129 protein-coding genes and 4 pseudogenes (1 of these 133 running past the window's edge) are annotated in these 207,842 nt (G+C 72.3%); 54 read left to right on the top strand and 79 right to left on the bottom strand.

Annotated features, from left to right (window positions below; all coding sequences use genetic code 11):
* Positions 1-319 precede the first annotated feature (319 nt).
* Positions 320-535 (bottom strand): hypothetical protein, encoded by a 216-nt coding sequence (locus ACZ4VA_RS34350; protein ID WP_468083886.1) that lies wholly within the window; start codon positions 533-535, stop codon positions 320-322.
* Between the two features lie 238 nt (positions 536-773).
* Here ACZ4VA_RS34350 and ACZ4VA_RS34345 point away from each other — a divergent pair, with 238 nt between their 5' ends.
* Positions 774-1,379: a hypothetical protein gene (locus tag ACZ4VA_RS34345; RefSeq protein ID WP_468083884.1), complete on the top strand. Its 606-nt coding sequence runs from the start codon at positions 774-776 to the stop codon at positions 1,377-1,379.
* A gap of 666 nt (positions 1,380-2,045) precedes the next feature.
* Here ACZ4VA_RS34345 and ACZ4VA_RS34340 read toward each other — a convergent pair.
* Positions 2,046-3,071 (bottom strand): GAF domain-containing protein, encoded by a 1,026-nt coding sequence (locus ACZ4VA_RS34340; RefSeq protein ID WP_389391854.1) that lies wholly within the window; start codon positions 3,069-3,071, stop codon positions 2,046-2,048.
* A 684-nt stretch (positions 3,072-3,755) separates the two neighbouring features.
* Between ACZ4VA_RS34340 and ACZ4VA_RS34335 the strand changes: the two genes are divergently transcribed.
* From ACZ4VA_RS34335 to ACZ4VA_RS34305, 7 genes are all read left to right on the top strand, one after another.
* Positions 3,756-5,705, top strand: a complete 1,950-nt coding sequence (locus ACZ4VA_RS34335) for a beta-ketoacyl synthase N-terminal-like domain-containing protein (RefSeq protein ID WP_389391855.1) — start codon at positions 3,756-3,758, stop codon at positions 5,703-5,705.
* A complete protein-coding gene (locus tag ACZ4VA_RS34330; protein ID WP_468083882.1) occupies positions 5,702-7,231 on the top strand; it encodes an amino acid adenylation domain-containing protein in 1,530 nt (509 codons plus the stop codon). The genes ACZ4VA_RS34335 and ACZ4VA_RS34330 overlap by 4 nt, the downstream gene beginning before the upstream one ends.
* Positions 7,232-7,320: 89 nt before the next feature.
* Positions 7,321-8,508 (top strand): NAD(P)/FAD-dependent oxidoreductase, encoded by a 1,188-nt coding sequence (locus tag ACZ4VA_RS34325; RefSeq protein ID WP_389391857.1) that lies wholly within the window; start codon positions 7,321-7,323, stop codon positions 8,506-8,508.
* A gap of 235 nt (positions 8,509-8,743) precedes the next feature.
* Complete coding sequence (locus tag ACZ4VA_RS34320; RefSeq protein ID WP_468083880.1) at positions 8,744-11,014, top strand: sensor histidine kinase; 2,271 nt, start codon at positions 8,744-8,746, stop codon at positions 11,012-11,014.
* The gene (locus ACZ4VA_RS34315) at positions 11,011-11,442 is read left to right on the top strand and encodes a roadblock/LC7 domain-containing protein (RefSeq protein WP_356170582.1); all 432 of its coding nucleotides are present in this window, start codon (positions 11,011-11,013) and stop codon (positions 11,440-11,442) included. The genes ACZ4VA_RS34320 and ACZ4VA_RS34315 overlap by 4 nt, the downstream gene beginning before the upstream one ends.
* The gene (locus tag ACZ4VA_RS34310) at positions 11,435-11,809 is read left to right on the top strand and encodes a DUF742 domain-containing protein (protein WP_355779157.1); all 375 of its coding nucleotides are present in this window, start codon (positions 11,435-11,437) and stop codon (positions 11,807-11,809) included. The genes ACZ4VA_RS34315 and ACZ4VA_RS34310 overlap by 8 nt, the downstream gene beginning before the upstream one ends.
* Positions 11,790-12,386 carry a GTP-binding protein gene (locus ACZ4VA_RS34305; RefSeq protein WP_355779154.1) on the top strand — a complete coding sequence of 199 codons (597 nt, stop codon included), beginning with the start codon at positions 11,790-11,792 and terminating at the stop codon, positions 12,384-12,386. The genes ACZ4VA_RS34310 and ACZ4VA_RS34305 overlap by 20 nt, the downstream gene beginning before the upstream one ends.
* A gap of 150 nt (positions 12,387-12,536) precedes the next feature.
* Here ACZ4VA_RS34305 and ACZ4VA_RS34300 read toward each other — a convergent pair whose 3' ends face one another.
* Positions 12,537-12,947: a RidA family protein gene (locus ACZ4VA_RS34300; protein WP_468083878.1), complete on the bottom strand. Its 411-nt coding sequence runs from the start codon at positions 12,945-12,947 to the stop codon at positions 12,537-12,539.
* A gap of 77 nt (positions 12,948-13,024) precedes the next feature.
* Here ACZ4VA_RS34300 and ACZ4VA_RS34295 point away from each other — a divergent pair, with 77 nt between their 5' ends.
* The 3 genes and pseudogenes from ACZ4VA_RS34295 (at position 13,025) to ACZ4VA_RS34285 (ending at position 14,542) form a co-directional block, all read left to right on the top strand.
* On the top strand, positions 13,025-13,411 hold the full coding sequence (locus ACZ4VA_RS34295) for a winged helix-turn-helix transcriptional regulator (protein WP_356170590.1): 387 nt from the start codon (positions 13,025-13,027) through the stop codon (positions 13,409-13,411).
* Positions 13,412-13,741: 330 nt separating this feature from the next.
* A pseudogene (locus ACZ4VA_RS34290) lies at positions 13,742-14,026 on the top strand (UBP-type zinc finger domain-containing protein); the annotation flags it as partial.
* Positions 14,024-14,542: a DUF427 domain-containing protein gene (locus ACZ4VA_RS34285; protein WP_356170827.1), complete on the top strand. Its 519-nt coding sequence runs from the start codon at positions 14,024-14,026 to the stop codon at positions 14,540-14,542. The pseudogene ACZ4VA_RS34290 and the gene ACZ4VA_RS34285, both read left to right, overlap by 3 nt.
* Before the next feature lie 173 nt (positions 14,543-14,715).
* Here the strand turns inward: ACZ4VA_RS34285 and ACZ4VA_RS34280 are convergent, their stop codons facing one another.
* On the bottom strand, positions 14,716-15,417 hold the full coding sequence (locus ACZ4VA_RS34280) for an SDR family NAD(P)-dependent oxidoreductase (RefSeq protein WP_389391861.1): 702 nt from the start codon (positions 15,415-15,417) through the stop codon (positions 14,716-14,718).
* 461 nt (positions 15,418-15,878) lie between these two features.
* On the opposite strand from ACZ4VA_RS34280, the gene ACZ4VA_RS34275 reads away from it, so the two are divergent.
* Complete coding sequence (locus ACZ4VA_RS34275; protein ID WP_468083876.1) at positions 15,879-16,757, top strand: AAA family ATPase; 879 nt, start codon at positions 15,879-15,881, stop codon at positions 16,755-16,757.
* Positions 16,758-16,967: 210 nt separating this feature from the next.
* On the opposite strand, the gene ACZ4VA_RS34270 is transcribed toward ACZ4VA_RS34275, so the two are convergent.
* A complete protein-coding gene (locus ACZ4VA_RS34270; protein WP_468083875.1) occupies positions 16,968-17,501 on the bottom strand; it encodes a hypothetical protein in 534 nt (177 codons plus the stop codon).
* Between the two features lie 459 nt (positions 17,502-17,960).
* Here ACZ4VA_RS34270 and ACZ4VA_RS34265 point away from each other — a divergent pair, with 459 nt between their 5' ends.
* Positions 17,961-18,572, top strand: a complete 612-nt coding sequence (locus tag ACZ4VA_RS34265; RefSeq protein WP_389391864.1) for a DUF4232 domain-containing protein — start codon at positions 17,961-17,963, stop codon at positions 18,570-18,572.
* A gap of 61 nt (positions 18,573-18,633) precedes the next feature.
* Here ACZ4VA_RS34265 and ACZ4VA_RS34260 read toward each other — a convergent pair whose 3' ends face one another.
* Positions 18,634-20,037: a helix-turn-helix domain-containing protein gene (locus ACZ4VA_RS34260; protein ID WP_468083873.1), complete on the bottom strand. Its 1,404-nt coding sequence runs from the start codon at positions 20,035-20,037 to the stop codon at positions 18,634-18,636.
* 232 nt (positions 20,038-20,269) lie between these two features.
* Between ACZ4VA_RS34260 and ACZ4VA_RS34255 the strand changes: the two genes are divergently transcribed.
* Positions 20,270-20,854, top strand: coding sequence for a hypothetical protein (locus ACZ4VA_RS34255; RefSeq protein ID WP_468083871.1), 585 nt, complete (start codon positions 20,270-20,272; stop codon positions 20,852-20,854).
* A gap of 514 nt (positions 20,855-21,368) precedes the next feature.
* Here the strand turns inward: ACZ4VA_RS34255 and ACZ4VA_RS34250 are convergent.
* The gene (locus ACZ4VA_RS34250) at positions 21,369-23,156 is read right to left on the bottom strand and encodes a serine/threonine-protein kinase (protein ID WP_468083869.1); all 1,788 of its coding nucleotides are present in this window, start codon (positions 23,154-23,156) and stop codon (positions 21,369-21,371) included.
* A 277-nt stretch (positions 23,157-23,433) separates the two neighbouring features.
* Positions 23,434-23,946 carry a hypothetical protein gene (locus ACZ4VA_RS34245; RefSeq protein ID WP_468083867.1) on the bottom strand — a complete coding sequence of 171 codons (513 nt, stop codon included), beginning with the start codon at positions 23,944-23,946 and terminating at the stop codon, positions 23,434-23,436.
* Between the two features lie 576 nt (positions 23,947-24,522).
* On the opposite strand from ACZ4VA_RS34245, the pseudogene ACZ4VA_RS34240 reads away from it, so the two are divergent.
* Positions 24,523-24,717, top strand: a pseudogene (locus ACZ4VA_RS34240) (hypothetical protein); the annotation flags it as partial.
* A 180-nt stretch (positions 24,718-24,897) separates the two neighbouring features.
* Here the strand turns inward: ACZ4VA_RS34240 and ACZ4VA_RS34235 are convergent.
* From ACZ4VA_RS34235 to ACZ4VA_RS34220, 4 genes are all read right to left on the bottom strand, one after another.
* Positions 24,898-25,137, bottom strand: coding sequence for a helix-turn-helix domain-containing protein (locus ACZ4VA_RS34235; RefSeq protein WP_356170617.1), 240 nt, complete (start codon positions 25,135-25,137; stop codon positions 24,898-24,900).
* Entirely contained in the window at positions 25,134-25,709 is a 576-nt protein-coding gene (locus ACZ4VA_RS34230; RefSeq protein ID WP_468083865.1) for a Uma2 family endonuclease, read from the bottom strand. The genes ACZ4VA_RS34235 and ACZ4VA_RS34230 overlap by 4 nt, the downstream gene beginning before the upstream one ends.
* 814 nt (positions 25,710-26,523) lie before the next feature.
* Entirely contained in the window at positions 26,524-26,931 is a 408-nt protein-coding gene (locus tag ACZ4VA_RS34225; RefSeq protein WP_468083863.1) for an ankyrin repeat domain-containing protein, read from the bottom strand.
* A gap of 649 nt (positions 26,932-27,580) precedes the next feature.
* Positions 27,581-28,624: an SGNH/GDSL hydrolase family protein gene (locus tag ACZ4VA_RS34220; protein WP_356170623.1), complete on the bottom strand. Its 1,044-nt coding sequence runs from the start codon at positions 28,622-28,624 to the stop codon at positions 27,581-27,583.
* A 490-nt stretch (positions 28,625-29,114) separates the two neighbouring features.
* Between ACZ4VA_RS34220 and ACZ4VA_RS34215 the strand changes: the two genes are divergently transcribed.
* From ACZ4VA_RS34215 to ACZ4VA_RS34205, 3 genes are all read left to right on the top strand, one after another.
* The gene (locus tag ACZ4VA_RS34215; RefSeq protein WP_356170626.1) at positions 29,115-29,699 is read left to right on the top strand and encodes a carboxymuconolactone decarboxylase family protein; all 585 of its coding nucleotides are present in this window, start codon (positions 29,115-29,117) and stop codon (positions 29,697-29,699) included.
* Positions 29,696-30,562 carry an RNA polymerase sigma-70 factor gene (locus ACZ4VA_RS34210; protein WP_356170629.1) on the top strand — a complete coding sequence of 289 codons (867 nt, stop codon included), beginning with the start codon at positions 29,696-29,698 and terminating at the stop codon, positions 30,560-30,562. The genes ACZ4VA_RS34215 and ACZ4VA_RS34210 overlap by 4 nt, the downstream gene beginning before the upstream one ends.
* Positions 30,563-30,865: 303 nt before the next feature.
* Positions 30,866-33,277 (top strand): ATP-binding protein, encoded by a 2,412-nt coding sequence (locus tag ACZ4VA_RS34205; protein ID WP_389391867.1) that lies wholly within the window; start codon positions 30,866-30,868, stop codon positions 33,275-33,277.
* 192 nt (positions 33,278-33,469) lie between these two features.
* Here ACZ4VA_RS34205 and ACZ4VA_RS34200 read toward each other — a convergent pair whose 3' ends face one another.
* The gene (locus ACZ4VA_RS34200) at positions 33,470-34,369 is read right to left on the bottom strand and encodes a PIG-L deacetylase family protein (protein ID WP_356176224.1); all 900 of its coding nucleotides are present in this window, start codon (positions 34,367-34,369) and stop codon (positions 33,470-33,472) included.
* Between the two features lie 483 nt (positions 34,370-34,852).
* Entirely contained in the window at positions 34,853-35,977 is a 1,125-nt protein-coding gene (locus ACZ4VA_RS34195) for an FAD-dependent oxidoreductase (RefSeq protein WP_468083860.1), read from the bottom strand.
* Positions 35,978-36,031: 54 nt separating this feature from the next.
* Here ACZ4VA_RS34195 and ACZ4VA_RS34190 point away from each other — a divergent pair, with 54 nt between their 5' ends.
* On the top strand, positions 36,032-36,724 hold the full coding sequence (locus tag ACZ4VA_RS34190; protein WP_468083858.1) for a TetR/AcrR family transcriptional regulator: 693 nt from the start codon (positions 36,032-36,034) through the stop codon (positions 36,722-36,724).
* Between the two features lie 213 nt (positions 36,725-36,937).
* Here ACZ4VA_RS34190 and ACZ4VA_RS34185 read toward each other — a convergent pair whose 3' ends face one another.
* Complete coding sequence (locus ACZ4VA_RS34185) at positions 36,938-37,675, bottom strand: hypothetical protein (RefSeq protein ID WP_468083856.1); 738 nt, start codon at positions 37,673-37,675, stop codon at positions 36,938-36,940.
* A gap of 562 nt (positions 37,676-38,237) precedes the next feature.
* Between ACZ4VA_RS34185 and ACZ4VA_RS34180 the strand changes: the two genes are divergently transcribed.
* Positions 38,238-38,825: an ALF repeat-containing protein gene (locus ACZ4VA_RS34180; protein WP_356176215.1), complete on the top strand. Its 588-nt coding sequence runs from the start codon at positions 38,238-38,240 to the stop codon at positions 38,823-38,825.
* Positions 38,826-39,052: 227 nt separating this feature from the next.
* Positions 39,053-39,829: a hypothetical protein gene (locus ACZ4VA_RS34175; RefSeq protein WP_468083854.1), complete on the top strand. Its 777-nt coding sequence runs from the start codon at positions 39,053-39,055 to the stop codon at positions 39,827-39,829.
* 38 nt (positions 39,830-39,867) lie between these two features.
* On the opposite strand, the gene ACZ4VA_RS34170 is transcribed toward ACZ4VA_RS34175, so the two are convergent.
* The 3 genes from ACZ4VA_RS34170 to uppS form a co-directional block, all read right to left on the bottom strand.
* Positions 39,868-40,509: a DUF2461 family protein gene (locus ACZ4VA_RS34170; RefSeq protein WP_356176210.1), complete on the bottom strand. Its 642-nt coding sequence runs from the start codon at positions 40,507-40,509 to the stop codon at positions 39,868-39,870.
* Positions 40,510-40,762: 253 nt separating this feature from the next.
* Positions 40,763-42,226 (bottom strand): oxygenase MpaB family protein, encoded by a 1,464-nt coding sequence (locus ACZ4VA_RS34165; protein ID WP_389391873.1) that lies wholly within the window; start codon positions 42,224-42,226, stop codon positions 40,763-40,765.
* Positions 42,223-42,909, bottom strand: coding sequence for a polyprenyl diphosphate synthase (gene uppS / locus ACZ4VA_RS34160; protein ID WP_468083896.1), 687 nt, complete (start codon positions 42,907-42,909; stop codon positions 42,223-42,225). Before uppS ends, ACZ4VA_RS34165 begins: the two co-directional genes overlap by 4 nt.
* A 406-nt stretch (positions 42,910-43,315) precedes the next feature.
* Between uppS and ACZ4VA_RS34155 the strand changes: the two genes are divergently transcribed.
* Positions 43,316-44,764, top strand: a complete 1,449-nt coding sequence (locus ACZ4VA_RS34155) for an FG-GAP-like repeat-containing protein (protein ID WP_468083852.1) — start codon at positions 43,316-43,318, stop codon at positions 44,762-44,764.
* 213 nt (positions 44,765-44,977) lie between these two features.
* Here the strand turns inward: ACZ4VA_RS34155 and ACZ4VA_RS34150 are convergent, their stop codons facing one another.
* Entirely contained in the window at positions 44,978-45,751 is a 774-nt protein-coding gene (locus ACZ4VA_RS34150; protein ID WP_356176203.1) for a DUF2637 domain-containing protein, read from the bottom strand.
* A gap of 927 nt (positions 45,752-46,678) precedes the next feature.
* Here ACZ4VA_RS34150 and ACZ4VA_RS34145 point away from each other — a divergent pair.
* Positions 46,679-47,449 (top strand): ABC transporter ATP-binding protein, encoded by a 771-nt coding sequence (locus tag ACZ4VA_RS34145; RefSeq protein WP_468083849.1) that lies wholly within the window; start codon positions 46,679-46,681, stop codon positions 47,447-47,449.
* A 51-nt stretch (positions 47,450-47,500) separates the two neighbouring features.
* Positions 47,501-50,065, top strand: a complete 2,565-nt coding sequence (locus ACZ4VA_RS34140; protein ID WP_468083847.1) for an ABC transporter permease — start codon at positions 47,501-47,503, stop codon at positions 50,063-50,065.
* A gap of 158 nt (positions 50,066-50,223) precedes the next feature.
* Here ACZ4VA_RS34140 and ACZ4VA_RS34135 read toward each other — a convergent pair whose 3' ends face one another.
* Positions 50,224-51,105, bottom strand: a complete 882-nt coding sequence (locus tag ACZ4VA_RS34135) for an NmrA family NAD(P)-binding protein (RefSeq protein ID WP_468083845.1) — start codon at positions 51,103-51,105, stop codon at positions 50,224-50,226.
* A 125-nt stretch (positions 51,106-51,230) separates the two neighbouring features.
* On the opposite strand from ACZ4VA_RS34135, the gene ACZ4VA_RS34130 reads away from it, so the two are divergent.
* Positions 51,231-52,133 (top strand): LysR family transcriptional regulator, encoded by a 903-nt coding sequence (locus tag ACZ4VA_RS34130; RefSeq protein WP_468083843.1) that lies wholly within the window; start codon positions 51,231-51,233, stop codon positions 52,131-52,133.
* Positions 52,134-52,347: 214 nt separating this feature from the next.
* Here the strand turns inward: ACZ4VA_RS34130 and ACZ4VA_RS34125 are convergent, their stop codons facing one another.
* Complete coding sequence (locus ACZ4VA_RS34125; protein WP_468083841.1) at positions 52,348-53,097, bottom strand: SDR family oxidoreductase; 750 nt, start codon at positions 53,095-53,097, stop codon at positions 52,348-52,350.
* A 145-nt stretch (positions 53,098-53,242) separates the two neighbouring features.
* Positions 53,243-53,674 (bottom strand): Rrf2 family transcriptional regulator, encoded by a 432-nt coding sequence (locus ACZ4VA_RS34120; RefSeq protein ID WP_356168922.1) that lies wholly within the window; start codon positions 53,672-53,674, stop codon positions 53,243-53,245.
* 441 nt (positions 53,675-54,115) lie between these two features.
* On the opposite strand from ACZ4VA_RS34120, the gene ACZ4VA_RS34115 reads away from it, so the two are divergent.
* The 3 genes and pseudogenes from ACZ4VA_RS34115 to ACZ4VA_RS34105 all read left to right on the top strand — a co-directional run bounded on the left by ACZ4VA_RS34115 (position 54,116) and on the right by ACZ4VA_RS34105 (position 56,350).
* Positions 54,116-54,955: an alpha/beta fold hydrolase gene (locus ACZ4VA_RS34115; RefSeq protein ID WP_356168925.1), complete on the top strand. Its 840-nt coding sequence runs from the start codon at positions 54,116-54,118 to the stop codon at positions 54,953-54,955.
* A gap of 128 nt (positions 54,956-55,083) precedes the next feature.
* Positions 55,084-55,236, top strand: a pseudogene (locus ACZ4VA_RS34110) (nucleotidyltransferase domain-containing protein); the annotation flags it as partial.
* A 358-nt stretch (positions 55,237-55,594) separates the two neighbouring features.
* Entirely contained in the window at positions 55,595-56,350 is a 756-nt protein-coding gene (locus ACZ4VA_RS34105) for an ANTAR domain-containing protein (RefSeq protein ID WP_356168928.1), read from the top strand.
* Between the two features lie 296 nt (positions 56,351-56,646).
* Here the strand turns inward: ACZ4VA_RS34105 and ACZ4VA_RS34100 are convergent, their stop codons facing one another.
* Positions 56,647-57,117: an Lrp/AsnC family transcriptional regulator gene (locus tag ACZ4VA_RS34100; RefSeq protein WP_389391881.1), complete on the bottom strand. Its 471-nt coding sequence runs from the start codon at positions 57,115-57,117 to the stop codon at positions 56,647-56,649.
* A 95-nt stretch (positions 57,118-57,212) separates the two neighbouring features.
* Here ACZ4VA_RS34100 and ACZ4VA_RS34095 point away from each other — a divergent pair, with 95 nt between their 5' ends.
* A complete protein-coding gene (locus ACZ4VA_RS34095; RefSeq protein WP_389391882.1) occupies positions 57,213-58,088 on the top strand; it encodes an LLM class flavin-dependent oxidoreductase in 876 nt (291 codons plus the stop codon).
* Positions 58,085-58,513, top strand: a complete 429-nt coding sequence (locus ACZ4VA_RS34090) for a nucleoside deaminase (RefSeq protein ID WP_389391883.1) — start codon at positions 58,085-58,087, stop codon at positions 58,511-58,513. Before ACZ4VA_RS34095 ends, ACZ4VA_RS34090 begins: the two co-directional genes overlap by 4 nt.
* Positions 58,514-58,534: 21 nt before the next feature.
* Here the strand turns inward: ACZ4VA_RS34090 and ACZ4VA_RS34085 are convergent, their stop codons facing one another.
* The 5 genes from ACZ4VA_RS34085 to ACZ4VA_RS34065 are packed head-to-tail and all read right to left on the bottom strand — an operon-like array spanning position 58,535 to position 66,019.
* Positions 58,535-60,823 carry a lantibiotic dehydratase gene (locus ACZ4VA_RS34085; RefSeq protein ID WP_468083837.1) on the bottom strand — a complete coding sequence of 763 codons (2,289 nt, stop codon included), beginning with the start codon at positions 60,821-60,823 and terminating at the stop codon, positions 58,535-58,537.
* A gap of 60 nt (positions 60,824-60,883) precedes the next feature.
* A complete protein-coding gene (locus tag ACZ4VA_RS34080; protein ID WP_356240234.1) occupies positions 60,884-61,147 on the bottom strand; it encodes an acyl carrier protein in 264 nt (87 codons plus the stop codon).
* Positions 61,144-62,214, bottom strand: a complete 1,071-nt coding sequence (locus tag ACZ4VA_RS34075) for a threonine ammonia-lyase (RefSeq protein ID WP_468083835.1) — start codon at positions 62,212-62,214, stop codon at positions 61,144-61,146. Before ACZ4VA_RS34075 ends, ACZ4VA_RS34080 begins: the two co-directional genes overlap by 4 nt.
* On the bottom strand, positions 62,211-63,698 hold the full coding sequence (locus tag ACZ4VA_RS34070) for an amino acid adenylation domain-containing protein (protein ID WP_356168946.1): 1,488 nt from the start codon (positions 63,696-63,698) through the stop codon (positions 62,211-62,213). The genes ACZ4VA_RS34075 and ACZ4VA_RS34070 overlap by 4 nt, the downstream gene beginning before the upstream one ends.
* A complete protein-coding gene (locus ACZ4VA_RS34065) occupies positions 63,698-66,019 on the bottom strand; it encodes a lantibiotic dehydratase (protein WP_356240242.1) in 2,322 nt (773 codons plus the stop codon). Before ACZ4VA_RS34065 ends, ACZ4VA_RS34070 begins: the two co-directional genes overlap by 1 nt.
* Before the next feature lie 258 nt (positions 66,020-66,277).
* On the opposite strand from ACZ4VA_RS34065, the gene ACZ4VA_RS34060 reads away from it, so the two are divergent.
* The 3 genes from ACZ4VA_RS34060 (at position 66,278) to ACZ4VA_RS34050 (ending at position 68,202) form a co-directional block, all read left to right on the top strand.
* The gene (locus tag ACZ4VA_RS34060) at positions 66,278-66,529 is read left to right on the top strand and encodes an MbtH family protein (protein WP_388905634.1); all 252 of its coding nucleotides are present in this window, start codon (positions 66,278-66,280) and stop codon (positions 66,527-66,529) included.
* A gap of 79 nt (positions 66,530-66,608) precedes the next feature.
* Complete coding sequence (locus tag ACZ4VA_RS34055) at positions 66,609-67,304, top strand: 4'-phosphopantetheinyl transferase family protein (protein WP_389391888.1); 696 nt, start codon at positions 66,609-66,611, stop codon at positions 67,302-67,304.
* A gap of 157 nt (positions 67,305-67,461) precedes the next feature.
* Entirely contained in the window at positions 67,462-68,202 is a 741-nt protein-coding gene (locus tag ACZ4VA_RS34050) for a Type 1 glutamine amidotransferase-like domain-containing protein (protein ID WP_356168954.1), read from the top strand.
* Between the two features lie 184 nt (positions 68,203-68,386).
* Here ACZ4VA_RS34050 and ACZ4VA_RS34045 read toward each other — a convergent pair whose 3' ends face one another.
* Entirely contained in the window at positions 68,387-69,052 is a 666-nt protein-coding gene (locus tag ACZ4VA_RS34045; RefSeq protein ID WP_468083831.1) for a response regulator transcription factor, read from the bottom strand.
* Positions 69,049-69,660: a helix-turn-helix transcriptional regulator gene (locus ACZ4VA_RS34040; protein WP_356168960.1), complete on the bottom strand. Its 612-nt coding sequence runs from the start codon at positions 69,658-69,660 to the stop codon at positions 69,049-69,051. The genes ACZ4VA_RS34045 and ACZ4VA_RS34040 overlap by 4 nt, the downstream gene beginning before the upstream one ends.
* A gap of 538 nt (positions 69,661-70,198) precedes the next feature.
* Here ACZ4VA_RS34040 and ACZ4VA_RS34035 point away from each other — a divergent pair.
* From ACZ4VA_RS34035 to ACZ4VA_RS34025, 3 genes are all read left to right on the top strand, one after another.
* On the top strand, positions 70,199-73,510 hold the full coding sequence (locus tag ACZ4VA_RS34035) for a type 2 lanthipeptide synthetase LanM family protein (protein ID WP_468083829.1): 3,312 nt from the start codon (positions 70,199-70,201) through the stop codon (positions 73,508-73,510).
* A 53-nt stretch (positions 73,511-73,563) separates the two neighbouring features.
* Positions 73,564-73,800: a hypothetical protein gene (locus ACZ4VA_RS34030; RefSeq protein ID WP_355794254.1), complete on the top strand. Its 237-nt coding sequence runs from the start codon at positions 73,564-73,566 to the stop codon at positions 73,798-73,800.
* Positions 73,801-73,955: 155 nt separating this feature from the next.
* Entirely contained in the window at positions 73,956-76,871 is a 2,916-nt protein-coding gene (locus ACZ4VA_RS34025) for a helix-turn-helix transcriptional regulator (protein WP_356168966.1), read from the top strand.
* 184 nt (positions 76,872-77,055) lie between these two features.
* Here ACZ4VA_RS34025 and ACZ4VA_RS34020 read toward each other — a convergent pair whose 3' ends face one another.
* From ACZ4VA_RS34020 to ACZ4VA_RS33985, 8 genes are all read right to left on the bottom strand, one after another.
* Positions 77,056-78,303: an MFS transporter gene (locus ACZ4VA_RS34020; RefSeq protein WP_468083827.1), complete on the bottom strand. Its 1,248-nt coding sequence runs from the start codon at positions 78,301-78,303 to the stop codon at positions 77,056-77,058.
* A 37-nt stretch (positions 78,304-78,340) separates the two neighbouring features.
* Positions 78,341-79,570: a cytochrome P450 gene (locus ACZ4VA_RS34015; RefSeq protein ID WP_389391891.1), complete on the bottom strand. Its 1,230-nt coding sequence runs from the start codon at positions 79,568-79,570 to the stop codon at positions 78,341-78,343.
* Positions 79,567-86,823 (bottom strand): amino acid adenylation domain-containing protein, encoded by a 7,257-nt coding sequence (locus tag ACZ4VA_RS34010; protein ID WP_468083824.1) that lies wholly within the window; start codon positions 86,821-86,823, stop codon positions 79,567-79,569. The genes ACZ4VA_RS34015 and ACZ4VA_RS34010 overlap by 4 nt, the downstream gene beginning before the upstream one ends.
* A 65-nt stretch (positions 86,824-86,888) precedes the next feature.
* On the bottom strand, positions 86,889-93,176 hold the full coding sequence (locus ACZ4VA_RS34005) for an amino acid adenylation domain-containing protein (protein WP_468083822.1): 6,288 nt from the start codon (positions 93,174-93,176) through the stop codon (positions 86,889-86,891).
* A 284-nt stretch (positions 93,177-93,460) separates the two neighbouring features.
* The gene (locus ACZ4VA_RS34000; RefSeq protein WP_468083820.1) at positions 93,461-95,653 is read right to left on the bottom strand and encodes a SpoIIE family protein phosphatase; all 2,193 of its coding nucleotides are present in this window, start codon (positions 95,651-95,653) and stop codon (positions 93,461-93,463) included.
* A gap of 42 nt (positions 95,654-95,695) precedes the next feature.
* Complete coding sequence (locus ACZ4VA_RS33995) at positions 95,696-96,082, bottom strand: STAS domain-containing protein (RefSeq protein ID WP_356168983.1); 387 nt, start codon at positions 96,080-96,082, stop codon at positions 95,696-95,698.
* A gap of 73 nt (positions 96,083-96,155) precedes the next feature.
* Entirely contained in the window at positions 96,156-96,461 is a 306-nt protein-coding gene (locus ACZ4VA_RS33990) for an STAS domain-containing protein (RefSeq protein ID WP_389391895.1), read from the bottom strand.
* Complete coding sequence (locus ACZ4VA_RS33985) at positions 96,461-100,441, bottom strand: SpoIIE family protein phosphatase (protein WP_468083894.1); 3,981 nt, start codon at positions 100,439-100,441, stop codon at positions 96,461-96,463. The genes ACZ4VA_RS33990 and ACZ4VA_RS33985 overlap by 1 nt, the downstream gene beginning before the upstream one ends.
* Positions 100,442-101,005: 564 nt before the next feature.
* Here ACZ4VA_RS33985 and ACZ4VA_RS33980 point away from each other — a divergent pair.
* The 4 genes from ACZ4VA_RS33980 (at position 101,006) to ACZ4VA_RS33965 (ending at position 105,317) form a co-directional block, all read left to right on the top strand.
* Positions 101,006-101,638, top strand: a complete 633-nt coding sequence (locus tag ACZ4VA_RS33980; RefSeq protein WP_356168988.1) for a hypothetical protein — start codon at positions 101,006-101,008, stop codon at positions 101,636-101,638.
* Between the two features lie 694 nt (positions 101,639-102,332).
* On the top strand, positions 102,333-104,003 hold the full coding sequence (locus ACZ4VA_RS33975; protein WP_468083817.1) for a TauD/TfdA family dioxygenase: 1,671 nt from the start codon (positions 102,333-102,335) through the stop codon (positions 104,001-104,003).
* The gene (locus tag ACZ4VA_RS33970) at positions 103,942-104,103 is read left to right on the top strand and encodes a hypothetical protein (RefSeq protein ID WP_468083816.1); all 162 of its coding nucleotides are present in this window, start codon (positions 103,942-103,944) and stop codon (positions 104,101-104,103) included. Before ACZ4VA_RS33975 ends, ACZ4VA_RS33970 begins: the two co-directional genes overlap by 62 nt.
* A gap of 38 nt (positions 104,104-104,141) precedes the next feature.
* On the top strand, positions 104,142-105,317 hold the full coding sequence (locus ACZ4VA_RS33965; protein ID WP_468083814.1) for an amino acid adenylation domain-containing protein: 1,176 nt from the start codon (positions 104,142-104,144) through the stop codon (positions 105,315-105,317).
* Here the strand turns inward: ACZ4VA_RS33965 and ACZ4VA_RS33960 are convergent.
* From ACZ4VA_RS33960 to ACZ4VA_RS33905, 12 genes and pseudogenes are all read right to left on the bottom strand, one after another.
* On the bottom strand, positions 105,244-105,795 hold the full coding sequence (locus ACZ4VA_RS33960; protein WP_356168994.1) for a DUF6002 family protein: 552 nt from the start codon (positions 105,793-105,795) through the stop codon (positions 105,244-105,246). The two genes, ACZ4VA_RS33965 and ACZ4VA_RS33960, sit on opposite strands and share 74 nt — an antisense overlap.
* Positions 105,796-106,650: 855 nt before the next feature.
* Complete coding sequence (locus ACZ4VA_RS33955) at positions 106,651-107,538, bottom strand: 3-hydroxybutyryl-CoA dehydrogenase (RefSeq protein WP_355783224.1); 888 nt, start codon at positions 107,536-107,538, stop codon at positions 106,651-106,653.
* Positions 107,535-108,524 (bottom strand): 3-oxoacyl-ACP synthase III family protein, encoded by a 990-nt coding sequence (locus ACZ4VA_RS33950; protein WP_468083813.1) that lies wholly within the window; start codon positions 108,522-108,524, stop codon positions 107,535-107,537. The genes ACZ4VA_RS33955 and ACZ4VA_RS33950 overlap by 4 nt, the downstream gene beginning before the upstream one ends.
* A gap of 1 nt (position 108,525) precedes the next feature.
* On the bottom strand, positions 108,526-109,878 hold the full coding sequence (gene ccrA, locus ACZ4VA_RS33945) for a crotonyl-CoA carboxylase/reductase (RefSeq protein WP_468083811.1): 1,353 nt from the start codon (positions 109,876-109,878) through the stop codon (positions 108,526-108,528).
* A gap of 175 nt (positions 109,879-110,053) precedes the next feature.
* Positions 110,054-113,329 (bottom strand): AMP-binding protein, encoded by a 3,276-nt coding sequence (locus ACZ4VA_RS33940; protein ID WP_468083809.1) that lies wholly within the window; start codon positions 113,327-113,329, stop codon positions 110,054-110,056.
* 169 nt (positions 113,330-113,498) lie between these two features.
* Positions 113,499-116,645, bottom strand: a complete 3,147-nt coding sequence (locus ACZ4VA_RS33935) for a type I polyketide synthase (protein WP_468083807.1) — start codon at positions 116,643-116,645, stop codon at positions 113,499-113,501.
* 5 nt (positions 116,646-116,650) lie between these two features.
* On the bottom strand, positions 116,651-123,244 hold the full coding sequence (locus ACZ4VA_RS33930; protein WP_468083805.1) for a type I polyketide synthase: 6,594 nt from the start codon (positions 123,242-123,244) through the stop codon (positions 116,651-116,653).
* A 9-nt stretch (positions 123,245-123,253) separates the two neighbouring features.
* Positions 123,254-128,782: pseudogene (locus ACZ4VA_RS33925) on the bottom strand (type I polyketide synthase); the annotation flags it as partial.
* A 49-nt stretch (positions 128,783-128,831) separates the two neighbouring features.
* Positions 128,832-131,951 carry a type I polyketide synthase gene (locus ACZ4VA_RS33920; RefSeq protein ID WP_468083803.1) on the bottom strand — a complete coding sequence of 1,040 codons (3,120 nt, stop codon included), beginning with the start codon at positions 131,949-131,951 and terminating at the stop codon, positions 128,832-128,834.
* Positions 131,952-132,007: 56 nt separating this feature from the next.
* Entirely contained in the window at positions 132,008-132,745 is a 738-nt protein-coding gene (locus tag ACZ4VA_RS33915) for a thioesterase II family protein (protein ID WP_468083801.1), read from the bottom strand.
* Entirely contained in the window at positions 132,742-133,998 is a 1,257-nt protein-coding gene (locus ACZ4VA_RS33910; protein WP_356169016.1) for a cytochrome P450, read from the bottom strand. The genes ACZ4VA_RS33915 and ACZ4VA_RS33910 overlap by 4 nt, the downstream gene beginning before the upstream one ends.
* Positions 133,995-134,312, bottom strand: coding sequence for an acyl carrier protein (locus ACZ4VA_RS33905; protein WP_356169019.1), 318 nt, complete (start codon positions 134,310-134,312; stop codon positions 133,995-133,997). Before ACZ4VA_RS33905 ends, ACZ4VA_RS33910 begins: the two co-directional genes overlap by 4 nt.
* A gap of 688 nt (positions 134,313-135,000) precedes the next feature.
* Here ACZ4VA_RS33905 and ACZ4VA_RS33900 point away from each other — a divergent pair.
* On the top strand, positions 135,001-135,837 hold the full coding sequence (locus ACZ4VA_RS33900; RefSeq protein ID WP_355782500.1) for a putative nonproteinogenic amino acid hydroxylase: 837 nt from the start codon (positions 135,001-135,003) through the stop codon (positions 135,835-135,837).
* Positions 135,838-136,322: 485 nt separating this feature from the next.
* Here ACZ4VA_RS33900 and ACZ4VA_RS33895 read toward each other — a convergent pair whose 3' ends face one another.
* A complete protein-coding gene (locus ACZ4VA_RS33895) occupies positions 136,323-137,249 on the bottom strand; it encodes a phytanoyl-CoA dioxygenase family protein (protein WP_355782498.1) in 927 nt (308 codons plus the stop codon).
* Positions 137,250-138,136: 887 nt separating this feature from the next.
* Here ACZ4VA_RS33895 and ACZ4VA_RS33890 point away from each other — a divergent pair.
* Positions 138,137-139,516, top strand: coding sequence for an aminotransferase-like domain-containing protein (locus ACZ4VA_RS33890; protein ID WP_468083798.1), 1,380 nt, complete (start codon positions 138,137-138,139; stop codon positions 139,514-139,516).
* A 77-nt stretch (positions 139,517-139,593) separates the two neighbouring features.
* Here the strand turns inward: ACZ4VA_RS33890 and ACZ4VA_RS33885 are convergent, their stop codons facing one another.
* The 12 genes from ACZ4VA_RS33885 to ACZ4VA_RS33830 form a co-directional block, all read right to left on the bottom strand.
* Positions 139,594-140,826 (bottom strand): cytochrome P450 family protein, encoded by a 1,233-nt coding sequence (locus ACZ4VA_RS33885; RefSeq protein ID WP_389391905.1) that lies wholly within the window; start codon positions 140,824-140,826, stop codon positions 139,594-139,596.
* Positions 140,827-141,034: 208 nt separating this feature from the next.
* Positions 141,035-141,796 carry an ABC transporter permease gene (locus tag ACZ4VA_RS33880; RefSeq protein WP_452922692.1) on the bottom strand — a complete coding sequence of 254 codons (762 nt, stop codon included), beginning with the start codon at positions 141,794-141,796 and terminating at the stop codon, positions 141,035-141,037.
* Positions 141,793-142,737 carry an ATP-binding cassette domain-containing protein gene (locus ACZ4VA_RS33875; protein WP_389391907.1) on the bottom strand — a complete coding sequence of 315 codons (945 nt, stop codon included), beginning with the start codon at positions 142,735-142,737 and terminating at the stop codon, positions 141,793-141,795. Before ACZ4VA_RS33875 ends, ACZ4VA_RS33880 begins: the two co-directional genes overlap by 4 nt.
* A 256-nt stretch (positions 142,738-142,993) precedes the next feature.
* Complete coding sequence (locus ACZ4VA_RS33870; protein WP_452922690.1) at positions 142,994-143,728, bottom strand: thioesterase II family protein; 735 nt, start codon at positions 143,726-143,728, stop codon at positions 142,994-142,996.
* Between the two features lie 55 nt (positions 143,729-143,783).
* Positions 143,784-148,769, bottom strand: a complete 4,986-nt coding sequence (locus ACZ4VA_RS33865; protein WP_468083795.1) for a non-ribosomal peptide synthetase — start codon at positions 148,767-148,769, stop codon at positions 143,784-143,786.
* Positions 148,766-156,583 carry an amino acid adenylation domain-containing protein gene (locus ACZ4VA_RS33860; RefSeq protein ID WP_468083793.1) on the bottom strand — a complete coding sequence of 2,606 codons (7,818 nt, stop codon included), beginning with the start codon at positions 156,581-156,583 and terminating at the stop codon, positions 148,766-148,768. Before ACZ4VA_RS33860 ends, ACZ4VA_RS33865 begins: the two co-directional genes overlap by 4 nt.
* Positions 156,584-156,593: 10 nt before the next feature.
* Complete coding sequence (locus ACZ4VA_RS33855) at positions 156,594-164,363, bottom strand: amino acid adenylation domain-containing protein (protein WP_468083791.1); 7,770 nt, start codon at positions 164,361-164,363, stop codon at positions 156,594-156,596.
* Positions 164,364-164,410: 47 nt separating this feature from the next.
* The gene (locus tag ACZ4VA_RS33850; RefSeq protein WP_389391911.1) at positions 164,411-165,598 is read right to left on the bottom strand and encodes an NAD(P)/FAD-dependent oxidoreductase; all 1,188 of its coding nucleotides are present in this window, start codon (positions 165,596-165,598) and stop codon (positions 164,411-164,413) included.
* Positions 165,599-165,938: 340 nt separating this feature from the next.
* A complete protein-coding gene (locus ACZ4VA_RS33845) occupies positions 165,939-166,169 on the bottom strand; it encodes a phosphopantetheine-binding protein (protein ID WP_355782861.1) in 231 nt (76 codons plus the stop codon).
* A gap of 53 nt (positions 166,170-166,222) precedes the next feature.
* Positions 166,223-167,806, bottom strand: a complete 1,584-nt coding sequence (locus tag ACZ4VA_RS33840) for an amino acid adenylation domain-containing protein (protein ID WP_356169043.1) — start codon at positions 167,804-167,806, stop codon at positions 166,223-166,225.
* Between the two features lie 101 nt (positions 167,807-167,907).
* A complete protein-coding gene (locus tag ACZ4VA_RS33835; RefSeq protein WP_356169046.1) occupies positions 167,908-168,636 on the bottom strand; it encodes an LmbU family transcriptional regulator in 729 nt (242 codons plus the stop codon).
* Between the two features lie 249 nt (positions 168,637-168,885).
* Positions 168,886-169,101 (bottom strand): MbtH family protein, encoded by a 216-nt coding sequence (locus ACZ4VA_RS33830; protein WP_261707133.1) that lies wholly within the window; start codon positions 169,099-169,101, stop codon positions 168,886-168,888.
* Between the two features lie 466 nt (positions 169,102-169,567).
* Here ACZ4VA_RS33830 and ACZ4VA_RS33825 point away from each other — a divergent pair, with 466 nt between their 5' ends.
* The 5 genes from ACZ4VA_RS33825 to ACZ4VA_RS33805 all read left to right on the top strand — a co-directional run bounded on the left by ACZ4VA_RS33825 (position 169,568) and on the right by ACZ4VA_RS33805 (position 175,515).
* Entirely contained in the window at positions 169,568-170,302 is a 735-nt protein-coding gene (locus tag ACZ4VA_RS33825) for a thioesterase II family protein (RefSeq protein ID WP_355793108.1), read from the top strand.
* Positions 170,303-171,217: 915 nt separating this feature from the next.
* On the top strand, positions 171,218-172,375 hold the full coding sequence (locus tag ACZ4VA_RS33820; protein ID WP_356169052.1) for a serine hydrolase domain-containing protein: 1,158 nt from the start codon (positions 171,218-171,220) through the stop codon (positions 172,373-172,375).
* A gap of 584 nt (positions 172,376-172,959) precedes the next feature.
* Positions 172,960-173,988 (top strand): N-acetyl-gamma-glutamyl-phosphate reductase, encoded by a 1,029-nt coding sequence (gene argC, locus ACZ4VA_RS33815; protein ID WP_356169055.1) that lies wholly within the window; start codon positions 172,960-172,962, stop codon positions 173,986-173,988.
* Positions 173,985-175,136: a bifunctional glutamate N-acetyltransferase/amino-acid acetyltransferase ArgJ gene (gene argJ / locus ACZ4VA_RS33810; RefSeq protein ID WP_452920108.1), complete on the top strand. Its 1,152-nt coding sequence runs from the start codon at positions 173,985-173,987 to the stop codon at positions 175,134-175,136. Before argC ends, argJ begins: the two co-directional genes overlap by 4 nt.
* Before the next feature lie 31 nt (positions 175,137-175,167).
* The gene (locus ACZ4VA_RS33805) at positions 175,168-175,515 is read left to right on the top strand and encodes an aminotransferase class III-fold pyridoxal phosphate-dependent enzyme (protein WP_468083787.1); all 348 of its coding nucleotides are present in this window, start codon (positions 175,168-175,170) and stop codon (positions 175,513-175,515) included.
* Between the two features lie 206 nt (positions 175,516-175,721).
* Here ACZ4VA_RS33805 and ACZ4VA_RS33800 read toward each other — a convergent pair whose 3' ends face one another.
* On the bottom strand, positions 175,722-176,810 hold the full coding sequence (locus ACZ4VA_RS33800; RefSeq protein WP_468083785.1) for a ParB/RepB/Spo0J family partition protein: 1,089 nt from the start codon (positions 176,808-176,810) through the stop codon (positions 175,722-175,724).
* Positions 176,811-177,491: 681 nt separating this feature from the next.
* Here ACZ4VA_RS33800 and ACZ4VA_RS33795 point away from each other — a divergent pair.
* Positions 177,492-178,298 carry an LmbU family transcriptional regulator gene (locus ACZ4VA_RS33795; RefSeq protein WP_468083783.1) on the top strand — a complete coding sequence of 269 codons (807 nt, stop codon included), beginning with the start codon at positions 177,492-177,494 and terminating at the stop codon, positions 178,296-178,298.
* Positions 178,299-178,367: 69 nt separating this feature from the next.
* Here the strand turns inward: ACZ4VA_RS33795 and ACZ4VA_RS33790 are convergent, their stop codons facing one another.
* Positions 178,368-179,069, bottom strand: a complete 702-nt coding sequence (locus tag ACZ4VA_RS33790) for an FMN-binding negative transcriptional regulator (RefSeq protein WP_468083781.1) — start codon at positions 179,067-179,069, stop codon at positions 178,368-178,370.
* A gap of 282 nt (positions 179,070-179,351) precedes the next feature.
* Between ACZ4VA_RS33790 and ACZ4VA_RS33785 the strand changes: the two genes are divergently transcribed.
* The 3 genes from ACZ4VA_RS33785 to ACZ4VA_RS33775 all read left to right on the top strand — a co-directional run bounded on the left by ACZ4VA_RS33785 (position 179,352) and on the right by ACZ4VA_RS33775 (position 183,668).
* Positions 179,352-180,704: a lysine N(6)-hydroxylase/L-ornithine N(5)-oxygenase family protein gene (locus ACZ4VA_RS33785; protein ID WP_355791368.1), complete on the top strand. Its 1,353-nt coding sequence runs from the start codon at positions 179,352-179,354 to the stop codon at positions 180,702-180,704.
* Between the two features lie 581 nt (positions 180,705-181,285).
* Entirely contained in the window at positions 181,286-182,203 is a 918-nt protein-coding gene (gene argB / locus ACZ4VA_RS33780; RefSeq protein WP_468083779.1) for an acetylglutamate kinase, read from the top strand.
* 325 nt (positions 182,204-182,528) lie between these two features.
* Entirely contained in the window at positions 182,529-183,668 is a 1,140-nt protein-coding gene (locus ACZ4VA_RS33775; RefSeq protein ID WP_468083777.1) for a hypothetical protein, read from the top strand.
* 37 nt (positions 183,669-183,705) lie between these two features.
* Here ACZ4VA_RS33775 and ddaH read toward each other — a convergent pair whose 3' ends face one another.
* Positions 183,706-184,551 (bottom strand): dimethylargininase, encoded by an 846-nt coding sequence (gene ddaH, locus ACZ4VA_RS33770; RefSeq protein ID WP_355787489.1) that lies wholly within the window; start codon positions 184,549-184,551, stop codon positions 183,706-183,708.
* A gap of 465 nt (positions 184,552-185,016) precedes the next feature.
* Entirely contained in the window at positions 185,017-185,475 is a 459-nt protein-coding gene (locus tag ACZ4VA_RS33765) for a nuclear transport factor 2 family protein (RefSeq protein ID WP_468083775.1), read from the bottom strand.
* Between the two features lie 344 nt (positions 185,476-185,819).
* Here ACZ4VA_RS33765 and ACZ4VA_RS33760 point away from each other — a divergent pair, with 344 nt between their 5' ends.
* Positions 185,820-186,344, top strand: a complete 525-nt coding sequence (locus ACZ4VA_RS33760) for a hypothetical protein (protein ID WP_355787495.1) — start codon at positions 185,820-185,822, stop codon at positions 186,342-186,344.
* Positions 186,345-186,432: 88 nt separating this feature from the next.
* Here the strand turns inward: ACZ4VA_RS33760 and ACZ4VA_RS33755 are convergent, their stop codons facing one another.
* From ACZ4VA_RS33755 to ACZ4VA_RS33705, 11 genes are all read right to left on the bottom strand, one after another.
* The gene (locus tag ACZ4VA_RS33755) at positions 186,433-187,845 is read right to left on the bottom strand and encodes an MFS transporter (protein ID WP_468083773.1); all 1,413 of its coding nucleotides are present in this window, start codon (positions 187,843-187,845) and stop codon (positions 186,433-186,435) included.
* A gap of 138 nt (positions 187,846-187,983) precedes the next feature.
* Positions 187,984-189,258 carry a M16 family metallopeptidase gene (locus ACZ4VA_RS33750; protein ID WP_468083771.1) on the bottom strand — a complete coding sequence of 425 codons (1,275 nt, stop codon included), beginning with the start codon at positions 189,256-189,258 and terminating at the stop codon, positions 187,984-187,986.
* 437 nt (positions 189,259-189,695) lie between these two features.
* The gene (locus tag ACZ4VA_RS33745) at positions 189,696-191,012 is read right to left on the bottom strand and encodes a M16 family metallopeptidase (protein ID WP_356169097.1); all 1,317 of its coding nucleotides are present in this window, start codon (positions 191,010-191,012) and stop codon (positions 189,696-189,698) included.
* Between the two features lie 9 nt (positions 191,013-191,021).
* Positions 191,022-191,720, bottom strand: a complete 699-nt coding sequence (locus ACZ4VA_RS33740) for a GNAT family N-acetyltransferase (RefSeq protein ID WP_468083769.1) — start codon at positions 191,718-191,720, stop codon at positions 191,022-191,024.
* The gene (locus ACZ4VA_RS33735) at positions 191,717-192,877 is read right to left on the bottom strand and encodes an AAC(3) family N-acetyltransferase (RefSeq protein ID WP_468083767.1); all 1,161 of its coding nucleotides are present in this window, start codon (positions 192,875-192,877) and stop codon (positions 191,717-191,719) included. Before ACZ4VA_RS33735 ends, ACZ4VA_RS33740 begins: the two co-directional genes overlap by 4 nt.
* On the bottom strand, positions 192,874-195,717 hold the full coding sequence (locus ACZ4VA_RS33730) for an alpha/beta hydrolase family protein (protein WP_468083765.1): 2,844 nt from the start codon (positions 195,715-195,717) through the stop codon (positions 192,874-192,876). Before ACZ4VA_RS33730 ends, ACZ4VA_RS33735 begins: the two co-directional genes overlap by 4 nt.
* A 113-nt stretch (positions 195,718-195,830) precedes the next feature.
* The gene (locus ACZ4VA_RS33725) at positions 195,831-197,462 is read right to left on the bottom strand and encodes a TfuA-like protein (RefSeq protein ID WP_468083763.1); all 1,632 of its coding nucleotides are present in this window, start codon (positions 197,460-197,462) and stop codon (positions 195,831-195,833) included.
* Complete coding sequence (locus ACZ4VA_RS33720) at positions 197,459-198,760, bottom strand: YcaO-like family protein (RefSeq protein ID WP_468083762.1); 1,302 nt, start codon at positions 198,758-198,760, stop codon at positions 197,459-197,461. Before ACZ4VA_RS33720 ends, ACZ4VA_RS33725 begins: the two co-directional genes overlap by 4 nt.
* A gap of 161 nt (positions 198,761-198,921) precedes the next feature.
* Positions 198,922-200,541 (bottom strand): JmjC domain-containing protein, encoded by a 1,620-nt coding sequence (locus ACZ4VA_RS33715; RefSeq protein ID WP_468083760.1) that lies wholly within the window; start codon positions 200,539-200,541, stop codon positions 198,922-198,924.
* Positions 200,541-201,407, bottom strand: a complete 867-nt coding sequence (locus tag ACZ4VA_RS33710; RefSeq protein WP_355789104.1) for a JmjC domain-containing protein — start codon at positions 201,405-201,407, stop codon at positions 200,541-200,543. The genes ACZ4VA_RS33715 and ACZ4VA_RS33710 overlap by 1 nt, the downstream gene beginning before the upstream one ends.
* 85 nt (positions 201,408-201,492) lie before the next feature.
* Entirely contained in the window at positions 201,493-201,669 is a 177-nt protein-coding gene (locus ACZ4VA_RS33705) for a hypothetical protein (RefSeq protein WP_355789101.1), read from the bottom strand.
* Between the two features lie 1,119 nt (positions 201,670-202,788).
* On the opposite strand from ACZ4VA_RS33705, the gene ACZ4VA_RS33700 reads away from it, so the two are divergent.
* Positions 202,789-203,424, top strand: a complete 636-nt coding sequence (locus tag ACZ4VA_RS33700) for a hypothetical protein (protein WP_356244662.1) — start codon at positions 202,789-202,791, stop codon at positions 203,422-203,424.
* 636 nt (positions 203,425-204,060) lie between these two features.
* Here ACZ4VA_RS33700 and ACZ4VA_RS33695 read toward each other — a convergent pair.
* The gene (locus tag ACZ4VA_RS33695) at positions 204,061-204,435 is read right to left on the bottom strand and encodes a peptidase inhibitor family I36 protein (RefSeq protein ID WP_355794479.1); all 375 of its coding nucleotides are present in this window, start codon (positions 204,433-204,435) and stop codon (positions 204,061-204,063) included.
* 202 nt (positions 204,436-204,637) lie between these two features.
* On the opposite strand from ACZ4VA_RS33695, the gene ACZ4VA_RS33690 reads away from it, so the two are divergent.
* Positions 204,638-207,842, top strand: the 5' portion of a protein-coding gene (locus ACZ4VA_RS33690) for an RHS repeat-associated core domain-containing protein (protein WP_468083757.1). Its footprint extends 170 nt past the window's final position; only the first 3,205 of its 3,375 coding nucleotides appear in the window; its start codon is at positions 204,638-204,640; its stop codon lies off the right edge, out of view.

Here is a 207,842-nt window from a genome sequence, read left to right as displayed (position 1 = left end):
GCGCGCGGTCTGCTCCGCAGACACGACGCGCCGCCGCTACGCGGCGGTCCAACTTCCTTGCTCCGCAAGGAAGTTGACGCACCGTCACTCCGTGACGGTGCTCCGAATTGCTCCGCAATTCTCCCAGTAATTCGCTCCGCGAATTACTGAAAAGCGCAGCTACCGCATGCGGGTGGGCTCCGCCTGACACTCAATCAATACACTTTTCGTACTACTCGCATTCTAAATACTTTTCTCTAAACCGGGATATTAAATCCCGGTTTTAATTCGGCACTTGCCCCCCCCCCCCCCCCCCCCATCAGACCTACCTTCACTTCTCTTAAAGAATTACCGTGGTCGAGAATATCCCCGACAGGAATTCCCGCTCGTGCCGGTTCTGATCGAGGATCAGATAGGTGCCAGCAGCGACCACGGCGAACCCGGTGACGGCGGCCGCAGCAAGAAGCCAGATGCGACGGCGGGCAATACGCCGCTTGGCCAGCGTCCAGGCCTGGTCGTCCTCCGCTGTAGGCAGGCCTTCCCACCCGTTCGCCACCAGGTCACCCGCCAGGGTCGGCGCCTGGGCCCCCAGATGCAGGACCTGTGGCCTGGGCAGCGAGCAGGTCGTAGAGGACGCGACAGGTTCTGGGCGCGGGTAACCCCGATATCGTCCGCGCGTCCCACGTACCGTCAAGCCACCCACGATCCTCGCCGTCACCCCGCAGGCACGACGTCCGTTCCACTGGGCCGGAGTCGGCCTTCCTCGATGTCACCGTCGGAACAGGAGCACGTCCATGCGTCTCTACGCCCAGACCCCAGCGCGCCGGGGTCGTCAGCTCATCGCGGATCTGATCGCTCTGCTCCTGATCGCGATCACAGTGAAGTTCGCCTTGGTCGTCCGTGACGCGATCCTGACGCTGGCCGAGCCTGGACGGAAGGCCGAGAGCGCGGGCGACAGTCTTGCCTCCGGTCTCGACGAGGCCGGTGATGCGGCCTCGAAGGTCCCGTTCGTCGGTGACTCGTTGAAGAAGCCGCTCAAGTCCGCAGCCGAGGCCGGCACGAGTCTCTCCGATGCCGGACAGTCGTTGCAGGACACCGTGGGCCACGTAGCCACGCTTACGACGATCGCCCTGATCGTCCTCCCGACCGCCGTGATCCTGGCGTTGTGGCTCGTTCCACGGCTGCGGTGGATCCGGCGCAGCGCCATCACTCGTCGTCTTCTCGACGCCCCGGGTGGCGCCGACCTCCTCGCGTTGCGTGCGCTTACCGGGCCGCAGCGGCCGCTGGTCGCGCTTCCCACGCCGCCGGACGGCTTGGCCGGTGCCTGGCGTCGCGGGGACCCGGATGTCATCGCCGACCTGTCGACGCTGACGCTCCGACGCGCGGGGCTTCGGCCCTAACCGGGGTGTGCCCCCTGGTTCTTGCCGGCCTGCTCGCCCGTGGTGCTGTTCGTGACCCACCGTCAGCAACTCGGGCGGCTCCAGCCGGCTGAATTGGGCCGCTGCCCCGCACTATGGCGAAAGCTCCGCCACCTTCGTCCTGCTGAGTGGTGACAAGAACGTCTCGTGCCTATGGCGTCCGGCCGTGTTCGGCCGCCCAGACGCGTAATTCGGCCAATGTGGCGTTCCAGACGTCTTCCTGTGGCGTCCACGCCCTGCTCGGCAACAGCCCTGCGGTGACGGCCGGATCGAGGCCCCGTGCGCGAGCTGCCGAGCCGTGTATGGGGCACTCGCAAATGATCAGCAGTGCAGCGAGCAGGCGCCTTTGGTGCCGCCGATGTCGTCTTCGAGACGAACCATTCCCCCCTCCCGATCATCGCCGCCCCCCGCTCATATCTCGAGGCTGCACTTCGGAGTGTGCAGAACGGCCAACTCACGCACCGATCAGTCTGTACCGACAAGGGACGGGAACACGCCCCTGCACTGAGAGCAGGTGCGGCGGGCATGGTCGGAGTTCTCACACCACTTTCGCCGGCAGATGATGACCGCGACGTCGACAACAGGATTTGCTGTTCGCGTTAGTCCGTTTGTCAGCCGTACGCGGCCATCGTGGCGTTTTCGCCGCGTTTACCGGCCGGTGTTGCGGTGGGCGAATGCGCTCGAACCCATTTGTTCGAACTGTCCCTGCAGGTTGGCTGCGAAGGTGGCCGGGTTGTCGCCACCGTATGCCTGGCCCATGGTGTTCATGGCTACCGTGAGGACGCCCTTGAAGGGCGCGCCCGGAGCGGTGCGTACGGGTGTGCACATGAAGCTGAAGGCTTGCGGTGTCTCGGAGTCGTACGGGCGGAGGGTGACCTTGGACAGTGTGGTGGGTTGTCCTTGGCGCAGGGCGTCGTCCATGGCGCGGAAGACGCCGACTTGGTCGAGGCCGGGGAGTACCTGTCGGGCGGGGCTGAACTGCGGCACCTGGCCGAAGGCTTCGCCCTGCTTGCGGTTGGCGTAGCGCAGCAGGTGATCGGGGCCTTCGGTGAGCATGATCGGGAACTGTGCTCCGTCGAAGACGGCGAAGAGTTCCTGTTGTTGGGCGAGGAGGCTGTCGCGCAGCTTGAATTCCGATTGGAGGGTGGCGGTCAGTTCCGTCATGGCGTCCATGATCTGGTCGTCCCAGCGCCGGGGTCGGAAGTCTGCGACGCAGACGGTGCCGAGGACCTGGCCGGTGTTGTCGAGTAGGGGGGTGCCCAGGTAGGAGCGGACGTTGAGGTCGTTGACCAGTGGGTTGCCCTTGAATCGGGGGTAGTCGAAGACGTCGTGCAGGGCGAGTTGGGATCGTTGTGCGACGACGTGTGGGCAGAAGCCGTATTCGCCGGGGGCCTCGCGTCCGAGTGTGCTGAGGTCGAAGGGTATGCCGCCGCCGTCGACGTCCAGTCCTGTGTCGGGGGATGCCGTGGGTACGTACATGCCGCGGAACATCTGGCGTTCGGCGCTGATGAAGTTGACCATGGCCAGGGGGGCTTGGGTCAGGCGGGCTGCCAGTCGTGCCACGCGGTCGAATGTGGCTTCCGCGTCGGGCGCGTTGAGGCCGAGAATCGTCAGCCGGCGGGTCCGTTCCGGTCCAGTGTGACGGAACGCCTCGAGGGGGTCGTGGGAGTCCATGAGGCTAGATCAAAGCAGAGATCCTGGCTGTGTGGTCCGCCCCTCCGGCACCTTGCCGCCTCAGCCGTCACTCTGCCAACACCATTGCGTCCAGCGCAAGTTGGATCGCGCCTGTCGGGGGGCGGAGTCGTCGTTACTGGGTGTGGCTGTGATCAGCGTGTGGGCATCTGGGAAGGCTGCCCAGGTCCTTTGATGTTTCAACCATCACCGATCACTTCTCGTCATTCCGGGCCGCCTCCTCGAACGGAAACGATGTTGCGCCCGACAATCGTGCGGTGGACCGGTTTTCGACACTGTCAGAGCACCTCGGCGCGAAGAGGCAAACCCGAATGCATGTTCGTTTTCTGGAGGTGGGTTGGGTGCACGACTGCGTGCCGGTCCCACCTGACAGGGAGCAGCGGTACCTGCTTCGCAGCGCCTGACAACGGGTTTTGCGCCAGGTTCCACGGCTGCCTCACGTGGCCGGGCGGATCGGCGCGGAAGCCGGAGGTTGGCCGGAATGAGTGGCCTGCTGAGGGGTGAGCGGACGGTGAGCGAGCCGGCGATCAGCCGCAGGTGCGCGTGTCCCGCTGATCTTCCGGTCACAGTCCGGTTCCTGCTGCCGGGCGGCGGATATCTATGGCTAGGTGCAGTGATCAAGGTCGACTGCTCCACAACGGAGCGATGTACGAAACGGAGTTCTCGATGACCAGGTACCGCAAGTCCGACGTGGACGCTCGGTCGGTCGCGGTGATCGGCATGGCCTGCCGCCTGCCGGGGGCGTCAGGACCCAGCGACCTCTGGGAGCTGCTGAAGGCGGGCAGCAGCTCCCTCAGTGAGACACCGGCAGATCGCTTCGACGTCGACGCCCTTCATTCCTCTGAGCCCAGACGGGGCCGAATAGCGGGTCGCCGAGCGGGCTACATCGACGGCGTCGCCGATTTCGACGCCGACTTCTTCCACATGTCGGCCACTGAGGCGACGGAACTCGACCCGCAGCAACGGCTCTTGCTGATGACGGCGTGGGAGGCCCTGGAGGATGCGGGACAGCGCACCGACCTTCTGGCGGGGAGCCGGAGCGCGGTGTTCGTGGGCAACACCCGTGCCGACTCGCTTGAGGCCGCGCTGCGGCAGGGTCCGGAGTCGGCGACGGCCGCCCAGCTCCACAACTTCCGGTCTCTGCTGCCTGCTCGGATATCCCACTTCTTCGACTTCCGCGGCCCGAGCATCGTCGTCGACACGGCGTGCTCCTCGTCGCTGGTGGCCGTCCACCAAGCCGTCCAGAGCCTGCGCTCGGGGGAGAGCCCGCTGGCCCTGGCCGCCGGCGTGAACATCGCTCTGCGCCCGGACGAAAGCCTCGTCCTCTCGCACGCCGGGGCGATGTCGAGCGACGGACGCTGCAAGTTCGGCGACGCGGACGCGGACGGCTACGCGCCCAGTGACGCCGTGGCAGTCGTCGTCCTGAAGCGGCTGACGGACGCGCTCGGCGACGGCGACCGGGTCCATGCTGTCATCCGCGGCAGTGCCATCGGCAACGACGGCCGCACCAGCGACACGGTCCTCAACCCTTCGCTCCAGGGCCAACTGGACGTACTGCGCTGGGCCTACGAGGACGCCGGTCTGGATCCGTCCGACGTCGACTACGTCGAGGCTCACGGCGCGGGCTCGCCGGCGCTCGACCCTCTGGAGCTGACTGCGCTGGGCGAAGTGATGGGCGCCGGACGTCCCGCGGACCGCCCGCTCCTCGTGGGGTCGGTCAAGACCAACATCGGGCACGCGGAGGCGGGCGGCGGCCTCGCCGGTTTGATCAAGGCCGTGCTGTGCCTGGCCCACGGTGAGGTTCCCGCCAGCCTGAACCTGCAGACGCCCCACCCTCGTGTCGACTGGGACGGGCTTCCCCTTGTCGTCCCGGACAAAGTCCAGCCCTTGCCGGACTGTGGCCGGCCCGCCGTTGCCGGAGTGAGCGGACAGGGCTCGTCCTCTCTGAATGCCCACGTGGTACTCAGCCAATTCGAGCCGACGGCCCCCCTTGCCGACCCGGCACCGGACGGCACGCCGTACGTTCTGGCACTGTCCGCCCACAGCACCGCGGCCCTGCAGGACCTCGCCCGCTCCTACGCCGAGTACCTCGGCCCCGGCGGCACCGGCCAGGGCTACGCGCTCCGGGACATCTGCTTCAGCGCGGCTACCCGGCGCCGCCACCACGATCACCGGATCGCCGTGGTGGGCTCCAGCCATGGGGAACTGGCGGCCGCTCTCGCCGGGACAGCGGCCGTCGGCGGACGTCCCCTGTCGGCCGCCGCAGACCGGTTCTGCCGCGGCGAGGAGGTGGACTGGGCAGCGCTGTTCGGCGAAGCCGGCCGCTACGTTCCGCTGCCCGCCTACCCCTGGCAGACCAAACGCTACTGGCCCGGCGAAACGCACGAAGACGAGACCGATCTGGCGGCCTGGGTGCTGCGCGAGCACGCCCGCACGAGCTTCGACGACAGCTCGACGCTCACCGAGATCGGCATCGACTCGCTGGCGAAACTGCGCATCGTGGTCGAACTCGGCAGACGTAGCCATCGGGAGGTCGACCCGGAAGGGTTCGGCCGGCTGCGTACAGTGGGCGAGCTGCGGCAGTGGACGCGTGCCCTCCTGGCAGCGGCCCGGTGAAGCTGCGCACTCTGTTCGACTGGTTCGCCCGCTCGGCGGCCGCGTACCCGGGTGAGACGGCCCTTGAGGTCGGTTCGGTGCAACTGACCTATCGGGAACTGCACGACCAGGTGGAGCGGCTCGCGGGCCGGCTCGTCACGGCGCCGGCCGGCGGGCCGCCGCGGCGGGTCGGGCTGATGGCCGCACGTTCGGTTGCGGCGTACGCCGGCTATCTCGCCATTTTGCGCGCGGGTGCCGTTGTCGTGCCGCTGAGCCCGGAGTACCCCGCGGAACGGACCGCGCAGATCGTTGCGGCGGCCGAACTCGATCTCGTTTTGGCCGAGTCCATCGACAGCGTCCCCGACCTCGGGGTCCCCGTCCTTGTCGCCGGCCCGGATGAGCTGTCGGCGCCGGCTGGAGTTCGTTCGGCCGCGCTTGCGTACCGGCACGTGGATCCCGACGACCTCGCGTACGTCATCTTCACCTCAGGATCGACCGGTGCTCCCAAAGGCGTACCCATCACCCACCGGAGCATCTGCGCCTACCTGGAACTCGTGGCGGGCCGATACGACGTCGGGCCGGGCAGTCGCCTGTCGCAGACGTTCGAGCTGACCTTCGACGGTTCGGTGCACGACCTGTTCGTCGCGTGGGCGGGCGGCGGCACGCTCGTCGTCCCGCAACGCAGCCAGCTGCTGTCCCCGGTGAAGACCATCACCAGCCTGCGGCTCACGCACTGGTTCTCCGTCCCGTCGCTCATTTCCTTCGCCTCCCTTCTGGGCACTCTTGCCCCGGGCAGCATGCCGACGTTGCGGTGGAGCATCTTCGGCGGCGAGCCGCTCACCCTGCAAGCGGCCCGCCAGTGGCGAGTCGCAGCTGCGAACAGCAGGCTGGAGGTCCTGTACGGGCCGACCGAGTTGACGATCTCCTGCACCGCCTACCGGCTTCCCGACGACATGGCCGCCTGGCCGAGCACACCCAACGGCACGGCACCCATCGGACGTGCGTATCCGGGCCTGGATCTGTTGCTGCTGGACGATGACGGACGGCCCGGTGACAGCGGAGAGCTGTGTGTACGAGGCCCGCTGCGGTTCTCGGGCTACCTTGATCCGGCTCACACCGCCGGCCGCTTCCTCAGCACCGACCTCCAAGTAGCCGGCGATCGTCCGGCACCCGAGCACTGGTACCGGACAGGAGACCGGGTCGCCGTCCAAAACGGCCACCTGGTGCATCTGGGCCGAACCGACCACCAGGTCAAAATCCGCGGGCACCGCATCGAACTGGGTGAGATCGAGGCGGCACTGCGGGCGTACCCGGAGGTACAGGACGCTGCCGTGATCACGCTGCCCGCCGCAGACGGTGAACTGGAACTGCGGGCTGCCGTGAGCGGCCTCTGCCCGGATACCGACGGGCTGTTCGCAGCCCTGCAACGGCAGTTGCCGCCGTACATGCTGCCCCGCCAGATCACCGTCCTGGAACAGCTCCCGCTCAACGCGAACGGCAAAATCGATCGAAGGGCGCTGCTCGACGAACTGGCCAACTCGCGCTGATCACTCCCCCGCAAGGTCCCGGCCCCCTGCACCGCGCCACCTGTTCTCTGCCCCGAGCCAAGGCTCCCCGTCCGATATGAGGAACCCGCATGTATGACGCCATCGTGGTGGGCGCGCGCTGCGCCGGCGCGTCAGCCGCCTTGTTGCTGGCCCGTGCGGGCTACCGCGTGCTCCTCCTCGACAGATCCACCTACGGCTCCGACACCCTGTCCACGCACCTCATTCATCAGCCGGGCGTCGCGGCGCTCGCTCGCTGGGGGGTGCTGGAGCAGGTCCGTGCCTCAGGATGTCCGCCTCTTAAGCGCACCGTTTACGAGGTCGCCGACATCCGTATCGCGGGCTGTGCCCGAGGCGTGGCCGGCCAGCAAGTAGCGTTCGCGCCACGGCGCCGGGTGTTGGACGCCCTCCTGGTCGACGCTGCCGTCGCGGCGGGGGTCGAGTTCCGCGAGCGAAGCCGTGTCACCGGTCTGCTGCGGGACAGGGCGGGCCGCATCGTCGGCGTCGAGGGCCGACACGGCAACCAGAGTTTTACGGAGTCCGCTTGCCTGGTCATTGGTGCTGACGGCATGCGCTCCACCGTCGCCCGGTTGGCCGCAGCGCCGTACATCAGGCGGGATCCTCTGCTGACTTGCGCTTACTACACCTACTGGCCGGATGTACCCGCCGACCTTGAGCTCTACGAGCGTCCCGGCGGCTGGGTGGCGAGCGTGCCTACACACGACGACGCCACCCTGGTTCTGGCCTACTTCCAGCAGTCCCGTTTCGCTGAAATCCGCACCAACGCCCGGCATGCCTACCAGGAGCAGATTCGTTTCACCGCGCCTGCCTTGTACGAGCGGCTGCGGGGACGTGCGCCGGTGGAGCGTTTGCGTGGCAGCGGGGATCAGCAGAACTTTTTCAGGCAGGCGGCCGGGCCCGGCTGGGTGCTGGTCGGGGATGCCGGGCATCACAAGGACTCCATCACGGCACGAGGCATCAGCGATGCCTTCCAGCAGGTGGAAAGCCTCGTCGCCGAGGTGGGGGACACGCTCGGTGGCGATCCCGTGAAGCTCGACGCGTCGCTGGCCCGGTTCGCGGAGAGCCGGGACACGACACTCACCCCGGGCTACGAGGCCACGCTCAGCGTCGCCCTGCTGGCCACCCCTCACGAGCAACGTCTTTCCCTGCTCCGGGCCGTCCAGTCCGACCCGGAACTCGTCGCGATCTACCTCGACATGGTGGCCGGCATCGCTTCTGCGCATGACCTCTACACGCCCAGGCTCCTCGAACTCCTCTAATCCGTTCCCAAGGGCGGTCAAAAGCCCGGAAGTTCCTCAGTACGGGGCGTCGATAAAAGCTCAACTACCGGTGCGCACAAACCAGTTGCCATGGCCCGAGTGTGACGCTGCGCGATGATCCTGATACGGTGCAACCCACGTTGACCTTCGAACAGAGTGAGCAGTCACTCCGCGGGGACCGACGGTCGCGTACCGCTTTCCGCACCGGTGTATCGCTGCTGCACGAGGAATCCAGATGCCAGGCAACCGCGACCGGCGGCCACAACCCCGCGTCACTCAACGCAGATCTCTGCGATCCTCCCTCGGCGTCCCGTTCGTTGTTCCTCTGGTCTGTCTGACCGGGCTCGGGGGCTTCACCGCCGCAAGCCTCGCGCAGCAGCAGATCCAGCGACAGGACGACGCGGACCACCCCTCCTCCGTCGCGCGGCCTGACGAATCGCCGGCGCAGCCGCGGGACGGACACCAGCCCGCAGACGAGGGGCGCAGCACTCGAGAAGACCGTGAGCGCGGGCGCACTTTCGCCGCGGCATTCGACCACGCGCAGCAGATGGCGCCGAAGGCGCCGCAGTACGGGCAGCTTCCCCTGGGTTCGCAGGGAAGGCTGACTCCCCACGACCAGGGCGTGGCCGGCGGCCACGGCGCGCCGCTTTGGGCTGCGGCTGTCTCGCGGACGACGGCCACCGACAGTGTGCTGGGCAGCTCACGGGCGCTGACCGCGGCTTCACTGGACAGCCTGGCGGGCACCGAAGACGACCGGGCCGAAGAGCTGCTCCTTGTCGCCCTGGTGAGCAGCGGCGTCACCCTCGCTGTCGTCGTGGGCGCCGTGGTGCTGGCCAGACGCGCCCGGGAGGCCCGGCGCTCGACACTCGGACGCCTGTCCGCGCTCCAGGAGGGTACGCAGCAGTGGGCGGCACACCTGCCTGACCTTCTGAACCGAATAGAGCGCGGCGAGCGGATAGACCTCGATGCGCTCGTCCCGTTCGGACCGCAGGCGACTGATCAGGACCACATCGCTCAACTCTCCACTCACATCGACCAGTTGGTCCGTATTGCCGCGCAGTCCACGATGCGGCAGTCTCAGGGCCGCCAGGGCACGGAGAAGGTCGTCGGCCAGCTCATCCGCCGCGCCCAGACCCTCATTCATCGCCTGATCAACCTGTTGGACGACCTCGAACGCAAGCACGAGGACTCCGATCTCCTCAAGGACATCTTCAAGGTCGACCACCTGGCCACCCGCGTGCGACGGCACACGGAGAACCTGATGATTCTCAGCGGTGCCACGTCTGGGCGCCGCACCACCACACCGCCCACCTCCATCACCGACGTGATGCGTGGCGCGGTGGCTGAGACCGAGCATTACACCCGGGTGCACGTCGTGAACACGCCGGACGACCGGCGGGTGGCTCTCGCCGGCCGGGCCGTGGGAGACGTGACGCACCTCCTTGCAGAGCTCATCGAGAACGGCACCCAGTTCTCCCCGCCCGACACTCAGGTCACGGTCAGAGCAGCGAAGGTGGCCCGGGGGCTGGCCTTGCAGATCGAGGACCAGGGCCTCGGTATCCAGCCGCAGCAGCGGGACCATGCCAATGAGCTCCTCGCTCACCCGCCCCGGATCGACATGACGGCCCTGGGTGAAGACCCGCGCCTGGGGCACTTCGTGGTGGCGAAACTCGCCGAGAGACACCGCATCAGGGTGGTTTTGCGCGCCTCCGATTACGGCGGCACCCTCGCGCTCGTCCTTCTGCCCAGTGAGCTGCTGGAAGTTGTTCCCTCGCCGGTCCTGGACCAGCTGCAGTCGGCGGCGCAGGCCACGGGCCGGGCAGTGGTGAGCCAGCCCGAAGCGTCCTCGCCGGCCGTCACGGGCGGCCAGTCGTCTACCGAGCGCGAAGTGCTGCCGAGTGTGGGCCTGAGCAGGGGGTCCTCGGACGAGGCGATCACTCATTCTCCCGCGCCGGACTACAGCGGCTTTCCCGAGTACGGAGGCGCTGGACTGCTTCCTCCGGCTCCAGGACATCACGCGGGGCCCGTTGCCGACCCCGCCGGCTGGACAGCCCCGGCGCGATACGCGCCGCCCAGCCGTGCCAGGCACCCGGAAGACAGCGCGGAGCGTCCCGTCACGTCTTCGACCGGCGCAGCCGCTGCCGATGTTGCGGGGTACGACCTGCCACGTCGCCAGAGGCCTCCGGCCCGGCCGGGACCTGCTCAAGAGCGTGTAGTGCCGGGCGTGATGCCCGCTGACACGCTTGACGACCCCGAGGTCCTGCCGAAGCGTGTCAGGCGCGCCAGCCTCGCGCCGGAACTACGGCGCGAGCCGGCGCTGAACGATCCTGGCGCAGGCGAGGTCCACGACGCGTTCCTCGACCCGCAGGCGGCGGCCCGCACGATGGCTGCCATCGACGCGGGAATCAGGCGGGCCGGAATGAGCAACGAGTCGCGCAACGTCCGCGGGTGGCAGGACGAATCGGCACCCCCAATGCCGACGAACGGTGAGGAACCTACGCAATGACTGACACGGTACGCAGCGGCAAAGGCCTGGACTGGCTCCTGGACACCCTGGTGGAACGGATCCCGGAGATCCAGTGCGCCGTCGTGCTCTCGGGGGACGGTCTCCTCATCGGGAAGTCCCGGACCATGCACCGCGACGACGCCGAACACCTGTCCGCTGTGGCTTCAGGCGTCCACGCGCTGGCCCGGGGTGCCTCCGACCGGTTCCGGGGCGGATCTGTCCAGCAGTCGGTCATTCAGATGGAGAAGGCAGTTCTCTTCATCACCACCGCCGGCTCAGGAGCCCGCCTGGCGGCGATCGCCTCGCACGAGGTGGATCTCGGGATGCTTGCGTTCGAGATGGCCACCCTCGTCAGGCAGGTCGGCCAGTACCTGACAGCGGCGCCCCGCGTCCAGCACATGCCTGCAGGCCCCGCTCAGGATGGCTGAGCCAGGATGGCGTGACGGCCCGCAGGACGGGCGCTACCTGAGGCCATACGCCATCACCCGCGGGCGCACTCACCACGGTCGTCACGGGTTCGCCCTGATCACCCAGGTCGTCGCACGTTCCGATGGGAAGGTTCAGCACCGCCATCTGGAACCCGAAGCGACCCAGATCCTGGAACTGTGCCGAGGCCGGGTGATGGCCGTCGCCGAGATCGCTGCGCAGCTGAACCTGCCGGTGAGCGTGGTGAAGGTGCTCTGCGGCGACTTGCTGGATGCTGCGCTGGTCCTCGTCCAGGCGCCGCCGGGACGGGACAGCCAGCCGAGCGTAGAAGTCATTGAAAGGGTGATCGATGCAATTCGCGAACTCTGAGCCGGTCATGCCTACAGCGCTGAAAATCCTCATCGCCGGCGGATTCGGCGTGGGCAAGACGACCATGGTGGGCTCGGTGAGCGAGGTCTCCCCGCTGCAGACAGAGGAGCGCATGACCGAGGCGAGTCTGGGCATCGACAGCTTGTCCGGCGTCGAGGCCAAGTCGTCGACGACGGTCGCCATGGACTTCGGCCGTATCACGATCGGCCCGGAACTCGTGCTCTACCTTTTCGGCACACCGGGCCAAGACCGCTTCTGGTTCATGTGGGATGACCTCGCGATGGGTGCTCTCGGTGCTGTCGTGCTTGCTGACACTCGGCGGTTGGAGAGTTCCTTCGCCTCTATCGACTTTTTCGAAGAGAGAGGAATTCCCTTTGCTGTGGCCGTCAACTGCTTCCACGGGCGCTGCAGCAGCTCGGCCGAGGAGGTGCGCGCCGCGCTGGACGTCGACATGGATACACCGGTCCTGCTGTGCGACGTGCGCGACCGCGACTCCAGCAAGGAGGTGCTGCTGACCGTCTTGGGAGCGGCACGCGCACGGGCGGCCGCCCGCCTCGCGTCCGCAGCCCGGGCTTAGGGCCTGTCCGGCGGATCATGCCGGAGACGCGGGGCCTGGCACGCCCGTCTGCGGCGTTGTCGTCGGTTGCCGACTCCCCCACTCTCGGCTCCGCTCGAGCAGGGGACCCCCATCGCGGATCCGCAACACCGGAAGCTCTCCTGCCGGGCTTCAGCCCAGGAGGGCGGTTGCCTCGACCTCGACGAGAACGTCTGGTTCGAAGAGGTGGTCGACACCGATGAGGGAGGCCGGAGGCATGGGAAGCGGCAGGCCGATCTCGTCGGCGACGGTTTCTACGCCGGCCATGAAGGCGCCGATCTTCTCCGGGCTCCACCGGGTCACGTAGAAGGTCAGACGCAGCACGTCTGCGAACGACGCGCCCGCGCCGTGCAGGCCGATGGCGGTGTTGCGCAGCGCCTGCGCGACCTGCCCGGTCAGATCACCGGGCGCTACGCCGGTTCCGTCGGCTTGACGTGCGATCTGGCCACTGCCGTGGACGTGGGTCGTCCCGGTGCCGACAGCAACGTGGTGGTACGGGGTCGGTTGCAGCATGCCTTTGGGCGTGAAGTGCTGAACAGTCATAGTGGTCTCTCCTCCGCATTAGGTATCTGTACGCTACCTAGTGGACGAAGGACACTTCAACGAGACCAGGTTTCGCCATGGATACCTCCGACGAACTCCGCATTGACGCTCCGCACCGAGACCTGCTCGACCAAGTCCTCGACAAGTGGTCGCTGAGCGTCCTCAACGAGCTCTGCGAGCGTCCGTGCCGCTTCAACGAGTTGCGCCGCGCCATCCCCCAGGTCACGCAGAAGTCGCTGACAGCGACGCTCCGACGCCTCGAACGCAATGGCGTGATCGAGCGTGAGGTCGTCTCCACCCGCCCGGTAGCGGTCCGCTACCGGATCACCCCTCTCGGCAAGACCCTGCGACACCCCATCGACGTGTTGCTGGCGTGGGCCTCGCAGAACATGCCCGCCATCGAACGAGCACGCCAGGGATTCGACACCCGGCAAGAAGAGGAGGCGGCAACTGCATCCACGTAAGTCTTGAGGTTGGGCAGGAAGCGGCGCACCGGGGCGGGGGCCCGAGCGACCGCGACGGTCTTGCCCGGGGCCCGGTCTCGGCGGCGACGAGCGTGCCGTCGGCGTGGGGGATGCCCCGACGAGGACCTGCTCGAGGTCCTGGCCGGCTGGGCCGCCGGCTCCGATCAACCCGGCCGGCACCACGCGACGGCACTCGCCGGCCCCGCTGAACGGCGGCGCACTTTCCCGCCGCTTGCATCCCCCGCACGGGGTGGGGGTGAAGCAAGGGGTGAGACGAGGGACGGCGGAGGAGGGAATCGTGGACAGCACTGCACCGGCCGGTGATCACCGATGACGAAGTGGGCGCCCCGGCACGACGGCGGACGGCCCTCGGGGCGGCCCTGTTCTCACACCTGGACGGCCGAACCGGCGCCGCTGAGTGAGACATGCACGACGTGCGCGGCACGCGAACGTGCGCCGGCCGACCTGCTGCTCTGCCTGACCTGCGGCCATGTGGGCTGCAGCGACAGCTCTCCCGGCGCTCACGCGACGACGCACTTCGACTCCAGCGGCCACCCGGTGGCCCGCGCCCTGGCCCGCGGCCAGGAGTGGGCCTGGTGCTACGAGGACGAGGTGTACCTGGATCCGCTGCCGGAACAGCCCGTGCCGCATTCCGCCCCACGGCCGCCGGAGTCCGTCTGGGACTACCCGCGCCCGCCCGCCGTACGGGAGGACGACCGCGTCGTGCGGGTCGAGTGCGCGGGCCAGGTGGTGGCAAAGACCCGGAAGTCCGTCCGGGTACTGGAGACCAGTCATCCGCCGGTGTTCTACCTCCCTCCGGCGGACGTCCGTACGGAGCTGCTGATCCCGGCGCTCTCGGGCCGGACCTGGTGCGAGTGGAAGGGCTCGGCACGGTACTGGGACGTCGTCGTGGGAGACGTCGTACGCGCCGGTGCCGCCTGGAGCTATCCCTCTCCCGAACCCGGCTTCACGGCCCTGAAGGACTACGTCGCCTTCTACCCGAGCCGCATGGACCGCTGCACGGTCGCCGGAGAGGACGTCATGGCGCAGGAGGGCGACTTCTACGGCGGCTGGATCACCTCAGAGGTGCGCGGGCCGTTCAAGGGCGGGCCGGGCACCCTGCTGTGGTGAGGCCGACCCGTCGCTCGGCCTCACCGGGCCAGTGCGGGAACACCAGGTCCCGCCGGCGCTGCCGGAGCAGCACGCGCCGCACCGTACGCGGAGCCGGCGGGGGCAACGACTTCACGGCCGGGCGCGGTGGGATCGAGGGGCCGTACGCGAGACGTCTCCTCGGTGTGTCCGCCCTAGCGCACCACGTCGAGCGCCGCACCGCTGCCGGGACGTACAAGTCTCGCCCCCTCGGAGAGCGCCCGCACGATCGCGTCCACTGCCTCCGCAACGGGCAATCCCTGCGGCAGCGGCGGCGCTTGGCCCACGACGGCGCGCCCGGCGAAGCCCGTGTCCATGTGGGGCAGGTTGATCTCCAGCACGGTCACCCCCTGGCGTCGCTGCTCGCGGCGGACCGCCGTCAGCCAGGTGGCCAGCGCGGCCTTGGCGGCGGCGTAGTCCGCCATCCGGGCCGGTGCCGCCTCGGCGACGATCCCGGTGACGGCCGCGAGGACGCCGCCCTCGGGCAACCGGTCCCCGGCGGCCCGCAGGAACGCCATGGGGGCCAGCGCGTTCACCGCCATCAGGTGTTCGGACACCGCGTCCTCCACCTCCCCGGCCGGTCCGAAGGCCGCGACTCCGACGCATACGACGACGCCGTCCAGGCCGCCCAGTTCCGCCGCCGCCCAGTCGACGGTCTTCGCACAGGAGTCGGCGTCCCAGGCGTCGAAGGCGCGGGCGGGAGCACGCTCGCACGCCGCCGAGACACGGGCGAGGGCCTCGCGGTCACGTCCGGCCAGTGCCGTGCGGGCACCGAGGGCGTGCAGCCGTAGGGCGAGCGCCGCCCCGATCTCCCCGGTGGCACCCGGCACCAGAATCCGTGCACCTCGTAGATCCATGCCCCACCTCGCGTTCCGTGCCGGCGACCTGGCACTACATGTCTGGTTCGCCGGTCGGCCGTCGGCCGGATGCAGACGCGGGCACACCAGGAACGGCACGTCGGCCAGCCCATGGCTTACCAGGGTCGACGGCGTTACCGGTCCGGGTCAGTCGCTGGTGCGTGACCGTGCCGCGCGGCGGCCGGCGCGTCCGCGAGCTCTCGCAGGGCCTGCGCGCTGCGACTGGGCGGGACCCTGCCGGCCGGCCCGGAAGGGGCCGTATCGCGCGTGTGACGGCCTGGCGATGCTCACCGCTGGTGATACTCCGGGCTGGGTGTGCGCGCAGGACGCCTGTGGGGTTGTTTCACCGCTGCGCTGTCAGGTCGGACGGGCCCGGTTCGCCTCTCGAGTCCGGTGGCGGGTCAGCAGCCCGGTGTGCGAGGCGCCGTTCAAGCGTCGCCGTCCACTGGCAGGATGGGCCCGTGCCGAAGAACCCGCCGGAATCGATGCAGCACCACCTGCGCCGGCGTCTGAACCGCCACGCCCGCGTGTGCTGGCCCCGCGTGGACGCCATCACGGTCCGCTTTCGCGCTGGATTCGCCTACGTGGCAGCCGAGTTGCCGGGCGGGGAGAGTCTGCCGCTGTGCCGACTGCGCTTCACCGGTGTGCTGCACACCTGGGGCTTCGCCCTCTACGTGGCCGGCAACGACAGCTACCGGGACACCGTTCTGCCCAGCGGACTGCCGGCCGGCTCCCCGGAGGAAGCCCTCGACTGCGCAGGCGCCCTCTACCTCAGCGCTCTCGCACCGGTCATCCGGGTGCCGGCAGGACTCGTCGTCCTCGTCGGTCCGCCGGCCTCCGGCAAGACCAGCTTCGTTCGGGCACTGGTCGACAGCGGGCGGATCGACGCGGAAGCCGTGGTGTCCAGTGACGAGATCCGCGCGGAGCTTTTCGGCGCCTCACCCGAGGAAGCGGACTCCGACGCGGCGGACGCACGGATCTTCGAGGAACGTGACCGCAGGATCGTCGCCAGGCTCGCCACCGGACGCAGCGCAGTCGCCGAGTCGACGAACGTCACCCCGCAGGCACGCGCACGACTCATCGCCCTCGCCCGGAGCTTCAACACCCCGGTGACCATGCTGCGATTCGACCCGGACGTCACCCACCTCCTCCGGCAATACACCGAGCGAGGCCGCACCGACCTCACCGCCGCAGACGTCCACGCCTACGCCGCGGCCATGGCCCGGGACGCCGGTGCCGACCAGCTCCGCTCCGAGGGCGCAACCACCGTCCACGACGTCCCCGGACGCCGCCAGGCGACCACGCCCGCCGAAGCCGCCGCGCGCTTCTCCTTCGCCTGACACACCCGACGGGTCCAGACCTGCCTTTCGGCACCCCCCTCCACGAACTTCCGCGGAGCAGCACGAGTCATCGACACCTGACCCGCCAGCAACCAACAACAGGAGGTCGTGCGCAACGCCGTGAAGCTCCGGCGAAAGCGCGCGGTCTCCTGGATCACCGGCACACCGTGGCCTCTGGGGGACCGTGGCGTGACCGCCGGGGTGGTGGGATCAGAAGTCAGAGATCCCCGGGTCGTCCGCACTCGGAGCCGGCCACTGTGGACCAGGCCGGGCGGGTGGGGCCGGCCGCGGGCGCTCTGTGCGGACGCGGCGCGCGTGCTCCACCGTCACCGCTGCCGGGACACCGGCCAGGAGGAGGGAGAGCCCCACCGGGAGCACCCCCGCCCACAGCGTCGGTGAGACGTACGCGGTGCCGGACGTGCCGTCCACCAACCACGCACGGACCGGTTGCGAGCTGATGTCGCCCTCGACGGTGACGTCGAACGACGAGTTGCCGTCGTCGGAGGTGAAAGTGCCCGAGCAGGAGGTGGACGTTCCCGCGTTGGCGACGGTGTTGTCGTAGGTCCGGCAGCGGGCTTCGGTCACGGTTCCGGGCTCGCCCCACAACGCCGCCCGCGGCTCCGCGGTGAAGTTCGTCAGCACGACGGAGGCCAGTAGCAGCCCGACCAGGCAGGCCAGCGCCAGCCACCACGCGGGTCCGTCCTGCTCCGGTTGCCCATCCCGAAGGTGCGCACCCTCGCTCATCCCCCACCCCCGTGGCTGCCGACGGACCTCCATCGTGACCGCTCCGGAGCACCCGCGGAAGCGTTCTGGACTTGTAGCGCACGTGAAGGCGTCACGCTGTGAACGCCGACTGAACGTGAAGCTTTTCGGCGATGGGACCGTGTACGGCATCTGGTCTGAGGCCCGGTCGCCAGGTGCTCCGCCGGCTCCCCAAGGGGCGGGGAGGCCCTGCGGGGACTGCGGTGCGCTTCCCGGGACGCGGCGGGCTCGCGTTGCGTTCCCGCGTCCCAGGCGTCGGTGTTTTTGCAGGTCGTGGGGGGTGAGATGGTGCGGCGTCGCAGGGTGGGCGGCGGCTGTTGTCCCAGGGACGCGGTTCGTTCGATGGTGTGGCCGTCGCACCGGCTGACTCAGCCGGCCGTTCTGCGGAACGCCTGCTCAAGGGCGTGTGCGGCGTCCTGTCGAGCGAGAAGGAACACGCAGATGAACGTGAAGTCTTTTGCCGGTGGTCGTATGGCCGTGGCGGCGGGTGTCGTCCTGGCGCTGGGCTGGGGGGTCTCGGCCCAGGCGTCCACCACCACGCCGACGACGGACAGGGGCGTCGCCGGCGGGACGGTGACGTGGGGGTCGGGCGGCCGGGGCACCAAGGCCGCCGTCGCCACCTGCTCCCCCGAGGTCCTCGGGGTGTCCGCGTCGAAGGAGCCCGCGGACGGCGAGGACGCCCGCCACCTCCTCCTCACCGTGCAGAACGCCGGTGACAGGAAGTGCAGCCTCTACCGCTACCCGCTCGTGCGGCTCGGGGCCGGCCGCACCACGGCTCCCGTGATCGAGGAGAGCGCACCGGACCCGGACAAGCCCTTGACCCTCGCTCCGGGCGAGGAGGCGTACGCCGCGCTGCTCGTCAACGGTCCCATGGACGAGTACGAGGCGAAGAGCATCACCCTCACCCTCCAGGGGCGCAGGCCCGGCGCGGTGGCGGGCGGGCCGGTCGACGTCCCCATGCCGGTGCCCACGCTGTACGCCAACGACGGGCAGCGCGTCACCTACTGGACCACGGCCCCTGGGTACGCACTGGACTTCATCATGTCGAGGTGACGCACTCCGTCCTTTGCGCGGCCGCGGGCGGCCCGGCGAGCGGGGCCTCGCGACGGCTGCGTCAGCCGGCGCCGTCCGTCTCCTCGCGGGCGGTGGTCATGGGGATCCAGCCACGGGGGGTGCGGTACCAGTAGTGCGGCAGTCCTTTGACGGTGGTGGTGCGGAACGGTCGGCCGTGGTCGTCGATGCGGGTGGTACCGGTCCGGCCCTGGGAGGACCACTCCAGGTCGAGGTACCAGTCGCAGGTACAGGACAGGGTCCGTGCGGAGACCAGGAGGACCTCCGGTTCCCGCAGGGACACCTGGTACGGGAAGCCGGTCGGCGTGGTCGGTCTGCCCGGCTCGTTGCCACGGACGGAACGGGCCAGTGGCCGGCGCGCGTCGAGGTCGACGGAGAAGTGGCGGGGGACGAGGGTGGCGCCGCAGCCTTCGTACATCGAGTAGGCGATCTGCGGGCGGGCGGCGGGGGCCGCGCGGTTGACCACCCGTACGTGCAGCGCCTCCAGGACGACGGCGGCGGAGCCCCGCCCCTGTACCGATATCCGCAGGTCGGTGGTGCGCCCGTGCACCGCCTGCAGGGAGGTGGCCCACGCCTGGGCGTCCGCCGGGGTCGGCGGGGGCGGAACCTGCTGCGGCTGCTTGGCGATGACGTAGTCGTGGTCGCATTCCAGGCGCCAGAGGTGGGAGTTGGCCGTCCAGGTGAGCGGAGCCGTCGGCCGGAGCGTGTTGCTGCCGGCTCCGCTGCCCCGCGGGCTGTCGTCCTTCCCGGGGCGTGCCGAAGGGGCCGGGGCCGCGGGGGCGGACGAGTGGCCGCGGCCGGAGGGCGGTTCGGCAGGGGGAACGGCGCCTGTGGGGGGAACTTCGCCGGTGGGGTCGGCCCGTGGCGGTTTCGGCAGGGCACCGGCGGAGACGGACCGTTCAGCGCCGGCGGAGGGGGGACCGGCCGCCGGTCCGATGAGGCCGCCGAGCGCGACGGCAAGCAGCGCGGCCAAGGCCGCCGACCGGCCGGGCCGCCGTCGGACGCGTCCGGTGCGGGACGGCGCGGCGCCCTGTGACACCTGGCGGGAGGGTAGGGCCGAGCACGGGCCAGGGTCGGCCGGTGCGTGCGGCCCGGGTCGCCGGTCCGCCGGGATGCCGTCGCGTGCGTGCGCGGACGTCTGCGCGGTGCTCGCGGCGCCGGTGGCCGAGCGGGGGCCGGACGCGCGCGGTCGTTGCCGGGCCGCGACCGCCAGGACCCACCGGCGGTGCACCTCCGTACGCTCCTTTGGGGAAGCCCCGCAGAGCGCCGCGAACCGCTCGATGCCCGCATAGTCCAGAGGAACCGACTCACCCGCGCAGTAGCGGTGCAGCGTGGAGGCGTGCACGCCCAGACGGTGGGCCAGCGCCGCGTAGCTGCGGTCCGTGCGTGCCTTCAGGCTCGTCAGGAGTAACGCGAACTCCGCTACGTCGTCGTTTTCTGCGTCCATGCGGCCCGTACTCGCATCCATCCGTCGGTGTGGGCGGTCGTGTCGCGGACCGGGGCGGCGGCTACGGGCGTTCACTCCCCCGTACCTGCACGTCGGCACGGCGGGAATGGTAACTGACCCGGCTGGACCTGGGTGGGAAGCTCGATCGGGGCCAGGACGACGTCTCAGTTGGCCCGGCGGCGCGTATGAATGCGGGTGGCTATGAAGGAGGGCTGTGCCGCATGATCACGTCATGACGAGTCCTGCCGCCTTCCGGGACCGCACCAACTGGTCCGGTGGCTACTACGAGTTGGCGATAGAGGTCGGATCGAGTGACGATGCCCGGCTCCAGGCCGTCCTGAGTGCTCTGTGGTCCGCCGCCGGGGTGCACGGGTGCTTCGGGCACAGAGACCATGAACCCGAGGAGCAGGATCGGGTGCCCTGCACAGTTGGATCGCTGGCCGAGTTCGGCCACATCCACGGTCAGGTCCGCCTGCCGACGGGCCAACTGGTCGTCTGCGGTTGTGTGGCTGTCCGGGGCGGTGATGAAAGCAGTGACTGGCTGGACTTCTACGTCCCCGTCGGCGCATTGGACAACGCCGGCCTGGCCTACTGGGACGGCCGGCCCTTCTTCAGGTCCGACGTGATGGACGACTGGCTTGCTGCTCTCGGCAAGGAGACGTTCACCGGAGCGGCCTTCAGCCTGGGGGTTGTCGGGTTCGAGGTCTCCGGCTGCTCGGACGCTGCAACCCTGGCAGGCCAGATGCCGCGAGAGCGCGGCATCGGATACCTGCTTCCCGTGGATGGCACCCTCCACTACGGGGCTGCCAACACCTGAGCGCCCGCAGCTCCTCCCGGACTTGAGTCTGCCGTGGCAGACGATGGTGAGGCGCTGCTCGCGAAGGCGAGCGCGTCCGAGAACTCCGCGACGGTGGCGGTCGCCTGGAGTCTTTTGGCGGGTGGTCCCCGGTCGCACTCCCCGGTTTCCAGCCCTTGGCCACACCTCGGTTCTACTTGCCGAGCCAGGAGGTGATGACGGTGGCGAGTACGGCTCCCGTCGTCCCGGTGACGACATCGGTGGCTGCGTCGAGAACGCGGGACCACCAGGGGTTCTTGTTGTTGTGCATGTGCGTTTTCCCCTCACGCGGTCCAGCCCTCGTGGTTCGAGGGCCGGGTAGCTTGAGGCGGGCTTGGGGGAACTGTAGCGGCCGCCGCCTGCGCTGGGCGGGCAGATCGGCGATGAACTGCTGACCAGTTACCGAGGACGCCGCACCGGCAAGAGCGCCGCCACGATCACGCCCTCCGCGCCGCCCGCCGCCGGTGCCGTCTCGCGCCGCCTCGGCGGTCGCCGCTCAGGACGTGCCGCGGCTGTGGTGCAGGGCCGTGGGCGCACCGGCGGACTGGCTGCCTTCATCACCGAGGCTGATGGTGTCGGCATCGGTCAGCTGGACCACGTACAGGTGGCCGCTTTCGCACTGCAGCGAGGTGTCCGAGCGGTTGGTCGGGTGACTGGTGGCTGCGACGAACGTGGCGGTCGTGCCGCGCACCGAGCGTAGTTCCAGGGCTTCCGTGCAGCCGACCTCGCGGTCGGTGCCGGCCTCCTTGATGTTGCTGACCTGTTTGCCGGCCAGTTCGCCTGCCTCGGCGGTGTGCAGGGTGAGGGTCACCGTGAACGACTCGGTGCGCGGGTGCTGGTGGCCGTCCGCGTCGGGATCGCCCGGTCCCGTACCGGTCCAGACGCCCGCCCATGCGGCGGAGAGGGCGCGCGCGGAGGCCGAGGGGGTCGGAGAAGGCGTAGAGCCTTCGCCGGCCACCTCCTTGCCGAACGGATTCCACAGCAGGACGCCGGTCACCAGGGCGGCTACCGCGAGAACGGAACCGGCGACGGTCCAGCGGACGCGGCGGTCTGCGCCCCTCTCCCTGTGGGGGGCGCGGGCGTCGTGCGGCCCGACCCTGGCCGGCCCGGGGGTGCCGGTGGTGAAAGGGCCGTACGGCGTGGGGATGTCTGAGGCCGGCCGGCCGTACGCAGCGGCGGTGTCCGGAGCCGACCGGCCTTGTGGGACCGGGGTGTTGGAGGGTGGCGCGTCCAGCGTGGCGGGGGTCGCGTGGTCGAGGGACGGGGGCAGGCACACCGCCCCGGCGGTCGCCGGGGCGGGCGGTCTCGCGGACGTCAGCGCGTTCGTCGGCGCCTGACCCTGGTCGTGTTGCGGTACCGCGCACCGGTGTGCGACCTCCTCCTCGCGGGCCGCGAGGTCGGCGCCGAGTGTGCGCGGGAGCGCGCCTTTCCACGCGTTGGCCACCGGGGCGTGCCCGCCCTTGTGACTGGCCGCCCGCGGGTCGTCCGCGGCCCGCCCCCGGCGCGGCCGGGCGGCCAACTCGGCGCTGTCCGGCCGGTCCTCGGGCCGCTTGGCCAGGCAGTCGCGTATCAGCGGGGCCAGTTCAGCCGGCACACCCTCCAGGCGCGGCGGCTCGTGGACGATGCGGTAGAGCAGGGAGGCGGCCGAGGGCTGCTCGCCGGGATACTCGAAGGGACCGGTGCCGGTCGCAGCGAACACCAGGACCGCGCCGAGGGAGAAGATGTCCCCCGCCTCAGTGACGGCTCCCCCGGAGGCCTGTTCGGGAGCGAGGTAGCCGGGCGAGCCGATGACACCGCCGGTGCTGGTGTAACGGGAGTCGTCGGCGGCCCGGGCGATGCCGAAGTCGATGAGCATGGGCCGGTCGCGGCCGAGCAGGACGTTGGACGGTTTGACGTCCCGGTGGGTCAGCCCGCTGGCGTGTACGGCGGCCAGGGCGTGCAGAGCAGGGGGCGGCAGCGGCCCGTGCCTGGTGACCCAGTCGGAGAGGGCAGGCGCGGCGATGTACTCGGTGGCCAGCCACAACGGGCGGTGGCCGGGTGGGCTGAAGTCCACTACCGAAACGGTCCACGGGGAGCGGACTCGGTCGCTGGTGCGGATCTCCCGGGCAAAGCGCCGCTCGAAGTCCGGGGCGGCGGTGAGGTCGGACCGGACCGTCTTGATCGCCAGGGGACGGCCGGTCGGCGTGCGTGACAGGTAGACCTGGCCCATACCGCCCGCGCCGAGCCGCGCCAGCAGCGGATAGCCGCCGATCATGGCCGGGTCCGTGCTCTCCAACGGCTGCACGCACGCCCCCCTGGTCACCTCAGCCTGCAACGGAAGCAGGATAGAGGGCGGCCCCGACCGGGGTACGTACGCGGCCTGCGTCATCGTCCACGGCACGTGGGCGCTCCCACGCGTCGACGCACGTGACCAGTGCCCGCGGACAAGCCATCGCCGGCGGGCCACGGCGCGAGCTGCGCGGGGCCCTGGTGACCCTGCTGCCGGCACTTTCCGGCGACGAGGAAAGCTTTGGCACTACAGGGATTTTGCCCTCTGTCTGAGGTGTGCTGACCCCGTGCGCCTACGTTTCATCCAGTGCGGCGGCGGCTGTGTCAACAAAGGGCCTGATCAGCCGTATATAGCAGCGCAGGACCTCTTGGAAATCGCGACGGTTCTCACCGCTGGCGTTCTCGGCCGTGGCCGCTAGAGCGGTACTGAGTGTGCCTGACATGATCAGCAGGTTTGACGCTGCGACTTGAACTGCGGAAGGGCCTTCCAGGTCGATCAGGGTCGCTGCCCGGCGCAGTCGCTGATGCCGGTCGCGGTGAGCGGTCAAGGCAGCGTTGTATGCGGTAGTTGAGAGACCGTTGACTCCTCGGAGTCCGTCAGCGACGGCCTGGGCATGCTCAATAAGGTCCAGGTATGCGGCCCGCCGGGTCTGCCGGACACCTTCGCGGCGCTGGGCGGCGGACGCGTCATTGACCTGGATCCGAGCGTGGGCGTTGCCTCTGCTGGTGAGCCAACTCGCCAGTGAGCTGGCCGTGATCGCCGTAACGCTGGTGAGGGCGGCGACGAGCAGCGAGTTGTCAGGCACGTCGAGGAGTCTTTCCAAGAAGACCTGCGCTAGCCATCGAGTCTGTCGCCAATACCCGTTTGTCCAGGTGCGCGCAGACGCCGGCCTTGCGGCCATGGGGTAGTTCAATGGCTACAGCGATCTGTGCCGGCGCTGAGCTGTGCGAACGCTCTTCTCACCTCTACCGCCACGCGGTCCCGGAGAATCCCCTGCGCCGGTGGTGCATGGCTCGGTCCAGGAAAAGTGTGGCGCGGGCGTCGGTTCACCGGCGCACACTGAGCACTTGGGCTGCCCTGGGAAGGTGCGTGGTCAGGCCGCAGAACACACGCTGGTCGTTGCCGATTGCAACCTGGTCGCTGGTCTCGTACTGGCCGCGAGGGACGGTGACGGTGGGGTGCCAGGCGGGAACGACGGGCGTCGCTCATACAGCACCGGGACGGGAGTGGACCAGTCGCCGTAACGAACCTCGTCCGCGACCGACCGAATTCGCTCAGTCAGCACAGCCGTGCCACAGGGAACGTCCGTGCGGGCAGCCATGCAACGGTGCAATTACAATGAATCCCGGACGATTGATTCATTAAGCGGCAAAAGCGGCAGATGGAGATATCGGTGAACCACGCGTCCGAATCACGTCTGCCCGCCCTGGGGACGCACCTTACAGACGCTCCCGCCCCGAGCCGCGCCGAGACCCGGGAGCAGCTCTCCAAGGCAACGTACGACCTTCTCGTCATCGGCGGCGGCATCCTGGGCATCTCCACCGCATGGCACGCCGCGCAGTCCGGGCTGCGGGTTTATCCGTGTTCCTGAGGCAACCTGCCGATCGGAAACCTCACGCGCACGGCACGATCGCTTCTTGTCGCACGCTCGGATACGTCGGCTTGCGCCTCACACGGGAGCGCTGCATGAAGCGATCCATTCCAACTAAAGCCGCGCCGCCCGCATTATCGGTTGTGCTGCCGACGGCGGAGGACGTCAGCCGCCCTCACTCCTGCGCCCGCGCCGGGCAGCGGAATAGGATGAAGTGAAATCGATCTTCAGATCGCAGTCCAGTGCTGACGCGATTCGGTTCAGGAGCGCCAGGGTGGGCAAGTCGCGGCTGGACTCGATGCGGGAGATGGCGGCTTGTCCGGTTCCTGCACGTTCCGCGAGCTGCGTCTGGGACAGGCCGCGCCGTATACGCCACGCCTTGACCAGGCTCCCAGTATCGATCATTGCCCTTCCCCGTTGTAACGCGGCAGACCTACGGTGTCGATCTTCCAGTTCCCGATGGTGATCGTCTCGCCGAAGGTGTAGTGCTGCCGGTTGTCGTAGGCGGGGGTTCCGGTACGGCGGACCGGGGCCCAATGGTGCACAGCGCTGCCGTCTCGGGGATCGACGATCAGATAGTGCGGAACCCCCATGGCGGGATAATCACGCAGCTTGCCTTCGTAGTCGTTGGTCGGGTTCGGCTTCGAGACGATCTCGATGACGAGATGGGAGCGGCGAGGGTCAATGGCGTCACCAGCGGCGGTAGCTTCTTCCTCATCGATCACCACAAGGTCCGGTACCCGCAGCACGCCTAGCGCGGCATCCTCCATATCGGTTTCGATCATGAGGAGCATGTCACCGCCCAACTGGGGTTCCAACTGGGTGCGGAGTCGATGAGCAACAAACTGGTGCTGCTTCTTCGGACTCATCATCATCATCAGCTGGCCGTGACTGATTTCCGGCCAAGCAAGCGGCTCAGGCTTGTCGAAGGCATCACGAAACTCACGCAAGTATCGGTAGATGCTCTGCTCGGTCATGCCCTCACGTTACATGCCGAAATCGTCATACGCGTGGTGCGCCGACGCTCAATACACGCTCCTCTGCCCTATCTGGCCCTCGCCCTGAACCACTTCGAATGCGCCAATCCAGGTCGTGTTCTGTGGCGCGGTGTATGCCGTCTGCCCCCGTCATGTTCTTCGCGGTCCTGCAAGAGGGCCGCCGGCCTCCGGGCCCGGCAGTCACCGACTCACCCAGACCATCGTCGCCGTCCTGTCACACGCTCGGACAGGCGCCCGACAAGCCGCACCGTCTTTCCGGCTTCGGGGACGCCCGTATCGCTGATGTCGATCACCGTGCCCCCACATGCGGGCGCAGTCCGGCGAAAGCGCAGGCGTAGGCGACGGCGTCGTGCAGGTAGAGGTAGGCGGCCAGCACCTCCCCGGGGCTGTCGTTCTCGTCCGGTCCTCCGCCGGGGTGCAGGTCTGACCCCTCGATCGTTCCGTGGCGGGCGATGCTGCCTGGTTGCCGCTCTTGGGATTGGCGTAGAGGCCGTAGCAGAGAGTGCCGGCGGACAGCCGGGCCAGCACGCCCGGCATGCTCGGCGCGTATCCCCAGGGCTGGGTGAGGACGCAGCCGCCCGGCACGGACGTCACACCGATGATCTGCAGGCTCTCGTCCATGCCGTAGGCGGCGTAGGGATCCTCCAGCAACTCGTGCAGCTCATCGAGGAGTTCGGGGGCCACCACCGGCGTCGCCTCAAGACGACGCACCGCTTCGGCCGTGTCGATACCGGCTACGCAGGCCAGACCCGTGCCGTCGTAGTCGAACTCGCCCCAGTGCTGTGGTAAGGCGCTAGGCCTCCTGGGCCGTCGCACGCTCGGTGTCGGTCAGGGACACCCCATCCAGTACTGGGCACAGATCGGGCGTCGGTCCGGCCAGGCTCAGCCGCCCCGGTGACCAGCCGCCGAGCGACGGCCGCCACGGATCGGCCCCGGCCGCAGCGAGGACTCGTGCGTTGTCCGGTTTTCTGGACACGACGGCTTCCCACAGCGCCGTCACCCCGTCCTGCAGCGCGTCCACATCCGCAACCCGGTCGGCCAACTCCGCGACGACATCCGCGGATCCGAACACCGCTGCCCGATGCAGCGGCCGGCCCCCGCTCCATCTTTCCGGATCGGCTCCCGCACCAAGACGACGAATCTCCTCGACATCCGTCCAGTCCCAGCCCATGCCCGCCCACCCGTCGTTCACTGCTGCCACCTATCCCCCTCCGACACCTCGCCACTTCACACCCACGGGCCGTCCTGGCTCAAGCTGGTGGGACGCTGGTTCGCCGAACTGACCGGCAAGCAGATACGGCGAGCGTCCACCGATCGTGCAAGCCCTGGAGACAGACATCCGCAACTGGCTCGCCGCAGGGGACACCGACCCCAGGCCCTACGTCTGGACGAAAACCGCAGACGACATCCAAGACCGCCTCGCCAGCTGTCTGAAGAGCATTCATGACTCAGAAGACCAGGACGGTGGTAGGCGCTCACCAGCAGAGTGTCGGCAGTGCGCGGCCCGGTGGTGGCGGGCAGCACATCGACCGTGATGTTGGTGAATCCGGCCTCCTCGAGCAGTTTGGTCCACACATGTGCCTGGAGGACCCAGCGGCGCATCATGGCCGCGTCGCCGTACGGGCCCCGGCAAGGCATGGGGCATGGTGGAGGTTCCGCTGGCCCTTAGGTCGCCGAACGGTCCTGTTGCTGTCCGGGGTGTTCGTGGACGTTTGTGCGCTGCGCGGGGGCCGGGGGCTCTCGACACGGTGGCCGAGGGCCCCCGGCAGGTGTGGCCGCAGGCGCGGGCAGCTCGCAGTGGATGCCCCGGGCCGCGCCTTCGGCGCGGGCTCTGGCGCCGGGCCGGCCGGTCAGTTCAGGAGGGCGGTGCGGATGGCTCGTTCGACGTGGGCGGCGGTGTTCTCGTGTCCCGCGGCGTTGGGGTGGACCAGGGTGACACGCTTGCCGATGAGACCGCAGTTCAGCAGCGTGCCGGCGAGCTTGGTGGGCCAGTAGTCCGCGGCGTCGCCGCAGATGCCCTCGACCCACTTGGTGTCCGCGCTCTGGCAGGCGTCGTGGCCCACGCTGGAGGAGTAGACGTCGACGTAGGAGTCGCCGAAGAACGAGGTGACCCGCTGGATCGTGTTGTTCAGCTGCTTGAGGACGTGGTCACGGAGCCAGTCGACGTCGGCGTGCTTGATCGAGCCCAGTTCGGTGAGGGCAGGACGGTTGCAGTCACTGCCTTCCTCCGGCAGGACGGCCGGGTAACCGACCGTGATCACCTTGGCGTTGGGCGCGGCCTCGTGCACCTTGGCCAGCATCTCGACGTACTCGTCCTGGACCCGGGCGAGCTTGTCCTGGATGCTCTCCTCCCCCTCGGGAGGACTGGTGTAGTACTCGCGGCAGGACTTGCCTGGTGTCGCGCCCAGTTCGAGGCACTTGAGGAGCATGCCGCCGAAGGGCAGGCTGTTGCCGCCGACGCCGATGGTGAGGACGTCGGTCTGGTCGTTGAGCTTCGCCCGCTGGATCTGCGGGTCCACCGCAGGCCAGCCTGCGGCGGGGGGCTGGACTGGGCTGATCGGCGTCTGCTTGGCGTCGGCGATGTCGGCGATGGTGGCGTTGCCGCAGCTGACGTTGGTCAGGTGGACGTACTTGCCCGGCGGGAACTCGTCGAGTTCCCGCTCGACAACGCCGGGGTAGGCGTCGCTGGTGCGGTCGCAGCCGTCCCGCGACTCATCGCCCAGGGCGGGCTGCGGATCGCCGACGAAGACGCCGGCGGTGTAGGAGTCGCCGAGCGCGGCCCACTCGTACTGATCGGCCGCACCGGCGGGGAGCGAGGGCACGAGCGCGGACACCGCCAACGCGAGCCCGACGGCCAGGGCTTTGGTGCGCAGGCGGGAGACGGGGTGTCGCATGAATCCTCCAGGGCTAGCTACCAGCGGGAGTTGTCGAGGTGAAGGCCGCCAGTCGGCGTGTGCGTGTCGGACGCACCCCTAGCCTCATCTCGCTCTGAGTAGTCGTTTGACTACGCTCCGAAAGTAGGGGAGGGTGCAGGGCCTCCTGCCTCGTGTGCCGGGTAAACCACCCGCCCGTATTGCGCTGAGGCCCGGCTTGCCTCGGTGAGTGCGCGGGGCGGCCACCCCGACCGCGGGAAGGGAGGCCACGGACGGCTGACGGCGACGGGCCGGCGTGCGAGTGCCGGCGCGGTCCGCCCGCGAGGGGGAGGCCGGTCTCGTGGGAGGGATCGTGTCATGGTGCCCCTGGGGGTGCGAGTCGCCGCTTTACCGCCCCTGGGAGCCGAATCCTCCTCGAACGCCGGAGTGGGTGTCACATTCCCGGGGCCGGTGGTGTCTTCATGTCCGGCAGGCCGACAGGCCGACGGACATGGAGAAGAAGGAGCACACCGTGACACTGCGCATCCCGAAGGCCGAACTCCCCGCCGAGCTCACCGAGAACATGATCAAACAGTTCGGTGCCCTGCCCGAGCCCTTCGAAGTGACGGCGCACAACCCCAAGGTCGCCCAGGACTCCACGGAGCTCGGGCGCCAGGTGAGCGAGTGGGACATGGCCGACGAGGGGCTCAAGACGTTCGCTCACATGGCCGTTGCCGCGCAGGTCGGCTGCAGTTGGTGCCTCGACATCAACTACTTCCAGGCGCTGCACAAGGACCTGGACCTGGCCAAGGCGAGCCAGGTGCCGCGCTGGCGGGAGTCGGAGGTGTTCACGCCGCTGGAGCGGGACGTGCTGGAGTACGCCGAGGCCATGACGGACACGCCGCCGACTGTGACCGACGAGCTGTACGCGGGTCTGCTCGGCCGGCTGGGCCCGGCTGCGATGGTCGAGCTCACCGCGTCGATCGCCTTCGCCAACCTGTCGACCAGGAACAACACGGCCCACGGAATCACCTCGCAGGGCTTCTCCGACGCGTGCGGGGTCCCGCTGACCGCGCGTTCGGGGAACTCCGGCACGGCGTCGCCGTCGGCGAAATGACCGAGGACCCCTTCGTCACCCACCGCAGCCTGCTCTTCACCGTCGCCTACGAGATGCTCGGCTCGGCGGCCGACGCGGAGGACGTACTGCAGGAGTCCTGGCTGCGGTGGGCCGACGTCGACCGGTCGCAGGTGCGTGAACCGCGGGCGTACCTCGTGCGGACCGTCACACGGCAGGCGCTCAACCGGCTGCGTACGTTGTCGCGCAGCCGCGAGGAGTACGTGGGCGAGTGGCTTCCGGAACCCCTGCTGACCAGCCCTGATGTCGCGGAGGACGTCGAACTCGCGGAGAGCGTCTCGATCGCGATGCTGACTGTCCTGGAAACGCTGGCGCCTACCGAGCGGGTGGTGTTCGTCCTGCGGGAGGTCTTCGAGATGCCGTACGGCGAGATCGGCGAGGCCATCGGGAAGTCCTCGGCAGCGGTACGGCAGGTCGCGCGGCGGGCACGCGAGCACGTGGCCGCCCGCCGGCCGCGCATGCCGGTGAGCCGGGCCGAGCAACGGACCGTCGTCGATCGCTTCCTTCTCGCCCTGCGCACTGGGCAGTTGCAGGACCTGCTGGAGGTCATGGCGCCGGACGTCGTCCTGATCGCCGATGGTGGAGGGGTTGTTGCCGCCGTGCTGGCGCCGGTCCACGGGGCGGAGGCGGTGGCGAGGCTGCTCACGCGCGCGGACCAGGCCGCGGTCTCGTTCGAGATGACGCCCGTGTGGCTCAACGGCGCTCCCGCGGGCCGGATCGAGAGGGACGGCGAGCCGACCGTGGTGAGCGTCGTGGTGGAGAACGGGCACGTCACCCGGATCTACATCGTGCGGAATCCGCAGAAGCTGACACGGCTCGACGAGCCGGCCGAACTCGCCAGGTGACCGCTCAGCCCCGCACAAGGGGGGCGTCCGCCGTCGCACGGGGCAGGGTGTCGGTGCGCTGGGGTGCGGCCGCGCGGTTGGGGGGCGCACCCCAGCCTCAGGGAGCTGCGGTCGGTGCTGCGGGGAGGGATCACGGCCCGTCATACTTGCGGCAGTAGGTCGTCCCCCGGGCCCTGACCAGGCTCGTGCGGGGGCGTGCACCGGAGACCCGGGGCGGGCTGTGCGACAGGCCCCCGCGGGGTGTGTGTTGAACGGGCAATGCGTGACGTGGGCCGGGACCGGGCCGAGCGGGGGGAACACGACATGGGCGGGGAAGCCGGGGAACCGGTCGCCGAGGGGTTCGGGCCGTTGCTGGTGGCGCTGCGTACCCGGGCCGGGATGAGCCAGGAGCGGCTGTCCCACGCGGCGGGGGTGAGCGTGCGTGCACTGGGGGATCTGGAGCGTGGCCGTTCCCGGGGGCCGCAGCGGCGCACGGTGGAGGCGCTGGTTGCCGCGCTGGGGCTCGACGCTGCGGGTGCTCGCGAGCTGGAGCGGGCCGCGAGCCTGGGCCGCCCCCGCACCCGCACCCGCTCTCACGTTGGGCCGGCCACTGCCGTGGCCGGCGGGCGGAGCGCCGCCGCGGATGGCCACGGTTGTGGGCCCGGTGCGCAGTCGTGCCCGGTGCCGGTCGTGCCGCACGCCCTCGCGCTGCCCCGTGACCTGAGCGACTTCACTGCCCGTGGTCCGGCCCTGGCCCGGCTACTGGAGCTGGCGGACGAGCTCGACCCGGCCCATCCGCCGGTCGCGGTGATCTGCGGACAACCGGGCCTGGGCAAGACCGCGTTCGCCGTCCACGCCGCCCACCAGATGGCGTCCCGCTTCCCCGACGGGCAGTTCGCCGTGGACTTGCGCGGCATGGACCCGAGCCCGGCTTCCGCGCGTGACGCCCTCGCCCGGCTGCTGCGGGCACTGGGGGTGGCCGACGACGCCGTGCCGGCCGGTACGGACGAGCGCAGCGGTCTGCTGCGGTCCGTGCTGCACGAGCGCAGGGTGCTGCTGTTGCTGGACAACGCCGCCGACGAGGAGCAGGTACGTCCGCTGCTGCCCGCCCACGGCCCCTCGCTCACTCTGGTCACCAGCCGTCACAGCCTGGCGGGTCTGGAAGCGGTCCACCGCACCGAACTGGGCTTGCTGCGCCGCGAGGAAGCGGTCGACTTGGTGACCCGTATCGTCGGTCCCGAGCGGGTGCGGCGGGAGAGCCAGGCAGCCCGTGATCTCGTGGAGCTGTGCGGACATCTGCCGTTGGCCGTCCGTATCGCCGGGCAGCGGCTGGCTGCCCGGCCCGGCGAGAGCATCGCCAAGCTCGTCGGCCAACTGTCCGCGCTGGAGGGCCGTCTGGACACCCTGCGAGCCGGATCCCTCCAGGTGCGGGCAGCGTTCGCCGTGTCCTACCGGCAGTTGAGCCCGCCTGCCCGTCTCGTCTTTCGCCGTGCCTCGCTCGCCGCCCGGCCCGACTTCGGTCCCGAGACCGTGGCCCTGCTGGCGGACGTGTCCCCGCGTCAGGCCGCCCGGTGTGTGCAGGACCTGTCCGACGCCGGGCTGCTCCAGCCGCACCCCGGCGCCGAACGCTACCGCTTCCACGATCTGCTCGCCCTGTTCGCGGGTGAGCAGCTCGCCGAGGAGGACGATCCAGCCCGGATCACAGCCGCCCTGGACCGGGCCGACCGGTGGACCCTGCGCAGGGCGAGCGCAGCCGCTCTGCTCTTCGACGTAGCGGACCGTCCCGGCGCCCCCTGTACGGATCCGGATCCGGCCACCGCGCCCACCGGCCGGGAGGCGGCCCACGCCTGGCTCGAAGCGGAGCGGGCCCAATGGCTCGCGGCTCTTGGCCGGGCTCAGGCGGCCGGCCGCCACCGGGAGGTCGTCGATGTGGCCGAGGCCATGCACTGGTTCTCCGACCGCACCTTGCACTGGGAGTTGTGGGCCGAGGTGTTCCAGCGGGGGGTGGACTCCGCGCGGGCTCTGGGCAGCAGGCGGGACGAGGCCATCCAGCTGAACTACCTTGCCTGGTCCTACAACAAGTGTCTGCACGACCACGCCTCAGCCCTGGCCACGGCCGAGGCGGCACTGGCTGTGGCGCGCGAGATCGGCGACCGGCTGCAGACCGGCTGGGCGCTCAACTACGCGGCCGAAGCGCTCCACCGGTTCGACCGCTTCGAGGAGTCCATCGCTCGGCTCCGCGAAGCTGCCGAGCAGCTGCGCGATCGCAGCGACACCCTCAGCCGCCTGGCGGAGCTGACCACCCTCAACACGCTGGGCCGCCAGTTGCGCCAGGTCGGCCGCGTCGACGAGGCTCTGCTGACGCACCGGCGCAGCGAGGTTCTCTGCGGGGCCGGTGCGCTGGGCGAGTTCCCGGATCTCATCGGGCTGTATCTCGCCTCGTGCAGGCAGCACATCGGCAACGACCTGGCGGCATTGGGCCATTGGGAGGAGGCCGAGGCCCCGCTGCGTTTCGCGGTGGCCCGGTTCGAGGCGGCGCGGATGCCGGCGTGGTGTGAACCGGCGCGTCTGGACCTGGGCCGTGTGGTGCGCCGGCTGGGTCGTCACCGCGAGGCGCGGGAGGTCCTGACGGTCGCGCGTGAGGCCCTTGCCCGGTTGAACCACCCCCGCCACGGCGAGGCCGCCGCCGAACTGCGCGGCCTCGACGGGCCGGGGCATCGAGTGACTTTCCGGTGAAGGCGCCTAGGGCCTGTCGTTTGGATCAGGCCGGTGTCGCGGGGTCTGGCACGCACATCTGCGGCGTTGTCGTCGGTCGCCGAAGCTCCGCTTCGACTCCCTCCTCCGCCTTGCAGCTGCACGCACCAGACCCCGCTCGGGTCGGCCGGGACGAACCGTCTGTCACGGCCGACCTGATCCAAACGACAGGCCCTAGTGACGGATGCGTCCGGGCCGGTACGACGAGGGGAGAGTGAACACGAACTCGCGCGGGTCCTCGTGGGCGCTCTCCATCTTCGCCGGCACGCTGTGGTAGCCGAGCGCGTAGAGGTTACGGTCGGGCGCCCAGGTGTTGTAGCAGTAGATCGCCTTGCGCTTGATCGCCATGTGGGCCGGGGGGATATTCAGCACGTAGGCGGCGCCGTCGGCCCGCTGGCTCCTGGGCTTGTCGTAGGCGTAGACGTAGTTGAAGCGCACGTCCTTCAGTACACCGTCCTGTATGAGGAAGTACGCGGCGTCCGCGAGCGCCTTGTGGGTGTCGGTCTCCTCCAGCCAGCCGGCGGTGAACTTGTGCGAGGCCCCGGGATACTGTTCCGCGAGCGCCTTGACCTTCGCCTTGACCGATTTCACGAACCGGTTGTAGGCGTCCACGGAGCTGTACGGGGAGTCCGGCAGCTTGAAGTTGATGACCTTGTCGACACCGAGTGCCTTGGCCGAGGCCATGAACTCAGCGGTGCGGGCGGGCACGATCATGCTGGTTCCGTCCGTCGGCCACGACAGGCCGTGGTGGCCGCCGGCGGCACACGGGTGACGCGATTCCTCGGTGGTCAACGGGCACGGGTCCTGGTTCATCCTCGTCGCCAGCTGGTCGTTCTCGCCCCGGGACACCAGCACCAGGTAGACGGGCCGGCCGGCGGCCTTGTGCTCCAGGATGGAACCCGCCAGGCCCAGAGCCTCGTCGTCCTGGTGCGGGGAGTAGAAGATGGCCGGAGCGGCCGCCGCCGAGGCTCGCGCCGGCGACCACAGTGTGCTGCCCGCCACCGCCGCGCCCGTCAGCGCACCGGCCGCCAGCACCTGGCGCCTGCTCAGCTGCTCCCCGTCGCCCATCGCCATGTCCGTCCTCTTCTCTGCATATGGTCCGGTGTCCGGCCCGCCGGCAGGGCGCTCTGACGGCACCGTGCCCGGCAGGGCCCTCGCAACCAGTCGACCATCGGCGTGCCCGACGTCCCAGGCAGTTCCCGCGGCAGAAGTACGGGCCGCCCTACTTCTGCCGGTCACCCAGGCACGCGGCTGCCGGGTTGGATTGGGTCAGGCCCGATGGCGCGGATTGATGAGGCGGCGCCGTGAGCTGCCGCGGAGGGCACCCGGGCAAAGGCGGGCGGAGTGAACAGCTGTCCAGGGTGGTCGTCTCCGGCAGTTGTCCGGCGCAGGCCCCGGCTTCGGGGGGCCGGGGTGGGGGTGGGTACCGCGCTAAAGGCGCAGTCGCCGTGCGCCCCGTGTCGATGCCGAGCTGCGCTCGCACGCCGTCGTTCTCCTGACGTTACGTGTCTCACGAGACAGCCCGGCTGCCGGTGCTGGGGCTCTCGCGCTGGGCGGTCAGGACGGCTGAACGTGGTCGAAGAGAGCGAGGGCCTGGGCGGGGTCGGGACTCACGAGGCGTTCCAGACCGGCCGTCGTGATGGTTGCCCACCTGCCGGCCCGGGCCCACATCCGTTCCTCGAAGGCGCCGATGGCCTCGTCCAGATCTTCGGGGCCGGTGGCGATGGACTCGGCGAGTTCGGCGCCGTCCAGCATCGCGAGGTTCGCGCCCGCCCCGAGTGGGGGCATCAGGTGGGCGGCGTCGCCCAGGAGCGTCAGTCCGGGGACGTGGTCCCAGGTGTGGGACACGGGCAGGACGTAGAGGGGGCGGTGGACGAAGGCGGTGCCGTGGCGGAGCAGGTCGAGGACGGGTGTGGCCCAGCCGTCGAAGAGGGCCAGCAGGCGCGAGCGCACGGCCTCGGTGTCGGCGAGGTCGAGGTCCGGGTCCGTGTGCCAGTCCAGCGGTGCACGGAGCTGGGCGTACACCTTGACGTGGCCGCCGCTGTTGCGCTGGGCGACGAGACCCCGGTTGGCGCCGTACACCGCCACGGAACCGTCGCCGATCAGCCGGGCGAGGTCGGGGTGGCGGGCGTCGACGTCGTCCAGGGATGTCTCGAGATACGTGACGCCGGTGTAGTGCGGTGTCACGGGTGAGAGTGCCGGGCGGACCCGGGACCAGGCGCCGTCCGCGCCGACCACGAGGTCGAACGTCTCCTGTCGCCCGTCCATGAACTGGACCAGTACGCCGTCCCGGGCCCCGGGCACCACCTGTTTCACGCCCCTCCCCCACTGGACGTCCAGGGGGCCGAGCAGCAGGTCACGGAGTTGCCCGCGGTCGAGCTCGGGATTGGCCCGGTCACCGGGACGCGGTCGCCAGTCGCGCAGGACGGTCCCGTCCGTGTCCAGGATGCGCATGGCCTGCCCCTCGGGACGAGACAGTTCCTGGAACTGCGGCAGCAGCCCCGCCTTGTCCAGAGCGAGTTGCCCCAGCCCTTCGTGCAGGTCGAGCGTGCCGCCCGGCGGGCGGGCGTCGGGGGACGGGTCGCGTTCGAGGACGGTGACCGGGTGGCCATGGCGGTGCAGGACACGGGCGAAGGCAAGGCCCGCGGGGCCGCTCCCGACCACGGCGATTCGATGTCTCATGCCGATACACTGTATTGCTCGATTACGGTGCATCGCAACGGTACGGTGGGACCCATGACTGTCTGGGACCGTCCGGAGCCGCCGCCCCGCCCCGTGCCACTCGACCGGGAGCGGATCGTCGCCGCCGCCATCGCGCTGGCCGACGAGGGCGGCCTCGACGCGGTGTCGGTGCGCAAGGTCGCCGCCCGCCTGAACGCCGGCCCGATGCGGCTGTACGGATACATCTCCACGAAGGAAGAGCTGTTCGACCTCATGGTGGACGAGGTCTACGGCGAGATCCTGCCCGAAGAGCGGCCCGATGACTGGCGGGAGGCACTGCGCGTCCTCGCCCACCGCACCAGGCAGGCCGCCCTGCGCCATGAATGGCTGGCCGACCTGCTCGGCGGCCGCCCGGCCCTGGGTCCACACGGCCTCGCCGTGGGCGAGGCCACGCTGTCCGCCCTGGACGGCCTCGCCGACATCGACACCGTCATGCGCGCCGTGGAGACCGTCGGCGCCTACTACACCGGCGCGATCAGGCGCGAGATCGCGAACCTGCGGGCCGAGCGCACCACGGGCCTGTCCAAGCACGAATGGCAGCGCGCCTTGGGCCCGCATCTGACGAAAATGCTGGCCACGGGCCGCTTCCCAGCGCTGGCCAAGGCCGTGTACGACGGCACGGACGTGGACGCCGAGGCATCCTTCGCGACCGGTCTGGACTGGGTCCTGGACGCAGTGGCCGTCAAACTCACCACCCCGCCGACGTGACGCTTTGCTCTTGCCCGAGCACCAGTCGCGGGCACGGCACGGTGCCGGTGGTTGTTCTCGCCCGCGCGACCCGATACGTAAAGACCGCCGCCTCAAACGAGGCGGCGGTCGGTCTCGCGTCGTTCCCGCCCCGGGCAAAATCGGTTTGCATACGGATCTTGGCCACCCGGAGGGACGTCGGCTGCTCAGTGGGGCAAGAGGCAGCCCCGGGAGTCACTGCACTACGACGTGGTCCTCGGCCGAAGTCGACGGCCCCGTGGTGGTGTTGCCGTAGTACGCCCAGCGCCACGTGCCCGTCTTGGACGCCTTCACGGTCGTCTTGAGATCACCTGATCCGTTCGCGTACACCTTCTTCACCGTGGTGTAGGAGGTGGCTCCGGACGCCTTGAACTGCAGGCTCACCAGGCGGCCTTCGTAGGAAACGTACTTTCTCGTCTCCCAGTTGGCCCGCGTGATCTTTCCGGTCACGGTGATCGTGCTGCCCTGGGTCACCGGCTCGGGTGAGGCGTTCACGGTCAGACGGGAGTTGCGCTTGACGTAGACCGCGAGGTCCTCATCGTCGGTGTCACCGCCGCCGCCCTGGTAGTACACCTCGGCCGCGACCTTCCAGGCGCCGGCCTCACTGTTGTGCATCTCCCACACGCTCGGGTCGAAGAACATCGTCTCGTTGAAGTCGCAGACGCCTGAGCTCACCCTGATGCAGTCGCTCGTCTCGACGGCGTGCCACAGCCGATCGCCCGTGCTGCCGCGGTACAGGAACACCGCCGGCCACTTCCACTGGTGGGTGGTCGCCATCCTGAAGGAGGTCGGCGCCGCGACCTCCTTCGACACCCCGATCACGATCGGCTTGCCGTGGTTTACCTGGACGCGGGTGAACGAGGCCCCGCCCTCGGCCGCGCCGGCCGGAGCCGCGGCCACGCCGGTGAACACCACGGCCGCGCCGGCGGCCATCACAGCTCTCCAGAGCTTCTTCCCCACTTGATCCCCGATCTCTGTGCCTGTGGACGCCGGAGACTCGTCCTCCGGCGCGTTCTTCAGACAGCCGGGATCCACACTGAGTTGCACACTCGCGGATCACGATCGGGCATCAGGGAACTGCGCGTGGCACGAGGCGATCCGCCAGATGTCTGACGGCGTTGACCCAGTCCGAAGTTGCTCGCCCTGGCGCTTGGTGGGCATGGTCGCGGAAGGACCAGAAACAGCCGTACCCAGGTCGGTGCGACCGTGAATCTCCGCGGCCCCGTCCGCATCGAGGTCCGGATCGGCGACCCGCCCGCCGCCGACAGCCGCGCCCGCTCTGGGTAGGGCAGGAGAGGTCACTGCTTCGGGCCGGGCGTGACCGCTTGGGGGAAGGTGAACACCTGGTACAGCCACGGGCCACGTCCGCGGCGGCGGCGCCCTGTGATCGCAGCGGGGAACTGGGACTGTCAGACCCAGGTGGCAGCATCGTCGAAGTGAACGCCCTGAGGCGTTCTCAACTCGCCTCCGTAGCATACGAAGAGGAGCATTCTCCTTGCGCCTGCATCACGTAGCGCCCGGCATCGCCGCGGGCGTCCTCGCCCCGGCCCTCCTGCTCGCCACCCCGTCCTTCGCCGCCCCGGCGGCACCGACCGCGGTGACGGTGGCCGTCGTGTCCTCGTCCGCGGACGAGCCGGACGCCGACGACCTGAGGGTGGCCATAGCCCGGATCCTCGCCGACCCCGACAGCGGCCGGCGTGTGACACGAGAAGCCAACGCCCTCCTGGACGCCGACGACCCCGAGGCGATGCGCGCCTGGCTGGAGACCGGCTACCGGATCGCCCAGGCCGAGGACGACCGCGTCGCCATCACGCGCCTGCTCGCCGACCCCGACAGCGGCCGGCGCGTCATCGCCGAGGTCAACGCCCTCTTGGACGCCGACGACTCCGACGCGATCCGCGCCTGGCTGGAGACCGGCTACCGGATCGCCCAGGCCGAGGACGACCGCGTCGCCATCGCCCGCATCCTCGCCGACCCGTCCATCAGCCCGGCCCTGCGCGCGGCAGCCAACGCCGCCCTCGACGACGACACACCCGAAGCACTGCGCCACTTCCTGGAAGTCGGCAGGTACCAGGTCGCCTGACCGGCACGGCGCCGCACCACAGCATGTCGCCCGGGTGGCGCCCCCTGCCGCACGCCCGGTCACCGCAGCGCCGAGGTTCCCGGGGGCCGCCTGTACCTCTGTGTGCCGGCGGCCCCGCCCCGGGCAGGTCCTGTGCCGGCTCGGCGCCCTCCGCCGGGCTCTGTGGTCTCACCGCCCGGTACGGCATGGGCCACTGACACCTCCGACAGCAGAAAGCACGTTCTTCGATGACCGCACGCCCCCTACGCGCCGAGCGCAGCAGTCCGCAGTCCGCTTCCGTCGTGACCGACCTACCGTTCACGCTTCAGCTCGTCAAAGCGGTGTTCAGGGACGTGACCTCGCTGCACGTCTCCCGGCCGGCCGCGTGGGCCGCCGCGTCGGTGACGCGGACCGTGCTGACGGAGATCATCGACGGCGCGCGAAGCGCGGCGGCCGAGGAGGCCAGGAAGAGGCTGATGCCCAAGGATCTCGTCTCGGCGATCGACCGGAACGTCGAGGTGGAGGTGGGATCGGCGTGGTACCTGCACAGCCCGACCTTCCACGGCCTGGTGGGCGAGGTGCGCAACGCCGATGGTGCGCTTGTGTCTCGTCGTGAGCGCCGCGGGGCGCGTACACCGAGTGGCGTGGCCGGCGCCCACCGGTTCGAGGGCGGGGTAAGAAGGCTGCTGGGGAGCCGGGGGGTGAGGGCGGTCCCGGCGATGGTCCGCGACCTGGACGGAATCGCGAGCGTGTTCCTGACGGCCCTGGCGCAGGACGCAGCCAGCGTCGTCCGCGAGGGCGGGGTCAAGCGGTTCGGGACGGTCGGTCTGGTGGTGCCGGGCGAGCCGGCCCCGGCCCCGCTGCTCAAGGACCCCCTCCTCGCCCTGTCCAGCCGCCGCGGGGACGGGCGAACTGTCGGCGGAAACGACGTCCTGGCCGCCGTCACGATGCAACTGTTCGGCGATCTCAGACAACGCGCCGTCACCGAGGCAGCCGAGATCACGCGGAACACGTCGGCCGACTGAAGTACGGATCCGCTACGAGATACGCGCCGGCATCCACCTCAGCCTGCTCCAACTCCGCGTTTCACGTGGCGGACCAGCCACATCAGCAGGGCGTCCAGGTCGGCGGCGGCCGAGAGGACCCGGTCGGCCGCCTCGGGGGTGTGCAGCCACTTCTCGCAGCCGAGGGGCCGGGCGGCGATCAGCGAACGGTGGCGCAGCAGGTCGGCACGGGGGTGGTTCGCCGGGTAGCCGCGTGGGGGGCGTTTCATCACGTCCCCGGAGATGTCGTAGCCCTTCTTCCGCAAGTCCTCGACGATGAAGGGCAGTTCGCGGCCGCTCCCCTCTGCAGCCACCGCTTTGCGGAACGCGTCTACCTGGCCGGGGTCGGGATACCACCAGGCGCCCTGGATCCGCAGGCCGTCCAGGGAGAACCGGAGACCGATCTCGATCTTGCGGCCGAGCCGGATCACCGCGCTCTGGTTCTGCCACCACCAGGAGTCGGTGCGGTAGTGCCAGACGGAGAAGTCCTCGTATCGGGGGTCGGCGTCCGCGACCTCGTTGAGCAGGGCGATCATCGGCTGCCGGACCAGGCGTTCGCGGTCCGCGCGATGACGCTCGCGAATCGCGTGGGCCGGTTCGCCCTGGAGCTGCCACAACACGTCCATGGCCTGCTCCGGCCAGCCGGTGAACTGTCCGCGCATGCGGGAAGGTTAGCTCAGCACCTTCTGCACGCGGAGAGTGCGACGGGCAGGCAGGCGTGATGCCACGGACGGTGAGGGGTGCTGGTCGGGGCTGGCCGACGGGTCGGGGGCCGGTGGTCACCAGCGCCGGCGCTGTTCCTTCCGCCAACCATCCCTGACGTCATCCAGCCGTACGCCGCACCCTCTCGGCGCACACATGCCTACGGCGTCCTTCAGCCGCCCCCTTCAGGGATCCCGGCGGTCGTCTGCGCCGTCAGGCGTCGGCGAGGAGGGGGTCGTACGGGGTGCTCGTGCGCCGGCCCGACATGAAGGAGAGGAAGTCGCCCACGAAAGCGCTCCGGCCGTAGGCGCCGTCGGTGGTGGTGAGGTCGCGGTGGAAGGCGGTGCGGAAGAGGGTCCGGTATTCGCCCGCGTCGATGCTCCCGTTGCCGTCCTTGTCGGTGGCGTCGAAGAGCACTTCGGCGACGCGGATGAGCGCGGGCCCGGCGAGGGAGGGGACGGCGGCGGCGTACTCGGCGGCACTGACGCGGCCGTCGCCGTCCGTGTCGAGGGCGGACTGGAGCTCGCGCCACCAGGCGGCGAAGGCGTCGTAGAGGCGGCTCTCCTCGGGTTCGTCGAGATCGAGGCGGGTGGAGAGTTCACGGGCCATGGCGGCGAGGTCAGGCCAGTCGAGGTGGCCGTCGCCGGTCTGGTCCAGCACCTTCTGGAAGAACTCCTCCGCCGAGCGCCGGCCTTCCTCCGAACTCGCCGAAGACGCCGGGTCCCGGTCGGGGTCGCTGCTCAGGGGGGTGAGGAGGCGGAGCAAGGCCGATGCCCGTTTCATGCGGGAGCGCAGGGCGGCGGCGGTCCGGGCGCGAGGGTCGTCGCTGTCGGGTGACAGGGAGAGGGTTTCGATGATGGTTTCGGCGTTGATCCAGCCTTCGGGCAGGAAGCGGGCGAGTCCGGCGGCGAGGTAGGCGCCCTGCATGAGGGTCGGGGCGCCAGGCATTTCCGGCAGGCCGGCCCGGCGCCGGTAGGGCTCGGGGAGGGAGGCGACGGTGATCGCGCCGAGCAGCGGGCCGGCGACGGCCCGGCCTGCCGCCCACAGTGTCGGTGCGCCGTCGAGCAGTGCTGGGGCGGGCAGGTGGTCGAAGAGCCGGTAGAGGATGACGCGGGCTGCCTCGGTGTTCTCCAGCTCGTTTTCGACGACCCGGTCGAAGTACTGCCAGAAGTCGGTCAGGTTGTCGGGGAGTTCGGCGGCGTCGCCGTCGAGGGCGGCAAGGAAGGTGCGGTACTCGGCGTACATCCGCTCCATGGTGTCCTGGCTGAGTGGCTGGCCGCTGAGCCGGCACATGGTGACGGCGCTCTCGAAGAGCGTGGCGACGACCCAGGCGCGGGCCGCGCGGTCCATCGCGTCATAGGCGCGGCCGCGGGAGTCCAGGCCGCTCATGCGGGCGTGCAGACGGTTGAGCCGGGCGGCCTCCCGTTCGCGTACTGCCGGGTCGCCGCCGAACATGCGCCGCATGCTGAGGAAGGTGTTGCGCAGTCGGCGCCAGGGGTGGGCGACGAAGGTGGAGTTGTCGGCGAGGGCGGCGCCGATCTGCGGGTGGGCGGCCTCCAGCACCGTGGCGCGGATCATGGCCAGCGCCCAGCGCGGGTCGTCGAAGAAGGCGCTGAACTGGGACTGCGGGCCGAACAGGGGCGCTTCGTCGTCCGTTGCCGTGGCGTCGGTGGTCATGATGGGTCTCCGTTCGTCCGGGGTGGCACGCCGCCGAAGCGGCGGTCACGGCTCCGGTAGGTGTGCAGGCAGGCAAGGAAGTCGGGGGCCCGGAAGTCCGGCCAGAGCACCTCGGGGAAGATCCACTCCGCGTAGGCCACCTGCCAGAGCATGAAGTTGGAGATGCGCTGTTCACCGGAGGTGCGGATGACGAGGTCCACATCGGGGGTGTCGGGGAAGGGCAGGTGGTCCGCGAAGAGCTGCTCGGTGACCTCGTCGGCGGGTGTCTTGCTGCGGATCAGCGCTCGTGCGGCCTCGACGATGTCCCGGCGCCCGCCGTGGTCGAAGGCCACGGTCAGCGTCATCCCCCGGTTGTCGGCGGTCAGCACAGCCAAGTCATCGAAGTCCTGGGCCAGTTCACGGGGGATGCGGGGGTCGGTGACTCCGAGGAAGCGGCAGCGGATGTCGCGGGCCAGCAACAGTGGTGCGTGCTTGCGCACGACCCGGCGGACCAGACGCATCAGGTAGTCGACCTCGGCGCCGGGACGGTTCCAGTTCTCGGTGGAGAAGGCGTACAGGCTCAGCCACTGGACGCCGGCGGCCCTGGCTGCCTCGATGATGTCGATGACGGTGCTCTCAGCGGCCCGGTGGCCGGCCGTGCGGGGAAGCGAACGCCGCTGCGCCCAGCGGCCGTTGCCGTCCATCACGCATGCCACGTGCCGCGGCACCGCACGGGTGGGTTCGTGGTCGCGGCGCTGTCCTTCGCCGTAGTGCGTCCCGTTCGACTGCTCCTGGGCCGCGGCGCGGGCACGCGGGACGCCGCGGTCCCTCCCGTCCGGCCCCGTCCCGCGTGGAGCGACACGGTCAGTCGTACCGCGCTCGGTCACGCCCGCCCCGTCCTGCCTCGTCCATGCCCACGCCCCACCGGAGCGTTCTCCTTCGGGGAGTCTGACAGTGTGAAAACGGCTGGTCGGGCAAATGAGTGACCGTCACCCTTGGCCCATTTGTCCGATCGCTCAGGCACGCGGGGCCTGTGACCGCTCGGTGGAGGCTCCGGCGGCCGGCCGGCGCCCGTACAACCATCGGCCGCGGGGGCGGGTCTGCCGTGGCATGCGAAGACTCATCGTCGCCGGCGCCGCGCTGCCGGCCGCCCTCGCGGCTTCCGTCCTTCTGCCCCCGGCCGCCGCCCACGCCCGTACCCCGGCGCCCTCCGCCGACTTCAACGGCGACGGCTACGGCGATCTCGCCGTCTCCGCGCCCGGGGCGGCGATCGACGGGCACATCCTGGCCGGGGCGGTGGTCGTCGCCTACGGCTCGTCCGGCGGGATCAAGTCCTCGCGGACGACGGTCGTCAGCCAGAACACACCGCGCGTGCCGGGTGTCGCCGAGGCGTTCGACCGCTTCGGCACCTCCACCGCGGCCGGGGACTTCAACAAGGACGGCTACACCGACCTCGCGGTCGGCTCGCCCGGTGAGGACGTGCCGCGCGGTGACGACTGGGGCTCGGTCACGGTGCTGTGGGGCAGCCCGACGGGGCTGGGCGCGGGCGGGGCGCTGAGCCAGCCGCTGGGCATCGAGCAGCGCGGGTTCGGCACCGCGGTCACCGCCGGGGACTTCGACGGGGACGGCCATGCCGACATCGCGGCGAGCACGGGCAGCGGCACCCACCTGTGGCTCTACCTCAACCGGAGCACCGGCCAGTCCGGCGAAATGGGCTTCGCGCTCAGCGACTTCGAGGCGTCGGCGGTGCCCGCCACCGCCGGCGGCGTCACCGCGCTCGCCGCCGGGGACGTGGACGGTGACGGCACCGACGACCTGGCCGCCGTCACCAACCCGCTCAGCGGCTCCGGCGGCGTGCTCTACCTCTCCCCCGGAGTCCCGGCGAACCGCCGCGCGGCGGGCGACCTGCCCCCGGCACTCTCCCTCGCCATCGGCGACGTGGACGGCGACGGCCACGGCGACGTGGTGTCCGGGCAGCCGTACGGGCGCGAGGAGGTGGACGGCGCCCGGGACGGCGGCAGCGTGAGCGTGCTGCGGGGCTCGGCGCAGGGCGTCGACGGCCGAGGGGCGGTCGTGATCACGCAGAACACCGCCGGGGTGCCCGGGGTCGTCGAGGAGGGCGACCGTTTCGGCTGGTCCGTCGAGCTCGGCGACGTCAACCGGGACGGACGGGCCGACCTGGCGACCGGCGCCGTCGACGAGGGCGTGGGCCTGACGGGCTTCACCGGCTCCGTCACCGTGCTCCCCGGCTCCGCACGGGGCCTGACCGGCACCGGCTCGTACGCCTTCCACCAGGACACCCCGGGCGTGCCCGGCGTCGCGGAGTCCCGCGACTCCTTCGGCGAGGCCCTGGCGCTGGCCGACACCGACCGCGACGGGCGGCTGGACCTGGCCGTCGGCGCGCCCGGCGAGAACGGCTGGTACGGCGCGCTCACGTCGCTGCGCGGCGACGGCGTGCGGATCACCTTCAGCCGCGGGGTCGGCTTCAGCGCGCAGACTGTCGGGCTCGCCACCGGCGAGGACTGGTACCCCGAGTTCGGGGCGCCGATCAGCGGCTGAGCCCGGACGCTCGGGCCAAGGGGCGCGTTTCGGGGGCGCACACCACCGGGACGTGCCCCTCTTGCCGTTTCAACGCGGGCTGACACGCGGCAGGTTGCACGGTGATCACGCCCGTCCGCGCGGCCCGACCCGCCAGGATCGGGTGGGTGTCTGATGGGTGCCGCGACGAGTGGCGAGACCGTCGAGGACAAGAGGTACGGCTCCGGTGAGCACTTAGCGGCGGGCTCGGTGGGGCCGGCGTCGGGGCGGCCGTCGATGAGGGCGGGTGAGAGTGATCTGACGGACAAGCTGGTGAAAGCACGTCAGTGCGGTGATCGGCGGCAGGCCGGCCACCGCCACGCCAGGAAGCGTCTTTTCGGCCTGGTTGATGCACAGGGTGACCGCGAGAGCGGAGAACAACACGACCACGGTCCAGGAGTGCGCTGCCCGGCGTCGGTGCAAAGCCGCGCGCAGAACAGACAGCGAGGCCACGAGCCAGGGCCCGAAGACGAGGAGAGGCCAGCCGCGGGTAAGGCTCTCCGGCACGCTTGGAGTGGCCAGATGGCGCAGCGGGTCATACGAGACGGCTGCGCCGAACATGCTGACCATGGCGACGATGAGTGCCGTGAGCGCTGCGAGACTGATGCTGGCGACCTTCAGCCATGACCATCCTTGCGGAGGACGGACCCGACGCAGGCGTGGTCTGCGGTGGTCGTGAGATCCCGTCCGAGGACGCGGCACAGCAGCGTGAACGGTCTGTGGCGGCTCAACTGTGGTGCGTAGCACCTCTGCCAGTTCGTCGTCCAGGCGCTGGGTGTGGTCGAAGACGAACTGGTCCTGCGGGTCGTTCAGGACTTGGTGAGGGAAGGGGTCCTGTACCGGGCTGAAAAGCTCCTGCATGTTCACCAGGTTTTCGGGGTGTGCTGCAGGGGGCCCCGGGTCGACGGAGTACAGGTGCTCGTAGGACGGTTCCGGATAGGGATCGAAGATTCCACTCCGTTCATGCATGTTGTTTTTTCTCCCGCCGGGCGCTCTGCATCTCAACTGATTCGTGCCGCTGGACTGCGTTTTGTGACACGGGAGCCGGCGCGGGGTCGTTCACTGAATGCGTCATGCCTGCGCTCGCAGTGGGGAAGCCTCCGGAGGCCGCCCTGTTTTGAAATTCGGCCTGCAGATGGTCAAGATGCTGCAAAAACTCTTTCAGGACATCCGTGAAATATGTCCTGTCGGGTGTCGTGGTTGGTTGCGGGAGCGCGGGATCCGGGACTTCCGTGGGGCCTTCTTTCCAGGCGGCCGACGGACCCCCGTTCCAGGGCGAGCGGATCTGGCCGGCAGAGCGCGTGCCCCCTGCCCGATGGAAGTTCCTGGGTGCTGTCATATGCCATGAACGATTGTGGCGCGCGCATGGATGCCCGGCAGACGGGTGAGCCGGGATGCAGGAGAGGGGATCTCCGGAGGGCCTCGTTGACCGCGACCGTTAAAACTCCCCTCACCATATACACCTAGCGAACTTGAGATAATCGGATTCGCCGACACCGATTCCGCCGCCCTGTCATCGTTCCGGGGAGCGGGCGATGACCTACGGTGCCTGCTTGCATCTGGGCCGGTCTTTGCGTCACGGACGCTGCGCTCGGTCTTTCCCGGTGAGCACCGGCCGGGGCGGCCGTCTCCGGCCGCCCGGACGCCGTCCCCCCACCCGACTACGCGCATGTAGTACCGCCACGCGTTACGTCTGTGCACCTTCGCCTGTGCTGCAACTGCCCCCGGAATCCGCCTCTCTCGGGGGTGCCGTCATACCAGAGGAGGAGGAGCGGAGTGGGTGGTCCGACTCAAGAGGGCCCTTGGAACGGGCACGGGGACTGACGATCCGCGGCCGCGGGGCGGACACGATGAGGTGGTCCCCGATGCCCATCCCATGCCACAGGAGCCCTTCTCGTGACCACCACGCCCACCGCTCACCGCGCCACCGCCGTGGCCGCCCGCGCCACGGACCTGTCCAAGGTGTACGGCCAGGGCGAGACCCAGGTGGTCGCGCTCGACCGGGTCACCGTCGACTTCCGGCAGGCCGAGTTCACGGCGATCATGGGCCCCTCCGGGTCCGGCAAGTCCACGCTCATGCACTGCGTGGCCGGCCTGGACACCTTCAGCTCCGGCTCCGTGCGCATCGGCGAGACCGAGCTCGGCTCGCTCAAGGACAAGCAGCTCACCCGGCTGCGCCGCGACAAGATCGGCTTCATCTTCCAGGCGTTCAACCTGCTGCCGACCCTGACCGCGCTGGAGAACATCACGCTCCCCATGGACATCGCGGGCCGCAAGCCCGACAAGCAGTGGCTGCAGAAGGTCATCGACATGGTGGGTCTGCACGACCGGCTCGGTCACCGCCCGACCCAGCTCTCCGGCGGTCAGCAGCAGCGCGTCGCCGTCGCCCGGGCGCTCGCCTCCCAGCCGGACATCATCTTCGGCGACGAGCCGACCGGAAACCTCGACTCCCGGGCGGGCGCCGAGGTGCTGGGCTTCCTGCGCAACTCCGTACGCGAGCTGGGCCAGACCGTCGTCATGGTCACCCACGACCCGGTGGCCGCCGCGTACGCGGACCGCGTGGTCTTCCTCGCCGACGGGCGGATCGTCGACGAGATGATCCACCCCTCCGCGGACGGCGTCCTGGACCGCATGAAGGAATTCGACGCCAAGGGCCGGACCAGCTGACCATCCGCCGATCCGTCGACCTCCGGCTCTCACCACAGGACTGACACACACATGTTCCGTACCGCCCTGCGCACCGTGCTCGCGCACAAGGCCAGACTGCTGATGACCGTGCTCGCCGTCATGCTCGGCGTGGCGTTCGTCTCCGGCACCCTGGTCTTCACCGACACCCTCGGCAACGCCTACCGCAACCAGTCGGCCAAGAGCTACGACGACGTCGCCGTCGCCGTCACCACCTACGGCGTCCAGGACGACGGCAAGAAGTCCGGCATCGACAACGCGACCCTGGACAGGATCCGTGGTCTGGACGGCGTCGCCGAGGCCACCGGGCGGGTGTCCGGCTTCGCCGGGGTCGCCGACCAGGACGGCAAGCTGATCGGCAACGGCTGGTCCAACACCGGCGCCAACTACGCCCCGGGCAAGAACGGCAAGGCCGGTAAGAACGCAGCGGATCCGGCGTACACCTTCACCGACGGCTCGGGCCCGGTGAAGGACGACCAGATCGCTCTCGACCAGGACTCCGCGGCCAAGGGCGAGTACGAGGTCGGCGACACCGTGCGGGTCGCCACCAACGGGCCCGTGAAGGAGTACACCCTCGCCGGTGTCTTCACCACCGAGGACGGCGCCGTGAACGCGGGTGGCAGCCTCGTGCTGTTCGACACCGCCGTGGCGCAGAAGCTGTACCTCCAGCCGGGGTACTACCAGGACGTCACCATCGCCGCCGAGCCGGGCGCCTCCGACGCGAAGCTCCTCGACGCCGTCCGGCCGCTGCTGCCGAAGGACTCCGAGGCGCAGACCGGCCGCGAGCTCGCCGACAAGCAGGCGATGGACATCGAGTCGGGGCTGAGCAGTCTCAACAAGATGCTGCTGGCCTTCGCCGCCATCGCCCTGTTCGTCGGCGTCTTCCTGATCGCCAACACCTTCACCATGCTGGTCGCCCAGCGCACCAAGGAACTCGCCCTGCTGCGGGCCGTCGGCGCCTCCCGCCGGCAGGTCAAGCGCTCGGTGATCCTCGAGGCCATGATCGTCGGCGTGATCGCCTCCGTCGTCGGCTTCGCGCTCGGCATCGGACTCGCCACCGGACTGCGGTCCGCCATGGGCTCGTTCGGCGCCAAGGTCCCGGCCGGACCGCTGATCGTCTCCCCCACCGCGGTCCTCTCCGCCCTCGGCGTCGGTGTTCTGATCACCGTTCTCGCTGCCTGGCTGCCCGCCCGCCGGGCCGCGAAGATCCCGCCGGTGGCGGCCATGGGCAGCGCCCATCTGCCCGCCAGCACCAAGTCGCTGGTCGTGCGCAACACCCTGGGCGGCATCATCACGCTGGGCGGTGCCGCGGCAATCTTCGGCGGCGCCGCCGTCGGCGAGAACACCGGCCGCATGTTCATCGGTGCCGGTGCCTTCCTGGCGCTGATCGGCATCATCGTGCTGATCCCGCTGCTCTCCCGCCCGGTCATCGCGCTCGCCAAGCCGCTGCTGCACCGCGGGTTCGGGGTGTCCGGCAAGCTCGCCGGCAAGAACGCGGTGCGCAACCCGCGCCGTACCGGCGCCACCGCCTCGGCGCTGGCGATCGGTCTCACCCTGGTCACCGGCCTCACCGTCATCGGTGTCACGCTGGGCCAGGCCATCGACAAGATGACCACCGACAACATCCGCGCCGACTACATGGTCACCATGGCGAGCGGCGGCGGCCTGGACAAGTCCGCGCTGAGCGCGCTGGAGAAGGCCGACGGCGTCACCGCGGTCTCCCCGCAGCAGGCCACCTCGGTGAAGGTCAAGGGCACCTGGCACTCCGCCTCCGCGGTCACCCCTGGCGACGTGCAGCAGGTCTTCGACCTGAAGCTCCTCTCCGGATCGTTGGACACCCTCGGCAAGGGCGGGATCGCCGTCGCCGAGAAGACCGCCAAGTCCAACGGCTGGAAGGCCGGCGACAAGCTGCCCGTGACGGTCGGCGACGACCAGGGCGGCGGCAAGTCGGCGACGAAGACCATGACGGTCGGCGCGATCTACCAGGACAACGAGTTCCTCTCGCCGGTGGTGGTGCCGACCTCACTGGTCGCGCCCTTCGAGCCCAAGCCGTACATCCCCGAGATCTGGGTGAAGACGGACGGCGGCGCGAGCAAGGCCAACGAGCAGGCGCTCGTGAACGCGCTCGGTGACAACCCGGCGATGAGCGTCATGGACCGCCAGGACATCCGCAACACGTTCGGCGGCATGATCAACACGATGCTGAACATCATGTACGGGCTGCTCGCCATGGCCCTGCTGATCGCGGTGCTCGGCGTCGTCAACACCCTCGCGATGTCCGTCTTCGAACGCCAGCAGGAGATCGGCATGCTGCGGGCGATCGGCCTGGACCGCGGCAAGGTCAAGCGCATGATCCGCCTGGAGGCGGTCATCATCTCCCTCTTCGGCGCGGTGATCGGCGTCGGTCTCGGTACGTTCCTGGCCTGGGCGATCGGCGAGACGATCCGCTCGAGCATCCCGAACTACGCACTGGTCCTGCCGTGGGAGCGGATCGGCGTCTTCCTGCTGCTGGCCGGAGTCGTCGGTGTGCTGGCCTCGTTGTGGCCGGCCCGCAGCGCCGCGCGGCTGAACATGCTGACGGCGATCAAGACGGAGTAACCGCACGTGACGCACGGGTGCCCCGCGACCGGTCCGGTCGCGGGGCACCCGTGCGTCACGTGACAGGCAAAGATCAATACGGCCGCTCTCACGCATCGGTGTGCGTCGTAGTGGCGACCGCGCCGCGGCCGATCCGGTGACCGGCGTACGCCCACCGGTCAGGGCTGGAGGGCCGGCTTCAGGACGTTGCGGCACCACTGGCGGAACCCGGTGGCGGTGGCGGAGGCCGGGTCGCGGGGTTCGGTGTCGTAGATGCCGTTGTTCTGCGCGCCCACCATGTCGGCCATGTCCTGGGCCAGCGAAGGGCTCGCGCCGTGCTGCACCATCTGGGTCTGGAAGTCAGCGAGCGGCACTTGCTGGTAGCGCACCGTGCGTCCCGCGGTTTCGGAGATGATCTCGGCCATGGCGTCGGGGGTCAGGTTGTCGGGGCTGACCAGGGGGACGCGGGCCTGGCCGTTCCAGGTGGTGTCCAGCAGAAGGGCTGCCGCCGCGGCGGCCACGTCCTGGGTGGCGACGGTCAGCAACGGCCGGCCCGCGGTGTTCGCCATGGAGAACACGCCCTGCTGGGTGATCTGTTGGGCCTGGCGGAGGACGTTCTCCATGAAGAACGGCAGTGCCAGCGCCCGGTAGTGCACGCCGGTGCTCTCGATCAGCTCGTCCATGTGGAGCGCGGCCGACAGAAGTCCGGCTTCGCCGTTGTAGCCGTGCCCCAGGGAGGTGACGTGGACCATCCGCACGCCCCGGCCGGCGGCTTCCTGGGCGGCGGCCCGGGTGAAGTCCAGGTAGTAGCTCTTGGCGGGGCCGGCGTCCTGGAAGCGGGCCGGGGGTACGAGCCAGAACAGGCGATCGGCGCCTTCCAGTGCCTTGGCGATCGTGTCGGCGTCGGCGTGGGAGCCCTCCACCACCTCTGCCTGCGCGTGCACGTGCTCCGGGAGGCGGGAGGCGTCGCGGGCGATCACCCGCACGGCTTCACCGCTGTCCAGGACGCGGTGAAGGACCTGTCCGCCGATGTCTCCGGTCGGCGTGGTGATGACGATCATGAGTGCCTCCATGGGTGGCGGGCGACGGCGAACCACAGGGGCGTGCCGGGCGGTCGCTTTCGAGTGAACCCGGCGCAGCGGTGCAGGTGAAGGACCAGTTCGGTAGCCATTGATACCCTGGCGGTATGAATGATCTGGAGGTGCGGCAGCTCCGCTACTTCGTCGCGGTCGCGGAGGAACTGCACTTCGGGCGCGCCGCCGGCCGGCTGGGTATGGCGCAGCCGCCGCTGTCCCGGACGATCCGGGATCTTGAGCGACAGCTCGGTGTGACGCTGTTCGAGCGGACCACCCGGCAGGTGAGGCTCACTGGTGCCGGCGAGGTCCTGCTGCGCGACGCCAGGAGCGCCCTGGAGGCGGTCACCGCCGCTGCCCACCGGGCCCGGCACGCCGGGAGCGCCTCGCCCCGGTTGCGGATCGCCCTCAAGGCCGACATCGACGGCGGTCTGCTGCCGCAGATCCTGGACGCCTACAGCGCCGACCCCGCGGCTCTGCCGCCCGAACTGGTGCTTGGAGGGTTCGGCGAGCAGCCCCAGGCACTGCGCGACGGCCTCGCCGATGTCGCGCTGGTGCTCCGCCCCGTGGACGAGCGGGGGCTGGACAGCGAGCCGCTGCTGACCGAGCCGGTCCTGGTCGCCCTGGCGGCCACCGATCCGCTGGCCGCCCGCACCGAGCTGTGCCTGGCCGACCTGGCCGGGCGGAGCCTGCCCAGCGGTGCGCCCGCCGACAGCGGCCGAATGGCGCCGCCCTCGCCCGGGGCGACAAGTCCTGTCTCCAACTTGTCGGAGATCTTCAGCCTCGTCGAGACGGGCAGCGTCGTGTTCTTCGCGCCCGCCTCGGTCGCCCGGCAGAACCCGCGCCCTGGCATCGCCTACCGGCCGGTCAGCGATCTGCCTGATTGCACCCTGGCCGTCGCGTGGCCTCAGGAGGCCCGCTCTGCGGCCGTCGCCGCCTTCGTACGCGCCGCCTGCGTGATCGCGGTCGCCCACCGCGCACAGGCGGAAGCCCACGTGCAGAGCACGACCGCCTGAGCCGACGATCGGCCCGCCGACACCGGCTGCGGGCCGGGCCGGCAGCAGCGACTCGGGAGGGAGTCACGCAAGGGGTGTCTTGAGGCGGCCATGGCTCGGTGCACTTCCTGCCGCTCCAGCTCTTGCCGGACCACCGCCCCCACGTCGCGTGCGCAAGGGGACGGGCGCGGCCGGGATCGGAGCGACGGCTTCTGGCGTATCGAGGTCGCGTGCTTCAGATCTGGTTGAGGCCGCCGTCGACGAAGAGTTCGGTACCGGTGACGAAGCTGCTCTGGTCGCCGGCGAGGAAGAGCGCCGCGGCGGCCGCCTCGTCGGGGCGGCCCATGCGGCCCAGCGGCACCTGGCTCGCGAAGAAGCCCCACAGCTTGGCGGCCTCGTCTGCGCCGGGGGCCAGACCGGCGTTCCCTGGTGTCTCGATGGGGCCGAGGACGAGGGTGTTGACACGGATCTTCCGGTGCCTGAGTTCGTTGGCCCAGGTGCGGGAGAACGAACGGATGGCGGCCTTCGAGGCGGCGTAGACGCCGAACGCCTCACCACCGGAGGTCGCCGCGGTGGAGCCGGTGAGAATCACCGAGGCACCGTCGTTCAGCAGCGGCAGCGCCTTCTGGACGGTGAAGAGCGTGCCTCGCACATTGATGCCGAAGGTGGTGTCGAAGTGCCGCTCGGTGACCTGCTCCAGGGTGGAGAAGTCACCGCCGCCCGCGTTGGCGAACAGCACGTCCACGCGTCGCCCCTGATCGGCGACGGCGGCGTAGAGCCGGTCGAGGTCGGCCGGGTCGGAGACGTCACCTCGGACCGCCGTGGCGTTCGGGCCGATCTCGGCCAGGGCGGCGTCCAGTGCTTCTTGCCGTCGCCCGGTGATGAAGACGTGTGCTCCTTCGGCGGCGAAGCGCTTGGCGCCGGCCAGTCCGATGCCGCTGTTGCCGCCGGTTATTACGGCGGTCTTCCCGTCGAGCTGTCCCATGATGGGAACTCCAGTTCTATATAGAGGGGCCGGGATCGGCCCGTGAAGGTTGATGGTGTCGCCGCCCGGCAGAGCGGGACGTGAGGAGGGGGCACCGGCGGCGTGCCGGTCCGGCCCCTGAAGGGTGCACGCGACGCAACGGGGGTCAGCGCGACGCGAGGACGTCCTGCAGGACGTCGGCCAGTGTGATCCGCTCCAGTTCGGTGCGGACGGCTTCCTCGACACGGGCGTACACCGGGCGCATCGCGGGCTGGATACCGGAACCGACCGGACAGCCGAGGTTGGGTTCCGCTCGGTGCATGGCGAACAGCGGTGGCGGCTCGATCGCCTCGTACACGTCCCGCAGGGTGATGTCCTCCAGCGGTCTGGCGAGTACCCAGCCGGCGTCGGCGCCGCGTCGCGAGTGGACCAGTCCGGCGTCGCGCATCCGGCCGAGCAGCCGCCGGATCACGACGGGGTTGGTGTTGACGCTGCCCGCGACACCCTCGGATGTCGCCGTTCCGTCGCCGATCCGACGGTGCAGCTCGATCCACGTCAGCGCGTGCGCCGCCACGGTGAGCTGACTGTTGCCCGCCACGTGACCACCTCCTTGAACGTAACCGTAATTGTTACATCGGGGGTCGTCAAACGAATGTCGGCGTCACCGCGGGCGGAAACCCCTTGGCACGGGCTGCGACATCCGCGCTCGTGCCGGTTCGCGGCGGGCGCCCGCCGGAAAGTTGCCGCCCCTCCTGGACCGACGCACCCTGGAAAGGGAGTTCGGCACGGCCGGTCCGTGCGGGAGGCTGCGCGAAGCGACCGGCGCCGGCACAGCGAGGACATGTCGCCCACCGTCACGGAGCGACGATCACCACCGTTCCGGCTGCCCGAGCTCACTGCCGGTCCTCCCGCTCACATCGGCCGATCGGCACCACGGCAGTCGTCCTGCGCGTGAGGGACCTCGCCGCGGCGACGCGATCCGCTCGCGTAAGGAACGGAGCGCGAGAGGGAGCGATCAACCATCCGGGAAGGAATACCCATGAGCACGGTCACCACCGCGGACGGCACGAGCATCTACTACGTCGACTGGGGGCCACGGGACGCGACGCCGCTCGTCTTCCACCACGGCTGGCCACTGAGCCATGTGGACTGGGACAGCCAGCTGCTGTACTTCCTCTCCAAGGGCTACCGGGTCATCGCGCACGACCGTCGTGGTCACGGGCGCTCCGGCCAGCCGTCGTCGGGCCATGAGATGGACACCTACGCCGCGGACGTGGCCGCCTTGACCGACGCGCTGGATCTGCGGGACGCCGTGCACATCGGGCACTCCACCGGCGGCGGTGAAGTGGTCCACTACGTGGCTCGTGCGGAGCCCGGGCGCGTCTCCAAAGCGGTGATCGTGTCGGCGGTGCCGCCCGTCATGGTCAAGAAGGACAGCAACCCCGAGGGAACCCCGATCGAGGCGTTCGACGAACTGCGCGCCGGGCTCGCCGCCAACCGCGCCCAGTTCTACATCGACGTGGCGTCCGGGCCCTTCTACGGCTACAACCGGCCCGGCGCCGAGGTGAACCAGGGGCTCATCGACCGATGGTGGGCGCAGGGGATGACGGGAGCCGTCAACGCGCACTACGAGTGCATCAAGGCGTTTTCCGAGACGGACTTCACCGAGGACCTGCAGCAGATCGACCTCCCGGTGCTCGTCATGCACGGCACCGACGACCAAATCGTGCCCTACGCGGACGCCGGCCCCAAGAGCGCCGAGATCCTGCGGAACGCCACCCTGAAGACCTACGAGGGGTACCCGCACGGGATGCTGTCCGTCTACCCGGATGTCCTCAACCCCGCGATCCTCGACTTCGTCACGGCATCCCGACGCTGACGCTTCCAGCCTGCATCGGGTGATGACATCTGACGACGTGTTGTTCGTCCTGGCCCTGTCGCGGCGGGCGAAGGCCGACGTCTGGCTCGGTGGCGGATGGGGGACGACGCTCTGATCGGCGAACAGACTGCTTCGTGACGGGCACCGTTCAGCAGACGCCAGTCCCGTGCTTGTCCGCCGAGCAGCAGGTCTACTTCCACCAGGGTTACGAACCATCGGAACGCGACCGGCACGACATGGCACAACTCCGCCGCGTCTTCGGGATCGCCACACACTTCTGAGATCGTGATGGCCGACTCCCCCAGCCTCCAGATGCACGGCGAACCGGCCGGCAAGCACGTCATGACTACCGTCACCCTGGCTGATGGACGCAGGAGCCGGTGCTTTCCGGCATGACAGGCCCTATTCCGAGCCGGGCAGGAGTGTGTCTAGGCTGGGGATGAGTGCTTAGGCCACAGGCACCCCGCAGGGACGCTTCATCAGTAGAGCGTGCGTTCCTGCGGTCCCTCCTGTCCGTGAGCCCTCAGGAAGTGTTGTCGTGATCGGCGAAAGCCCAGGGACCTCCGGTTCTCAGCCCCCCGCCAGCCGGGCGCTCGAGCCTCCTCAAGGGGTACCGGCCGCTGGGGCGGGTGCATTGAAGTGCGCAACCGGCAGCTGGCGCGGGCGGCGGTCGAACCGGCGCAGCAGGTGCTGGTCCACCGTTACCGTCTGCCCTCGCAGGCGGCGGGGTTCGATCTGCTGAAGCAGACCTCGCAGCGCTTCAACATCAAGCTGCATACGCTCGCCGATGCGCTCATGCACGTCGCCCCTCCGGATGCGGGCGCCGGCCAGTGGTTCCCCCGCCGGGCCCGCTTCAGGGCTCCGGTGCTGCCGGGCCTGGCGGTGCAGGGTGCCGAGCCTGGAAGTCACGGAGCGGTTCTTCGGGCCGCGCTGCGGCGAGTGCTGCACATCGCCGAGACCGGCATGGGCAACGTCCAGCTCGCCGAGCACGGAATGCTGCGCCTGGAGAAACACACCGGCCTGAACCGGTACTTCACCGACTTCTTCGCCTTCGTCAACGATTCGAGCACCCTGTGCGCGCAAGCAGCCCAGCAGCGTCAGCAGATCACCGTGAAAGACGTCGAATCAGCCGACATCTTCGATGAGGATTCCCGCCACGCCATCCTCCAGGCCGGCAGCCGCGCCGCCCACAGCCTCCCCCTCACCCACCGCGGCCACGTGCTCGGCATGATCTCCTCCCACCACGCACAGCCCTTGGCAGGCCTCAGCCAGACACAGCTCACCGCCCTGGACGACACCGGCGCCGCTGTCGGCCGATGGCTGCACTGGCACCGCCACACCCTCGTCCTCGACGCCCTCGAACACCTCCACACCACCACGGCCCGAAGCCGCTGACCCCGGACTCGGAGAGGCCGGCGAGAGCCGCCAAATCCTTTGGACGGGCGGCTGTGTGTCTGCTCGACCGTGCCCGGTGCCTGGCCCCGCAGATGCATCCCCACCCATGACGGACGCCCCTCGCGCGCCGGCAATCACGTCCCTGCGGGACTCACATTCGGCGGGCCCATCATCGTCATCCGCGGCAAGACAGTTCTGGCCGAACCCCCACCTGCGCGGTCAGGGCGCTGCCCGGCGGCCGTCGCCGCCGCTGGGCGCCGGGCCGGGTTCCGGCCGTGGGGTGGCGCATCCGTGCCCTACCTGCCGGTGGTCCCCCGAGGCGCCCCCGGGCCGCGCAGCGGGAGCGTTCGGCTGAGGACGAGGTTGGTGGTGGTGCTTCCGAACTCGGCCAACTCGTCGACGATCTCCTCCAGGTGGGCCGTCGACGTGGCCGCCACTTTCATGACGTAGCAGTCGTCTCCGGTGGTGCGCAGGCACTCCAGGATCTCCGGGCGCTCCTCCAGCAGCCGCCGCAGCGGCTCGTGCCGGGTTCCCGGCCCCGGGTACTTGAGCCGGACCACCGCCATCACCGGGTAACCGGTCCGCTGGAGGTCCACCTCCGCGCGGTACCCCGTGATCACCTCGGCCTCCTCGAGCCGGCGCACTCGCTCCTTGGTCGCCGACGCGCTCAGGTTCACCCGCCGTGCCAGCTCGGTGAACGGGATCCTGCCGTCCCGTTGGACTTCCGTCAGGATCGCCCAGTCCGTCGCGTCGAGACTCTCGGTCATCCGCCCATTTTACCGGCGGATCCACGGCTGAACTGCCTCTGAACAGGCGGGAATCCCTTCTGGCGGCCGCTACGTCCTGCCTAGGGTTGGGCCTTGTGAAGATCGGAGTGAACGTCCCCAACTTCGGCCCGGGCACCGACCCCGGCATGCTGCGCAGCTGGGCCCAGACCGTGGAGGGCCTGGGTTTCGACCTGATGATGGTCTCGGACCACGTAGCCATCACGCCGGACGTCGCCGAGCGCTACCCGGCACCCTTCTACGAGCCCTTCACCACCTTGTCCTGGCTGGCCGGCCTCACCACCCGTGTCCAGCTCGGCACGACGGTCCTCATCGCTCCCTACCGGCATCCTCTGCTCACCGCCCGCATGGCGGCCAATCTGAATGAGCTGAGCGGCGGCCGGCTGGTCCTCGGTGTCGGAGTGGGCTGGGCACAACAGGAGTTCGCCGCCCTCGGCATCCCGTTCGCACGGCGCGGACAGCTGACCGACGACCACCTGCGGGACATCCGGGCCGCCTGGAAGGACACCGCGTCCTACGGAGAGCGCCACATCCCGGTGTGGGTCGGCGGAAACAGCGACGCGGGGCTGCGCCGGGCCGTACGGCTCGCGGACGCATGGCATCCGCTGCACCCCACCATGCCGTGGCTGCGCGAAGCCGCGGGCAGGCTGGAGACGTACGCGGACCAGCAGCGCCTGCCCGTGCCGGCGCTGGCTCCCCGCATCGCCCTGCGACTCACCGAGGAACCCGTCGACGCCGAAGAGCGGCTCGCCGGTGAGGGCACCCTCGGCCAGATCATGGACGATCTCGACCAACTGCGGCTGCTGGGCGCCCGGTTCGTCGTCCTCGACACCTACCCGGGCGATCCCCGCGCGACGTGTCACCCGCGGGCGGCCTGGCAGGCGCTGGCCACCGTGGCCGCACACCTCCACGAGCCCGGCACTCCATCCGGCACCACGAGGGAGCAGTCATGACCCCACCCGACGACCACACCCTCCTGCGCCGGGCCATCTCGCTCGCGGCCAGGGCACGCGCGAGCGGCAACCCGCCCTTCGGATCGCTGCTGGCGGGACCGGACGGGACGATCCTGGCCGAGGAGCACAACACCACCCTCACCGACGACGACGTCACCGCGCACCCGGAACTCAAACTGGCGAGGTGGGCCGCACGAGAGCTCGACGCGCGGACGGCGGCGGGCACCACGATGTACACCAGCTGCCAGCCGTGCGGGATGTGTGAGGCCGTCATCCGATGGGCGGGGCTGCGGCGCGTGGTGTTCGCCCTGTCCAGCGAACAGCTCCTGGACATCAGGCCGGGCAGCAGCCGGCCGCCCGTGCCGCAGGAGGGCCCCGCACTGCTCGACGAGGTACGGGCCGTGGTCGAGCCCTACTACCGCTGACTGCCGGGCCCGGGGGGGAGTTCAGGGGCTGGGTTCCGTGTCGAAGGCCACGAACCGCAGCTCCGAGGTGTACCGGCGGCCTTCGTCGTCGGTGAGCCAGGTCTGTTCCGGGGTGGGCAGCATCTCGGTGATGGTGAAGGTGCCCTGCGGGTCCTTGCGGGACAGGCGGCGCAGCGCCTTGGCGAGGATGGTGACGTAGACGGGGCTGTCGAAGTCGACGTAGAAGGGCCGCGGTTCGGTGGGCAGGACGACGAAGACGTGGCGCGGCAGGCCGAGTCGGGTGTGCCAGTGGCGGGCGCGGACGAAGCGTCGGGCCTCGTCCTTGTCGTCGGCGAATGCCGTGTCGGTGGCGGGCAGCCGCCAGGTCTCCCGGGCGACCACCATGCGGTCGAGGGTCACTCGGGGGGTGTGGCCGGCCTGCGGCAGGAGTTGGAAGAGGTCCATCGCCAGTGTGGTCAGGACGTGGGAGAAGACGTCGATGGCCGGGAAGGCGGAGCCGTCCGGGAGGCGGACGAGGAGCCGGCCGTCGTGTTCTTCGACGGTGGCGTCGGCGCTGCGGACGGCCCGGGGGCGGGCGGGGTCGGCCGTGAAGTCGGCGAGGGCGACCTGGTGGTCCTCGGGGCGTACGAGCGTGTGACGGACCCGGACGGACAGGCGTGAGCGGTGCTCTTTGGGGATCAGGGGCATGAGGCGCGGGCCGGGGTGGTCGCGGTCGGTGAGGCGGAGCAGTTCGGCTGCGTCCGGGTGCTGGTGGGTGAACAGGGAGGCGCCCAGTGTGTTGGCGGCGAGGTGCAGTTCGCCCAGGACGAGGGTGAAGTCGCCGCGGGCCACCGCCTGCGCTCCGTCGGCGGCGATCATCACGTCCGGGCTGAGGTAGCGGGCTGCCGTCCAGGCGCCGCCGGTGCTCTTGAACGCCTCCCGTACCTGTGCCTCGATGTCCGCCGATGCCAGGGTCACCCGGCGGGTGCCCTCGGGGGCGGCCAGGATGCGCTGCCAGCGTGCGGCGAACTCCCGCTGGAGTTCGGTGGCGGTGGTGCGGGCGGCGCCGTGCAGGACCGGCAGGCACTCGAACCAGAAGGTCGCCAGGTCGACCTCGCCCTGGGCGGCGAGCCGGTCGTACACGCGGTGCGTCTTGGCCGTCACCGTCGCCGCGAGCTGTGTGGTGAGCCAGGTGGCGCTGTCCATGAGCAGCCGCAGCGGGTGCAGTGCGTCCAGCACGGCGGGGCCGAGGCGGGCGGTGGCGGAGCGGCGGGTGTCGGAGTAGACCAGCGCCCGGCAGGGAGCCGTCGACGCGGACTTCTCGCGTACGGCGGCTGTGTCGGTCAGGGCGGTGAAGTCCCGCTCCAGTTCCGTCATGGCTTGGACCAGTGCTTCCACGTCACGGGCCGCGGCCACTTCGGCGCGGCCGCGCTCCAGCCGGTCGAGTGCGGCCAGTGCGCGGTCGCGCGGCTGCGGTGCGCCGACGGATTCGAGCCAGGCTCGCAGGGCCCGGTCGGGGTGGGTGCCCGCGGGCACTTCCAGCCGCCAGGCCACCCAGCGGCGGGTTACCAGGTCGGCCAGGACGGCGGGCACGTCGGTGTCGGGGAGTTCGGCGGCGATGCGCCGGGCCGGGCGGACGCCGTCGCAGCGGGCCAGGACGGCCGCCGTGTCGGCGGACACGGTCACCGGGCGGCGTCCGGGTACCCGGACGCGGTCCCCGTCCAGTGCGATGAACGGCACGCGCCGGGGTGCGATCCATTCCCGCAGAGCGGGGTCGGTGTCCAGCGTCTTCGCCAGTGCGTCGATGCCCCAACTGGCCCAGTAGACGGTGGAGTCGGCGATGAGTCCGCGGCCTGTGTCGACGGCGGCGCCGGGTGTCGCGGCGTCCCAGCGGCCCCAGCCGACGGGGCCGAAGAAGCCGATGGTGTCGTTCTTGACGCAGAACCGCTGCCAGTAGTGCGCGACCAGTTCCTCGCGCTGGCGCGGCATGCTGCTGCGGCTGTCCACGCCCGGTGTCCAGCGCAGGAACGGGGCGATGCCGGAGGTGAGGACCGGCCGGTTCTGCCAGGCCACCGCCTCCCGGAAGGCGGGCATGCGGGCGATGTCCTGCAAGGTGTGCGCGCTCTCCACGGCGGCGTCCGCGAAGAGGCGGGCGAAGTCCGCCCAGCGGGCGCCCTCCAGCGGGTCGTCGGGGGTGAACTTGTCGGCCGCCTGCGCCAGGCCGGCCGGTGCCAGGCGCAGGACCCCGTCGGCGGGGAAGCCCGGCCCCCGCAGGGCGAACTGCTCCCACAGCCGCCAGCGGCCGAGGGACGGCACGAAGTCTTCGGTCATGGCACGGTTCTCCTTGGCGAGCGTGGGTGGACGGTCCTGCCCGTGCTGGTCCCGCGGGGGTCAGGCGGCGCCGTAGTCGGCGTCGACGACCTCGGCCAGGTCGAGCGGTGTGGGGTAGGCGAAGACCAGGGAGACGGGGACGTCCGCGCCGATCGCCTCCTGGAGGCGGCCGGTGATCTGGAAGGCGGTGAGCGAGTCGCCGCCCGCCTCGTAGAAGTCGGTGTCCGCGGTGAGGTCGGGCAGGCCGAGCACGTCCTGGAAGATGCCGACGAGGAGGTCGACCGTGGTGAGGGACGTCGCGGCGGTGGCGGTGTTCGGGGTCATGACGTGTGCTCCTTCGCGGGGGTGGCGGGATACGGGCCGGTGTACGGGTCGGGGTGGGTGGGGTGCAGGCGGGCGGGGGTGTTGCCGCCCGAGACGATGGCCACGGCCCGTTCGCGGCGGCCGGCGCGCAGCGCCCCGGCCAGCGCGACGGCTCCGCTGGGTTCGGCGTGGACGCCGTGCCGGTGCAGCAGGGCGGTGGCGGCGAGGATCTCGGCGTCGCCGACGGCGATCAGGTCGTCGACGCGGTCGCGGATGATGGGGAAGGGGACGTGCCCGGGGCACTGGCCGCGCAGCCCGTCCGCGACGGTGGTGCTGGGCGGCAGCCGGACGGGGCGGCCGGCGGCCAGGGAGCGGGCGTAGCGCGGGGTGAGGGCGGGTTCGACGCCGACCACCCGGACCGGGTGGCCGGTGGCGGCGAGGCACACGCCGGCGAGGAGTCCCCCGCCGCCGGTGGGGACGTAGACGGTGTCGGTGCCGGGGGCGTCGGCGAGCAGTTCGCTTCCGGCCGTGCCCTGTCCGGCGACCACCAGGGGGTGGTCCGAGGAGGGGATGAGCAGGGCACCGGTTTCCTGCGCGAGGGCGCGGGCGCGCTCCTCGCGTTCGGCCACGGCGCCGCCCGCCTGGAGGGTCTCGGCGCCCAGTGCCCGGATCGCGGCGGCCTTGGCGGGGGAAGCGCCTGCGGCGAGGACGACGGTCAGCCGGATGCCGAGGGTGCGGGCGAGTACGGCGAGGGCGATGCCGTGGTTTCCGGAGGAGCCGGTGACGACCCGGTCGGCGCCCAGGGCGAGGACGGCGTTGGCGGCGCCGCGCGTCTTGAACGAGCCGCCGGATTGGAGGTGTTCGGCCTTCAGCAGGAGCCGCGGGCCGTGCGCCGCCGTCGCCGGGCCGCGCAGCAGGGGCGTTCGGACGATGTGGGGGGCGATACGGGTGGCGGCGGCTTCGAGGTCCGCGGGGCCGAGACCGGCGGGGCCGGGCGCGTGGGGGCCGCGGGGGGCGGGGCCGGGGTGCCGGCGGGTGGTGCCGGCGCGTGTGTCGCCGGTGCCCGGGCGCAGGCCGGTGGCGGTCATCGGGTGCTCCCGGCGGCCAGCCGGCGGCGGTCCGCCTTGCCGCCGCGGGTGGTGGGCAGCGTGTCCAGGCGCTGGAAGCGGCGCGGCATCAGATGGGGCGGCAGCGACCGGGCGAGGTGGCCGCGCAGGGCCGCGTCCGTGATGTCGGCCAGGTCGCCGGTGACGTGGGCGAGCAGGTGGACGCGCCCCCGGTCGTCGGTGTGCGAGGTCACCACCGCGCCTGTGACTCCCGGGTGGCAGAGCAGGGCCCCCTCCACCTCGGCGGGGTCGACGCGGTAGCCGCGGATCTTGACCTGCCGGTCGGTGCGGCCGGCGTAGTGCAGTCCTTCCTCGTCCCACCAGCCGAGGTCGCCGGTGCGGTAGAGGCGGGCGCCGGGCGGGCCGAAGGGGTCGGGGACGAAGCACTCGGCCGTGCGGGCCGGGCGCCCGCCGTAGCCGCGGGCCAGTCCCTCCCCCCCGATGTACACCTCGCCCACCGTGCCGTGGGCGACCGGGGCGAGGTCCGCGTCCAGGATCCGCAGGACGGCGCCGGCTCGGGGCACGCCCACCAGGTCGGCGGACGGGTCGGGCTCGGCCGGCACGCTGTGGCGGGTGGTGGTCATCGTGCACTCGGTCGGGCCGTACTGGTTGACGAGGCTGCCGGGTACGAGCGGGCGCCCGCCGGCGGCGAGGAAGGGCCGCAGCGACTCGCCGCTGGAGGCGACCAGGGTGACCCCGGCGAGCGGATCGGTGAGACCCGGCGTTCCGGCCAGGTGTGAGAGGAAGGAGGGGGTGACGCTGAGCAGGGCCGTCACCCGGTGTTCCCGGACGGTGCGGGCGAACTCCTGGGGGCGCAGCAGCCGGGCCCGGTCCACGATCACCAGCCGTGCTCCGGCCAGCAGTGGGACGAAGGTGTCGCGGATCGAGGCGTCGTAGCCCAGGGGCGCGGTCTGCAGGGCGACCGTGCCTGGGCCGAGGCCGAACGCGTGGGCGGTGTCGCGCAGGTAGGCGTCGAGGGAGCGGTGTTCGATCAGGACGGCGCTGGGTTCCCCGGTGCTGCCGGAGGTGTGGCTGACGTAGGCGAGGGCGCGAGGGTCGGCCGCGGGCGGCGGCGGGGCGGTCGGGGGTGCCGGGCGGTCCAGCAGGACGGTGGGCACGCTCTGGCCGAGGAGGGAGGCGTGCGCGGACGTGGTCAGCAGCAGGCGGGCGCCGGCGCTGCGCACGAAGGCCGCCAGCCGGTCTCGGGGCTGTCCCACGTCCAGGGTGAGGAAGGCGGCGCCGCAGCGCAGGACCGCCGCCATGGCCGCGACCGCGTCGGTGCCGTGCTCGACGGCGATGGCGCACACCGTCTCCGGGCGGGCGCCGTGGGCCTGCAGGAGCCGGGTGAGCTCCTCGATGCGGGCGGCGAGGCGGGCGTACGTCACGTCACCGGCGGGGGTGGTCAGCGCGATGCGCTGCGGGGTGCGGGCGGCGTGCGCGGCGATGTCGTCGGCGATCGTGCGCATCAGTCCTCCCCCACGGTGACGGTCTGGTCGACGGCCACGAAGCGCAGCTCCGAGGTGTAGCGGCGGCCCTCGTCGTCGGTGAGCCAGGCCTGCTCGGGGGTGGGCAGCATCTCGCTGACCTTCAGCCGTGCCGCGGGGTCCTTGCGGGCGAGCCTGCGGGCCGCCTTGGCGAGGATCGTCGTGTACACGGGGCTGTCGAAGTCGACGTAGAAGGGGCGGGGTTCGGTCGGGGAGACGACGAACACGAACCGGGGCAGCTCGTGCCGGCGCTGGAAGTGCCGGGCCCGGACGAAGCGGGCGGCTTCCGTCTTCTCGTCGGCGAAGTCGACCTCCGTGACGGGCAGTTGCCAGGTCTCGCGGGCCACGATCATGCGGTCGATGGTGATGCGCGGGGTGTGTTCGCCCTCGGGGCGCAGGGTGAAGCGGTCCATGACGCGCTGGGTGAGGGTGTTGGCGTAGACGTCGAGGAGGTCGTGGGCGGTGCCGTCGGGCAGCACGGCGGTCAGCCGGCCGTCGCGTTCCTCCACCAGGACGTCGGCGCTCAGCACCGTGCGGGGGCGGTACGGGTCGCCGGTCTGGTCGACCAGGGTCACGTAGTGGTCCTCGGGGCGGTCCAGTGAGGGCCGGCTGCGGGTGGACCACTTCAGCGGCAGTTCCTTCGGCAGCGTGGGCAGCAGGCGCGGGCCGGGGAAGTCGCGGGTGGTCTCGTCGAGCAGCTCGTCGCGGTCCGGGTGCTGGTGGACGAACAGGGAGGCGCCCATGGTGTTGAGCGCGCAGTGCATCTCTCCGAGGACGAGCTGGACGTCGCCGCGGGCCAGGGCGGCGTCGTCCTCGGCGATGACCAGGACGTCGGGGCTGATGTACCGGGCCAGGGACCAGCCGTCGCCCGGTTCGTCGAACTCCTGGCGTACCCGTTCGGCCAGTTCGCCCGTGCTCAGCCGTACCCGGCGCGCGCCCGGCGGAAGGTGGAGGATGCGGGCCCACTTGGCGCGCAGTTCGGCCTGGGCGGCGTCGATCAGGTCTCCGGCGTCGGGGTGCGGGGAGGGCAGGGTGTGCAGCCACAGGGTGGCGAGGTCCACCGGTGCGCCGCCGGCGCGCAGGCGGTCGTACACGGTGTGCAGACGGCCGCGGACGGCTTCGGCGAAGCGGTTCGTCATCCAGCGGGCGGCGGTCAGGCACAGTTGCAGGGGTTCCAGGTGTGCCAGCAGTGCGGCGCCGGCCGTGGCCGTGGCCGACCGGCGTGCGTCGGAGTACACCAGGCCCCGGCAGGGGGCGGTGCGTTCGCCCTTGGCGCGCTGGGCCTCGCTGTCGGTGAGCGCGGCGAAGTCGGCTTCCAGGGCGGAGATCGCGGCGGTCAGCGCGCCGGCGTCGAAGCGGGCGGCGCGTACGGCGTCCCGGCCGCGTTCCAGGACGGCGAGGCTGTCCAGCGCCCGCTGCCGGGCGGCCTGGTCGGGGACGCGTTCCAGGATGCGGCGCAGGGCGCGGTCGGGGTGGGTGGCCGCGGGCACCTCCAGCCGCCAGTGCACCCAGCGCCGGGTGAGCAGCTCGCCGACGGTGTGGGCCACCTCGTCGGCGTCCAGGCCCAGTTCGGCGGCGATGGCGTCCGTGTGCCGGGTGCCGTCGCAGCGTTCCAGTACGGCGAGTTCGCGTGCGCCGATGGGCTGTGCGGGGCGTCCGGGGACCCGTACCCGGCCGTCTTGGCAGCGTACGAAGGACACCCGGCGCGGCGGGATCCAGCGCATCAGTTCGCGGTCCTCACCGAGCACCTTGGCCAGGGCGTCGATGGCCCAGCCGGAGAAGTACACCTCCTGCGCGGCGAGGAATCCGTCGCCGGCGTCCACGGCGACGGCGTCCGGTGCGGACAGGTCCCAGCGGCCCCAGCCGACGGGGCCGAAGAAGCCGATGGTGTCGTTCTTGACGCAGAACCGCTGCCAGTAGTGCGCGACCAGTTCCTCGCGCTGGCGCGGCATGCTGCTGCGGCTGTCCACGCCCGGTGTCCAGCGCAGGAACGGGGCGATGCCGGTCCGCAGGACGGCGGGGTTCTGCCAGGCGAGGGCCGCCTGGAAGCGGGGCTGGGCGGCCACCTCCTGGAGGTGGCGGGCGGTGTGTACGGCGGCGGCGGACAGTTCCTCGGTGAAGGCCTGCCACTCGGGCCCGGACAGGTCCGTGCCGGGGCCGAACTTGTCGGCGGCCTCGGCCAGTCCGGGCGGGGCCAGGCGCAGCACGCCGTCGGCGGGGAAGCCGGGGCCGCGCAGCGCGAACTGGTCCCACAGCCGCCAGCCTCCGCCCGGCAGCAGGACAGGTGCGTGCTCGTCCGACATCGCGTGCTCCTTCCGGAAAGGGGGGGTGCGCGGGGGTTCCTCTGCCCGGCCGGGCGGGTGCCGCCGCCGGGATGCCGGGCGCCCCGGCCGCAGAGCACGGTCCCGCGCCGGGACCGTGGCTCACCAGAGAAGATCCGGCAGCAACGCACGCCGCCGGTACGGCGCGTTCGTCCCTGACCCGGCGCGGCGGGTTCCGGGCACGCTGGCAGCGTCGGCCCCTGACCTGTGGCCGGCCCCATCACCTGCGGGAGGTTCACCGTGACGCAACCCAACTCCGCGGCCGGCGCGGGCGGCGAGACACCGCGCCCCGGCACCGACGAGGTGTACCTCGTGGTGCGCAACGACGAGGAGCAGTACTCGATCTGGCGGGCGGACCGTGAGGTGCCCGCCGGCTGGTACCCGGAGGGCCGGCGCGGCAGCCGGCAGGAGTGCCTGGACCACATCGGCGTGATCTGGACGGACATGCGCCCGCTCAGCCTGCGCCGCCGGCTGGCCGGGGCAGATGTCTGAGGGCCGTCCGGGCCGGCTCCTGTCGCGGCCTGCCCACGGTCCCCCGCAGGGGGCGCCACCGGAACGGCTGTGCCCGGCCGTGCTGGACCTGTCCGCGCTGCCCGACCGGACGCACCCGGCGGGCCCGCGGGCGTTGCGGGGACCGCTGGAGCTGTACCTGGCCCAGGTCGGCACGCAGGACGAGCGGGCGCTGCGGCGCGCGCGGGAGTTGCTGGACGCGGAGGAGCGGGCGCGGGCGCGCGCGTTCCGGCGCGACCGGGACCGCGACGCCTATGTGGTCGCGCACGCGGCGCTGCGCAGTGTGCTGAGTGTGCTGCTGGGCATCCGCGCCGAGGCGTTGCCGCTGATGCGTGAACCGTGCGCCGGCTGCGGCGGGCCGCACGGCCGGCCGGCGCTGCGCACGGCCGGGGTGCACTTCTCCCTGTCGCACAGCGGGGACCTGGTGATGGTGGCGCTCGCCCCGGCGCCGGTCGGTGTGGACGTGGAGGGGCTGGCCACCGCGCAGGCGGTGCTCGGCGCGCAGTCCGCGCTGCACCCAGGGGAGGCGCGGGAACTGGCGCGGCTGCCCGCGCACGAGCGGCCGGCGGCCTTCACCCGGGCCTGGGTGCGCAAGGAGGCCTACCTCAAGGGCCTGGGCACCGGGCTGGTGCGGGATCCGGCGCTCGACTACGTGGGCACCGGGCCGCGGCCGGCGGCTCCGTCGCCGCAGTGGACCGTGCGGGACGTCCTGGTCCCCGCGGGGTACGGGGCGGCGGTGGCCCTGCGGGCACCGTGAGGGCGCCCCCGACAGCACTCACAGCACGGCGGGGACCGGTCATCGGACCGGTCCCCGCCGTGCTGTCGGGGTGCTCCCCCGCGAGGTACGGGCCGGCAGTGCGCTCTTCACGGCTTCCCCCCTTCCCGGCGCGCGGGACCGCGCTACGATCACGGTCGTGAGCGGTGCTGAACCGACCATCCTCGCCACGTCCGGAGGCCACCGCGTCGGCGCGCGGGCCCGGGTCCTCTTCGATGCTCTGGTCCACCACGCGGTGCACCTGTCCGGCGTGCACGGCAGGCGCCCGCGCATCCTGTACGTCGGCACGGCGGTGGGGGACGCCGAGCACGTCGCGGCGCGGATGGCGGAGGCCGCCCGGATCGCGGGCTTCGACCTCACCCCGCTGCACCTGTTCCCCATGCCGAACGTCGACGACGTCGAGGGCACGGTCCTCGACCACGACGTGGTGTGGGTGATGGGCGGCTCGGTGGCCAACCTGCTCGCCGTGTGGCGGGTGCACGCGCTGGACGCGGTGATGCGGCGCGCGTGGCGGGCGGGTGTGGTGCTGGCCGGGGTGAGCGCGGGTTCCATCTGCTGGTTCGAGGGCGGTGCCACGGACTCCTTCGGACCCGAACTGCGCCCGGTGACCGGGGGTCTTGGCCTGCTTCCGTACGGCAACGGCGTCCACTACGACTCCGACCCGGGCCGGCGTCCCCTGATCCACCGCCTGGTCGCCGACGGCACCTTCGCCAGGGCCCACTGCACCGATGACGGGGTGGGCCTGGTCTACCGGGGCACCGAACTGGCCGAGGTGGTGGCGGAACTGCCGGACAAGGCCGCCTACGTGGTGCGCCGGGACGGCGAGCGGGTCGTGGAGGAACGGCTCGTACCGCGGCTGCTGCCGGCGCCCGCGTTCTGACGGCCCGCTCCCGCCGCATGCGCACGGTGCGGCGTTCGTCCGCCCCGCGTTCGGCCCGCCCCGCCCTCACCCCTGTGCCGAGTGCCGGACACGGCAACGGGGTGGGGCGGGTGGAGCGCCCGGGCGGCGCTCTTGACGCCCGGCGTCATGCGGCTCGCCCCCCGGCCCGGCGCCCTGGCGTGCGTCAGACGAGGCCGTGGCGCACGGCCTGCGCGACCGCGTGGGCCCGGTTGCGGGCCTGCAGACGCCCCATGATCTCGTAGATGACGTTCTTGACGGTGTGTTCGGAACAGTCCAGCAGGCGGGCGATGCCCGCGTTGGCGTGGCCCTCGGCCAGCAGGCGCAGCACGGACATCTGGCGGGCCGTCAGGGCCGGGGGCCGCACGTCCGCTACCGGTTCGCCGCCGCCGGGAGTAGCGGTCAGCAGGTGGGAGAGTTCCGGGTAGGGGATGCTCGGATGGGGGTGGGCGGCGCGGCGTACCGCGGCCGCGAGGGTCTCCTCGGTGAGGTCCGCGGTTTTCAGGACGACGGCTCCGGTGCGCAGGGCCAGCAGCAGGCCCGGGCGGCTGACGGTGTCGCACACGAGCAGCAGCCGGCCGGCATCCCGCCCGCCGCGCAGAGCCTGTTCGGCGTCGGCGGCCACGACCACGACCACGCTCCCGGTCCCGGCGGGCCCGTGCTCGGGCTCGCAGGCGAAGCCGGCGCGGCGGGCGAGGGAGCGGACGCGGTCCGCGCCGCGCGAGGGCGTGATACGCAGGACCGGGCGCGAAGGGAGCGTGCCGGGCGTGACCTGGGTGGCCGGCGCGGGGGGCGCGGGGGGCGCGGGCGGGGCGATCAGGGTGGCCGTCACAGCATGCCTGCCCGCAGCGCGTAGGCGACCGCGTGGGCACGGTTGCGCAGCCTGAACCGCTGGGTGATGTCGTGGACGACGGTGGTGACGGTGCGCGGCGAGTAGGCCAGCTGCTGGGCGATCTCCGCTGTCTCGTGCCCGTCGGCGACCAGCCGCAGCACCGAGCGTTCCCGGTCCGAGAGCATGCCGTCGGCCCAGCCGCCCGAGCCGTGCCGGGTGTTCGCCGGACGCTCCAGGATCTGTTCGAGCAGCTCGGGTGGCAGGGTGCAGTCGTCCCGGGCGGCGGCCAGCACCGCGTGGTTGAGACGGGAGGCGTCGGCGTCGCGGCGCAGCAGCAGGCCGCGGGCGCCGGCGGCCAGGGCGTGCAGGGCGTCGCCGGAGGCGAGGGCGGCGACCACCAGGACGACGGCGGGGTGCTGCCGGTGGGCGCGGGTGGTGCGCACCATGTCGAGTTCCGCGGGGCCGAGCCGGTCCACGGTCAGGACGGCGACCCGGGCGTCGCCGGGCTCGCACACGCTCAGCTCGGGGCAGGCGAGCAGGGTACTGCGGGTGCCTGCCTCCAGCACCGGGTCGAGCGCGACCACACCGACGGGTAGGGGTGCTCCCATCTGCTGCTCCTTGAAAGGTCGTCCGCCCCGTCATGAGCGCTGCGGGCGGTCTGGGGTACTGCGCCCACCGTGCCGTGGGCGGCGGGGCGCGGGCATCGGTAGCCGGTCCCCACCTTTCCCGCGGGGCGGGCGGCCCTGTCCCCCGTAAGGCCGCCTCCCGGGTGCGGTGTGCGGCGGCCGGCGGCGGGCAGGGCGAGCCGCGCGGTGTCCGGGGCGTACGCGCGGGGGCGGGAGGACGGAGGGGGGCGGGGGTGCGCGCCCTCGGGAATGGGGGTGTGCCCGGGTGCGACCCGCAGGAAGTGCGGGCGCGGGCCCGTGAAGTGGGGGGGTGCAGCGGGCCGTACCGGCGTGCGCAGGCGTAAGTGCGGCGCTCCCCCGGTCCTGTCCGGGGACGCCGGGATCCCGGTTCGACCTGCGTGTTTCCCCGTCCGGGGGCGTCTGCGCGCACGCGGTACCCACCGGTGGGGCGCAGCCCGCGCAGAATATGGGGGCCGCTTCCCCATGTGGGGGCCGCAGGGGGTCTGCGAACTTCTTTCCCGTGACCGAGACCACCAGCCTCCCGACTCCCCGGAGCGCCTGCCTGCCACTCGCCTGGTGGGCTCCGGCGCTGTCCCTCGCGGAACGGCTCGCCGCCCCCGGACTCCCGGTGGCGCCCGCCGCTCCGGGGGCCACCGGGCGCGCCCCCTGGGCCGCCGGTGACGCGGAGGGCTTCGCCCTGCGGCTGGCCCACCTCGGGGTGGACGGCGCCACGGCGGCGGCCCTGGCGGCGGAGCCCGCCGAGCGGCTGGCCGCCCGGACGGTGAAGCCCCGCTGGGCGGCGTACGTGGAAGCGGTCCTGGACGCGGACGCCGAGGACACGGCGGAGCCGGTGGTGCCCGGTGAGGGACCCGATGCCTTCGCACCGGTCGTACGCCCGGTCGTCGCCGCGGCCTCCGCCCGGCTCGCCGAGCTGCTGCCCGGCGTCCCGGCTGCCGAACGAGCCGTCTGGCGGGGCGCGTTCGAGTGCCGGCTGACCCACCACCTGGTCCGGCAGGCCGCCCGCACGCTGGTCCACGAGCTCGACCTGGCCCGGCGCGCCCGGCGCCTGAGCGGCGCCGGCCCGCGCGAGCGGTTCGCCTCCTTCGTCGCCGCCGCCGGCACCCGCCGGGGGCTGGGCAGCCTGTTCGCCGCCTACCCGGTGCTCGCCCGGATGCTCGGGCAGAGCGCGCTGGACGCGACGGAGGCGACGGCCGAACTGGTGGCGCGCTTCCACGCCGACCGGGACGCCCTGACCACCACCCTCCTCGGCGGTCGCGCCCCCGGGGCGCTCACCGGGGTCGACCTGGGCCGCGGAGACGCCCACCAGGGCCACCGGTCCGTGGCGGTCCTGCACTTCGCGAGCGGCGAGCGGCTGGTGTACAAGCCCCGGCCGCTCGACCAGCACGCCCTGCTCGACGACCTGGTGGCCTGGCTCAACGCCAAGGTGCCCGGCCTGGCGCTGCGCACTGCGCGCAGCCTGCGCCGGAACTCGTACGGCTGGCTGGAGTTCGTCGAGCACCGCTGGTGCCGGTCGGTGGCCGAGACCGACGCCTTCTACCGGCGCCAGGGAGCGCTGCTGGCGCTGCTCTACGCGGTGGACGGCGCCGACATGCACTACGAGAACGTCATCGCCTGCGGTGACCAGCCGGTCCTGGTGGACGCCGAGACGCTCCTGCACACCGGGCTCCCGCAGCCCATGACGGCGGGCGCCGACCCGGCCGCCGACGCCCTGCACGCCTCCGTACACCGCACCTGTCTGCTGCCCCACCTGCTGATCGGCGAGCACGGGGCGCTGGACATCTCGGCGCTCGGCCGGTCCACCGACGGCACTTTCCCGAGCGAGGGCCTGCACTGGCAGGACAGCGGGCGGGACACCATGCGGGCCGTGCGCGCGCCGCTGCTCAGCCCGGCCGCGCAGAACCAGCCGCTGCCCGCCGGGCGCCCGCTGCAGGGCGCCGACCACCGGGCGGCCCTGCTGGAGGGCTTTCGCACCGCGTACGCGGCGATCGCCGCCGACGGCGGTGAACTGCTCGGCGAGGACGGCCCGCTGGCCTCCCGCGCCGGCAGCCCGGCCCGGCTCATCGCCCGTTCCACCCGCCTGTACACGACGCTGCTGGAGGAGTCCGCCCACCCCTCCCTGCTCGGCGACGCGCTCGCCCGGGAGAGCGTGTTCGCGGTGCTGTGGACCGAGTCCGAGCACGACGAGGTGCGCCGACGGCTCATCGAGCACGAGACGGCGGACCTGTGGCGGGGGGACGTCCCCCTGTTCGCGCACCGGCCGTCCGGTACGGGGGTCCGGGCGGCCGACGGCACCTGGCTGGCGGGAGTGCTGCCGGTGGCGAGTCTGGCGGCGGTGCGGGAGAAGATCGCCCGGATGGACGAGGTCGACTGCCGCGACCAGGAGTGGATCATCGCGGCCACGCTGGCGGCACGGGGCACCGGTTCGCCGCTGGACCGGCCCCGCTCCGAGCTGGCGGTGGCGCCGGTACCGGCGGTGGCGCCCGAGGCGTCCCGGCTGCTCGCCGCCGCGTGCGGGATCGCCGACGAGCTCGCGGCCCGCGCGGTACGGGACGGCGGCCGCACCAACTGGCTCGGTCTGGAACGGGTTTCCGGCCCGCACTGGGCGGTGCTGCCGATGGGCGCCGGGCTCGCGCAGGGCTACTGCGGGGTCGCGCTGTTCCTCGCGCACACGGACGCGCTGGTCGGGGCCGGCCGGTACGCCGACCCGGCCCGCGAGGCGGTCCGGCCGCTGCCCGGCCTGCTGAAGGCACTGGCCTGCGACCCCGAGCTGAGCGCGGCGGCGGGGCCCGGCGCCTACGACGGACTCGGCGGCATCGTCTACGCCCTGGTGCGACTGTCGGGGCTGCTCGGCGAGGACCTGACGGGCTGTCTGCCGGACGCGCTCACCGCGCTCGGCCACGCCGTCGCGGCCTGCCCCGACCCGGGGCTCGCCGGCGGCACGGCCGGCGCCCTGGCGGCCGCCGTCGCGGCGCACGAGGCGACCGGCGATCCGGCGGCACTGCGGCTGGCGGACACGGTGGCGGACCGGCTGCTGACGACGGTGTCCGGCGCCGCGCAGGGCATGGCCGCGACGTACACGGCCGCCGGCCTCACGGGCAGCGCCGCGGACGCCGGCGTCGCGGGGGCCGTGGCGGCCGGTGTGCGCACCGGAGTCGCAAGCAGCGCCACCGGCAACGGCGGGCACACCGCGCGCACGGACACGGACGGCACCCCGGCGATCGACCCGACCGGTCTTGCGGGCGGGGCCGTGGCGGCCGGCGGGCGCACCGGGTTCGCGGACGGGGCCGCGGGGATCGGGTGGGCGTTGCTGCGGTACGCCGCCCGGCGGCCCGGACGTGCCGCCCGGCACACGGGGGCCGCCCACGCCCTGCTCCGCGCCGCGCTCCGGGGCGCGGGGGCCGCGCCCGCCGACACGTCCTGGGCCGACGGGCTCGCGGGCGTGGCGGCCGCCGCCGCCCGCCTTCCCGCCGCCCACCTTCCCCCGCGACCGGGTGCGCCCCGGCCGGCGGAGCGGCTGGCGGACGCCGAGGTACGCCCGGACCTGAGCCTGGGACAGGGCACCCTCGGCACGCTGGAGGCGCTGGCCGTCCTCGCCGGACAGGGCGACGCGACCGCCGCCGAGGCACTGAACCGGCGCAGCGGTCAGGTGCTCGCCCTCGTCGAGGCGCAGAGCCACCGATGTGCCACCCCCGATCACGTCCCCTCCCCCGGGCTGCTGACCGGACTGTCCGGCATCGGCTACGGACTGCTCCGCCTGGCCCGGCCCGAACACGTGCCGTCCGTCCTGCTCCTGGGACACCCCGGCCACTGACCGACCCACGTACCTGCGCTCCTCGGCACCACGGCACCGCTCCACCTCACACCGTGCGCATCCGCACGGGACACCAGAAGGGGATCACCGTCATGGACAAGCACCTCGCCACCACCGCCGCCGACGTCACCGAGACCGCCGCCGACGAGCAGGACGCGGCGGGCGGCGTCACGCTCAAGGGCCGCAACCGCGCCTGCGCCCGGGCCCGCGTACTGGCGGGGATGGTCCTGACCAGCGGCGTCGTCATCACGCTGAGCACCCTGGACACCTCGGTCTCCGCACCGAACTGACGGCCAGTCAGTACCGACACCGCGTGCGGCGCGGGCCCGTTCGCCGGGTCCGCGCCGCCGTGCTGCGTACGGGAGCCGGTGACGGAAGCGGCCGGGAGAGACCGGGAGCGGGCGACCTGCCGCAGATCAGGATATTCCGATTATCATCTGCGTCCATGCGTTCCCATGCGCCATCCCTGGTCGGGCGGGACCCCCAAATCGCCCTGCTCGAACGTGCCTTGACCGAGGCGAGGCAGGGACGCGGCGGTGTCGTCTTCCTGGTCGGCGAGGCCGGTGTCGGCAAGTCACGGCTCGCGGCGGAGGCGGTGGGCCGGGCGCTGGACGCCGGGATGCGCGTCCTGCGCGGCCGCAGCAGCACCACGGGGCCGGCCGTGCCGTTCCGTCCCCTCACCGAGGCGCTGATGTCGCTGTTCCGCGGCGGCGAGCCCATGGACGACCTGCCCCTTGGCCCCTACCGCCCCGTCCTGGGGCGGCTGATCCCCGACTGGGACACCGGGGAACGCGAGAGCAGCTCCATGGTCATCCTGGGCGAGGCGGTGCTGCGCCTGCTGACCGCCGCCGGGCGCGGGCAGGGCCAGCTGCTCCTGCTGGAGGACCTGCACGACGCCGACCCCGAGACGCTCGGGGTCCTGGAGTACCTGGTGGACAACCTGGAGTACTCACCCGTACTCCTGCTGGCCACCGTGCGCACGGACTTCAGCGAGGCGCTGGACCTCGCGCAGTCCGCCCGCCGGCGCGGCGTCGCGGCTCTGGTCGAGCTGCCGCCGCTGACCCGGCCCCAGGTGCACGGCATGATCGCGGCGCAGCTCGGTGCCGAGGGCCCGGACGAGGTGCCCGAGGCGGTCCTGCAGCGGCTGTGGGAGGACAGCGCGGGCAGCCCGTACCTGGTGGAGGAGCTGCTGCAGTCGATGATCGGGGCCGGGACGCTGGTGCAGGGGCCGCAGGGCTGGCGCGCGGTCGGAGATCTGCGCAGTGACGTTTCCTCGACGCTGGCGCGAGGCATTCTGCGCCGCATCGACCGGCTGGGCGCGCAGGGCCTGACCCTGTTGTCGGCCGCCGCCGTCCTTGGCCGGCGCTTCCCGCTCACCGTGCTGCAGCGTATGACCGGCGTCGACGACCGGGCCCTGCTCAGCCATCTGCACGCGGGCGTGGCGGCGCGGCTGGTCATCCCCGACGAGCCGGCTCCGGACTGGTACGCCTTCCGGCACTCCCTCACCGTGGAGGCGCTGTTCACGCAGATGACGCCGGGTCAGCGGGCGGAGCTGGCCCGGCGGGGCGCGGAGGCGGCCGAGGAACTGCACCCCGGCCTCGGCGGCGACTGGTGCGCGCTCGCGGCCGGGCTGCGGTGCGAGGCCGGGGACCGCATCGAGGCGGGGCTGCTGTTCGCGGAGGCCGGCGGCCGGGCCCTGGCGGCGGGCGCGCTGGGCTCCGCCGTGACCCTGCTCAGCAGCGCGGAGGGCCTGCTGGCCGAGGCCGGTGATCCGCAGGCGCGGGCGGAGGTGCTGGAGAACCTGCTGCCGGCCCTCGCGGAGGCCGGTGACTTCGCCCGCGCCTTCGAGCTGGCCGAGGACCTGCACGTGCTGAGCGGGTCCGGGCTGAGCCCGGCGCGCCTGGCCGCCCTGCACACCCGGCTGGCCAAGGTCGCCCACACGGCGGGGCGGTGGAGCGACGGCAACCGCCAGATCGTGCGTGCCCGCCAGATGCTGGCGAGCGCGCCGGACGAGGCGACGGCCGCGGCCGTCGACGTCACGGCCGCCTATCTGGCCCTGGACACCCCGGGGCCGGACCGCACCCAGCACGCGGAGAAGCTGGCCCGCTCGGCCGCCGACACCGCCGAGCGGTACGGACTGCCCGTCGTCGCCTGCCAGGCCAGCGAGCTGCTCGCCACCGTGGCCAGGGAACGGGACCCCCAGGAGTCGCAGGCGATGCTCGAACAGGCCCTCGCCACGGCGGAACGCCATCGCCTGCCGCTGCAGCGCATGTACGCGGCCACCCGCATGGGCGGCAACGCCTGGCTCGCCGAGGGCGACACCTCGGGTCTGCTGGCGGCCCGCGCGGAGGCGCTGCGGCTCGGCTCGGTGCACCTCGTGCACACCGTGGACGGCATCCTCGTGCTGGACGCGGTGCTGCGCGGCGACTACGAGGGCGCCCGGGCGGCCGCCGCCGAATGCCTGGCCGTGGTACGGCGCCTGCGGCTGGCGCCCGCCGTGCGGTACGTCCTGATGGCGCAGTCCGTCCTGGAGGCACACCGCGGGGACCGTACGGCGATGTTGGCGGCGCTCGCCGCGTTCACCGAGTGGGACGGTGCCGGCTCGCAGGAGGAGCCGCTGTGCCTGGGTCTGGCCCGCGCCTTCTGCGCGCTGCTGGAGGAGGACCGCGAGCTGGCCCGTGCCGAGCTGCGGGCGGTGGTGGCGCTGGAGGCGGACAACCCCTCCACCTACCACCTCAGCGGCACCCATGGCCTCGTCCTGCTGCTGGACGTGCTCGCCGGGGACGCGGACCGGGCCCGGCACGACGAGGTCACCGCCACCGCCGTCGCCCGGATGCGCTGGAACCGGCAGTTCGTGCTGCTCGCCGACGCCGTGCTGCTCGGCCGGGAGGGGGCGGGCGCGCGCGCCGCGGCGGCGGTGGAGTCGGCGCTGGCGCTGGCGCAGCCGTACCCGCTGGCCCAGCACCTGGGCCTGCGGCTGATCGCCGACGCGGCGCACCAGGACGGCTGGGGTGATCCGGTGGGCTGGCTGCGGCGCGCCGAACACCACTTCCACGAGCGGGACACGGCGGCCGTGGCGGGTGCCTGCCGGGCCGCGCTGCGCCGGCTCGGCGCTCCCGTGCACCAGCACCGCACCGGAACCAGCGGCATTCCCGACCAGTTGCGGGCGCAGGGGGTGACCGTGCGGGAGTTCGAGGTGTTCCGGCTGCTCGCGGAGCGGCTCGGCAACAAGGACATCGCCGACCGGCTGTTCATCTCGCCCCGTACGGCGGAGAAGCACATCGCGAGCCTGATCACCAAGACGGGGGCGGCCAACCGCGCGGACCTGTGCGCGCGGTCGGCCGCCCTGCGGTCCTCCTGAAGCCGGGTTAGGTCGTGTCCGCGAAGTCCCGTCGTCCGCCCGGAGGACGGGTTCCGCGGCGTCTGGTGCGTGCTCTCGGTGCGCGGGGCGGAGTCCCTCGTACTGGGTGTACTCGGGGCTTCGCCCGGTGCGGCGAGAGTGCGTGCCAGGCGTCGCGGAACAGGCGGGACTTCGCGGACACGGCCTAGCGCATCTCGCGTACCGCGGGTGAGGCGAGGACCGCGAGGCCCGTTGCGGCGAGGACGGCGGCCACCACCGCGAACAGGGCGAACGTGTCGATCCGTGCCAGTGCACCGCACGCGATCAGTGACAGTGGGGCGGCCGCGTAGCCGAGGACCATGTCGACGGAGACGACTCGGCCGAGCACGTCCTGCGGGATGTTCCGCTGGATCCAGCTGAGTCCGAACACGCCCTGGAATCCGATGGCGAAGCCCATGGCGAGCACGGTCGCCACGACGGCCGCGGTGCTGTGCACCAGGCCCAGTACGGCCATTCCGGCGCCCAGCCAGCCCGCGAGAGCGGCCACCAGCAGGCCCACCCGGGGCCGGCCGCCGAGCGCGCCGCCGGCGAGCGTGCCGAGGATCGCGCCGCCGGCGAGGGATCCGTTGAGCACGCCGAGTGTGGCGGAGCCGCCCCGCAGCACCTGGTCGGCGAGGGTGGCGAAGCCGACCGTGAAGGGCCCGGCGTAACAGAAGTTGACGGCGGTGTCGAGGGCGACGATCGTCCGCAGCCGGGGGTCGCGGAAGGTGTAGGTGACACCCTCGCGGATGCGGATGCCGAGGGGTGTGCGTTCTTTCGCCGCGCCGGTCTGCGCACGGCCGGCGCCGGGGCGGGTGCGGATGCTCGCCACGCACCAGCCGCACAGGGCGAAGCAGACGGCGTCGACGAGGAAGGCGACCGGCGCGCGGGTGACGGCGATGACCACACCGCCGACGGCGGGTCCGATGACGGCGGCGGTCCGGGCGCCGGTGCCCAGCAGCGCGTTGGCCGCGGTGAGCAGGTCCTTGTCCACGACGGAGGGCAGGATGGAGACGCGGGCGGGCTGGAAGAAGGCGTCGACGGCGCCGAAGGCGGCGGCCGCCGCGCACAGCGTCCCCACCGTCAGCTGCCCGCTCAGTCCGGCGAGTCCGACGCCCGCCATCAGTGCCGCCCGGGTCCAGCTGGAGGCGACCATGAGGGTGCGGGTGGACCAGGAGTCGCCGAGGGAGCCGCCCACCAGGGTGAGCAGTGCGCGGGGTACGGCCTGGAAGGCGAGGACGTAGCCGAGGGCGAGGGTGGAGCCGGTCAGTTCGAGGGTGATCCAGGAGAAGGCGACGACGCTGAAGCCGTCGCCGAGCAGGGACAGCGACTGTCCCAGCCACAGGAGCTGGAAGGGCCGTTGCCGGGCCGGTGCCCACAGCCGGGGACCGGCGTCGGCGAGAGTGGTGGCCATGGGGTGCCTTTCGTCGCGGACGCTCTCGGGGGTCCGGTCAGTAGCGGACGGGCAGGGCGGTGAGGCTGCGGTTGAGCAGGGAGGGCTGCCAGGTTTCTGTGCCGGGGTCCGCCAGGGTCAGGGCGGGATGGTCGGTGACCAGGGTCCGCACGGCGGACACGGCGACCAGCCGGGCCAGCGCGGCGCCGATGCAGAAGTGGGCGCCGAAGCCGAAGCCGAGGTGGGTCGCGCCGGTGCGGCGCACGTCGAACCGTGTGGGGTCGGGGAAGCGGGCCGGGTCGCGGTTGGCGGCGGCGGTGACGAGGAAGATCCGGTCGCCGGTGTGCAGGGTGTGGCCGTCGAGGTCGAGGTCGCGGGCCGCGGTGCGGATCGACATCTTGGACGGGCCGTCCAGGCGCAGGGTCTCCTCCACGGCGCCCTGGGCCAGTTCGGGGTCCGCGCGGACGGCGGCGAGCTGTTCGGGCCTGGTGTGCAGGGCCAGGACGGTGTTCGCGATGAGGTTGCTGGTGGTCTCCCCGCCGGCGAACGCCATCTGGGTGAGCATCCCGACGAACTCCTCCTCGCTGACGGAGTCGCCGACCCGGCCCTCGCGCAGCACCTGGCTGATCAGGTCGTCGCCGGGTTCGGCGCGGCGCCGCGCGACCAGCGCCGCGAGGTAGTCCTCCAGGCTCACCAGTGCCTGCAGGGAGGCCCGGTACTCGCTCTCCTCCTGGGCGGTGCCGAGGACGAGGTCGGCGACGCGGGCGTTCCAGTACCAGAAGGAGGGGGCGTCGGTGGGCGGGATGCCGAGCCAGCGGGCGAACACCAGCGCGGGCAGGGGCTTGGCGACGTCGGCCATCAGGTCGCCGGTGCGGCCGGGTAGCGCCTTGCGGGCGAGGACGGCGCGGGTCGCCTTCTCGGTGAAGGCGCGGTAGCGGGCCACCGCGCGGGCGGCGAACGCCTCCTGGAACACCTGGCGCAGCCTGCGGTGCTGGGGAGCGTCGTTGAAGACCATCCAGCGGGAGAGGATCCCGAAGGCCCGCTCGGCGTCCTCGCGGGCGCCGTGGGGTACGGCGTCCATCAGGGGGCGTACCCGGTCGGCGGAGACCGCGGGATCGCGCAGGCAGCGCATCACCTGGTCGTAGCCGGTGACGAGCCAGGCGTGGTGCATCGGGCTCCAGTGGACGGGGGCGTGCGCGCGCAGGGCGTCGAGGTGGTCGTAGGGGTCGGCGACCATGTCGGCGGACAGCAGGTAGCGCTCGGTGAAGGCGGGGGCTGCGGTGGTCATCGGTCTTCTCCCGCCTGGATGCCGGCGAGCAGTCGGGCGATGCCGTGCACCCTGGGCTCGGCCATCATCGACATGTGGTCGCCTTCGCTGATGTGCAGGGTGAGTCCGTCGCCGGCCACCTCGCGCCAGCGGGCGACGTAGGTGTCGTAGTCGACGTCCAGGCCCGGCATGGTGCGGCCGCGGGGCAGTGAGGCGGCCTCGCTGCCGACCACGAGGTGGATGTGGCCGGGGTAGGGACGGACCTCGTAGGCGGCCAGGGCGGCGAGCAGCGAGTGCCACACCTCGATGGGCGCGTTCTCGACCAGGGCCGCTTCGGCGGGGCTCATGCCGGCGCCCAGCAGGGTGGCGGTGAGTTCGGCCGTGGCCCTCTCGCGCTGCGGGGAGGCCGGCAGTTCGCGCAGCCGGTCGCGCAGGCGCAGGGCTTCGCGCAGGTCCTTGGTGACGCCGTCCAGACGGGCGCGGGCGGCGGTGTTGGGCAGGTACGGCTCGATCAGGACGAGGGGGGCGACCTGGTGGCGCGCCGTGTGCAGCTGGGTGGCCATCTCCAGGGCGATGTTGGCGCCCATGGACCAGCCGAGCAGGGCGTGCGGGCCGGTGGCGTCCCGGTCGGTGATCTCGGCGACGTAGTTGGCGGCGATGCCGGCGACCGTGCTCGGGTCGACGCCGCCGAGCAGTCCGCGTGCCTGGAAGGCGTGGACGGGCCGGCCGGGCGGCAGGGCGCGGGCGAGCGGCACGAACCAGGCGGCGCTGCCGCCGGTGGGGTGCACGCACCACAGGGGCTCCCCGGTGCCCTCGCGCAGCCGTACCTCGGAGGTGACGGCGGCGGGCAGCCCGTCACCGGCCGCCCGGGTGGCGTGCGCGGCGAGCTGGGCGATCGTCGGGTGTTCGATCAGGTCGCCGACCGACACCGGCAGGCCGCGTGCGGCGGCCATCAGGGAGACCCGGACGGTGGACAGGGAGCTGCCGCCGATGCGGAAGAAGTCGTCGTGGGCGCCGATGCGCGACAGGCCGAGGACTTCGCGCCAGATCTCGGCGAGGACCTTCTCCGCGGTGGTGGACGGGGCGGCGTACCGGGTGTCGTCGCGGTCGAGTTCGGCCGGTGGCAGGGGCAGCGCCCGCTTGTCGGTCTTGCCGCTGCGGTTGACGGGCATCTCGTCCAGGAAGACGAACCGGGCGGGCAGCATGTAGGCGGGCAGTGAGGCCCGCAGGTCGCGGCGCAGCTTTTCGGGCCGGGGCCGCTGCGGGCCGTGGACGACGAGGTAGGCGACGAGGGCCGGTTCGCCGGGCAGGTCGGTGCGGTGCAGGACGACGGCCTGGCGGACCTCGGGCAGGGCCCTGAGGGCGTGCTCGATCTCGCCGAGTTCGATGCGGAAGCCGCGCAGTTTGACCTGTGAGTCGCGGCGGCCGAGCCATTCCACGGAGCCGTCGGGCCGGTGGGTGCCGAGGTCTCCGGTGCGGCACAGCCGCTCGCCGGGTGCGCCGTACGGATCGGGGACGTAGGTGGCGGCGGTCAGTGCGGGCCGGCCCAGGTAGCCGCGGCCGACGGCCTGCCCGCCGAGGTGGATCTCGCCCGGCACGCCCACCGGGACGGGCTGGAGGTCGTCGTCCAGGACATGGATGCGGGTGTTGCGGATCGGGGTGCCGATGGGCGGGGTGCCCCGGCCGGGGCTCAGTTCGGCGGCGACGGACCACACGGAGGTCTCGGTGAGGCCGTAGACGTTGTGGAAGCGCCGGCCGCGCGACCAGACGTCGGCGAGTTCGGCCGGGCAGGCCTCGCCGGCGACCTGGAGCACCGCCAGCTCGGGGAAGTCGTCCTGGCCGAGTACCGCCAGTGCGCTGGGCGGCAGCATGGCGCCGGTGACGTGGGCCTCGCGCAGGGTGCGGGCCAGGTCGGGGCCGGGGCGCAGGTCCTCCTTGGGGGCGGTGACCAGCCGGCCGCCGTTGGCGAGGGACCAGGTGAGTTCCAGGATGGAGGCGTCGAAGCCGAAGGAGGCGAACTGCAGTACCCGGTCGCCGGCGGTGGGGCGCACCAGGTCGCGCTGTCCTTCGAGCATGTTGGACAGGCCCCGGTGCGGGATGGCCACGCCCTTGGGTGTGCCGGTGGAGCCCGAGGTGTAGATGATGTAGGCGAGGGTGTCGGCGTCGGGCTCTCGGCCCGGCACGGCTTCCACGGGGTCGGCGGGGGTGTCCAGGTGGATCACCGGCCCGTCGAAGGGCACCGTCCCGGTGAGTGCGCGCTGGGTGAGCAGCACCCGCATGCCGCTGTCCTGGGCCATGAACGCGAGCCGTTCGGTGGGGTGTTGCGGGTCCAGGGGCAGGAAGGCGCCGCCGGAGCGCAGCACACCGACGGCGGCACGTACCAGGTCGGGGCCGCGCTCGGCGCAGATGCCCACCACGGTCTCGGGGCCGACCCCCAGCCGCCGCAGCCGCCGTGCCAGCTGCTCGGCCTGTTCCTGGAGTCCGGCGTACGTCAGGTGCTGCCCGCGGTGCTCGACGGCGACCGCGTCGGGGGTGCGGGCGGCGTGGGCGGCGATGTGCTCGTGGAACAGCAGCGGTGAGGAGGGGGTCTCGGGGCCGCGGGCCCAGACGTCGAGGGCGGTGGCGCGGGCGGCGCCGGTGAGTGCGGGCCGGGTCACCGGGGTGTGCGGGGTGGCGGTCATGGCCTCCAGCTGGGCGCAGTACACGTCGGCGAGCTGCTCGGCGGTGGCGGGTGCGACGAACGCCGGGTCGGCGTCGAGGGTGAAGGCGTTGACACTGGCGTTGATGAGCAGCGGGAACATGGTCCGCGCGATCTCCAGGGAGTCGTCCCAGGAGTCGTGCGAGAGCCGGTGGAAGTTGACGTAGTTGAAGACGGCGTCGGTCAGGTTCGGTTCGGTGGGCCGCAGGCGGGCGATGTGGACCAGCGGGAGCCTGCGGTGCGGGAGCATCTCCTGTTCGGCTGTGAAGACGTCCCGCAGGTAGGTGAGCCAGCTGCCGTGCGGGCGGGCCACGCCGAACGGCACGGTGTTCAGGAACAGTCCGCGCATCCGGTCGGCGCCGGGCACCTCGGGCCGCCCGTTGGTGACCAGGCCGATGCTGTGGCCGAGGGCGCTGTCGTCGCGGTCGGCGAACAGGCTCATGGTGTGGTGGAAGGCCGTGAGCAGTACGGTGCGCCGCGGCACGCCGGCCTCCTTGGCCAGGCGGCCGATGCGTTCGGCGAGGTGGGCGTAGGAGCGGCGGACCTCGTGCACCGGCGCCTGGCCGGCGGGGTCGGCGGCGGTGCGCCTGCGGAAGGTGACGGGCCGCAGATCGGCGAGCCGGCCGCGCCAGTAGTCGAGGGACTCCTCGTTGCCGAGCGCGGCCCGCTCCAGGGCGACGTACTCGGCGAAGGGCGGTGCGGTCGGCGGCTCGGGCGCGCGGCGGTGGGCGACGGCCTGCCGGTGCAGGGCCAGCAGGTCGGCGACGAGTGAGGTCAGGCTCCAGCCGTCCAGGACGACGTGGCAGTCGGTGAGGACGAGGCGCAGGTCGTGGTCGGTGATGTGGTGGAGGTGGATGCGCACCAGGGGGGCGGCGGCGAGGTCGAAGCGGCGCTCGAACTCCTCGTCGACGAAGGCGCGCAGCCGCGCCCGCTGTTCCTCGCGCGGCAGTGCGCGCAGGTCGGTGTAGCCGACGGGCAGGCGGGCGGCGCGGTGGACGAGCTGGAGGGGCTCGCGGTAGGAGACGAGGTCGACGGAGGTGCGCAGGATCGGGTGGCCGGTGACGACCGCGTCGACGGCGGCCTGGAAAGCGTCGAGGTCGAAGCCCTCGGGGACGGTGATCTTCAGGTCGGTGACGTTGTGGTAGGCGCCGCGCCGGGGGTCGGCGAGCATCTCGTGCAGCATGCCGGCCTGGAGCATGGTGAGCGGGTAGGCGTCGGCGAGTCCGTCGGGCAGGCGGCCGGCGTCGGCGGGGTCGAGCTGGGAGAAGGGGGCGACCGGGGTGGGGGTGTCGCCGGCGTCGGTGACGAGCGCGGCCAGGTCGGCCAGGGTGCGGGCGCGGAAGACGTCGGCGACGGTGAACCCGAGTCCGGCCAGGCGGCCGAGGCCCACCAGGCGCAGGGCCAGGATGGAGTCGCCGCCCAGGTCGAAGAAGTTGTCGGTGCGGCCGACGTGCTCGACGCCCAGTACCTGGCTCCACACGGCGGCGAGGGCCTGTTCCCGGGGCCCCTGGGGCGGTACGTGTGCCCGAGGCCCGTCCGAGGCGGGCCGGACCGCCGTCAGCGCGGCCCGGTCCACCTTGCCGTTGGCGGTCAGCGGCAGGTGTTCGTGGCGGACGAACAGCGCCGGGACCATGTGCTCGGGCAGGGTCAGCCGCAGTCCCTCGCGCAGGGCGGGCGGGTCGAGGGGGCGGCCCTCGGGCGTGACGACGTGCGCGACCAGGCGGGCGGTGCCCTCGTCGCGGCGGGCCACCACGGCGGCGTCGGCGACGCCGGGCAGCGCGCGCAGGGCGGTCTCGATCTCGCCGGGTTCGATGCGGTAGCCGCGGATCTTCACCTGGTGGTCGGCACGGCCGACGTAGCCGAGCCGGCCGTCGGGCAGCACGCGGACCAGGTCACCGGTGCGGTACATGCGGGCGCCGGGTGTCCCGAAGGGGTCGTCGAGGAAGCGTTCAGCGGTCAGCTCGGGCCGGTTGAGGTAGCCGCGGGCCACGCCGCCGCCGGAGACGTACAGTTCGCCGGTGCTGCCGGGCGGCACGAGCCGGCCGAAGGAGTCCAGGACGTAGCCGTGCTGGCCGGCGAGCGGGCGGCCGATGGGCGAGCGGACGCCGGCGTCGATGTCCTGCTCGGTGATGGTGCGGATCGTGACGTGCACGGTGGTCTCGGTGATGCCGTACATGTTCACCAGCGCGGGGCGGTGTCCCGGGGTCGTGAACCAGTCGCGGTAGTCGCGTACGTCGAAGGCGTCGCCGCCGAAGATCACGGTGCGCAGGGGAAGGTCCGCGAAGCCGGCCCCGGTGTCCTCCAGGTGGGCGCGCAGGCCCTTGAAGGCGGCCGGGGTCTGGTTGAGGACGGTGACGTTCTCCTCGCGCAGTATCCGGTGCACGGCCGCCGGGTCGCGCACCTCGTCCGCGCCGAGCACGACGACGCGTGCGCCGCTGGTGAGCGGCGCCCACAGCTCCCACACGGAGAAGTCGAAGGCGGGTGAGTGCATCAGGGTCCACACGTCGGCGGGGCCGAAGTCGAAGTGGCGGTCGGCGGCGTCCAGCAGCCAGGCCAGGTTGCCGTGGGTGATCTCCACGCCCTTGGGGCGGCCGGTGGAGCCGGAGGTGTAGATGACGTAGGCGAGGTCGTCGGGGGCCGGGCGCAGGTCGTCGCCGTCGTCCGGGGTGTGCGGGGCGTCCGCGTCGAGGGGGACCACGCGGGCCGGCAGTCCCTCGACGGCGGCCCGGGTGGCGGTGTCGGTGACGATCCACTCGACGCCGGAGTCGGTGACGGTGAACTCGCGGCGTGCTCTGGGGTGGGAGGGGTCGAGGGGGAGGTAGGCGGCGCCGGCCCGCCAGACGGCGAGCAGTGCGGCGGCCAGGTCGGGGGTGCGGTCGAGGCAGACGCCGACGAGGGAGCCGCGGGTGACGCCGGCGGCGCGCAGTCGCCGGGCCAGCGCCGAGGCGCGGGCGTCGAGCTGGGCGTAGGTGAGGGTGCGTCCCGATCCGCTCACCGCGACCGCGTGGGGGGTGCGGGCGATGTGGGCGGCGAGGCGGTCGGCGGCGGTGTGCGGGGCCCGGGCGGTGTCGGTGCCGGTGTTGGCGGGGCCGTTGGGGCCGAGGAGGTGGGCGCGTTCGGCGGGGGTGAGCGGGTCGACGGTGCTGAGCGGGGTGTCGGGGGCGGCGCAGAACGCCTCCAGCAGTGTCACGGTGTGCCGGGCGAGGGCGGCGACCGAGGTCTCCTCGAACAGGTCGGGCCGGTAGACGAACACCAGGTCGGTGTGTCCGTCGCCGTCGCGCAGATCGAGGGTGAGGTCGAATTTGGCGGTGGTGAGGTCGATCGGGTACGGCGTCCCGGTCGCCTGCCCCAGGTCGAAGCCGGACGGGGTGGTGTCCGTGTGCGTGTAGAGCACCTGGACGAGCGGGTTGCGGGCGAGGTCGCGTTCGGGGCTCAGCGCGTCGACGACCTGCTCGAAGGGCAGCGACTGGTGCTGGAACGCCTCCAGGACCCGCTCGCGGGTGCGGGCGAGCAGCGCGGCCGGGGTCGGGTCGTCGGAGAGGTCGCCGCGCAGGACGAGGGTGTTGACGAAGAAGCCGACGAGTTGCTCGGTCTCGGCCCGCTCCCGGTTGGCGACCACGGTGCCGACGGCGATGTCGCGCTGTCCGCTGTGGAAGGCCAGCGCGGCCTGGAACGCGGCCAGCACCGTCATGTAGGGGGTCGTGCCGGTGCGCCGGCACAGCGCGGCGAGCGCGTCGCTCAGCGCGGGGGGCAGGGTGAGTCGGTGGGCGGCGCCGCGGCCGCAGGGGGTGTCGGGGCGGGGGTGGTCGGTGGGCAGTTCCAGCGGGGTGAGGCCGGCCAGCCGGGTGCGCCAGTGGTCCAGGGCGGCGGACTGCTCGCCTCGGCGCTGCCAGATCGCGTAGTCGCTGTAGTCCAGGGGCAGTTCGGGCAGGTGGGCGGCGCGTCCCTCGCGGCGGGCCCGGTACAGCTCGGTCAGGTCACGCACGACGAGACCGAGGGACCAGCCGTCGGAGACGATGTGGTGCATGGCCAGGACCAGCACGTGGTCGTCGTCGGCGGCGCGGACCAGGGTGGCCCGGAAGGCGGGCTCGTGGGCGAGGTCGAAGGGCCGTACGGCGGCGGTGTGCACGGCGGCCGACAGGCGCCGTTCGCGGTCCCCGTCCTCCTGGCCCTCCTGGCCGCTCACCTCGATCACGTCCAGGACGGTGCCGTCGGCGGGCAGGACCTGCTGGTGGGGGATGCCGTCGTGCTCGGGGAAGATCACGCGCAGCTGCTCGTGCCGGGCGACCAGGTCCGCCACGGCGGCGCGCAGCGCCGGCAGGTCCAGCGGGCCGGTGAACCGCCATGCCGCGGGCAGCAGATAGGTGGGTGCGCCCGGGTCGAGCCGGTCCAGGAAGTACAGGCGCTGCTGGGCCGCGGACAGCGGGATCCGCTGTGGGCGGGGCCGGACCCGCGCCGGGCCGTCCTCGCGTACGGCGGCCCGGCCGCGCAGTCGCTGCTCCAGCAGGCGCCGGGCGGCCGGGGACAGGCCGCCGCCCGCGGCGAGGGGGCCGGGACGCACGTCGGATGTGGTCATGAGGGCACTCCGATCCAAGAACTGGGGAGAGAGAAGTCGGGCAGGGGCGGGCGCGGGCGACGGGGTCAGAGGCCGGCCGTGAGGGACAGGTCGATCTCCTCGTCGCTCAGCTGCGAGATCAGCTCCAGCAGCCGGCGCTCCACCTCGGCGGCGAGCCGTTCGACGGTGGGGTGCTCGAACAGGTCCCGGACCTGCAGCGGGCAGTCGAAGGCGGTCCGCAGACGGGAGGCGACCGACACCGCGCGCAGGGAGTGGCCGCCCAGGGCGAAGAAGTCGTCGTGGACGCCGACCCGGGGCAGGTCGAGGACCTCGCACCAGATCTGCGCGACGACCGTCTCGGCGGGGGTGCGCGGTGCCACGAAGGCGTGCGGTGCGCGTGCCACGGGCTCGGGCAGGGCGGCGGTGTCCAGTTTTCCCTGCACGGTCAGCGGCAGGGCGTCCAGCAGGACGAACGCCGACGGCACCAGGTAGTGGGGCAGGTGCTCCCGGCAGTGCCGCTCCAGGGACTCCTGCGACAGGCGGGCGCCCGCGGTGTAGGCGACGAGGGCGGCCTCGCCGTGCAGGGTGCGCACCACGACGGCCGCGTCCCGCACTCCGGGATGCCGGCGCAGCACCGCCTCGGCCTCTCCCGGTTCGACGCGGAATCCGCGGATCTTGACCTGGTCGTCGTTGCGGCCGAGGAACTCCAGCTCGCCGGTGGGCAGTCGGCGTACGACGTCCCCGGTGCGGTAGAGCCGGCCGCCTCGCCCGCCGAACGGGTCGGGCACGAAACGCTCGGCGGTCAGTGCGGGACGGCCCAGGTATCCGCGCGCCAACTCCGTTCCTCCGATGAGGAGTTCGCCCGGTACGCCGTCGGGGGTGAGCTCGCCCAGGGCGTCGACGACGTAGGTGCGGCGGCCGCCGAGGGCGCGGCCGATGGGGACCCGGCCGTGCGGGACCGCCTCGACGGTGTGCGCGGTCGCGGAGATCACCGCCTCGGTGGGGCCGTAGGTGTTGATCACGGGTACCGCGGGCAGGTGCGCGAACCACCGCTCCAGGGGGTCGGCGGGCAGTGCCTCTCCCCCGGTCACCAGCAGCCGCAGTGACGCCAGTTGGGGTGCCAGTGTGTCCAGGCGGGCGACGAGCTCCGCCCAGTAGGAGGGGGTGAGTTCCATGACGGTCACCCGCTCGGCGGCGACCCGGGCGGCGAGTTCCTCCGGCGCCCAGATCTCCTCCGGGCGCACCACCACCGTCGCCCCGGCGCTCAGCGCGGGCAGGATCTGCTCCAGCGAGGCGTCGAAGGAGGTGGAGGCGAAGGTGAGCACCCGGTCGTCCGCGGTCAGCGCGAACGTCTCGCGGGCGGTGGCCACATGGGCGTCCAGGGCGTGGTGTTCGACGCCGACGGCCTTGGGGCGGCCGGTGGAGCCGGACGTGAAGATGACGTAGGCGAGGTCGTCGGGGCGGGGGGTGTGGCGGGGGCCGTCGGGGGCCGGCCGGACCTGGCCGACGTCGATCGCCGTGGCCCCGAGCCGGGTGACCTTCTCGCGGGTGCCGGCGTCGCACACCACGTGCCGCGCCCCGGCCTCGCGGAGCATGTACCGCAGGCGTTCCTCGGGGATGCGGGTGTCGAGCGGGACGTACACGCCGCCAGCCCGCCACACGGCGAGCATCGCGGCGATGGGCCACACGCCTCGGCCGACGCACACGCCCACGGCGTCGCCGGGGGCCGCTCCCGCGCCGGCCAGGGCCGCGGCCAGTCCGCCGGTCAGGGCGTCCAGCCGGGCGTGGTCGAGGGTCGTGCCCTCGCAGACGACGGCCGGGGCGTCTGCCCGGCCCCGCACCCGCAGCCGCGGCGCGGGCGCCGTGTCCCGGCCGGCCCCGGCCAGCAGGCTCTCCCGCTCCCCTGGCGAGAGCAGCGGTGCCTCGTCGACGCGCGCCGCGGGGTCGGCGACGAGGGTCTCCAGCAGCCGCCCGACGTGCCGGGCGAACCGGGTGGCGGTGGACGGGTCGAACAGGTCGGCGGCGTACTCGACGTTGAGGGCGAAGCGGTCCTCCCGGACGACGAAGGTGGCGGTCAGGTCGAACTTGGCCGAGCCCCAGGGCAGCGGGAAGTCGGTGGCGGCCGGATCCGGCCGGGTGGAGCCGCCCGTGGAGGCGTCCTGGACGTCCACCATCACCTGGAACAAGGGGTTGCGGGACAGGTCGCGTTCGGGGCGCAGTCGCTCCACGACCCGTTCGAAGGGCACCTCCTGGCGGTCGAAGGCGCCCAGGACGACGTCCCGAACCCGGTCCACGAGCCCGGTGAACGTCGGGCGTCCGGACAGGTCCGTGCGCAGCACGACGGTGTTGACGAAGAAGCCGATCAGGGGCTCCAGTTCGAGCCTCGCGCGTCCGGCGACGGGTGTGCCCACGCACACGTCGCTCTGCCCCGACCAGCGGGCCAGGACCGCCTGGGCCGCGGCCAGCAGCACCATGAACCGGGTCGCGCCCAGCTCGCGGGCGCGGGCGTCCACGCGGTCGAGGAGAGCGGCGGGCAGGTCGACCTCCACGGCGCCGCCCCGGCCGGTGAACACGGGCGGCCGGGGCCGGTCCGTGGGCAGTTCCAGGGCGGGTGCGTCCTCCAGGGTGCTTTCCCAGTAGGCGAGCTGGGGTTCCAGGGCGCCGCTGTCGGCGCGCTCGCGCTGCCAGACGGCGAAGTCGCCGTACTGCACGGCGAGCGGCGGCAGCTGGGCGCGCCGGCCCGCGCGCCGGGCCTCGTAGTGCTGGGTGAGTTCGTCCAGCAGCAGGCCCTTGGACCAGCCGTCGGTGACGGCGTGGTGCAGGGCCAGGAGCACGACGTGGTCGTCGTCGGCCAGTTCCCACACGCCGGCCCGCAGCAGGGGCGGCCGGGTGAGGTCGAAGCGGCGCGTGGCCAGGGTGACGGCCCGGCGCCGTACCGCCTCAAGCCGGGTCTGCTCGTCCGGCGCCCCGGGTGCCTCCTCCCAGTGCAGCGGGACTGCCACCGGGTCGCAGATCCGCTGCACGGGGCGGCCGTCGGACTCCACGAGCGCGGTGCGCAGCACCTCGTGGCGTTCCACCAGGTCGTCCAGGGCCTGCTGCCAGGCGGTGCGGTCCAGGCCGCCGCGGGTGCGCCAGGAGTACCACAGCAGGTAGGAGTCGCCGCGTTCGGAGGTGCGGTCCAGGAACCACAGCCGTTCCTGGGCGAAGGACAGCGGCAGCGGCCGGTCGCGGTCGACGGGCACCACCTCGCCGGCGCCACAGGCGCGGGCGGCGGCCACGCGGGGGGCGAAGCCCCGGACGGTGGGGTTCTCGAACACGGTGCGCAGTTCGATCTCGCGGCCCAGGCGCTGGGCGATGCGGGAGACCGCCATGGTGGCCAGCAGGGAGTGGCCGCCCAGGTCGAAGAAGCTGTCGTCGATGCCGATCCGGTCCAGGCCGAGGACGTCGGCCCACACCTCGGCGACGAGCTGCTCGGTCTCGTCGCGCGGTGCGGTGTGGTCGGGACCGGCGCCCTGGCGGGCGGGGTCGGGCAGGGCGGAGCGGTCGAGTTTGCCGGAGACGCCGACCGGGAGGGCGTCAAGGACGACGAAGTCGGAGGGGACGGCGTAGTGGGGCAGATGGCGTGCGCACCAGGCGCGCAGGTCCGCCCGGTCCGGCGGGCGGGGCGCGTCCGGGGCCGGTACGACGTAGCCGGTGAGGCTGCGCCCGGTGGCGCGGTCGGGGCGGGCGGCGGCCGCGGCGACCTGCGGGCAGGCCCGCAGCACGCTCTCCACCTCGCCGAGTTCGATCCGGAAGCCGCGGATCTTGACCTGGTCGTCGCGGCGGCCGAGGAACTCCAGCTCTCCGCCCGGTGTCCAGCGGACGAGGTCACCGGTGCGGTAGAGGCGGCCGCCGGGCGGTCCGTAGGGGTCGGGGACGAAGCGTTCGGCGGTCGGGGCGGGGCGTCCCAGGTAGCCGCGGGCCACCTCCGTGCCGCCGATGAGGAGTTCACCCTGGACGCCGACGGGTACCGGCCGGTCGTCGGCGTCGACCACGTACACGCGCCGGCCGCCGAGGGGACGGCCGATGGGCACGGTGTCGGCGGGCGGGTCGTCGGCGTCGTAGGTGGTGGCGGTGACGGTCGTCTCGGTGGGCCCGTAGGCGTTGCACACGCGCACCCAGGGGACGGCGGCCCGCCAGGCGGCGAGGGTGTCGGGCGGGACGGCCTCACCGCCGAGGACGAGCAGCCGCAGGGGGGCCAGGGCCGCGGCCAGGCGTCGGTCGAGACAGAGCGTCAGCTCCGACCAGTAGGTCGGGGGCACGTTGACGACGGTCAGGGCGTGCCGCTGGACGATCTCCGGCACCTGGGTGGGCAGCCAGGGCTCGTCGGGGCGCATGACGACGGTGGCGCCGGAGGTGAGGGCGGGCAGCACCTGGTCCAGTGAGGCGTCGAAGGAGAAGGAGGCGAAGGCCAGTACCCGGTCGGCGGCGCCGATGCCGAGCCGCTCGCGGGTGGCGGCCACGTGCGAGGCGAGCGCGGCGTGTTCGACGCCCACGGCCTTGGGCCGGCCGGTGGAGCCCGACGTGAAGATGACGTGGGCCAGTTCGCGGGGGTGCGGGCGGTGGCGGGGGCCGTCCGCGGCCGGGGTGAGGGCGGTGACGTCGACGGTGACGGATGCGAGTGCGGTGGCGGTGGCCGCCGTCGCGGGGTCGGTGAGCACACAGGTGAGGCGGGCCTCGTCCGCCATGAACCTCAGCCGCTCGGCGGGGAGTTCGGGGTCCAGGGGTACGTAGGCGCCGCCCGCCCGCCAGATCCCCTCGATGGCCGCGACGGACCACAGGCCGCGGCGCAGCAGGACTCCCACCGGGCTGCCGGAGCCGACGCCGACGGCGCGCAGCGCGGCGGCGAGTGAGCCGGTCATGGTGTCCAGTTGTGCGTAGGTGGCGCTGTCGTCGCCGCAGAGCAGCGCGGTGGCGTCCGGGTCGCCGGTGAAGGCGACCGGCGGCGCCGGGTCCGCGGGCCGGTCGGGAGCGTGGTGCCAGTCGGGGCGGGGGCGGGCGGGCGCGCCTGGTCCGGCGGGCAGCGTGCGGGCCAGGTCCTGCACGGGGGTGAGGGGATCGGCCAGGACGGCGCGCAGCAGCGCGACGTAGGCACGGGCGAACGCGCGCATGGTGGCGGCGTCGAACAGGGCGGTGGCGTACTGGAGGATGGCGGCGATGCTGCCGTCGGTGCGCAGGGTGAGGTCGAGGAAGACGTCGAGCGGTGTCCCGGTCAGTGGCGGCTCGACCAGCTTCACGTCCAGGCCGGGCATCTGCACCGGGCGGATCGGGGCGTTGAGGAGGGTGAACGACGCCTGGGCCAGCGGGTGCCGGGACAGGTCGCGGGCACCGCCGAGCGCGCCCACCACCATGTCGAAGGGGGCCTCCGCGTGGGAGAGGTCCGCCAGTGCCCGCTCCCGCACCCGGTCCAGCAGTGCGGCGAAACCGGGCCCGCCGGCCAGGTCCGTGCGCAGGACGACCGTGTTGACCAGCGGGCCGATCAGGGCTCCGGCACCGCGCTGGGCGCGGTCGGCGAGCGTGCTGCACACGGCGACGTCGGTGCGGCCCGACCAGTGACCGAGGAGCGCCTGGTAGGCGGTGAGCAGGACCATGTAGCGGGTGGCACGCCGGGATCTGGCCAGGGCGTCGACGGCGGCGACCAGATCGGCGGGCAGGTCGAAACGCACGACGTCACCGGAGCCGTCCCAGACACGGGGCCGGGGCCGGTCGGTGGGCAGGTCGAGCGGGGTGAGGCCGGTGAGCCGCTCACGCCAGTGGCCGAGCAGACGCTCCAGGCGTTCACCGCGAAGGCGTTCGCGCTGGGCGCGGGCGAGGTCGGCGTAGCGCACCGCGGGCGCGGCGACCGGCTCGCCGCGGTATCCGGCGGCCAGTTCGTCCAGCAGCACTCCCCACGACCAGCCGTCCACGGCGATGTGGTGCACCTCCACCAGCAGCAGGTGCTCCTCGGGTGCCACGCGGGCGAGCGTGGCACGGAGCGGGTGCTGGGCGGACAGGTCGACGGGGCGGTCCAGGAACCGGGCGAACAGGTCCTCCGGTCCGCTCGCCTCGACGCGTTGCAGGACGAAGCCGGCGGGGGCGTCCACGACCGGTACCGGCTCGCCGTCGACGGCCGTGAACCGGGTGCGCAGCACCTCGTGCCGGGTCACGATCCCGGCCAGGGACCGCTCGAGCCCGGCCACGTCGAGGGGGCCCCGCAGCCGCAGGACCAGCGGGAGCATCGAGGCGGTGGAGTCTTTGGCCATCTGGTCCAGGAACCACAGCCGGCGCTGCGCGAAGGATGCCGTGCGGGTGTCGACGTCGTACGGTGCCCCTTCGGGGGCAGGGCCTGCTGTCACTGTGAGCCTCCAAGCCGTGTTTTGCAGCAGACTGCCGCCGGCCGGAGGACGCCCATAGGGAAGAAGGCGCAGTACCGCGCGCAGACCGGGCTGCCGTGACGGCCGTAGCCGTACAGCGCGGCCCTCTCCCCCACCCCGGGTCCCCCCGCGGCCCGGCTCCGGGTGTGCCTTCGAGAGCTGCCGGCAACGCACCGGCGGCCGGGGGAACACGCTCGGGACGCGAGCGCGGCGCGGCTTTGCCCCGCTTCGGTGCACGGGCGAGTTCGTGCAGGGCACTTGCAGTACTAGGGAGCGGGTTTGTCGGCGGTGATGACCAGGGCGGCCTGGTCGTCCTCCACTTCCCGGCCGTCCATGAAGCCGCGGACGTCCTCGGCCACGGCCCGGATGAGGTCGGCTGCGCCCGCCCCGCGCGGGACGGAGGCCATGGCCGTGGCCAGGCGGGCCTCGCCGTACTGTTCGGTGCCGGCGGCCCTGCACTCGGTGATGCCGTCGGTGTACAGCAGCAGGCTCTCCCCGGGGCGGAGCGTGAGACGGCGGGCGGTGAGCCGGAACGGGAGGCCGGTGCCGAGCAGCCCGCCGGATGCCTCGACCGTGTCGACCACGTGGCCTGCGTCCAGCAGCAGGGGCAACGTGTGCCCGGCTCGCACGAGTGTGACGGCGAGTCCTTCGGCGGCCGGTGCGAGATGGCCGTAGACGAGGGTCACGAAGCCGCTGTCCTGGTGCGCGTAGCGGTCGTTCAGGGCCTTGTCGACGGCCTTGACGATGTCGACGGGGTCGTCGAGCAGCGAGGCCACGGCGCGGGCGGTGTGGCGGACCAGGGCGGTGGTAGTGGCGGCCGTGGCGCCGCGCCCGCAGACGTCGCCGAGGATGAACGCCCAGCTGCCGTCGCCCCGTTCGAAGACGTCGTAGAAGTCACCGCCGACCTCCAGCCCTTCACCGGCCGGGTGGTAGAAGGCGGCGAGCTCGGCGCCGGGGATGTCGGGCAGGTCGGGCAGCAGCAGGCCGGTCTGCAGGTCGCGGGCGAGGGCGGCGCGCTGCGCGTACTGACGCGCGTTACGGGCGGCGGAGGCGGTGCGGCGGGCAAGTTCCTCCGCCAGGGCGATCCGGTGGCCGTCGAAGGAGTGGCCGTCCGCGGACAGCAGAGTCACGGCGCCGAAGGGCCGCCCGCGGTCCACCAGGGGGACGCAGACGTATCCGGTGACGCCCAGTTCGTGCCAGGGGCCGGGTCTGGTGGGGGCGCGGCGTGCCACTTCGGTCAGCCCCGAGTTCAGGACGCGCGCGACGGCATCGTCCTGGGCCGGTACGCAGGCGGCGAGCAGACTGCGTGCCTCCTCGCTCGGCGCGGCGGTGGCGACTCGCTGCACGCGTCCGGCCTCCAGGATGTCGACGGTGGCCAGCGGAGCCAGTGCCGGGCTCGCCAGGGTGGCCAGGCGCTGCAGTGTCTGTCTCTCGTCCAGCCGGCCGGCCAGGGCGGTGCTGGCGGCCAGCAGGAAGGCGAGGTCGTCGCGGGCCGCCTTCTCCCGTGCGTCGGCTGCCTGCCGGGCCTGTTCGGCGTGGTGCCGCTCCATGGCGAGGGCGGCGGTGTCGGCGAAGACGCGGGCCAGTGCGAGGTCGGTGTCCTGAGGAGCGCGGGGGGTGCGGTGGTACATCGCGAAGGTGCCCAGGAGCCGGCCGTCACGGGCGAGGATCGGCGTCGACCAGCAGGCGGCGAGTCCCGCCCGGCCGGCGAGGTCGCGGAAGTGCTGCCACAGGGGGTCGGTGGCGATGTCGTTGACGATCACGTTCCTGCGCCGGTGTGCGGCGGTGCCGCACGAGCCGACCCCTTCGCCGGTGGCGATGCCGTCGATGGCCTGGTTGTAGAAGTCCGGCAGGCCGGGCGCCGCACCGTGCCGCAGGTGCCGGCCGTCCTGGTCCGCCAGCAGTACCGAGACGATCACCTCGGGGGCCAGTTCCTCGATCGCCCTGCACATGCCGTCCAGCACGTCCGGCAGCGGTGCCTGGCGGGCGATCTGCTCCAGCAGGGCGCGCTGTTCGGCGGCCAGCCGCCGGGCGTGCTTGACCTGGGTGGTCTCCACGCCCACCAGGCGTACGCCGATGACGTTGCCGCCGGCGTCGCGCCGGGCCTCGTAGGTGAAGTCGAAGTACGCCTCACGGGCGTCCTCGCCGACGCCGATGACGACACGGGTGTCCCGGCCGACGTGGCGCTCTCCCGACCGGTACACCTGGTCCAGGAGTCCGATGAAGCCCTGGTCGGCCAGCTCGGGCATGAGCTGCACCAGCGGCACGCCGGTGCGTTCGCGCTGTCCGCCTCCGATCGACGTGAAGAAGGCCGGGTTCGCCGTCTCCAGCACGTGCGCGGGGCCCGTCATGGACGCGAACAGCGCGGTGGACGTCCCGAACAGCAGCGACAGGTCCTGGTCGGTGTCCAGGGTCCGGCGGGCACCGCTTTCCGCCCGCCGCTCGTGCTCAGCCCTCATGTCGTTCCCAGGCCGACCGCCTGCCCCGGATATCGCCGGCCGTCATCGATCGGTGCAGGCATCGGCCGCGGTGCCGGTGCGGGCGGCCAGCGCGTCGGTGACGGTGGCGTGGACGGGCAGCACCGCGGAGACGCCGGTGACCGTCACCATGCGCATGAGGCGGTCGGGGACGCCCGCGAGGCGGAGCGAGCCGCCCGCCTTCTCCACTTCGAGCAGCAGGGTGATGAAGGTACTGAGCCCGGTCGAGTCGACGAAGTCCACTCCAGGCAGGTCCAGGACCAGGTGCTGAGCACCCTGTTGCACGAGGTTGCGGACATACGCACGCAAGGTCGGCGCCGTATGCAGGTCCACGTCTCCGGCGACGGTGACGACGATGTGGTCGCCGATGCGCCGGGCGCTCATGTCGAGAGTGTCGAACACGTCTGTCATTACTCCTTGCTGGAGGTCTCGGGCACTGCGGCGGTGGCGTCCCGGCCGCCGGCCGGGGCGGGTGTCGCACCGGTCATGGCTGCGGCGCGCTGTCGGGGCCGTGGACGGTGGCCAGGCCGTTCAGGCCCGAGACGGTGATGACGGGCTCCAGCAGGTCCGTGACGATGAGCTCCAGCCGGGCGGCGTGGGCGAACAGGACGCTCAGCCCGGCGCTGTCGAGATACTCCACCGCCGTCAGATCCACCACGAGGGGTCCCTGGCTGTTCTGGAGCGCCTCGGCCAGGGAGCCGGCGTTGCTCATGTCGATCTCGCCGCTGACGGTCAGCCGGGGCGTTCCGTCCGGGCGTCTGCCGGGGGTGATGGTGAGAGGGGTGGTCATCAGACGATCCTCATCTGCATGTCGACGGTGGTGCCGGACGGGCCGGGGGTGAGGGTGACTTGCTGTGCCAGGGCCCGCATGAGGGCCACGCCTCGGCCCCGGTGGGGGTTGAGGTCGGGCTGCGGGATCTTCCACCGGCCGCTGTCGGCGACTGTCAGGCGCAGGTTGTCGACGAAGGCCTCGGCGCGCAGCCGCACGGTTTCTCCCGGAGCGTGCCGGTGGCCGTGCTCGATGGCGTTGGCGCACGCTTCCCCGGCGGCGATGAGAACGTTCTGCACGGTGTGTACGGAGAGGTCGCACTGGGCGAGCCAGCCGCGCAGCGCCTGGCGGACGGGCGCGAGCTGGGAGGACTCGGCCGGGAAGGTCATCTCCAGTGGTGCCGGGTGGCGGTAGAGGAGCAGAGCGACGTCGTCGTCGTAGCCGCCGTCCGGTGCGAGCCGTGACATCACCTCGGTGGCGAGCTCCTCGACCGGCGTGTCGCGGCCCTCCTGCACGGCTTCGCCGGCCTGGGCGATCCCGATTCCGAGCGGGCGTCGGCGGCGTTCGACGAGGCCGTCGGTGTACAGCAGCAGCGTGCCTCGCGCGGGCAGGGTGCACGCGGCCTCGGGGCGCTGCCTGCCCGGGCGGACGGCCAGGGGCAGGGAACGTCCCTCGTCCAGCAGCAGGGTGGTGCCGTCGGGGTGTGTGAGGATGCCCGGCGGATGCCCGGCGCTGGAGTAGGTCAGCTGCCCCGTCGCGGGGTCCAGGACGCCGCAGAACACTGTCGTGCACAGTGCGCCCGGAACGCTCGCGGCGAACTGGTCGAGCGCCATCAGGGTCTTGGAGGGGCTGGCTTCCTGGAGCATCAGCGCGCGGCAGGCGCTGCGCAGCTGCCCCATCACGCTGGCCGCCTCCAGGCCTCTTCCGACACAGTCTCCGACGACGATGCCTGTGCGCCCGTCCGGCAGGGCGACGGTGTCGTACCAGTCGCCCCCCACTTCCAGCGGGCGGGTCGCGGGCTCGTAGCGCACGGCGAAGCCGGCGGGGAGGGTGGAGGGGCCCAGGATGGCGCGCTGCAGGGCGATGGCGGTCTCTCGCTGCTGGTCGATCTGGTGGGCCCGGACCAGACCTTGCGCCAGATGACCGGCAAGCAGTGAGAGCAGAAGCTGGTCCTCGGAGGTGAAGGGGCGGTCTTCGCCCAGGTCGATCCACACGGCGAGCGGGCCGTCGGGGTGTTCCAGCAGGACGCCGGAACTGGTGCCGTCGACGACCGGGGTGAGCGGCGGCTGCCGGCGCAGTCCGGTCAGCGCGTCCTGGCGTTGGGCGGGCAGGTTTTCCCACCGCAGGTCCGTGTCGGTGGCCGTGAGGGCCGGTATGTCCCCGTGTTCGAAGACGGCGGCCACCACGCTCCGCGCGCGCCACAAGGTCTTCAGTTCGGCGAGGGCGCCGGACAGCGCCTCGGGCAGACTGGCGGCCCGGGACAGGGACGTGCTCACGGCGGCCAGTGCGGTCTCGCGCTGGATGGCGTAGTGCTCGGCGGTGACGTCACGGAAGGTGCCGACGGTGACCCGGCGTCCGGTGTCGGGGTCCTGGGCCCTGTTGTAGGTGACGGCCACCCACAGCCGGTGGCCGTCGCGGTGAATGACGGGGACGGTGTAGGAGCCCTGCGCACGTTCCAGCAGGCCGGCGAAGGCATCGCCGACCTGACGGTGTGCGTCGGGGTCGGTGGCGGCATCGGGCCACCAGGGGTGAAGCGGTGCGTAGGGCAGGTCCTCGGGACCGTAGCCGAGGATGTCGGTGAACGCGGCGTTGATCTCCACGACGGCTCCCGACTCGTCGCAGACGAAGAAGGCCTCCTGGAGGGAGTCGATGAGCGCTGTCCGCCAGCGGACGTGATGACTGCGCAGCCGGGCCAGTTCGAGGTTCGCGCGCACACGGGCCAGCAGCTCGGCGGCCGCGAAGGGTTTGACCAGGTAGTCGTCGGCGCCCGCCCGCAGTCCCTCGATCGACGCCTCCTGCCCGGCCCTGGCCGACAGCAGCAGTACGGGTATCGAGGCCGTACGCGGGTCCTTGCGCAGTCGCGCCACCAGTTCCAGCCCGTCCAGCCGGGGCATCATCACGTCGCTGACGACGAGGTCGGGGATGTCGCGGCGGATGGAGTGCAGGGCCTCGGCACCGTCGGTGACGGTGGTGACCTCGTATCCGGATTTGGCCAGGATGCGGGTGAGGTACTCGCGCATGTCGGCGTTGTCGTCGGCCACCAGCACCCGGGCGCGGGCACCGGGCTGCGGGTCGGACGCGGCGACGTCCGCCTCGGCCGGCGCGCCGGAGTCCTGGGTCGCGGTGGCCCTCTCGCTCGCCGGCAGCCAGCGCAGAGCCTCCTGGACGTAGGGAGCGACGGTGGCGGAGGCTGCGGCGGGCCCCGTGGCCTCCGCCACGGACCCGGGCGCCAGATGAGCCGTCCCGAGCGGCAGCCGGACGGTGAAAGCGGTGCCTTCGCCCTCCGTGCTCTCAGCCGTGATCGTTCCGCCGTGCAGCCCGATCAACTCCCGCACCAGGGCCAGCCCGATGCCACTGCCCTCGTTCGAACGGGACCGGGCGTTCTCTATGCGGTGGAACCGCTCGAACAGCCGGGGCATCTCCGACTCCGGCACGCCGATCCCGGTGTCGGCGACGGTGACCACGGCATGTGCGCCCTCGCCGCGCACGCTCACCCGGATCGCACCGTCGAAGGTGAACTTGAGCGCATTGCTCAGCAGGTTGAGGACCACCTTCTCCCACATGCCGCGGTCGACGTACACCGGCTCGTCCAGGGACGGGCAGGACACGTCGAAGGCGAGCCCCGCCTTCTCCACGGCCGAGCGGAACACGCTGGCCAGTTCCGCGGTGACCGCGGCCAGGTCGACCGGCTCGTAGCGGGCCTGCATGCGGCCCGCCTCGATGCGGGAGAAGTCCAGCAGTGTGTTGACCAGCTTGCCCAGCCGCAGCCCGTTGCGGTGGATGACGTCGAGTTCCTCCCGCATATGGTCGTCGGTGCCGGCGAGCCGAGTGCGGAGCTCCCCGAGGGGTCCCATGATCAGGGTCAGCGGGGTCCGGAACTCGTGGCTGATGTTGGAGAAGAAGGTGGTCTTGGCGCGGTCCAGTTCGGCCAGCTCCTCAGCCCGCCGCTGCTGCGCCTCGTAGCTGCGTGCGCTGCCGATGCCGGAGGCGATGTGTCCCGCGGTCAGCTCGACGAAACCCCGGTAGCTCTCGTCCAGCACGCGGTAGCGGTTCAGTGCCGCCACGCAGAAGCCGTAAGGGGCGGCGCCCTGCTGCAGCAGCGGGACCACGAGGGCCTGCTCGGGCGGTTCGGGCCAGTCGCCGCGGGGCAGGCCCACGAAGGCATCGCCGGCGAGCGGAACCAGGACGGTCTCACCCTCGCTCAGAGCGGCGACGGGCCACAGCGCGGCGGGGTCGTCGAGAGGCAGGGTGAGCGGTGCGGCCGGATGGCCCGCGTCGATGCCGACCGCGCCGGCGAGCCGCGCCGTGGCGCCGTCGAAGAGATAGGTGAGCGTGAAAGGCAGGTCCCTGCGATTGCGGCCGAGCTGCCGGTCCGTGAAGGCCAGCACCTCCTGCTCGGTGCGGATCACACTCGGGTCGGAGCCCAGGTCCCGCAGGGTGGCCATGCGCCGCTCACCGATCACCCGGTCGGTGTCCTCACTGACCACGCACAGCATGCCCACCACGTCGCGGGCCTCGTCGCGCAGCGGGCTGTAGGAGAAGGTGTGGTACGTCTCCTCGCTGTAGCCGGAGCGCTCCAGGAACAGCAGCAGCCCTTCGTCCCAGGTGGCTTCACCCGTGCTGAGCACGGCTTCGATGCGCGGGCCGATGTCGTCCCAGATCTCCGCCCACACCTCGTTCGCCGGGCGGCCCAGCGCCCACGGGTACTTGCGGCCGAGGGTGTCACGCCGGTAGGCGGCATTGCAGAAGAAGGTCAGCTGCTCGCCCCAGGCCATCCACATGGGAAACCGGGAGGACAGCAGAATGCTGACGGCTGTCTGCAGGCTCTGCGGCCACGTCCGTGGCGGGCCCAGGGGCGTGGCCGCCCAGTCCACCGCGGCGAGATCCCCGCCCACCTCACGGTCGGCGGCGAACACGTCGTCCCCGGCCGCGGTCACCTCCGGTCCGTGGCCGGCCTTGTCCCAACGCTCCACGCGATACCCGTCCCCTCACGTCGGCCCCGCCCCACGGCCACTGTTCTGCCCAACACGCACCCGGACGCCCCCTGACTGCGTGCCTATGCCTGTCTGCCCCGTAACCGTCGTCCGACGCCGACGAAAACTCGTCCGTCTTCGCAGGCCGAGGGCTTTTCCGGTCCAGGCCGACATTCTCCCAAACAGGGGCGGATGGATGATCCGGTACGGGGCCGGCGGTTGGCCCGAGGCGCTGGTCGCGCTGAAGGGCATGGATACACGACAAGATCGCCTCTCGTCGCGTGCTCGGATACGCCGGCTTTCGCCTCGCGGAATGGGATGGACATCGCGCCCCGCTGGTGACGCGTAACGCTTGACGAGCAGACTCACACCATGGACGCAGGACTTGCAGGACTCCTCGGCGGTGTCATCGGCGCCGCCGTCGGCGCAGTCGGCGCCACGACATCAGCGTGGATCACCGGAAGGAAGGCAGAGCAACAGGCCAAGATCCAGTCCGAGACGCAGCTGGGGCACGCCCGCCTTCAGATAGATGCTGAACGGACTCGTGCTCTTGGCGAATCACGCAAGAACGCCTACCTGGCCTTCGCTGAAGGCTGGAGTCAAGTGCACGGGACCTTGGGCGAAGCAGCCATCAAACTTGGCGGCATTGCCGCAACCGACCCTCCTGAAGAGCGCGAAGAGCGCCGCCAAGCCGCCCGCCACCTCTGGAATGAAGCACGTGCTCTGCACCGCCACCTCAACCGCCTCCTCCACGTCGTTTACGTGGAGGGTCCCAGCCAGATGGCCGACGCAGCGCAGGCGGCAAGTGGCGCCATGGTGCCGGTTTTCGGGACAGTCATGGACTGGCTGCATGCAGTCGACAACGGGACAGAGACGCCGCAACACAGAGCAGAACAGGAAGCATCACACAGCGAGGCGTACGGCAGGATCTTGCAGTTCCTCTACTCCGCTTCGGATGCCACCATGCCGGCCGGAACAGACAGCGGCGCGCATTGTCTCCTGTGAGGATGCGCCGCACCGCGAGCTCAGGGCAGTCGGCCGCATGCCAGATCTCCGTCACACCATCGTCCCGCCCGCTCTGGTGGGTGCGGGGTCACCCGGCCCCGTGCGCGGGTGCCACTCCCCCAGCCTCGCAGGCAGATGGGGCATTGAGGGGGGCGGGTGCGGGCGCTGCGGGAGCCGGCTCCGCGTTTGCCGGGGTGTTGTTCTGCGCTGGAACGCAAGCCAACCGGCTGTCCGGTAGCAACCCTGGCTGCTGCGGGACAGCCTGGTCCGACGTTTCCATCGGGCCCGGCCGCTTCAGTTCGCCAAGGGCCCTGGTCCAACTGATGTCGGCCGCTCTTCGCAGTCAGCCTTCACGCACGGCCCGGGCGTCCTCACCTCCCGCACCTTTACCGTCCGCTCGGCTCTCGTGACATCGCTGTTCCCGGACCGCGGGAGCCGGCACGGGGCCCGTGCCCGTGGAGCGGCCTGGCCTGCGCGAACGATGGGCCCTGCACCGGGAACGCCGCGGGAATGGGACGGGAAGCCGTGCCCCCACGATGGTCGAGGCACCACAAGCAGGCGCACGGGGGACTCTGTCACGTCGCGCCTGAAGTATCCCGGCCTCAGCAACGGGCTTTCGCGGTGAGCAGTTCCTTTCGGGGGTCACCGCCTGCCTTGTCGAGCGCGAGTTCGGGAGTTCAGACAGGGAGCTGACATGCCAGAAATCGTTCTGGACCGATTCCACTCCGATGCGTGGCACACCGCGCCGATCCGCGGGGAGACCTTTGCCGCACCGGAGGAGAAGTACCTCGGACACCTCGCGGACCTTGCCGAGGTGCTCAGCGAGCACCTGGGTGACGTGGCGATCAGATCGATCGACGCCCGCTGGGGGACGGACACGCTGGAGGGTGCGGACCTTCTGATCCTCACGCTGCCCACCGCGGACCAACCGCCGCTGACGGCCGAGGACATGGCGCTGCTGCGCGGCCATCTCGGCACGGGCCGGGGCCTGCTGGTCTTCGGTGGCTCCGTGAGCGACACCGCGCCCTGCCCGCTCTCGGATCTGGTGCCGGGACTCGTGGTGGGTCCCGACCTCGTCTCGGTCCGTCAAGAGCCGCCGACCAGCCACCTTTTGACCTATTCGGTCGGTGCCGACGGTCTGCCGGGACATCCGGTGGCCGAAGGCGTCGAGGAGCTGCACTTCCACCGGGCCAGGAGTGTGACGGTCACCGGCTCCGCAGCCACCGCCGTCGCCGCCCGAGACGGGAGTGTCCTGGCCGCCGCGGCCGAGGTGGGCTCCGGACGGCTCGTCGTCGTAGGTGGCGGTGAGCTGTTCGCTCTGCCCTTCCTCGGGCGCGCGGACAATGCCAGGTTCCTGCTGAACACCCTCAGCTGGCTGCTCACCGGCCAGTGCGCGCCGGGCGGCTCCGAACTGGCGAAGGCGGTGAGGCACGAGCGCTTCTTCACCGTCCGCTCGTTTGCCGCCGAGGAGGATCTGGCGAAGGTCGAAGGCTCGCACGTCGTCGATGCCCGGCCCTACCGGTCGCTGCTGGAGAGGATCGGCGGAGGCGTCCTGCCGGATCCCTACCAGGACCAGGCAGCGTTCCTGCTCGAGGCAGAGCTGCGCTTCGACGAGATGCCGCGGGTGATCCGCGAGGCGGTGAGTACCTTCCGGCACCAGTCCAACGACTACGAGGGTCTGCTGGTGCGTGGGCTGCCGGTGGACGCGGAACTGCCCGGCACCCCCGCCGATCCGGCGCGGCAAGTGGACAAGTCGACGTGGCTGAGCGAGCTCTGGCTGGCCGGCTTCGCGTCCGCGCTGGGTTTCCCGCTCGCGTACTTGCAGGAGAAGCACGGTCTGCTTTTCCAGAACGTGGCGCCCACTCCGCACAACGCCTCGAACCTGTCCTCGGAGAGTTCCGCGATCCTGCTGGACTTCCACACCGAGACGGCGTTCCACCCGCACATGCCGGACTTCCTCATGCTGCACTGCCTGCGCAGCGACCACGACGGCATCGCCAAGACCATCATGGCCAGCGTCCGGATGGCGCTGCCCCACCTGAGCCTGGCGGACCGCTGCGAGCTTTTCCTGCCGCAGTTCCGCACCGGGGTCGACTACTCCTTCGGCAGCGCCAACGGCGTGCAGGGCAACGGCCCCACGCTGCCCGTCCTGTACGGCAATCCCTACGACCCGTACATGACGTTCGACCTCGACCTGATGGTCGGCGAGACACCGCACGCGCAGCAGGCGCTCGAAGCGCTGCGCAGCGCTGTGAACAAGGTGCAGCGCTGGGTCCGCCTGGAGCCGGGGGGATCTACTGATCGTGAACAACCGGCGTGCCGTCCACGCCCGTTCGGAGTTCTCCGCGCGGTTCGACGGCCGTGACCGCTGGCTGCAGAGGGTGTGCCTGGTGAGCGACCCGGTGCCCTCGGCCGCCGACCGGCGCGGCAGTGGCCGCGTGGTCGAGACAGCCTTCGCCGTCTGAGCGGCAGTGCCATCCGAAATCCAATGAGGAGCCGAACAGTGACCGAGTCGTTCATCGACTTCTTTGAAGCGCATGTGGCGGCCACGCCGGACGCCACGGCCGTCGTGTCCGGGGCGGACGCGCTCAGCTACCGCGAACTCGACGCCCTGGCCCGCCGTCAGGCGCTGGAACTGGCCGACAGCGGGGTGCGGCGAGGAGCGCTGGTGGGTGTGTACGCCGAGCCCGGGCCGGCGATGATCGCCGCCATCTTGGGCGTGCTGAAGGCGGGCGCCGCCTATGTGCCGCTCGACCCCGAATACCCCGCACAGCGGCTCGACTACCTGGTGCAGGATTCGGGGATGTCCGCGGTGCTCGCCGAAGAGCACCTGGCTCCGCGGCTGTCCGGGCGGGGACTGCCCGTCATCGGTGTCCCGAGCTCGGCCGGTGCGGGGTCCGCGCCGGCTTTCGAGACGGTGCGCCGGGGCCCGGACGACCTGGTCTATGTCATCTACACCTCCGGGTCGACCGGCCGCCCCAAGGGCGTGCGGGTCACCGAGGCCAACGTCGTGAACCTGCTGAACGCCGTGGGCGAGAGCCACAAGCTCTGCGCGGATGACGTCACCATCTTCACGCACTCCTTCACCTTCGACGCGTCGGTGCTGGAGATCTTCGCCCCGCTCGCCTTCGGTGCGAAGCTCGTCGTCGCGGCCGCGGAGGAGCGGCGGGACGCGGCGAAGCTCGTGGCTGCGGTCAAGCAGCACCGCGTGACGATCTGGGACATGGTCCCGGCCATGCTGGCCCAGGTCGTCGACCTGCCAGACTTCGCCGGCGACTGCGCGTCGCTGCGCCTGGCGATCTCAGGGGCGGACGTCCTGCCGCCCGGTCTTGCCCACCGCTTTTTGACCCTCGCACCGTGGTGCGAACTGCAGAACCAGTACGGGCCCACCGAAGCGACCGTCATCACCACCGTCTGGTCCTGCACGACAGACACCGCCAGCGGGCCGGTACCGATCGGATACCCGATCGCCGGGACGTCGGTGCACGTCCTGGACGAGCGGCTCGCACCGGTCGTGCCGGGACAGATCGGTGAGATCCACATCGGCGGCGCCGGTGTCACGGCCGGCTACCACGGACGCCCGGAGCTGACAGCGGAACGCTTCGTCACCACCGGGCGGTGTCCTCGCTCAGGGCGGAGGACCACAGCTTGGGCCGGGCGGCCGCCGGGACGACGGTGACGATCCGCAGCCTGTCCGGGTCGCTGAGGCCGGTCCGGTAGGCGCGAAGCACCGCATCCCGCAAGGCCGTCGCCTTGTTCGCCGAGGACGGGGTCACGATCATCACCGGCTCGCCGGTCCGTTCGGTGTGCAGCACCGCGCGGGCCACGATCACCAGCGAGGCCAGGGTCTTGACCGTACGGGTGGCCGGGTTGCCCATCAGGTCGAGCAGGACGAGCCTGCTCGAGCCGACCGTGCCCAGCTCCGCGAAGTGCGGATCGGCGACGGCGAAGAATTCTCTCAACGCGGAGGAGGAGGAAGGAAGTTCGAACGCAGGGGTGAACTCGGAGCTGGACCGGGAGCTACGTCCGACCTGGTTGAGGGCTTGCCGAAGCTGGTCCTCGTATTTCGTCAGGACATCTCCACGGTGAAGAACATCGCTGATCAACGTGCTCCTCCGACGGATGGGATGCGCGCAATGCGCGCGAGGCGGGTGCATGCACCGACCGGTGCGGTCACGCCCCAGCCTCTGACCCGACGCTCCCGCCCCGATACCGGATCACTACCGGGCGAGTCCTCCGCACGGTTGAGCCGATCCCGCCAGCGGCCCGGCGCACGAGCGCTGCACGCGTGACGAGCTGGCGGGTCCGGACGGCGAGTTGCGATATCAGGTGCTCCCGGGCGATGAGCTCGCTGGAGCCAGGTCGGACGGTGAGGATGACTGCTGCACGGCCTGCCGTCCGGCGTCGACAGCGCTCTCGCAGTCCTCCGGATCCTCGAAGCGCAGGTCGCGGTCCGCTACCGGTCGTTCTGGGACCTGATGAACGACGAGTACCGAAACGTCCGCGACGAGGAGTGACCTGCCGGCGGCGAGTCCCGCCGGCGGAACGGCGGGAGTGGGCCCGGAGTTGACGTCCAGGTGGCGGGCGGCTGGGGCCAGGACGTCACTTGGGCGCGGGAGGCGGCGGGGACGGTGGATGGGGTGGAGGCGGGGGTGGGGCGAGGTGTTCCCTCCGCCTCCGGGACAGGACGAAGGGGAACGCGAAGCCCAGGGCTGCTCCTGCGGCGCCCCCGACCAGCCCGACCAGAGGGGCGTCCCAGCCGACACCGGACTCCAGCAGCTCTGCCGGCCCCGCCACCAGGCACCCGAACAGGGCGGTGAGGAGCGCACCGCGCCGCCGCTGGTCCAAGGTGGGCCGCATCCCCCTCACGCTCACAGGCGGGTCCCTTCGTTCGACGCGGGGCCCCATGCAGTACGCCGGCCTGAGCCTTCGCCTCGTATCGTCTCCTGGCGTGGCGAGCCCGCGGACCGGTTCCCGGTGATCCCGTGTCCCGGGCCGCGGCCGGTGGCCGGTCAGGCGTAGGTGTAGAAGCCCTGGCCGGATTTTTTGCCCAGGAGGCCGCCTTCGACCATGCGCAGCAGGAGCGGCGGGGGCGCGTAGAGGGGTTCCTTGAACTCCTCGTACATGGCCTGGGCGATGGAGACGGTGGTGTCCAGGCCGATGAGGTCGGCCAGGCGCAGGGGGCCCATGGGGTGGGAGCAGCCCAGGGTCATGCCCTGGTCGAGGGTTTCGGCGGTGGCCAGGCCTGATTCGACCATGCGGACGGCGGAGAGCAGGTAGGGGAAGAGGAGGGCGTTGACGAGGAAGCCGGCGCGGTCGGGGGCGGTGATGGGGTGTTTGCCCAGGACGTCGCGGACGAAGTGGTGTGCGCGGGTGGTGACGGCTTCGTCGGTGAGGACGGAGGGGATGAGTTCGACCAGCGGCAGGGCCGGGACGGGGTTGAAGAAGTGCAGGCCGAGGACCTGGCCGGGGCGGCGGGTGGCGGCGGACAGGCGGACGACGGGGATCGAGGAGGTGTTGGTCGCCAGGATCGCGTCGGGGTCTTCGACAATTTTGTCGAGGGTGGCGAACAGGTCCAGTTTGAGCGGCTCGTCTTCTTTGACGGCCTCGATGACGAGGTGGCGGTCGGCGAGGTCGGCGAGGTCGCGGGTGAACGTCACCCGGTCCAGGGCCGCGTCGCGCTGGTCGGAGGTGAGTTTGTTGCGGCTCACTCCGCGGTCCAGGGAGGCGGCCAGGCGGCGGGGGGCGGTGGTGAGGGAGGTTTCGGAGAACACGGCGACGGTGACGTCGAGGCCGGTCTTGGCGCAGAGTTCGGCGATGCCGGTGCCCATGATGCCGCTGCCGACGACGCCGATCCGTTCGATGGCGGCGCCCGGCTGGGCGGGGATGGTGGTGGTCATGTGGGTGTCCCCCAGGTCAGAAGGGTGGCTCCGATGGACATGCCGCCGCCGAATCCGGCGAGCAGTACCAGTTCGCCCGCGTGCAGTGCTCCGGTGCGGTGGGCTTCGTCCAGGGCGATGGGCACGGAGGCGCTGCCGACGTTGCCGTAGCGGGTGAGGGTGCGGTGGGTGTGGGCGGCGTCGAGTCCGGCGCGTTCGACGACGTCGGTGAGCATGACGCCGTTGGCCTGGTGGGGGACGAAGTGGTCGACCGCGCCGATGTCGACGCCTGCGCTGCGGGTGAGGGCGCGCAGCGCGGGTGGAACGTGTTCGGTGACGAAGTCGCGTACGCCGCGGCCGTCCATTTTGAAGTGGTGGCCGCCGTCGGCGACGGTGGCGGCGGAGGCGGGATTGCGGCTGCCGCCGGCTTCGACGCGGATCAGGTGGTGGGCGTCGCCGCGGCTGGAGAGGTCGGTGGCGAGGATGCCGTAGGGGTGGGGTACGGCGCCGACGACGGCGGCTCCGGCGCCGTCGGCGAACAGGATGGCGGTCTTGCGGTCGGTGAAGTCCAGGATGCGGGAGTAGATGTCGGCGCCGATGACCAGGACGCGGGCGTCGGGGCGGACGGTCACCAGGCTGTGGGCCAGGGCGAGGGCGTAGACGAAGCCGCTGCAGACGACGTTGATGTCGAAGCAGGCGGCGCCGTAGGCGCCCAGGTGGTGCTGGACGAGATAGGAGGTGGGGGGCTGGGGGAAGTCGCCGGTGGAGGTGGAGACGATGAGGTAGTCGATCTGATGGGGCGTCAGTCCGGCTTGCTCCAGGGCGCGTTCGCCGGCCTTGACGGCGAGGTCGGAGGTCGCTTCGTGGGGGGCGGCGTAGCGGCGGGTGCGGATCTGGGTCTTGTCTTCGATCCACTGGGCGCTGACGCCGACGCGCGCTGCGACTTCTTCGTTGCCGACCTCGTGCTTGGGCAGGTAGGAGCCGGTGGAGAGGATGCCGATGCCCATGTCAGGCCGCCTGCCCGGAGACGGGGGCGGTGCGCAGGGGGTTGAGGCGGGTGGCGCCCAGCTGGTCGCGCAGGGCGGGGTCGGTGACGCCGAGGCCCTCCTGGGGTGCCAGGCACAGGACGCCGACCTTGCCGGTGTGCTGGTTGAGCTGGACCAGGCGGGCGGCTTCGCCGACGTCGTCGAGCGGGAACACCCGCGACAGCACCGGGGCTATGTGGCCCAGGCGGACCAGGCGGTTGCACTCGGCCTGTTCCTGGAGGTTGGCGGCGTGGCTGCCGATGACGCGTTTGAGGTTCATCCACAGGTAGCGGTTGTCGAAGTGGTGGTCGTAGCCGGTGCTGGATCCGCAGGTGACGACCACGCCGCCCTTGCGGACGACGAACACGGAGATGCCGAAGGTGGCGCGTCCGACGTAGTCGAAGACGACGTGGGGGTCCTCGCCGACCAGGCGGCGGATCTCGCGGCCCAGGCGTTTGCCGAGCTCGATGGTCTGCTCGGGGCTGGGGGCGCTGTCGGTGCCCAGGCCGATGTCGTTGCGGTTGATGACGACGTCGCAGCCCAGGCGGCGCAGCGCGTCGGCCTTCGTCTGGGAGCCGACGACACCGACGGCGATGCCGCCGGCGTTCTTGACCATCTGCACGGCGAACGCGCCCAGGCCCCCGGTGGCGCCCCAGATGAGGACGATGTCGCCCTGTTTGATGCGGGCGCCGTTGGCGCCGACCAGCATCCGGTAGGACGTCGCCGCGGTCAGCAGGACGCCGGCCGACTCCTCCCAGGTCAGATGGGCGGGTTTGGGCAGCAGCTGGCTGGCGCGCAGGACCGCGTAGTGGGCCAGGCCGCCGAAGTTGGTCTCATAGCCCCAGATCCGCTGTCCGGTGCCGAGCATGGCGTCGGCGTGGGTCTGGGGTTCTTGTTCGTCGACCTGGACGCAGCTGGCGACGACGTGGTCGCCCACCTTCCAGTGCCGCACCCCGGCGCCGGTCCGCACGACGACGCCGGCCGCGTCGGATCCGACGACGTGGTGGGGCAGGTCGTGGCGGGCGGCGTAACCGCCCTGGCGGGCCTGGCGCTTGAGGAATTCGAAGGTGGACACCGGGGCGAAGGTGGCGGACCACACGGTGTTGTAGTTGATGGAGCTGGCCATCACCGCGACCACGACCTCGTCGGGGGCGAGGTCGGGCATCGGTACCTGTCCCACGTGCAGTGACTTGCGTACGTCCTTGTCCTCGACGCCGTCGAACATGCCGGTGTCGCGGGCCAGGATGTGCGCGGCGGTGTAGGTGGCGGGCAGGTCGTGGCGTTCGAGTTCCTGCGGGCCGGCCCCGGACAGCAGGGCCTGGGTCAGAGAGTCCATGAGGTGCCTTTCTCCGTCGCCGGGCCGAGCGGTGGGCGTGGTGTGGGGCGCGGCGGATCGTTGGAGAGCGCGGAAAAGGGGGGGGCCGTTGTCGCGGAAGGGGGCCTGCCCGGTGCTCCCCCGCCCCGCGGCGGCAGCCGGGGGCAGGGGAACTGGGGCGGGGGAACTGGGGGTGTTAGAGGACCGCGCCCTGCTTGGTGCGCCGGCGCAGGCTGGGCCTGCTGGACTGGCCGAGGTCCTTCCACATGTCCGACAGGCCGATGACGGTGCGGGCCGCGAACAGCCGGCGGATGGACACCTCCTGCTTGAGTTCGGTGCGGATGAGGCCGACGAGGCGGATCGCGCGCAGGGAGTTGCCGCCCAGGTCGAAGAAGTCCTCGTCGATGCCGACCCGCTCGCGTTCCAGGACGTCGGCGAAGGCCGCGGCCAGCACCCGCTCGGTGTCGTTGCGCGGTGCCCGGTAGGTGCCCTCGTCGAAGGCGGGCTGCGGCAGGGCCGCCCGCTGCACCCGGCCGTCGGCTCCCACCGGCAGGGTGTCGAGGACGGTGAACACCGACGGCACCAGGGACTCGGGGAGCCAGCCCGCGGCGAAGCGGCGCAGTTCGTCGGCGGCGACGCTGTGGCCGGGGGCGGGCACGACGTAGGCGGCCAGGCGCTGCGCTCCGGTGGCGTCCTTGCGGAAGCCGGCGACGGCGTAGGCGACCGCGGTGTGTTCGCTCAGCACCTCCTCGACCTCGGGCAGTTCGACGGCGACGCCGCGGACCTCGCCCTGTTCGCTGGCGCGGGCCACGTACTCCAGGCGGCCGCCGGTGCCCCGGCGCGCCCGGTCGCCGGTGCGGTGCATCAGGGTGCCGGGCGGCCCGAAGGGGCAGGGCACGAAGCGCTGCGCGGTCAGGGCGGGGCGGCCCGGGTAGCCGGGGGCCACGCCGGGGCCGGCCACGTAGAGTTCTCCGCTCACGCCGACGGGGACCGGGGCAAGTCCCGGGCCCAGGACGTACAGGGCGGTGTCGTCCAGGGGGCGGCCGACGGTGCCGGCGTGGCGTACGGGTTCGTCGGCGGCCAGGCGGTGGCAGGCGGCGAACACGGTCGCTTCGCGCAGTCCGTGGCCGTGGACGACGGTCAGGTCGGGGCAGGCGGCCTTGACGCGGCGCAGTGCGGCGGCGGAGACGCGGTCGCCGCCGGTCCACACCTCGCGCAGGGCGGCCAGGCTGTCGGGGCGCTGGGCGGCGATGGTGGCGAACTGCACGGCGGGCAGCCACAGGGTGGTGAGGGCGTGGGCGGCGGCTGCCGCGGCCAGCGCGTCGGCATCCAGAACCGCGTCGGGGTGGGTGACGACGTGGCCGCCGCTCAGGAGCGGCAGCCACACCTCCAGGGCGAGGGCGTCGTGGGTGGGCGGGGTGTGCCAGAGGACGGTGCTGTCGCCGGCGCCCTGCCAGTGCGGGTCCTGGACGAAGTGGCTCATGTTGCGGTGGCTGACCGCGACCGCCGGGTGGTCGGTGCCGTGGTTCGTCGCGGCGGGCAGGACCGCCAGCAGACTGTCGGGGCGCGGCGGCCGCACCGCCGGCCCGGCGGCGGGGGTGGTGTCGGTGGCGCTCCAGGCGAGGTCGGCCGCGGCCAGCACCGGCAGGTCCAGCTGCGCGGCCAGGCGTGCGGTGTGGGCGGCGTCGGTGAGCAGGACGCTCGCCGGACTCTGGCGCAGCTGCGCGCTGAGCTGTTCGGCCGGGGCGTCGGGGTCCAGCGGCAGGTAGGCGGCGCCGGCTTTCGCGACGCCCAGCAGGGCGATGGCCAGGTCCGCGGAGCGGGGCAGCGCCAGCGCCACGACCTTCTCGCCGGTGAGGCGGGAGGTGAGTTCCCGGGCCGTGCGGGTGGAGTGTTCGTCCAGCTCCCGGTAGGTGAGGGTGCGCTCGCCGCAGGTCAGGGCCGGGGCGTCGGGGCGGCCGGCGGCCTGGCGGGCGAACAGCTCGGGAACCGTCGACCAGTCGGTGGCGGGGGCGGGGCGGCGTGCGGGCAGCACCTGCTCGCGTGCGGGGCCCTCCAGTACGTCCAGGGCGCCGACGGGCGCGTCGGGGGCGGCCACCGCGGCGCGGATGAACGCGATCAGCTCCTCGCCGACGTGGCGCAGTTCGGCGCGGTGGTAGAGGCGGGCGGGGGCGTCCAGGCGGATGAACAGGTCGCTGTCGGCGCTGCCGTCGGTGTAGACGCCGATGGACAGTTCCTCGAAGGTGCCGGTCGTCGCGCCGCTGTAGCGGGCCGGGCTGTCGCCGAAGTGGAGCTGCTCGACGAACTCCACGACGTTGACGACGGCGCCGTAGCTGCCGCGTCCGCTCAAGGGGGTGCCGGCGGCGCGCTGGATGTCGGAGTAGTGGCAGGCGGTGTGCCCGGAGATGTCGTAGGTCTCCTCCACCAGGGCGTCGGCGACCTCGGCGAACGTGGAGTTCAAATCGACGTGCGCGCGCACCGGGACCACGTTGACGGCGAGTCCCGGGGTGCGGCTGGCGACGCCGACGCGGTTGCCGACGGCCAGCGAGAGGAGGAAGTGCGGGCGGTCGCAGCGGTGGCGCAGGAACACCGCGGTGGCGGCGCTGAGCAGCTGCGACATCCACAGGCCCATGGACTGGGCGGTCTTGGTCCACACCTCGGCCTCGGCGCGGGGCACGGACAGGGTCCGGCTGACCATGCCGATGGTCTCGGCCACCTCCGACCAGCGGTCGGCGCTGCCGAGCGGTTCGGACAGCTCGGCGCGCTGGGTGTCGGACAGGGCCACGCGCGGCACCTGGGCGGGCGGGGGCGCGTCGGTGAGGTAGGTGCGCCAGAACTCGCTGTCCTGGGTGAAGGTGTCGGAGTCGAGGTACTGGGTGGCCTCGCCGGCGAAGGAGGCGACGTCCCAGGGGTGCGGCAGCGGCGGCACCTGATGTCCGCCTGCCAGCGCCGTGTACACCTCCGCGAGGCGCTTGGAGAGCAGGCCGCCGGCGCCGAATCCGTCCGAGATGAGGTGGTGGTAGGCGATCACCAGCAGGGAGCGGTTAGGAGCGAGGGTGACCACGCCGAGCCGGAACAGCAGGTCCCGGCTCAGGTCGAAGGGCCGGCGCACCAGGTCGGCCATGGCTTCGCGGGCCGCCTGCTCGGGGTCGTCCTCGGCGCTCAGGTCGAGGAAGAAGGGCTGCCAGTCCCCCAGGTCGCGGGGCGCCATGCGCAGTCCGCCGCCGTCGTCGGTGAAGTTGACGCGCAGCACCTCCGCCTCGCCCATCACGTGCTGGAACGCGGCGGCGATGACGTCCGTGTCCAGCTCACCGTCCACGTCCCACATGGTCAGTGCATGGTTCGGCGTGTCGGGAGCCATTTCCTGCGCCCGCCACATGCCTTTATGCGCAGACGACGCACCGAATGAACGCACACAGATCAACCCCTCAACAAGCCCGGATTCCGGCGGAATTCGCAGATCGACCCCCATCGTCGTGGGGGTCGGATCAGCCGTTCAAGACAACTCGGTTCCCGGCGGGACAGGGCGCGCTGAGGCTTGCGCTGTCCCGCCGGCGGGACACTTTCCATCTCACTCCCCCGCCCCGCCCCGGCCCGCTTGCTCGCCGGGTGCGGCGGGCGCGGGCGGGTGCGGGTGGGTGTCATCGCGGGTCGGCGGCCATCAGGGACACGATGTGCCCGGCGATCAGCCGGGGTGAGGGGTGGCGCAACACCACGTTCGGTTTGAGTTTGCGCCCCGTGGACGCGCTGAGGCGTTTGCTGAGCTCGGAGGAGAGCATCGAGTCGAAGCCCAGTTTCATGAACTCGTCGTCGGGGCCGAGCTGTTCGCTGGAGGAGTGGCCAAGGACCACGGCGACCCGTTCCAGGACGTGGTCCAGGACCAGGGCGTGCGCGTCGTCGGGGGACAGTGCCGAGATCCGCTCCGACAGCGGGACCAGGCGGTCCTCGTCGTCCTGCCCGGCCACCTGCGCCTGCGCCTGCGGTGCCGGGGCGGCCGGTGTCGTAGGGGCGAGGGAGCTGAGCCAGTAGCGGCGGCGGGCGAAGGCGTACGTGGGCAGGTCCACCCGCCGGCGGGTGGTGAACAGGGCGTCCCAGTCGACGTGGCCGCCGCGCACGTGCAGCGCGGCCAGCGAGGTGAGCACGGACTCCACCTCGCCGCGACCGCGCCGCGAGGAGGACAGCACCAGCGCGTCGTCCACGTCCTCGACGGTCTCCTGCACCGGCACGGTCAGCACGGGGTGCGGGCTCATCTCGATGAACACCCGCGTGCCGTCGTCGGCCAGGTGGCGGATGGAGGACTCGAAGCGGACCTGCTCGCGCAGGTTGTCGTACCAGTAGCCGCCGTCCAGTCGGGCGGTGTCGACGGGCTCGCCGTACAGCGTGGAGTAGAACGGCAGCTCGGCGGAGGCGGGGCGTACGTCGGTCAGGCAGGCCAGGACCTCGTCGCGGACCCGGGTCACGTGGTGGGAGTGGGAGGCGTAGTCGACGGAGATCCGGCGGGCCTGGGCGCCGTCGGCCTTCGTCTTGTCGACGAACTCGTCCAGTGCGTCGGGTTCGCCGGAGACCACCACCGAGCGGGGTCCGTTGACGACGGCGACGCTCACCCGTCCCTCCCAGGGGGCCAGCCGTTCCTGCACCTCCTGCGCGGACTGGGCGACGGAGGCCATCGCGCCGTGCCCGATCAGGCCCACCAGGGCCTTGCTGCGCAGCGCCACGATGCGGGTGGCGTCCCGCAGGGTCAGCGCGCCGCACACGTAGGCTGCGGCGATCTCGCCCTGGCTGTGGCCCACCACCGCGTCCGGCTTCACGCCCCAGGAGCGCCACAGGGCGGCCATGGACACCATGACGGAGAACAGGGCGGGCTGCACCACGTCCACCCGCTCCAGGGTGGGCGCGCCGTCCTGGCCGCGGATGACGTCCAGCAGCGACCAGTCGACCCACTCGGCCAGGGCGGCCGCGCAGGCGTCCATGCTTTGTGCGAAGACGGGGAAGGCCTCGTACAGTTCGCGGCCCATGCCGGCCCACTGGGAGCCCTGGCCGGGGAAGACGAAGGCGACGCCGCCCAGGGGGCCGGTGGTGCCGCGCACCACCGCCGCCGATTCGCGGCCCTCGCCCAACGCGCTCAGGGCGGCGCTCAGTTCGGTGTGGTCGCGGCCCAGGACGACCGCGCGGTGCTCGAAGCGGGAGCGGGCCGAGACCAGCGACCAGCCGGCGTCGGCGAGGTCGGTGGGCGCGTCGCCGTCCAGGAGGGTACGCAGTCTGTGCGCCTGCAGTTGCAGGGCCTGGGCGCTCTTGGCGGACACCACCCACGGCACGACGGGGCCGACGACCCCACTCCCCCGCCCCTGCTCGGGGTGCTCGGGGTGGGACGGCTCGGGCGGCTGGGGCGGGGCCTCCTCCAGGATCACGTGGACGTTGGTGCCGCTGACCCCGAACGAGGACACGCCCGCCCGGCGCGGACCCTGCTGCCGGGTCCAGGGGCGGCCCTCGGCGAGGAGCTCGACGGTGCCCGAGGACCAGTCCACGTGCCGCGAGGGGGCGTCCACGTGCAGGGTCTTCGGCAGGTGGGCGTGGCGCAGGGCCATCACGGTCTTGATGACGCCGCCCACCCCGGCGGCGGCCTGGGCGTGGCCCATGTTCGACTTCAGCGACCCCAGCCACAGCGGCCGGCCGTCCTCGCGGTCCTGGCCGTAGGCGGCCAGCAGCGCGCCCGCCTCGACGGGGTCGCCCAGCACGGTCCCGGTGCCGTGCGCCTCCACCAGGTCCACCTCGCCGGGGGCGATGCCGGCGTTCGCCAGGGCGGTGCGGATCACTTTCTCCTGGGCGCGGCCGTTGGGGGCGGTCAGCCCGTTGGAGGCGCCGTCCTGGTTCACGGCGGAGCCGCGGACGAGGGCGAGCACGGGGTGGTTGTTGCGGCGGGCGTCGGAGAGCCGTTCCAGCAGCAGCACGCCCGCGCCTTCGGCCCAGCCGGTGCCGTCGGCGCCGTCGGCGAACGCCTTGCACCGGCCGTCCGCCGACAGGGCGCCCTGGCGGGAGAACTCCACGAACATCGCGGGCGTCGACATCACCAGCGCGCCGCCCGCCAGCGCCAGCGACGACTCCCCCGAGCGCAGCGACTGCACCGCCATGTGCAGGGCCACCAGTGAGGAGGAGCAGGCCGTGTCCACCGACACCGCCGGTCCGGTCAGGCCCAGTTCGTAGGCGACCCGGCCGGAGGCGACGCTCAGCGCGCTGCCGTACAGCAGGTAGCCCTCCAGGTCCGGGTAGCCGCCTTCCAGGAAGCGCCACCCGTACTCGGAGGAGCTGACGCCGGAGAACACGCCGACGTCGCTGCCGCGGATGTCGGCGGGGACGATCCCGGCGCGTTCGAAGGCCTCCCAGGAGGTCTCCAGCAGCAGGCGGTGGTGGGGGTCGACGGCCAGTGCCTCGCGAGGGCTGATGTTGAAGAAGTCCGCGTCGAAGCCGGCCACGTCGTGCAGGAAGCCTCCCTGGCGGGTGCGGGCGCCGCCGGCGGCGTCGGGGTCGGGGTCGTACACGTCGCGCCATCCGCGGTCCTGGGGGAAGTCGCCGACGACGTCGCGGCCCTCGCGTACGACCTCCCACAGTTCCTCGGGGGTGGAGACGCCGCCGGGGAAGCGGCAGGCCATGGCCACCACGGCGACGGGTTCGCCGCGGCCGGCCTTGAGGTCCTCGTTCTCCTGGCGCAGGCGGTCGCGTTCTTCGAGGAGGGTGCGCAGTGCCCGCTGGACCCGGGCCCCGCCGTCCGCTTGTTCCGCGGAGTTGGTCATGTCCGTTACCTCTTCTCATCCAGAGCCAGGTCGACCAGTGCTTCCAGGTCCAGGTCCGACAACTCCCCCACACCCGCGCCCGGTTCTGTGTCCGGGTCGGTGGGGGTGTCGTTGTCGGGTGCGGGTTGCCGGGCGCAGGCCAGGACCAGGTCCAGGAGGCCCGCGGCGCGCAGCCGCTCGATCGGCACGCTGTGCAGGACGGCGCGGATCTCGCTGTCCTCGGCGCTCGGGGCGGCCTGCGTGTCGTCGTCGGTGGCCGGGCGCAGCAGGTGGCAGATGTGCTCGCTCAGTTCGCGGGGGGTGGGGTAGCTGAAGACGAGCGCGGAGGGCAGGCGCAGGGCGGTGGCGGCGGCCAGGCGGTTGCAGAGTTCGACCGCGGTCAGGGAGTCGATGCCCAGCGGGGTGAAGGCCTGGTCGACGTCGATGCCCGCGCCGGAGGGGTGTCCCAGGACGAGGGCGACCTGGTCGCGGACCCAGTCCAGGGCGACCTGGCGGGCCTCCTCGGCGGGCAGGGCCGTCAGCTTCGCCGCCAGGGTGGGCGACGTGGTGGTGCGGGGTGTGGTGTGGGGGCGGGTGCCGCGGCGGCCGGGGCCGCTGTCGGCGAGTTCGCGCAGCAGCGGCGGCATGTCGTGCCCGCTGGTGGCGCGCAGTGCGGCGAGGTCGAAGCGGGCGGGGACCAGGACCGGCCGGCTGCCGGTGGCGGCCGCGTCGAACAGGGCCAGGGCCTGCGCGGTGGGCATCGGGGCGATGCCCGCTCGTCGCAGCCGGGAGCGGTCGCTGTCCTCCAGGTTCTCGGTCATGCCGCCGGCCTGTTCCCACCAGCCCCAGCACAGCGAGGTGGCGGGCCGGCCGGCGGCGTGGCGCTGGAGGGCCAGGGCGTCGAGGAAGGCGTTCGCCGCGGCGTAGTTGGCCTGTCCCGCGGTGCCGAGGGTGCCGGCCAGGGCGGAGAAGTGCCAGAACGCCGACAGGGTGTGGTCCTGGGTCAGTTCGTGCAGGTGCAGGGCGCCGCCCGCCTTGGCGTGCAGGACGTCGTCGACGGCGTCGCCGGTCAGGGCCTGCACGGTGGCGTCGGCGAGGGTGCCGGCGGCGTGGACGACGGCGGTCAGCGGGTGGCGGGCGGGCAGGCCGGTGAGCAGGGCCGCCACCGCGTCGCGGTCCCCCACGTCGCAGGCGACGACCTTGACCGCCGCGCCGGCGGCCTGGAGGTCGGCGACGAGTTCGTCCACCCCGGGGGCCGCCGGTCCGCTGCGGCTGGCCAGCAGGAGACTGCGCACGCCGTGTTCGCGGGCGAGGTGGCGGGCCACGAGGGAGCCCACTCCCCCGGTGCCGCCGGTGACCAGCACGGTGCCGCCGCCGAAGCCGTCTCCGACGTCCAGGACGAGCTTGCCGGTGTGCCGGCCCTGGCTCATCTCGCGGAAGGTGCGGCGGGCGTCGCGGATGTCGCGCAGGGAGATCGGGTTCAGGTGCAGCCGGCCCTCGGCGAACAGGTCCATGACGGCGCCGAACATGTCCTTGATGGCGTCCGGGCCCGTCTCGTACAGGTCGAAGGCCTGGTAGGTGACGCCCGGGTGGTCGATGGCCACCTGACCGGGGTCGCGGATGTCGGTCTTGCCCATCTCCAGGAAGTGGCCGCCTTCGGGGAGCAGCCGCAGGGAGGCGTCGACGAAGGTGTGGGCCAGGGAGTTCAGGACGACGTCCACGCCGCGGCCGCCAGTGGCGCGGTGGAAGGTGTCGACGAAGTCCAGGTCGCGGGAGGACGCCAGGTGCGCGTCGTCCAGGCCCAGCGCGCGCAGGGCGGGCCATTTGGCGGGGCTGGCGGTGGCGTAGACCTCGGCGCCGGCGTGCCGGGCCAGCTGGACGGCGGCCATGCCGACGCCGCCGGCCGCGGCGTGGATGAGGACGCGCTGCCCCTTGCGCAGGCGTATCGCCTGGAAGAGGGCGTAGTAGGCGGTGAGGAAGGTGCAGGGCACGGACGCGGCCTGGGCGTGGGTCCATCCGTCGGGGACGGGCACGAGGAGGCGGTGGTCGGCGACGGCGGTGCGGGCGAAGGCGCCGGTGAAGATGCCGGCGACCCGGTCGCCGGGCGCCAGGTGCGGCACGTCGTCGGCGACCTCCAGGACGACGCCGGAGCCCTCGCTGCCGAGCCCGGCGTCGATGGCGGTGCGCTCCACCAGTCCCAGCGCGATGGTCACGTCGCGGAAGTTCACTCCCGCGGCCTGCACGGCGATACGGACCTGGCCGGAGGTCAGGGGTGCCCGCACCTCCGGGCACGGTGTCCAGTCCAGGTTCTCCAGCGTGCCGGTGTCGGTGATGCCCAGGCGGTGCGGGCCGGCCGGCGGGGCGTCCAGGCGCCGCTCGTCGGCGGTCGCGGGGGCCAGGCGCGGCACCAGGCAGGCGCCCTCGCGCAGGACCAGCTGCTCCTCCCCGGCGGTGAGGGTGTCGGCGAAGCGTTCCCGGGAGGTGTCCGCGTCGTCGATGTCGACCAGCTTGAACCTGCCGGGGTGCTCGCTCTGCGCGGAGCGCACCAGGCCCCACACGGACGCGCCGGGCAGGTCCTCGATGCGGTCCTCGGCGCGGGCGGCAACCGCGTGGCGGGTGAGGACCACCAGCGTGGAGGCGGCCAGGGAGTCCTCGGCGAGGAAGCGCTGGAGCAGGTCCAGGACGCGCTTGTCCGCCGCGGCGACGCTCTCCAGCACGCCGGTGCCGGTGCCGGTGTTGGTGTCGGTGTCGTCCGGGCACACCACCAGGTGTGCGGGGGCCGGGCCCGCGGCGGCGTCCGCCAGCGAGGCGTACGACGCGATGTGCCCGCCTGTTCCGGCCAGTTGGCGGGCCAGGGCGCTGCCGGTGCCCAGGACGCCCCACGGGCTGTGGTGCGGGGCCGGGGTGAGGGCGGCGGGGCGCCAGTGCAGGGTGTAGAGCGGCTGCTGCGCGCCGGGGGCGGTGCGGACCTGTTCGGCGACGGCGGGGCGGAACGTCAGGGCCTGGATGCGGGCCAGGGGTGCGCCGTGTTCGTCGGCGAGGGTCACCGACACGGCGCCCTCCCCGGCCGGGGACAGGCGCACGCGCACGCTGTCGCCGCACCGCCCCTGCAGGTGTGCGCCGCTCCAGGAGAACGGCATCCAGCCCTGCTCGCCGGTCACCTTCAGCACGCCGCCGGCGACGACCGCGTGCAGGACGCTGTCCAGCAGTGCGGGGTGCAGGGCGAAGGCGTCACCGGGGGGTGCCTGTGCGGTGTCGGGCAGGGTGGCCAGGGCGTAGAGGTCCTCGCCGTGGCGCCACACCTCGCGCAGTCCGCGGAAGGCGGGCCCGTAGTCGAAGCCGGCGTCGGTGAACTCCTCGTACAGGTGCTCCAGGTCCACCGGGCGGGCGCCGGCGGGCGGCCATACGCCCGGCGGGTGCGGCTGCCGGGCCGCCTCGGTGGGCTCGGGTGCGGTGGCGAGGTCGCCGCGGGCGTGCCGGGTCCAGCCGCCTTGTGCGTCCGGGTCCTGGCCGGGCCGGGCGTACACCTCCACGGTGCGCCGGCCGGTGTCGTCCGCGGCGCCCAGGACGACGCGCAGCTGCACGTCGCCGTCGGGGGGAAGGATCAGGGGGACTTCCAGGGTGAGTTCCTCGACGCTGTCGCAGCCGGCCCAGGCGCCCGCCGACAGGGCCACGTCCAGGTAGGCGGTCGCGGGGACCACGGCCGCGCCGAACACGCTGTGGTCGCCCAGCCAGCCGTGGCTGTGCAGGGACCAGCGGTGGGTGAAGACCATCTCGCCGGTGGCGGGGTGTTCCACGACGGCGCCCAGCAGCGGGTGCCCGGGGGCCGCCAGGCCCGCGGCGGCGACGTCGGTGCGGTCGCCGGCCTGGAAGTCGAGCCAGTAGCGGCGGCGGGTGAAGGCGTAGGTGGGCAGGTCGACACGGCGGCGCGTGCCGAACAGGGCGTCCCAGTGCACGGAATGGCCTGCGGTGTGCAGAGCGGCGAGTGCCCCCAGCAGGGCCCGGGGGCCTTCGCGGTCGCGTCGCGAGGCCGACAGCACGAGCGCGTCGTCGATGCCGGCGCTCGCGAAGGCGTCCTGGGTGAGGGAGGTCAGGGTCGCTCCCGGACCCACTTCGAGGAAGACGCTCGCGCCGGCGGCACGGGCGCACTGCACCGCGTCGTCGAAGCGCACCGAGTGGCGCAGGTGCTCCACCCAGTACGAGGCGGACGTCAGCTCGGCGGACGTGGCCAGGCGGCCCAGGCGGGTCGAGATGAGCGGGATCGTCATCCGGCCGGCGGGCAGCTCGCCCAGCGCGCGGGCGAAGTCGTCCAGGACGGGGTCCATGAGCGGGGAGTGGAAGGCGTCGTCGACGGCGAGGAGTTTCGCCGACCGGCCCTGGGCCAGGAGCTGGTCGCGCAGGGCGTGGACCTGGTCGCGCAGGCCCGAGACCACCACCGAGTCGGGGCCGTTGACGGCGGCGATCCCCACCCGGTCGTAGCCGGCGAGCAGCGGCGTGATGTCGCTGTGCGCGGCGCGGACGGCGAGCATCGCGCCGGGTTCGGTGACGGTGGCCATGAGGCGGCCGCGGGCGGCCACCAGCCGGGTCGCGGTGTCCAGGTCCAGGACGCCCGAGACGTGGGCGGCGGCGATCTCCCCCACCGAGTGGCCGATCAGGTGGTCCGGGCGCGGCAGGTGGTGCTCCAGCAGCCGGTAGAGGCTGACCTGCAGGGCGAACAGGGCCGGCTGGGCGAGGTCGGTGCGCCGCTGTCCGTCGGGCTCCTGGGCCAGCAGCAGCGGCTTGAGGGCGAAGGGCAGCCGCGTCTCGAAGCGGGTGCAGATCTCGTCCAGACTCGCGGCGAAGACGGGGAAGGTGTCGTACAGCTGCCGGGCGGTGCCGGCCCAGGGCGAGCCCTGGCCGGGGAACATGAACACGGTGCCGCCGTGGGCGGCGGTGGTGGTGCCGCGGATGACGGCCGGGGACTCCTCGCCCGCGTGCAGCGTCTTGAGTGCGTCGAGGAGTTCGCCGCGGTCGCGTCCCACGACGACGGCGCGGTGCTCGAAGCGGGCGCGGGTCGCGGCCAGCGACCAGCCGGCGTCGGCGAGGTCCAGTGCGCTGTCGGCGCTGAGGAAGTCGTGCAGGCGGCCCGCCTGCTCCTTGAGGGCGTCGGCGCTCTTGCCGGACACCGTCCACGGCACCAGGCCCCCGGCGACCGGCTCCCCCACCGGCAGCGGGTCTGTGGGGGGCGTGGGCGGGGCCTGTTCGAGGATCACGTGGGCGTTGGTGCCGCTCGCCCCGAAGGACGACACTCCCGCCCGGCGGGGACGGCCCTCGGGGGTGGTCCATTCGCGGGCCTCGGTGAGGAGCTGGACCGCTCCGGCCGTCCAGTCGACGTGGCTGGAGGGGCGGTCGACGTGCAGGGTGCGGGGCAGCACACCGTGGCGCATCGCCATCACCATCTTGATGATGCCGCCCACCCCGGCAGCCGCCTGGGTGTGCCCGATGTTCGACTTCAGCGACCCCAGCCACAACGGCGAGCCGTCCTGGCGCTCGCGGCCGTAGGTGGCCAGCAGGGCGCCCGCCTCGATGGGGTCGCCCAGCGTGGTGCCGGTGCCGTGCGCCTCCACCGCGTCGACCTCGCCCGCCTCCAGGCGGGCGTTGGCCAGCGCCGAGCGGATCACCCGCTGCTGGGCCGGACCGCTGGGCGCGGTCAGCCCGTTGGAGGCGCCGTCCTGGTTGACGGCCGAGCCGCGGATCACCGCCCACACGTCGTGCCCGTTGCGCCGCGCGTCCGAGAGGCGTTCCAGGACCAGGACGCCGACGCCCTCGGCGAAGCCGGTGCCGTCCGCGGCGTCCGCGAACGCCTTGCACCTGCCGTCCGCGGACAGGCCGCGCTGGCGTGACATCTCCCGGAACACCTGCGGCGTGCCCATCACGGTGACCCCGCCCGCCAGCGCCAGGCCGCACTCGCCCTGCCGCAGAGACTGCACCGCCTGGTGCACGGCCACCAGCGAGGAGGAGCAGGCGGTGTCCGTGGACAGCGCCGGACCCTCCAGGCCCAGCGTGTACGCCACCCGGCCCGAGGCCACGCTCAGCAGGGAGCCGATCTGCCCGTAGCCGGCGATCGCCTCGGGGGTGGCGAAGTGGTTGCCGTAGCCGAAGTAGGCAAGGCCGGCGAAGACGCCGGTGTCGCTGCCGCGCAGGGTGTGGGGGTCGATGCCCGCCCGCTCCAGCGACTCCCAGGATGCCTCCAGCAGCAGCCGCTGCTGGGGGTCCGCGGACAGCGCCTCGCGCGGGCTGATCCCGAAGAAGTCGGCGTCGAAGTCCCCCGCGTCGTACAGGAATCCGCCCGAGCGGGTGCTGCACGTGCCGGGATGGTCGGGGTCGGGATCGTAGAGGCCGGGCACGTCCCAGTGGCGGTCCTCGGGGAAGCCGGACACCACGTCCGCGCCCGAGCGCACCAGTTCCCACAGCTGTTCGGGGGAGGTCGCCCCGCCGGGGTAGCGGCAGGCGACGCCGACGATCGCGATGGGCTCGGCGGCGGCGTCCGTCAGCTCCTGCAGGCGCTTCCTGGTCTCGATCAGTTCGATCGAGGTGCGCCGCAGGTAGTCCAGGACGTCGGCGTTGTTGTCGTTGGTCATCGCTCTCCCCTAGCCGAGCTCTTTGTCGAGCAGCGAGAGGAGCTCTCCCGCCGAGGCCGCACTGATCTGGTCGACGATGCCGACCGGTGATCCGGCGCCCGCCATCGAACGCACTCGGCCCTGCAGCTCGCCGAGCAGAGTGGAAATGGTGCTCTGGTCCTCCTGGGCGAGCGCGGCGAACGCGTCCTCCAGCCGGGCGCCCAGTCCCTCGATCTCCCGCACCAGCGGGGCGGCCGGCGAGGCGGGGGCGCTCTCCTCGGGCATGAGGTGCTCGTACAGGAAGGCGGCCAGGGCCTGGGGGTTGGGGTGGTCGAAGACCAGGGTGGCGGGCAGCTTCAGCCCGGTGACGGCCGCCAGCTTGTTGCGCAGCTCCAGCGCCGTCAGCGAATCGATCCCGAGCTTCTTGAACGTCTCGGCGGGAGCGACCCGCGCGGTGTCGGCATGCCCCAGGACCAGGGCGGTCTGCGTGCGGACGGCCTCCAGCAGCGCCGTGCGCGCCTCGGCGGGAGCCATCAGCTCCAGCTGCTGCGCCAGCGCGGGCCCGGCCGCTGTCTCCGCGCCCGCCGCCCGGTCGTCCGCGCCGAAGGCGGCGGCCAGGGTGCGCAGCAGCGGGGAGCCCATCGGTGCACCGCCCGGGGTGGCGAGCGCGGCCTGGTTCAGGCGCACCGGCACCACGACCGGCCGGCCGGTGCCGAGCGCCGCGTCGAACAGGGCGAGTCCTTCGCGGGTCGACAGGGGCTGTACGCCCTGGCGTTGCAGGCGTTCGACGTCCGCGTCGCCCAGGTCGGCGCCCATGTCGCCGCGCTCGGCCCAGAAGCCGAAGCACAGGGCCAGGGCGGGCAGGTCCTGGGCGCGGCGGGCCTGGGCCAGGCCGTCGAGGTAGGCGTTGGCGGCCGCGTAGTTGGCCTGTCCCGCGGTGCCCAGGACGCCGGCGACGGAGGAGAACAGCACGAACGCGGACAGCGGGAGGTGGCGGGTCAGTTCGTGCAGGTGCCAGGCTCCGCGCACCTTCGGCGCCAGGACCGTATCCAGGCGGCCTTGGTTCAGGGCGGGGACGATGCCGTCGTCCAGGACGGCCGCGCAGTGGATGACGGCGCTGAGCGGGTGCGCGGCGGGCACCGCGTCGATCAGCGCGGCGAGCGCGTCGCGGTCGGTGACGTCGCAGGCCACGATGTCGACGTGGGCGCCGGCCGCGGTCAGTTCCTCGCGCAGGGCCGCCGCCGCGGGTGCGTGCGGGCCGCGCCTGCTGGTGAGCAGCAGCCGGCGTACGCCGTGCCGCGTCACGAGGTGGCGGGCCAGCAGGGCGCCCAGGCCGCTGGTGCCGCCGGTGATCAGGACCGAGCCGGACCCCAGCCCCGGCACCAGCGCGCCGGGGTCGGTGGATCGGCGTGGCAGGGGGGCCAGTTGGGGGCGGCTGAGGCGCCCGGCGCGGAGTCGGAGCTGGGGGTGGGCGGTGGCGGCGGCCGCGTGCAGGAGGTCGCGTGAGGCGGGGTGGTCGTCGGTGTCGATGAGGGTGAAGCGGCCCGGGTTCTCGGTCTGCGCGGTGCGTACGAAGCCCCAGAGGGCGGCCGCCGCGGGATCGGCGGGGACGGACTCGTCGCCGGACGCGCCCCGGGTCACCAGGACCAGACGGGAGGCGGCGTACCGCTCCTGGCCCAGCCAGGCCTGCGTCCACTCCAGCACCCGGTGCAGGGCGGCCTCGACCGCGGCCGGCGCACCCGTGTCGGCGCCCGTGTGGTCGAGGTGGGCGATGACCTGGGGCGGCAACGGCCCCTCATGAGCGGTGAGTTCCCCGACGCCGGTGAACACCGCCGCGTCGGCTGCGGGGGCGGGCGGGGGCGGAAGCTGCTCCCAGTCGAGGTGGAACAGCGCGTCCTGGTCCTCGAAGCTCAGCTCGCTCAGCCGGGTGAGGTCGGCGGGGGCAAGGCTCAGTGAGGCGATGGAGCCCACCGGGGTGCCGTCGTGGCCGGCGAGGGTCACCGACACGGTGTTCTCGCCCGCCGGGTCCAGCCGCACGCGCAGCACGCCCGCCGGCGCGGCCGAAAGGCGCAGGCCCGTGCAGCGGGAGGGCAGCAGGCCCTGGGCCGTGGAGGGGCCGGTGCCGTCGAGGAGGCCCAGCGCGGGCCAGACGGCGTGCAGCAGTGCCGGGTGGAGGGTGAAGCGGGCGCTGTCCGGGCTCGGCGTGGGCAGTTCCACCTCGGCGAACAGGGTGCGGTCCCGGCGCCAGACCTGGCGCAGGCCGCGCAGCTGGGGGCCGTGGCCGAAGCCGAGGGCCGCGAGGCGGGCGTACTCCTGCTCGAAGGGCACGCTCGCCGCGCCGGGCGGCGGCCACGCGGTCAGGGCGTCCGGGCCGGCCGGGGGTGTGCTGTCGCGTCCCGCGCGGCCGCTGGCGTTGCGGCTCCAGTCCGCCTCGTCGCGGCCGCGGGAGTGGACGCTGATGGCCCCCGTGCCGTCGACCTGGACGCGGATCTCCCGCTCGCCGCTGCGCGGCAGCACCAGAGGGGTCTCCAGGGTGAGGTCCTCGACGAGGTCGTAGCCCGCCTTGCGGGCCGCCCACACGGCGAGTTCCGCCGGCACGGTGGCCGGTACCAGGGCGGCGCCGTGCACGGTGTGCTCGGCCAGCCACGGGTGGCGTTCGGCCGACAGGCGTCCGCTGCCCGCCACCGCGCCGCCGCCGCGCTCGTCGGGCAGGTCGATGACGGCGTCGAGCAGCGGGTGGTCGCTGGTGCTCGCGGCGGCGGTCTCGCGCGGTGTGTTCAGCCAGTAGCGCCGGCGCTGGAAGGGGTAGGTGGGCAGCTCGGGCACCGGGCCGCCCACCTGGCCGAACACCGCCTGCCAGGACACCGGCGCGCCGGAGACGAACGCCTCGGCCGCCGACCGGTAGAGGCGGTCCAGGCCGCCCTCGTCGCGGCGCAGCGAGCCCACCACGACGCCGGTGGCGCCGTCGGTGGTGTCGAACATCTCCTGGATGTTCATCACCAGCAACGGGTGGGGGCTGAGTTCGATGACGGTGCTGTGCGGTTCCTGCTCGGCCAGGCGGCTCATGGCGGGCCCGAACTGCACGGGCCGGCGCAGGTTGCGGAACCAGTAGGCGGCGTCCAGGCGCATCGGGTCGATCACCTCGCCGGTCACCGTCGAGTAGATCGTCACCGCCGACGGGCGGGGGGTGAGTGTGCCCAGCTCGGCCTCCAGGCGGCCCTGGAAGCGGTCCATCAGCGGGGAGTGGCCGGGCACACTGGACTTGATCAGCCGGGCGCGGGCGCCGCGGGCCTGGCAGGCGGCGACCAGGTCCTTCACGGCGTCGCTCTCCCCGGACACGGTCGTGGAATTGGGGCCGTTGACCGCGGCGATCCCGATCCGCGACTCCTGTCCTTGCAGCAGGTCCCGCACGTCCTGTTCGGGCAGCAGGATGCCGGCCATGCTGCCCTGCCCGGTGACCTCGGCGAGCAGCCGCGAACGCAGCGCGACGATCTTGGCGGCGTCCTGCAGGGTCAGGGCGCCCGCGATGTAGGCGGCGGCGATCTCGCCCTGGGAGTGGCCGATCACCACGTCGGGGGTCACGCCCAGCGACTGCCACACCCTCGCCAGGGACACCATCACCGCGAAGAGGACCGGCTGGACGACGTCGATGTCCTCCAGGTCCGCCGATGCGGGTCCGTCGCACACGGTGTCGATCAGCGACCAGGACACCCACGGCTGGAGTGCCGCCGCGCAGGCGCGCAGTTCGCGGGCGAAGACGGGTGAGGTCTGGAACAGTTCGCGGCCCATGGCCGTCCACTGGGCGCCCTGGCCGGGGAAGACGAACACGGTCCGCCCGGCCGGGCGTGCGGTGCCGGACACCGCGAGGTCGCCGGTGCCGGCGGCGACGGCGGCCAGGGCGGTGAGCAGTTCCTGCCGGTCGGCGCCGATGACCACCTGGCGGTGCTCGAACAGCGAGCGGGTCTCCACCAGGGCCCGGCCCACCGCGGCGGGGGTCAGCGCCGGGTCCCGGGTGACGAACTCCGCGAGGCGGGCGGCCTGTTCGCGGACGGCTTCCTCCGAGCGCGCCGACAGCACCCACGGCCACGCGGTGCGCGCGGCGGCGGCCGGCTCACCCCCGTCGGCATCGATGCTGGTGCTGGTGTCGGCGTCGGTGCCGGTGTCGGTGGGGGCGGGGGGTTCGGGGGCCTGTTCCAGCAGCAGGTGGGCGTTGGTGCCGCTGATCCCGAAGGACGACACTCCCGCCCGGCGGGGACGGCCCTCGGGGGTGGTCCATTCGCGGGCCTCGGTGAGGAGTTCAACCGCTCCGGCCGTCCAGTCGACGTGGCTGGAGGGGCGGTCGACGTGCAGGGTGCGGGGCAGCACACCGTGGCGCATCGCCATCACCATCTTGATGATGCCGCCCACCCCGGCAGCCGCCTGGGTGTGCCCGATGTTCGACTTCAGCGACCCCAGCCACAACGGTCGGCCGTCCTCGCGCTCCTGGCCGTAGGTGGCCAGCAGGGCTTCGGCTTCCATGGGGTCGCCCAGGCGGGTGCCGGTGCCGTGGGCCTCCACCGCGTCGACCTCGCCCGCCGCGAGGCCGGCGTCGGCCAGGGCGGCGTGCACGACGCGCTGCTGGGCCAGGGGGTTGGGGGCGGTCAGGCCGTTGGAGGCGCCGTCCTGGTTGATCGCCGAGCCGCGGATCACCGCCCAGACGCGGTGGCCGTTTCGCCGGGCGTCGGAGAGGCGTTCCAGGACCAGGACGCCGGCGCCCTCGGAGAAGCCGGTGCCGTCCGCGGCGTCCGCGAACGCCTTGCACCTGCCGTCCGCGGACAGGCCGCGCTGGCGGGCGAGTTCGACGAACATGCCCGGCGTCGGCAGCGTCGACACCCCGCCGGCCAGCGCCAGCGTGCACTCCCCCTCCCGCAGGGAGCGCACCGCCTGGTGCACGGCCACCAGCGAGGAGGAGCAGGCGGTGTCGGTGGACAGCGCCGGCCCCTCCAGGCCCAGGACGTACGCCACCCGGCCCGAGGCGACGCTGAGGTGGCCGCCGGTCAGGGCGAAGCCCTCCACCTCGCCGTTCGCGCCGCCGCCCATCCGCGGGCCGTAGTCGACGCCGTAGATGCCGGTGAACACGCCCGTCGCGGTGTCGCGCAGGGCGTGGGGGTCGATGCCCGCCCGTTCCAGCGCCTCCCACGTCGTCTCCAGCATCAGCCGCTGCTGCGGGTCCATCGCCAGCGCCTCGCGCGGGCTGATCCCGAAGAACGGTGCGTCGAAGTCCGCGAGGTGGGGCAGGAAGCCGCCGGTGCGGGTGTAGGTCTTGCCGTGCGCCTCGGGGTCGGGGTCGTAGAGGGCTTCCACGTCCCAGCCGCGGTCCTGGGGGAAGTCGCCCATCGCGTCCACCCCCTGCGACACCACGTGCCACAGGTCTTCGGGGGAGGTCACCCCGCCCGGGAAGCGACACCCCACCCCCACGACGGCGATGGGCTCGCGCGCGGACTCCTCCAGCTCGCGCACCCGCTCGCGCAGTTCCTGCGCGTCAGTGACGGCACGTCGCAAGTAGGAGCGGAGCTTGTCGACTTCCTCCACCGGGTCCTCCCTCAACTTGTGTGAAAAACGAACTGGGCTACACGTATCCGCGCTCGATCAGGGCGTAGAGGTCGTCGTCGCTGTGCGCGGCGGCCTCGTCCCTGTGCTCGGCGTCTTTGCCGGGCGTGGTGGTGGCCGGGGTGTCGGGCACCGCCGGGTGCAGGAGGTCGAGCAGGCGCTGGGCGAGGCGGCGGGGGGTGGGGTAGGTGAAGGCGACGGTGGCGGGCAGGCGGACGCCGGTGAGCGCGTGCAGCCGGTTGCGCAGCTCGACGGCGGTCGCGGAGTCGAAGCCCAGCGTCTTGAACGTCTCGTCCGCCCGCGCCTGCAGGGCGGGGCCGCTGGCCTGGACGCCCTTGGCGGTGAGCAGCGTCGCCGTCTCGGCGCTCACCAGGGCCAGCGCGTCCGCGGGTGAGTCCAGGCCGGCCGCCGCGTTGTGCGGGGTGGGGCCGGCGGGGTCGTCCGCGGGGCCGGTGGGGGCGCTGAGCCAGTACCGCTGCCGCTGGAAGGGGTAGGTCGGCAGGGTGATGCGGCGCGGCCGGGCGGCGGCGAAGAGGGCCGTCCAGTCGGCGGGCACCCCGCGCACATACAGCTGGGCCAGCGCGCCCCAGACCTTGCCGAGGCTGCCGTCGTGTTTGCTCAGGGTGCCCACCACCAGGGGCGGCGCCGCCAGGGTGTCGGCTCTTTCCTCCATCGCGACCTGGAGCACGGGGTGCGGGCTGACCTCCACGAACACGCCGGGGCGGGTGCGCATCAGGTCGTCGACGACGTCGGCGAAGCGCACCGGGGAGCGCAGGTTGTCGTACCAGTACGCGCCGTCCAGGGTGCGGGTGTCCAGGAGCTGCCCGGTGACGGTGGAGTGGAACGCCACCGTCGAGGAGCGCGGGCTCACCCCCGCCGCGGCTTCGAGGACCTGGGCTTGGATGCGTTCGACGTGGTGGGAGTGGGAGGCGTAGTCCACCTTGATGCGGCGTACCCGCACCTGGTCGTCGGCGGCGGCCTTCGCGAACTGCTCCAGGGCCTCGTCGTCGCCGGAGATCACCACCGACTGGGGGCCGTTGACGGCGGCCACCGACAGCCGCCCGGGCCAGTGCCGCAGCCGCTGTGTCACCCAGTCGGCGGGGGCGGCGACCGCGCTCATGCCGCCCAGGCCGGCCAGTTCGGACAGGCACTGGCTGCGCCGGGCGACGATCTGCGCGGCGTCGGGCAGGGACAGGGCGCCGGACACGCAGGCCGCGGCGATCTCCCCTTGGGAGTGGCCCACCACCGCGTCGGGGACCACGCCCAGCGAGCGCCACAGCCGGGCCAGCGACACCATCATCGCGAACAGTGCGGGCTGGATGACGTCCACCCGCTCCAGTGACGCGGCGCCGGGCGCCCCGGTGACGACGTCCACCAGGGACCAGTCCACCCAGGGCGCCAGGGCCTTGGCGCAGTCGTCGACGGCGCGTGCGAAGACCTCGCTCTGCGCGTACAGCTGCCGTCCCATGGCCGGCCACTGCGAGCCCTGGCCGGGGAAGACGAAGACGACCGGGCCCGTCTCGCCGCTGCTGACGCCGCGGGCTCCGCGGGCCGGGGCGGTGCCCGCGGCCAGGTCGTCGAGGCCGGCGAGCGCGTCCGTGCGGCCGGTGGTGAGCAGGACCGCGCGGTGGGTGAACGCGGTCCGGGTCGCGGCCAGCGCGTGGCCCACGTCGGCGGCCTGCCAGGGCGTGCCGGCGAGCTGGTCCCGCAGCCGGGCCGCCTGGGCGCGCAGGGCCTGCTCGCCGTGCGCGGACAGCACCCACGGCACCGTCGCGTCCACGTCCGCGGCCGCGGCCGCGTCCGCGGCTGCCGGTTCCGGTTCCGGCTGCCGCGACGGGGCCGGGGGGTGGGGGGCCTGTTCGAGGACGAGGTGGGCGTTGGTGCCGCCCATGCCGATGGAGGAGACGCCGGCGCGGCGCGGCCGCTGCGGTGTGCCGGGCCAGGTTCTTGGGGCGCGCAGCACCTCGAAGTCGCGGTCGAAATCGGCGATGGCGGGGTTGGGGGTGCCGAAGCCGGGCTGGGCCGGGAGCCGGCCGCGTTCCACGCACAGGGCGGCCTTGACGAAGCCGACGATGCCCGCGGCCGGTTCCAGGTGGCCGACGTTGGCTTTGACCGCGCCGAGCACCAGGGGCCGCTCGCGGCCGGCGCCGGCGCCGGCCTGGCGCAGGCCCGACGCCTCGGCCGGATCGCCCAGGCGGGTGCCGGTGCCGTGGGTCTCGACGTAGTCGATGTCCGTGAGGTCCAGGCCGGCGCGGGTGAGGGCCGCGCGGACGGCCGCGGCCTGTCCGGTGGGGCTGGGGTCGGGCATCCGGGAGGTGGCGCCGGCGCCGGCCACGCCCCAGCCGCGGATGACGGCGTAGACGTGGTCGCCGTCGGCGAGCGCCTGGTCGAGGTGTTTGAGGACGACGAACGCGCCGCCCTCGCCGCGTACGAAGCCGTTGGCGCGCTCGTCGAAGGGGAAGCAGTTCCCCTCGGGCGACAGGGCGCCCAGGTTGGCCAGGCCCGCGCCGGTCTCGGGGTCGGTGATCAGGTGCACGCCGCCGGCGATCGCCAGGTCGACGGCGCCGGAGTGGATGCGTTCGCACGTCAATGCCAGCGACACCAGCGAGGAGGACTGGCCGGAGTCCGCGCACAGGCTCATCCCGCGGGCGTCGAAGAGGTGGGAGATCCGGTTGGCGATCAGTGCGCCGCTGGAGCCGAGCGCCGCGTAGTGGTCGTCGCGGTCGCTGCCGGAGTGCCTGCGCAGCAGGTCGTACCCGGAAGGGGCGGCGCCGACCACGACGTCGATGTCGCGGCCCGCGAGGGCGCCCGCGGGCATGCCGGCGTCCTCGACGGCCTCCCAGGCCAGTTCGAGTCCCAGGCGCTGCACCGGGTCCATGGCGGCGGCCTCGGCGGGCGCGATGTCGAAGAAGCCGGCGTCGAAGGTGTCGACGCGGTCCAGGAAGGAGCCCGCGTCCAGGGTGGCCGCGTCCGGGTGGGACAGGTGGCGGGTGTGCGCGTCGGCCGCCCGCTGGGGCGGGAACGTGCCGATGGTGGACTTCCCCTCGACGAGCAGCTGCCAGAACTCGGCCGGGCTGTGCACGTCGGGAAAGCGGCACGACATCCCGATGACGGCGATGCCGGCGGCTTGGCCGCTCATAGCTTGTCCTTCCCCTTGCCTTGGTCCTGGGCTGCTGCCGGCGCGTCGCCTCGCGCTCACAGCCAACGGGTCAGCAGCTTTCGCAGCTCGTGCGGTGCGTCCATGAAGTCGTAGTGGCCGCCGTCCACCACCCGGAACTCGACGGAGTCCGCGTAGCGGCGCCAGCCCTGCAGGCCGGCCAGGCTCACGTCGGTGTCGTGGCGCCAGTGCACGACGACGACGGGGCAGGGCACCTTCACCGCTTCCACGCGCCGGTAGGCGGCCGCGGCGGCGTGGTCGCGCAGCAGCACCATCAGTCCCATCGCGATCATGTCGGGGCGCGGTTCGATGCCCCGGCTGCGTACGAACGCCTCGACCTCGGCGCGCAGTTCGCTCTCGCTCATCGCCAGCATGCGGTCGCCGGCGGCGTCGTGCGGGGCCATCTGGCCGGACACGATCAGGCACTCCGGGGTGGGCAGGCCGCGTTCGGCGAGCGCCAGGACGCTCTCGTAGGCGGGCAGCGCGCCGGCGCAGTGCGCGAAGAACGCGAAGGGGCGGTCCAGCAGCGGGGTGAGGGCTTCCACCAGGTCGGTGGCGAGGTTCTCGTAGGTGCCGTAGTGGGGGTGACCGAGCCGGTTCTCGCGGCCGGGGAACTGCACCGGGCAGATCTCGACGTCGTCGAGGGTGGCCGGCCAGGCGCTGAACGCCGAGGCTCCGGAGCCGGAGAAGGGGAAGCAGAAGATCCGCGCGAGGGGGTCGGCGGAGGGCGGGCGCACGAACCAGGGCGAGAGGGTGGCGGCGGGGGCGCTGGTCATGGCGTGGGCCGTTTCTGCGCGAGGACGGGGAGGTGGGTCATCCCGGCGATGAAGTACGACCGCAGGTGCTGCGGTTCGCCGGCGAGCTCGATCGAGGCGGTGCGCTCGAGGAGTTCCTCGAAGAAGATCCGCAAGGTCAGCCGGGCCAGCGGCGCCCCGATGCAGAAGTGCGGGCCGAACCCGAACGCGACGTGTCGTTTGGCGTTGGGGCGGGTGATGTCGAAGCGGTGCGGGTCGGGGAACTGGGCGGCGTCGCGGTTGGCGGAGCCGATCCAGGCCACGACCGCGCCGCGGGCGGGGATGGTGCCGCCGCCGATCTGCACGTCGTCGACGGCGTAGCGCATGAAGTTGCAGGCGCCGGAGGTCCAGCGCAGCCCCTCCTCGACCAGGTTGGGGATCAGGGTGGGGTCGGCCTGCGCCTTGTCGAACTGCTCGGGCCGCTCGATGAGTGCCTCGACCGTGCCCGAGACGGTGTGCGGGGTGGTGACGTTGGCGCCCAGCAGGATGCTGTAGCCGTCGAGGGCGATCTCCTCGTCCGACAGGGCCGCCCCGCCGGGCCGCACGCTCATCAGGTGGTTGAGCAGGCTGCCGTCGTCGTCCTGGTTCCCGCTGCGGCGCCGCTCCTTGACCCAGTCCTTGACGTAGGTGACGAGCTCGTGGTGGGAGATGGCCAGCGTGGCGGCCTCGCTGCCCTGCTGGAAGTGGGGGTCCGAGGGGGCGGTCACCATCGCGGTCAGCTGGACGAGTTCGGCCCAGTCCTTCTCCGGGATGCCCAGCAGCGGTCCGGTGACGATCGCCGGCAGCAGCAGCGCCTGCTCGGCCAGGTCGAACACCTCGCCCTCCAGCGCCGGCTGGAGGAAGCCGACGATGGAGCGCCGGATGGAGTCCTCCCAGGACTTCACCGCCCGGGCGGTGAGCTTGGAGCCCAGCGGGCGGCGGACCTCGGTGTGCCGGGGCGGGTCGGTGGAGGTCAGCAGCACCCCGGCCGCGACGTCGTCCTGCCCGAGGTGGGTGGGCACGGTGCCGCGCTCGGAGGTGAACTCCCGGTGGTCGCCCAGCACCCGGCAGACGTCCTCGTGCCGGGTCACCGACCAGAACTCCCGCCCGTCGGGCAGCACTTGGTGGTGCAGCGGCGCCCGCTCGCGCATGACGTCCCAGACCGGGTGCGGGTCACCGGAGGTGTACAGGTCCAGGTCGAACAGGTCGAGGGTGTCGAGGTCGACGTCGCGCGGGGGACCCGGCGTCAGCCTCACGCCGCCGCCCTCCCCTGTTCGATCAGCTCGCTGACCCGGGCCGGGGTCTGGGCGAGGTAGAAGTCGCGCACGGACAGCTGGACGCCGTAGTCCTGCAGCACCCGGTCGATGATCTTGATGCCGGTCAGCGAGTTGCCGCCGAGCGCGAAGAAGTCGTCGTCGGGGCCCACTTCACGGCCGCCGAGGTACTCCCCCCACAGGGCGGCGATCTCCTGCGCGAGCGGGGCCGGCGACTGTGACGGTGCGGCCTGTCGTTCCTGTGACGTCTCGTCCTGCCCACCTCGCGGGTGGAGCACCTGCGGCGACGATTCCATTGCCAGCCATTTCCTTCCTCTGTCGAACGGGAATGCCCGCCCACGCCATCACGGCCCCGAAGAGAGGGGCGCCTCTTTTCGCTGTCGCGCCGACGTGACGCATCGTTTCGACGGCCGGGAGGTTTCCCTCTTCTTTCTTGCGGACGGCTCGTGCCGTACCCGAAAAAAAAGGGGGGGTGCCGTTCTCCGTCTCCCGGCGGCGTCGAACACGGCGGGCGCCTTTGCGCATTTCAAAAAGGCGGCCGGCTCCTGTCGTCCGCACCCCGCCCCGGAATCGATCACGCGGGGGGCGCGCCGCTGGGAAGCCATCGCGACGCCAACGTAGATGGCCCGGGAAACCGGGGGCAAGCGATGACAGCGCCGAGCGCCCGGGCGGGCACCGGTTGTCCCGCCGACAGGACACCCGCCCCCGCTCCCTGCCCGCCAGGCCGGTACGGAGGCGGGACGGGGGCGGTCCTCGGGCGGCCGCGCGGCGGGCCGTACGGGCGCGTACGCGGCGCGGCCTGTTCCTCGCGCCCGAGTTTAGAACGCGAATACGCGATACCGGCGGGCAACTCCTTTGTGAACAGCTCCGGTTGGGCCGGTCTTTCGTTGCCAGCGCCGTGAAGGCCGACTTAGGGTGACGGCCGGGAGGAACCCCCAGTAGCTTTCCGGGTTCATCAACCAATCACGTGTGGAGGGGATTTCCTTGCTCAAGTCCGAGCGGCTTGCGGTGCTACCCATCGACTCGTACGACCTGGATTCCGAGCTGTCGATCGTGGACAGCCACGAGTACGGCGGCGAATACGACACCTTCACCTTCGGGTCGTGGTCGTCCCACGTGCTGGCGAACGGCACCGGCGCCGATTCCGACACCGCTTTCCGTCCCCACGAGGGCAGCCTGGCCCTGACCGAGCTGGGCAAGCAGCTGCCGGGCATCATGTCCATGGTGGCCAAGCACTTCCCGCTGGACCGGCTGCAGTGGGTGCGCATCTTCAGTCTCCGGGACGGGATCATCGCCCCGCACGTGGACTTCCTGGAGTGGGCCAAGCCCGGCACCCGGGTGCAGATCCCGCTGCGCACCAGCGAGGAATCCCTCCATTCCGAGAACGGATACGTCTACCACATCCGCCGCGGCGAGGTGTGGAAGATCCACTCGACCGACCCGCACTCGGCGCGCAGCACCTCCAAGGCCGCCCGGCTCTCGGTCTGCCTCGACTTCTCCGACGCCGAGGAGCCCATCGAGATCCGCGGTGACATTCCCGCCACCGAGCCGGTCCGCATCATCGAGCGGCCCGAGGTCGGCGCGGCGGAGCTCGAGGAACTCCTGGACACGGGCAAGGACTTCACCCCCGAGACGATGCGCTCGGCCTTCCGCCGCTTCGCCGAAGTCCACTTCGAGCGGCGCGCGCACGCCACCGCGGCGTTCGACTGGTACGTGGCGGCCGCCCGGCGCAGCGGCGACGAAAACCTGGTCGCCAAGGCCCAGGCGTTTCGCACCTACTGCATCGAGAAGCGCGGCGACGGCGAGGCGTTCGTCTGGTGAGGCACCTCCCGGCGGCGGCCGGGTGCGGGCGCCCGCGCCATGCCCCGCACTCCCGGCCGGCCGCCACCCGGAAGTCACCTCACATGGGTGACCTCCTCGCCTTCATCCGGCGTCGCCGCCCGAGCCGGGCCCGGCAGGTGAACGTCCTTGCGTCCGGGCCGTGTTGACGGGTTCTGGTGTCATGTTCGGCAGTGCCTTCGCTCCGGCTGAGGCCCGTGTGCTTCACGCACCGGGACGCAGCCCCGGGGCCGGGCGCTGCCTTGGCATGTCTCCACGCCACTCCCCCGGCCGGCCGTGCCCCGGCCGGCCGTATCGGCATGCCCACTGCCGCCCGCGTAACGGGGCACCCAGGTGGTCAACTCACCCTGGAATAGCACTAGTTCACGCATTCGCCCTGTCGGACTGGGTCCGCCGGGGTGGGCCGGGATCGACGGATGGCACGCCGCTGCGTTGCGGCGTGCCATCGGCCGGTCGTGGGCTGGGGGTCAGCCCTTGGTGGTGCCCTCACGCAGACGCTGGATCATGTGCCGGGTCGTCTCGATGGGGCTCTCGTCGGGAAGCTCACGCGAGCGCGGGGGCAGTGCCGCGTTGAGTGAGGCGATCTTCTCGCCCCAGCCGTCCTGGCCGGCGAAGGGGATCGTCTCGCCCTCCTGGACGTCGGGGAAGGGGCGGTAGCTGTTGAGGCCGCTGCTGTCACTGCCGCGCACCAGCAGCGGGTCGAGGTAGATGCCGTTGCTGTGGATGCGGGTCCTCGTGGAGATGTAGCCCATGTCGAGACCGCAGCGGCGCTTGGCGGAGGTGTTGGCCTCCGAGTAGTGCAGCAGGTGGGGGTGGTGGATGGACACGTCGCCGGGCTGCAGCTCGATGTCCACGACACCGCGCTTTTCCACCCACTCGCGCACCAGGTCCTCGTCGGATGCGGAGAACAGCATGTTGTCCGTGTCCGTGCGGGAGGAGGGCTTGTGCAGCGGCAGTTCGTGGCTGCCGGGGATCATCCGCAGGCAGCCGTTCTCCGTGGTGCTCTCGTCGACGGCCAGCCACACCGTCAGCGCCTCCATGGGACTGAGCGTCCAGTACGCGCCGTCCTGGTGCCACAGCACGGGCTGCCCGTCGTAGGGGGGCTTGCAGATGTAGTGGGCGGTGAAGCAGGCCAGGTCGGGGCCGAGGAAGAACTCCGCGATGTCCACCAGCCGGCGGTCGGAGACCAGGCGCGCCCAGAAGGCGTCGTTGCGGATCAGCGGGTGGTGGAAGTGCTCGGGACGCAGGTCCGGGTACTTGCGGGTGAGCCAGTCAACGTGGGCGTGGACCTCCTCCAGGAGGTCCTTGGGCACGACGTTGCGGATGATGGAGAAGCCCTGCTCGGCGTATTCCGCCGCAGCCTTCTCCAGAACGCCCTCGCCAAGTGAGGTCATGTGTCAACTCCTTGTCAGGTGTCAGGTACCGCTTGCCGCGCGGAAGGAGGTCGTGGAGCCGCCACGGCGTACCATCTGCCAGCTCCTGGAGTTCAGCCGCGGACATGTGGGGGTGGAGGTGGTCGAAAGCCGGGGGGTGTCGGGGCGGCGTCGCCTCGGACGCGGCCGCTGCCGTCCACGTGGGGCGGCTGGTGTTCCCCGTTGTTCGGCCGGCGGGCAGCGGGCAGGGGTGTGAGTGGCTCGTCCGCGTGTGCCGGCCGGCGCTCGCGCCCCACAGCGGTCCGTCGGGCCGGATCACGCCGGCCCGCAGCGGCGGGTGTTGGGGCTGCTCGCCGTTTCCCGGCGGTCCCGTACTCTGTCCGCCGACAGTCCAACTGTGTCCGGCGGCCAGGAGGGTGTCAACGTCCCTCGGGGCCGTGGAGCTCTTTGCCCGGGCACCGGTGAGGTGAGGTGACTGTCCTGCTGACAGGACAGTGACGGGTGCCCCTCTCCCGGCACGTGCCGCATGCGCGGTGCGCCCCGGCCCGTGGCGGGGCCCGTCGGCGCGGCGGTTTCGCCGCGGTTTTCTTTCTTCCGCCGCGTGAACTCTTGCGCCGGCGGGTGATTGTTCACCGCCGCCCGGCTTTTTGTCTGCCGGGGTGTGTCAACGTGCTGCATCTGATGGGGACTTCACGCCGTACGGGGGCGGGGCATATATTATTGAGGGCCCCGACCAGGCAGCGTTGAAGCGCCGGTTTCGGGGCCTTGTTCGACGCGGCCGCGAATGCCGTCCGACTCCGATCTGCCTCTGTCCGGGCCGTGGCCTCACGAAAGCCCTCGCAGAGCACTGCCCTAGGCCGACACCAGCTCACCCATTGAGTTGTCCGGCGGATGAGGATGACGTGACTATGTCCATGCACCCAGGGCCGAATCGGCTGAGCATCACCGACCTGCACGAGTCGGTCGACGATCCCGCACTCACATCCATGACGCTGCTCAACGAGCTCGCGGGACGATATCCGGATGCGGTGTCTTTTTCGGCGGGGCGCCCCTTCGAGGGCTTTTACGACGTCGAGAACCTATCACGCCACCTCACGACGTTCCGGAATTACCTTCAGGACGAGATAGGCCTTCCCGCGGACCAGGTGCGGCGCACGTTTTTCCAGTACGGGCGCACCAAAGGGTTCATTCACGAGCTGATCGCGCGGCAGTTGCAGACCGACGAGGGCCTGACGGTCAACCCGGAGTCCATCGTGGTGACCACCGGCTGCCAGGAGGCGATGGTGCTGGTGCTGCGGGCGCTCGTGCGCGACTCCCGCGACGTCATCCTGGCCGCGACGCCGAACTATGTCGGGTTCATCGGGGCGGCCCGGGTGGCCGGCGCCCCGCTGCGCAGTGTCCGCGAGGGCGAGGGGGGCATCGATCTGCAGGATCTGGAGCGGCAGATCGTGGCGGCACGGCGGGAGGGACTGCGCCCGCGTGCCTGCTACGTGGTGCCGGACTTCGCCAACCCCAGCGGGGCGAGCATGTCGCTGGCGGACCGTCTCGCACTGCTCGACCTGGCGCGGCGGGAGCGGATCCTGGTCATCGAGGACAACCCGTACTCCCTCTTCTCGGCGGGTGGTTCACCGCTGCCGATGCTCAAGTCCCTGGACGAGGAGCACCAGGTGATCCACCTGGGGTCGTTCGCGAAGTCCGCGTTCGCCGGCGCCCGCGTCGGGTATGTCATCGCGGACCAGCCGGTGACGTCGTCCTCGGCCGCGGATCCGGTGCTGCTGGCGGACCATCTCGCCCGGCTGAAGAGCATGGTGACGCTGAACACCTCGACCGTGGCGCAGGCGGTCATCGGCGGGTATCTCCTGGAGAACGGATGCAGTCTCAAACGCGCCACCGCCCGGGAGGCCGCGGTCTACCGGCGGAATCTTTCTGCCGTGCTGGACGGGCTGGCGTCGGTGTTCGGGCCGCGGGCGGGCGCCGTGCCGGGCGTCTCGTGGAACACGCCGCGGGGCGGGATGTTCGTCGTCGTGACGCTGCCGTTCCCGGCGGACGACGACATGCTCGAGTACTCGGCGTCGAAGTTCGGTGTCCTGTGGACGCCGATGCACCACTTCTACGGGGGCAGCGGAGGCTTCCACCAGGCCCGGCTCTCCTTCAGCGTGCTCACCCCCGAGCAGATCGCCTCAGGTGTGGAGCGGCTGGGCCGGCTGGTGCAGGACCAGCGGGGCAAGCAGGTGGCCGAGGCGCCCGCCGCCGGCCGCTCACAGGTGTTGCAGCCGCAGCCCCTGTGACAGCACGGCGCGGAGCATGAGGGCGGCCCCCGGACGCGATGCGTCCGGGGGCCGCCCTCATGCCGTGGCGCGGGTCGTCACAGGCGCACGGGCAGCGCGTTGAGCAGGCGGGCGCCGCCCGGGGTGGCCTCGGTGTAGCGCAGTGCCTTGCGGCTGACGGTGACTTCGAGGCTGTCGCGCTGGATCAGCAGGTGGTTCAGGGCGATCTCGCCCTCGAGGTGGGCCAGGGCCGCGCCGGGGCAGTAGTGCGGGCCGGCGCCGTAGGCGAGGTGGCCCTGTCCGCGCTTGAGCTCGCGCTCGACGTCGCACTGCTCGGGCTGGTCGAAGACGCGCGGGTCGTAGTTGGCGGACTGGTAGGAGCCGGTCAAAGCGTCGCCCTTGCAGATGGAGTAGCCGGCGAACTCCAGGTCCTCGGTGGCGTAGCGGGGTCCGGCGGTCGGGATGGGGTTGGCGACGCGCATCAGCTCGTGGATGGCGTGCGGCAGGGCGTCGGGCCGGGCGCGCAGCAGGGCGAGCTGGTCGGGGTTGTCGAAGAGGGCGAGGACCGCGTTGGGGATGAAGTGGGAGGTGGAGTGGTGTCCGTTGTTGACCACGAGGAGCACCATGGAGATGATCTCGGTTTCGCTGAGCCGGTCGCCGTCCTCGCCGGTGCTCTGCACGAGGGTGGAGATCATGTCGTCGGTGGGCTGGGCGCGGCGCCGCTGGATGAGTTCCTTGACGTAGTCGACCATCTTGCGGGCGCTGGTCGCCAGGTCGCCGTCGGGGTCGGTGTACTCGTTCATCCACTTGCGGACCTGTGGCTGGTCGGCCTCGTCGATGCCGATGAGTTCGCAGATGACGGTTCCGGTCAGGGGTGAGGAGTAGTCCTCGATGAGGTCTCCGGAGCCCTTGGCGGCCAGGTCGTCCAGGAGCTGGGCGGAGATCTCCTCGATGCGGGGGCGCAGGGTGTTGATGCGGCGGACGGTGAAGGCGGGGGTCACCAGGCGGCGCTGGCGGGCGTGTTCCTTGCCGTCCAGGAGCATCATGTTGGCCGCGACGTAGGGCCGGAACTCCTCGGGCAGGTCGAGGGCGGCGACCATCTGGTCGGCGACGCTGGGTCCTTGGTGGCCGGGGACGTTGCTGTAGTCGACGACCAGCCGCGGGTCGCCGAGCGCGGCCTTGACGTCTTCGTTGCGGGTGATCAGCCAGACCGGTGGTCCGCCGGGGAACCCGATGCGCACGAGCGGGGCGCTCTCGCGCAGGCGCCCGTAGGCGCCGATGGGGTCGTCCGTGAACTCGGGGTTCGTCAGGCTCACGATCGGCTCGGCCATGGTCGCGTCTCCTTAACAGGGCGTCCTCGTCGAAACAGGGGGGTCTCACACGTCGCGGGTGCTGCTCGGCCCGGTCCCGCCCCGGCGGCAGCCGTGCCGGGGCCGGGACTTGGGCCTTCGGGGGGTGGGCGTGGCTGCGCCCCGGCGGTGGGCGCCGAGGCGGCCGGCATCAGGGGGACGCGGCGGGGCTGGGGTCGGGCGGTTTGGCTCAGGCGCGCTTTTTGAAGGTGGACAGCGCCCACACGTAGCCCAGGACGGCCAGTGCCAGGCACCAGGCGACGGCGGCGATGGCGTCGCCGCTGTCGGGGTGGCCGGCCAGCAGGCCGCGCAGTGTCTCGATGATCGGGGTGAAGGGCTGGTACTGGGCGAACTGCTTCACCCCGGCGCCCATCGTGTCGGCGGGTACGAACGCGCTGCTGAGGAACGGCAGCATGATCAGCGGCACGGTGGCCAGGCCCGCGGACTCGGTGGTCTTGGCGGCCAGGCCCATGGCGACGGTGAGCCAGCTGGCGCCGACGGCGAGCAGGACGAACAGGCCCAGCACGCCGAGCCAGTCCAGGGCGCCGGCGGCCGGGTCGAAGCCCATCGCGAAGGCGACCGCGACGATGGCGGCGCAGGCCACCAGGCAGCGGACCGTGGTGACGACGACGTGGCCGGTGAGCATGGCGCCGCGGGAGACGTCCATGGTCTTGAACCGGTTGATGATGCCCTTGGTCATGTCGTCGTTGACGGCCGTGGCGGTGGCGCCCAGGCCGTAGCTGACGGCCATCACGAGCAGGCCCGGGGTGGCGTAGTCGATGTAGTCCTCGCCGACGCTGAAGGCGCCGCCAAACACCTTCACGAACATCAGCATGATGACGATCGGGAAGAGGACCGCGTTGAAGACGGTGGTGGGGTTGCGCAGCGTGTGCTTGACGTTGCGGCGCAGCATGATGGCCGAGTCGGCCAGGGCGGTCGAGGCGGTGCTCATCGCGCGATCGCCTCCTTGTCCTTGGTGGTGTGCTCGGTCAGGGCGAGGAAGACGTCGTCGAGGTCGGGTGTGTGCACGGAGAATTCCTGGGCGTTGAGGGTGTGGGCGTCGAGCCGGTCCAGCAGGGCGCGCAGCGACCTGGACTCGCCGTCGCTGGGCACCCGCAGGGTGAGTTCCTCGTCGTTGCGGGTGGAGTCGGCGAAGATGCGGGCGGCCGCGTCGAGGTCGAAGGTGTCGGCGAAGCGGAGCTTGACGTGGGTGCCGGGGATCTGGCGCTTGAGTTCGTCGGCGGTGCCCTGGGCGACGAGGCGGCCCTGGTTGAGGACCGCGATGCGGTCGGCGAGCTGGTCGGCTTCCTCCAGGTACTGGGTGGTGAGGAAGATGGTGGTGCCGTCGGCGACCAGTTCGCGGACGATGGCCCACATGGTGCGGCGGCTGCGGGGGTCCAGGCCGGTGGTGGGCTCGTCCAGGAAGATGATCTGCGGGTTGCCGACCAGGGTCATCGCCAGGTCCAGCTTGCGGCGCATGCCGCCGGAGTAGGTCGAGGCGAGTTTGTCCGCGGACTCCCCCAGGTCGAAGCGGTCCAGCAGGCGCGTGACGACCTGGTCGCCGGAGCGCACGCGCTTGAGGTCCGCCATCAGCTGCAGGTTCTCGCGGCCTGAGAGCAGGTCGTCCACGGCGGCGAACTGGCCGGTCACGCCGATGGCCGCGCGGACCTCCTTGGTGGCGGCGGCCACGTCGTGGCCGGCGACGTGCACGGTGCCGGCGTCGGCCGTCAGCAGGGTGGTGAGCACGTTCACGGTCGTCGTCTTGCCGGCCCCGTTGGGGCCCAGGAGGGAGAACACCGATCCGGCGGCGACGTCGAAGTCGATGCCGTCGAGGACGACGTTGTCGCCGTATGCCTTGCGTAGCCCGGAAACTGCGATCGCGGAACTCTTCATGCCGCAACTGTCCCGGGGGTGCTGACACGGGCCTGCCACGGCCGTGACACGGCGCTCGAGTTCCTCTCGATGTCCCCCGCCCCGGCCCGGCGGCAGGACCGGCGCACGCGTCGCACGCCGCGCGGGCGCACGCGGCGGCCGGGCGAGGAGGACGGGGCGGGGACGCGGCTCAGGGGCGTCCGCGTGTGCGGACGCCCCTGGTGCTCGCGCCGGTTCCCCTCTCCCGCCCCGGTGCCCGGTGTGCGGGTGCCCGGGGTCAGTGGGGGCGGGCGGTCTTCGTCTCGATCACGTCGAGCACCTGCCGGCCGAGGTCGACCAGGTACATGTGGTCGCCCGGGAACTCCACGTAGGAGAAGCCGGCGGTGGTCGCCTCACGCCACTGCTGTGCCTCCTGGGCGGTGACCAGGCCGTCGCTGTCGCCGCGCAGGGAGCAGATCGGCACCGGCAGCGGGGTGTCGGTGCTGGGCACGTAGGCCTCGTGCATCTCGCAGTCGGCCTGCAGGACCGGCAGGATCAGCTCGCGCATCTCCGGGTGGTCCAGGGCCTCGTGCCGGAATCCGGCGAACTCCTCGACGCGGGCGAGGAATTCCTCGTCCGGGAGTCCCGCCGCCCGCCGCTCGCGCTGGGTCCAGGGGCCCGGGGAGCCGCTGACGACGAGCTGCTCGACGTGCACGCCGCGCGCGAGGAGCAGGTGCGCCAGTTCGTAGGCCAGGACCGCGCCGAGGCTGTGCCCGAACAGGACGGTGCGCGCGCCCTGTCCGAGCTCGGCGGCGATGGCGTCGACCTCGGTCTTGGCCGCCTCGACGACGTTGCGGTACGGCGGTTCCATGAGCCGGCGTTCACGGCCGGGCAGTTCGACCGCGCTCACCCGCCAGCGGCCGGCGGCCGGCTCCCGCCAGGGGTGGAAGAACGAGGGGCCCGCTCCGGCGAAGGGCACGCACAGCAGTGTGGTGCCGTCCGCCGGTGGTGCGGACGTACCGGGTTCTGTCACCTTGACCAACCCCAATCATCGTTTCTCGTGGATGCGCCGGTGGCGGGCATCGCTTTCAGACGGCTGCGAGCTTGCGGGCGACGACCTTCATGATCTGGCCGGCCGGCTTGGGCATGTGCAGGTCGTGGTGGGTGGCGTCCACGTCGTACTCCTCGTAGGAGCCGAGGATGTAGGGCCGCCATTCGGGTCCGTAGGAGGACTGTCCGTCGGTCTTGTCCAGCGTCGCGTTGAAGTACAGCACGTCGCCGCGGTAGACCGGCGAGACGAAGTCGCCCATCTTCTGCAGGTTGTTGGCGCCGACCTTGGACATGGTGTCCAGGAAGTCGTCCATGTTGCCGGTGTTCATGAACTTGCCGAACACCTCCTCGATGTCGGCCCGGTACAGGTCCTGGGTGCGGCCGGCGACCTGCTTGAAGCCGTTGTCGGCCGTGCCGGTGGCGGGCTGGGTGTCCAGGATGGCGACCAGGCCGACCTCGTGGCCCAGGGCGTCCAGGGCGGCGGCCAGGGCGTGGACGATCGGGCCGCCGTAGGACCAGCCGACCAGGTGGTAGGGGCCCTGCGGCTGGACCTTGAGGATCTGGGCGAGGTAGTCCTCGACCATCTCCTGCACCGAGCCGGCCATCGGGTCGCTGCCGTTGGAGCCGCGGGACTGCAGGGCGTAGGAGGCGCGGTCGGGTACGTGCGGGGCGAAGGTGAAGTACGCCCAGCCCAGGCCGCCGCCGCCGTGGACGAACCACACCGGGGGCTTGCCGGTGCCGGGGTCCCGGTTGAGGGGCAGCACGACGCCGAAGGAGTCGGCGTGGTCGCCGGGGATGCTGCCGATGAGCAGCAGCGCGGCCAGTTCGGCGACCGTGGGGTACTGGATGATGGTGCGCAGCGGCATGTCGGCGCCGAACGCCTTGCGGATGCGGGCGCTGAGCCGGGTGGCCAGCAGGGAGTGCCCGCCCAGGGCGAAGAAGTCGTCGTTGATGCCCACGCGCTCCAGCTTCAGCAGGTCGCTGAAGAAGGCGCACAGCTTCTCCTCGTGGGAGTTGCGGGGCTCTCCGCTGCTGACGGTGCTGGTGTGCTCGGCCGGCAGCGCCCCCCGGTCGATCTTGCCGGCCGGGTTGAGGGGGAGCTGGGACAGCGGCACCACGGCGGCCGGGACCATGTAGTCGGGCAGCCGGGCGCGCAGGTGGTCGGGCAGTGCGGCCACCAGCGGGCCGATCGCCTGGGCCAGGGCGGGGGTGTTGTGGCGGATGCGTCCGGCGACCGTGCTGGGGACGAAGGCGCCGCTGACGGGCCGCGGGCCGGGTACCAGGACGGCGTCGAAGCTGTGGGCGGCCTCGCCCGACCAGGTGAGGACCGCGTGTTTGCCGTGGCTGCGGGCGAGGGCGGTGACGTCGTGCGGGTCCAGGGGGCGGCCGGTGGGCGGCTCGCTGTGGTGGACGCCGGCGAAGAGCGCGGCGGCGCTCTCCTCCGCCAGCCGGGCGTTGGGGATGCCGGTGATCCGCAGCGGGCCCTTCGTGCGGGCGGTGTGCTCGCCGATGGCGGCCAGGTCCGTCACGTCGCGGCCCCACACCAGGGCGGGCGCCGAGCTCACGTCCAGGACGTCGGCGGGCTCGGTGTGCAGGACGACCTCGTAGCGGTGGCGGGTGAGCGCGTTGTGCGCCTGGCCGGCCTTGAGGCGGATGTCGGCGGCCAGCTGGTGGCCGCTGGCCCACTGGGCGAACCACTGCGGGGCAAGGGCCAGTTCACGCTGGGCGAGCAGGGCCTGCTCCACCGCCGAGCGGATCTCCTCGTGGGAGGCGTAGGGCTGGGCGGCCTGGGCCTGCGCGGTGGCGAGGATGCGCAGGGTCTCGGCGTTGCGGACGTCGCCGACGACCAGGCGGCCGCCCGGCGCGAGGAGGGGCAGCAGGCCGGTGAGGACCTGCTCCAGGTACTCGGCGCTGGGGAAGTACTGCACCACCGAGTGCAGGACGACGGTGTCGAAGGTGCCGTTCGGCAGTCCGGACAGGTCGTGGGCCGGCTGGGCGCGCAGGGTGACGCGCTCGCCGTAGCCGGCCTGCTCGACGTGGGTGCGCAGCCGGTCGATGGCGGTGGCGCTCAGGTCGGTGCCCCAGTACTCCTCGGCCTCTGGCGCCAGCTTGGACAGCAGCAGGCCCGAGCCGACGCCGATCTCCAGGATCTTGCGCGGTGCGAGCTGCGCGAGGTGGGCGGCGGCCGCGTCCTGCCACTGGCGCAGCTGGTCGACGCCGATGGGCTCGCCGTCGTCCAGGGTGGTGAAGTGCTGGAAGTCCTCGCCGAAGGGCTCGTCCAGGGCCTGGGCGTAGTGGTCGTCGAAGAGGTGGCGCCACTGCGCGAGTTGGGCGTCGGTGTCGGCGACGGCGGCGTCGGGGTCGGGTTCGATGTAGGCGACCAGGCGCTGGTCGCCCTTTTGGTCCTCGCGGACCACGACGGCGGCCTGCGCGACCGAGGGGTGGCCGCTCAGCACGTGCTCGATCTCGCCGAGTTCGATGCGGAAGCCGCGGACCTTGACCTGGGAGTCGGTGCGGCCCAGGTATTCGACCTGGCCGTCCTTGTTGAACTTCACCAGGTCCCCGGTGCGGTACATGCGGGCGCCGGCCGGGCCGAAGGGGCAGGCCACGAAGCGTTCCGAGGTCAGGGCGCTCTGGCCGAGGTAGCCGCGGGCCAGGCAGGTGCCGGCCAGGTACAGCTCGCCGGCCACCCCGGGGGCGACCGGGCGCAGGGCCGCGTCCAGGACGTAGACCTGGTTGTTCCAGATGGGGGCGCCGATGGGTACGCGGTCCGCGCCGGGCACGTGCTGCCAGCCGGTGACCTCGACGGTGGCCTCGGTGGGGCCGTAGAGGTTGTTGGCGGAGCAGCCGGGCAGCAGGTCGGTGAACCGGTTGGCCAGGGCGGCGGGGAACGCCTCGGCGGCGACCTCGATCCAGCGCAGGCTGGTGCAGTCGCCGGCGGTGGGCTCGGTGACGAACGCGGACAGCAGCGAGGGCACGAAGAACGCGCCGGTGACCTGCCGGCGCTGGATGAGGCCGGCGAGGTAGGCGGGGTCGCGGCGGCCGTCGGCGCCGGCGACGACGATCGAGGCGCCCATCTGCAGGTTGGAGAACATCTCCGGCACCGAGGCGTCGAAGCTGGCGGAGGTGCTGACCAGCATGCGGTCCTCGACGGTGACGTCGAAGTGCTCAAGGCCCCACTGGATCCGGTTCATGATCGAGCGGTGGGCGACGGGCACCCCCTTGGGGCCGCCGGTGGAGCCGGAGGTGAAGATGACGTAGGCGGCGTTGTCGGGTGACAGGGTGCGCTGGGGGTCGGTGTGCGGGTAGCCGCTGGTGTCGGGCAGCACCTCGTCCAGCAGCAGCAGCGGCTTGGCGCCGGCCAGCACGTGCCGCACCCGGTCCTTGGGCAGTTCGGTGTCCAGCGGCACGTAGGCGGCGCCGGCCTTGACCACGCCGTACACGGCGACCAGCAGGTCCACCGAGCGGGGGATCTTCACCGCGACGAGCTGTTCGGGGCCGGCGCCCTGCTCGATGAGCCAGTGCGCCAGCTGGTTGGCGCGCCGGTTGAACTCCTCGTACGTCAGCGTCTCGTCCTCGGCGATGACCGCGACGCGCTGCGGGTCGCGGCGCACCTGGGCCTCGAAGGCGTCGGGCAGGGTGGTCGCGGTGACGGGGTGGGCGGTGTCGTTGACGCGGCGCACCAGCCAGTCCCGCTCGTCGCGGCCCAGGACCTCGATGGTGCTCAGCGGGGCCGTGGGGGCGGCGGCGACCTGCGTGAGGACGCGCACGAAGCGGGCGGCGATGTCCTGGGCGGTGTCGCGGTCGAAGAGCTGGGTTGCGTACATGAGGTCGCCGCGCAGGGTGCCGGTGTCGGTCACCGCGAGGCTGAAGAACAGGTCGGCCAGCGAGGTCCGGGTGAGGTACTGCTCGAACTGCACGCTCAGGCCGGGCAGTTCGAAGTCGGCCTTCTCAAAGCTCTGCCAGGCGAACATCACCTGGAACAGCGGCTGGTAGGAGGTGGAGCGGTCGGGGTTGATCAGCTCCACGAGGGTCTCGAACGGCACGTCCTGGTGCTCGTAGGCGGCCAGGGCCTTGTCCCTGACCTGCGGCAGCAGGTCGACGAAGGAGGGGTTGCCGGACAGGTCCACGCGCAGGACCTGGGTGTTGACGAACAGGCCGACCAGGTCGGCGAGCGCCTCGTCGGTGCGTCCGGCGATCGGGTTGCCGATGGTGACGTCGTGGCCGCCGCCGAGCTTGTTCAGCAGCACGCCGAGGGCGGCCTGGACGACCATCGCCATGGTCATGCCGCGCTCGTCGGCGAGCTTCTGCAGGCCGGCGGCGACGTCGGCGCCGACCTCCAGCGGCAGGGAGTCGCCCTTGGAGTTGCGGGTGGCGGGCCGGGGGCGGTCCAGGGGCAGGCTCAGCGGCTGCGGCACCCCGGACAGTTCCTTGCGCCAGTACTCGGCCTGCGCCGCGGCCAGGCTGCCGGGGTCGCCGACGTCGCCCAGCAGTTCGCGCTGCCACAGCGCGTAGTCCTTGTACGTCACCGGCAGCGGCTCGAACCGCGGCGCGCGCCCCTCGAGGCGGGCGGTGTAGGCCTGCGTGAGGTCGCGGGCCAGCGGGCCGCCGGAGACCCCGTCGGAGGCGATGTGGTGGATAAGGAGGACCAGGACGTGTTCCTGGGGTGCGCAGCGGAACAGGCGCACCCGCAGCGGGATCTCGGCCATCAGGTCGAAGCGGTGCGCGATGAACTCGCCGACCGCCGCGTCGAGTTCGGCGGGTGCCACGTCCACGACGGGCACCTGAACGGGGGCCTGGCCGGCGGGCACGATCTTCTGGTGGGGTTCGTCGTTGGCGTCGGTGACGTAGGTGGTGCGCAGGGGTTCGTGGCGGGCGACGACGTCGCCGACGGCGGCGATGAGGGCGGCCTCGTCCAGCGGTCCGGTGAGGCGGAACGCGGGAGAGATGTTGTAGGTCTCCGCGCCGCCCTCCAGCTGCTGGGTGAGCCACATACGGCGCTGGGCGAAGGAAAGGGGAATCACTGGTTGTACTCCTCTACGATCATCCTGCGGAGAGCGGGGCGAAGCGGAACAGCCGATTCCTGTGACCAGGCGGCGAGGGCGGCCACCGTCGGCAGGTCGAAGATCTTGCGGATGGGGATCTCCATCCCGATCTCGGCGCGGGCGCGGGTGATCAGCCGGGTGGCGAGCAGGGAGTGCCCGCCCAGTTCGAAGAAGCCGTCGTCGAGGCCGACCTTGTCCACGCCCAGCACGTCCGCGAACAGCGTGGCCAGCTGCCGCTCGCGGGGCGTCTGCGGCGCCCGGAAGGGGGTGGCGGAGGTCAGGTCGGGGGCGGGCAGCGCCTTGAGGTCGAGCTTGCCGTTGGGTGAGAGCGGCAGCCGCTGGAGCGGCACGTAGACGGCCGGGACCATGTACTCGGGCAGCCGGTCGGCGAGGTGCTCGCGCAGTTCGGCGGCGCCGGGGAGGCCCGCGCCCTCGGCGGGCACCAGGTAGGCCGCCAGGAAGGGGGTGCTCTGGCCGCCGTGCTGGGTGACGACGGCGACCTGCGCGATGTGCGGATGGGTCGTCAGGGCCGCCTCCACCTCGGCGGGTTCGACCCGGTAGCCGCGGATCTTGACCTGGGTGTCGATGCGGCCCAGGTGCTGCAGCTCCCCGTCGGGGGTGAGGCTGGCCAGGTCTCCGGTGCGGTACATGCGCGAGCCGGGCGGACCGTAGGGGTCGGGCACGAAACGCTCGGCGGTCAGCGCGGCCTGATTGTGGTAGCCGCGGCCCGCGCCCGCCAGGTACAGCTCGCCGGGGGTGTCGGGGGGCAGCACGCCGAGGCCGGGGCTCAGCACGTAGGCGCGTACGCCGGGGAAGGGCCGGCCGATGGGCACCCCGGCCGTGTAGTCCTGGTCGGGGTCCAGGGTGTGGCCGGTGGCGTAGAACGTCTCGCTGGGCCCGTAGCTGTTGATGACGCGGGCCTTGGGCCAGCGCTCGCGCACCCGCCGCGCCAGGACGGGGGTCAGGACCTCGCCGGAGATGTTCAGGGCGGTGGGGTCGATGCGGCCGGCGAGCTGGTCGACGAGTTCGGCGAAGGCCGAGGGCACCGAGCAGATGACGTCGACGTCCCAGCTGTCGCGTTCGGCCAGCTCCAGCACGTCGCGCACGATCTCGGCGGTGCCGCCGGTGCTCAGCGCGGCGAACGTCTCGAAGGTGGCGACGTCGAAGCCGAAGGAGGCGGCGACAAGGACCCGCCGGCCCGCCTCGGCGCCGGCGTGCGCGATGAGCGCGTCGACGGCGTTGACGACGGTGCTGTGGGTGACGCCGACGCCCTTGGGCACCCCGGTGGAGCCGGAGGTGTAGATGACGTAGGCGAGGTTGTCGGGGCCCGCCGCCGCCCGCGGTGCGGCGGCGGGGGCGGGTGCGGTCGGGTCGAGGTCGTCCAGGACCAGGACGCCGATGTCGGTGGCGGGCACCAGGGCGCGGGTGGCCCGGTCGGTGAGGATCAGGTGCGGGCGGGCGGTGGGCAGGACGTGCGGGAGGCGGGCGGCGGCGTAGGCGGGGTCGACGGGCAGGTAGGCGCCGCCCGCCTTCAGCACCGCCAGCAGGGCGACGACCACGTCCACGGTGCGCGGCAGGACCACGCTGACCACCGTTTCGGGGCCCACTCCGCGGGCGGCGAGTTCGGCGGCCAGGCGTTCGGCGCGGGCGTCCAGTTCGCGGTAGGTCAGCGAGGTGGGGCCGGCGATGACGGCGACCGCGTCGGGGGTGCGCCGCACTTGGGCGGCGACCCGCTCGGTGAGGGTGGTGTGGGAGGCGGCGACGGGCCCCTCGTTGAGGGTGGCCAGCAGCTGCCGGCGTTCGGCCGGCTCCAGGGACTGGATGTGGGCGACCTTCAGGGCGGGGTCGGCTGCCAGCTGGCCCAGGAAGCGGGCCAGGCACCGGGCGTAGTGGCGGATGGTCGCGGCGTCGAAGACGCCGGGCGCGTACTGGATGACGAGCTGCAGGTGGGTGTCGGCGGCCGCGGTCAGGCACAGCGCGTAGTGGTTGCCGGCGAAGGGCCGCAGGCCCGTGAAGGTGATGCCGTCGGCGGCGTCGCTGGCGGCGCCCAGGCCCTCCCGGTCGACGGGGTAGGACTCGAAGACGACCAGGGTGTCGAACAGGGACCGCACCCCGGCGGCCTTCTGGATGTCGGGCAGCCCGTGGTAGTGGTGCTCCACCAGGTCCGCCTGGCGGGCCTGCAGGGAGCCCAGCAGGCCGGCGACGGTCTCGCCGGGCGTGTAGGCCACCCGCACGGGGACGGTGTTGATGAACATGCCGACCATCGACTCCACGTCGGCGACCGCGGGCGGGCGTCCGGAGACCGTCGCGCCGAACACGACGTCCTGGCGGCCGGTGAGCTGGCCGAGCAGCAGCGCCCAGGCGCCCTGGACCAGGGTGTTGGCGGTGATGCCCAGCGCGGCGGCCCGCTGCAGCAGTTCGCGTGCCTGGCCGTCGGGCAGTTCGACCTCGACCTGGGCGCGCGTGCCGTCGTCCGCGGCGGTGCCGTCGGGCACCAGCAGGGTCGGCTCCTTGAGGCCCTCGAGTTCGCCGGCCCAGGCGCGGGCCGCCTCGTCCTTGTCCTGGGCCGTCAGCCAGGCCAGGAAGTCGCCGTAGTCGCGGGGCGGGGGCAGGGTGCCCGCCCGGCCGTCCGCGGCGTACAGCAGCAGCAGGTCCTGCATGAGCAGCGGGGTGGACCAGCCGTCGTACAGGGCGTGGTGGGCGGTCAGGACGAGTTCGGGCCGCTCGGGGTCCAGGGTGGCCAGCGCCAGGCGGATCAGGGGCGGGCGGTCCGCGTCGAAGTAGGCGCGCTGGTCCCCTTCGAGGAAGCGCTCGAAGTCCTCGGTGCGCCGCGGCTCGGGCAGGGCGCTGAGGTCCAGGTGGGTGAAGGGCAGGGTCACGTCGGCGGGTACGACCTGCACCAGGTCGCCGTCCGCGCCTTCGACGAACGCCGCGCGCAGGGCCGGGTAGCGGTCCAGCAGGGCCTGTCCGGCGCGCTGCATGCGCTGGGGGTCGACCCGGCCGGACAGGTGGAACACCAGCTGGATGTGGTAGGGGTCGACGTCGGCGAGCCTGGCCTGGAAGAGGATCCCGGACTGGGCGGGGGTGGCGGGCCAGATGGTGCTCAGCCGGCCGAAGCGCTGCTCCCAGGTGTCGATCTCGCGCTGGCCGACGGTGACCAGGGGGGCGTCGCTGGGGGTCAGCCCGCCGGCGTGCGGGTGGGCCGCGTGGCGGGCCAGGGCGGTCAGTGCCTGCACCCACAGCGCGGCCAGTTCGGTCACCTCCTGGCGGGTGAGGACGCCGGTGGGGAAGCCGAAGTAGGCGCTGAGTTCGGCGCCGGTGCCGGTGTCGGCGGCGACCGCGTTGATCTCCAGGGCGGAGAGCACCGGCATGTCGGCGTCCGGTGCGGCGATCAGGTCCGCGTGGCCGGTGTCGGGGGCCCAGCCCAGGTGGCGCAGTTCCTCGGGCAGGTCGGCGCTGGAGGCCTTGCCGAGGTAGTTGAAGCCGATCTGCGGGCTGCGCGCGCCGGCCAGCCGGGCGGCGGTGTCGGGGTTGAGGTGGCGCAGCAGGCCGTAGCCCAGGCCGTGGTCGGGGACGGCGCGCAGCTGTTCCTTGACGGCCTTGACGGCGCGGCCGGCGGCCGGACCGCCGGCGAAGGCGTCCGCGAGGTCGACGTCGCTGACGTCCAGGCGCACCGGGTACATGGCGGTGAACCAGCCCACGGTCTCGGAGAGGTCCGCGCCGGGCACCAGGTGCTCCTCACGGCCGTGGCCCTCCAGGCGCACCAGTGCCGGGCCCGCCTGCTGTCCGCGGGTGCGGCGCCAGCGGGCCAGGGCCAGTGCCAGGCCGGCCAGCAGGCCGTCGTCGACGCCGCCGCGGAACCGGGCGGGCAGGGTGGTGAGCAGGGTGTGGGTGACGTCGGCGGGCACCGTGACGCGGACGGTGTCCACGGTGGCGCTGACGTCGCGGGAGATGTCCAGGGGGCGGGCGCCCAGCACGGGTTCGTCGGTGCGGCCGATGTCCTGCCAGTGGGCGAGCTCCGCCGTGCGGCGGGCGGTGGCGGCCTCCTCGGCCAGGGCGTGCGTCCAGCGCCGCAGCGAGGTGCCGTGCACCGGCTGCGGGCGGTCGCCCTGGCCGCGCGCGTGCTGCCAGGCGGTGACCAGGTCGGGGAGCAGGATCCGCCAGGACACGCCGTCGACGACCAGGTGGTGCAGTACGACCAGCAGCCGGTCGGTGTCGTTCTCGCAGGTCAGCCACACGAACTGGGCCATCACCCCGGCGTCGGGGTCCAGGCGGTCGGCGGCCGCGTCCAGTTCGCCCTGGACGGCGGCCTCGGCGTAGGCGCTCTCGCGCAGCAGGGCGCCGGCGTCGACGCTGCCGGCCGGTGCGATCCGCAGTCCCCGCTCGGCGCGGTCCAGGCGTGAGCGCAGTACGTCGTGGCGGTCCAGGACCCCTTGCAGGGTGGCCGTCAGCGTGGTGCGGTCGATGCCGGGGGGCAGGGTCAGCAGCGCGGACATGCAGAACCGGTTGATGCCGCCGCCCGCGGCCAGGATGTGTGCGGCGGTGGGCGGCAGCGGCGTGAAGCCGACGCCGCCGCCGGGCAGTTCGGCCAGCGTCACCCGTTCCTGGGCGGCGCGGCCCTCGACGAGTTCGGCGAGCCGGGCGACCGTGCGGTGCTCGAACACCTCGCGGGTGGTGACCTGTACGCCGCGCGCCTTGGCGCGGGCGACGACCTGGATGGAGCGGATGCTGTCGCCGCCGCTGGTGAAGAAGTCGTCGTCCGTGCCGATCTGTCCGGCGCCCAGCACGTCGGCGTACACCTCGGCCAGGACGTGCTCGGTGGCGGTGCCCGGGGCCCGGTAGGTGGCGCCGGCGAACTGCGGGGCGGGCAGCGCGGCCAGGTCCACCTTGCCGTTGGCGCTCAGCGGCAGCCGGTCCAGGACCACGAGCTGGGCGGGCACCATGTAGTCGGGCAGCCGTTTGGCGGCGAAGCGCCGCAGGTCGGCCGGGGACACGGTGGCGTTGATGTCCACGTCCCCACCGGATGCGCCCGCGCCCGCCTCCTGGCTTTCGGGTGTGTCGGTGGCTTTCTGGGCGACGTAGCCGACCAGGCGCGGGGTGCCGGTGTGGTCTGCGCGCAGGGTGACCACGGCCCGGCTGACGGCGGGGTGGCGGGCCAGGACGGTCTCGATCTCGGTGGGCTCCAGGCGGATGCCGTTGACCTTGACCTGGCTGTCGGCCCGTCCCGCGTAGGCGAGGTGGCCCTGCTCGTCCCGGCGGGCGAGGTCGCCGGTGCGGTACATGCGGGTGCCGGGGGCGCCGAAGGGGCAGGGCACGAACCGCTCGGCGGTGGCCGCGGCGGCATCGTGGTAGCCGCGGGCCAGGGGGCCGGCCACGTACAGCTCGCCCACCACGCCCGGGGCGACGGGGGCCAGTTCCGGTCCCAGGACGTGGGCGCGCATGTTGGCCAGCGGTGTGCCGATGGGTACGGCGCCGGTGCCCGACGCGTGCGGGGGCAGGGTGAAGGTGGAGGTGTAGAAGCTCTCGGTCTGCCCGTAGGCGTTGATGACGCGGGTGCCGGGCAGGGCGCGGCGGATCTTCTCGGCCAGGTCGAAGGAGAGGGCCTCGCCGGCCAGGACGACGGTGTCCACCTGCAAGGCCAGGCCCCCCGCACCGCCGGTGGTGGGGGTGAGGTGGTCCAGGAGGGCGGAGAACACCGCGGGTACGGCGCTGAGGGTGGTGCCCGACCAGTGGTCGCGTTCGGCCAGGGCCAGCACGTCACGGACGATCTCCACGCTCGCGCCGGTGGTCAGCGCGGTGAACATCTCGAACACCGACACGTCGAAGTTGACGGAGGTGGCGGCGAGCATCCGCGAGCCGGCCTCGACGTGGGTGCGCCGGCGCAGGTCCTGCAGTCCGTTGACGACGCCGGCGTGGGTGACGGCGACGCCCTTGGGGGTGCCGGTGGAGCCGGAGGTGAACATCACGTACGCCAGGTTGTCCGGCGTGATGCCCGCCTGGGAGCTGTCCACGACCGGCCCGTCCAGGTCCAGGTCGAGGTCCAGGTCGTCCAGGCACAGCACGGGCGCGGTGCTCGCCTCCAGCACCGCGGCGGCGGTGGCGCGGTCGCTGAGGACCAGCGCCGGGCGGCCGGTGTCCAGGAGCTGGCCGATGCGGGCGGCCGGGTAGTTCGGGTCGACGGGCAGGTAGGCGCCGCCGGCCTTGAGCACCGCCAGCAGGGCGACGGGCAGGTCCGCCGTGCGGGGCAGGGCGACAGCGACCAGCACGTCCGGTCCCACGCCGCGCTCGCGCAGGACGGCGGCCAGCCGGCCCGCGCGCGTCTCCAGTTCCCCGTACAGCAGGGTGGTGTGCCCGCACACCACGGCGGGGGCGCCCGGGGTGCGGGCCGCCTGCGCGGCGACCAGGCCGGGCACGGTGGCTGCGGGCACCGCCGCGTCGGTGGCGCCCGCGCGGGCGAGCTGGGCGTGTTCGGTGTCGCTGAGCACGTCGATGGCGCCCAGGCGGGTGGCGGGGTCGGCGACGACCTGGCGCAGGACGCGTACGTAGCGTTCGACCAGGGCCGTGGCGGTGGCGGGGTCGAACAGCTGGGTGGCGTATTCCAGGCGGCCGTAGGCGTGTCCGGCGGGGGTGGGCACGATGTTGAGGAACAGGTCGAACTTGGCGGTGTCGGTGCCGGCCGGCAGCGGGGTGATCCGCAGGCCGGGCACCTCGATCTGCGAGAAGGAGAACTGCCAGGCCAGCATGACCTGGAACAGCGGCTGGTAGGCGGTGGTGCGGTCGGGGTTGAGGAGTTCCACCAGGTGCTCGAAGGGGACGTCCTGGTTGTCGTAGGCGGCCAGGGCCCGGTCGCGGACCTGTTCCAGCAGCTCGCCGAAGGTGGGGTTGCGGGCGAGGTCGACGCGCAGCACCCAGGTGTTGGCGAAGAACCCGATGAGGTCTTCGAGCTGTTCGTCGGCGCGGCCCTCGATGGGGCTGCCGATGGTCAGGTCGTTGCCGGCGCCCAGGTGGTGCAGGAGCACCGCCAGGACGGCCTGGGCGGCCATCGGGGCGGTGGCGCCGTGCCCGGCGGCCAGTTTCCCGATCCCGGCGACCAGGTCGGCGTCCAGTTCGAAGTCGGCGTGGCCGCCGCGGTGGTCGGCCGAGGTGGGGCGCGGCCGGTCCAGGGGCAGATGCACCGGCTGCGGGACGCCGGCCAGTTCCTCTTTCCAGTACCGCAGTTGCTCGGCGGCGACGCTGTCGGCGTCGTCGACCTCGCCGAGCATCTGGCGCTGCCACACCGTGTAGTCCTTGTACTGCACCGGCAGCGGCGTCCAGGCGGGCGCGGTGTTCGCGGTGCGGGCCGTGTAGGCGGTGAGCAGGTCCCGCATGAACGGGGCCATCGACGCGCCGTCGGCGGCGACGTGGTGGAAGACGAACACCAGCACGTGCTCGTGCGCGGACAGCCGCAGCACGGTGGTGCGCAGCGGCAGGTCGCGGTCGAGTTCGAATCCCGCGGACGCGATCTCGCGCACCGTGTCCTGGACGGCGTCGGCGCCGACGTCCAGCACCCGGAACAGCGGGGCGGCCTGGTCCGCGGGCAGGATGTGCTGCTCGGGTGTGCCGTCCTGGCTTTCCATCAGCAGGGTGCGCAGGCTCTCGTGCCGGGTGACGACGTCCCCGACCGCCGCGGACAGCGCCGTGGTGTCCAGCGGCCCGTCCAGGCGCAGCACGAAGGGGATGTTGTACGTCGCGGAGGGCCCCTGCAGGCGGTGCAGGAACCACAGCCGGCGCTGGGCGAAGGACAACGGGATCATCGTGCAGCTCCTAAACGTTCATCTGGCGCAGCTGGAGGCGGTTCGACTTGGCCGACTTGCCGAGGTGGCCCGCCAGTTCGGCGACGGTCGGGCTGCGGAACACGGTGGTGACCTTCACGTCGACCTTGAGTTCGTTGCGGATGCGGCCGATCAGCCGGGTGGCCAGCAGGGAGTGCCCGCCGTGGTCGAAGAAGTCGGCGTCGATGCCGATCTGCGGCACGCCCAGGAGTTCGGCGAACAGCCGGCACAGGACTTCCTCGTCGGGGGTGCGCGGTCCGCGGCCGGTGGCGGCGGGGCCGTGTTCGGGGGCGGGCAGCGCGCCGCGGTCGAGTTTGCCGCTGGGGGTCTGCGGCAGGCTCTCCAGCGCCACGATCGCCGAGGGGACCATGTAGGCGGGCAGGTGCTCGCGGGCCAGGGCGGTCAGGGCGGCGGTGTCCACGCCGGCCGCCTGGGTGCCGGGGGCGGGGACGACGTAGGCGACCAGCCGCTGGTCGCCCGCCTGGTCCTCGCGGACCACGGCGACCGCGCTGTCCACGCCGGGGTGGGCCGCCAGGACCTGTTCGATCTCGCCGAGTTCGATGCGAAAGCCGCGGATCTTGACCTGGAAGTCGCTGCGGCCGATGTACTCGACCTGGCCGTCGCCGGTGAAGCGGGCGAGGTCGCCGGTGCGGTACATGCGGGTGCCGGGCGCGCCGTAGGGGCAGGCGACGAAGCGGGTTGCGCTCAGGGCGCTCTGGCCGAGGTAGCCGCGGGCCAGCTGGGTGCCGGCCAGGTACAGCTCGCCGGTGACGCCGGGGGCGACCGGGCGCAGGGCCGCGTCCAGGACGTAGACCTGGGTGTTCCAGATGGGGGCGCCGATGGGCAGGTGGTCGCTGCCGGGGATGTGCTGCCAGTGGGTGACCTCGACGGCGGCCTCGGTGGGGCCGTAGACGTTGTGGGCGCCGCAGCCGGGCAGCAGGGTGGTGAACTTGTTGGCCAGGGCGGGCGGGAAGGCTTCGCCGGCGACTTCGATCCAGCGCAGGCTGGTGCACCGGGCGGCGGTGGGTTCGGCGACGAACGTCTCCAGCAGGGAGGGCACGAAGTCGGCGCCGGTGACCTGGTGCTGCTGGATGAGCTGGGCGAGGTAGGCGGGGTCGCGGCGGCCGTCGGGGCGGGCGATGACGACGGCGGCGCCGACCTGCAGGGGGGCGAACAGTTCGGGTACCGACACATCGAAGCCGGCGGTGGTGCTGAGCAGCACCCGGTCCTGGGGCGTCACGTCGAAGTGCCCGAGGCCCCACTGCAGCCGGTTCATGATGGCCCGGTGGGCGACGGGCACGCCCTTGGGGCCGCCGGTGGAGCCGGAGGTGTAGATGACGTAGGCGGCGTTGTCGGGTGACAGGCTCCGCTGGGGGTCGGTGTGCGGGTAGTGGCCGACGTCGGGCAGGGCGGCGTCCAGGACGAGCAGGGGGCGGGCGCCGGCCAGGACGTGCTGGACGCGCTCGGGCGGCAGTTCGGTGTCGATGGGCACGTAGGCGGCCCCGGCCTTGACGACGGCGTAGATGGCCACCATCAGGTCCACCGAGCGGGGGATCTTGACCGCGACGAGCTGTTCGGGGCCGGCGCCCTGCTCGATGAGCCAGTGCGCCAGCTGGTTGGCGCGCCGGTTGAACTCCTCGTACGTCAGCGTCTCGTCCTCGGCGATGAGCGCGGTGCGCTCAGGGTCGCGGCGCACCTGCGCTTCGAAGGCGTCGGGCAGGGTGGTCGCGGCGAGGGGGCGGGCGGTGTCGTTGACGCGGCGCACCAGGTGGTCGAACTCGTCGCTGTCCAGGACGTCGACCCCGGCGACGGGCGCCGCCGGGTCGGTGAGGATCTCCTCCAGGACGCGGACCAGGCGGGCGGCGACGGCTTTGGCGGCCCTCTGGTCGAACAGGTCGGTCTGGTAGTCCAGGGACAGCCGCAGGTAGGGGTCGGAGGAGTTGAGGGTCAGCGGGTAGTGCGAGCCGGCGAAGGGGCGGATGGCGTCGATGGTGAAGCCGGCCGAGGTGTTCGCCTCGACGATGCCCTCCCGGTCGACGGGGTAGTTCTCGAACACCACGATGGTGTCGAAGAGGCTGGGCAGTCCCACGCCGCGCTGGATGTCGGCCAGGCCGTAGTAGTGGTGGTCCAGGAGGCTGATCTGCCGGTTCTGCAGGTCGGTGATGACCTCGCCCAGGCTCTGGCCGGGGGCGCAGCGGGCGCGGGTCGGCAGGGTGTTGATGAACAGGCCGACCATTTCGTCGGAGCCGGCCAGGTCGGCGGGGCGGCCGTTGACGGCGGCGCCGAACACCACGTCCTGCTGCCCGGTCAGTTTGCTGAGCAGGATCGCCCAGGCGCCCTGCAGCAGGGTGTTCAGGGTGACGCCCAACTGGGCGGCGCGGCGGGCCAGTTCGCGGCCCTTGTCGATGGACAGCGGCACCTCCACCCGGCCCAGGGAGGACGCCTGCCCGCTGGAGGTCAGGTGGGCGGCCACCAGGGTCGGCTGGTCGAAGCCGTCGAGTTCGCTCTTCCAGCGGGCGGCGGAGGCCTCCCGGTCCTGGCGGGACAGCCAGGCCAGGTAGTCGCCGTAGCTGCGCACCGGGGCGAGGTCGCCGCTTTGTGCGTACAGCCGCACCAGGTCGGTGATGACCAGGGGTGAGGACCAGCCGTCGAAGAGGGTGTGGTGGGCGGTGATGATGAGTTTGGTCCGCTCGGGTCCGCAGGTGAGCTGGGTCAGGCGCAGCAGCGGGGGGCGGGCGGGGTCCAGCGGGTGGGCGCGGTCCTCGGCCAGGGCCCGGTCCAGGGCGGCGTCCTGGTCGCTGTCGCTGTGGCCGCTGACGTCCAGGTGCTGCCAGGGCAGGGTGACGTGCTGGGGCACGACCTGGACGGGTTCGCCGTCGGCGGTGCTGACGAACGCGGAGCGCAGGTTGGGGTGGCGCTGGAGCAGGGCCTGTCCGGCGGCCTGCATGCGGGCGGGGTCCACGGGTCCGGACAGGTGCAGGACGAACTGCATGTGGTAGACGTCGAAGGCGCCGTCGGCCAGGGCGGCCTGGAACTGGATGCCGGACTGTCCCGGGGCCTGGGGCCACACCTGGGCCAGTGCCCCGTAGCGTTCCTCGAAGGCGTCGATGTCGCTCTGGGTGAGGGTGACCAGGGGGGCGTCGCAGGGGGTGAGGCCGCCGATGTGGGGGCGGGCGGCGTGGGCGGCCATGCCGTGCAGGGCCCGCACCCACAGCTCGGCGATCTCGCCGGCCTGCTCGCGGGTCAGGACGCCTTGCGGGAAGAGGAAGGCGGCCTGCAGGCAGGTGCCCTCGCCGGTGTCGGTGGCGACGGAGTTGACCTCCAGCGCGGACAGGGCGGGCAGGTCCTCGTCGGGCTGCGCGATCAGCTGGGCGGACCAGGACGCCGGGCCCCAGCCGTCGGTGCGCAGTTCCTCGGGCACGTCGGCGTCGGAGATCCGGCCGAGGTAGTTGAAGCCGATCTGCGGCACGGCCAGGCCGGCGAGCTGGTCGGCGCCGTCGGGGTTGAGGTGGCGCAGCAGTCCGTAGCCCAGGCCCTTGTCGGGGATCCGGCGCAGTTGTTCCTTGACCAGCTTGATGGCGGTGGCGGCGGCCGGCCCGCCGGCCAGGGCCTCGTCGAAGTCGACGGTGCGCACGTCGATGCGGGCGGGGTACATGGTGGTGAACCAGCCCACGGTGCGCGAGAGGTCGGCGCCGGGGACGGCGTCCTCCTCGCGGCCGTGGCCCTCCAGGCGGACCAGGGCGGGGGTGTCGGCGGCCCGCCAGTGGTGCACGGCCAGCGCCAGGGCGGCCAGCAGTACGTCGGTGCCGGTGCCGCGGAACGCGGCGGGCAGGGTGGTCAGGACCGCTTCGGTGACGTCGGCGGGCAGCTGGACCCGCACGGTGTCCAGGGTGGACCACACGTCCACCGCGGGGTCGAGGTGGCGGCTGCCCAGTGGCGGGTCGGGGGCTTCGAGCAGGTCGCGCCAGTACGCCAGTTCCTGCTCCCGGCGCGGGCTGAGCGCCTCCTCGGCCAGGGCGGCGGCCCAGCGGCGGGCGGAGGTGCCGGTGGCGGGCAGCTCGGGCCGCTGTCCGCGGCGCACCTGCTGCCAGGCATGGGCGAAGTCCGCCATCAGGATGCGCCAGGACACCCCGTCGACCACCAGGTGGTGCAGGACCACCAGGAGCCGGCCCGCGCCCGTGGGCGGGGCGAACCACACGAAGTCCGCCATCGTGCCGGCACACGGGTCCAGGCGGCCGGTCGCCCGGTGCAGTTCCTGCCGGGCGACGTCCAGCAGGGCCGGGTCCTCGAAGCGGCCGTCGCACTCGATGCGGTGCAGGAGGTCGACGGCGTGCACGCTGCCCGGCGGTTGGGCCACGAGCTGGGGCTGCGGGCCGTCTTCGAGGCGGGCGCGCAGCAGGTCGTGGCGGTCCAGGACGGCGTCCAGGGTGGCGGCCAGCGTGTCGGCGCCGATGCCGCCGGGCAGTTCCAGGACCATCGACATGGCGAAGCGGTTCATGCTGCCGCCGTGCTCGAAGACCTGCCGGGCCACCGGGGGCAGCGGCATCGCTCCGACGCCGCCGCTCTCGTCCTCGGCCAGGACCGCGACCTGGCCCTGGCGGTCGTGCGCCGCCTCGGCGAGGCGGGCGGCGGTGCGGCATTCGAAGATCTCGCGGGTGGACAGCTCAAGGCCCCGGGCGCGGGCGCGGGCGACCACCTGGATGGAGCGCAGGCTGTCGCCGCCGGCGGCGAAGAAGTCGTCGTCGACGCCGACCCGGTCCACGCCCAGGACGTCCGCGTACGCGGCGGTGATGATCTTCTCGGTGTCGGTGCCGGGCTCGCGGTAGCTCTCGGTGCCGAACTCCGGTTCGGGCAGCGCCGAGCGGTCCGGTTTGCCGGTGGGGCCCAGCGGCAGCCGGTCCAGGGCCACGAACGCCGAGGGCACCATGTAGTCGGGCAGCCGGGCCGCGGTGAACTTGCGCAGTTCGGCCGAGGACGCGCCGGCCAGCACGTCCACGTCGCCGATCCCGCCGGCGCCGTCGTCGCCGACGCCGCCTTCGCCGGTGTGCACCACGTAGGCGACCAGCCGGCGGCCGCCCGCGGGTACCTCCCGGCTGATCACCAGGGCCTCGCTGATCCCGGGGTGGCTGGTGATCGCCGCCTCGACCTCGGCGGTCTCGATGCGGAATCCGCGGACCTTGACCTGGCCGTCGCTGCGGCCCACGCACTCCAGCAGGCCGGCCGCGTTCACGCGGGCCAGGTCGCCGGTGCGGTACATCCGCTCCCCCGCCGGCCCGAAGGGGCTGGCCACGAAGCGTTCGGCGGTCAGCGCGGGCCGGCCCAGGTAGCCGCGGCCCAGGCAGGACCCCACCACGTACAGCTCGCCCACCACGCCCGGCGGGACCGGGGCGAGGCCCGGGCCCAGCACGTAGGCGCGCATGCCCGCAAGGGGGGCGCCGATGGGCACCACGTCGCCCTCCGGCCACGGCTGGGAGGCGGGGAGGGTGAAGGTGGTGGCGTAGAAACTCTCGCTCTGCCCGTAGCAGTTGACGATGCGCACGTCCGGCAGTGACTGGCGGACCTGGTGCACCAGGCGGCCCGGCAGTACGTCGCCGGCGCACACCAGGGTGTGCACGTCCGGGGACCTGTCCAGGTGGGCGGCGAGTTCGGTGAGCACGCTGGGCACGCCGCTGACGATGTGGCCGTCCCAGCCCTCGCCCTCGCCCAGCACCAGGGCGCTGTCGACGAGTTCGGCGGTGCCGCCGGTGCTCAGGGTGGTCAGCAGCTCGAAGACCGAGACGTCGAAGTTGACGGAGGTGGCGGCCAGCATCCGCCAACCGGGCGGGGTGTCCAGCACCCGTACCAGCTCCCGCACCCCGGTGACGATGTTGCGGTGGGTGAGGGCCGCGCCCTTGGGGGTGCCGGTGGAGCCGGAGGTGTACATCACGTACGCCAGGTGCTCGCCGGTCAGCGCCGCCCGGCGCCGGCTGCCCGGGGTGCCGGTGGCAGTCCACTGTTCGCGTTCGTCGACATCGATGACGGTGAGGGTGCTGTCGGGCAGCCGGGTGCGGGTGGCGGTGTCGGTGAGCGCGAAGCGGGGGGCGGCCTCGCGCAGCACGCTCTCGGCGCGGCCGGCGAGGTGGCGCGGGTCCAGCGGCACGTATCCGGCGCCGGACTTGAGGATGCCCAGCAGGCCGGCCACCAGGTCCTCGGTGCGGGGCAGCGCCAGCAGCACCAGGTCCTCCGGGCCCGCCCCCTGCTCCAGCAGCTGGGAGGCGACAGCGTCGGCGCGCTCGTCGAGTTCGCGGTAGGTCAGGGTGCGGCCCTGGCAGGCCAGCGCCGGGGCGTCGGGGGTGCGGGCGACCTGGCGTTCGAACAGCTCCGGTACCGTCTGCGCCTCCCCCTCCGCGGCGGCTTCCCGCTGCCGGGGGTGGGGCGGGGGCAGCAGCTGGGCGCGCTCGCTCTCCTCCAGGACGTCCAGGGTGTGGATGGCGCGCTCGGGGTCGGCGGTCAGGCGCTCGAGGACGCGCACGAAGCGGCGGGCGATGCGCTGGGCGCTGTCGGGGTCGAAGAGGGCGGCGGCGTACTCCAGGCGGCAGTTCGCGCCGCCCGAGCCGTCGGGCAGCAGGTCGAAGAACAGGTCGAACTTGGCGGTGCCGGTCTCCAGGCGCTGCACCTGGACGCCCAGGTGCGGCAGTTGCAGGTCCGGCACGGGCGGCTGCCAGGACAGCATGACCTGGAAGAAGGGGTTGTAGGCGGTGGAGCGGTCGGGGTTGATCAGCTCCACCAGCCGCTCGAAGGGCAGGTCCTGGTGGTCGTAGGCGGCAAGGGAACGCTCGCGGACCCGGTGCAGCAGCGTGGTGAAGTCCGGGCTGCCCGACAGGTCCACGCGCAGTACCCAGGTGTTGACGAAGAAGCCGACGAGGTCGCGCAGTTCCTCGTCGGTGCGGTCGGTGATCGGCGCGCCGATGGACACGTCGTCACCGCACCCGAGGTGGTGCAGCAGGACCGCGAGCGCGGAGTGCATGACCATCGAGACGGTGGTGTCGGCCCGGGTGGCGAGCTTCTCCACGGCGGCCAGCAGGTCGGCGTCGATGGTGAAGGGGATCCGGTCGCCGTCCGCGCTCATCACCCGCGGCCTGGGCCGGTCGGTGGGCAGCGCCAGCGGCTGCGGCAGATCGGCCAGCTGGTCGCGCCAGTACGCCAGTTGGCGGGCGGCCACACTGTCCGGGTCGTCCTCCTGGCCCAGCACCTCGCGCTGCCACAGCGTGTAGTCCGCGTACTGCACCGGCAGCGGCTCCCACGCCGGGGCGCCGCCCTCGCTGCGGGCCGCGTAGGCGGTGGTCAGATCGCGGAACAGCGGCCCGAAGGACTCCCCGTCCACGGCGATGTGGTGCGCCACCACGACCAGGGTGTGCTCGCGGGGGCCGGTGCGCAGCAGCCGGGCGCGCAGCGGGATGTCGGCGGCCAGGTCGAAGGTCTCGGTGGCCGCCTCCTCGATCGCCGCCTGCCGCTCGGCCGCGCCGACGTCCCTGACGGGCAGGGCGAACGGTGCCTGCTCGCCGGTGAGGATCCGCTGGTGCGGCACGCCGTCCTCGTCCTCGACGATGACGGTGCGCAGCACCTCGTGCCGCTCGACGACGTCGGCCAGCGCCGCCGTGAGCGCGCCGACGTCCAGCTCGCCGGTCAGCCGCAGGGCGAAAGCGCCGTTGTAGGTCGGCGAAGGGCCTTCGAAGCGGTCCACGAACCACAGCCGACGCTGCGCGAACGACAACGGGATCATTGTTTCTCCAAATTCGGCGAAAACCAGGCGAAAGCGGGGGTGGCGGCTCAGTTCAGGTCGAGCAGGGTCAGCAGGTCGTCGTTGTAGAAGTCGTCGATGGAGCAGGCACCCGACAGCGTCGAGAAGTAGCGGTCGATGTGCTCCTGGTGGCCGACGAGTTTCTGCAGCATCTCCACCCGTCCCTGGGGCTTGAGCTCGGCGACGTTCAGCGCGCCCTGGTACTGGCTCAGGGCCTCGCCGCTCAGGTCGTTCTCATAGCGGCGCAGCGCCGTGCGCAGCGCCGCGTCCTCGTGCAGGTTCGGGCCGATGTGGCCGGTCAGCGACTGGGCCTGGACGAACGCCTCGGTGATGCCGCGGGCGGTGATGGAGTCCTTGTGGTTGACCGCGTCCCCGACCAGCACCCAGCCGGGGCCGTACGCCTTGCGGAAGTAGTTCTCCTGGTGGCCGGTGCCGTACAGCTGCTCCACCCGGCGGCCCGCCGCCATGCGTTCGTACAGCTCGGGGGCGGTGGTGCGGAAGGAGTCGAGGTAGAAGGGTTCGACGCCCTTGCGGACGTCGTTGTACTCCTCCTGCGGGAAGTAGGTCATCAGCAGGGTGAGGTCGTCGTTGGTGGGGATGACGCCGATCCAGCGGCCGGGCCGCTCGTACAGCTCGAAGTGCGAGGGCACGTCGGCCCAGTAGCTGTAGTAGGTGCACGTCACCCGCGGGTGCTCGATGACGTTGGGGGCGCCGGCCTTGCGGGCCACCAGCGAGCGCATCCCGTCCGCGCCGACGACCAGGCGGGCCCGCTCCTCGGTGTCGGTGCCGCCGGGCGTGCTGTAGCGCACGCCCACCACCCGCTCGTCCTCCCACAACAGGTCCTTGACCTGGCAGGACTGGCGGAAGTCGACGCCGGCCTCGACGGCGCCCTGGGCCAGGACCGGGTCCAGGACGTAGCGGCGGGGCGCGTAGGTGTGGTGCAGGCCCTCCAGCGGCTGCGAGAAGCCCTCGATGCGCACGCCCGGCCCCTCGTAGCTCTGGCGGGTGATCGGCCGGCAGCCGGCCTTGGTCAGCGCCTCCAGCAGCCCCCAGCGTTTGAGCAGCGCCATGCCCTGCATGTGGATGTAGTGCGAGGACAGGGTGTCCTGCGGGAACTGCGCCTTCTCCAGGAGCAGGACCCGGTAGCCCTGCCGTGCGAAGAGCATGGCCGTCGGCGAACCCGCACAACGGGCACCGATGACAATCACGTCGTACATGGCGCGCCTCTCTTACCAGGTAGTTGTTGCACGCGTCGCGGCCACGGCCGGTGGCCTGACCTTGTTCGCGCGGCTGCGCTGAAGATGCGGTGCGGAGCGGTGCGGCCGGGGGCCGCGGCGGGACGGCGCGGAGGCCCGCCCGCCGGGTCGCGGCCGCTGCCGGCCGTCCGCGAGCGGACCGCGCCGGGCCGGGCGGGCCGGCACGGGTGGGTGCGGTGGCCGCCCCCGCCGTGCCGTGCCCCGCGTGTCGTGCGGTGTCGTGCCGGGGTGTGTCGTGGTGGGGCGGGATGGTGCCCGGGGGGTGCCGGGGTGTGGGTCGCCGCTGTCCCGCGGGGCGGGATCAGGGGGTGGGGGTGCGCTGGGCTTCGATGTAGGCGCTGATGGTGGCCACCGTCGGGTTGAGGAACATCTGGTCCATGGGGACCTCGACGCCCAGTTCCTCCAGGAAGGCACCCTGGATCCCGACCATGATCACGGACTGGCCGCCCAGGGCGAAGAAGTCGTCGTCCGCCGCGATGTCCTCGCGGCCCAGTTCCCGGCACCAGATGGCGCGCACGCTGTCGGCAGTCATCGCTGTCCTTTTCTCCTCGGTTCTCCTCGGTCGCACAAGGGAGTTGGCCCGGGCTAGGCCGCTGTGCCGCTGCCGGCGTAGGTCTTGAGTGAGCCGACGAGTGCCGCGCGGTCGACCTTGCCGTGCGGGCTCAGCGGCAGGCGCAGGATGTTCACGAACCGGGCGGGGACCATGTTGCGCGGCAGCGTGCGCAGCAGCCGGGTGCGCACGTCGTCCTCGGTGAGCTCGTTGCGGGAGGGCACGATGAACGCGCTCAGCTCGGCCTCCCCCGCGTCGGTGTAGGTGGCGACGACGGCGGCCTCGCGGATGCCGGCCAGCTTGCCCAGCGCCCGCTCGATGTCGGTGGGGTCGATGCGCATGCCCCGCACCTTGACCTGGGCGTCCATCCGGCCGGCGACGACCAGGTGGCCGGCCTCGCTGACACATCCGCGGTCGCCCGTGCGGTACAGCAGCACCGGCGCCCCGTCGACGTCGACGGTGGTGAACTTCGCGTTCTCCGGTCCCGCGGCGCCCAGGTAGCCGGCGCCCACTCCGTCGCCGGCGATGCAGATCTCGCCGTACTCCCCCTGCGCGACGCCGCGCAGGTTCTCGTCCAGCAGGTGGATGTCGGTGTTGTAGGCGGGGGTGCCGACGGGGGCGATGTCCTGCTCGCCGGAGCGGTAGTGGGCCAGGTCGTAGGAGGTGGCGACGTCCGTGCACTCGGCGACGCCGTACTGGTGCAGCAGGGTGCAGGTGTTGCCCTCGCGGCGGGCCCAGCCGGTGAGCCGTTCGGGCTTGAGGGCCTCCCCGCCGAACAGTACGTAGTCCAGGCGGGTGAGCGCGTCCCCGCCGCGGGCCCGCTCCCAGTCCACCAGCACGTACAGGGTGCTGGAGGCGCAGTGCACGACGCGGATCTCGTGCTCGCCCAGGATGCGGTAGGCCATCATGGCGTCGAAGTTGCGGCTGGCCATCAGGTGCTGGGTGGCGCCGCAGAACAGCGGTGTCATCAGGGCGCGTTGGGAGAGGTCGAAGCCGAACGCGCTGACGACCAGGTGGTTCGAGCCGCTGTGCAGCCCGTACTCCAGGGTGAGCCAGTTCATCAGGTTGAACCAGCCGCGGTGGCGTACGGCGGTCAGCTTGGGTGTGCCGGTGGAGCCGGAGGTGAAGACGGCGTAGCAGATGTCCTCGCCGGTGACGTCGGCCTGCGGTGAGGTCGCCGGGAGCGCCGCCAGGTGCTCGGTGAGCTGCTCGAGGTCGATGACGTCGACGGCAGCCGAGTCGACCATCGCGGCGGTCGCCGGACAGGCCACGATCAGGGCCAGGCCCGGGACCTGGCCCAGCAGCAGCTGCAGCCGGGCGGCGGGGTAGGCGGGGTCGAAGGGGACGTAGGCGGCGCCCGCCTTGAGGGTGCCGAGGATGGCGACGAGCATGTCGATGGAGTAGTCCAGGCAGACCCCCACCTTCGCGCCCCGGCCGTGTCCACGCCGGGCCAGGAAGTGCGCGAACCGGTTCGCCCGCGCGTCCAGCTCGGCGTAGGTCAGCTGCCGGCCGGCCCAGCGGACGGCGACGGCGTCGGGGGTGGCCTGCGCGTGTGCCTCGAACCGGTGGTGGACGACGGGCACCGGGGGCAGGGCAACCCGCTTTCCCTGAAGGATCATCAACTGGCTCCGATGTGAAAAGGGTCCGGTCACGGACGGAAGGGAAGGGGCCGGGGGCGCCCCGGGCCGGGAAGCGGGGCCGGGCGGTGGGGGCGCGGGTTTCAGGCGCCGGGGTGCGGGGCGGTGGGCCGGTCGGCGGCCGCAAGGACGCGGGCCGCCCACTGGCTGAGGGACAGACCGTCCGCGGCGGCGGCCTTGGCGCAGTGCTCCAGCTGGCCGGCGGACAGTTCGATGGTGAGCGTGGCGCGCTCGTGCCCGTCCTGTCCGTCCTGGCCGTGGGATGCCTGCGGGCCGGGTCGGGCGGCCGGCCCGGTGCCCGCCCCCGTGCCGGACACCTCGCGGTGCCCGCCGGTGGTGGCGGGGGGTGCGGCCGCATCGCTCTGCGCGGCCAGGCCCGCGCGCAGCGCCCGGCGCAGTTCGTTGCGCGACCACTTGTGCTGTTCGGCCTGGCGCAGCCAGTAGTCCTGCTCCGGGGGCGAGAGGCGGGTCACCTCGGCGTGGTGGGCGAAGCTGAGGGAGTCCCGCCGGCGCTCGTGCTCGAACCGCCGGGCCACCCACGCGTAGTTGCGCAGGGTCTGGTAGTCCAGGCCGGTGCGCTCGACCGCCTCCTTGTAGCGCCGCCACCCGTAGGTGGCCTCCCCGAAGAGCAGCCAGTCGGCGAGCCACCACGCGGAGGAGTTCACCAGTTCGCGCAGGTTGATGCCGATCTGCTCCCAGGACCGCTCCGGCAGGTTCTGCGGGAACGTCATCCCCGACTTCTGCACCGTGGCCTGCCTGCCCACGAAGGACAGGAACACCTCGCGCTGCGCCGGCTCCCCGCGCTGCTCCACCGGCCTGGTCCCGTACCTGCTCGCGGTTCTCACAGCCCCCGTCACAGCCCTCATCTCCCCACTCGACGTCATCCGTTGTCCGGGCCCGGCCCGCCCCGCCCGCGCCGGGCGGCCCCGGCGGCGAGCGCCGTGCCTGCCCGCGCGTCTCGCGGGCCCGCGGCGCTCGCGCCGGAGCCCCCGCAGTGGCGCGGGGCGGCCGGCCGTGGCCGCCCTGCGGGGGCCCTTCCTGAACCGTTCAGGCGCCGGCTGTCAGTCGGCCGCCATCGCCTCCTGCAGGCTCTTGGGGCGCAGGTCGGTCCAGTTCTGCTCGACGTACTCCAGGCACTCGGCCCGCGCGGCCTCACCGAACACCACGCGCCAGCCGGCGGGCACCTCGGCGAACACCGGCCACAGGGAGTGCTGCTCCTCGTCGTTGACCACCACGTGGAAGCGGCCGTCCGCGTCATCGAAGGGGTTCGTGCTCAACTGGCACCGTCCTTGTCCGTCATGAGGTGACTGCAGATGGGAAGACGCCGGGCCCGGCGCCGGCGGGCACGCGGCTCGCCGGTCGGGGTGTCCCTGGATCGGGCCGGACACCCGCATGCGGTGTCCGGTCGACAGGACACCGCGCACCGGCGGCCCCGGCGATGCCACGTCACCGTAGGGAGCCGGCGCTCGGCGCTACAAGGCCGTACGGGCCGGTGGGCACCCCGCCGCCGGAGCGCACCTGCCGGGCGCCGGCAGCCCTGTACCCGGCCGCCGTCCTGTGCCACGATGCCGCGCTCGCAGCCCCGGCCGGGCGGGGCGCATGAGGATCACTCGAGAGCCGCCACACCTGCGGCGGAGCCCGCCCCCGCGCCCCGCCCGGGCACCCCGGCAGGCTCGTAAAGTGCCCAGGTGCGCCACCGCGCACAGGGGGCGAAACGAAGAGACGAGAACGAGGGGGACGGCGATGGACGGCACCCCGGGCGCCCTGCGCCTGTTCGTCCTGCACCACGCGGGAGGCTCCCACGTGCTGTACCGCCACTGGCCGGCCCACCTGCCCGGCACCTGGGACGTGCGGCTGCTCGACGCCCCCGGCCACGGCCTGCTCCTGGACGTGCCGCAGATCAGCGACGCCCACGCCCTCGCCGACTTCCTGCTGCACAGCATCGAGGACGAACTCGACGGCCCCTACGCCCTGTTCGGGCACAGCATGGGCGCCCTGCTGGCGTACGAGATGACCCGGCGGGCCCTGGAACGGGGACTGCCGCCGCCGGTGTGGGTCGGTGTCTCCGCCCGCCCCGCACCGCAGTCGGCCGGCCCGCCGAGCAGGTACCACGAACTGCCCGACGCCGAGCTGCGCACCCGGCTGAAGTCCCTCGACGGAACACCCGACGAGGTCTTCGACGACCCCGGCCTGTGGGCGTTGCTCGCCCCGCTCATCCGCGGCGACCTGCGCCTGGTGGAAACCTGGCGGCCCGACCCGGGTGCCGCCCCGCTGCCGGTGGCCCTGTCCGCCTACGCGGGCGCCGGCGACCACTCCGCCTCACCGCACCAGATGGCGGGCTGGGCCCGGCACGCCACCCACTTCACGGGCCTTCGGGTCTTCGACGGCGGCCACTTCTACTTCCAGGACGACCCCACAGCACTGCTGCGGCAGATCACACGCGATGCGACGGACGCACTGGAGGCGTCCCTCGCGTGAAGCGCGTCCGGCGGCGCGGACGGGGCGGCCGGCACGTCCGGCGCCGTCCCGGTGTCCGGGGTGGCGGGTGCGTCCGGGGTGGCCGGGGTGTCCGGCGCGGCGCACCTGTGACGGGGCGCCGCTGAGCGTACGGGGCGCCGGCACCGGTGCTGCGGGTGTTCTCGCCTGCCGGCCCGTGGTGTGGGGCGGGGCCGAGACGCCTCGGAAGCGGTGACCTGCCCGGAGGCTGTGCCCTGCCCGGGGCGGTGCGGTGAACCGCTGCGGAGTCGCACCTTCGCGTGATCCGGGCGCCGCGCCGGGGTCGTGCCTCCCCCTGTCCCCCGCTGCCCGCCGCGTACCCGCCTGTATTGCCTGCGGGGTGCGCCGGGTGTCCTGCGTGCGTGTGCCGGGCCCACCGGCCGCGGCGGGTCTGCGGGCGTGCTGTCGTGCCCTGTGCCGCCGCGCTGTCGTGCGCCGTGCTGCCGTCGCACCGGGATGGGGCCGCTTCCTCTGATGCGCCGGCCGACGTGGCCTCTGCCGTGTGCCGCGCGAGGAGCCGTCACGCCCGGCCCCCGTGCCGCAGCGCCGACTGCGGCCACACCATCACGCCCTACGCACCCTCGTGCCGTCATGCCGTCATGCCGTCATGCCGTCATGCCGTTGGGTCGGAGTGGCTCACCGGGGGCGGAATCACTGGCTCTCTTTTAGCCAACTCCGTTCCGGTGAAGGGCCGTTGGCGGGCCCGTGCAGGGGCCTTCTACGCGCCAGGTGGGCGTTCGGTTCCACGGAGGCCTCTTTGGGCCGTCGACCGCTTTGTCGGCGTTCGGGGTCATGCTGCGCACGCTATCCGCACACAACACCGGTGACCTACTCTGCCGCCGACGGACCGCACAAGTACGGCATCAGCCAATAAGAGACGACTGTCAGGAGCGGGGAATGACGATACGCAAGAGGCCAAGAACCGGCGTGATCGGTGTGGCGGCAGTCGCGATCACGGCCACCGTCCTCACGGGCCCGGCCGGGGCGGACACCGCTCCCCCGGCCGGCCATCAGGCGACGCAGGCCGCGATCGACGCGGCTGTCGCGGGCGGTATCCCGGGCGTGGCCGCCGAGGCCCGGGACACCACGGGGGTGTGGAAGACGGCGTCGGGGGTGGGCGACCTGAAGACGGGTGAGCCGCGCGGCAAGAACGACCGGTTCCGCGTCGGGCACCTGACCAGCACGTTCGTCGCGACGGTGCTGCTGCAGATGGAGGCGGAGCACAAGCTGTCCCTGGACGACACCGTGGAGCGGCATCTGCCCGGCCTGGTGCGGGGCAACGGCAACGACGGCAACGCGATCACCGTGCGGCAGCTGCTCAACCACACCAGCGGCCTGGCGGACTACTTCGCCGACAGCGACTACGTCGCCACCTACGTGCAGGGCGAGGGCTATCTCCAGCACCGCTACGACACCCTGCCGCACGACAAGCGCGTGAAGGTGGCGCTGGCCCACGCGCCGGTGTTCGCGCCCGGTAGCAGGCACGGGTTCTCCAACACCAACGACGTCCTGGCGGCGATGGTCGTGGAGAAGGTCGGCGGGCGCTCGTACGAGGACGAGGTGCGCAAGCGCCTCATCGAGCCGCTGGGACTGAAGGCGACGTCCACCCCGGGCACCGGCGCGCAGCTGCCGGAGCCGAGCAGCCGCGGCTACTCCAAGCTCTTCTACGACACGCAGCCGGACCGCATCGACGACGTCACCGAGGTCAACGGCTCGCAGCTGTGGGGCAACACCGACGTCATCTCCAGCGCGGGCGACCTGAACCGGTTCTACGGGGCGCTGCTGCGGGGGAAGCTGCTGCCGGCGCAGCAGCTGAAGGAGATGAAGACGACCGTCGTCAATCCCGACTTCCCCATCTCCTCCTACGGGCTGGGCATCGAGCGGCTGACGCTGGGCTGCGGCACCAGCATCTGGTACCGCGACGGGGGCACGGTGGGCTGGCTGTCGCTGGTCGCGCTCACCGACGACGGCCGCCACCAGCTGGCGTTCAGCTACAACGGTGACTGGCGGGCGGACGAGATCCTGCCGATCCTCAGCGCGGAGTTCTGCTCCTGACGCCAGGCATCCGCCACCTGCGGCATGCCGGGCGCCCTGCGCCGGGGCGCCCCACACGGCACCACCGCACGACACATCACCGCACCGCCGTATGAGCGCAGCACCGCACCGCCGTATGAGCACACCACCGCACCACCGCACGAGCGCGACACCGCACGCATGCGGCACCGCAGGCACGCGGCACCGCGCGCATCGCGGCAGGGCGGCGTCGCGTCACGGCGCGAGCGCAGTCCCCCCACACTTTGCGGGTCCCGGCCCCCCGATGTCCGTGCCGGGACCCGGCGTCAACAGGCCGCCATCCGGGCCCCCTTGCCGCAGGCCGGCCCCCGTGAGCCGGGGCCGGCCGGGCACCTGACAGCACCCAGCCCCGAGCCGGTTGCCGGTGGTCGGCAGGCCGGGCCGGGGTGTGGCGCCGGGGGGCGCCGGTGAACCCGCGTCGCGCATCCCCGCACCCCCGCGTCCCCTGCATTTCCGCCTCCCCGCATCCCCGCCCCCTCCCCATGGTTGTCATGGTCATGGTGAGTGTGATTGTTGGCCGGGAGGGTGTCGCGTTAGAACGGCGTGTCTGTCGAGGGGGAGGACTCATGAGGGTGCGAGTGGCCGTGGCGGGAGCGGGCGGGTATGCGGGGGGCGAGCTGCTGCGTCTGCTGCTGGGCCGTCCCGATGTGGAGATCGGGGCGCTGACCGGTCATGCGGGGGTGGGCCGCCCGCTGGGTGAGCTGCAGCCGCATCTGGCTCCGCTGGCCGGGCGGGTGGTGGAGGCGACCACCGCCGAGGTGCTCGCCGGGCACGACGTGGTCTTCCTGGCGCTGCCGCACGGCCATTCCGCGGCGCTGGCCCGGCAGTTGGGCGAGCAGGTGCTGGTCCTGGACCTGGGTGCGGACTTCCGGCTCACGCGGGCGGCGGACTGGGAGCGGTTCTACGGCTCCGCGCATGCGGGCACCTGGCCCTACGGTCTTCCCGAACTTCCGGATGCACGGGTGGAGTTGGCGCGCTCGCGGCGTATCGCGGTGCCGGGCTGTTATCCGACCGCGGTGCTGCTGGCGCTGTTTCCCGCCTACGCGGCGGGGCTGGCCGGGCCCGAGGCCGTCGTCGTCGCCGCGTCGGGTACCTCCGGGGCGGGCCGGGCGGCCCGGGCTGATCTGCTCGGCAGTGAGGTGATGGGTTCCATGCGGCCCTACGGGGTGGGCGGCGGTCACCGGCACACCCCGGAGATGGTGCAGCAGCTGAGCGCGGTGGCCGGGCAGCGGGTGGCGGTGTCGTTCACTCCGACGCTGGCGCCCATGGCGCGGGGAATCCTGGCGACCTGCTCCGTGGTGGCGCGGCCGGGCACCGGTGAGCGGGAGGTGCGGGCGGCGTATGAGAAGGCGCTGGCCGAGGAGCCGTTCGTGACGCTGCTGCCGCCGGGGCAGTGGCCCTCCACGGGGGCCGTGTACGGGTCGAACGCCGCGCAGGTGCAGGTCGCCCTGGATACGGCGACGGGGCGGATCATCGCGGTCGGTGCCATCGACAACCTGACCAAGGGCACCGCGGGCGGCGCCGTGCAGAGCATGAACCTGGCCCTGGGGCTTCCCGAGGAGCTGGGGCTTTCCACGATCGGAGTCGCACCGTGAGTGTCACCGCGGCACAGGGGTTCACGGCGGCGGGCATCGCCGCGGGGATAAAGACCAACGGGGCCCGGGACCTGGCGCTCGTCGTCAACACCGGTCCGCGCCGTGCGGCGGCGGGCGTCTTCACCTCCAACCGGGTGCAGGCCGCTCCGGTGCTGTGGTCGCGCCGGGCGCTGTCGGACGGGCGGATCGGTGCGGTCGTGCTCAACTCCGGTGGCGCCAACGCCTGTACGGGGGCGCGCGGCCACCAGGACACCCGGGCCACCGCCGAGCGGGCCGGCGCGCTGCTGGGCCTGGACGCCTGGGACGTCGCGGTCTGCTCCACCGGGCTGATCGGTGTGCCGCTGCCGATGGAGCGGGTCCTTGCGGGCGTGGACAGCGCCGTCACGGCGCTGTCTCCCTGCGGTGGGCAGGACGCCGCGCTGGCCGTGATGACCACCGACACCGTGCACAAGACCTCGGTGCGCCGGGGCGAGGGCTGGAGCGTCGGCGGCATGGCCAAGGGCGCCGGCATGCTCGCCCCGGGCCTGGCCACCATGCTGGCCGTCCTGACCACGGACGCCGACGTGGACGGCGGGATCCTTGAGCGGGCGCTGCGCGAGGCGACCCGGGTCACCTTCGACCGCATCGACTCCGACGGCTGCATGTCCACCAACGACACCGTGCTGCTGCTCTCCTCCGGCGCCTCCCACATCACCCCCGGCTTTGAGGAGTTCGCCCAGGCGGTGCGCGCGGTCTGCGAGGACCTGGGCCGGCAGCTGATCCAGGACGCCGAGGGCGCGGGCAAGGAGATCCGCATCGAGGTCGTGGGCGCGGCGAGCGAGGACGACGCGGTCGAGGTGGGCCGCTCCGTCGCCCGCAACAACCTCCTCAAGTGCGCCGTCCACGGCGAGGACCCCAACTGGGGGCGTGTGCTGTCCGCCGTCGGCACCACCGGCGCCGTCTTCGAACCCGACGCGCTGAGCGTGGCGATCAACGGCGTGTGGGTGTGCAAGAGCGGCGGTGTGGGCGAGGACCGCGCGCTGGTGGACATGAGCGCCCGCCAGGTGACGATCACCGTGGACCTCGCCGCGGGCACCGAGCAGGCCGTCGTCTGGACCAACGACCTCACCGCCGACTACGTCCACGAGAACAGCGCGTACTCCTCATGAACACCCTCGCCCGCACCCTCCCGGGCGTGGTGTGCGCGGCCGCCCTCGCCGTCCTGGACACCATCGAGGACGGCAGGCCCGCTGGAGCAGGTGGCGGCAGCGGGGCGCCCACCTCAAGCAGGGCCTGCACGACCTGGGCCCTGTGGTCGCTGACGTGCGCGGCGCCGGCCTGCTGGCGGGCACCGGCCCCGACGGCGACCGCGCGGTGGACGTGCAGCAGACGGCGCGGGAGCGGGGCGTCCTGGTGAACGCGGCGGCGCCCGACGTCATCCGCCTTACCCCGCCGCTGACCGTCAGCGCCGACGAGGTCGACGGCTTCCTCGACCGCTTGGCGGCGGCCCTGCGCGAGGTGGCCGGCCCACAGCCGGCAGCCGCCTGAACCCCGCCCCTCCCCCGGGTCATCGCTCCGGCCCTCCCCCACTCCCTTGACTTCGCCGTCCTGCTGCCGCTCCGCGGGGGCTGCTCACCCAAGGGGACGGCTGGGTAAGGGAGTTGGTCCCCGGTGCCGGGCTGCGCCGCCGTTGCGCCGCCTGTCCCGGGGGGGCGAAGGCAGGGCGGGGTGGGGTGACGGGGGCGGGGGCGGGGTCAGTGTTCGCGGGTCTCGAGTTCGTTGGCCAGGCGCAGCCAGTGGTCGGCGCAGCGGCGGGCGGCCTGGGCGAGGAGGTCCGCGCGGTGTCCGGGCACGCTGTGGGCCAGGCGCAGCCACTTCGCCTCGTCGCCGATCGAGTGGACGCTCAGCAGTTGCAGCAGGGTGCGGCCGGCCTCGGTGCGCAGTGAGGGGTCCTTGCACACGTTCGGCAGGAGCTGCCCGATGGCGGCGGCGGGCACCCGCGTGCCCGTGCGGCCACCGGCCGAGGGCGCGGGCGGGGGTGAACTCGCCCTGGCTGCCGTCCTGTCGGGCAGCAGGGGGTCCTGTCCCTGCCGTATGCGGTCCCGTACGTCCTTGGCGGTGGCGGTGGCGATGCCAGCCTGCTCGGCTATCTGCCGCAGTGACGCCCCGGGGTTGGCGGCGATCACCCGGCTCGCCCGCAGCCGCCCCTCGGTCGCCTGCAGCGGGCGGATCCGCCCGTCCCGGCCCACCCGCGTGTTCAACTGCTCATCCTGGCCACTTGAACGGCGCCGCAGTGAGGCCACGGTGCCGGCCGCGAGCCCGGCGGTGGCGGCGATGCGCCGGTCCGACCAGTACGGGCACGCCGCAAGGATCCGCTGTGCCGCGGCCGTCCGGTCCGCCGGTGTCAGCGGCAGTCCGTGGGAGATGTTCAGCCGCACGGCCAGAGCGAAGGCCTCCGCCGGGCCGCCGTCGAAGAACTCCACCTCGATGGTGTCCTCACCCCGCAGGCGTACCGCCTTGAGGCGGTGCATTCCGTCGATGACCCGCATCGTGTGGCGGTGCACCAGGATCGGCGGCAGCGGCGAGCCGAGCTCCGCGAGCATCCGTACCCGCGCAGCGCTCTCCCCCTCGATCCGCGGGGAGTCGGCATCCAGCAGCACGTCCACGGGCACCGTCGCCCGCCGCACCTGCCCCTCCCCGACCGCGAGGGCGGCCGTGAGCACCGCTGCCGGAACGGGGCGTGCGGGAACGGGAGTTGCGGGGGTGAGGCTCGCGGACACGGGTGCGGCTTGGGGAGGTGCGGGCGCCGGGGCGGGGCCGGCGGGGGCCAGGTGCGGACTCATCACCGGCTCCCCTCCCCCGCCGCGCCACCGGCCTTTGGGGCCGGCGCCGGTTCACGGTCGCGGACCTCTGCGGCGGTGATCACGAAATGCCTGTACACGTACGACTCCCCTCCACGCCCATATGGGCCCAAGAGGTACAAAATACATTTCCACCGGTTCTTTTCGGTATTCCGGCGGCCGATAAGGCCGATACGGCCGATACGCGCACAGCGGCAGTAGCGGCAGGAGCGAACAAAGGGTGAACGGGGATGCCGGAGGAATACGCGCACACTGCCGGTCCCCGCAGAAACATACCCAGCGGATTCCCCTGCCGCCCGGTTACGGCGCCTCCCGGACGTGAAATCCGGTCCGGCACCCGGAAAAGGACGGACTGGACGGGCTCCCGGAGGAAAAGGGGGGCGTCCGGACGGCGGCGGGTCACGCCGGCGACGGTTGTGTCCCGTCGCCGGGACAGCGCCCCCGGGCTGATCGACGGTGTCGCGGGGCCGCGGGTGCCGGGCATCCCGGGGTACTGGGGGCTCCGGGGCCCGGGAGGCCGGGATCCGGTCTCGGGGGTGGTGAGGGGTTTCAGGCCGGGGCGTGGGGGCGTTCGACGGTCAGTCGTTCGAGTGCGGCTCCGGTTGCCCTCCACCCCGTCCTGGGAGGGTTCTCAGCGGTTAGGGGACCCCATCTCATGGAGGCATGATGACGCGTCAGGCCGGTCAGACGGCGGGGCCGCACGGCGGCTCGGCAACCGCTCTTCCGCAGCCCCCGCCGCGCACCGCGCCGCCCGGGCCGCGCCGGGCCCAGGTGCTGACGACCAAGGTGGGCCTGCAGATGCCGGCCAAGATGGCCTACGACGAGTGGGAACGGGCCGGGCGCCAGCTCGCCGACGTCCTCGACTCCTCCTCCTGGTGGCTGGGCGACTGGATGGTGTACGGCAAGGACCACTACACCGACCGCTACCAGCGCGGGATACGCGCGGCGGGCCTGTCGTACCAGACGCTGCGCAACTACGCGTGGGTGTCCCGGCGTTTCGACCTCACCCGGCGCAGGTCCGCCCTGAGTTTCCAGCACCATGCCGAGCTGGCGTCGATGCCCCTCGAGGAGCAGGACGTGTGGCTGGAGCGTGCCGAGCAGCGGCAGTGGACGACCAAGCAGCTGCGGGGCGCGATCCGTGCCGCCCGCCAGGGCGAGCAGCAGCCGGCGGCCGTCGCGGAGCCGTCCCGTCGCCTGGATGTGCCGGGCAGCCGTTTCCAGTGGTGGCACCGGGCCGCGCAGCAGCTGGGGGTCGACTTCGAGCAGTGGGTGATGGCCACCTTGGACAGTGCGGCCGCCAACGCGCTGGAGGACCTCACGAGAGCGGACCTTCCCAAAGCGCAGGAGCAGGAGCGGGCGGACGGCGCCGGCCTTCAGCCGCTCGCGACGCCGGCCGCGGGCACCGGGGCGGAGCACACCCGCGGCGCCGGCCTCGCCGAGCGGATCCACCCGGTGGCCATCAGCGCCTGACCCGCCCACCCCTCAGTCCCGACACCACAGCCGACACCAAGGCCGGCAGCGGCGGATGGTGGTGGTGGTTCAGGGCAGGCGGCTCATGAGTTCCGCGGTCTCGCGCCGGTAGGTGCACTCGCTCTGCCCGAACGACTCCCGTACCCGCTCGCGTACCTCGCCGGGCTGCTCCTGGCTGAGTTTGAACATGCCCTCGGCGCCGGTGACGGTGAACCGGAAGGCGCCCACGGCGGGCACGATCTTGCGGAAGTAGCCGAGGGATTCGTTCATGTCCCAGCCGGTGCCGAAGCCCTTTTCGAAGGCGCGCACGGTGGACTGCACCACGCCCAGCGTCTCCTCGATCGAGTTGATCTTCTCCACCACGCCCCGGACGTGGACGGCGGTGAAGTTCCAGGTCGGGGCGGCCGGCGTCTTCTCGTACACGGTGGGTGAGACGTAGGAGTGCGGGCCGGTGAAGGTCAGCAGCAGGACCGCGCCGCTCTCCAGCGCCGTCCAGTGCGGGTTGGCCCGGTTCATGTGCCCCAGCAGGGTGGTGCCCACCAGCCCGCCACCGCCACCTTCGCCGTCGCCGTCGCCGTTGTTGCCGGCGTGGCGGTTGTGGCCGGCGTCGCCGTCGTCGGGTGCGTCGGGGTCGAAGATGACCGGCAGGTGCGTGGCGAACGGGCCGTTTTCGGCCCCGCCGTTGGTCACCGCGAGTGCCAGCGGATTTCCGCGGATCAGATCCACCATCCACGAACTTTCCGGTTCGCGGTAGAACTTTGGAACGAACATCCGGAAGTCACCTTTCGGCAATGGTGTCGGGGGCATGGTTCCGAGTCGGGGCAACTCGCCTGCATGACGGGCCGCCACACAAAAAATCTCGGGAATCCGCGCCGACCGTACCCCCGTCCTGCCGACGGGACAACGCTTTCGGATATCAGACGCGCCCTGCGGCCGTCGAACGGTCTTCATGCCACTCTCGAGTTGCCTTTTAGACACTCTCCGGAGAACACTGTACGACGGTCTCTCGAGCCACCTGTCGAGTTTTCCAGACGCAAGCGGGAGAATTTTTCTATGGACATAACGGGTAGGCCCAGCCAGGAAATCTACGACGTGGTCGGTATCGGGTTCGGCCCGTCCAACATGTCGCTCGCGATCGCCCTGGAGGAACACGAGGCAAGCTCTCCGCAGCATCCGATCACCTCCCATTTCTTCGAGCGGCAGTCCACGTTCGGCTGGCACCGGAACATGCTGCTGCCGTCGACGACGATGCAGATCTCCTTCCTCAAGGACCTGGCGACCTTCCGCAATCCGACGTCCCGGTACAGCTTCGTGTCGTATCTGCACGCCTCGGAGCGGCTGGTGCAGTTCGTGAACAACATGGACTTCTTCCCGACCCGGCAGGAATTCCACCAGTACCTGGAATGGGCGGCCGCCGGCCTGGACGACCGGGTCACCTACGGCGCCGAGGTCACCTCGATCCGGCCCGCCACCGGCGCCGGGAGCCGCACCCCCGACCTCCTCGACATCGAGGTACGCGCCGGTGACGGCACCACCACCGTCGTCAGCGCCCGCAACGTGGTCATCTCCACCGGCCTGGTGCCACGCCTGCCGGAGGGCGTGAGCGACACCGAACGGGTGTGGCACAGCTCGAAGTTCCTCAGCCGGTTCAACGCCCAGTCCCCCGGCGACCTCAAGTCCGTGGCGGTGGTCGGCGCCGGCCAGAGCGCGGCCGAGATCACCCGGTTCCTGTACGACTCGCTGCCGCACGCCGAGGTGTGTGCCGTCATCCCCTCCTACGGCTACTCCGTCGCCGACGACACCCCCTTCGCCAACCAGGTCTTCGACCCCAGCGCCGTCGACCAGTACTACTACGGCACCGAGCGGGCCCAGGACTCGTTCTGGCGCTACCACCGCAACACCAACTACTCGGTGGTCGACGCCGACGTCATCCGCGCCCTGTACCAGCGCTCCTACGACGAGCAGGTGCGCGGCAGCAAGCGGCTGCACTTCCGCAACCTCACCCGGGTCGCCTCGATCGAACCGGCCGGCGACGCCACGCGGGTGCTGCTGCACTCGCTGCTGGACGACCGCAAGGAGGAAGTGGCCGTGGACGCGCTGGTGTTCGCCACCGGCTACGACGGCCTGGACCCCGCCCGCCTGCTCGGCGACTTCGACCACAACTTCCAGCGCGACCAGGCGGGCAGGCACCGGGTGACGCGTGACTACCGCCTGGTCACCGCGTCGGGACTGACCTGCGGCGTCTACCTGCAGGGCGGCACCGAGCACAGCCACGGCCTGTCGTCGTCGCTGCTGTCGAACGTCGCGGTGCGCAGCGGTGAGATCGCCGACTCCATCGTGCTGCGGCGCACCGAGCGGGAACTGGGCGGCAGCCGGCCCGTGCGGGCCGCGTCCTCGGCCGCCTGAGACGGCACCCGCCAAAAAGGGCGGGCCCCTGGTGCCGACGGTAGGGCACCGGGGCCCGCCCCAACGGCAGTTGCACCGCACCCCGGGCTCACCGGTGGTGCGGCAGCGGGGTGAGGTCCGCAAAACGCTCCGGCCGACGGGAAACGGGCGCGCGAGAAAAAGCGGGGGCCGGGGGTTGTTGTTCTCGTTCCACTCGTTTTCGAGGCGCCCGCGATCCGCCGTCGAGCAGGGTGTGCTCAAGGCGGCGAAAAAAGTGGGGAGGGGGTGGCGTTCGGCGGTATTGCCCGGGGGTGCAACAGCCGTCTGCGTGGATGGAGTTGACGGGATTGGGTGTTCCACCGGGCGGTGTCCGCGCGCGATGATTGCGGCGCACGAGACCGGCCCGGGCCGAAGAGGTATTCACTTTCCCAAGCGCCCGTATCGCAGCCAAGGGTTTTCGTGCCGTTTTCAAGCGCATGTCCACCGCTCGTCAGGGCCCGCGCTCGTGTGGCCGGGTTCCCCCTTCTTTTCGAAAAAGGAGTCGTTTCTATGAGCGCCAACTGCCCGGCCGGCGGCCCCCTCCCCCGGCGTGCGAGGTCCGTGTGAACGCCGGCGCGCACCCGGCCCTGGCCCAGGCCCGTTCCCTCGGCGACGCCCTGCCGTGGCTGGCCCGCCACCAGGGCCGCACCGTCGTCATCAAGCTCGGCGGACACGCCATGGTCGACGCCGGCCTCACCGCGGCCTTCGCCCGCGACGTGGTGTTCCTGCGCTACGCCGGGCTGCGGCCGGTGGTGGTGCACGGCGGCGGCCCCCAGATCGACGCCGAACTCGCCCGGCGCGGCCTGGCACGCGAGTTCAAGGCGGGGCTGCGGGTCACCTCACCGCCCGCGATGGACGTGGTGCGGATGGTCCTGGCCGGCCAGGTGCAGCGCGAACTGGTCGGGCTGATCAACCGTTACGGGCCGCTCGCCGTCGGCATGACCGGCGAGGACGCCAACACCCTCACCGCCGTCAAACACCTGCCGTGGATCGAGGGGGAACCGGTGGACGTCGGCCGGGTCGGCGACATCACCCACGTGGACACCACCGCCCTGGACAGCCTGCTGGCGGCCGGCCGGATCCCGGTCCTGTCCCCGCTCGCGCGCAGCGCCGAGGACGGCCTGGTCTACAACGTCAACGCCGACACCGTCGCCGCCTCGCTCGCCACCGCCCTGCGCGCCCACGCGCTCGTCATGCTCACCGACGTCGCCGGCCTGTACGCGGGCTGGCCGCACAGCGAGGAGGTCATCCCGAAGCTGACCGCCCGCGAGCTGGAGAAACTGCTGCCCGAGCTGAGCGAGGGCATGGTCCCCAAGATGACCGGCTGCCTGCACGCCGTACGCGGCGGCGTCGGCGCGGCCCGGGTGATCGACGGACGCATCCCGCACTCGGTGCTGCTGGAGATGTTCACCGACGACGGCGTCGGCACCATCATCGTCCCCGACCCCGCGGACGCGGACGAGGCGGAGGTCCTGCCGTGAACAAGCCACCACACCCCACACCCACCCCCGCACCAGTGCCGGTGCCGGTGCCGGGGTACGGCGGGTCGCCGGGCAGCAGCGCCACCCGATGTCCGGACACCCCCGGCACCACCCCCACCGCGCGCAGCGCCTGCGCCCCGCGCACCGGTCAGGCCGGGGCAGGCTGCGCCCGGCGTACGGGTGCGGCGAGTCGGGGCCCGGTTCGCCGTACGGGTGCGGCGAGTCGGGGCGTGTTCCGGCGGCGTACCGGTGCGGTAGGTGCGGGGCCGGCGCAGCCGGCCGGGGGCCCGGTGACGATTGCGAAGCGAAGGCGAGGGCAGTGCCCGTGACACACACCCCCTGGGTCGGCCCCTGGGCCGACGGGCCCGCATCGAGCGAGCCGGCATCCGCCGTGGACCGGCAGGAGCCACGCGAGCGCGACAGCGTCCAGCAGCCGCGAGCGGTCCGCCGCCCCTTGCATGCCCTGCCTCCCACGCCGTGGCCGGTGGCGTTCGGCCATCGACTGGACGCCGGTGCCGCATCCGGCGGCCCGGCCCGGCCGCACGACGGGATGGCGGCAGGCGGTTGCACCGGGCCCGGGGCGACCGGCGGGGCGGGGGCGGACGGGGACGAGGCCCGCGCACTGCTGCTCCAGCTCGCCGCCTCGCTCTCCCCCCGGACCCGGCTGGCTCTGCTGTGCGCGCTGGCCGAAGCCGACGCCGAGACCGAGGCCGGTGCGCCGTCCGGCAGCGGCACCCCCGCCGCGGGCCGGGACGACGACTGCCCCGCCCCGCCCTCGCACAGCGGCAGGACTGGCTGTACGTGCGGGAGCGGGGAACCGTCCTTCGCCAGCCTCGGGCCGGTCCCGGTCCCGGTCCCGGTCCCGGTGCCGGAGCCGGTGCCGGGATCGGTGCCGGGATCGGTGCCGGGGTCGGGGTCGGGATCGGTGCCGGTCCCGGTGCCGGTGTCGGGGTCGGGGTCGGCGCGGCCGCGGGCGGTGTTGAGCATCCTGCCCGCGTACCGGGAGCCGGGGACGGATGCGCCCGCCGGCTCCCGGCCGCCCGGCACCTGCCGGCCCGCCCCTCCCCCGGCCCCCGCCACTGCCGCCCCTCTTGCCGCCGACACGGCCGCTCCTCCCACCGGCGCCGCACTCCCCTCTCCTGCGGGCACCTCCACGGTCTCCCCGCCGGGGGTGTCGCCCGGGGCGGTCAGTGCTGCGCCCGGGGCGGTGATCCGGCTGCGGTTCGCCGACGCGCTCACGCTGGAGCGTGCCGGTGCGCTCTTTGCCGCCGGAGTGCATCCGGGGCTGGGTGAGGCGTGGGGCGACCGGGCCGCGCTGACCCTGCACATCGCCGGCGACGCAGGGATCGAGACGCTGCGGGGTGTCCTGGCGGCCCTGGACGCGGCGGCGCTCACCGCCGAGTCGCTGACCGTGCACACCAACGAACTCGACGACGTGTGGGCCGCGTTCACCGCCCTGCCCTGAAACCAGCGGGCAGGACGGCGGGCGCGGGGGGGTCGCCTCAGGACAGGGCGAGGGTGCAGCACTTGACGCTGCCGCCTGCTTTGAGCAGTTCTCCCAGGCTGACGCCGATCGGGTTGAAGCCGCGCTGCCGGAGCTGCTCGGCCAGGGCGGTGGCGGCCTGGGGCAGCAGCACGTTGAGGCCGTCGCAGAAGGCGTTGAGGCCGAACACCGCGGCGTCCTGCGGTGAGGCGAGGATCGCGTCGGGGAACATCTCCCGCAGCACCGCCTGGCTGCCCGGGCTGAACGCCGCCGGGTAGTACATGACCTCATCGGGTGAGAGGACCGCGAGCGCGGTGTCCAGGTGGTAGAAGTTCGGGTCGACGAGGGTCAGGCCCGTCACGGGCAGGCCGAAGAACTCCTGGGCCTCGGCGTGGGAGCGGGCGTCGGTGCGAAAGCCGGTGCCGGCCAGCAGACGCCGGCCCACGCGCAGGTAGTCGCCCTCGCCCTCGTTGATGTGCTCCGGCCACAGCACGTCCGCGAAGCCGTGCTCGGCGAACCAGTCGAGGTAGGCGGGGCCCTCCGCGGTGCGCTCGCGGTGGCGGAACCGCGCGCCGAGGACCTTGCCGTCGACCACGGTGGCGCCGTTGGCGGCGAACACCATGTCCGGCAGTCCCTGGAGAGGTTCGATCACCTCGACGCGGTGGCCGAGCGAGAGATACAGCCGGCGCAGCTGCTCCCACTGCAGCAGGGCCGCGCCGGCGTCCGTGGGCTTGTCCGGGTTCATCCACGGGTTGATGCGGTAGGTGACGTCGAAGTACTGCGGGCGGCACATCAGCAGGCGGTACGAGGCGGCCGTGCGCTCGGGCCGCGGCGTGTGTTCCACGGTCGTGGTGGTGGCTGCCATGCGGGTTCCTCCTGAGGGTCTTTGTGAGAAGAAGGGGGGTTGCGTGCGCGGCGCCGCGGGGTGTGCGGCGCCGGCCGCTCGGGCCCCGCCAGAGGAACCGAGGGGGGCCGGACACGTACAGCGCGGGCGTGCAGCGCGGGCGCGGGGCCGGATCTCGTGCGCGGCGCGCTCCCGCCCTCCTACGTCGACGCGCCCGCCCTCGTCGACATGGTGACGTCAGGCGGGCGCGGACAGGGAGGTGATGAGCACGGCCCACTCTAGGCAGCCCTCCGCCTGCGCGTCGCGCGCCGCGGGCGGAACGTCGAGTTCACCTGCAGCACTCCTCGACACCCCCCGGGGCGGGCGGGCCGCGCCACCGGCCAACTACGCCCTCGCAAGGGGCAGTTCGAGTGGGGTCGGGCCGAGGCCAGTTCGGATCCGCTCGGGTCTGGGTTGGCTCGGGTCGGGGCGGCCGGTCGGTCGGGGTCAGGTGAGGTCGTCGCGGGTGATCCGGCGGTGCGCGATGCGCCATGTGCCGCCGGTGTGCACCAGGACGTCGTGCATCACGCACACGTACAAGATTTTGGAGCCGCCGGTGACCGGTGTCTGGTGCACCAGGGCCGAGCAGCGGGTGTGCAGGTTCTCGGTGCGGGGCTGCACGTCGAGCATGCCGAGCCAGTGGGTGAGGCGGGCGCCGGAGCCGCGCAGCCGTGCCGCGCCGGCGCGCGGGTAGCGGGCGAGTGCCTCGCGGGCCGGCAACGGCGTGGCGGGCGCGGGCAGTTCGAGGACGGCGTCCTTAGTGAAGGTGGCCGCCAAGGATGGGGTGTCGTGGGTGTCCAGCAGCTGCAACTGGTGCGTGTAGAACTGCTGGACCTGTGCGTACAGGGCGGCGAACTCCTGGCTCGGCGTGGGGTGTTCGCCGGTTGCCACCAACTCGACGGTCATGATCTCAAAGCCTCCGCTTTCCGTCCATGTCCGTGGCTCAGGGCGCGTGGGTACATCGCCGTGGAGGATGCAAAAAAGAGAGGGGGTCGCGGGTCGCCAGTCCACCGAAAGCTCTGTGGGTTCAGGGTGCTCTGCGGGTGGCCGGCGGGCCGGTGTGGACTCGGTAGAGGCAGTGTCTGCGGCAGCGATCGAGCATCTGTCAAAAACCCCTCAAGCGCCCCGGAAACCAACGGAGTTGCGGGAGGGGTCTGCATCGCCTGTCCTGGCGTGCGGAGGGGGCACACTGGACGGCCGGGGGCCGGGTGCAGTGGGCGGCCGACGACCTGCGACAGGGGGTTACGCCGGTGGATCTCGGCTCGGTGATCATCGCGGTGGCGGGTGTCGCGGGAACCCTGGGCGGCGCGCTGCTGACCCAGCGCGGCGTGGAGCGGGCCAAGCGCCGGGAGATCGAGCTGGTGCACGCGCATGAGGAGACCCGCGAGAACCGTCTCCTGCGGCGCGCCTGCTACGGGGAACTCAACCGGGACGCCCGGCAGTTCACCACCGCCCTCAACCGCCATCTGCACGTACTGCACGAACGCGCTGTGCAGGACGGCGACATCGAGGCACTCGAAGCGGCGAAGAACGCGCACCGCGACCGGTACTCCGAGGCGCAGATGATCGCCCCCGAGCATGTTCTGCAGCACGCGAGCACCGTCAACAAGGCCCTGAACGAGGTCTACGGCCAGGTCAGGCGCCTGGAACACGGTGCCCCGAACCCGGGCGAGACGCTGGAGAGCGCGGCCCGGGCCCAGCACGCGGTGTGGGACCTGCTCAGGAGCATGCGCGGCGCCATGCGCCACGACCTGGGAGTGCCGGCCGGGCAGTGACCGGCCCGCACGACCCGGTACCCGCTTCCGGCGCGGCCCGCACCCCGCGCCCGGCGCCTCGTGCCCCGCGTCGTGTGCCCGGTGCAGCTCAGGTGGTCCGGGGCTGGGGTGCGGGTCCGGCGTGTGCGGCGGCCCCGGCAGGCTCCGCAGACCCGGCAGCCTCGGTGGGCTCGGTGTGTGCCGTGGGCGCGGTGGGCTCGGCGTGTGCAGTGGGCGCGGTGGGCTCGGCGTGTGCCGTGGGCGCGGTGGGTTGGGGGGTGGTGGGGTCGGGTGGGGTGGGCAGGTTGCGGCGGGCGGCGGTGACGGCGGGGCCGATGGCGGCGGTGCCGGCCAGGAAGAAGGCCGCCAGGGCCAGCCAGCCCAGGGAGGTGTGGCCAAGGACCAGGAAGCACACCAGGGCCGGTCCCAGGGTGGCCTGGATGACCACGTGGAGGTGGAAGGCGCCCAGGTATTCGCCGCGTGCCTGTTCGGGGGCGAGTGCGAAGCCCAGGCCGAAGCCGCTGGCGGACTGCCACAGTTCGGCCAGGGTGAACAGCAGGACCGCGGCCAGCGCGAGCACGCCGGTGCCGACGGATCCGGTGAGGGTGCCCGCGGCCAGGGCGGCGCAGGCCAGCACGCTGACCAGTCCCGCCCGGCGGGCCGCGCCCACAGCGCCGTCCAGGTTCTCCGAGCCGCGGGCCGCCGCGACCTGGAAGCAGACCACCAGGACGGTGTTGACGGCCAGGATCAGCGGGACGACGCCGTGGGGCAGGGAGGTGGTGCGCACGATCCACAGCGGTATCCCCGCGAGCAGGACCGCGCTGTGCAGGGCGAGCAGGCTGGAGGCGCCGATGACGGCGAGGAAGGGCCCGTCACGCAGCACACCGAACCCCCTGCCGCCCTTACCGCCCTTGCCGCCGGTACTGGTGGTGGGGGTGGGGGTGGGGGGCAGTTTCAGGACCAGCGCGGCCGCCAGGAGGAAGGTGAGGCCGTTGCCCAGCGGCAGCAGGCGCAGGGCGTCCTGGCCGAGCGAGATGAGTGAGGCGGCGGCCAGCGCCCCGGCCGAGAACCCGGCGTTGAACAGGGAACGCAGGGCCGCGCGGGCGGTGACCCGTTCGCCCTCGGGGACCAGTTCGGCGATCAGAGCGCCGAAGGCGGGCCCGCACCCGTATTCCAGGGCGCCGGTGACCACGACGACGGGGAAGTAGGCGGCCGGTGAGTGCACGGCCGGGTAGAGGGCGTAGGCGCCGGCCAAGAGGAGCAGCAGGACGGCGAGCAGGCGGCGGGCGCCCACCCGGTCGCTGAGCCGGCCGAAGAGGAGGCTGGCGGCGAAACCGCTCAGGCCCGCCAGGGACAGGCCCAGGCCGACGACGGTGGCGGGCAGGCCGGCCACGCTCACGAAGTAGACCGCGGAGCCGGCCATGAACAGGCCGTTGCCGAGGCTATCGGCGAAGTGCAGCGCCCCCAGCGTGCGGGCCGGGCCGCGCAGCGAGGAGAACGTGCGCTGGATGAACGTCTTCACAAGCCGTGGGTCCCATCTCGTCAAAGCCCCCCGCACCCCCCCCGGAGAGTGGAAGGGGGGTGGTGGGAGCGCACTGTGCCGGAACGGTCCGTGCCAGGCCCCTGCGGGCCGGGCCGGGCGGGTCTGTTGCCGGAGGGGTCAGGTGGGGTGGGGGGCGGGCGGGGGCAGGCCGGGGGTCCAGGCGGGGGCGATGGCCACGGTGCTCAGGGCGTCCGGGGCCAGGTGGGCGGCGGCGGCGCGGGCCACGTCGCCGGCGTCCAGGGCGCGCAGCCGGTCCTCGTAGCCGGCCGGCCAGGTGGCGGGCAGGTTGCCGACCAGGACGGCGGCGTAGGTGGAGGCCAGTCCAGAGCGGGAGGAGCAGGCCATCGCCATGCAGCCGACCGCGTAGTTCTGGGCGTTGCGCAGTTCCTGCGCGGTGAACGCGCCGGCGGCCAGACGGTTCATCTCCTGGGCGATGAGCGTCAGGGCGCGCACGGCGCCGTCGTGGCGGACGTCGGCCTCGACGGTCAGGACGGCGTTGGGGCCAAGGGGGTCAAGGACGGCGCGCGGTGCGTAGGCCAGGCCCTCGCGTTCGCGCAGGACGCGGGTGAGGCGGCTGGCGTAGTAGCCGCCGAGCATCAGGACGGCCAGTTGCAGGGCCGGGTAGTCGTGGTGGCCGCGGCCGGGCAGCAGGGCGCCCAGCCGCAGCAGGGACTGCGGAGTGGCCGGGTGCACCACCGTGACATCCCCCCGCCGGGCAGCCGCCGGCACAGGAACAGGCGGCCCGGGCCGGTCCCTGGCCGTGGTGGGGGGTGTGGGGTGGGGCAGCAGGGCGGCGGCCTGGGTGAGGAGTTCCTCGGCGGGACCCGGGCCGACGGCGATGCCGTGCCGGCGGGCCGCGGGCGCACTGCGCAGCAGGGCCGCGGTGTCCGGGCCTGTGACGGCGCGGGCGTCGGCGGCGGTGGCGGCCTGGCCGTAGGGGTGGGGGCCGAACACGGCGGCCAGGAAGCGGGTGCGGGCCAGCAGGGTCGGGGCGGGCGCCGCCGTGCTCAGCCGGCCCGCGACACGCTCGGCGGCCTCACGCACCACCCGATCCTCATGCGGGACCCCATCCTGCAGACACTCCCGGATCCGGGCGCAGGCGGCCGCGAAGTCGGCGGTGAACGTGCGCACCGCGATCACGGCCCGGTCGCTGCGCGCCTCCACCCGCACGGTCGCAAGATCGGCGACCGCCTCGGTGAGCGTGGCACGCAGCGCCTCGGCCATCACCTCCGTCCGCGCCTGATGCGGGCCCCGTCCGGCCAGCAGCGGGAACAGCAGCCTGCCCTCGGCCAGTTCACCCGTACCGGTACGCCGCACAGCGACGGCGCTGCCCCGGCCCGTGGCCTGCTCCCGGTGCGCGGGAGCGACGAAATGCGGCACGGGCACCGGCATGGCAGCCAGGACAGAACCAGAACCAGAACCAGAACCAGGACCGGGACCGGGACCGGGTGCGGGTGCGGGTGCGGGTGCCGGTGCGGGTGCCGGTGCGGTGGTGGGGCCGGGCGCGGCGGCGGGGCCGGGCGTGAGGGCGGACGCGGTGGCAGGGCCGGGCGCGGGCGCTGTGGTCGGGCGGGGGCCGGGCGCGGGTGGAGTGGCCGGGCCGGGCTTGGTGGCAGGCGCGGTGGCGGTACCGAGCGCGGGCGCGGGTGTGGCGGCGGGACCAGGCGCGGGCGCGGAGCCGGGTGCGGGGGTGGTGGCCGGGCGGGGGCCGGGCGCGGGTGGAGTGGCCGGGCCGGGCTTGGTGGCAGGCGCGGTGGCGGTACCGAGCGCGGGCGCGGGTGTGGCGGCGGAACCAGGCGCGGGGGTGGGTGTGGGGGTGGTGGGGGTGTTCATGCCGCGGCTCCTGTCCGGCTGGGGGCCGCCGGCCGGGCGGGGGCGGTGGAGGCGGTGGCGGGGGTGGGGAGGCTGGTGATGCGGGCGGCGGGGGCGGTGGCGTAGCGGGCCGCGGCGGCGGCCACCTCACTGTCCGGGAGCCGGTGCAGTGCGCCGGGCAGGGCGGCGAGGTAGCGGGGGTCGTCGTGGACGGCGGCTCCCACGCACAGCCAGGACGCCTGGCTGGCCACCGAGTCCAGTTCGGCGTGCAGCGCCAGGGCGAGTTGCCGGCGGATACGGGCCAGGGGTGCGGTCAGCGGCACGGTGCCGGCGGCGACGGCGGCCAGCTGGGCGCGCAGGCACCGTTCGGCTTCCTCGACGTCGGTGTCGGGCGGGTGGGGGAAGTCCACGGCGAACAGGGCGTCACGGGCGACGTCGAAGGGGTTGCCGGTGCGGTGGGCGCGGGTGCGGTAGGCGCCCCAGGTCCGGGTGTGCGGGTGGCAGGCGCAGACGCCGTTCTGCTCTTCCAGGAGTTCGCCCAGCAGGACGGCGGCGAGGTGGGCGCCGGGGTGGGTGGCCGGGTCGGGGGTGCGAAAGCCCAGCGCGGTGCGGGCGGTTTTGGAGATGCGTTCCACGCGGTGGGCGTGGCGGGCGGTGGTGAGCGGGCCCTCGGGGGTGTGGGCGGGGGCGGGGCGCGGGCGTGGGGGCAGCGGGGCGAGGTGGCGTTCGACGAGGTCGCGGGCGTGGGCGGGGTCGAAGTCGCCGACCAGGGCCAGGTGCACGCCGGCGGGCGCGTAGGAGTCGTCGAAGAAACGGGTGAGGGCGGCGGGGGTGAGATCAATCAGGGCGTCGATGTCGCCGTATCCGTTGTGCCGGTTGTGCCAGCTGTCGTGGAGCAGGGCGGGCAGGTCGAACAGAACCAGCCCGCCGTGCGGACGCTGGAGCATGTTGCGGCGGATCTCGGCCTGCACCACGGCGATCTGCGCCGCGACATGGCTCTGGCCCAGGTCGGGATCGCCGAGCCGGCCCGCCTCGATACGCAGTCCCAGCTCCAGCGCCCCGGCGGGCAGGACGGCGGTGTACTGGGTGTAGTCGGCGGCGGTACGCGCGTTGGTGGTGCCCCCGCACGCGGCGACGGCGTCGGTGAGGGGCCGGCTGCTGGAGGCGCCCTGCGCCAGGACGTGTTCCAGCAGGTGGGCGGCGCCCGCGACGGGCTCGTTACGGAAACCGGTGCCCACGTGCAGGCAGGTGGCGACGACCTGGCAGCCGGGCAGCGGCTGCAGCAGCACGCGCAGGCCGTTGGCCAGACGCCAGGTGGTGGGCGGCACGCTCATCGAAACTCCTCAGTCCCCTGGCGGAAGGTCGGTGCGCAGCAGCGAGTACAGGACCTGGTCGTGCCAGCGCCCACCGCGCCACTGCGCCGAACGCAGCACGCCTTCGCGGGTGAACCCGGCTCTGTGCAGGGCGCGTTGCTCGGCGAGGTTGGCCTGATCGGTCCAGGCCTGGAGGCGTTCGGCCCTGGTGTGGGCGAAGAGGTAGCGGGCCAGCAGACGCTGGGCGAGGGTGCCGGTACCCCGTCCGCGGGCGGCGGGGAACAAGCCGATCGCAAGGGTCCAGCAGGTGCTGGTGTCCGGGCGGCCCCAGGCGGAGGCGAACCACTCCACACGGCCCGCCACCGCCCCCGCCACGGTGACCGTCAAAACACCGCCGTCCGGGCTCAGCAGGCCGTCCTGCTCATGCCGGGCCCGCAGCCGGTGAGCGGGAGTGAACCCGAACCACTGAAACACCCCCGTACCGTCCTGGGTGGCGAACTCCCCCTCGAACAGATCCAGATCACCCGCGGTCACCGGCCGCAGCACCACCACCCCCGAACCACCCACAGCACTCGTATCACTCGCAACGGACATACCGGCGGGGCCGCCCGTGCCGGCCACTCCGGCGGGGCCGCCCGTGCCGCTCGCGCCGGGTGCGCTGTTGGTGGTGCTGGTGCCGGTCGCGGCGTTCGTGTCGCTCGGGCCGCTGGTGGTGCTGGTGCCGGTCATGGGGTGGGCTCCGTGGCTGTGAGGCAGGGCTGCGGCGGGGCGAGCAGGCGCGACAGCGGTGCGCCGGATACGTCGGCCAGGCGCGACTGCGGCGCGTCGGGCGGGGAAGGCCGCAGTGCGCCGGATACGTCGGGCAGGCGGGACTGGTGTGTGCCGGATGGGTCGGGGAGGTGGGACTGGGGTGTGCCGGATGGGTCGGGGAGGTGGGACTGGGGTGTGCCGGATGGGTCGGGGAGGTGGGACTGGGGTGTGGTGGGCGGGGCGGGCTGGGGTGGGGTGGGCAGGAGGCCGGGGGGCAGGGGGCGGGGTGCGGGGATGACGTCGCGCCAGCCGGGCGGGGGCAGACCGCGGCGCAGGTCGCGGTGGTCGGCCAACCACTGGCAGGCGAAGGTGACCAGTTCGCGCAGCGGTACGGCCCGGCACAGCGCCCCGGCCACCTGCGCGGTGGCAAGCGGCCGGCCGGCTGCTTGATAGGCGTCGCCCAGGGCGTCGAAGTCGCCTTCCCACACCAGGAGTTCGGGCACCTGCCGCCACGAGGTACGCCCCAGGGGGCCGGGGACGGGCAGCGACCACCAGCCGGCGCGCCGGCCCGGGTAGGCGGTGGCGTACTCGGCCAGGTGCAGGGCGGTGCATTTCTGCCAGCGGGTGCCCAGCAGCAGCACGGTGGCGTCCAAGTCCCACAACCGGCCCAGCGGGCCGTGTGCGGCAAGCCGCCAGGCCAGGGGGTGCTCGGCCACGATCCGTTCGGCGCGCGGCCCCTGCGCGGTGAACGACACGTGGGGGTGGCCGGAGCGGCGGGCGCCGGGCTGGGTCCTCAGGAGCTCGGGCAGCACGCCCATGGTGCGGGCGACGGGGGTGCGCCGTGCATCGAAGCAGGGCATCTGTGCGGCGGTCGCGGGATCGGCGGCGGCGTGGGCCAGTTCAGGGCGGCGCCAGGTGTGCGGGTGGCACAGCTGGGGGGTGAAGGCGGGCATCACCAGGGTGCCCGCGGCGCCCACCGCGTCACGCAACGCGAGCAGCACACTGTGGGCGCCGCCGACGACGTAGCCGAAGGAACTGAGCGAGGTGTGGGCGATGACCGTGGCGCCGGGCCGCACCCCCAGACCGGCCAGACCGCGGGCGAGCACGTCCCGGGTGACGACATGGCCGCTGTTCATGAAGCCCCCCGCCCACCACGACCGCCGGCACCGCCATGACCGTCATGGCCGTCATGGCCGTCATGGCCGTCATGACTGTCGTAGCTGCCGTGAACGCCGGCCGCGATGGCCTGGGCGCCTGCCCCCGCTGGGAAGCCGTCCGCCGCGGTAAGGCCGTCCGCCGCGGTAAGACCGTCCGCCGCGGTAAGGCCGTCCGCTGCGGTGAGGCTGTCCGTCGCGGTGAGGCCGTCGCGGGTAGCTCCCGTACGACCGGCCGCACCGGCGGGGACGGCTCCGGTGTCCGGGCCGGACTCGGCGACGGGCGGGGCGAGTTCACGGGCGGTCCCGGTCCGGGCGTCTTCGCGTGCGGCGGGGACTGGCCCGCGGCCGTCCGGGCGGCTTTGGCCCGCGGGCGGAGTGCTCTGGCTTGCGGACCAGCTGAGCCGGTCACCGGCCGGGACGTCGGCGAGCGGCGGCGCAGCGAGCCACCGGCGCCCGGCGGGGGCGGCAGCACTCGGGCCTGGGGGCAGTCCCCGTTCACGGTCCAGCGGCCCCAACCCGCCGACCCGCGTGGCCTGTTCACCCGCGGACGCAGGCTGTGCGCCTGCGGCTGGGGGTTGTTCGCCGGTGGGTGGGGTGGGTTGGTTGGGTGGGGTGAGTTCTTCGGTGGTGGCGCTGAGGACCCAGCGGTACCAGGCGCGGATGTTGCCGGGCCGGCTCAGGGGGTGGGCTTCGGAGCGGAAGAACGCCACTTCGCTGCGGACTCCTTGACGGGCCAGGGCACGGTGGGTGCGCAGGGTCTCGGTGGGCGGTACGAGTCCGTCCTGCAGTCCGTGGGAGAGCAGTACCCGGGTGCCGGCTGCCACGGGGCGTGGGAAGAGGCTGTTGAGCTGGTAGAGGGGACGCCAGTGGGTGGGATCGCCGAACTCGCGGATCCACTGCCAGCCCACGTCGCTGCTCTCGGCGACCTGGGCGAGGTCCAGGGGCGCGGCGTGTGCGACGACCAGGTCGGGGTTGAGGGTCTCGGCGGTGGTCAGGGCGAGGTAGCCGCCGAAGCTGCCGCCCATCAGGGCGAGCGGGGAATCCAGCAGGCCCTCGGCGCCCCGGACCGCCTCGACCTGGGCGGCGGCGCACGCGGCGGTCCCGCCGCGCCACTGACGCCAGCCGGTGCGCACGGCGTCGGGGTAGCCCAGGCTCATCGGCGGCTCGACCAGGACCACGGCGAAGCCGCACGCGACGAACGGCCACGGGTTCCACCGCCAGGACCAGTCGCTCCAGCTCTTGAACGGGCCCCCGTGGAAGAGGACCACGGTGCCCCGGGGCGGCCCCTCGGGCAGGCACACCCAGCTGGCGACCTCACCGCCCGCGGTGGGGATGCGCTGGGGCCGGTAGCTGAGCCGGCCCGGCAGCACGGGCGCCTCCGCCGCCACCACCCGCTCCACAACGCGCCCCCTGGCAGCGGGGGCGGTGACCGCGGGCGCGGCGACGGCAGACGCGGGTGCGGGCGTGGTGGCAGCCGACGCGACCACGGCGGGCGCGGAGGGGGACGCGGTGACGGCGGACGCCGGCGTGGCGGGCGCGGGCGTGGTGCCGGGCGTCGCGGCGGTGACGGTCGCAGGAGCAGGAGCAGGAGCAGGAGCAGGGGCTGGGGCGGGGGTGGGGGTGGTGGTGGGGAGGGTGGTGACGTCGAGGGCGGGCGGGGTGTCGGGGGCGGAGGTCAGCACGGCGGCCCGGCCGGCGTGGATACGGGCGCTGGTCACCGAGGCGGGCAGCGGCACCGGCTGCCAGGTGCCGTGGTCCAGGTCGTGGACGTACAGGCCGCGGCGGGGCCCGGACTCGGCCGTGCAGAGGAGGCGGCGGGGCCCGTCCCAGCCCACGGGACGCTGCCACAGCCCGCCCTGGGCGGGCAGCAGCCGCGGCTGCAACAGGTGGTCCAGGAGACAGGCGTACTGGCTGACGGGCTCGTTGTCGCGGCGCACCGTGGTGGCGAGGTAGGCGACCTGCCCGTCCTCGCCCTGGACGGGATAGCACAAGTCGACGCTGTCGCTGAACAGTTCGGCCACCACTCCCCCACCGCCGGCGTCGTCGCCGGCGTTCGGGGCGAGGGGGGTGAGGGGGGTGAGGGTCTGGGCGAGGAGTCCGAAGCGGCGGATCCCGTCACGGTGGTGGCGCTGGACGCCCAACAGGAGGGTGGCGGGACCGCTCCAGGCGCTCTCACCGGTCAGCGCCAGACCCGCCGGCATGTGCGGGGTCAGGGCGCGGGGCGGGGCGCCGTCCAGGGAGAGCAGGTGGACCTGCCAGGGACCTTGCGGCTGTTTGGCGTGGCTGAGGGTCATGTCGCAGCCCTGCGCCCAGACGGCGTCGGAACCGGCCAGCACATCCTCGGGGTGTTCTCCCGGCCCGCCGTAGGTGCTGGTGCTCACCGCGACCGCGCTGCCGCCCGGGCGAACAGCGAGGGCGCCGGCCCGCCCGGGAGTGCTGAACAAGACCTGTTCAGGGCCGCCGCCTGCGGGACGCCGGACAATGAGGGTGCGGCCCTGCTCACGGCGCACGCACACATACCCGCCGTCCACCGCGACGGCCTGGGTGGCCCAGGGCATGGTCCAGCCCGCCTCCCAGCGGCCCTCGCGGGTGCGCCGGTAGTGGACGAGGTGAGGCTGTTCCGCGCCGTGGCGGGTGGGCACATCCACCCGCAGCAGCAGCCCCTCCCCGCCAAAAGCGGCGACATCAGCGGGACGTGGTTCGCTGCACAGCGCCTCCGCCCAGGCAACAGCCCGCTCCAGCACACCACCCCCACCGGCCGAACCAGCCGGGGTGACCGACACGGCCGGGGTGGCCGGGGTGGCCGCGGCGGACGGCACGGCCGCAGCAGCCGGAGATGTCGAAGCACCTGGGGAAGCCGCAGCAGGCGCAGCAGCCGGGACAACCGGGGCGGGCGGGACGACCGGAGTGGGCGGGACGACCGGGGTGGTGGTCATCGCGCGGCCGCGGGAGCAGGGACGTGGGCGGGGACGTCGGCGTGGGCGAGGCGGGCGATGAGGGCGAGGTCGAAGAGGCCGGCCAGGCGGGCGGCTTCGGTGGTGTCGCACAGGCCGCGTTCCAGAGCGCACAGCCGGTACTCGTGCTCGGATGTGGCCTGCCACAGCTCACGCAGCAGGGCGTGACGCCGGGCAGTGGACGTGACCGGGCTCGAGGAAGTGCGCAGCAGTCTCAGGCAGTACGCCTGCAGTTCGTCCAAGGTGGTGCCGGTCACAGCTTCGGCGGGCAGGTCCTGGTAGACCAGACGGCCCGGCGGCAGACGGAACGTACGGGCCAGCAGACGCTCATCGGTGCTCCAATCGGCGGTGGCCTGGGTGGCACGGGCCAGCTGAGCATCGGGGCGAGGCGCGGGCGCGAAACCCGCCGCAGCCAAAAGCCGCCCCGCACCACCACTACCACCGCCAGCACCAGCACCAGCACCAGCGGCACTTCGCGCAGCCCCGGCGCCGGTGCCGGGGCCGGTAGTAGTACCACTGGCGGCGGTAGTGCCACCGGCGGCGACGGTGGCGGCGGCCAGGCGCAGGGTGTAGGCGCGGTGACGTTCGGGGAAGTCGGCCGCGAACAGTTGCAGACAGGCCAGAGCGGTCCGGGCGCTGACCGGCGAACCCGGCTTGAGGGGCCGGTGCTCGAAGTCCCACTGCCGCCCGTAGGAACTCGTCCACGCCTCAGCCCCACGACGCCCCACACCACGAGTACCAGCACCAGCACCAGCGAGGGCCGCATCCCGCGCAGGAACAGGACCGGGCGTAGAAGCGGTAGCAAGGACCGGCGCGGGGGCGGCGGTGGCCGTGAGGGCAGCAGCCGACGCGGGCGCAGAGGCGGCAGCCGGCACCGGTGTCGGCGCGGGCGCGGAGGTCTGCGCAATGGCGGCTGCCGGCACCGGCGTTGGCTTAGACACGGACGCCGGGAGCGGTGCGGTGGCGGGCGCGGGCGTAGGTGTACTGGTGAGGGTGTTCAGGGCGTGGCGGGCGTCGCGGGCTTTGATGTCGCCGTGGGTGTCCAGGTGGTGAAGGAGCAGGTCCATGGCGGGCCGGTCGTGGCGGGCGGCGTGGCGCAGGGCGGCGGTGGAGCGTTCGGTGAAGTGCAGTGCCGCGGCCGCCTGGTGCAGGCCGGTGGCCTGCTGGGTGGTCAGGCGGCGGGTGTCGAGGAGTTCGGTCAGGGCGTGGCGTATGCAGATCAGGGCGTGGGTGAGGCGGTGGGCGCCGGCGTCGTCGTCGGTGTGCAGGACGGCGACGTCGGCGTCGGCGTTCAGGCGGCCGGCGCGGGCTTCGGTGAAGACGTGGCCGATGCCCTGCATGCCGAAGTCGGCCAGTTCCGCGGCGCGCAGGGCGCCCAGGCTGGCGGTGCCGGCGATGTGCACGCCGCGGGCGAGCTGGGCGAGGATCTCTTTGTGGCGGATGGGCGCGTAGTGCTGGTAGACGCCGTCCACGATCAGGATCTGGTCGCCGGGGCGCAGGCACAGGTCGAAGAGGTCGCCGTGGCGTATGGGGGGCCGGTATTCGAAGGGGCCGGCGGGGCGCTGGTGGGGGGCGAGGGTCGGGCCGACGAAGGCGATGCGGCGGCTCACGGGTGGCTCCTGCTGGCGAGGGTCTGCGGGCGGGGGTGTTCCAGGGCCAGTCCAAGGCCCGGGGCGAAGACCTGGACGACCGCGGGCCACGGCTGCTCGTGAGGGGTGAGGTCGGTGGTGATCACGGGCCGTCCGGTGGCCTGGTGCACAGCGGCCACCAACTGCTCGAGCACCCCACCCAACGTGACAGCCGCACCCCGGCCGGTCGGGGTGGCGTCCCGGCCGGCAGTCGCATCGCCGGCGATGACGTTCCGGCCGGCGGTCGCATCGCCGGGGCTGGCGCCCTGACTGGCGGTGGCATGGCCGGGGATGGCGTTCTGGCCGGTCGGGGCGGCGTTCTGGCCGGTGGGGAGGGGTTCGGTGTGCCGGGGGGCGGGCCGCAGCCGGCCGGTGGGGGCGGCGGCCAGGGGCCGGAACGTCCATTCGGGGATGTCGTCGCGGCCGCCGCTGATGGCGCAGGCGCGGCTCTGGACGGCTTCCAGCAGGGCCCGTTCGGCGGCGATCGCGGGATCGGTGTGACAGCCCGACCCGGCGAAGATCTGCCACATCTCGGGCTGGGTGAGCCAGCAGGTGTAGGTGAAGGTGCCGGGCAGGGAGGGGATGCGTTCCAGGGCGACGTCGGCGCCGGCGGCGTGGATCCGCTCGATGACCGGACCCAGCCGCTCCCCGACGCTGTCCAGGTCGGTGGCGATCGCATCACCTTCGCGCAGGCGGGCCAGCGCGTCACGTTCGGCGACTTCCAGCAGGGCGTGCACGGTGGCCTCGACATGGTCGTTGCCCGAGGCCAGACCGTTGGTCGTGGTCAGGAAGGTGGCGGGCTGCCAGCCGTCACCGGCCCAGCCGCGCAATCCCACCGCGGCCGCCGGCACCAGCGCAGGCGCCCCGGCCGCCAGATCCCAGCCGCAGGTCCACTCCAGCACCGTGCGCTCATCCACCAACGACACCGGATGCAAAGACAGTTCACCCACCCCATAGCCCGGAGCCAGCGCGCGGGCAGCATCGCGCACCACGACAGGCACACGCGCCTGCTCGGCGGCGGCGACCTCCAGCGACTCCATGACAGCCGAGATCCGGGCCGCCGTATGGGAGAGCCCCTTGCCCGCGCTCGCACTCAACGTGGCCGCGGCAGGCCGGATCGCCGTCCACACCGGCACATTGAGAACATCCAGCCCCGTCAGGTCCGCAACCCTGGTGATCCCCCGGCCCGCCAGCAGCGGAACAAGCCGCTGCCAGGTCTGCTCCAGCGAGCAGGTACGCACCGTGCCCCGGGTGACGGCCGCCCGCCCGCCGCCGCTCATCCAAGAAGCCCACCGCCCACCCGCACCCGCCACGGTCGCCGTGGTCGCCGTGCCCGCCGTGGTCGCTGCGCCTGCCGTGGTCGCCGTGCCCGCCGCGGTCGCCGTGCCCGCCGCGGTCGCCGCGCCTACCGTGGTCGCGGCACCCGCCGTGCGCGCGGCGGTCATCGGTGCTGCCTGCGCAATGTGACCGCGGCCGCCGTGACCGCGTCCTCGTCCACGCCCCGCAGGTATTCCGCCAGTGCCCGGCGCAGCAACTCGGTGCGCTCCCCCAGCCGGTACTGATGATGACGCTCATGCAGGGCGGTCACGGGCGCGCTGCCCAAAAAGCCGGCAAGGACGACCTCGGCCAGATTCTCCGCGGTCGGTTCCTCGATGGTGATCGCGACATGAATGGAGTTGCCCTCACGGGCCGTCGCATAGTGGGGAGTGCCGTGCGGCATGTACAGCACATCACCGGGCCGCAGCGTCACCTCCCTACGCGCGTGGTCGGCGATGGGTCCCTCGTGCAGGGACGAATCGCTGGTGGAGGTGGCGTCGATACGGCCCACCACCCAGTCCTTGACCCCGGCGACCTGCAGGATGAACACGTGCGCGCCGTCGGTGTGGGCCTGCATCGCGGTCTTGCCCGGCGGGCTGAGGAACACAAACGCCTCCAGCCCCCCGGCGAAGTGCGGCTCCATCGCCTTGACCAGCGCCCGGATACGGGGATGCCAGTGCTCGGCCTGGTTGAACTTGAACGTCGCGCCCTGCGCGAAATCCTCACGGATCTGCGCCGGCTCGATGAACCCGGGCAGTTCATGGCCCACCACACGCCGCCGACGCGTCATGTCACTGATCGCGGTCCGTACACCCTCGTTGAACACCGTGAAATACGGGCGGGAGAGCAGACCACACTCGACCTCCTCCCACATCTCCTCCTCCGTGATCAGGCCCGACAGATCACCCGGCGCACGCAACACCACCGGCTGCCCCGCCCAATGCACCCGGAAAAAGGCCTCCACATCACCGACCACATCCTCCAGACAACCAGGCACCCCACCTCCACCCACCACACCAGCAGCATCAGCATCGGTGGCGGTGGCGTCGGTGACAGACACCACCGCTACACCGGAGCCTGCATCCGGCACAGCGCCAGCGCCCGAACCGCTGGCACCCGTGCCGGCACCAACCGTGCCAGCAGCAGTAGCGGTGGCAGCGGCACCCGTGTCGGCACCAGCCGTGCCAGCAGCGGCTGTGCCGGCGGCAGCCGTGTCGGCACCAGCCGCGCCAACGGCAGCGGTGGCAGCGGCAGCCGTGCCAGGCGAAGCGGGCACACCCGCAGCCGGTACAGCGGCCACGCCCGACCCGGCGGTGACTGGCGGGACACTCACGCCGGAACCGGCGACCGCCGCAGCGGCATCGCTCCTACCGGAGGCCGGCGCCGTGCTCACGCCGGAGCCGGCGACCGTGGTCTCGCCTGTGCTGGTGGACGGTGAAGTGCCCCCACCCGGGCCCGTGACGGGCGAGGTGGCCGCGTCGGCGGCCGGCGCGGTGGTCTCACCCGGACCCGCGACGCAGGGCAGGGCGGCCACGTCGGGGCCCGCGACGGGGCCGGTAGCAGCCGGGCCGGAGCCGGTGGCGGCTGGCAGGCTGGCTTCGCTGGGGCCGGCGGCGGCCGGGTTGGGGCTGGTGGTGGCCGGCAGGCTGGCTTCGCTGGGGCCGGCAGTGGCCGGGTCGGGGCTGGTGGTGGCCGGGGTGGGGCTGGTGGTGGCCGGGGTGGGGCCGGTGGTCGTGGTGGTCATCAGCCGATCGCCTCCCGCATCGTCTCAAGCGCCGTACGCGTCCAGCGGGCACCGTCCAACGTCTGGGCCTGTGCACTCAGTGCGGCACGGACCTCGCTGGTACGCGCCGCGAGCGCACGGGTGTGGAAGTGGTGCACCAGGTCGTTCTCGTCCTCCACGAACCGGCGCAGGAACGCGTCGATGAGGTCTTCGGGCGTCGGCTCGGTGAGCGTGAACGTCAGATGCACCGAGTCCCCGCCCCGGGCGATGGCATCATGCGGCCAGCCGTGCGGCAGATACATCACATCCCCCGGCTCCAGCGTGAACACATGCGAGGGACGGGCCGCATCCACGTCCAGGCCGGCCGAGGCACCGATCTGCTCCGGCGCGGCATACAGATGCCACTCCTTACAGCCCTCCAGCTGCACGACCAGCACATGCGCGGCATCCCGGTGCGGCAGCATCCCCCGGGACTCCTCCGGTGTCCAGAACAGGTAGGAGTTCACCGCCACCGGCAACAAATCCTCCAGCTGCCCCGCCAGATCCCGGGTGGGCCGGTGCCAGTCGGCGACCTGGTTCAGCTTCAACGTGGCACCACCGGCCATATGCCGGGCAACCGCACCCGGATCGGCGAACCCGGCGACCTTGTGCCCGATCACATCCCGCTGCACGGTGTACGACGACACCGTGGGCACCTCACCGTGCTTGAGGAGCGTGAAGTAAGGCCACTTCAGCAAACTCGCGTCCAAAAGACGCCGAACCCGCTCAACCGTGAGCAGCCCCCCAAGGTTCAGGGCCTGCCTCTCCACATGATGCGAGACGCCCCACACGGCGTCCTGGAACAGCCTGCCGGTCAGAGCGGCAGGCCAAACAGTGGCTGTACTCATAGCGGATGCCCACCTTCCCGGCCCGCGGGGCCGCCCGGGAACCGGCCAAGGCCCCCGGGCAACCCCGCGCAGCTCACCTGACGGTTCAGGCCTCGTTGATCTGGCTGAGGACCGTCATCGGAGCATCCGCGGCTTCCTCGGTGTTGTTCAGCACAGCAGCCTTCTCCGGGTCCAGGACACCCTCACCCGCCAGACGCGACTCCGCCGGAGAAGCCAGCGCATCGGTCTCGTTCAGGGACTGGAACACATCACGCAGAGCCATACCAGAACCTCCAAAGACAGCCACTGCCCATCAGCAGCCGTGCCCCGAACACAACACCCCCCACCTCAACCCCCACCCGCACCCCACTAGAGCCACCCCCGGCCCACCACCTCACACCCCACTCAAACCCCCACCGAAACCCCCGCTGAAACCCGCTCCAGACCAGCACCAACCCCCGCCCACGACACCAGGACACGCCACCCGGCCAACACACCACACACCGCACCGAGAGCAGCGAACAAACCCCCACCACCACACCAGCAAAGAGGGGTTGCTCGGAGACCCACCCCCGCACCCGGCCACGCCCAAGACCGCAACCAACCCGCCGGGACACACCCCCCACCCCCACCAAGACGCCACAGCCCACATGCGTGGAGCACCGGCCCCGGCACAAACCGACCAACACTCAACCCAGCCCACAGCACGAGCCACCCACCAGCGGCGGCACACCACCCAACAGACCCCAACCCCACAACCGCAAGGCAGGAGGTTGCCCGGAGGCACACCCCAGCACGAGCCCACCAGCCCCCCCCCCCCGCCAGCCCGCAACCCTCAGCCCTCAGCCCTCAGCCCAGCCGCAGCACACAGCGGGCAGCCCGGTCGCCTGGCGGCGCGGCACTGTATGTGGCCGTGGCCCTCAGGCAGCACCCGCCCCTCACCGAGCGGACCACACACCGACCTCCCACACAGCCACACCCGGGCACCCCGCGCACTCCCCCACCCGCACGAGACTCCCCGCACCGGCCCGGAACCGGCACCCTCGCTCGAACTGACACGCCCCCAAAAACGACCGCCGCGCCCGAGAACACCGGCACAGGCACAACCATCCCGGACGCCCCGTCAGCGCAGGCCACGAGCAGCCGTGCAACGCGACTCGGCACCCACGCGCCGGGCCAGGCGCGCACCACAAGCGGCGACCGCGTAGTCGACACGGCGAAGAACAGGACGCGGAAACCGCAGCGTACCCGGAACCGGCGCGACACCCGCGGTCCAGCCACTCACGATCTGCCACGATCTGCGGCATGCCGGAGTACTAGGCTGTGCGCCAGCCGGGCCCTAGGCACAGGGTCCCCCAGGGGGAGGGGAAACAGGATGTCCGTCGAGCGTCACATAGCGGGGATGCTGCAGCAGATCGCCCGCCAGCAGGACATCATCGAGATCGCCCCCCAGGGCACCACACGCAAGGCAGCCGCCCTGGCACACGTGGCGCAGCAGTACGGCTACACCTACACCACGGCGTACAGGACCGGATACAAGAACTCCCTCGTCCAGGTCCGGATGCACCGCGACCCCCACCCAGACGCACGCGTCCGCGAAGCAGCCACCATCACCCGCCACCCCCAAGCCGGCAACGGCGGAACCCTACCGGGCCTCAAACACGGCACACTCACACCACTGCCCGAAGCCGCCGGCGCCGTGGCCGTGCTGAAAGACCTCATCACCTTCGACGTCATGGCCCTCTACATCGCCACCCGCACCCAAAAGACACTGACCTACCTCGCCTGCGCCGCCCTGACCCTCCTCATGCTCATCGACACATCCCCCCTCGAAGCACTCACCTCAGGCACAGCGGTCGCCCTGCTCGCCACCGCCGCATTCACCATCGGCGCCACCCACCGCAAAAACATCACACAACGACTCACCCACGCCGGATACACCGCCGTACACGACGAACACGGCAACCAACGACTCCTCCCCCCAACACACCAACCACCCCACCAGGCACCCCACCCCACCAGCCCACACACCACCTGACACCCACACCAACCACGCCTGGCCACCGCGCCACCGCGCCACCGCGCCACCGGACACACAACACGAGCAACCCCCGCCCGGCGCAACATGGTCCACCCGAGTCCCGGCCGCCACTACGTCCAACCGTCGTCACTACGCGGCCGTCACTGCGAAGACCTCCGACCCGGACACCATCAGCAGCGCACCCAGGGCCGACGTGCCCTCAGCAGATGTCGAGACGATCGAAGTCGCACGTAGCGGAGGCTGGGAACCTGTAGACGTTGCCGTCCGCGGGAGCCTAGTACGAGTACCTCGGAGGGCCCCCAGAAACGGCCGCCTCTCATCATCGGGGCCCACGTATCCGCAGCCATCCGATCAATCCACAGGATGACCACCTCGGGCATAGGACTCGACTCCGTGCCACGCCGACGGACCCGCCAACGCCCGGCCAACGTGCTCCTGCGACGGATCGAGAGAGCGTCGAGCCGCATGGCCGAACTTCAAGTGCGCCTCGTACAGACCAGTGTGAATCGGCCCGAACTCGTCAAGATCCGTCGGCTGACAGCCATGGAAGAGGACGGTGAACTCCTCAATGAGGTCGCAGAAGCGCGGCCGCTACAGCCGCCCTGCGCCGACGGGCCGGTACCTGACGGGAGGTCAGCACTCGCCGCGCCAGACCACCTTAGTGAAGGTCACACCGGGCTCGAAGTCGTACTTGTATGTCCCCGGGCCGGGGTTGTAGTGCACACACTCCTCCCAGGTGCCGCCGTTGTACGTCCAGGTGAGCTGGACGTGGTCGGCGCCCGGGTAGGGGATGCCGTTGTTGAATACGGACCGGCCGGAGACGCTGCCGCTCCAGTTGTCGGTGACCTTGAGCACCACCGCACCGGTCTGGCCCTCCCCCGCGTAGATGCAGAAGTACTCCTTCGGGCAGCCTGACGGGTCGGGTTCGGCGAAGGCCGCGGGGGCGACGGCGGTCACGACGCCGACGGCGGCGGACACGGCGGCGGTGACGAAGACGGAAGTGCGCACAGTGGGCTCCCTGGGATGTCCGTGGCTCGCCTGATTGACGCGGCCGCCTCCGGGGCGGCGTCGCAGTCGACCACGAAGCGGGGCGGCGCTCAAACACTACGACGCTATTCGAACTGAGGCCCAATTCCCTCGGGGGCGCGTCACGTTGAGAAGGCTCAGTGAGCCGAGGGGCCACTGAGTCCATCTCACACCAGGGGGAACCATGTTCTTCTCACGCCCGTACGACAGATTCGGGCGCCGCCGGGGCGAGTACCGAAGCGCACAGTTGCTGACCGCGCTGACTGCGGTACTCGCCCTCGGCGCCACCGCCACCCCCGCCACGGCCGCCCCCCGCTCCGACCCCGCGCCGGGCGGCTCGCACTGGCGTGACCACGGCCGGGCGAAGATGCCCCCGGTCCGCGACGGTGTGACCCGACCGCCGCGCACCGTGCGCTCCCACGCCCCCTCCGAAGCCCAACAGGCGTACGCTCAGCGGGAGTCGAAGCGGCTCAGGCAGGGCCGGCGCGCCGCCGCCCCGTCCGCGGCGCGCGCGGCGGCGTACGTGCCGCGCGGCCAAGGCCAGGTGCCCTGGCACCGCATAGCCGACTTCCGCATCACCGACGCCCTGGTGGGCCGGGTCGACTACTCCACCGGCAACCTGATGCTGGCCGCCACCGACTTCGACATCGCCGGTGTGGGCCAGCCCCTGCGGCTCACCCGGACGTACAACTCCTTCGACGCGCCGACGGGCCAGACCAGCCGTCCCTGGTGGCTGGGGTACGAACGCAACCTCGACGTGAGCGGGGCGGACTCGGTCCTCGCCTACGACGAGACCGGCGCCACCGTGGAGTTCGGCCGCAGCGACGACGGCAGCCTGCGCACGCCGAGCGGGTACTCCAAGGATCTGCGCAAGAACGCCGACGGCACCTACACCCTGACCGACCGCTCCTCGGGCGCCGCCGACACCTACGACACGGCCGGCCGGCTCACCAAGGTCACCGAACGCAACGGCGGTGTCCTCAGCGTCACCGCGCATCGCGCCGGCGGCGCCGACGCGGGCTTCAAGCTCACCGAGACCCGCTCGGGCCGCTGGATCGACCTGACCCACCCCAGCGCCACCCGCTGGGAGGCGAAGGACAACACGGGGCGCACGGTGGGCCTCGAACTGTCAGCGGAGCACGGCAACGTACTGCGCACCACCGACACCGCGGGCCGGACGACCTCGTACGGCTACGACGGCGACGGCCGGATCGTCAAGGTGACCACCCCGGAGGGGCGTGCCACCGCGTTCACCTACGACGCGGCCGACCGGGTCACCTCCGTCCGCCGGTACGCCGAGAGCGGCGGCGGGAGCGGACCCACGTACACCTACTCCTACGACAAGGCCACGCCGGCGGAACAGGGCACCAGCAAGGTGACCGACCCGCTCGGCGACACCACCGCGTACGAGCACAACGCCGACGGCGAGATCCTCAAGGTCACCGACGCGCTGGGGCACGTACGGTCCTCGACGTACCTCAACCACCTCCTGCAGACCGCCACCGACGCGATGGGCACCGGTAGCGGCGGGACGGGCGGCAATGTGACCACCTACGGGTGGGACGCCCGCAACAACCCCTCCTCGGCCAAGATGCCGACCGGGGCCACCTCGACCGGGAGTTGGCAGACCGTCGCGGGGGCGGAGCGGCTCACCAGTTCCACCAGCGCCGACGGCGAGAAGACCGACTTCTCCTACGACGCCGCGGGCAACACCGCGTCCGTGGCGACCAGCGGCGCGGGCGGAACCCGCACCTTCACCTACAACGAGGCCAACCCCACCTGCGGCGGCTTCCAGGGCCAGCGTTGCTCGGCGACGGACGCGGACGGCAAGCGGACCGACTTCCACTACGACGCTGCGGGCAACCTCGACAGCGCCACCCCGCCCGCTCCCCTGGGCCGCACCACCTACACCTACGACGCCCTGGGCCGCACCGCGACCGTGACCGACGGGCGGGGCGTGAAACTCACCTACACCTACGACCGGCGCGACCGCGTGGTGGCGGTCGAGAGCAGCGGCTCGACGACCGTGCGCTATGACTACGACGGCGACGGGAATTTGTCCACCCGCACGGACTCCACCGGCTCCCAGCACTACCAGTTCGACGCGCTGAGCCGGGAGACCGTCCGCACCCTGCAAAACGGCTCGCAGACGGTGCTGGCCTACACCGCCGACGGCAACGTGGACACCTACACCGACCCGGGCGGGACCACCGACTACACCTGGGACGCGGCCGACCGGCTGACCGAACTCACCGGGCCTCAGGGGAAGAAGACGACCTACGGCTACGACAACAACGACCGCCGCACCCGCACGACGTACCCCGGCGGGACCGTGCAGGCCCAGACGCTGGACGACTCCGGGCGACCGCAGAACCTCAAGGTGTCCGCGCCGTCGGGGATCGTCCTCAACAACCTTTCCTACGAGTACGGTTACGTCTCCGGTGACAAGTCGCTGGACGGGATGAAGATCCGGGCGCGCACGGACCACCTCACGAAGAGCCGGACCACCTACGACTACAACAGCGCCGGGCGGCTCTCCCTCGCGGCCGAGACCGACGCGTCGGGCCGCCAGGTGTCCTGGCAGTATTGCTTCGACCCGGCGGGCAACCTCACGTCACAGGGCACCTCGCCCGGCTGCCCCGGCAAGGCCGACGCCTTCACCTACAACGACGCCTCCCAGCTTGTCGCCAGGAACGGCGTGAGGACCGGCTGGTCCTACGACAAGGCGGGCAACGAGACCTCCGCCGCCCCGGCCCCGGCCACCGCCCGCACCGACGAGCAGTACACCGACCACAGCCAGCTGAAGTCGCTGGCCAACGACGGCACCACGTACACCGCCCAGTACGCCAGCACCGACAGCAGTGAGCGCACCCGGCTGGGCGGCACCACCTTCCACAACGGGCCGCTGGGCCTGTCCGGGCAGACGACCGCCGGCAAGGACACCGAGTTCATCAGGGAGCCGAACGGCACGCTCAACTCCTTGTCCACCGGTGGCCGCAGCCACTTCTACCTCACCGACGCCCTGGGGTCGGTCATCGCTCTGGTCGACGACTCCGGCAAGCGGGAGAACACCTACGCCTACACGCCGACCGGCCTGCCCCGCACCGGCACCACGGAGTCCGTGCCGCAGCCCTTCCGGTTCGCCGGCGGCTACCAGGACCCCACCGGCCTCTACCACTTCGGGGCGCGCTACTACGACCCGTACATCGGGCGCTTCACCCAGCCCGACCCCTCCGGCAAGGAGACGAACCCCTACCTCTACGCCGACGGCGACCCCCTCAACCGCATCGACCCCGACGGGCACAGCTTCATCGACAAGTTCCTGCTCATCAAGGACCTGACGGAGCTCGGCACCGACGCCCTGAACGGGGACGGCAAAGCACTCGAAG

Source organism: Streptomyces sp. NPDC028308 (assembly GCF_055565855.1).
The sequence above is the reverse complement of the archived record's forward strand: the minus strand, read 5'-3'. Positions and strand labels throughout refer to the sequence as shown.

Bases quoted from the DNA above. Each gene is read 5' to 3' on its own strand.
- ACZ4VA_RS33915 (WP_468083801.1), bottom strand. From the start codon at position 132,745: ATGACCAGCGCCCCCGCCGCCACCCTCTCGCCCTGGTTCGTGCGCCCG.
- argC (WP_356169055.1), top strand. From the start codon at position 172,960: ATGAGGGTGCGAGTGGCCGTGGCGGGAGCGGGCGGGTATGCGGGGGGC.
- ACZ4VA_RS33990 (WP_389391895.1), bottom strand. From the start codon at position 96,461: ATGACCACCCCTCTCACCATCACCCCCGGCAGACGCCCGGACGGAACG.
- ACZ4VA_RS33840 (WP_356169043.1), bottom strand. From the start codon at position 167,806: ATGATCCTTCAGGGAAAGCGGGTTGCCCTGCCCCCGGTGCCCGTCGTC.
- ACZ4VA_RS33800 (WP_468083785.1), bottom strand. From the start codon at position 176,810: ATGAGTCCGCACCTGGCCCCCGCCGGCCCCGCCCCGGCGCCCGCACCT.
- ACZ4VA_RS33985 (WP_468083894.1), bottom strand. From the start codon at position 100,441: ATGTGGATGGCCTGGGGCGAGCAGCTGACCTTCTTCTGCAATGCCGCC.
- ACZ4VA_RS33905 (WP_356169019.1), bottom strand. From the start codon at position 134,312: ATGGAATCGTCGCCGCAGGTGCTCCACCCGCGAGGTGGGCAGGACGAG.
- ACZ4VA_RS34255 (WP_468083871.1), top strand. From the start codon at position 20,270: ATGACGAGTCCTGCCGCCTTCCGGGACCGCACCAACTGGTCCGGTGGC.
- ACZ4VA_RS33740 (WP_468083769.1), bottom strand. From the start codon at position 191,720: ATGACCGGCACCAGCACCACCAGCGGCCCGAGCGACACGAACGCCGCG.
- ACZ4VA_RS33845 (WP_355782861.1), bottom strand. From the start codon at position 166,169: ATGACTGCCGACAGCGTGCGCGCCATCTGGTGCCGGGAACTGGGCCGC.
- ACZ4VA_RS34175 (WP_468083854.1), top strand. From the start codon at position 39,053: ATGACCGCACGCCCCCTACGCGCCGAGCGCAGCAGTCCGCAGTCCGCT.
- ACZ4VA_RS34340 (WP_389391854.1), bottom strand. From the start codon at position 3,071: ATGGACTCCCACGACCCCCTCGAGGCGTTCCGTCACACTGGACCGGAA.
- ACZ4VA_RS33885 (WP_389391905.1), bottom strand. From the start codon at position 140,826: ATGGCCGAGCCGATCGTGAGCCTGACGAACCCCGAGTTCACGGACGAC.
- ACZ4VA_RS33795 (WP_468083783.1), top strand. From the start codon at position 177,492: ATGATGACGCGTCAGGCCGGTCAGACGGCGGGGCCGCACGGCGGCTCG.
- ACZ4VA_RS34025 (WP_356168966.1), top strand. From the start codon at position 73,956: ATGCGTTCCCATGCGCCATCCCTGGTCGGGCGGGACCCCCAAATCGCC.
- ACZ4VA_RS34265 (WP_389391864.1), top strand. From the start codon at position 17,961: ATGAACGTGAAGTCTTTTGCCGGTGGTCGTATGGCCGTGGCGGCGGGT.
- ACZ4VA_RS34305 (WP_355779154.1), top strand. From the start codon at position 11,790: ATGCAATTCGCGAACTCTGAGCCGGTCATGCCTACAGCGCTGAAAATC.
- ACZ4VA_RS34200 (WP_356176224.1), bottom strand. From the start codon at position 34,369: ATGGCGATGGGCGACGGGGAGCAGCTGAGCAGGCGCCAGGTGCTGGCG.
- ACZ4VA_RS34260 (WP_468083873.1), bottom strand. From the start codon at position 20,037: ATGGACGCAGAAAACGACGACGTAGCGGAGTTCGCGTTACTCCTGACG.
- ACZ4VA_RS34010 (WP_468083824.1), bottom strand. From the start codon at position 86,823: ATGACCACATCCGACGTGCGTCCCGGCCCCCTCGCCGCGGGCGGCGGC.
- ACZ4VA_RS33785 (WP_355791368.1), top strand. From the start codon at position 179,352: ATGGACATAACGGGTAGGCCCAGCCAGGAAATCTACGACGTGGTCGGT.
- ACZ4VA_RS33720 (WP_468083762.1), bottom strand. From the start codon at position 198,760: ATGAGCGGCGGCGGGCGGGCGGCCGTCACCCGGGGCACGGTGCGTACC.
- ACZ4VA_RS33930 (WP_468083805.1), bottom strand. From the start codon at position 123,244: ATGACCAACGACAACAACGCCGACGTCCTGGACTACCTGCGGCGCACC.
- ACZ4VA_RS33820 (WP_356169052.1), top strand. From the start codon at position 171,218: ATGACGATACGCAAGAGGCCAAGAACCGGCGTGATCGGTGTGGCGGCA.
- ACZ4VA_RS34335 (WP_389391855.1), top strand. From the start codon at position 3,756: ATGACCAGGTACCGCAAGTCCGACGTGGACGCTCGGTCGGTCGCGGTG.
- ACZ4VA_RS33735 (WP_468083767.1), bottom strand. From the start codon at position 192,877: ATGAACAGCGGCCATGTCGTCACCCGGGACGTGCTCGCCCGCGGTCTG.
- ACZ4VA_RS34220 (WP_356170623.1), bottom strand. From the start codon at position 28,624: ATGCGACACCCCGTCTCCCGCCTGCGCACCAAAGCCCTGGCCGTCGGG.
- ACZ4VA_RS34345 (WP_468083884.1), top strand. From the start codon at position 774: ATGCGTCTCTACGCCCAGACCCCAGCGCGCCGGGGTCGTCAGCTCATC.
- ddaH (WP_355787489.1), bottom strand. From the start codon at position 184,551: ATGGCAGCCACCACCACGACCGTGGAACACACGCCGCGGCCCGAGCGC.
- ACZ4VA_RS34100 (WP_389391881.1), bottom strand. From the start codon at position 57,117: ATGACCGAGAGTCTCGACGCGACGGACTGGGCGATCCTGACGGAAGTC.
- ACZ4VA_RS34190 (WP_468083858.1), top strand. From the start codon at position 36,032: ATGACTGTCTGGGACCGTCCGGAGCCGCCGCCCCGCCCCGTGCCACTC.
- ACZ4VA_RS33975 (WP_468083817.1), top strand. From the start codon at position 102,333: ATGCCAGAAATCGTTCTGGACCGATTCCACTCCGATGCGTGGCACACC.
- ACZ4VA_RS34020 (WP_468083827.1), bottom strand. From the start codon at position 78,303: ATGGCCACCACTCTCGCCGACGCCGGTCCCCGGCTGTGGGCACCGGCC.
- ACZ4VA_RS34135 (WP_468083845.1), bottom strand. From the start codon at position 51,105: ATGATCGTCATCACCACGCCGACCGGAGACATCGGCGGACAGGTCCTT.
- ACZ4VA_RS33855 (WP_468083791.1), bottom strand. From the start codon at position 164,363: ATGATCCCGTTGTCGTTCGCGCAGCGTCGGCTGTGGTTCGTGGACCGC.
- ACZ4VA_RS33960 (WP_356168994.1), bottom strand. From the start codon at position 105,795: ATGCACCCGCCTCGCGCGCATTGCGCGCATCCCATCCGTCGGAGGAGC.
- ACZ4VA_RS34140 (WP_468083847.1), top strand. From the start codon at position 47,501: ATGTTCCGTACCGCCCTGCGCACCGTGCTCGCGCACAAGGCCAGACTG.
- ACZ4VA_RS34070 (WP_356168946.1), bottom strand. From the start codon at position 63,698: ATGCGCACGATCGCCGACGACATCGCCGCGCACGCCGCCCGCACCCCG.
- ACZ4VA_RS33880 (WP_452922692.1), bottom strand. From the start codon at position 141,796: ATGAGCACCGCCTCGACCGCCCTGGCCGACTCGGCCATCATGCTGCGC.
- ACZ4VA_RS33745 (WP_356169097.1), bottom strand. From the start codon at position 191,012: ATGAGCGTGCCGCCCACCACCTGGCGTCTGGCCAACGGCCTGCGCGTG.
- ACZ4VA_RS34320 (WP_468083880.1), top strand. From the start codon at position 8,744: ATGCCAGGCAACCGCGACCGGCGGCCACAACCCCGCGTCACTCAACGC.
- ACZ4VA_RS34230 (WP_468083865.1), bottom strand. From the start codon at position 25,709: ATGACCGAGCAGAGCATCTACCGATACTTGCGTGAGTTTCGTGATGCC.
- ACZ4VA_RS33995 (WP_356168983.1), bottom strand. From the start codon at position 96,082: ATGACAGACGTGTTCGACACTCTCGACATGAGCGCCCGGCGCATCGGC.
- ACZ4VA_RS33940 (WP_468083809.1), bottom strand. From the start codon at position 113,329: ATGGGGGTCGATCTGCGAATTCCGCCGGAATCCGGGCTTGTTGAGGGG.
- ACZ4VA_RS34085 (WP_468083837.1), bottom strand. From the start codon at position 60,823: ATGACCGAAGACTTCGTGCCGTCCCTCGGCCGCTGGCGGCTGTGGGAG.
- ACZ4VA_RS33955 (WP_355783224.1), bottom strand. From the start codon at position 107,538: ATGACCACCACCATCCCCGCCCAGCCGGGCGCCGCCATCGAACGGATC.
- ACZ4VA_RS34015 (WP_389391891.1), bottom strand. From the start codon at position 79,570: ATGACCACCGCAGCCCCCGCCTTCACCGAGCGCTACCTGCTGTCCGCC.
- ACZ4VA_RS33950 (WP_468083813.1), bottom strand. From the start codon at position 108,524: ATGGGCATCGGCATCCTCTCCACCGGCTCCTACCTGCCCAAGCACGAG.
- ACZ4VA_RS34325 (WP_389391857.1), top strand. From the start codon at position 7,321: ATGTATGACGCCATCGTGGTGGGCGCGCGCTGCGCCGGCGCGTCAGCC.
- ccrA (WP_468083811.1), bottom strand. From the start codon at position 109,878: ATGGACTCTCTGACCCAGGCCCTGCTGTCCGGGGCCGGCCCGCAGGAA.
- ACZ4VA_RS33920 (WP_468083803.1), bottom strand. From the start codon at position 131,951: ATGAGCGGCCAAGCCGCCGGCATCGCCGTCATCGGGATGTCGTGCCGC.
- ACZ4VA_RS33890 (WP_468083798.1), top strand. From the start codon at position 138,137: ATGTCCATGCACCCAGGGCCGAATCGGCTGAGCATCACCGACCTGCAC.
- ACZ4VA_RS34170 (WP_356176210.1), bottom strand. From the start codon at position 40,509: ATGCGCGGACAGTTCACCGGCTGGCCGGAGCAGGCCATGGACGTGTTG.
- ACZ4VA_RS33715 (WP_468083760.1), bottom strand. From the start codon at position 200,541: ATGACCACCACGACCACCGGCCCCACCCCGGCCACCACCAGCCCCACC.
- ACZ4VA_RS33825 (WP_355793108.1), top strand. From the start codon at position 169,568: ATGGACGGCACCCCGGGCGCCCTGCGCCTGTTCGTCCTGCACCACGCG.
- ACZ4VA_RS34040 (WP_356168960.1), bottom strand. From the start codon at position 69,660: ATGGGAGCACCCCTACCCGTCGGTGTGGTCGCGCTCGACCCGGTGCTG.
- ACZ4VA_RS33790 (WP_468083781.1), bottom strand. From the start codon at position 179,069: ATGTTCGTTCCAAAGTTCTACCGCGAACCGGAAAGTTCGTGGATGGTG.
- uppS (WP_468083896.1), bottom strand. From the start codon at position 42,909: ATGGACGGCAACGGCCGCTGGGCGCAGCGGCGTTCGCTTCCCCGCACG.
- ACZ4VA_RS34300 (WP_468083878.1), bottom strand. From the start codon at position 12,947: ATGACTGTTCAGCACTTCACGCCCAAAGGCATGCTGCAACCGACCCCG.
- ACZ4VA_RS34165 (WP_389391873.1), bottom strand. From the start codon at position 42,226: ATGACCACCGACGCCACGGCAACGGACGACGAAGCGCCCCTGTTCGGC.
- ACZ4VA_RS34065 (WP_356240242.1), bottom strand. From the start codon at position 66,019: ATGTCGGACGAGCACGCACCTGTCCTGCTGCCGGGCGGAGGCTGGCGG.
- ACZ4VA_RS34125 (WP_468083841.1), bottom strand. From the start codon at position 53,097: ATGGGACAGCTCGACGGGAAGACCGCCGTAATAACCGGCGGCAACAGC.
- ACZ4VA_RS33765 (WP_468083775.1), bottom strand. From the start codon at position 185,475: ATGACCGTCGAGTTGGTGGCAACCGGCGAACACCCCACGCCGAGCCAG.
- ACZ4VA_RS34150 (WP_356176203.1), bottom strand. From the start codon at position 45,751: ATGCATGAACGGAGTGGAATCTTCGATCCCTATCCGGAACCGTCCTAC.
- ACZ4VA_RS33705 (WP_355789101.1), bottom strand. From the start codon at position 201,669: ATGGCTCTGCGTGATGTGTTCCAGTCCCTGAACGAGACCGATGCGCTG.
- ACZ4VA_RS33700 (WP_356244662.1), top strand. From the start codon at position 202,789: ATGCTGCAGCAGATCGCCCGCCAGCAGGACATCATCGAGATCGCCCCC.
- ACZ4VA_RS33850 (WP_389391911.1), bottom strand. From the start codon at position 165,598: ATGTACGACGTGATTGTCATCGGTGCCCGTTGTGCGGGTTCGCCGACG.
- ACZ4VA_RS34295 (WP_356170590.1), top strand. From the start codon at position 13,025: ATGGATACCTCCGACGAACTCCGCATTGACGCTCCGCACCGAGACCTG.
- ACZ4VA_RS33895 (WP_355782498.1), bottom strand. From the start codon at position 137,249: ATGACCTCACTTGGCGAGGGCGTTCTGGAGAAGGCTGCGGCGGAATAC.
- ACZ4VA_RS33980 (WP_356168988.1), top strand. From the start codon at position 101,006: ATGGACGCAGGACTTGCAGGACTCCTCGGCGGTGTCATCGGCGCCGCC.
- ACZ4VA_RS34115 (WP_356168925.1), top strand. From the start codon at position 54,116: ATGAGCACGGTCACCACCGCGGACGGCACGAGCATCTACTACGTCGAC.
- ACZ4VA_RS34130 (WP_468083843.1), top strand. From the start codon at position 51,231: ATGAATGATCTGGAGGTGCGGCAGCTCCGCTACTTCGTCGCGGTCGCG.
- ACZ4VA_RS34235 (WP_356170617.1), bottom strand. From the start codon at position 25,137: ATGATCGATACTGGGAGCCTGGTCAAGGCGTGGCGTATACGGCGCGGC.
- ACZ4VA_RS34155 (WP_468083852.1), top strand. From the start codon at position 43,316: ATGCGAAGACTCATCGTCGCCGGCGCCGCGCTGCCGGCCGCCCTCGCG.
- ACZ4VA_RS34185 (WP_468083856.1), bottom strand. From the start codon at position 37,675: ATGGCCGCCGGCGCGGCCGTGGTGTTCACCGGCGTGGCCGCGGCTCCG.
- ACZ4VA_RS33860 (WP_468083793.1), bottom strand. From the start codon at position 156,583: ATGATCCCGTTGTCCTTCGCCCAGCGCCGGCTGTGGTTCCTGCACCGC.
- ACZ4VA_RS34205 (WP_389391867.1), top strand. From the start codon at position 30,866: ATGGGCGGGGAAGCCGGGGAACCGGTCGCCGAGGGGTTCGGGCCGTTG.
- ACZ4VA_RS33710 (WP_355789104.1), bottom strand. From the start codon at position 201,407: ATGAGTACAGCCACTGTTTGGCCTGCCGCTCTGACCGGCAGGCTGTTC.
- ACZ4VA_RS34080 (WP_356240234.1), bottom strand. From the start codon at position 61,147: ATGACCCCGAACACCGCCACCGCCGCGACGTCCCTCACCACGGTCGAC.
- ACZ4VA_RS33935 (WP_468083807.1), bottom strand. From the start codon at position 116,645: ATGACCAACTCCGCGGAACAAGCGGACGGCGGGGCCCGGGTCCAGCGG.
- ACZ4VA_RS34315 (WP_356170582.1), top strand. From the start codon at position 11,011: ATGACTGACACGGTACGCAGCGGCAAAGGCCTGGACTGGCTCCTGGAC.
- ACZ4VA_RS34310 (WP_355779157.1), top strand. From the start codon at position 11,435: ATGGCTGAGCCAGGATGGCGTGACGGCCCGCAGGACGGGCGCTACCTG.
- ACZ4VA_RS33875 (WP_389391907.1), bottom strand. From the start codon at position 142,737: ATGAAGAGTTCCGCGATCGCAGTTTCCGGGCTACGCAAGGCATACGGC.
- ACZ4VA_RS34195 (WP_468083860.1), bottom strand. From the start codon at position 35,977: ATGAGACATCGAATCGCCGTGGTCGGGAGCGGCCCCGCGGGCCTTGCC.
- ACZ4VA_RS34210 (WP_356170629.1), top strand. From the start codon at position 29,696: ATGACCGAGGACCCCTTCGTCACCCACCGCAGCCTGCTCTTCACCGTC.
- ACZ4VA_RS34090 (WP_389391883.1), top strand. From the start codon at position 58,085: ATGACCCCACCCGACGACCACACCCTCCTGCGCCGGGCCATCTCGCTC.
- ACZ4VA_RS34000 (WP_468083820.1), bottom strand. From the start codon at position 95,653: ATGAGGGCTGAGCACGAGCGGCGGGCGGAAAGCGGTGCCCGCCGGACC.
- ACZ4VA_RS33750 (WP_468083771.1), bottom strand. From the start codon at position 189,258: ATGCCGGTGCCCGTGCCGCATTTCGTCGCTCCCGCGCACCGGGAGCAG.
- ACZ4VA_RS34280 (WP_389391861.1), bottom strand. From the start codon at position 15,417: ATGGATCTACGAGGTGCACGGATTCTGGTGCCGGGTGCCACCGGGGAG.
- ACZ4VA_RS34075 (WP_468083835.1), bottom strand. From the start codon at position 62,214: ATGACCGCCACCGGCCTGCGCCCGGGCACCGGCGACACACGCGCCGGC.
- ACZ4VA_RS34270 (WP_468083875.1), bottom strand. From the start codon at position 17,501: ATGAGCGAGGGTGCGCACCTTCGGGATGGGCAACCGGAGCAGGACGGA.